This window comes from Pseudomonas sp. TH43 (genome assembly GCF_016650635.1).
Classification (GTDB): domain Bacteria; phylum Pseudomonadota; class Gammaproteobacteria; order Pseudomonadales; family Pseudomonadaceae; genus Aquipseudomonas.
The window spans coordinates 1508758-1739443 of record NZ_JAEKFI010000004.1 but is presented as its reverse complement, the minus strand read 5'-3'; the positions used below and the strand labels follow the sequence as shown (position 1 = coordinate 1739443).

Here is a 230686-nt window from a genome sequence, read left to right as displayed (position 1 = left end):
TCGCCATTGAATGGAGTTAGCTGATGACGCCCGACTGCACCCGCAGCAAGGCCCGGCGATTCAAGTTCGTAGTCTGATGCAGCCGCTCCCTTGCCGCAGGCGAAAGCCGGCGGGATAACAAGAACGATAAGGGGAACCCGCAATGATGCGACATCCACATGTCTGGATGGGCCTCCTGTTGTGGTCGATTTTCAGCCAGGCGAATGCAGCCTGGACTGTGAATATGGCGCCTGGAGCGACTGAAATCAGTCACGCAGTATTCGACCTGCACATGACCATTTTCTGGATCTGTGTGGTGATCGGGATCATCGTCTTCGGCGCCATGTTCTGGTCGATGATTGTCCATCGTCGGTCAACCGGTCAGGTCGCCGCGAAATTCCACGAAAGTACCACCGTCGAAATTCTCTGGACCATCGTGCCGTTCCTGATTCTGGTGGTAATGGCCATTCCGGCGACCGCGACCCTGATCAGGATGTACGACACCAGTGAGCCGGATATCGATATCCAGATCACCGGTTACCAGTGGAAGTGGCACTACAAATACCTGGGCCAGGACGTCGAGTTCTTCAGCAACCTGGCCACCCCCGCCGAGCAGATCCACAACAAGGAAACCAAGGGCGAGCATTACTTGCTTGAGGTCGACAAGCCGTTGGTGCTGCCGACCGGGGCCAAGGTGCGCTTCCTCGTGACTTCCGCCGACGTTATCCACTCCTGGTGGGTGCCGGCCTTCGCGGTCAAGCGCGATGCGATCCCGGGGTTCGTCAACGAAGCCTGGACGCGCATCGACAAGCCCGGCATCTACCGTGGCCAGTGCGCCGAACTGTGCGGCAAAGACCACGGCTTCATGCCGATTGTGGTCGAGGTCAAGGAAAAACCCGACTACGAAAAGTGGCTTGCCGATCGCAAAGCCGAAGCCGCACAGCTCAAAGAGCTGACCAGCAAGGACTGGACGCTCGACGAACTCAAGGAACGCGGCGACAAGATCTATCACACCACTTGCGTGGCCTGTCACCAGGCCGAAGGTCAGGGCCTGCCGCCAATGTTCCCGGCGCTCAAGGGCTCCGAACTGATCATGAAAGGCAGCAAGGCCGACCACCTGCATCGTGTGGTCTACGGCAAACCGGGCACTGCCATGGCGGCGTTCGGCAAGCAGCTGTCGGAAGTCGATATCGCAGCGGTCGTGACCTACGAACGTAACGCCTGGGGCAACAACAAGGGCGACATGGTCACGCCAAAAGAAGTGCTGGAGATGAAACAGGCGGGGGACAAATGAGCCGGCCTATCACATCTACCCGCCACGGTTCGCGGCCAGCCGCCGCGAATCACCTCGCCTGTTCACGTAAAGGAGACCGGCCATGAGCGCTGTAATCGATGACCATGGTCATGCCGACCACGCCCACGGCCCCGCCAAAGGCCTGATGCGCTGGGTGCTGACCACCAACCACAAGGACATCGGCACGCTGTACCTGTGGTTTGCGTTCTCCATGTTCCTGCTGGGCGGCACGTTCGCCATGGTGATTCGCGCCGAGCTGTTCCAGCCCGGTTTGCAGATCGTCGAGCCGGCGTTCTTCAACCAGATGACCACCATGCACGGCCTGGTGATGGTCTTCGGTGCGGTGATGCCGGCGTTTGTCGGCCTCGCCAACTGGATGATCCCGTTGATGATCGGCGCGCCGGACATGGCCTTGCCACGGATGAACAACTTCAGCTTCTGGCTGTTGCCGGCGGCATTCCTGATCCTGGTGTCGACCCTGTTCACTGCCGGTGGCGGACCGAATTTCGGCTGGACGTTCTACGCGCCGCTATCGACGACCTACGCGCCGGAAAGCGTCACCTACTTCATCTTCGCCATCCACTTGATGGGCATCAGTTCGATCATGGGCGCGATCAACGTGATCGCGACCATCCTCAACCTGCGCGCCCCCGGCATGACGCTGATGAAAATGCCGCTGTTCGTCTGGACCTGGCTGATCACCGCGTTCCTGCTGATCGCGGTGATGCCGGTACTGGCCGGGTGCGTGACGATGATGCTGATGGACATCCACTTCGGCACCAGTTTCTTCAGTGCTGCCGGTGGCGGTGATCCGGTCTTGTTCCAGCATGTGTTCTGGTTCTTCGGGCATCCCGAGGTGTACATCATGATCCTGCCGGCCTTCGGCGCCGTCAGCTCGATCATCCCGACCTTCTCGCGCAAACCGCTGTTCGGCTACACCTCGATGGTCTACGCCACGGCGAGCATCGCCTTCCTGTCTTTCATCGTCTGGGCGCACCACATGTTCGTGGTCGGCATTCCGCTGGTGGGCGAACTGTTCTTCATGTACGCCACGCTACTGATCGCCGTGCCGACCGGGGTCAAGGTGTTCAACTGGGCTAGCACCATGTGGCAAGGCTCGCTGACCTTCGAAACACCGATGCTGTTTGCCGTGGCGTTCGTGATCCTGTTCTCCATCGGCGGTTTCTCCGGGCTGATGCTGGCCATCGCCCCGGCGGACTTCCAGTACCAGGACACCTACTTCGTGGTCGCGCACTTCCACTACGTGCTGGTGCCGGGGGCGATCTTCGGGATCTTCGCCTCTACCTACTACTGGCTGCCGAAATGGACCGGGCACATGTACGACGAAACCCTTGGCAAGCTGCACTTCTGGCTGTCATTCGTCGGGATGAACCTGACCTTCTTCCCGATGCACTTCGTCGGACTTGCGGGGATGCCGCGACGGATTCCGGACTACAACCTGCAATTCGCCGACTTCAACATGGTCTCGTCGATTGGCGCGTTCATGTTCGGCACCACGCAGTTGTTCTTCCTGTTCATCGTCATCAAGACCATTCGCGGTGGCCCGCCAGCACCGGCCAAACCATGGGATGGCGCCGAAGGCCTGGAGTGGAGCGTGCCGTCACCAGCGCCATACCACACCTTCACCACACCGCCGGAAGTGAAATGAATATCCAGCCGTTGGTGAAATGTGTACAGGCACACAGATCTCCTTGGGATTCCCAAAGATCCCCTGTGGAGGCTCACAGATATTTTCTGGATGCACACAAAACCCCTGTGGAGGCTCACAGATACTTTTGGGATGCACACAAAACCCCTGTGGATGCTGACAGATATTTTTTGGAAGCACACAAAACCCCTGTGGATGCTGACAGATATCTTTTGGATGCACACAAAACCCCTGTGGATGCTCACAGATATCTTTTGGAAGCACACAAACCCCCTGTGGATGTTCACAGGTATTTTGGGGATGCACACAAAACCCCTGTGAATGCTCACAGATATTTTGGGGATGCATACAAAACCCCTGTGAATGCTCACAGATATTTTGGGGATGCACACAAAACCCCTGTGAATGCTCACAGATATTTTGGGGATGCACACAAAACCCCTGTGAATGCTCACAGATATCTTTTGGAAGCACACAAAACCCCTGTGGAGGCTCACAGATATTTTTTGGCTGCGCACAAACCCCCTGTGGATGTTCACAGGTATTTTGGGGATGCACACAACCCCCCTGTGGCGAGGGGATTTATCCCCGTTGGGCTGCGCAGCGGCCCCAAAATCTGCGATCGAGATTTATCAGGCAGACCGTGTGCGCTGGATTCAGGGCTGCTGCGCAGCCCAACGGGGATAAATCCCCTCGCCACAAAGGCATCACCGATAGGGGGTGGAAGCCATGGCTGACTCGGTCTCGATGAAAAAACTCGTCACCCGCCTGCTCGGCGTGGTCGTGGCGATGTTTGTTTTCGGTTTCGCCCTGGTGCCGATCTACGACGTGATGTGCAAAGCCTTCGGCATCAACGGCAAGACCGCCGGGCAGTACGAGGGCGAGCAAGTGGTCGACACCTCGCGCCAGGTGCGCGTGCAGTTTTTGTCGACCAACAACGTCGACATGCCGTGGGATTTCTACCCCAAGCACGACGAATTGACCGCCAACCCCGGCGCCGTCAACGAGATGATCTTTATCGCGCGCAATCCCACCGACAAACCGATGAGCGCACAAGCCGTGCCAAGCATCGCGCCGAGCAATGCGGCGGCGTATTTCCACAAGACCGAATGCTTTTGCTTTACCCAGCAGGTGCTGCAGCCCGGTCAGCAGATCGAAATGCCGGTGCGCTTCATTGTTGACCGCGACATGCCCAAGGATGTGAAGCACCTGACGCTGTCCTACACGCTGTTCGATATCACCGCCCGACATCCTCCAGTGGCTGTAAACACTGGCGGTTGAGCGTGCCCGATAAGGAGAACAATAAATGGCAACTCATGAGCACTATTACGTTCCGGCCCAGAGCAAATGGCCAATCATCGCCACATTCGGCATGGCCATCACCGTGTACGGCCTGGCGACCTGGTTCAACGACCTGAAGGCGGCGCGCCCGGAATCCCACGGCCCGTACATCTTTTTCGTCGGTGGCCTGCTGCTGGCGTACATGCTGTTCGGCTGGTTCGGTGCGGTGATCAAGGAAAGCCGCGCGGGCCTCTATAGCTCGCAGCTGGATCGCTCGTTCCGCTGGGGCATGAGTTGGTTCATTTTCTCCGAGGTGATGTTCTTCGCTGCGTTCTTCGGTGCGCTGTTTTACGTGCGGCACATCTCCGGGCCGGCGCTCGGCGGTGAAGGGCCGAAAGGCATCGCGCATATGTTGTGGCCAAACTTCCAGTTCACCTGGCCGCTGCTGCACACCCCGGATCCGAAACTGTTCCCGCCACCGAAAGAAGTCATCAGCCCGTGGGGCCTGCCGCTGATCAACACGATCCTGCTGGTCAGCTCCAGCGTGACCATCACCATCGCCCACCATGCGTTGAAAAAAGGCCATCGCGGCGCGCTGAAAATCTGGCTGGCGATCACCGTGTTGCTCGGCTGTGCGTTTCTCGGTTTCCAGGCCGAGGAATACATGCACGCTTACCACGAGCTGGGCCTGACCCTTGGTTCGGGGATTTATGGCGCGACGTTCTTCATGCTCACCGGGTTCCACGGCGCCCACGTGACCATCGGCACGATCATCCTGTTCGTGATGCTGATGCGGATCATGAAGGGCCACTTCGATGCCGAGCACCAGTTCGGTTTCGAGGCGGCGAGCTGGTATTGGCACTTCGTCGACGTGGTGTGGATCGGCTTGTTCATCTTCGTTTATGTGCTTTAACAACAGCGGCAAGCGGCAAGCCTCAAGCTCAAAGCGGTAAAGCTTCTAACTTGTAGCTTGTAGCTGACCGCTTGCAGCTACCACGTAACGTGGGACACCAGTTGGCCGCTGTAGAAGCCCCAGGCGATCAAGCCGACGGTGGCAGCGGCCAAGGCCACCCGAACACTCAAGGCGATGACCAGGCGATTTGAGCTGCTGTCGTCCTTGACCAGGAAAAACAGGCCGCTGAACAGGCTGATCACCGTGGCAATCAGCATCAGGACGATCGCTGTTTTGAGCATGGGAAGAACTCCGGGGGACAGGCGATGCAGTTGAGTATAGCGATCGCAACGACTGACTTTGTGGCGCGGCCATGAAGCGCTTCCGCCCGGGCGTAATACCGACCGTGGTGGTGGCGCTGTTGCTGCCGCTGCTGGTGTCGCTGGGCTTTTGGCAACTGAGCCGTGGCGCAGAAAAAACCGCCCTGCTCGCCAGTTACGCCGAACGCCGCGCCGCCGAACCGATGGCCAGCACCGAGTTGCCGCACAGTACCGATCCGGCCTATCGCCGCGTGCACCTGCACGGCCAGTTCGATGCTGCGCACAGTCTGTTGCTGGATAACCGCCAGCGCAACGGCAAGGTCGGCGTCGAGCTGCTGCAACCGTTTCAGGATCAACGCAGCGGCCTCTGGCTGTTGGTCAATCGCGGCTGGCTGCCATGGCCGGATCGCCGCGTACCGCCGCAATTCACCACGCCCGCCGAGGCGCTGAATGTCGATGCGTGGGTCTACGTCGCCCCCGGCGCCACTTTCCAACTCCACGCCGATCCGGTCAGCAGCACCTGGCCGCAAACCATCACCGCCGTCGAACCCGCCAAGCTATGGAAAACCCTCGACCGCGATGGCTTCACCTACGAATTACGCGCCGAACCCGGCCCGGCCAGCTACGAAGCCGATTGGCCGGTGGTAGCCATGGGCCCGGAAAAACACCTTGGTTACGCCGTGCAGTGGTTCGCCATGGCCACCGCCCTGCTCGGCCTCTACGTCTATTTGGGCTTGCACAACGCAAAGGAGAAACACCATGGGAACGGCCATGAATCCACCCAGCATGTCTGAGGCGAAACCTGTCGCCAGCCGTCGTCGCGGACGCATTCAACTGTTGCTGATCCTGCTCGGCGTGATCGGCCCGATGATCCTCGCCACCGGCATGTACAAATTACAGTTCTGGGTACCGGACGGCCGCAGCTACCACGGCGAACTGATCGGCAATGGCCAGACCCGCGCCGACCTTGGCGTGCAGGCTGATGATGAACGCTGGCAGATGCTGGTCACAGCGCCGAAGGATTGCGCGGTGGATTGCCAGCAGCTTGTTTACCTCGCGCGGCAGATTCAGATCGGTCTGGGTCGCGATGCCGGGCGCGCCAGCCACGCGCTCGCCGTTGCGCAACCGGTCAGCACCGATTACGAGGCCAAGCTCAGCCGCGAATATCCACAATTGCAACGTTACCCGCTGGACGTGACCACGTTCAGCAAGACCACGGGCGACAAAGCCGCGCCGCAGCTGTGGATCATCGACCCGCACGGCAACCTCGTGCTGCGTTACGAGCCGAATGTGAAAGGCAAGGATCTGCTCAACGACCTGCGTCACCTGCTGAAACTGTCGAACATCGGATAAGGGCATCGTCATGGCCAAACCTGGATTTCGCCTCGCGCTGTTTGCCACCTTGCTGGCACTGATTGTGGTGCTGCTCGGCGCCTACACCCGCCTGACCCACGCAGGCCTGGGCTGCCCGGACTGGCCGGGCTGCTACGGGTTTATCAGCGTGCCGAAAAGCGAAGCCCAACTGGCCCATGCCGAACTGCATTACCCCGACTCGCCCGTGGTGGCGCACAAGGGCTGGAACGAGATGATCCACCGCTACTTCGCCGGCACCCTCGGCATGCTCATTTCGATTCTGGCCGGGCGCGCGTGGGTCAACCGTCGTCATCCGGGGCAGCCATTGAAATTGCCGCTGTTTTTGCTGGCCGTGGTGTTTTCGCAAGCGGCATTCGGCATGTGGACGGTGACGCTCAAGCTCTGGCCGCAAGTGGTCACCGGGCATTTGCTCGGCGGTTTTGCGACCTTGAGTCTGCTGTTTTTGCTGACGCTGAGATTGTCCGGTGTACTGCCGGCGCTGACCGTGCCCAAGCGTTTGCAGTATTGGGCGACAGCGGGATTGTTGCTGGTGATCGGCCAGATCGCGCTGGGTGGCTGGGTCAGTTCCAACTATGCGGCGGTCGCCTGCATCGACTTTCCGACCTGCCACGGCCAATGGTTGCCGCCCGCAGACTTTGCCAACGGTTTTCACCTGACCCAGCACATCGGCCCGAATTATCTCGGCGGGCAACTCGACAGTGATGCGCGCACAGCGATTCACCTGACTCACCGCATCGGCGCACTGCTGGTGACGCTGGTGCTGCTCGGTCTGGCGTGGCAATTGAAAGGGGTCGGCATGACGCGCCTGGCCGGATTGGTCGTCGCCGCCCTCGCCGCCCAAATCACCCTGGGCATCAGCAACGTGCTGTTCCATCTGCCGCTGCCGGTCGCCGTCGCTCATAACGCCGGCGGTGCGGCGCTGTTGCTGACCATGGTGCTGGTCAACTATCACGCGCGCACCAGTCTGGTCCGGGTCAGACAACCGGTGCTCGCCCGTTGGCGCGTGAGCCCGCGTAAACACGTAGCCGCGCCCATCACAATAAAAGGAGAAACGCCGTGGCGATTCTGATTGGCGAACGTCCGCATCAGGCGATCTGGCGTGATTATCTGGAGCTGACCAAGCCGAAAGTCGTGGTGCTGATGCTGATCACCTCGCTGGTCGGCATGTTCCTCGCGACCCGCGCCGGGGTGCCATGGACGGTGCTGGTGTTCGGCAATCTGGGGATTGCGTTGTGTGCCGGCGGTGCGGCGGCGGTCAATCATGTGGTGGATCGGCGCATCGATGCGGTGATGGCGCGCACGCACAAACGACCCTTGGCCGAAGGCCGGGTTTCACCTGCGGCGGCGCTGACTTTTGCCTTGGTATTGGCGCTGCTCGGTCAGGCCCTGTTGCTGACCTTCACCAATCCGCTGACGGCGTGGCTGACGCTGGCCTCACTGCTGGGTTACGCGGTGATCTATACCGGTTTCCTCAAACGCGCGACGCCGCAGAACATCGTCATCGGCGGCCTCGCTGGCGCCGCGCCGCCACTGCTCGGCTGGACTGCCGCCACCGGCCACGTCAGCGCCGAACCGCTGTTGCTGGTGCTGATCATCTTCGCGTGGACGCCGCCGCACTTCTGGGCGCTGGCGATTCATCGCAAAGAGGAATACGCCAAGGCCGACATCCCGATGCTGCCGGTGACCCACGGCGAGCACTACACCAAAGTGCACATTCTGCTGTACACCTTCGCCCTGCTGGCGGTGAGTCTGCTGCCGTACGTGATCCACATGAGCGGCGCGCTCTACCTGATTTGTGCGCTCGGCCTGGGCGCAAGGTTTCTGCAATGGGCCGTGGTGCTGTACCGTGGCACTCGGCCGCACGCGGCGATCAACACCTTCAAGTACTCTATCTGGTACTTGTTCCTGTTGTTCATCGCCCTGCTCGTAGACCACTACTTACTGTTGAACCTATGACTCGAACCCAGAAAACCGTCTTCATCCTCGTTGCCGTGATCGCGCTGATCCTCGGCCTGACCGTCAACAAAGTGCTGAGCGGCAAGGGCCAGGGCGACCCGACTGCGTTGATCGATGCCGGCATTATCCTGCTGCCGCAAAGCCGCAACCTGCCGGACGTAACGATGACCGATCAGGACGGCAAACCGGTCGCGATCAATGAGTTGAAAGGTAAGTGGAGCCTGCTGTTCTTCGGCTACACCTTCTGCCCGGACATTTGCCCGACCACGTTGGCGCAATTGCGGCAGATCAAGAGTGAACTGCCCAAAGACGCTGTGGACAAGTTGCAAATCGTGCTGGTGAGCGTTGACCCGAACCGCGATAACCCCAAGCAGTTGAAGCAGTACCTGGGCTACTTCGATCCGCAGTTCATCGGCCTGACGCCGACGTCGATTGAAGAGCTGCAGAAGGTGGCGAATGCGGTGAGTATTCCGTTTATTCCGGCGGACACCAGCAAGCCGAATTACACCGTCGACCATAGCGGCAACCTCGCGGTGATCGGGCCGGACGGCACTCAGCGTGGGTTTATTCGAGCGCCGTTGAATAACGCCAAACTGGTTGCGCAACTGCCGGTGATGCTGAACCGCAAGTAATCGCCTGAAAGCAAAAGCCCCTCACCCTAACCCTCTCCCGGAGGGAGAGGGGACTGAATGGTGAAATATTGGCGAGTTACACCGAATTGAACGTACTGCTTTGAATCCATAATCGCCAAGATCTTTCAGGTCTATGCAGGACGTCAGACACCTCGGTCGGCCCCCTCTCCTTAGGGAGAGGGCTGGGGTGAGGGGCAGCTTCACAGCAGGTTCAAAGCCAAACACCAGGCACAAAAAAGGGGACGCACTTGGCGTCCCCTTTTTCGTTGCAACGACCTGAATCAGAACGCCGGCAATACCGCGCCTTTGTACTTCTCGGTGATGAATTGCTTCACTTCCGGGCTGTGCAGGGCGGCGGCCAGTTTCTTCATCGCGTCGCTGTCCTTGTTGTCCTCGCGGGACACCAGGATGTTCACGTACGGCGAATCATTGCCTTCGATCACCAGCGCATCCTTGGACGGATCGAGTTTGGCTTCCAGCGCGTAATTGGTGTTGATCAGCGCCAGGTCAACCTGAGTCAGCACGCGCGGGATGGTCGCGGCTTCCAGTTCACGGATTTTCAGGTCTTTCGGGTTCTGCGCGATGTCTTTGACGGTCGACAGGATGTTTTTCGGATCCTTCAAGGTGATCACGCCTGCCTTGGCCAGCAGCAACAGCGCACGGCCGCCGTTGGTGGCATCGTTCGGGATCACCACGTTGGCGCCGCTTGGCAGGTCCTTCAGATCCTTGATCTTGCTGGAGTAGGCGCCCAGTGGCTCGAGGTGCACACCGGTCACGGCAACCAGGTGGGTGCCCTTGGCCTTGTTGAACTCATCGAGGTACGGCTGGTGCTGGAAGAAGTTGGCGTCCAGACGCTTTTCGGCGACCTGTACGTTTGGCTGAATGTAGTCGGTGAAGACCTTGACCTTCAGATCCACGCCTTCTTTGGCCAGTGCCGGCTTCACGAATTCGAGGATTTCCGCATGCGGCACTGGGGAGGCGGCAACGGTCAGGGTTTCGGCGTGGGCCGAGAATGCTGCAACGGCAGCAATAGCAGCGATCAGTTTTTTCATTCAGCTAACTCCTTTTCAAAGCGCCCGTTCCGGCGCCTGCCAGCGAATGGCCGGCTCATCTCTAAGTTACAAAAACCGGTTATTTGCGCGAGAAGTGTACGACCAGTCGATCACCGACCATCTGCAACACTTGCACCAGAATCAGCAGCAACACCACGGTGACGATCATCACGTCAGTCTGGAAACGCTGGTAGCCGAAGCGGATCGCCAGGTCACCCAGGCCACCGGCGCCAACCACACCGGCCATCGCCGTGTAGGAAACCAGTGTAATAGCCGTCACCGTAATCGCTGCGAAGATGCCCGGACGGGCCTCTGGCAGCAAAGCGTTCATGATGATCTGCCGCGTGGTCGCGCCCATCGATTGAGTCGCTTCGATAATGCCGCGATCGACTTCACGCAGCGCGGTTTCCACCAGACGCGCGAAGAACGGTGTTGCACCCACGACCAATGGCGGAATCGCGCCAGCCACGCCCAGCGACGTGCCTGTGATCAGCACGGTGAACGGGATCATCACGATCAACAGAATAATGAACGGCAGCGAACGCAGGATGTTCACCGCCAGCGACATGAACGCGTAGAAGCCACGGTTTTCCAGCAACTGACGCGGGCTGCAAAGGAACAGCAACACGCCCAGCGGCAGGCCCAGCAGGATGGTGAACAGCAGCGAACCGCCGAGCATCAGCAGGGTGTCGCCGGTGGCCAGCCAGATTTCGTACCAGTCGATATTGGTGAAGAAACTGATCAGGTCTTCCATTAGCGCAATACCTCCATGTGAACGTCAGCGGCGGTGAAGCGGGCGAAGGCCGCTTCCATGTCGCCACCGGTGACGGCGAGGGTCAATTGCCCGTAAGGAATGTCTTTGATGCGGTCGATACGACCGGCAAGGATGCTGTAGTCGACACCGGTTTCCCGGGCGACGGTACCGAGCAACGGCGCGTAGGTCGCTTCGCCCTGGAAGGTCAGACGCACGATGCGTCCCGGCACGTGAGCGAAGTCATCACGCTGCTCGCTTTCGTCGATCTGCTCGCTTTCCTGAACGAAACGCTTGGTGGTCGGGTGCTGCGGATGCAGGAACACATCGGCCACCGAACCCTGCTCGACGATCACGCCGGCGTCCATCACCGCCACCTGATCACACACGCGACGGATCACATCCATCTCGTGGGTGATCAGCACGATGGTCAGTTTCAGCTCACGGTTGATCTCGGCCAGTAATTGCAGAACCGATGCCGTGGTCTGCGGATCGAGGGCACTGGTGGCCTCGTCGCACAGCAGAATCTTGGGTTTGGTTGCCAGGGCGCGGGCGATGCCGACGCGCTGCTTCTGGCCGCCGGACAATTGCGCCGGGTACTTTTTCGCGTGGTCGGACAGACCGACGCGCTTGAGCAACTCGGCGACGCGCTTATCAATGTCGCTGCTCGACAGCTGGCCTGCCAGGGTCAGCGGCAACGCAACGTTGTCGGCCACGGTCTTCGAAGCGAGGAGGTTGAAGTGCTGGAAGATCATCCCGACTTGCTGGCGGAAACGGCGCAGGCCGTTGGCGTCCAGCGCAGTGACCTCTTCATCGTCGACGAAGATCTTGCCGCCGCTGGAGTCTTCCAGGCGATTGATCAGACGCAGCAGGGTACTTTTTCCCGCACCGGAATGGCCGATCAGGCCGAAGACCTGACCGTTCTCGATCGAGAGGCTGGTCGGGTGCAGGGCGGGTATGTCCTTACCGGCGACGCGGTAAGTTTTGTGGACGTTTTGAAACTCGATCACGTAGCGAACCTTGTGGGGCGCGTTAGAAAAGGATCAGCGGTTAGCCGGGCGCGCATTTTAGCCTGTCCGTATAGAGGTTCTTAGCATTTATTTCTCATTTAACCTTCGATTTGGCAATAACAAGATCAAAGGTCATAAAAAAGGAACGCCCCGAGCGCCTCATCAGTCACTAGGTAAGCGACTTGAAAACCCTGGGTGCCGTGCCCGGGAACCACTCAAGAGTCCCCGGCATACATCGGGGTCAACCGAGGAGTTTACGACTGATGAGCAGCAAGAAACCTACGACCGACAAAAGCCAGATGGCCGGTACCGATACCCCGGATCGCGCCAACACCAACGCCAAACTCGATAGCCTGGAAAAATTCCGCTCCGACGCCACCGGCCAGGCCCTGCGCACCAACCAGGGTGTGAAGATCGCCGACAACCAGAACACCCTCAAGGTGGGCGCCCGCGGCCCATCGCTGCTGGAAGACTTCATCATGCGTGAAAAAATCACGCACTTTGACCACGAGCGGATTCCCGAGCGCATCGTCCACGCTCGCGGCACCGGCGCGCATGGTTTCTTTCAGGCTTACGAGAACCACGCAGCGCTGACCAAGGCTGGGTTCCTGCAGGATCCGGGGAAAAAGACGCCGGTATTCGTACGCTTTTCCACTGTGCAGGGCCCACGCGGCTCCGGTGACACCGTACGTGACGTGCGCGGTTTTGCCGTGAAATTCTTCACCGACGAAGGCAACTTCGATCTGGTCGGCAACAATATGCCGGTGTTCTTCATTCAGGACGCGATCAAGTTCCCCGACTTCGTTCACGCGGTGAAACCCGAGCCGCACAACGAAATCCCGACTGGCGGTTCCGCCCACGATACCTTCTGGGATTTCGTCTCCCTGGTGCCGGAATCGGCTCACATGGTTATCTGGGCGATGTCCGACCGGGCAATCCCGAAAAGCTTGCGCAGCATGCAAGGCTTCGGCGTACACACCTTCCGGCTGGTCAACGCCGAGGGCAAATCGCGCTTCGTCAAATTCCACTGGCGCCCTACCGCCGGCACTTGCTCGCTGGTGTGGGACGAGGCGCAGAAGCTCGCCGGTAAAGACACCGACTACCACCGTCGCGATCTCTGGGAAGCCATCGAGATGGGCGACTACCCGGAATGGGAACTGGGTGTGCAAATCATCGAAGAGGAAAACGAGCACGACTTCGATTTCGACATCCTCGACCCGACCAAGCTGATCCCCGAAGAAATCGTGCCGATCACGCCGCTGGGCAAAATGACGCTGAACCGCAACCCGGACAACTTCTTTGCCGAGACCGAACAGGTTGCGTTCTGCCCTGGCCACATCGTGCCAGGCATCGATTTCTCTAACGACCCGCTGCTGCAAGGTCGGCTGTTTTCCTACACCGACACGCAAATCAGCCGCCTCGGCGGGCCGAATTTCCATGAGCTGCCAATCAACCGGCCGGTGGCGCCGTTCCATAACGGCCAGCGCGATGCCCAGCACCGCACGGTGATCGACAAGGGTCGTGCGTCTTATGAGCCGAACTCGATTGACGGCGGCTGGCCGAAAGAAACGCCGCCAGCCGCGCAGGACGGAGGTTTCGAGACGTATCCGGAGCGCATCGACGCCGCCAAGATCCGCCAGCGCAGCGAGTCGTTCAGCGATCACTTCTCCCAGGCGCGGCTGTTCTTCAACAGCATGAGTGCGCATGAAAAAGAGCACATCATCGCCGCCTACAGCTTCGAGCTGGGCAAGGTTGAACGCGAGTTCATCCGTGCGAGGGAAGTGAACGAGATTCTCGCCAACATTGATCTGGAACTGGCCAAGCGTGTGGCGGCCAACCTGGGTCTGCCGGCACCAACAAAAGGCACTGTTGAAGCGCGCAAAACATCGTTCGACAACTCCCCAGCGCTGAGCCAGGCCAATCTGCTGCCGGAAAACATCAAAACCCGAAAAGTGGCGATTCTTGCCGCCAACGGCGTCGATGGTGCGGCGATTGATGCGATGAAGAAGGCCTTGGCGGCTGAAGGCGCGCATGCCAAGTTGCTGGGGCCGACTTCGGCGCCGGTTAAAACGGCGGATGGCAAAAGCCTGCCCGTAGACGCTTCGATGGAAGGCATGCCGTCGGTGATTTTCGATGCGGTATTCGTGCCGGGTGGTGCGGCGTCGATCAAAGCACTAAGCGGTGACGGCGTGGCTCTGCATTACGTGCTGGAGGCGTACAAGCATCTGAAGGCGATTGCGTTGCAGGGTGAGGCGAAGCAGTTGCTGGATGTGTTGAAGCTGGAGAAGGATGCGGGGCTGCTGGAGGGCAAGGATGTTGGTGCGTTGACCAAACCATTCTTTGCCGCGATCGGGCAGCATCGTGTTTGGGATCGGGAGCCTAAGGCGAAAGCCATCCCGGCCTAAAGGATGCCTTCGGGGGCAAGCCTTGCTCCTACAAGATCACACTCAATTGTAGGAGCAGAGCTTGCTCGCGAAGCTTTTAGGGTTTACGCGGACTCAAAACCATCTGCGCCGGCACGGTGCGTACGGTCTGCTTCTCAATCTGCAGATCAAAATCCGGGTTCAGTTTCTTCACACGCTTGGTCAGCAGCGTCGACAACCACGGATAATCATTCGTGCGCGGCGCCTGAATCGTCACGGCACACTCGTAATTCACCACATCGGCGGCAATCGCATCCAATTGCCGACGAAGTTTGCGGCTATCGGTGATGTTCAGCGCAACCGTGGTGCTTTCCGCGGTCGGATCGATCACCTTGGCTTTCGGCTTGGCTTCCGCTGCCAGCAACGCCGCTTCAGCCTTTTCCAGCTCAGCCTTGCGCGCTTCAGTGATGGCGCCATTGACGCCACCGGTCAGCGCCGGCGCTTTCGGCATCAACGCGCGAGCCCGGCTCAACGCTGTGGCGGCGGCGTTCACATCACCCTTCTGCAGCACGATCTGGCTGCGACGCAGATACGCTTCGGCAAGCTGCCGCTGGTATTGCTCAAGGGATTGATCGTTAGGGGTTTCTTTCTGCAAAGCGGCCAATTGGTCTTCGGCAGTGGCCAGTTCGCTGCTGGCCAGGCTTTGCTCCAGCTGTGCGATGGCCGTAGCTCGCGCATCGGGGGCTTCGGCCACCGGCGGCGTGCTTTGGCAGGCGCCCAGCAGCACGGAAAATGCGACAAGGAGCAGATAACGGGAGGCGAACGGCTTCATTCCTGCGACTCTCTAATTGCGCAAAAAGCGAGCAAGTCTACACCCCTCGACGGGGCAGAACAAAACTCAGCAGAAACAGTGCGGCCGCCGTCACAACGATTGACGGGCCGGCCGGGGTGTCCTTGAACCACGACAACGCCAGCCCGCCACACACGGCGAGCATGCCCAGCAGGCTCGCGCCCACTGCCATCTGCTCTGGCGAACGGGCGTGACGCTGTGCCGCAGCCGCCGGGATGATCAACAGCGAAGTAATCAGCAAAACCCCGACGATTTTCATCGCCACAGCGATCACCACCGCAATCAACAGCATCAGCGCCATGCGTAGCCCCGCCACCGGCAGGCCTTCGACTTTGGCCAACTCTTCATGCACAGTGACCGCCAGCAATGGCCGCCACAGCGTCACCAGCAACACCAGCACCGCCGCGCTGCCGCCGAGGATCCACGCCAGGTCGGTCGGGCTGATCGCCAGCAGGTCACCGAACAGATAGGCCATCAGGTCGATCCGCACTTCATGCATGAAGCTTAGTACTACCAGCCCGAGCGAGAGCGTGCTCGGTGCGAGAATTCCCAAAAGCGTGTCGGACGCTAGCGGTTGGCGCTGTTGCAGCGTTACCAGCAGCACCGCCAGCAGCAGGCAGCCGACTGTTACCGCGACCGTCGGGCTGACATCCAGCAGAAAACCCAATGCTACGCCGAGCAATGCCGCGTGGGACAGCGTGTCGCCGAAATAGGCCATGCGCCGCCAGACCACGAACGAACCCAGCGGACCTGCAACGATCGCCAACGCCAGACCTGCAAGCAGGGCATACAACAGAAAATCAGCCATGCTTGCAGTTGTCTCCATGAACGTGAGGTTGGCCAGTAACCGGCCCTTTGACCACCGAACCGTGCAGATCGTGAGCGTGGTCGTGATGGTGGTGATAGACCGCCAGGCTCTGCGCGTTCTTGCCGAACAGCTCGACAAACGCCGGATCGCCGCTGACCTGCTCGGGATGCCCGGAGCAGCAGACGTGACGGTTGAGGCAGACCACCTGATCGGTGGTGCTCATCACCAGATGCAAATCGTGGGACACCATCAACACGCCGCAGCCATGACGGTCGCGCAGACGGGTGATCAGGCTGTACAACTCGGCCTGGCCGGCAACATCGACGCCTTGTACCGGCTCATCGAGTACCAGCAATTCCGGCTCGCGCAGCAATGCCCGAGCGAGCAGCACCCGCTGCATTTCACCGCCGGAAACGCTTTGCACCGGGCTGTCGATAACGTGTTCGGCGCCAACTTCCTTCAACGCGGCCAGCGCACGCGGACGGTCAACGCCCGGCACCAGGCGCAAAAAGCGCAGCACCGACAGCGGCAAGGTCGGATCGACGTGGAGTTTTTGCGGCATGTAGCCGACGCGCAGTTTCGGCTTGCGCCAGACGCTGCCGCTGTCCGGTTTCAGCAGCCCGAGCACGGCGCGCACCAGCGTGGTCTTGCCAGCGCCGTTGGGCCCGATCAGGGTGACGATCTGTCCCGGCTCGACGCTCAGCTCGATGTTGTCCAGCACGGTCTGCCCGGCAAACGTGACGGCGACCTGTTCCAGACGGATCAGCGCGTTGCTCATCAAGCCCCCTGGCAACCGGAGCACAGCCCGACGACTTCGACGGTCTGCGCTTCGACGATGAAACCGACATCCCTGGCGCTGTTGATGATCGCGTCGCTGATCACTTTTTGCTCAAGTTCGATCGCGGCGTGGCAATCACGGCAGATCAGGAACTGGCCCTGATGCGCATGCTCCGGATGCACACAGCCAACGAAGGCGTTGAGCGAGGAGATGCGGTGCACCAGGCCGTTTTCGAGCAGAAAATCGAGCGCCCGATAGACGGTTGGCGGCGCGGCACGACGGCCGTCCTGCTCGCTCAGCACGGCGAGAATGTCGTAGGCGCCCAGCGGTTTGTGGCTCTGCCAGACCAATTCCAGCACCCGGCGGCGCAAGGCAGTCAGGCGCAAGCCTTTCTGGGCGCACAAGGTATCGGCCTCGGACAAAGCGCTGTGCACGCAATGAGAGTGGTCGTGGGGACGGCTGGCAATCGGTGTGATAGGCATGGGCGGCGACGAGTTTTGATAGAGACGTTATTATGTTACCCGTTCTCGCCTCCTTGAGTGGTCATCGTGTCCCGACTTTTTTCTGTTTTTGTGGCTTTTGTCGCCAGTTTTCTGTTGATCGGTTCGGCTCAGGCCGAGGTCAAAGTCCTCACCAGCATCAAACCGTTGCAGCTGATTGCAGCGGCGGTGCAGGACGGCGTGGCGATCCCTGAAGTGTTATTGCCGCCGGGTGCGTCGCCGCATAACTATGCTCTGCGGCCATCCGACGTACGGAAGGTGCAGTCGGTGGATCTGCTCTACTGGATCGGCCCGGACATGGAAGGTTTCCTGCCGCGCGTGCTCAACGGTCGGACGTTGCCAAGCGTGGCGGTGCAGGATCTGCCGGGGATGAAGTTGCGTCGTTTCGCTGAAGACAGCCATTCCCACGCCGAAGACGCCGACGAACATGATCACGATCACCGTCCGGGCACACTGGACGCACATTTGTGGTTATCGCCGGTCAATGCGCGGGTGATCGCCGACAAGATGGCCGCAGACCTCAGCGCTGCCGACCCGGCGAATGCCGAACGCTATCAGAGCAATGCCAAGGCTTTCGACGAGCGTCTGGATGCACTGGATGTGCGTTTGAAAAAGCGTCTGGCAGGCGTTGAAGGCAAGCCGTACTTCGTTTTTCACGAAGCGTTCGATTACTTTGAAGAGGCTTACGGCCTGAAGCACACCGGGGTGTTCAGCGTGGCAGCCGAAGTGCAGCCGGGCGCGCAGCACGTGGCGGCGATGCGCAAGCGTTTGCAGGAAGTGGGCAAGACCTGTGTGTTCAGTGAGCCGCCGTTGCGTCCGCGTTTGGCGGAGACTTTGGTGGCGGGCCTGCCAGTGAAACTGGCTGAGCTGGATGCGTTGGGCGGCTATACGCCGGCGACGGCTCAGGGTTATGAGCAGGTGCTGGAGAAGTTGGGTAACGACCTGGCGGGATGCCTGGAATCGTTGTAACTCTAGCGCCGGCGTTGACCCATTCGCGAGCAAGCTTTGCTCCTACAGAACCAATGAACCTGTAGGAGCAAAGCTTGCTCGCGATGCTTTTAAAGGGCGAACGGTAGCGGTGTATTGACCTGCTGCCGCTGCGCCAGGCGCTGCTCAAACTCCTGTGGATCGTGAATCAACACGTCCTGCCCGGCAAACTGCTCCGCCGCAATCAACCGCGACAGCCAGAACCGCACACACGCCACGCGCAGCATCGTCGGCCACAACTCAGCCTCCGCCGCCGTGAACGGCCGCAGCGCCGCATAAGCGCCGAGGAATGCCCGGGCACGCGGCCCATCGATCAAACCTTCTTCGTCCGAACACCAGTCGTTCAAGGCAATCGCCACGTCGTACAGCATCGGCCCCGAGCAGGCGTTGTAGAAGTCGATCAACCCGGTCAGGTGCGTGCCTTCGAACATCGCGTTATCGCGAAACAGGTCGGCATGAATATTCGCCCGAGGCAGCGCGAGAATCTTGTCTTTGCGCTCGGTGATTTCATCCAGCGCTTTCTGCAGCAAGGCACGCGGCTCGTTGCTCAGGTGCGAAAGAAACTCGGTGCCCTCCTCCAGCATCCAGTCCAGGCCACGATCAGTCTTGCGCTTGATCATGCGCTCGCCCTGGGTCGCCAGGTGCAAATGCGCCTGCAACTCGCCGACCTGCGCGCAATGCTGGGCATTGGCGACTTTGATGTGCTTGCCAGACAGACGCGGTTGCAACAGCGCCGGTTTGCCCTTCAGCTCACGCAACGCCACGCCGTCGGTGGTGCGCAGCGCGTACGGCACCGGCAGATCGGCTTCGTGCAGCACGTCGAGCAGGTCGATGAAGAACGGCATCTCCTGCACCGGGCCGCGCTCGACCAGGGTCAGGACGAATTCGCCCTGCTCCAGGCTGATAAAGAAGTTGGTGTTTTCGCTGCCGGCGGCGATCCCCTGGAAATCAAGCAGACGGCCAAGCCCGTAAGGGGCGAGAAAGGTTTCCAGCTCGGGCCGAGCGAGGGGAGTGAACACAGACATGGTTAAAAACTGCTCAGTTCAGGCGTCGCTGTCAGCGACGCCGATTAAAAGTCGGGAAACTTACTTCCAGGTAAAGATTTCCCACGACGGAATCAGCATATCCGGCTGGTCGGATCGAATGTAGTTCGCGTCCGAGCCATCGGCGCGCACCAGGAAATAGGGTTTGCCACCCTTCGGTGTGACCTTGATCGCATAGACGAAGCCACTGCGGCTGTATTCCTGGATGACCTTGTCACCTTCCGTGTGCGTGTTGATAGTAACTTCCGGCTCCGAGGCGGGCGCATCATCCGCCGCCATCGCGGCCAACGGTGAGGCAGCAATCAGACCGACCAGCAGCAAGCGATTTAACGTACGCATGATAACCTTGTCCCTTTGTCGTCAACGGTCCCGCTATTCTAGCGCCGGACCCGCCGAAAAGGTTGATCCTGCTCATGAGCCAAGCCCCCCTCGTCCTGGTGGACGGTTCGTCTTACCTGTACCGCGCTTTCCACGCCCTGCCCCCGCTGACCACCTCCAAAGGCCTGCCGACCGGTGCGGTCAAAGGCGTGCTGAACATGCTCAAGAGTCTGCGCAAGCAGTACCCGGACAGCCCATTCGCCGTGGTGTTCGATGCCAAGGGCGGGACATTCCGCGATGAGATGTACGCCGAATACAAGGCCAACCGCCCAAGCATGCCCGACGACATGCGCGTGCAGATCGAGCCGCTGCACCAGAGCGTGATCGCCCTCGGCTTCCCGCTGCTGTGCGTGGAAGGCGTCGAGGCCGACGATGTGATCGGCACCCTCGCCCGCAGCAGCGCGGCGGCGGATCGCCCGGTGATCATCTCGACGGGCGACAAGGACATGGCGCAACTGGTCGACGGCCACATTACCTTGGTCAATACCATGTCCGGTAGCTCGATGGACGTGGACGGCGTGAAGGAGAAATTCGGCGTCGCACCCGAGCAGATCATCGATTATCTGGCGCTGATGGGCGATTCCTCCGACAACATTCCGGGCGTACCGGGCATCGGCCCGAAGACCGCTTCCGGCCTGTTGGTTGGCGTCAACGGCGGCCTCACCGAGCTGTACGCAAACCTCGATATCGTCCCGACCCTGCCGATTCGCGGTGCCAAGACCCTGCCGGCCAAGCTCGAAGAGCACAAGGAGATGGCGTTCCTCTCCTATCAACTGGCGACCATCAAGGTCGACGTGCCGCTGGACGTCGAACTCGACGACCTGCAAATGGGCGCGGAAGACCCGGCCAAGCTCTACGAGCTGTACACCCTGTTGGAATTCAAGAGCTGGATCAATGATCTGGATCGCGACGCCAAGCGTCTCGAACTGAGCGCTGCCGCTGCGCCTGCGCCTGCTGGCGATCTGTTCAGCGCGCCAGAAGCCGAAGCGCCTGCTGCCCCGGCTGAAGCCGCTTACGAAACCATCCTCGATCAGGCGCGTTTCGACGTCTGGCTGGAAAAGCTCAACAACGCCAAGCTGTTCGCCTTCGACACCGAAACCACCGGCATCGACGCGCAACAGGCGCAACTGGTCGGTCTGTCGTTTGCCGTGCAAGCCAACGAGGCCGCGTACATCCCGCTGACCCACTCCTACATCGGCGTGCCGGAGCAACTGGATCGCGACACCGTGCTGCGCGCGCTCAAGCCGATTCTGGAAGACCCGAGCAAGCTCAAGGTCGGCCAGCACGCCAAGTTCGACATGAATATTCTGGCCAACTGCGCCATTGGTGGCGACCAGAACAACGGCATCACCGTGCGCGGCATCGCCTTCGACACGATGCTTGAGTCCTACGTGCTCAACTCCACCGCCACCCGCCACGACATGGACAGCCTCGCGCAGAAGTACCTGGATCACACCACCGTGAGCTTCCAGGACATCGCCGGCAAAGGCGCCAAGCAGCTGACGTTCGACCAGATCGCGCTGGAGCAGGCCGGCCCTTATGCCGCCGAAGACGCCGACATTACCCTGCGCCTGCACCAGACGCTGTTCGAAAAACTCAGCGCCATCCCGAGTCTGGCCAGCGTGCTGACCGACATCGAAATCCCGCTGGTGCCGGTGCTGGCACGCATCGAACGCCAAGGTGCGTTTGTCGATGCCGAGCTGCTTGGCATTCAGAGCATCGAGCTGGGCAACAAGATGGTTGCGCTGGAGCGCGAAGCGTTCGAGATCGCCGGGGAAGAATTCAACCTTGGCTCGCCAAAACAACTGGGCGTGATTCTCTACGAGAAACTCGGTCTGCCGGTGCTGAAAAAAACCGCCAAAGGTCAGCCATCCACCGCTGAAGAAGTGTTGGCGAAGCTCGCTGAAGACGATCACCGTTTGCCCAAGGTGCTGATGGAGCACCGCTCGATGAGCAAGCTGAAAAGCACCTACACCGATCGCCTGCCGGAGCAGATCAACCCACGCACCGGGCGCATTCATACCTCGTACCATCAGGCCGTGGCGTCGACCGGTCGCTTGTCCTCCAGCGATCCGAACCTGCAGAACATTCCAGTGCGCACCGCTGAAGGCCGTCGTATCCGCCAGGCGTTCGTCGCACCGAAAGGCTACAAACTGCTGGCGGCGGACTATTCGCAGATCGAACTGCGGATCATGGCGCACCTGTCCAAGGACGAAGGCTTGATGAATGCCTTCCGCAACAACCTCGACGTGCACACCGCCACCGCTGCCGAAGTGTTCAAGGTCGAACTCAACGAGGTCACCTCCGACCAGCGTCGTGGCGCCAAAGCGATCAACTTCGGTCTGATTTACGGCATGGGCGCCCAGAAGCTCGGCAAGGACATCGGCGTCGACACCAAGACCGCCAAGGCTTACATCGATACTTACTTCGCCCGCTATCCGGGGGTTCGCGAGTACATGGATCGCACCCGCGCGCAGGCGGCGGATCAGGGTTATGTCGAGACCTTCTTCGGGCGTCGTCTGTACCTGCCGGAGATCAACTCGAACAAGCCACAAGAGCGCGCCGCCGCCGAGCGCACGGCGATCAACGCGCCGATGCAAGGCACCGCTGCCGACATCATCAAGAAAGCCATGGTCGCGGTGGATAACTGGCTGGCGACGTCAGGCCTGGACGCCAAAGTCATCCTGCAGGTGCACGATGAACTGGTGCTGGAGGTACGCGAGGATCTGGTCGAGCAGGTCAGCGCCGAGATTCGCCTGCACATGAGCGAGGCGGCGAAACTGGATGTGCCGCTGCTGGTCGAAGTGGGTGTGGGCAACAATTGGGATGAGGCTCACTGAGCCAGTTGATGTCGGTCGCCGCGACATAGCGTCGCGGCAGACCTGATAAATACTGCTTATTTCGAAAAGCGCTGGGGATTATTCCAAAGCTTTTTGAAAAAAATCTGAACTAATCTGGAAGGACACTACTCAGAGTTACTGAATGGCTGGTGAAGCCCTTCGATGCTCCTATGTTGTGTTAAGTGTTGGCAGATATCTGAACCCCGCCCTAGCGGTTCGGAACTTAAACCCCGGAATTTCTCCCTCCCCAATGAAATCCGGGGCTTTTTTTGCCCAAAATTTGTCTGTAGCGCGTTCATGCCGCGTTGAAAGCACAGCTCAAATGCTCATTTAGGTTCCCTAAAGTCGAGCGCGACCCCGGCCGCTTTTCACCGTGCTTTCGCCTTGCCTGAACACACTACAAACAAATTTCCATATCCCGATTTACTCGGCAGCCGCCTCGGCACCCTTGTCAGCCAGTTCCATCCAGCCGGCCAATACAGTGTAGGCCTCTTCCAGGCCCATGCGTTTTGGCGCCGAGAACAGCTGGATGGTGACCAGATCGCCCCAACCCTTGCGAATTTCCGACTGCACTTTGAGCAGGGTGTTCTTGGCTGCGCCGTAGGTCAGCTTGTCCGCTTTGGTCAGCAGGATGTGCATTGGCATGCCGGCGGCAACGGCCCAGTCGAGCATCAGCAGGTCGAAGTCGGTCATTGGATGACGGATGTCCATCATCAGAATCAAACCCTTCAAACTCTCGCGGCCACCGAGGTAAGCCTCAAGGTGACGCTGCCAGTGCATCTTCAACGGGATCGGTACTTTTGCGTAACCGTAGCCCGGCAGGTCGACCAGACGGCGATCTTCGTCTAGCTTGAAGAAGTTCAACAGCTGTGTGCGACCCGGGGTTTTCGAGGTCCGCGCAAGGCTGGCGTGAGTCAAAGTGTTCAGCGCGCTGGATTTGCCGGCGTTGGAACGACCGGCAAACGCCACTTCAAAGCCTTCGTCGTCAGGGCATTGATCGACTTTGGCGGCACTGAGCATGAATGTGGACTGTTGGCACAGGCCGAGGATGGGATTCTTGAGTTGCATGGGATTTCCGATGTGGGCGGCGCCGGGATTGGGCGCGGAACGCGGTGTCGCTTCCGTTTCAGTGACGCCAGTATATAATGCCGCAGATTTTGTGTGTGCTTTGTCCCAGCGTAGGATGAAGTTCACGAGAGCGACAAACCTTCATTGCGCATTAGAACGCAGAACGCTCTCAACCCTGAAAAGGTCGTTTTATGACGAAATGGCTGCTGGCTGCCGGAGTCTTGATGCCGCTTTACGGCGCACAGGCTACACAGGATCCGGAAGCTGTGTACAACCGTGTTTGTGGTGCCTGTCATTCCGGCCAACTCCCAACGGCGCCCGAAAGAGGCGATCAGGAAGCTTGGACGCCGAGGTTGGCGAAAGGTATGGGGACGCTGGTGCAACACGTGACCCAGGGTTTCAAGGCGATGCCGCCGCGTGGTTTGTGCATGGACTGCAGTGCCGAGGATTACCAAGCCATCATCCTTTGGATGAGCGAGTAAGCCCGGTCCATAACTTAACCCTTAGCCGTAGTTGGATTAGCTGATGAACAAATTGATCGTGAGTCTGCTGTTGACCGTGGGAATCTCAGGTTTCGCTCATGCTGCCGGTGATGCAGCAGCAGGCCAGGCGAAAGCCGCCGTATGCGGAGCCTGCCATGGCCCGGACGGAAACAGCATGGCGCCAAACTTTCCGAAACTGGCCGGGCAAGGTGAGCGCTACCTGACCAAGCAACTGCACGACATCAAGTCGGGCAAGCGCACTGTTCTGGAAATGACCGGCCTGCTGACCAACCTGAGCGATCAGGATCTGGCCGACATCGCCGCCTATTTCGCCAGCCAGAAAGGCAGCGTCGGCGCGGCTGATCCGAAGATCGTCGCTCGCGGTGAAGCCCTGTTCCGCGGCGGTAACCTGGCCAAGGGCCTGCCCGCCTGCACCGGCTGCCACTCGCCCAACGGCGCCGGCAACGCCGCCGCAGGCTTCCCGCATCTGGGTGGCCAACACGCTCAATACATCACCAAGCAGTTGACAGATTTCCGCAAGGAAGAAGGCGGCCGCACCAACGATGGCGACACCATGACCATGCAGACCATCGCCAAGCGCCTGAGCGACGAAGACATTGCTGCGGTCTCCAGCTACATTCAGGGTCTGCACTAAGCGCGCCGTATCGAGTGTTGAGCGAGGCTGACAATCAGAAGATCGCAGCCTCCGGCAGCGCCTACTGGCGGCTTGCGCGATCGAATACAGGAGCGGACATCTCCTGCAATGTTAACGCTCGATTAATCCGTCGCAGCAAGTATAAAAAGGGTGGCTTGGGCCGCCCTTTTTTGTGGCCGCTGCCGTTACACTACAGAACTCATGCCCGCCAGGGCCTGTCTGAAAACAGGTCGCGCGAGGCGAACAAAATTGTCCAGGAGTAAAGCATGCGTAATCTGATCATCAGCGCCGCTCTCGTCGCTGCCAGCCTGTTCGGCGTGACCGCTCAAGCCGCCGAAGCCCCTGCCGCCCCTTATGTCGAGTTGGCCAACCCGGTCCCGGTGGCAGAGCCTGGCAAGATCGAAGTGGTCGAGCTGTTCTGGTACGGCTGCCCGCACTGCTACGCCTTCGAACCCGTGATCAACCCTTGGGTTGAAAAACTGCCGTCCGACGTCAACTTCGTGCGTATTCCTGCCATGTTCGGCGGCCCGTGGGACGCTCACGGCCAGATGTTCCTGACCCTGGAAGCCATGGGGGTCGAGCACAAGGTTCACGCGGCAGTTTTCGAAGCGATCCAGAAACAACACAAACGCCTGACCGATCCACAGGAAATGGCTGAATTCCTGGCCACTCAAGGCGTGGATAAGGACAAGTTCCTGGCCACCTTCAACTCCTTCGCCATCAAGGGCCAGATTGTAAAAGCCAAAGAACTGGCCAAGAAGTATGAAATTTCCGGCGTTCCAACCATGATCGTCAACGGCAAGTACCGCTTCGACATCGGCTCCGCCGGTGGTGCAGAACAAGCGCTGAAACTGGCTGACGACCTGGTCGCCAAAGAGCGAGCGGCAACCAAGGCTGCTGCCAACTAAGCGCGGCAACTGCCATGCGCCGCTGGAAGTCTGAACGCGTCGTTGGCCTGCATGATCCGCAGGTCAACGAGCATCACCTGGCGTCCACGGGCCTGCCCGCAGACCATCGTCTGCGCTTGCTCAGTTTCAATATCCAGGTCGGCATCAGCACCGAGCGTTATCGGCATTACCTGACCCGCAGCTGGCAGCACTTGCTGCCGCACACCGGGCGTTCAGGCAATCTGCAAAAGATCGGTGACCTGCTGGGCGACTTCGATCTGGTCGCTCTGCAAGAAGCCGATGGCGGCAGCCTGCGCTCAGGCTACGTCAACCAAGTCGAACATCTGGCCCACCTCGGCGCCTTCCCGTACTGGTATCAACAACTCAATCGCAACCTCGGTCGACTGGCCCAGCACAGCAATGGCGTGCTCAGCCGCCTGAAACCGTGGGCGATCGAAGATCACCCGTTGCCCGGCCCGAAAGGTCGTGGGGCGATTCTGCTGCGTTTCGGCGAAGGCCCGGAAGCGCTGGTGGTCGTGATGATGCACCTGGCCCTCGGCGCGCGAACGCGCAGCCTGCAACTGGCCTACATTCGTGAGCTGATCGGTGGTTACAAACACCAAGTATTGATGGGCGACATGAACACCCATGCCAGCGATCTGCTACAACACTCACCGTTACGCGATCTCGGCCTGCTCGCCCCTCAACTGGAAGCGACATTTCCCAGCTGGCGCCCGCAGCGTTGCCTTGATCATATTCTGCTCAGCCCGACCCTGACCCTGGAAAGAGTCGAAGTGCTGGCACAACCCATTTCCGATCACCTGCCGGTCGCGGTAGAGATCCGTCTGCCGGGTTCGCTCACGGCCGATGCATTGCCCGCGATGAGTCCTGCCCCTCGCGGAACCCCTGAATGAGCGACGACGCCCAGCGCTGGAAAGAGAAATACCTCAAAAGCATCGAAAACCAGGACAAGCTCGAACGGCGTTGGGCCGCACGCCTGGACTTGCTGCGTCGCGGGCTGGTGCGCAGCACCCTGGCGGCTGAAGGCACTGACAAGGTGGTTGATCAGTGCATGAAAGAGATGCGCGACGTGGTGCGCACTGACGACATGGACGCCGGCCTCGCCGCACTGTTGCCACGCCTGGAAAAAGCCGTGCTCGACTCCGAGCAGCGTCGCGAAACCCGCATTGATCAGATGAGTACCGCGCTGACTTCGCTGGTCGCTCAGTTGCAGGCTTTGCCGTTGCCACGGGAAGTGGCGCAACCGCTGAAGAAATTCGCCAAACAACTGGATGGCCGCGTCGGCCAGGCGCGGGAAATGCCGCTGCTGCTGAGCGAACTCAGCGGCTTGCAGGGCAAGGCGTTGAGCCAGCTGGAGACGCCGGCGGAGCCGGAGCGTCCGGGACTGTTGCAGCGTCTGTTTGGCAGTCGAGAAAACGAGGAAACGCCTGCCCCAGTAACGGAGGCCCCCGCGCCAGCGCCGATAGCGCCAACCGCGCAAGCCCCGGTTGCCACGGAGCCCGAACTGCAACCCTCGCCACCGGCCCCCGTCGCGCTCACTGAGTCGGTGGTTACCGCGCCACCGATCAAGCAACCTGCGCCAGCGCTTGATACACCGACGCCACTCGCCGAGATCAAGCCGGAGCCGGACGTGGTCGCCTTCGTGCCGCCCACGGTTGTCAGCGAAACGGCCAGCGCCCCCGCTGCAACGCCAGCACCATCCCTCGAGGCCGAACTCGAGCCGGTTTTCGCTCAAGCTGAAACTCAGCCCTGGGCTCATGCCCCGACGCCGCTCACCACCGTCGCGATCAACCCCGACGAACTGATTCATCCCGGCGATCCGGCCCCGCTGATCCTCGACAGCCTGCCCCTGCCCGGGCCTATCGCACAGGCTTTGGCCGCTATCGATCCGGAACAGTCCGAGCACGACATTCTGTTCGCCCTGCCGGACTCCCCGGAGCCGTCCTACAGCTCCGTGGCCAAACACATCGAAGACACCCTGATCGGCCTGCTCGACGACCTGACCCTGCCCGAACGCCACCGACCGCAAGCCGAAGCGATGCGTGAACGGCTGCAACATGGTCTGAACTGGTACGAGTTGATCCCGATCCTCGACGATCTGGCAACTCTGATGCTGGCAATTACCGACAGTGGTCAGCACGAATTCGAAGTGTATTTGCAGCAACTCAACGAACGCCTCGAAACATTTCAGAGCAACCTGCAAGCGGCCAGCGATGGCCATGCCGACAATAGCTCGGCGGCGCGGGCGATGGACTCGCAGATCCGCGAACAAGTCGACGGTTTGCAGACCAGCATGCAGGAAGCGGCGGATCTGGAAGACCTCAAGCAAGTGCTGGAAAACCATCTGGAAGGCCTGCTCGGCACCATGGATCAGCACCAGAAACAGCGCGACGCCCGCGAACAGGAAGTCGCAGCGCGGCTCAAAGGCCTGTCCGAACGGGTGGCGCACATGGAACAGGAAGCCCAAGGCTTCCGCGAACACCTTGAAGTGCAACGCCAGAAAGCCCTGATCGATCCGCTCACCGGACTGCCCAATCGCGCCGCGTGGAGCGAACGCCTTGAGCACGAGATCAAGCAGTGGCAACAACACGGCAACACCCTGAGCCTGGCGATGCTCGATCTTGATCACTTCAAACGGATCAACGACAACTACGGTCATCTGGCCGGCGACAAGGTGTTGAAGATCATTGCCACCGTGCTGCGCAAACGCCTGCGCGGCTCAGACTTCATCGCCCGCTTCGGCGGCGAGGAGTTCGTCCTGCTGCTGCCAGCCACCCCGCCCGCGCTCGGCGCCAAGTTGCTGGAAACCCTGCGGGCGGCCATCGAAGCGTGCCCGTTCCACTTCAAGGGCGAGCGTGTAACGATCACCATCTCAATGGGACTGGCTTCGTTCAAACCCGGCGAACACAGCGATCTGGTGCTGAAAAGAGCCGATCAGGCGCTGTACCGGGCAAAAAATGCAGGACGCAATCGGGTCGAGCTGGGCTGAGCCAATTGTTCCATTTTGTTTAAATGCGCCCGCTGGCCGTCGAGACGCCAGGCAGTACGTTACACTGTTGCATTATCGTCTTCTGTGTACTGCCTTCTGCCATGAAATTCTTTGCCCTTCTCGCCTCCCTGCTCGTTCTCGCCGGTTGTGCCAGCGGTCCGCGCTACGACACCAGCCACCCTTCGGCCAATCACGACAGCCGCATCCAGTTCGTGATCGTGCATTACACCTCGGCTTCGCTGGAACGCTCGCTGCAACTGCTGACCCACGGCGAAGTCAGCAGCCACTACCTGATCGGCGACGACACGCGTGGCACCGTCTACAAACTGCTGGATGAAAACCAGCGGGCCTGGCACGCCGGCGAAAGCCAATGGCAAGGCCGCACCTGGCTCAACTCGAGCTCTATCGGCATCGAAATCGTCAATCCCGGCTTCAAGGACACCCCGACCGGGCGCCTGTGGTATCCGTACAGTGAGGCGCAGATTCAAGCACTGATCGCGCTGCTCAAGGACATCAGCAAGCGCAACGGCATCAGCCCCCGCCACATCATCGGTCACAGCGATATCGCCCCCCTGCGCAAACTCGATCCGGGACCGTTGTTCCCCTGGAAACGCCTTGCCGCTGAAGGACTCGGCATCTGGCCGAATGAACAAGCGGTGGCGCGTCAGCAAGCGCTGTTCAACAGCAGCGAACTGCCGAGCATCAGCTGGTTCCAGGCGCAGCTGGCACACCTGGGTTACGACACCCCGCAGACCGGCGAACTCGACGTCGCCACGCGACATGTTCTCGCCGCCTTTCAGATGCACTTCCGGCCCTCGCGCTTCGACGGCACGCCGGACGCGCAAACGGCAGCGCTGCTGCTGGTACTCAATCAGACAAAATAATGACGCCCGCCCGACGGTCAGGGCGAAATCGTGATCAGCAGCTATAACTCATTGGTAACTCTTCGGATATTCCATGATGGTTGCTACCCGAGAGACGCTGCGTAGCTGGTTTTATCGCCCCTGGTTTTTGGCGATGATCGCGGCTGTCCTCAGTGCCAGCCTGTTGATCGCCGGCGGTTTGTTTGTGGCGATGCGTCAGGTCGAACAAAGCGAGAGCCAGGAAATGAACGCGCAAGGCGAACGTTTCCTCGCTCGTCTTGAACAATTGTTCGGCCAGTTGCGCGAAAGTCTCGACGACCTCGAAGCCCAACCCTTACGCAGTTGTGACGATGAAATGATCGCCACCCTGCAACAAGTCACCTTCAACTATCGTTTCGTCTATGAAGCCGCTTATATGGACGCCTCGCGGATCTGTTCAAACCGTCCGCGTCAGGAAGGCTTATCGGTTGTCCGCGCGCCGGACATCAAAGGCCCGACTTACAGCTACTGGCTGAACACCACCACCGAACCCGATGAAAACCGCGCAGCGCTGATGCTCGGTCGGGGCAATTTTCGGGTGGCCACCTCGCGCGGCCATTTGACCGACATGGTCGATCTGTCGCCCGGCAGCAGCCTTTTAGTGGTGCTGGATCATGGCACCCGAGCCATCCCGGTATTGGGTACGGAACAGACCTGGCCACCCGCGGAACACTGGCCGCCGAAAAGCCACAACGCCTTGCAGGTCACGCATACCCGGTTGATCTACCGTATGCCCACCGACAACCCGGAATACCAATTGGTGCTGATCACGCCGCGCACTGGCATGCACATCCCCGCCATCTGGTGGTGGATGATCCCGGTTTGTCTGGTGGCCGGTGCCATCGTCGGTTTTCTCACCTTCCTGCTGGTGCGCCAGCGCCAGTCGCTGGATGCCGAACTCCACGGCGCGATCCGTCGCGGCGAATTGCAGGTGCTCTACCAACCAATCTTCGACCTCGACAGCCGCAACTGCGTCGGCGCCGAAGCCCTGCTGCGCTGGCGTCGCCCGGACGGTACGCTGACCAGCCCCGACCTGTTTATCCCGATGGCGGAAAACACCGGACAGATCCGTCAGATGACCGACTTCGTCCTCCAACGCTTGCTGGAGCAACTGGGCCAGCTACTGCGCGCCAATCCGCAGCTGTATATCTCGGTCAACCTCGCCGCTTGCGATGTGATGGTGCCGCGCATTGGCCAGGTCATGGCGCGGTTGCTGACGTTGCACCGGGTCGCGGCGCGACAGATTGCCTTTGAAGTCACCGAACGCGGTTTGATCGATGTAGTGGTCGCGCGGGAAAACCTGCAAGCGCTGCGCGATGTCGGCCATCAAGTACTCATTGACGACTTCGGCACCGGTTATTGCAGCCTCGCCTACCTGCAAACCCTGCCGGTCGACTGCCTGAAAATCGATAAAGCGTTCATCGACGCGCTCGGCCATGATGCCGCCAGCAGCGGCGTCGCTCCGCACATCATTCACATGGCGCAGGCACTGGATTTGAAGGTGATTGCCGAAGGCATCGAACTCGAATCGCAAGCTGAATTGCTCAGCAGTGAGGGCGTGAAGTTTGGTCAGGGCTGGTTGTTCGCCCATGCGCTGAGCGCGGTGCAGTTCATTGAACTGATCACCCGTGGCCGCCGCCTCGCGGCTCGGCGGCTGGACGACGAAGCCTAGGCTCTATACGAAACTCGCCAAGCGACGCTCAGGCCGTTTTGAGCCGACTTAAACGGCCAGCGCCATATAGAACTGCGTGCCCTGCCCCGGCCGCGAATAAACACCCATCCGCCCACCGTGCAGTTGGACGATTTCCTTGCACAGTGCCAAGCCAAGCCCGGCCCCGCCCTTTTTGCGCCCAACCTGCACGAACGGCTCGAAGATCCGCCCCTGCTGGCCATAGGCAATACCTTCGCCGTTGTCTTCAACGCTGATGATCACCCGCTCGCCGTGGCGCCGCGCCTGCAAACGGATCTGACCGTCGCGGGCGGTATGGCGCAGGGCGTTGTCGATCAAATTGTCGAGGACGCGGTCGAGCTGGGCCTGATCGGCCTGCAAACGCGGCAGCGGCCCCTGCACCTCGATGTCCAGGGCGATGCCTTTGTCCGCCGCCGACTCGGCAAAACGCGATTGCGCCTGTTCCAGCAAGTCTTCAATGGAGCACGGCGCCAGCGTGAGTTTCTGCAAACCGTTCTGATAACGCGAGAAGTTGAGCAAGTCGTTGATCAACTGCATCAGGCGCTGCATTTCCTCGTTCACCGTGTCGAGCAGATCGGCCTCGCGCGAATCCGCCGGAAACTTCGCCCGCTCACGAAACAGCCCGAAAGCCATGTGCATGCCGGTGACCGGCGTGCGCAGCTCGTGTGATGCGCGCAAGACGAACTCACTGCGCACGCGCTCGAAGGCGCGCTGCTCGGTTACGTCATGCAATACCATCACCGCACCCAGAATGTGGCCTTGGGTGTGGCTGACCGGTGTGAGGCTGTAAGTCAGCAGACGGGATTCGCCGTCGACCTCGATGCTCAAGTCTTCCGGTGCACGCTCAAGGGTGCCTCCACGCAGCACCAGTTGCAGTTGCGCATCCAGCTCCGGCCGCTGCAACGCCGTGCCCAAGCCCTGACCCAGCCGATCGTCGTCCCAACCTAACTGGCGCTGAGCCACGGGGTTGAGGTGCTCCAGATGCCCTTGGCGATCAATCATCAGCAGGCCATCGTCGATGCTGTCGAGCACAGCTTGCAACCGCTGCTGGCCGGCCAGCAGTTCGTCGACGTTGGTGGCCTGGTGTTCACGCAACGCTTCAGCCATGAGCCCGAAGCGACGCGACAACAGGTTTACTTCCATGGCCGAGGAAATCGGCAGGGTCACTTCATAGTTGCCCTGACCAATGTTATCGGCGGCCTTGGCCAACACTTCGATGGGCACACCGAAGCGCCGAGCGATGCCGTGGGCGGTAACGAAACCGATGATCAACACCGCCAGCCCCACCAACCCCAGCAAGCCGGCGACCAACAGCGCCCGATCACGCGCGTCGCGTTGTACCGCGTTGATGTTGTCCAGCGCGTGCTTGTGCTCGGTGATCAGGCCGTTGCGCAGGGTGTTGAAACGCTGCCTGAAGTTGGCGTCGTTGCTCATCGCTGTCGCCGGGTCGCGGGACAGGTCGAACGCTTCAAGAAAACTCAGGTAATCGGCCTTGGCCTGACTGAAACCGTACTGGCGACCATCACCCTGCTGTTCTTGGGCAATGCCTTCATCGAGCAGCTTGAAGTAATGCTGTTTGGACGCCTCGAACGCAACCGGGTCAGGTTTTTCGGCGAGCATGAGGATCAGTTGATCACCGAGTGTCTGCCGTAGCTTGAGCCCCAGATCGAGGGTGACAAAGTTGCTGCGCACCAGGGTTTCCTGCGAACCGGCCATCTGCATCACGCTGACCAACCCGAGCATCAGCCCGAGCAAGGCCACGGTGATCAATGCGGAGATACTCAGGAACAGCCGCGTGCGCAACTTCATCGCCAGTTTCATCGCCCGGCACTCACAGGTTGTACTGCTTGCGCTTGCGATAAAGGGTCGAGGCGTCGATGCCCAAGGTTTTTGCCGCTTGATCCAGCGTACCCGCCGTGGCGAGTACCGCGCCGATGTGAGCCTTCTCCAACTCGTCCAGACTTAGCGCTGCACCAACTCTTGGCGCATTGTTGGCCGGTTGCTCGGCCATGCCCAGATGGCTGATCTCCACACGCTCCTGCGGGCAAATGATGCTCGCGCGCTCGACCACGTTGCGCAGTTCACGAATGTTGCCCGGCCAGCGATAACCGAGCAGTGCTTCGCGCGCTTCATCACTGAAGCCCCGCGCCGGACGCGCATACTCTTTAACGAAGCGCGCAAGGAAGCGGTCGGCCAGATTAAGGATATCCTCGGCGCGCTCGCGAAGTGGCGGCAGATGCAGGGTGATGACGTTGAGGCGATAGAGCAGGTCTTCACGGAAACGACCGTCGCGCACCATGTCCTCGAGATTGAGGTTGGTCGCCGCCAGAATCCGCACATCGGCACGCCGAGTCACCGGATCCCCGACCCGTTCGTATTCCTTGTCTTGAATAAAACGCAGCAACTTAGGCTGCAACGTCAGGGGAAAATCGCCGATCTCGTCGAGAAACAGCGTACCGCCATCCGCCTGATTGACTCGCCCCAAGGTGCTTTCGCTGGCGCCGGTAAACGCACCGCGACTGTGGCCGAACAGCTCGCTCTCCATCAATTCCGCCGTCAGCGACGGGCAGTTGATGGTCACGCAGGATTTCTTCTCGCGCTTGCTCCAGCCGTGAATCGCCCGGGCCAGCTCGCCTTTACCGGTACCCGATTCGCCGAGGATAAGAATGTTGGCGTCAGTACCGGCCACTTGCCGCGCGGTTTCCAACACGACTTTCATCGCCGGGCTGTGAGAATCGAGACCGTCCTTGGGTTTACGGATCTCGCCTTCCAACGCTTCGAGACGCGCCGACAGTTGACGCACTTCCAGTTGCTTGGCGGTGGCCAGACGTAGCTGATCAGGGCTGCAAGGCTTGACCAGGTAATCAGCGGCGCCCGCCTGAATCGCGTCCACGGCGGTATCTACAGCCGAATGCGCGGTGACGATCACCACGCGCATCCACGGTGCCTGAATGCGCATCTGCGCCAGGACGTCGAGGCCGTTGTCTTCGCCCAGACGCAGGTCAAGAAAGCACAGATCAAAGACCTGACGTTGCAGCAGTGCGTCGGCCTGAGCCGCGCTGTTGGCAGTGGCCACCGTATAGCCTTCGTCTTCGAGGCAATAACGGAAGGTACGCAGGATGGCGGACTCATCGTCCACCAGCAGAATGCGGCCTTGATGCTCAGTGGCAGATTCCATTTTTCCTACGCTCCATAGTGATTGGTCTGAGGTTAGTCCCGGAAAAATCGGGCAAGTTGCATGGTTGATTCTGAACGAAGCCAGCCATAGGAGGGTAGCTCTCTCCTGCCATTACGGCCAATACGTTGATTTTGTTGGTTTTTTAAACAATCAGCGGTTTGCAGGGCTTTACCTGCGTACTTTTCTGACATCCGCGACCCGCTCTCAATTCCGTAAGAATCAAATCTGCTACGAAATAATCGTGCAATCCGCACGACCCTGTATGAGCCATCGTGCAGGATGCGTCGCGATCTATTTTTTGATCGATCGTAAGTAATTGATTTTATTGAATATTTTTCAATCAAAAAACTGGCATGCAGGCTGCAATAGCTTATTCAGCCCGGGCAGATCAGAACTGCCCCAACCGAATAAGAGTGAGGAACCCAGGATGACTCGCCAACGTGCCGCCCAAGTGCGTATCTCGCCACTGCTCATCCAGCAAAGTCTGTTTGGCGTACTTGCGCTGTTAATCACCCTGATCGCGTGCCAGCAATACCTGCGCTGGGAAAACAGCCAGCAGCCAGAGCCGCTGATCTCGGTCCAGCACAACACGCAAACGCACTTCAGCGCCGTCAGCAGCAGCCAGGCAGAAAGCCTCTCGATGCGCATGGTGGACGTCGATCAGGCGCAGCCACTGGATCAACTGCCACGTGAAGAACGCTGGGTCTTCTAATTGATTAAACGGATTCGGGCGCGACGCGCCGGAACACGCAACACCCCTAAATAGAGAAGTAAGGAGAATCACCATGTTGAGCTGGGCAATTACATTCTTGATCATTGCCATCATCGCTGCAGTACTGGGCTTCGGTGGTATCGCGGGCACCGCCACGGGTATCGCCAAGATTCTCTTTGTCGTGTTCCTGGTGATGTTCATCGCTTCCTTCTTCTTTGGCCGTCGCGGCCGAGGTTAACGATGAGTGCGTTAAAAACACTGGCAGCCGCCCTGCTTCTGGGCGGTAGTGCCATGGCGATGGCGGCCAACGATGGCCAGGCGCGGGTCAACGAACTGTTGAGTTCGGACCCGCAGTACAGGGAAACCTGGGAAGGCGTGGTGAAGAAGGAAGAACGCCTGCCGGAATGGGTGATGAACCTTTCCGGTACGCCGGACCAACAGATGAATGCCGTGACTGAAGATGGCGACAAGTATCTGGTCGGCCCTCTCTGCGAATCTGCGGACAAGTGCCTGAACCACCGCTTGATCGTCGCGTTCAGCTTCGACAAGAAAGACGCTTACGCCATGCTCGTCGATGTGCCCGAAGGATTGCCGGCCGACAAGTCGCCAACGCGACATGCCACCTACCGCTTCCTCGGCAAGCCGAATGAGGGCATGCAGAATCTGCTGATGGAAACGCTGAAGAAAGATCCTAAATGGTATTGAACATGAAGGCAGCAGCCCTGCTGCCTTCCATTGCGCCGATCCGAGGAGGGTCGGCGCATGACCAAGGGGCCGGGACGTTCTGACTGTTACAGGGTCGGAGTGACCTACGGGTACAGGGAGTGCCTGCGCAAGGGCCGGGTCAGGGCAAGTAAAAAAGCTGCGCCGCAGGTTCGCCGACCCTCAGTGGTTCGACGGATCTGCGCTGAGCTTTCAATCGATCAAAACATTGATCCAGAGCGTTCAGCTCATCCTTTTTATCGTCGACACTGCGCGCGAAAACATTACGCGGTGTTTCACGGCGACCGTATATCGACAAAGAGACCCTTTAAACAGTGGGACTTCTAGTCTTCTCACGTAAGCTTTTTCTTAATAATTCTGTCGATTTTTCTAGTTCAAAAAACAACCAACCTTCGCTGTGATGGCCGGTTCACGGCACTTATGCCGGCCGAAATGTCACAATCGAACCGGTTGGGACGCCAGTTTCATTTAAAAAAGCTCATGCCGATTCGGCATAGGGTAGGCGTTTACGGCATTAGACGGCGCAACCTTGCATCGGAATAGTTGCGCCTTTTTTCGCCTGCCGAAGAGCCGTAAATACGCGCTTCGGGGCACCTTATACGGAGGCAGATGCACAGACTTTTCCGCTAGAAAGCGTTCCAGTTCCTGCATGTGCCTGAGTCAAACGCAAGTAAGGGTAAAGATAATGAAGAAGGCAAAAATTAGCCTCGCCTGGCAGATCCTCATCGGTCTGGTTTTGGGTATTGCAATTGGTGCGTTGCTCAACCACTTCAGTGCCGAGAAGGCCTGGTGGATCAGCAACGTCTTGCAACCGGCAGGCGATATCTTTATCCGTCTGATCAAGATGATCGTGATCCCGATCGTCATCTCCTCCCTGATTGTCGGCATCGCCGGCGTGGGCGACGCCAAGAAACTGGGCCGCATCGGCCTGAAGACCATCATCTACTTCGAAATCGTCACCACCATCGCCATTTTGGTCGGTCTGGTCCTGGCCAACGTGGTTCATCCGGGCACCGGCATCGACATGAGCACCCTGGGTACTGTGGATATTTCCAAGTACCAGGCGACGGCCGCCGAGGTTCAGCATGAGCACGCGTTCGTCGAGACCATCCTCAACCTGATCCCTTCGAACATCTTCGCGGCCATGGCCCGCGGCGAAATGCTGCCGATCATCTTCTTCTCCGTATTGTTCGGCCTCGGTCTGTCGAGCCTGCAATCGGACCTGCGCGAGCCGCTGGTGAAGATGTTCCAGGGCGTCTCGGAAAGCATGTTCAAAGTCACCCACATGATCATGAACTACGCCCCTATCGGCGTTTTCGCCCTGATCGCGGTGACCGTCGCCAACTTCGGTTTCGCCTCCTTGCTGCCGCTGGCCAAACTGGTGGTGCTGGTTTACTTCGCCATCGCCTTCTTCGCTTTCGTGGTGTTGGGCCTGATCGCCAAGATGTTCGGTTTCTCGGTGTTCAAACTGATGCGCATCTTCAAGGATGAGCTGGTGCTGGCCTACTCCACCGCCTCCTCGGAAACCGTGCTGCCGCGCGTGATCGAGAAGATGGAAGCCTACGGCGCGCCGAAAGCCATCTGCAGCTTCGTTGTACCGACCGGTTACTCGTTCAACCTCGACGGTTCGACCCTGTACCAGTCGATCGCGGCAATCTTCATTGCCCAGCTGTACGGCATCGACCTGTCGATCAGCCAGCAACTGCTGCTGGTACTGACCCTGATGGTCACCTCCAAAGGCATCGCCGGCGTGCCGGGCGTGTCCTTCGTGGTGCTGTTGGCCACTCTGGGCAGCGTGGGTATCCCGCTGGAAGGTCTGGCGTTCATCGCTGGTGTCGACCGTGTCATGGACATGGCGCGTACCGCCCTGAACGTGATCGGTAACGCCTTGGCCGTGCTGGTCATCTCGCGTTGGGAAGGCATGTACGACGACGCCAAGGGCGAGCGCTACTGGAACTCCCTGCCGCACTGGCGCAGCAAGGAAAAACTGCCAGCCGGCGAGATTTCCAAGAACTGATTGCTGAACATTGTGGGATTGGCTTTTCTGTGTGAGCGAGCCTGCTTGCGAAGGCGGTATGTCATTGAGCATTGATGTGACTGGCAGGACGCTTTCGCGAGCAGGCTCGCTCCCACAGTGGGTCGAGTCAGACCGCAAGTGATGCACAGACAAACCCCGGAGAAATCCGGGGTTTGTCGTTTCTGGCCACCCCGCTATCATTCGCCGCATTCTTCGGGGGATTTGACTGATGCTTAATGGCCTGTGGCTTGGCTTCTTCATCGTGGCAGCCGTGTCGGCGCTGGCGCAGTGGCTGATCGGCGGCAACGCCGGGATTTTTGCGGCGATGGTGGAAAGCATTTTCGCCATGGCCAAGCTCTCGGTCGAAGTCATGGTGCTGTTGTTCGGCACCCTCACCCTGTGGCTGGGCTTTCTGCGCATTGCCGAGAAAGCCGGGATCGTCGAATGGCTGGCCAAGGTCCTCGGCCCGCTGTTCCTGCGGCTGATGCCTGAGGTGCCGCCCGGTCACCCGGCCCTCGGCCTGATCACCCTGAACTTTGCCGCCAACGGTCTGGGCCTGGACAACGCCGCCACGCCAATCGGCCTGAAAGCCATGAAGGCGCTGCAAGAACTCAATCCCAGCGCCACCGTCGCCAGCAACGCACAAATCCTCTTTCTGGTGCTCAACGCCTCCTCGCTGACCCTGCTGCCGGTGACGATCTTCATGTACCGCGCCCAGCAAGGCGCACCGGACCCGACGTTGGTGTTCCTGCCTATCCTGCTGGCGACCAGCTGCTCGACCATCGTCGGCTTCCTCTCGGTGGCGTTCATGCAACGCCTGCGGATCTGGGATCCGGTCGTGCTGGCCTATCTGATTCCCGGCGCCCTCGTCCTCGGTGGTTTCATGGCGCTGCTGGCGACGATGTCTGCCACGGCGCTGGCGGGACTTTCGTCGATCCTCGGCAACCTCACGCTGTTCGGGCTGATCATGCTGTTTCTGCTGATCGGTGCCTTACGCAAAGTGAAGGTCTACGAAGCATTCGTCGAGGGCGCGAAGGAAGGCTTCGACGTCGCCAAGAACCTGCTGCCCTATCTGGTGGCGATGCTGTGTGCGGTCGGCGTGCTGCGTGCCTCAGGCGCACTGGACTTCGGCCTTGAAGGCATTCGCCATCTGGTCGAGTGGGCCGGTTGGGACACGCGGTTCGTCGATGCGTTGCCGACGGCGATGGTCAAACCTTTCTCCGGCAGCGCCGCGCGGGCGATGCTGATTGAAACCATGAAGACCTCGGGCGTCGACAGCTTTCCGGCACTGGTCGCGGCGACGGTGCAGGGCAGTACCGAGACGACGTTCTATGTGTTGGCGGTGTACTTCGGCGCGGTGGGCATTCAGCGGGCGCGGCATGCCGTGGGTTGTGCGCTGCTGGCGGAGTTTGCCGGTGTCGTCGGCGCTATCGCCGTCTGCTACTGGTTCTTCGGCTAACCACAAAATAAAACTGTAGGAGTGAGCCTGCTCGCGATAGCGGTCTATCAGTCACCATCATCGGCGACTGTCACTCAGCTATCGCGAGCAGGCTCACTCCTACAGGGATTGTGGTGAATCAGGGGTTCTGCGGGGCGAGTTTCTGGCCTTGGTCGACGGCCCAGGCCACGACTTTCGCGGTCAGGCGATCACTGGCCTGGCCAAACCCGGCGACCACCGCAGGCACCTGCACATCATTCAGCGGCTGGCGCTCTTCAAAGCGCTGGCTGGCGAGAATCCGCTGGTCATAACCGCGCACCAACAGCGCATCGACCCGTACCACAACGCTGGCCTGCGTGCCCTGATACTCAGTCTGAAACGCTTGCAAGCTGCCGCCCAGCTCCAGATCCGCGGCAAAGTTGCTGTCGTCGGTGCTCAGCAAAGTCACCCGACCATCACGCTGAAAGCCGTCCAGCAAGCGATTGCGCACCAGCACCGGCGCCGGATCGCTCCAGCGCGAAGCCTTGTAGCTGCTGATCACATCGCCCTGTGGAATCACGGCGATGTTCGGCCGGTTCAGCGCTTCGCTGGCCTGCAATTTGTTCAAGCGCAGCGACCAATGCTGAGTCGCCGCCGAACTGGCCGAGGCGGGCGCCTGGGCGGCCGGCAAGCGATAGACGTCCGATGGCTCAGACTTGGGCAGGATCGAGCACGAACCCAGCAACGTGATACCCGCGAGGAGGGCGAGGTGAGTCAGCTTCATGGCGTGAACTCCTTGTTCTTGTCACTGCCCAGCAGGTAACCGCTGGGGTTGGCCTCCAGACGTTGAGAGATGGCGCGCAGCGAGGTCAGGGTTTCGCGCAGTTCGCGGATCGCCGGGGCCAGGCCATTGAGGCCCTGCATGCCGTTGTCGAGGGAGTTCTGGTTCTTGCTCAGCAAGGCATTGATCGTGGCGCTGCTCTGTTCCAGCGATTTCATTGCCTGCTCGGCACTGCCCAGCGCCTGTTTGCCCTGATCGTTGAGCAGGCCGTTGGCGTTGCGCATCAGCGCCGAAGTCTGTTCGAGCATGCTCCCGGCCTGTTTGCCAACTGCCGCCAGTTGCTGCATGGCCTGACGCAGATCGCCGCGCTGATCATTGATCGAGCCGGTGGTCTGCTCCAGATGCGCCAGAGTCTTGCTCACGCGCTCGACGTTCTCGGCGGAGAACATCTGATTGGCGTTGCCCAGCAAAGAACTGATGCCGCTCATCAAATCGTTGCTGTCATTGAGCAGCCGTGAAATAGGTGAGGGCGCAGCGACGATGATCGGCAGATTGCCATCGTGCCCCTTGAGTTGCGGGCTGTCTGGCGTGCCACCGCTAAGCTGGATGATCGAGGTGCCGGTGATCCCGGCCAGCGCCAGTTTGGCCTGGGTGTCTTCCTTGACCGGCGTATCACCGGCCAGACGAATCCGCGCCAGCACCCGCCGAGGGTCTTTCGGATCGAGACGCAGGGTGACCACGTCGCCGACCTTGATCCCGCTGTACTGCACCGGGCTGCCCTTGGACAAACCACTGACCGCTTCGCTGAAGACAATCTCGTAGTCCTTGAACTCGGTGTCGACACTGGACTTGGCCAGAAATAGACCGAAGAGCAAGGCGCCTGCCACCACAATCACCGTGAACAGGCCGATCAACACATGATGCGCTCGGGTTTCCATGTCAGACCTCGTTGAGCAATTTGGCGGCGTCCAGCGCCGAGCGGCCGCGCGGGCCGTGGAAGTATTCGTGAATCCACGCGTCGTCGGTTTCCGAAACGACGTCGATGGGGCCGGCGACCAGCACTTTTTTCTGCGCCAGCACGGCCACTCGGTCGGTGATGGTGTAGAGCGTGTCGAGGTCGTGGGTCACCAGAAACACGCTGAGGCCGAGCGCATCGCGCAGGGTCAGGATCAATTGATCGAACTGCGCCGCGCCAATCGGATCGAGGCCGGCGGTGGGTTCGTCGAGAAACAGGATGTCCGGATCCAGCGCCAGAGCACGGGCCAGTGCGGCACGTTTGATCATGCCGCCGGAGAGCGACGACGGGTATTTATCCGCAGCCGACAGCGGCAACCCGGCCAGCGCCAGCTTCACAGCGGCCAAGTGCTCGGCGTCGTTGCGGCTGAGGCCGGCGTGTTCGATGAGGGGCAGGGCGACGTTCTCGGTCACCGTCAACGACGAGAACAGCGCGCCTTTCTGAAACAACACGCCGAAGCGGCGTTCAACCAGCGAGCGCTCATGCTCGGAGAGGCTCGGCAGGTTCTTGCCGAACACTTTGACGACGCCTTCGCTGGGTCGGCGCAGACCGACAATGCTGCGCAACAGCACCGATTTACCGCTGCCGGAGCCGCCGACCACGGCGAGGATTTCGCCCTTGTACAAATCCAGATCGAGGTTTTCGTGCACGCTCTGGCTGCCGAAGCGATTGCACAGGCCACGGACTTCGATCACCGCCTCCGAGGGCGCGCGGGGTAGACGACTCACCAGCCCATCTCCATGAAGAACAGTGCGGCCACCGCGTCGAGCACGATCACCACGAAAATCGACTGCACCACGGCAGAGGTGGTGTGCGCGCCGACCGATTCGGCACTGCCGCTGACCTTGAAACCTTCCAGACAACCAATCGCGGCGATGATGAAGGCGAAGATCGGCGCTTTCACCAATCCGACCAGAAAATGCTGAACACCGATGTCGCTTTGCAGCAGCGACAGGAACATCGCCGGCGAAATCCCCAGCGACACCGCGCAGACCACGCCGCCACCGATGATCCCGCAGAGCATCGCCAGGAATGTCAGCATCGGCAACGCCACCAGCATCGCCAGCACGCGCGGCACCACCAGCAGCTCCATCGGGTCGAGGCCAAGGGTGCGAATTGCGTCGATTTCTTCGTTAGCCTTCATCGAGCCGATCTGCGCGGTGAAGGCACTGGCGGTGCGTCCGGCCATGAGGATCGCCGTCAACAGCACGCCGAATTCGCGCAGGAACGAGAAGCCCACCAGGTCCACGGTAAAAATCGTCGCGCCGAAACTGGCCAGCACCGTCGCCCCGAGAAACGCCACCACCGCGCCCACCAGAAAAGTCAGCAACGCCACGATCGGCGCGGCGTCGAGGCCAGTCTGTTCGATGTGCGCGATCATCGGGGTGATGCGCCAGCGCTTGGGCCGGAACAGGCTGCGAGCGATGGTTTCCAGAATCAGGCCGACGAAACCGAGCAATTGCAGGGTGTCTTGCCAAACCGTGTCGACGGCGCGGCCGATGCGCGTGAGCAACTGCACGCTGACGCTGATTTCCGGCTCCTTGATCGGCACGCAAAAGTCGCTCATCGAGCAGTACACGGTGTGCAGCAGCGCGCGGTCGGCGGAGGTCAGAGTGCAGTCGGGGTGTTCGGCGGATTGGCCGAGGCGCTCGGAACCGAGCAGTTCGACCAGCAACGAGGCGCCGGCGGTGTCGAGGGCGCCGAGGCCATTGAGGTCGACAATGGTGCTGGCGTCGTATTGGCCATAAAGCTTTTCGCTCAGTTGCTTGAGGTCGGCGTAATGGGCAAGCGTCCAGTCCCCCGTGACCCGCAGGCGGGCAGGGCTGGTCGATGTGTCCAGTTGGGCACTGCCCGTCATCGAGCTGCTGGTCATAAGCTCCGTGCTTGTTCGGCTAAATACGCTGGCATACGTAATAGCACGAACCGGATTACTTTTCTTTGATCGCTGTGCTGTCGGTGACTTCAAAACGCAGCACACCGATCACCTGACCGTCCTCGGTCAATACCCGTACCTGCCATTTGCCCGCCGGGTTGCCGGGGAAGTTCTGTTTGTGCGTCCACGCCCGGTAGCCTTCCTTGCGCCCGCCGTGGATGTCGAGCGCGATACGGTCGACCTCTTTGCCGTTGAACTGCCAGACGTGATAAATCCGCTCATCGAGCCCGCGCGGCGCGTTGATCGCGGTATAGGCGTAGAGCCCGCCGTTGCGGATCTGCTCGGCGCTGACCGTGTCAAGGCTGGCGCCGGGGGTGCGATCCTGCAACTCGGTGCTGATCGCCACGTCGGTCATCCACAGCGTCGCCGGCGGCACCCACGAGCGCAGCGTCCAGCCGACCGCACCGATGCCGACCGTGATGCAGAGAATCGCCAACGCGTTGCGCACCGTGCGGATCGGGAAGATCGACGCCAGGCTCGGAAACGACAACAGCACGGCAATGCCCAGCGCCCATTTGAAACTCTGCGCCGTGGTCAGGTGCATGATCACCGGCAGCGCAGTGAGCAGGGCGGCGAACAGGGTCAGGGTGTGCAACGCGAGAAACGCCCAGCGCCGTGGCGCCAGCCATTTGTAGTAGAGCGGATCGACGATGGATATCAGTGCGGCGACGCCGAGCAGGCCGGTGAAAATGAGCTGGCCGCTGTTCCACGTCGTGGTGATGAAGAAGAACGGCAGGACGAAAAACAGGCTTTCCTGGTGGATCATCTGCGTCGCGTAACGCAGCAGCGGCTGGGGAATCTCGCGTTTGAACACGCGGGTGAACAGGCCGGTGAGGGTGTTTTCCAGCATCAGCCAGATCCAGCTGAGCAGCATGATCACCGTGATCCAGCTCGCCAGCCCCTGCTGACGGTCGACCATGATGAAACTGCCGACGCCGGAAATGAAACCGCCAAGCGCAATGACCCCCGGATAGCGCTTCATCAGTTCGAGGATGCGCTGGATCAGGAGCTGTATTTTCGGCATGTCGGGGTTCACAACGCTGTAGGAAAAATCCCAGAAAGGTTACCGCCGCCCAGCCCCCGTGGCGAGGGGATTTATCCCCGTTCGGCGGCGCAGCCGTCGTAAATCCTGCGAATGTGTTTTGTCTGGATGAATCGAGTTGCAGGGTTTGGGGCTGCTTCGCAGCCCAACGTGGATAAATCCCCTCGCCACAAGGACCTCATCATCACAACGTGGGTATTCCATGCAGGCGCTGCCGAAGGCTGCGATCTTTTGATCTTCAACCCCGCTTACGGTGCAGGCGCCAGCCGATCAGGATCAGTAGCACCAAGCCCAAGCCACCCGCACTCAACCACAACACCTGATCATCACTGATCAACGGCTTCTCGATGCGCAAATACCCCGGCTGCAACAGCAACTCGCGCATGGCCTTGTTCGCCGCTTCCAGCGTCACGCCTTGCAGCTCCCGCGCCGGGTTGGCAAAGCGGCCGTCCTCGTAGTCGCCCAGCGCACTCCAGTAGTAATCGGCCATTGCGCTGTTGCCTTGCACCGCCCAAGCCTGATGGGCGATAGAGGCCTGTTTGATCCGCGCGAAGGTGTCCGGGTCGAGGCCGTTTTTCAGCAGATCAGCCTTGAGGTCTTCCAGCACCTGAATGGCTTCGTCGACATCATCACGATCCAGGTCGGCATTCAGGCTCATGAAGCCAACGCCGCCAAACACTTCACGCTCGGCCCACGGCCCATACGACAAACCGTGGTTCAGGCGAATCTGCCGGTACAGGGCCCAGTCGAGATAGTCCTTGAGAATGTCGAACGTCTCGTCGTACTGATCGTCCAGCACCGGTTCCGGCACCAGCCAGTGCAGCTTGGCGCTATCGCCAATGAAACCGCGGGTGATGGTGCGTTCGTGGGCAGCGCTGGTGCGGATGTCCGGCAACGGCCGATGCTCGCTCGGCTCGACGGCTTCGAGCGCGCCCCAAGTGCGTTCCAGATAGGCCGGCAGCAATTTGTCGAGTTCACCGACGACAATCAGGGTCATGTTGTTCGGTGCGTACCAGGCCTTGCGTACCTTCTCCAGTTGCGCCTGAGTCAGATGCCCAACCTCGGCACGTTGCGGGCATTTCAGGCCCAGCTCGACGGCGAGTTGATTGCTCGCCGTGTGGCCGAGATCCTGACGGTCGAGAAAGCGTTGCAGGCGCGTGTAATGGCCGCCGTCTTCGCGCTCGACCACGCGCTTGGCGGCGTTGATCGCGTTGTCGTCTATGCGTGTCTGGGTCAACAGATCAAGCAGCAGATCCAGCACTTTGCGCTGGTTTTTCGCCGGCGCTTCGATGACGAACGTGGTGTCGGCATTGCTGGTGAACGCGTTCCAGTCGCCGCCGAGGGCCTGCATGCGTTCTTCCAGACCTCCTTCGCCCGTCGCGTCTACGCCGCTGAACAGCAAGTGTTCGAGCAGATGCGGCAGCTCTTTTTCATCGCAATCGAAATCGTCCAGGCCAACGCCGACCACCAACCGGATCGCCACATGCCCGCGCTCAGTGCCGGGTTTGAGCAGCAACTGCAAACCGTTGGGCAATGCATAGCCTTCGACCTGAAAACGATCCAGGGCAAAGGCGGGCAGGGAACCGAGCAACAGACAGGCGAACAACAGGCAACGCATAACAGGCTTCCATACGGCTGATTTGGAGATCCGTGTCGCTATTCAGACCGCCATTCGCGAGCAGGCTCGCTCCCACAGGGACATGCATTCAAATGTGGGAGCGAGCCTGCTCGCGAAGGTCTTAAGCCTGAATCAATGTTACTGACTGACCACAGCCCCAGACGTTCAAGGCGAATGCGTGATGTCGGCAATATCATCCGCCGCCAATGCCCCGGTGTCCGCCGTTTCCAGCACCACATAAGCACTGCTGCAAAACAGCGAATTAAGCCGCTTCATGTCGGCAATCAGCTCAAGGTGCAGCGAACTGGTCTCGATACTCTGCACGATCTTGCGTTGCAAACGGCTGACATGCGCGTGCGCCAAACGGCGTTCCTGTGCGCGAAAACGGCGTTTTTCGCGCAGCAACTGCCGAGCGCTTTCCGGGTCGCCGCTGAGGAACACCGACAACCCCAGACGCAGGTTGGCGATCAATTGCTGGTGCAGCCCGGCAAGGTCTTCCAGACCTTCTTCGGAAAACGAACGCCGCTGCGAAGTTTTCTGCTGCTGGATCTTGCGCAACATGCGTTCGATCAGATCGCTGGCCAGTTTCAGGTTGATCGCCAGCTCGATGATTTCCGCCCAGCGCCGACTGTCCTGTTCGCCGAGATCTTCGCGGGGCATTTGCGCCAGATACAGCTTGATCGCGCTGTACAGCGCTTCGACGTCGTCGGTCAGCCGGCGCATTTCCTGAGTGATGGCGGTCTGCTTGCCGCGCAACACATCGAGGGTGGCGTCGAGCATGTTGTCGAGCAGGTCGCCCATGCGCAGGGTTTCCCGCGCGGCGTTGGCCAACGCCAGGCTTGGCGTGACCAGCGCGGTGGCGTCGAGATGGCGTGGTTTGGCGGTGCCGTTGACCTCCGGGCGCTCCGGCAACAGCCAGGCACAGAGTCGCGCCATCGGCCCGACGCTTGGCAGCAGAATCAGGCAGCGCGCGGTGTTGTAGAGCAGATGGAAGCCGATGACCATTTCCTGCGGGCTGAAATCGAGGCTGTCGATCCAGTGCACCAGCGGGTCGAGCACCGGAATGATCAGCAGCAGGCCGATCAGTTTGTACAACAGACTGCCCAGCGCCACCTGCCGGCCGGCGGCGTTCTGCATGCTGGTGCTCATGAACGCCAGAATGCCGCTGCCGATGTTGGCGCCGATCACCAGGCCAATCGCCACAGGCAAACTGATCACGCTGGCGCCGGCGAGGGTCGCGGTGAGCAGCACGGCAGCGAGGCTGGAATAGGAAATCATCGCGAACAAGGCGCCGACCAGGGCGTCGAGGAGGATGTCGCCGGTCAGCGAGGCGAAAATCACCTTCACGCCTTGGGCATGGGTGATCGGCGCGGCGGCTTCGACGATCAATTGCAGCGCCAGAATGATCAGCCCCAGGCCAATGGCTACGCGGCCCATCTGCCCGAGCCGCGTCTGTTTGCGCGACAGGAAGAAAATCACCCCGAGGAAAATCAACAGCGGCGACAGCCACGACAGGTCGAACGTCAGCACCCGCGCCATCAGCGCGGTACCGACGTCGGCGCCGAGCATGGTTGCCAGCGCCGGGGTCAGCGCCATCAGGCCCTGGCCGACGAAGGAAGTGACGAGCATGGCGGTGGCGTTGCTGCTCTGCACCATGGCTGTGACAAGGATGCCGGCGACGAACGCGAGCCAGCGCTTGGACATGTTCTGGCCAATCACATGGCGCAGGTTAGTGCCGTACACCCGCAGGATGCCGGTTCGGACGATGTGCGTGCCCCAGATCAGCAGGGCGACGGCGGAAAGCAGATTGAGCAGGGTGAGCATGCAGACCCCCTGTAATAGCAGCGCCCCAGAGGGGCAAGTTGACGGTACCGCGCGGTTTCTACGTTCTGATACTTAAGCTGTAGTTGGCTAACGGTCTGGGCGCCAGCATTGCACAGCTAAAGAGTGGATTGAAATAAAAGTGTCATGAAAAGCACTTCATCCAACCCCTTCCACAATCACCACAAATCCCTGTGGGAGCTGGCTTGCCAGCGATGAGGGCGGCACTACCAACATTGATGTTGCCTGACACGCCGCCATCGCTGGCAAGCCAGCTCCCACAGGGTTTGCGGCTTTGCAGCATCAATCGCTGAAATGGTCTCTGCTCAGGCCAACGTCAATTAAATATCTGGCTGTTTCTGCATCCCGCTCGTCGCAACGCGCATAGCACTTGATATGCATCAACAGGCTGTATTTGTGCGGAACCAGCAGAATGACCCCATCCGCCTGATCAAAAAGCTTCGCTTGTAGCTGTCGCTTTTCATCATCGCTTTGCACTTTGATCCAATCATTTCCCTCAACGGGTTCAGGAATCCAGTTGGCGTCCCTGAACATCGCTTGCAGCTCACTCAAAAGTTTCACCGTCTGATCGAAGGGAAGTGTTTCAACCATTGGAGACGTTGTTATGCCGTCTACTTTTCCTTTGGTGTAGCCCACCGCCCCGTAGATGGTTTTGGGCAAAGTGAAGCCATGTTCAGGGTCATCAAAAGTGATCACGACCGGACTGCTAATCCAGGTCGAGTCGGCCTTGGGCGGGTCACTTGGGTACATGGCTGTTTTCCGCTCAACAGGAAAACTGGAGTCTTTGCCGACTTCGGCATATGGCTTGCCGATGTGAACAACCAGAACATCCATCGGATAGTGGAAAGACGTCAGGCATACATACAGCGCGAAACACGCTGCTCTGCGCCAGTATCGACTGCACCACTTGTACCGATTACTCATGCTCCGCTTCGATCCCGACCCACACTGATATCAATCAGATATTGCGCAGTCGTCGGATCTTGCTTGTCACAGCTTGCGTAGCACTTGATCAAGAGCAGCAAGCTGTACTTTCCCGGTACGTACAAATCAACGCCAACAGCTTGATCAAAGAGTTTCGTCCGTAGCCGCTCACGTTCCGCAACGGAGTCAAGATTGAACCAGTCGTTTTTTTCCAAAGGCTCAAGCTTCCATCCTCGCGATTTGAGATTGATTTGCGTAGCAACCAATCGATCCAGAGCTTCTGCGAACGGCAAAGTTTCTGTCATGGGCGAGGTCGTCAGTGTCGAGATTTTCTGGCTTGCGTACGTCACAGCGCCGAATACAGTCGGGGGAAGTTTGAAGCCATGAATAGGATCGTCAAACTCAACGACTGTGGGACTACTTATCCAGGTAGAGCTAGGATGGGGAGGTTCGCTGGGATAAATCGCAGTATGTTTTTCCAGGTCGGTGGTCGAATCCCTTTCAACGCTTTGGTAATGCTTGCCGATGTGAACACGCAAGACGTCCATCGGATAATGAAACGATGTGATGCAGAGAAGCAGCGCAAAAAACAGCGGTCTCTTCCAAAAGCTCCGACGAGTCCAATAGCGGATCCTCATTCGCTGTAGTAATCCTTTCCTACGCTGACATCGATCAGATATTTCGCCGTGTTCGGATCACGCTCGTCGCACCGGGCGTAGCATTTGACGTTGAGTGCCAAACCATATTTATGAGGCACCAGCAGCATCACGAGGACGACTTGATCGAACAGCATCTTCTGTAAAGCGGTTTTATCCGCTTCGTTATCGACTGAAAGCCATGCATTGTTTTCGCGATCTCGCGGCTGCCAACCAGCCTCTTTCAGTGTTGCTTGTAACTGCTCAATCAACGGTACCAACTGTTCGAATGAGACGGTCTCCAACATTGGAGAGGTTGTGATGGTCGAAACTTTTTCTTTTCTGTAACCCACTGCGCCGAACTTAGTAGGCGGCAAAGCGAAGCCATATTGTGGGTCGTCAAATTTCACCACTACAGGACTGCTGATCCAAGTGGAGTCCACCTCGGGTGGATCACTTGGGTACACAGCTGTTTTCGCCTTGACCGAAAATGTGGAGTCACGCTCAACATTTACGTAGGGTTTCCCAATATGGACAGAAATGATGTCCACGGGTCTTGGTCCGCTCAAAGCGTAAGCAATTAACCCCAGACACAAAACAATCGCCAAACCCCAAGGCAATTTGCGCATCACTTCACTCCTCCCCCACTGGCAATTTCCGAAATGGAGGTTTTCAGTTGAGCATGCGTAATGGGATTTTTCAGCAGAGCGTCGAACTGCGTTGCTGCACGTAACACAAACTCCATTCGCTGATCCTTGTCTGCCAAGTCAGCGACTGGGTTGCGACTGAAAGCTACCTTTCGACTGTCAGGAGCTTTGCACTGGCTTGCCAGCGTTAACTGAATTTCTTCCGGCAGTCCGGAAAATAGGCCTGTTACTACAGAGGCTACGTCACCCGCCTGAGTCCCTCTCATAAGCAATGCAAAATGCTGTACGTCGTACATAGCTGGTTGAAGAATATTCAACTGCTCATGTCGTGCCATCGACCTGACACTCTCGCTAACGTCACCGACATCAATTGCCTGAAACGTTTCGGAGATTTCGGAGTGATTAATACCGAACTCGACTTTATCTGCGATGGGCCAAAGCACATCATTTTTGAGCTTGATGCGATCGGGAAGACATTTTTCCATTTCCTTGAATCCGCGCACCATAAAAAAACGATGCAACGGATACACGTCTAAAAAGAGTGCTGTGTTCCCTAGCGCCAGCATCTCGTGAACATACTTCAATTCTTCTTGAAGAAAGGCAATGGCATCACTAGACAGTGGATCACTCGCCAAAGGAACCGGGTTCTGTTGCTTGGCCTCATCCCACTGCCGCCACAGCTCAGGGTCAGAGCGCAATCTGTTCACCACTATGCGCTCATACAAATCCTTGGGTTGGCTGTCTTTAAGGGTTCGGTAAGCCTTCTTTTCCGCTTCGATTCGCTGGTCGAGAGTGGCCGCATGCACGAGCCCACACCCCACCTGCTTCGAAGCAAACGCCGCCAGTCCCGCCCACTGAAAGCGGTTATCCGCCAACCACAGCTGCGCGTACGCGGCGTTGATTTTGCGGTTGCGGGCTTGGGGGTCGGCGATGAGGACGCCGCCGGGGGCGACCCAGTCTTCGGCTTCTTTCTGGAAGCGGCGCCACAGGCAGTTGCAGGTCAGCAGCGGGACTTCGACGCGGGTTTTCGGGTTGGGGCCGGCGGTGTTGGTTTCGCGTTTGCAGGTGGGCAGCTCGCAGGTGCTGTCCCAGAGTTTTTTCATGTCCAGGTCGTCTGGAGCGATGCATTGTCCGGTCATGGTTCTTCCTTGAAAGTCAGGCTGTCCAGCGCACGATGGCCAGGTCCGGCTGGCGCGTGGCGACGCTTTGGGTCATGCCTTTTTCGTTGGTCTGGCCTTTGACGATGCGGCCTTCGGCGGTTTCGATTTCGTAGCCCTGTTCGGCGATGGGTTCGCCGTTGCCGGCGCTGACCGCTTTGAATTCGATCAGCGGCTGGCCAACGATCGGCAGCGGCGGAATGAACGGCGCGGGCGTGTGCGAGCTGCCGATGATGACGTCACCGGAGCCGCCGACCACGACGCCGCCATGGCTGGCGGTGCTGTCGAGGGTCATGGCGTTTTTGCCGTTGATGAACACCGTCGCGGAGAACGCGCCATTGAGGGCTTGGCCGCAGGTGCAGGTGTCGCCGAGGCGGGCGGCGGCGAGGCCATTGAAGAAGACGTCGCCGGAGCCGCTTGCAATCGGGTTGGTGCCGTGACCGGGAATGGGGCAGGTGGTCGGGTCGGTGACGCGCGCGGCGGGTTTTCCAGACATGAACACTCCTTGTTTGTCGTTTGAGGCGAGCGGGGAAGCTAACGAGCGGAGCGGGGGGCGTCAACCTTTGAATCCCGTTTCAAAGGGTTGCGATGTGTCACTGTGGGAGCGAGCCTGCTCGCGAATGCGGTGGGTCAGCCAGCCTGGTTCTCGACTGTGATGACCCTTTCGCGAGCAGGCTCGCTCCTACAGGTTATGTGTCTCATCTTGAAGAGGTTAAACGCGGATTTTGCTGGGTGTTTAAGCACACGCAGTGTTACGTCCGAAAGGCTACAAAACCTTGCGCCGTTGCCTACGGTTACGCCAGAATCCGCCGGCTTGTGCGCCTTGGGGCGGGGTTCTATCGTTGGCTGGCCATTGCTCATCAGTGGTCGGGTTTAGCAGCTCGCTGATTCCACGCCGCACAAGTCTCTATCAGTCAGGTATCCGTTCCTGCACTTGATGGTGGCTGTGCGCAGGGCACCTTCGGGTGCGCCGATTGCGTGGCTCATCGGTCTGCTAACCTGCGTACAGCTGCCACCCTCATCGTTTAGCAGCGAGTTGGTTGCAGCCTCACCTTTAGAGGTTTGAGCCCATGTCGAAGATAACGCCAGATCCACCAAACACCGACCCCTCCCAGCACGACCCAGCCGTCGAAGCTCAACGAATGAAAGAAGCCGCCGATCGCGCCCTCGATTTCTATCTCTGTCCCGGTCTCAAACAAGACCCCCGGCGCACCACGCAGACCCAGCAGCATTTTCCTCATCGATCCCGCCGTGGATAACGAAACCCTGTTGGTGCACGCCAGTGAATCACTGGCGTCAGCGAACATCATGGCCAGCGATCTGGCCGGGTTTATCGACGGGCCGCAGCGCCGTTCGTTGCTGGGGATTGCGCAGGTGATCATGCTGGGTGAGTTGGCGGTAAATCGGGTGCTGGATAATCTCGTTCCGCCTGCCTGAACGCAGAAACAACTGTGGGAGCGAGCCTGCTCGCGAAAGCGGTGGATCAGCCAACAATGTTGTCGACTGACACTCCGTCTTCGCGAGCAGGCTCGCTCCCACAGGGGTACTGCATATTGCTGGACTAGCGGGTTACTGGCCCGGGATGTCCTTGCGCAGTTTTACCGGATCCTGCTGCTTTTTCTTCTTGGCCATCGCGCCGCGCAGCTTGATGTTGATCGCTTCCACGGCCAGCGAGAACGCCATCGCGAAGTAGACGTAGCCCTTCGGCACGTGCACGTCGAACGACTCGGCAATCAGCACGGTACCCACCACCAGCAGGAACGACAGTGCGAGCATCTTCAGCGACGGGTGCTTGTCGATGAATTCGCTGATCTTGCCCGAGGCCAGCATCATCACCAGCACTGCGACGATAATCGCCGCGACCATCACCGGCACGTGGGAAACCATACCCACGGCAGTGATCACCGAGTCCAGCGAGAAAACGATGTCGATGATCGCGATCTGGATGATGGTGTAGAGGAAGTTGCCGCCCTTGCCGCCTGGCGAGTCGTCGCTTTCGTCTTCGCCTTCCAGTGCGTGGTACATCTCCTGGGAGCTCTTCCACAGCAGGAACAGACCACCGAAGAACAGAATCAGGTCACGGCCGGAAATGCCCTGGCCAAACACTTCGAACAGATCGGCGGTGAGGCGCATGACCCAGGTGATCGACAGCAGCAACATGATCCGGGTGATCATGGCCAGGCCAAGACCGAAGATCCGGGTGCGCTGCTGCATGTGTTTGGGCATGCGGCTGACCAGGATCGAAATCATGATGATGTTATCGATGCCGAGGACGATTTCCAGGGCAGTCAGGGTGAAGAAGGCAACCCAGATTTCAGGGTTGGTCAGCCATTCCATGTGTATTCCTTTAAGCGTTTGTTAAACCAGGACGCCAGCAAGCCGCTGGCGTTTTGGTCGGTTGATGCCGTTACAAAGTGCTGAACAGCGGGAAAGTCCCCAACAGCAAGGCAGCCACCAATATGCAAAGGCAGACCAGGACTGCCCATTTCAGGGTAAAGCGTTGATGGTCACCGAACTCGATGCCGGCCAGCGCCACCAGCAGGTAAGTCGATGGAACCAACGGGCTGAGCAAGTGGACGGGCTGACCGACGATCGAGGCACGGGCCATTTCCACCGCGGTGATGCCGTAATGGCTGGCCGCTTCGGAGAGCACCGGCAACACGCCGTAGTAGAACGCGTCGTTCGACATGAAGAACGTGAACGGCATGCTCACCAGCGCCGTGATCACCGCCAGATACGGGCCAAGGAAATCAGGGATCACTGCCAGCAGACTTTTCGACATGGCGTCGACCATGCCTGTTCCGGAGAGGATACCGGTGAAGATACCGGCGGCGAAAATCAGACTGACCACTGACAGCACGCTGCCGGCGTGGGCCGCGACACGATCCTTCTGCTGTTGCAGGCAAGGGTAGTTGACGATCATCGCAATACTGAACGCCACCATGAACAGCACTGGCAGCGGCAAGAGGCCGCCGATCAGGGTGCACATCAACGCCAGGGTCAGCAGGCCGTTGAACCAGATCAGTTTCGGACGACGCGCATCCGGGAACTGCGACACGCTGATTTCGCTGTGATCGATCTCATCGCCGATCAGGTGCAGCTCACCCAGACGCGCACGCTCACGTTTGCCGTAGAAGTAGGCAATCAGCAGGATCGCCACCACACCGGCAGCCATGGCTGGAATCATCGGCACGAAAATATCCGACGGGTCGACATGCAGCGCACTCGCGGCACGGGCCGTCGGGCCGCCCCATGGGGTCATGTTCATCACGCCACCGGCGAGAATGATCAGCCCGGCCATGATCCGCGGGCTCATGCCGATGCGGCTGTACAGCGGCAGCATGGCGGCCACGCAGATCATATAAGTGGTCGCGCCGTCACCATCAAGGGAAACGACGAGCGCCAGCACGGCGGTACCGACCGAAACTTTCAACGGGTCGCCCTTGACCAGTTTGAGGATTTTGCGCACGGCCGGGTCGAACAGGCCGGAGTCGATCATCAACGCAAAGTACAGAATGGCGAACATCAGCATCACGCCGGTCGGCGCGAGCTTGGTAATGCCTTCGAGCATCATCGGGCCGATCTTCGGCGCAAAACCGCCGAACAGGGCAAACAGGATCGGGATGATGATCAGAGCGATCAGCGCGGACAGGCGCTTGGTCATGATCAGGAACATGAACGTGATGACCATGGCGAAGCCAAGGAAAGTCAGCATGGGAATACTCCAGGCGTAGCGCGGCTAGTTGAGTGAGCGGATCGGGGTGAGATCAGCGCAGAACGGGAAGCACGAGACGTACGGGCGGAGTGACAGCGAGGAGGCGGGTTGCAGAGGACATCAGATCACCATTGTTGTTGTTAATTGGGCCGCACGGGCGAGGAATCACACGCATGGCCAACCGGTCTGTTGCCGGAGGTGGGGCGATCCTAATCGGGGAAGCTTTCAGCCAGCTTTCGCTGGAGAAAGCTTTGAATGAACGGTCAACCGATCGTCGGATACGGCTAGAGTCAACAAAAACGGGGTAGGGGAGTGATGCAGATGCACGAATCGCACAGCGGCGGCTGCCATTGCCGACATATTCGCTATCAGTTCAGCGGCGCGCTGCATGACATCGCCCACTGTCATTGTTCGATCTGCCGCAAGGTCAGCGGCGGGATTGTCACGACGTGGATCACCGTGCCAGCAGCGCACTTCCAATGGTTGGCGGGGACGCCGTCGCGCTATCACTCATCGGACAGTTGCACGCGGTTCTTCTGCCCGAACTGCGGCGCGCAATTGGCCCTGGCGACGTTGCTCAGCCCTGAAAGCATCGACGTAACCATCGCCACGCTGGATCACCCGGAGCTGGCGCCGGCCGAGCGGCATATCTGGACGGACAGCCAGTTGCCCTGGCTGCATCTGGACGAAAACCTGCCGGGCGAATCCGAAGAGACGATCTGATCAAAAAATAGACAGATCCAGCGGCCGTATCGCCCCCATCCAGATTGCGTGCTCGGTGTGATCGAGCAAATCATCGCCGGTGTCCGGGTGCAGGAATACCACCAAGCCTTTGCGGTTCAGCGCCAACCACGGCAACACGTCGCTGATCAGCTCAGGGCCGAAGGCCAACTGGCAGCTCCAGTCCGGGTGCGGACCGACCGGTCTTTGGTGAACACGGCCCATTTTCAATGGAAACAACTGTGCCGCCTGCTCACATAACGCACGCGCCTGATCGATGCTGCTGGCGTCGTAATAAACGTGGGCGTGATAGCCCCTGATCGTCTGCATCGCAAACCCTCGCAAATCGGTTCGAACCCTCGGTGTTGCGCGTATGTCACACGCCTTACAAGGGACAACAAAAGGGCTCAGCCATGAAAAATGCCGAAACCCCCACGGTGAAAGTGGTGCTCTATGGTGCCATGGCCAGCCTGGGCGGTGCGTTGATGGCTGAAATGCTGCGCCGTCAGCATGAAGTCATCGCCATTCTCGACGACCTCAATGCGCTCGCGCCACGTCCGGGTTTGCGCACCAAGAGCGGCGATCTGTTCGACGCCGAGCGGGTCAATCAAAGCGTTGCGGGAAGCTCGGCGGTCATCTGTTTACTGGATGCGCCGGGGTTGCCGTTCAGCAGCGATCACGTTGAACGCTCCGTGGTGTTGGGGCCCGTCGAGCAAGTGCTGGCCGTTGATGCACTGGTCGACGGGCTGCAAGCGGCCAATGTCTCGCGGCTGTTTCTGGTCGGGGATTTCGCCGTGCTCGATGAGCCGGATCTGGAGGATCGCCTGCAACGCCACGCCGCCGAGGAAATCCGTGAAGCGCTGCAAAGCAGCCCTCTGCATTGGACGCTGGTCAACGCGCCGCATGGCGTGGCCGGGCTGACAATCGAGCATTTCAGTCAGGTCGGCGGCAATCTCGAGCCGGGATTGGCCGAGCCACTGGAACGGCTTAATCGGGTGGCGGTGGGGATTGCCGATGAGCTACGGCTGAATCTGCATGTGGGTCAGCATGTGAATTTTGTCGCGTCTTCAGACTCGTAAAGATCGCCGCCTGCAGCAGCTCCTACACGGATCTCATGCAGGAGCTGCCGCAGGCTGCGATCCTCTGATCCTCAAACCGCAATCGAAGGCAATGCCAACCCACTGAGAGATTCAGCGCTGCCAGCCTGTTCCGCCATCAACCAATCCACAAACTGCTGAATCAACACCCCACGCCGTTTGCGTTGTGGCAGCACCACGTAATACCCCAACCGCGACAGCGTCGTTTCAGCAATCGGCCGACACAACAAACCTTGGGTCAGCAAGTTATCCACAAGGTGCCGCCAGCCAATTGCCACGCCTTGGCCGCCGATCGCCGCTTGAATCAACAGCGTGTAATTGTCGAAACGCAACTGCCCCGGCGCCGGCGGCGTGCTGATGCCCAACTCGCGAAACAGACCACTCCAGTCAAACCAGTTACTGCTGTTTTCCCCGCGCAGGTGCAACAGCGGCAATTCCAGCAAGGCCTGAGCACCGAGGGGCGTCGGACGATCCTTGAGCAATTGCGGGCTGCACACCGGGAATACTTCTTCGCTGAACAACCAATGGCTTTCTCCCTGCTTAAAGCGACCATCGCCAAACAGGATGGCGACGTCGATATCGGTGCGCAGCATGTTGTGGTTGCGTTCGCTGGTGACCAGGCTGACATCGACGTGCGGATTGGCTTCGTGGAAGCGGTGCAGGCGCGGCATCAGCCAATACGCGGCGAAGGCGAAATCGGTGGCGACTTGCAGCACCTCATGTTGCTGCTGTGCGCTGATTGCGCTCAATCCTGCGTCGATGTTCTGTAAACCAAGGCTAACTTGTTCGAACAGAATGACGCCAACTTCAGTCAGCTCAATGCCCCGGTAGATGCGATCAAACAGGCGTGTGCCGAGCTGTTCCTCCAGCCGTTTGATCTGCTGACTGATCGCCGGTTGTGTGGTGCCCAGCTCGACCGCCGCCGCAGTGAAACTGCGCTGCCGGGCCGCGGCCTCGAAAGCACGCAACAGGTCGAGCGACAGATCACCAAGGGCTTCATACATAAGCTGTGCTTATCCTAGTCATTGCCCGTCACGGGCTTTACCCGACAGAGCATGGACTCCATGCTCGATCGCAGCAATGTCGCATAAATATTCACTATGGAATGCCGCGATCACATGAAGCGCAAGAATATTCTTTTCATCATGGCCGATCAGATGGCCGCGCCAATGTTGCCGTTCTACGGCCCGTCGCCAATCAAACTACCGAATCTTTCCCGCCTCGCCGAACAAGGTGTGGTGTTCGACGCCGCTTACTGCAACAGCCCATTGTGCGCGCCGTCGCGCTTTACCCTGGTCAGCGGCCAGTTGCCGAGCAAGATCGGCGCCTACGACAACGCTGCCGATTTCCCTGCTGATGTGCCGACTTACGCCCACTACTTGCGCCGGCTCGGCTATCGCACCGCGCTGTCGGGCAAGATGCATTTTTGCGGCCCGGATCAACTGCACGGCTATGAGGAACGTTTAACCAGTGATATCTACCCGGCTGACTACGGGTGGACAGTGAATTGGGATGAGCCGGACGTGCGGCCGACCTGGTATCACAACATGTCCTCGGTATTGCAGGCCGGACCGTGCGTGCGGACCAATCAACTCGATTTCGACGAAGAGGTGGTGTTCAAGGCGCAGCAATACCTGTTCGACCACATCCGTGAGGACGGCGATCAGCCGTTCTGCCTGACGGTGTCGATGACGCACCCACACGATCCGTACACGATTCCCAAGGCCTTCTGGGATTTGTACGACGATGCCGATATCCCGGTGCCTACAACACCGGACCAACACGATCTGGATCCGCACTCCCAGCGTCTGCTCAAGGTTTACGACCTGTGGGATAAACCGCTGCCTGTGAACAAGATTCGCGATGCGCGCCGGGCGTACTTCGGTGCGTGCAGCTATATCGACGCCAACGTCGGCAAACTTCTGCAAACGCTGGAGGAAACCGGGCTTATCGATGACACGATCATCGTGTTCTCCGGTGACCACGGCGACATGCTTGGCGAGAAAGGCCTCTGGTACAAAATGCACTGGTTCGAAATGGCGGCCCGCGTACCACTGTTGATAAGTGCGCCGGGGCAGTTCGGCGCGGGCCGCGTCAGTGCCGCCGTATCCACCGCCGATCTTTTGCCAACGTTTGTAGAACTCGCCGGCGGCACGCTGGAACCAGGTCTGCCGCTGGATGGACGTTCACTGCTGCCGCATCTACAAGGGCAGGGCGGCCACGACGAGGTCTTCGGCGAATACATGGCCGAAGGCACGAACAGTCCGCTGATGATGATCCGTCGCGGCGCCTACAAATTTATCTACAGTGAAAGCGACCCTTGTCTGCTTTTCGACGTGGCCAACGATCCACGCGAATTGGAAGAACTCAGCCAATCACCGCAACATCGCCAACTGTTCGACGAATTTCTCGCCGAGGCACGCGCCAAATGGGACATCCAGGCCATTCACCGCGAGGTACTCGCCAGCCAGCGCCGTCGCCGTTTTGTCGCCGAAGCGTTAACCATCGGCAAGCTGAAGAGCTGGGATCACCAGCCGCTGGTAGACGCCAGTCAGCAGTACATGCGCAACCACATCGACCTCGATGATCTGGAACGCAAAGCACGTTATCCACAACCCTGCCAAAACCAATAATGTTAAGGGGAAGTCCATGCGTAAGTTATCCACAGTAGTGACGGTTGGCCTGCTCGCGCTGAGCAGCGCCTCGGCATTTGCCGAGCAAAGCTGTGAAACGGTGAAGATGGCGGACCCCGGCTGGAGCGACATCGCCGCGACCAATGCGATCACCGGGTTTCTGCTGGACGGCATGGGCTACAAGGCCAAGGTCGACACCCTCGCGGTGCCGATCACCTTTGGCGGTTTGAAGGACGGCCAGGTGGATGTCTTCCTCGGCAACTGGATGCCGGCGCAGCAGGGTTTCTACGATAAGTTCGTCGCAACCGGTGATGTCACGCAACTGGCGAAGAACCTCGACGGCACCGAGTTCACCCTCGCTGTGCCGGACTACGTGTGGGACGCGGGTGTGCATAACTTTGCCGACCTGAACAAGTACGCCGACAAATTCGAGCGCAAGATCTACGGCATCGGCTCCGGGGCGCCGGCGAATATCTCGCTGCAGGAAATCATCAAGAAGAATGATTTCGACATGGGCCAGTGGAAGCTGATCGAGTCAAGCGAACAGGCGATGCTGGCTGAAGTGTCACGGGCGGTGAAGAAACAGAAATTCGTCACCTTCCTCGGCTGGACACCGCACCCAATGAATGTGCAGTTGAAAATGCATTATCTGAAGGGTGGCGAGAAATACTTCGGTGATACCGGCAGCGTGTTTACCTTGACGCGTAAAGGCTATGCCGAGGCGTGTCCGAATGTGGGTAAATTGCTGACCAATCTTTCGTTCACTCAGGAGATGGAGAACAGCATCATGGCCGAGGTGGTGAACAAGAAAGTCAGCAATGCCGACGCGGCGAAGGCGTGGATCAAGGCGAATCCGGCGGTGCTGGATAAATGGCTGGACGGCGTGAAGACGGCTGACGGGAAGGATGCGTTGGCGGCCGTAAAAGCCAAGCTGTAACGATAACCAACAGTTGACCCACTTCCTGTGGTGAGGGGATTTATCCCCGTTGGGCTGCGAAGTGGCGCCAAATCCAGTATTCACGGTGTATCAGGTAAACCGAATGCGATGGTTTTGCGACTGCTGCGCAGCCGAACGGGGATGAATCCCCTCCCCACAATGATTGCTGTGTCCTGATAGGCTTGCCTGAAAACCCCAACCGCGAGGACCCATGGCCTTCCCCAGTCGCCGCTCACTCTTGCCCTTCCTCACCTGGCTCCCGCGGCAAACCCGCGCCAGCGTCGGACGGGACCTGATCGTCGGCCTCAGCGGTGCGATTCTCGCCTTACCCCAGTCGATTGCCTACGCGCTGATCGCCGGCCTGCCACCCGAATACGGCCTCTACGCCGCGATCATCCCGGTGTTGATTGCTTGCCTGTGGGGTTCTTCGTGGCATCTGATCTGCGGGCCGACGGCGGCGATTTCGATCGTGCTCTACGCCAGCGTCAGCCCATTGGCCGTGCCGGCCTCGCAGGACTACATCACTCTGATTCTGTTGCTGACGTTTCTGGCAGGGATTTTCCAGTGGCTGCTTGGCTTGCTGCGCTTTGGCGCGCTGGTGAACTTCGTCTCGCATTCGGTGGTGCTCGGCTTCACCCTCGGCGCGGCCGTGGTGATCGCCATTGGGCAGTTGCCGAATCTGCTCGGGCTGGAACTGCCAGCGAAAGCCACGGCGCTGGCCAGCCTGATGGATTTGCTGCAACACCTTGGGGCTGTGGATAAACCCTCTTTGCTGCTCGGCATCGCTACCGTGGTGGTCGGCGTGGTGCTGAAACAACTGCTGCCGCGCTGGCCTACGCTGTTGATCACGCTGGTATTGGCCAGCGTGTTGGTGTGGCTGTGGCCGGCGATGTTCGGCCACGTGCATCTGGTCAGCGCTTTTGTCGGCCGCTTGCCGCCCTTCAGCGGGTTGCCGCTGGACCTGGATTTGATCCTGCGCTTGCTGCCCAGCGCCGTGGCGGTGGGCATGCTCGGGCTGGTCACCAGCCTGTCGATTGCCCGCTCGATTGCTGCGCGCTCGCAGCAATTGCTTGATGCCAACCAGGAAGTCCGTGCGCAGGGTTTATCGAATATTGTCGGGGCGTTCTTTTCCGGATCGTTGTCCGCCGGATCATTCACCCGCTCGGGATTAAGTTATGAGGCAGGTGCCTGCTCGCCGCTGGCCGGAGTGTTTTCGGCAATCTGGGTCGCGCTGTTCGCGATTTTCGGCGCCGGGCTGATCGCGCACATTCCGATCCCGGCGATGGCGGGCAGCATTCTGCTGATCGCTTGGGGACTGGTCGATCATCGTGGCATCCGCGCATTGCTGCGGGTCAGCCGTGCCGAGTTTGTGGTCATGGCCCTGACGTGTCTCGCCACATTGCTGCTGGAGTTGCAAACGGCGATCTATGCCGGGGTGCTCGCGTCGCTGTTCTTCTACCTCAAGCGCACGTCGCAACCGCGCGTGCAGCATTGGCGTGACGACGAGGACGATGTGCTGCGGGTCGGCGGCTCGATCTTTTTCGGCGCCAGCCATTACCTGCAAGTGCGTCTGCAACGCTTGCACGGCGCGCGCGTGGTGATCGAGGCGCAGCAGATCAACTTCATCGATTATTCGGGGGTTGAGATGCTGCATCAGGAGGCACGGCGCTTGCTGAGCCAGGGTCGCAGTTTGACCCTGCGTGGGGCGCGGCCGCAGGTGGTGGAGGAATTGAGGAAGCTTGAAGGGCCGGAGAAATGTCCGATCCGGTTTGAGGATTAATTCAACAAACACCGCATCCCCCTGTAGGAGTGAGCCTGCTCGCGATAGCGGAGTATCAGTTGAAGCATTTGCGTCTGACACTCCGCTATCGCGAGCAGGCTCACTCCTACAAGGGTTATTGCGCTAGTTGTCGGCGTAGCTCGGCCAGGACCGGTGCCGTATCCGGACGCACCCCACGCCACAAAAAGAACGCCTCCGCCGCCTGTTCTGCCAGCATCCCCAAACCATCCATCGACACCGCCGCACCCTGCTCGCTGGCCCAGCGGCAGAACGCCGTCGGCTCCTTGCCGTACATCATGTCGTAGCACAGGGTTTTGCCCGGCTCGATCAAGCTCGGCGCAATCGGCGGCACATCACCGGTCAGGCTCGCCGATGTGGCGTTGATGATCACGTCCACCGGCTCGCGCAGCCAATCAAAACCGCTGGCCGATACCGGCCCCAGGTCGCAGAACAACTCGGCCAGCAACTCAGCCTTGTCCACGGTGCGATTGGCGATGATCACCGACGCCGGTTTTTCCGCCAGCAACGGTTCCAACGCGCCACGCACTGCGCCTCCGGCACCCAGCAACAAAATGCGTTTGCCGCTCAGGCTGAACCCGGCGTTCACCGTCAGATCACGCACCAGTCCAGCGCCGTCGGTGTTGTCGCCGAGCAGCGAGCCGTCGGCCAGTTTGCTCAAGGTGTTCACCGCGCCGGCACGTTGCGCACGGGCAGTCAGGCTGTTGGCCAGACGGTAGGCGTCTTCCTTGAACGGCACGGTGACGTTGGCGCCGCGACCTTGCTGGAAAAACGCCGTGGCGCAACCAGCGAAATCTTCGAGCGGCGCCAGCAAAGTGCTGTAGTCGAGGCTTTGGCCAGTCTGTTCAGCGAACAGTTTGTGAATCATCGGCGATTTGCTGTGGCCGATCGGGTTACCGAAAACGACGTAACGATCCATCAGAAATCCTCAGGCCTCGGCCAGCCAGTCGCGGTCCTGCAGGAAATACTCGGTCAGGCGCGCTTCTTCGCTGCCGGGTTCAGCCTTCCAGTCATAGCCCCAGCGCACTTGCGGCGGCAGCGACATCAGGATCGATTCGGTACGCCCGCCCGATTGCAGGCCGAACAGCGTGCCACGGTCATAAACCAGGTTGAACTCGACGTAACGGCCACGGCGGAATTCCTGGAACTCGCGTTGCTGCGCGGTGAATGCATCGTGCTTGCGGCGCTGCACGATGGGCAGATAGGCGTCGATGTAGGCGTCACCGATGGCACGCATGAAGGCGAAACTGGTGTCGAAATCCCACTCGTTCAGGTCATCGAAGAACAGCCCGCCGATGCCCCGTGGCTCGTGGCGATGCTTGATGTGGAAGTAGGTGTCGCACCAGGCCTTGTAGCGTGGGTAGATGTCCGGCCCGAAGGGCGCGCAGGCCTGCTCGGCGACGCGGTGCCAGTGGATGCAGTCTTCTTCGTTGCCGTAATACGGAGTCAGGTCAAAGCCGCCGCCGAACCACCAGACCGGCTCTTCACCTTCCTTCTCGGCGATGAAAAAGCGCACGTTGGCGTGGGATGTCGGCACATGCGGGTTGTGTGGGTGAATCACCAGCGACACGCCGAGGGCTTCAAAACCGCGACCGGCGAGCTCCGGGCGATGGGCGCTGGCCGACGGCGGCAGGCCGCTGCCGAACACATGGGAAAAGTTGACGCCGCCCTTTTCGATCAGCGTGCCGTTCTCGATCACGCGGGTGCGACCGCCACCGCCGGCCGGCCGGGCCCAGGCGTCTTCGACGAAGCGCGTGCCGCCGTCCTCGTTTTCGAGTGCGGCGCAGATGCGGTCTTGCAGGTCGAGCAGATAGGCCTTTACGGCGTCGGTGCGGGTCGTCATGGCTTCACCTTGAATCGGGCATCACTACGCGGCGCCCCGCAGGCGGGGGTCGACGCAAATGGGCGCGTAGCATACCACCGCAAACCGGCGCGCCGCAGTTGACGAAGATCAAGCATGGGAGTTGGATAGGGGGCTTACGAAAGACCCAAGGAGAGCAGGCAGATGGCAAAGCGTATCCAGTTCCGCACCCACGGCGGCCCCGAAGTGCTCGAATATGTTGACTACGAACCCGCCGCACCCGGCCCCAACCAAGTGCGCGTGGCCAACAAGGCCATCGGCCTGAATTTCATCGACACCTATTTCCGCAGCGGTCTGTATGCGCCACCAGCCTTGCCGTCCGGTCTGGGCGCAGAAGGCGCAGGGGTTGTCGATGCAGTGGGCAGCGAGGTCACCCGGTTCAAGGTCGGTGATCGCGTGGCGTACGGCAGTGGCCCGCTGGGCGCCTACAGCGAGTTGCACGTTTTGCCTGAAGCCAACCTGGTGAAGCTGCCGGACGCAATCAGTTTTGAAACCGCCGCCGGGGTGATGCTCAAGGGCCTCACCGTGCAATACCTGCTGCGCCAGACCTATGAACTCAAGGGTGGCGAAACCATTCTGTTCCACGCCGCGGCCGGGGGCGTCGGCTCGCTGGCCTGCCAATGGGCCAAGGCGTTGGGCGTGAAGTTGATCGGTACCGTCAGCTCGAAAGACAAGGCTGATCTGGCCAAAGCCAATGGCGCTTGGGAGACCATCGATTACAGCCACGAAAACGTTGCCGAGCGCGTGCTGGCGCTGACCGATGGCAAGAAAGTCCCGGTGGTCTACGACGGTGTCGGCAAGGACACTTGGCTGACGTCGCTGGACAGCGTTTCACCGCGCGGGCTGGTGGTGAGCTTCGGGAACGCCTCGGGGGCGGTGGACGGGGTGAATCTGGGGATTCTCTCGGCGAAAGGCTCGCTGTACGTGACCCGGCCGACCTTGGCAACTTATGCCAACAATGCCGAGAACCTTCAGCGGATGGCGGACGAGCTGTTTGAGATGATCATCAGCGGCAAGATCAAGGTGGCTATCAGCCAGCGCTATTCGTTGGCTGAGGCGGCCAAAGCGCAGACCGAGTTGTCAGCGCGACGCACGACAGGTTCAACAATTCTGTTGCCTTGACCGGCCCTTTCGCGAGCAGGCTCGCTCCCACCTTTGGAACGCATTTCATCTGTGGGAGCGAGCCTGCTCGCGAATGAGGCAACTCGGTATCAGGCCGGACGCACGATGTTGCCGGTGACCAGATCGCGAATCAGGCTGGGGTTCTTGCGCCCGCCCAATTCCCCGCCCAGCACCAGATCGATCTGCCCGCGGAAATACTGCTCGACCCGCAACCGCGTGCGCGCCGCCGGCCGTCCCTGCGGGTTGGCCGAGGTCGAAATCAACGGCCCGACCATCGAACACAAATCACGCACCTGCGGATGATCGCTGACACGCAACGCCACGGTGTCATGCACACCCGTCACCCACTCCGGCAACAAGTCCTGATGCGGTACCAGCCAAGTGTTCGGCCCCGGCCAGGTACTGGCCATGCGGTCGATCCACTCTTGCGGGAAGTCTTCGAACAGGAAGTCGAATTGACGAATGTTGTCGGCGACCAGAATCAGGCCCTTGTCGACCGAGCGATTCTTGATCGCCAGCAGACGATCCACCGCTTCTTCGTTCCACGGGTCGCAACCCAGCCCCCAGACGGCTTCGGTTGGATAGGCAATCACCGCCCCGGCGCGAATCTCTCGTGCGGCTTGTTGCACACGCCAACTGTTGACCATGAAAAAACTCTCCGCAAACAGGTTTCGCGCAGTTTACCGATCTTCCCCGTAAAACCTAGCTCACCCGCGCAAGCCAGCGACCGTTTTCACACACCGCGCGACCCTCCATCTCCAATTCGGTGAGGGCTGCCAACACTTTCGGCAGCGTCCAGCCGCTACTGCCGGCCAACGCTTCGCTGGTGTGCGGCGCGGCGTGAAGCAGGGCGAGCAACGGATGGTCGACTGTCGGCGTCCCTGTGGACAACGGCAAACGCTGCCAGCCGCGCAGCGCTTCGAGGATGTGCTCGATGGTTTCCACCAGCACCGCGCCATCGCGAATCAACTGGTGACAACCCCGAGCACCGGGGTGATGGATCGAGCCGGGAATCGCGTAAACCTCACGCCCCTGTTCCGCGGCCAGCCTTGCCGTGATCAACGAACCGCTGGCCACGCTGGCCTCGACCACCAGCACACCGAGGGACAAACCGCTGATGATCCGGTTGCGCCGTGGGAAGTTGCTCGCCGTCGGTCCCGCGTCCAGCGGAAACTCCGAAAGCACCGCGCTGCCGGACGCGATCATCGCGTCGCAGAGGCGTCGATTGCGCTGTGGATAAAAGTTTTCAAGCCCAGTGCCGAGTACCCCCACGGTCAGCCCACCGACATCCAGCGCGGCTTGATGCGCAGCGGCATCAATGCCCAGCGCCAAGCCACTGGTGATGACAAAACCGGCCCCGGCGAGGCTGCGGGAAAACGCCGCCGCGGTGTCCATCCCCGGACGCGAAGCGCGGCGGCTGCCGACCATCGCCAGTTGCGGTTTTTCCAGAATCAGCGGGTCACCCGCGACAAACAGCAACGGTGGCGGGTCAGGAATCTGCGCCAGCAACGCCGGGTAATCCGGCTGATCCCACATCAGCAAATGTTGATCAGGCCGCTCTAGCCAGCGCATTGCGTGGCTGGCGCCGTCGCGCACTTCAGGGGATCTTCGCGCGTCAGCACTGGACGCCGGCAACCCCAGCGAGCGCCAGGCGCTGGCCGGAGCGCTGATGGCTTTCGACGCCGAGCCAAAGGCTTCGAGCAATTTTGCAAAACGCTTCGGGCCGATGTCCGGCAAGCGGTGCAGGCGCAAGCGCGCTTCCAGTTCCGCCGGGGAAACGGGCGTGCAGACAGACAGCATCATGGATCATCCTTGATCGTTATAAGTCCCGAACGATTCGGAACAAGCTGTGGATAACTCTGTTGGTAACTTGTTAAGCCAGCTAAGGATTTCGCACCTTGTCGAGCACCGCCAGCGAGCGCGATGCGTTGAGGACGAGGCCGTAGCTGAGTTTGTCGTAAGTGCGGAAGACCATGAGCAACCCGGCGCGTTCGTCGGGAATTTTCAGCGGTTGGCCAGTGATGCGGTCGCGCACGGTTTCGCCGGTTTTCATCACCTCCAGAACGTTGCCTTCGACCAGCCCGTCGCGTTTGCCTTTGTTCAGGGTCACCACATCCATCACGCCGATCTGGGTGACACCGCGCGGCACATCGATGATCACGCCGTTGATGCTGGTGGTGGGCGCGCTGGGCATGAAGGTCGAATTGATCGAGCGCTCTTCGCCGCTGAACAAACGGTCGCCGAGGCGCACTTCCTGCGTGGTGCGTTGCAGGGCGAGGGTGGCGACGTCGCCTTCGGTCGCGACGATTTCGCCGCCGCCAATGTCATCGGCGTTGATCCCGAGGAACTCCTTGGTCTGCGGATCGGTGTAAACCTTGCCTTGGCGGAAGATGCCGTAAACCGGCTGGTTCGGATCGAATTGGCCACGCGCGTAGATGCGGTCGCCGGTGCCGCTGAGCACGCGCTCTGCATCGCCAGCGACGATGTACGGCGCCTTGTCGAAATCCTCGACCTTGTCGACGATGCGATTGCTCAGCAGAAAACTGTTGATCGATTTCAGCGGAATGCTCGGAATCGCCTCGGCCACCGGGCTGGTGCGGATCCGCGGTGACAGCTTGATGGTGCCGCGCGACTCGCCGCGATTGAGCATCAGACGTGGCTGGCCATCGACGTAGCTGAGCGTCAGCGTGTCGCCCGGATAGATCAGGTTGGGGTTTTCAATCTGCGGATTGGCCCGCCACAACTGTGGCCACTGCCAGGGCTCGCGCAGGTATTTGCCGGAAATGTCCCAGAGTGTGTCACCCGAAACCACCGTGTATTGCTGTGGAAAACCATCCCTGAGCTGCACTTGCCCTTGCGCCACGCCGGCCGAAGCCAACAGCAGCAGGGCGAGTAGTGTTTTCCTCATGCAGTGAATCCCTTTATCATGTGCATTCGCGTGAACCGTCAGAGCCCCTGTGGCTCGCTTCTGATTTTGTAGAAGCTACGCTTCACAACGGTAGCCTGCATCTTCGGACCTGCCAGGCCATCGCCCGACTTTACTCAACATGTGCAGCAATCAAAGCCTATGGCCATTTTAAACATCCTCGAATTCCCGGACCCGCGTCTGCGCACTATCGCCAAGCCTGTGGCTGTAGTGGACGACGAAGTGCGTCAGTTGGTCGATGACATGTTTGAAACAATGTATGAAGCGCCGGGCATCGGCCTTGCCGCGACCCAGGTCAACGTGCACAAACGTATCGTCGTGATGGACCTTTCCGAAGACCGTACCGAACCGCGGGTGTTCATCAACCCCGAGTTCGAATCGCTGACCGAAGAAATGGAGCAATACCAGGAAGGCTGCCTCTCGGTGCCGGGCTTCTACGAAAACGTCGACCGCCCGCAGAAGGTCAGGATCAAGGCGCTGGACCGCGACGGCAAGCCCTATGAGCTGATCGCCGAAGGCCTGCTCGCGGTGTGCATCCAGCACGAATGCGACCACCTCAACGGCAAATTGTTCGTCGATTACCTGTCCACGCTCAAACGCGACCGGATCAAGAAGAAACTGGAAAAGCAGCACCGCCAGAACGCTTGATGCCCCTCCTTCAAAGGCTTGCTGCGGCAAGCCTTTTTCTTTTTATGAGACTCCCTTCATGACTGAGCCACTGCGCATCGTTTTTGCCGGCACCCCGGAATTCGCCGCCGAACACCTCAAGGCCCTGCTGAACAGCCCTTACGAGATCGTCGCGGTCTACACCCAACCGGATCGTCCGGCCGGTCGCGGGCAAAAACTGATGCCGAGCCCGGTCAAACAGCTCGCGCTGGAAAACAATATCCAGGTGTTGCAGCCGCCGACTTTGCGCAACGCCGATGCCCAGGCAGAACTGGCCGCGCTGAAACCGGACTTGCTGGTGGTGGTCGCCTACGGCCTGATCCTGCCGCAAGTGGTGCTGGATATTCCGCGTCTCGGTTGCATCAACAGCCATGCATCGTTGCTGCCACGCTGGCGCGGTGCGGCGCCGATCCAGCGCGCCGTGGAACATGGCGATGCCGAAAGCGGCGTGACCGTGATGCGTATGGAAGCCGGCCTCGACACCGGGCCGATGCTGCTCAAGGTCGTCACCCCGATCAGCGCTGCAGACACGGGCGGCAGCCTGCACGACCGTCTCGCCGAGATGGGCCCGCCGGCCGTGGTGCAAGCGATTGCCGGTCTGGCGGCTGGCACTCTGCAGGGCGAAGTGCAGAACGATGAACTCGCCACTTACGCGCACAAGCTCAACAAGGACGAAGCACGTATCGACTGGAGCCGTCCGGCGGTTGAGCTTGAACGTCTGGTTCGCGCCTTCAACCCATGGCCGATCACCCACAGCACCCTCAACGGTGAAGCGCTGAAAGTGCTGGCGGCGACACTCGCCGAAGGCAACGGCGCACCGGGTGAAATCCTCAGCGCCAGCAAGGACGGCCTGGTCGTCGCGTGTGGTGAACAGGCGCTGTGCCTGACCCGCCTGCAATTGCCCGGCGGCAAGGCGCTGAACTTCAGCGACCTGTTCAACAGCCGTCGTGAGAAATTCGCCGTCGGCACGCTGCTCGGCGCAGCGGTGGACGCGCAATGAACCCGCGTCTGGCCGCCGCCAAGGCACTCGCCGCCGTCCTCAGCGGCAAAGCGTCGCTGAACAGTTCGCTGCCAACACAACTGGACAAGGTCGAGGATCGCGATCGCGGCTTCACTCAGGATCTGGCCTTCGGCACCGCGCGCTGGCAGCCACGCCTGTCGGCCCTGGCGGAAAAACTCCTGCAAAAGCCGTTCAAGGCTGCAGACGCCGATGTCGAGGCATTGCTGCTGGTCGGCCTCTACCAATTGCTTTACACCCGCGTGCCGGCCCACGCGGCCATCGGCGAAACCGTCGGTTGCGCCGACAAGCTGAAAAAGCCTTGGGCCAAGGGTTTGCTCAACGCCGTGCTGCGCAACGCTCAGCGCGAAAGTGAATCGATTTTCGCCGAGCTGGAACGTGATCCGGTGGTGCGCACTGCTCACCCGCGCTGGCTGCAAAAATCCCTCAAGGCGTTCTGGCCTGAGCAGTGGGAAGCCATTTGTGAAGCGAACAACGCGCATCCGCCAATGATCCTGCGGGTCAATCGCCGTCATCACAGCCGCGATGACTACCTCGGCTTGCTGACTGAAGCGGGTATCGCCGCAACACCGTGTATTTACAGCCGCGACGGCATCATCCTCGAAGCCGCCGCCGACGTGCGCAGCCTGCCGGGTTTCGCCGAAGGCTGGATCAGCGTGCAGGACGAAGCCGCACAACTGGCTGCCGACCTGCTTGATCTGGTCCCGGGCCAGCGCGTACTCGACGCCTGCTGTGCGCCGGGCGGCAAGACCTGCCACATCCTCGAAGCCGAACCGGCGTTGGCCGGCGTGGTCGCGGTGGATCTCGAAGCCAAACGTCTGGTGCGCGTTAAGGAAAACCTTGAGCGCCTCGGCCTCAACGCCGAACTGATCGCCGCTGATGGTCGCGACACCGAGAAATGGTGGGACGGCAAACCGTTCCAGCGCATCCTGCTCGACGCGCCATGCTCGGCCACCGGCGTGATCCGTCGCCATCCGGACATCAAGCTGACCCGTCAACCCGACGACATCGTCGCCCTCGCGCAACTGCAAGGCGAGCTGCTCGACGCGATGTGGAAGACCCTCGAAGTCGGCGGCATCCTGCTCTACGCCACCTGCTCGACGCTGCCGACCGAGAACACCGAGGTCATCGCCGCATTTCTTGAGCGCACACCGGGCGCCCGTGAACTGGATCTGGCCACCACAGCCGGGATCAAGCAGCCCCATGGTCGCCAATTGCTGGCCCAGCAGGGCGGCCATGACGGGTTCTACTACGCCAAGCTGATCAAGATCGCTGCCGCGCGCGGCTAAACGGATTCAATGGAGTGACTGGATGAAAATCATCATCCTCGGTGCGGGACAGGTCGGCGGTTCGCTGGCTGAACACTTGGCCAGCGAAGCCAACGACATCACCGTGGTCGACACCGATGGCGAGCGCCTGCGCGACCTCGGTGATCGCCTCGACATCCGCACCATTCAGGGCCGCGGCTCGCTGCCATCGGTGCTGCGTCAGGCCGGTGCCGACGATGCCGACATGCTGGTGGCCGTGACCAACAGCGACGAAACCAACATGGTCGCCTGCCAGGTCGCTCACACGTTGTTCCACACCCCGACCAAGATCGCCCGGGTGCGCGAAGCGTCCTACCTGAACCGCGAAGAACAGTTGTTCCAGAACGAAGCGATTCCAGTCGACGTGCTGATCAGCCCCGAGCAAGTGGTCACCAATTACATCAAGCGCCTGATCCAGTATCCCGGTGCGTTGCAGGTGATCGACTTCGCCGAAGGTCAGGCGCAACTGGTGGCGGTGCGCGCGTATTACGGCGGGCCGCTGGTCGGTCAGCAACTGCGCCAGTTACGCGAGCACATGCCCAACGTCGAGACCCGCGTCGCCGCGATCTTCCGCCGCGACCGGCCGATCCTGCCGCAGGGCGATACGGTGATCGAGGCCGATGACGAAGTCTTCTTCATCGCCGCCCGTGAGAATATTCGCGCAGTGATGAGCGAAATGCGCCGCCTCGATGAAACCTACAAGCGCATCGTCATTGCTGGCGGCGGGCAGATCGGCGAGCGTCTGGCCGAGGCCATCGAAAGCCGTTACCAGGTGAAGATCATCGAGATGAACCCGGCCCGTTGCCGTTATCTCTCGGACACCCTCGACAGCACCGTGGTGTTGCAGGGCAGCGCCTCGGATCGCGATTTGCTGCTGGAGGAGAACATTGCCGACGCCGACATTTTCCTCGCGCTGACCAACGATGACGAAGCCAACATCATGTCGTCGCTGCTGGCCAAACGGCTGGGGGCGAAGAAGGTCATGACGATCATCAACAACCCGGCGTACGTCGACCTGATTCAGGGCGGCGACATCGACATCGCCATCAGCCCGCAACTGGCGACCATCGGCACCTTGCTGGCCCACGTACGCCGTGGCGATATCGTCAGCGTGCACTCACTGCGCCGCGGTGCGGCAGAGGCCATCGAGGCCATTGCCCACGGTGATGCGAAGTCGAGCAAGGTGATCGGCAAGCCGATTGAAAAGATCGGCCTGCCGCCGGGTACCACCATCGGCGCAATTATCCGCAACGAACAGGTGATCATCGCCCACGACGACACCGTGATCGAAGCGGGCGACCATGTGATTCTGTTCCTTGTGGATAAAAAGCATATTCGCGATGTGGAGAAGCTGTTTCATGTGGGGTTGAGCTTCTTCTGACCCAGCATGACCGGTGCCTTGACTGGCCCCATCGCTGGCAAGCCAGCTCCCACAGGTTTTCGGGTTGTTCACAAATGTGATGTACACCAGAGAATCCTGTGGGAGCTGGCTTGCCAGCGATGGCGGCGCCACAAATCTTCCCTGACACACCAGAAAAGGAATCCACCATGCTCGAATCCCTGGAAAAAATGCTCGCCAAGGGTGTGGATAACGCCCTGCTGCGCTTCGGCCTCGGCAAGGGCTATCTGGATCTTGGAGAGAATGCCAAAGCAGCCGAGCATTTCCAGCGCTGTGTCGGCTTCGATCCGAAGTATTCGGCAGCGTGGAAGCTGTTGGGCAAGGCGCACCTGGCGCTGGGCGATCACGCCGCCGCGCGACAGGCATGGGAACAAGGGCTGGAAGCGGCCCGCGCCCACGGCGACAAGCAGGCCGAGAAGGAAATGACGGTGTTTCTGAAGAAGCTTGATCGTCAGGCGCAGTGATTTTCTATAGATAGCGCAGGCCGATGCCTTCCGCATCGACCGTCACGACTTCCATACGCACGCGCGGCGCGCCTGTGGGTAAATCCTGAACCTGGCCATACACCACCGCGCCTTTGGGCAAAGAAGCCAGACGCGGATGCTGCACGTACACCCCGGTGGGCGACAGATTGCGGGTCTGGCCGAGGCATTCGCCGAAGCTGTCGTGGGTGATCTTGATGCGGAAGGATTTGCGGTGTTCGGACATCTTCATGCGCCCTTGAATGAACGAAGTTGTGGATAACCGTAGAAGCCAGATCAAGAGATCGTCCGATCGCGGCCCGAACCTTCGGCAGCTCCTGCAAGTTATCCACAGAATGTGCCAACTTCTTCAGTACCAGCGTTCTTCGCCGGGTGGACGCTTTTTGAAGCGCTTCATGCTCCACATGTATTGGCTTGGATAGGCGGCGACGTAACGCTCGACGACTTTGCTCATCGCCGCGCAGGACTCGGCGGTATCGGTGCTGTACATGGCTTCGGGTGCGGCTTCGAGGATGACTTTATAACCGGAGCCGTCGGGCAGGCGCAGCGCATGCAGGAACACGCCGACCGCTTTGCCACCGGCCAACATGTTCGGCACGAATTTGCTGGTCAGCGCTTGCGTGGCGAAGAACGGCACAAAAATCCCGGCGGATTCGGCCGGTTCCGGGTCAGCGGGAATGCCCACTGCACCACCTTTGCGCACTTCCTTGATGACGCTGAGAATGCCTTCCTTGGTCGACGCGGCAACTTTGTTGCCCAGTTGCACACGTTGCTTGCGCAGCAATTCATCCACCGCCTTGAGCTTCGGTGGACGATAGAAAATGATCGGTTTGCACTGGCTGCAATAGAAGTGGTTGAGCACTTCCCAGTTGCCCAGGTGGCTGGTGATGCCGACCACGCCTTTGCCTGAAGCCAGCGCCTCCTTGAGGACGTCGAGGCCTTCGACTTCGCGCACCAGATCGATCGAACGTTGCGCCGGCCAGATCCACGCGCAGGCGCTTTCAGTCAGCGACTTGCCGATGTCTTTCAGGCTCTGCCCGACCAGACGCTCGCGTTCGGCCGCATCCATCTGTGGAAAACACTTGGCGAGGTTGATCCGCACCACGTCGCGGGAGCGGTTGGGGGTTTTCCACATGATCCAGCCAATCGCCGAACCCACGGCCTGCACAGCCCGCCATGGCAGCAGGGCAAACAGCCGCAGAGCGCCTACCAGCAAGGCGCCTTTAAACTTTTCCACAGGTCACTCCTGATCTTGTGCGGTGCGCGAGGCGGCCATTCTAACCGCCGTTGGCCAGCTGCGCGTAGCGGTCGCAGTCCCGGGTGTGGTCCATGACCATGCCCGAAGCCTGCATCAGCGCGTAGCAAATGGTCGGTCCGACGAACGTGAACCCGGCCTTTTTCAGACCTTTGCTCATCGCCACAGCGATGGGGGTGATCGCCGGGACTTCGCTGCGATCCTTGAAATGATTGATGATCGGCGTGTCGTTGACGAACGACCAGAGGAACGTCACCGGATCCTCCAACGCCAGCCAGGCCTGGGCATTACGGCGCGCGGCATTGAGTTTGAGGCGGTTGCGGATGATCCCCGGATCGAGCATCAACGCTTCGATTTCGGCGTCGCTCATCTGCGCCACGCGTTGCACATCGAAGCCGAACAACACCTCGCGATAGCGCTCGCGTTTGCGCAACACGGTGATCCAGGACAGGCCGGCCTGGAACCCTTCGAGCAAAAGCAACTCGAACAAACCCTGCGCATCGCGTAGCGGCGTGCCCCACTCCTGGTCGTGATAAGCCATGTACAGCGGATCTTCGGTACACCAAAAGCAGCGTGGCATAAGGCTCCAGGGGGCGTGCGCAGCAATGAATCGGGTATACTCCCGCTCTTTAAATCGCAGCCCAAGAAACAGGTGAATTTCGTGAGCCAGCCTACGCCAGCCGTGCGTACCTTCCAAGACTTGATCCTCGCGCTCCAGCAATACTGGGCCGAGCAAGGTTGTGTGGTACTTCAGCCCTACGATATGGAAGTAGGCGCCGGCACTTTCCACACCGCGACATTCCTGCGCGCCATCGGCCCGGAAACCTGGAACGCCGCGTACGTGCAGCCAAGCCGCCGTCCGACTGACGGCCGTTACGGCGAAAATCCGAACCGTCTGCAGCACTACTACCAGTTCCAGGTGGTCCTGAAGCCGAACCCGGACAACTTCCAGGAACTGTACCTGGGCTCCCTCAAGCATGTCGGCCTGGACCCGTTGGTCCACGACATTCGCTTCGTCGAAGACAACTGGGAATCGCCGACCCTCGGCGCCTGGGGTCTGGGCTGGGAAGTCTGGCTGAACGGCATGGAAGTGACCCAGTTCACTTACTTCCAGCAGGCGGGCGGCATCGAGTGCTACCCGGTGACCGGCGAGATCACTTACGGTCTCGAGCGTCTGGCCATGTACCTGCAAGGCGTGGATTCGGTCTACGACCTGGTCTGGGCTGACGGCCCGATGGGCAAAGTCACCTACGGCGACGTGTTCCACCAGAACGAAGTGGAGCAGTCCACTTACAACTTCGAACACGCCAACGTCGATAAGCTGTTCGAACTGTTCGATTTCTATGAAAGCGAAGCCAAGCGCCTGATCGAACTCGACCAGCCGCTGCCGTTGCCGAGCTACGAAATGGTCTTGAAGGCGTCGCATACCTTCAACCTGCTGGATGCGCGCCGGGCAATCTCGGTGACCGCGCGTCAGCAATACATTCTGCGCGTACGCGCTCTGGCGCGTTCCGTTGCGCAAGCCTACCTGCTGGCACGCGCCAAGCTGGGCTTCCCGATGGCGACCCCGGACCTGCGTGACGAAGTACTGGCCAAGCTGGAGGCAGCACAATGAGTGCGCAAGATTTTCTGGTTGAACTGGGCACCGAAGAACTGCCACCGAAAGCCCTGAACACCTTGGCTGAGGCGTTCCTCGCCGGTATCGACAAGGGCCTGCAAGCCGCTGGCCTGAACTACGAGACCAAAACCGTCTACGCCGCGCCGCGTCGTCTGGCTGTGCTGATCACCGCGCTGGCCACCCAGCAACCTGATCGCAGCATCAACCTTGACGGCCCGCCACGTCAGGCGGCGTTCGACGCTGATGGCAATCCAACGCAAGCAGCCCTGGGCTTCGCCAAGAAGTGCGGCGTTGATCTGAGCGAAATCGATCAGAGCGGCCCGAAACTGCGCTACAGCCAGAGCATCGCCGGCAAGCCGACCGCAAGCCTGCTGCCGACCATCGTCGAAGATTCGCTGAACGACCTGCCAATCCCGAAACGTATGCGTTGGGGTGCGCGCAAGGAAGAGTTCGTGCGTCCGACCCAATGGCTGGTGATGCTGCTCGGTGACCAGGTCATCGACTGCACCATCCTCGCGCAGAAGGCTGGCCGTGATTCCCGTGGTCACCGCTTCCATCACCCGGAAAGCGTGCGCATCGGTTCGCCGTCGAGCTACCTCGCTGACCTGCGTGCCGCTTACGTACTGGCCGACGCCAACGAGCGTCGCGAGATCATCAGCAAACGCACCGAAGAGCTGGCTACCCGCCAGGAAGGCACGGCAATCGTGCCGCCGGCACTGCTCGACGAAGTGACCGCGCTGGTTGAATGGCCGGTGCCGCTGGTGTGCTCGTTCGAGGAACGCTTCCTCGATGTGCCGCAAGAAGCGCTGATCACTACCATGCAGGACAACCAGAAGTACTTCTGCCTGCTGGATGCCGATGGCAAGTTGCTGCCACGTTTCATCACTGTGGCCAACATCGAAAGCAAAGACCCGCAGCAGATCATCGCCGGTAACGAGAAAGTGGTTCGCCCACGCCTGACCGACGCCGAGTTCTTCTTCAAGCAAGACAAGAAGCAGAAACTCGAAGAATTCAACCTGCGCCTGCAGAACGTGGTGTTCCAGGAAAAACTCGGCAGCGTCTACGACAAGGCCGAGCGCGTATCGAAACTGGCTGCGTACATCGCCGCGCGCATTGGCGGCAACGCCTCGTGGGCTGCCCGCGCTGGCCTGCTGTCGAAGTGCGACCTGGCCACCGAAATGGTCGGCGAGTTCCCGGAGATGCAAGGTGTTGCCGGTTACTACTACGCCCTCAATGACGGCGAGCCGGAAGACGTCGCGCTGGCGCTGAACGAGCAATACATGCCGCGCGGTGCCGGTGCTGAACTGCCGGCGACCCTGACCGGTGCAGCCGTTGCGATCGCTGACAAGCTCGACACCCTGGTCGGTATCTTCGGTATCGGCATGCTGCCCACCGGCAGCAAAGACCCGTATGCCCTGCGCCGTGCGGCACTCGGCGTGCTGCGTATCCTGATCGAGAAGAAACTCGATCTCGACCTGAACGACGCCGTGGCCTTCGCCGTGAATGCGTTCGGTGCCAAGGTCAAGGCTGCCGGCCTCAACGAAGCCGTGCTGGAATTCATCTTCGACCGTCTGCGGGCGCGTTACGAAGACGAAGGCGTCGATGTCGCCACTTACCTGTCGGTGCGTGCCCTGAAGCCGGGTTCGGCGCTGGACTTCGACCAGCGTGTGCAAGCGGTGCAAGCTTTCCGCAAACTGCCGGAAGCGGCAGCGCTGGCGGCGGTGAACAAGCGTGTATCGAACCTGTTGAGCAAAGTCGAAGGCTCGGTACCGAGCGTGGTCGAAGCCAAGTACTTCGACAACGCCAACGAGTTCTCGCTGTACTCGGCGATCCAGCAAGCGGATCAGGCTGTCCAGCCGATGGCTGCGGCGCGCCAGTACAACGAATCGCTGGCACGTCTGGCGGCATTGCGCGAGCCGGTCGACGCGTTCTTCGACGCGGTGATGGTCAATGCAGACGACGCCAATGTACGGGCCAACCGTTACGCGCTGCTGGCGCGTCTGCGTGGCTTGTTCCTCGGTGTTGCCGACATTTCGCTGCTGGGTTGAGGGATTGCTGTTGAAACTGCTGATTCTCGATCGGGACGGAGTGATCAATTACGACTCCGACGCTTACATCAAGTCAGTCGCGGAGTGGATTCCGTTGCCCGGCTCGATCGAGGCGATTGCGCAGTTGAGCAAGGCCGGCTGGACGGTGGCGATCGCCACCAACCAGTCGGGCATTGCTCGCGGCTACTACGACCTCGCCACCCTCGACGCCATGCACGCGCGCCTGCGCGAGTTGGTGGCGGAGCAGGGCGGTGACGTCGGGCTGATCGTGTATTGCCCGCATGGGCCGGACGAGGGCTGCGATTGCCGCAAACCGAAACCGGGGATGTTGAAAACCATTGCGGCGCATTACAACGTCGACCTGGCCAATGTCTGGTTCGTCGGCGACAGCCTTGGTGACCTGGAGGCCGCCAAAGCCGTCGATTCACAGCCAGTTTTGGTAAAGACCGGGAAAGGCGCAAAGACTCAGGGCAAAACCCTGCCGGTTGGCACTCTGATTTTTGACGATCTGGCGGCGATTGCCGCAGAACTTATCCACAACTAGAGTACTTCTGAAATTCCTGACCAGGGATTGATCGGGAGTGCGCTTGAACACTCGGGCATTGCCCCGTAACGGTAAACGTCACTATGTCGATACTGCGGGCCATCAGAATTTTTCTCTTTTACCTGCTGCTGGGCACCACCTCCCTGCTGTGGTGCAGCTTGAGTTTTTTTATCGCGCCGTTTTTGCCATTCAAGGCGCGCTATCGTTTTATCAACGTGTACTGGTGCCGTTGCGCCTTGTGGTTGACCAAGGTGTTCCTCGGTATTCGTTACGAAATCAAAGGCGCGCAAAACGTGCCTGACCGGCCCTGCGTGATTCAATCGAACCACCAGAGCACTTGGGAGACGTTCTTTCTCTCTGCTTATTTCTCGCCATTGAGCCAGGTGCTCAAGCGCGAATTGCTCTACGTGCCGTTTTTCGGCTGGGCCATGGCCATGCTGCGGCCGATCGCGATTGATCGGGACAACCCGAAAGCGGCGCTCAAGCAAGTCGCCGCCAAAGGTGATGAGCTGCTCAAGGACAACGTTTGGGTACTGATCTTCCCCGAAGGTACACGCGTACCCTACGGCACCGTCGGCAAGTTTTCCCGCAGTGGTAGCGCTTTGGCGGTGAATGCGGCGCTTCCCGTGCTGCCGATTGCACACAATGCCGGCAAGTTCTGGCCGAAAATCGGTTGGGGCAAGAAGTCTGGTGTGATCACCGTGGTCATTGGTGAACCGATGTACGCCGAAGGCACTGGCCCGCGCGCCATCGCTGAGTTGAACGACCGGGTGCAAGCCTGGAACGAGAAGACTCAGCGCGAAATGGGTTCGCTACCACCCGCCCCGCAGGCACCTGCTGCAAATGATCAAATCGCTGTCTGAGATTTTGTGGATAAGCTGTGTACGGTTTTTCTGAAAAGGCTTGAATCTTGATATTAAGTAATTGATTTACTTATATATTTCTCAAGCTCATAAAAGACCGTAAAAGGTGCATAAGTTTTTTTCGGATGTAAAAAAACCGGCTGATATAGCCGGTTTTTTTGTGCCTGTTCACTCGGGGATCAGCGGTAATTCAAGCAGGAACGTGGTGCCTTGATCGACCACGCTGCGGCATTCGATCCGGCCGCCGTGGTGATCGACCACGGCTTTGACCATCGACAGGCCCAGCCCCACGCCATCGATGCCTTGAGCGGAGGAAAAGCGTCGGTACTGGCTGAACAGATCGGGTAGTTCTTCGGCGGCGATGCCTTTGCCTTGATCAATCAGCTCGCAGCGGAGCCATTCCTCATGGCAACTGATGCGCAGCTGAATTCTGGTATCCGCGGGGCTGTACTTGATGGCGTTTTCCAGCAAATTGAACAGCGCACGGGTCAGCAATCCCTGATCGGCCATTATCAATCGTTCCTGAGATTGCTCATCCATGTCATGGAGCAGTTCGATGCGGTTCTGTAGGGCGATCGGCAGGGCCTGGTCGAGTACATCCAGCACCAGCATCGCAAACAGACTGGGCTGAAAGTGATAAGCCTCGGACTCAGCCCTCGCCAGCAAGACGAATCCATCGGTGAGGTCCAGTGCTCGGCGCACTTGCCGTTCAATCTGCTCGAACAATGGCGCGTCCGCACCAGCCTGATGACGATGTACATCAAGCAGCGCGAGGATCGCCGAATGCGGTGCGCGAAGATCGTGCGACAGGAAGCGCAGCAACACTCCGCGTTGTTCCTCGGCGGCGCGTTCGGCGCTGAGGTCGGTAAGGCTCAGCAGCCAGCCGATTGGTGTGTCACCGTCCACCGGCAGCAACGCAGCACGTTCAAGACGCAGACTGCGTTCCTTGTGGTCACGAAACTCCAGCAACGGCAGGGTTGATAGCTGCGGGCGCGGCTCTGTGGATAATTCCGGATAGCCCAGCACCGCCAGTTGATCGAGAACGTCGTTGCCCACCAGCGCGCTGTCGAACAGATCCCGCGCCTTGCGATTGCCGAGCAGAATCCGCCCCTTGGGATCGCTGATCAGCGTGGCGACGGGCAAGTATTCCAAACCATCAGCGATAAACCGCCGGGTGTCACGGGTGCGGCTCATGGCTTGCTCAAGGGCCATGATCTGACCCTGCAAACGATCAGCGCCAGTAAACTGCGTGCGGCGGCGTTCGGGAAAGACTTTTGGCTCGCTGTCCAAACGTGTCAGCTCCCAGCCGAAGTAGGTCAGTACCACGCTGAGGCGTCGCCAATTCCAGATCAGATAGCCGAACAACATGCCCAGTACTGCCGGCGTCGGTGACCACCAGCGGCGCGTCTCCGCCAGACCCGCACTGGTCAACAGCACGCAAGCCATGCCGATCAGCGTCACCCAAAGCGCCCATCGCGGACGCCAGAGCAATAGGCCCAGCACACACGCCACCAGACCGACCGACAATAACGCCCCAATACCGGGAGCCACATCGAGCAAGTTGATCTGCGCGCGATAAGACAGCAGCGCAGTCAGCGGCAACAGCACTAGACTTATCCACAACCACTCGCGCACCAACTGGCGAAACAGGCGCTGTACCTGGCTGGGCTCACGGCTTTCACGCCGACGCGTGTTATTCATGGGGAAAAATGGCAGGGCAGGTGAATGCTTTCATGGGCCGCAGGTCTGAGTCATGACCCGAAGAATCATAGCGGACGTCGACCAACGGCGGGCCGCTTACTTTCATCGCAATGGCCGAGCGACTATGGTTGACCGCCAACTGCCCAAGCAACAAGGAACCACCGCGTATGCGCGTTGCAATACTGGACGACGAACCCGCCGAACTGCGCCGGGTCGAGCAGACCCTGCAACAGATGGCCGATGCTGGCGGACAACCCTGGTCGCTGCACAGCTTCGAGCGCGGTGAAGACCTGCTGAGGCAACTGCGCCGGGAAACCTTTGACCTGCTGATCCTCGACTGGCAATTGCCCGACCTCAGCGGCCTGGCCCTGCTGCGCTGGACCCGCGAGCACATGGAAGCGCCACCGGCGGCAATCATGCTGACCAGTCGCGATGGCGAGAGCGATATCGTTCAGGCGTTGAATGCGGGGGCTGATGATTACGTCAGTAAACCGTTTCGACCGAATGAGCTGAAGGCGCGGGTGGCAGCGGTATTGCGTCGACACAGCCAGCAACGTGCGGCAGCGACGGAAGTGCTGAGCTTCAATGATCTGACCTTTGATGACGCTGAACTGACCGTCACTCGCGAGGGAAAGCCGATTGTCATGACCGAGCGTGAGTACCGACTGGCGCGGTGTCTGTTCAGCAATCTGGGCCGGCCGTTGTCACGGGATTATCTGTATGAGCGGTTCTGGCCGCATGAGGAGATGGCGTCGTCGCGGCCGCTGGATACGCATATTTATCGGCTGCGGAACAAGCTGGGGCTGACGGCGGATCGAGGGTGGCAGTTGTTGACGATTTATGGGTATGGGTATCGGTTGGAGAGTGTGGCGTCGAACTCGCAGTAATGGTTCTGGCCGTTTCACTCTTCTTCGGCGCGACCCTTCAATTTTTTGATCGCAGATTCCAACTGCTTGATGCTGGTAGCCGGCATTGGAAGCTCCTCTGGCATGGTGCCGCCAAGTTCGGAAATGGTTTCTCTGACTTTTCGACCAACCTGCAAGTGAACTTCGTTAGCTTGTTGTTTGCCCTGAACATTGTCGCGACGCAATTTATCTTCAGCCTGAGTCGCTCGAAATAAATTAGCGGCCAGTTCAGTCGAGCCCATGTGATCAAGAATTTTTGGCTTTTTTTGAGGCCTTTGCGCTGGTGGATCGCTTTCTGATCAAGTCCTCCGTAGAGCCCTTGATATCCATGATTCTGGAAAACGGCGAAATCCAATTCTGTCTCAACGCCTGCCTGCTGTGCCGTTTCAACCAGAAGCTTGTTGTGCTCGCGCAACTCATTGCGCAGCAGCAAACGCTTCTGATCGTCCCTTAGACTTTGAAATTCGGCATCGTCTGTCAGCTCTTGACGTCGGGTCTGAATCGCAAAGTAGGTTTGCCCTGCGGCGATGACGGGCTTGGATGGATCTCCGTTCTGGACAACTAAATAGCAGGCATAGCGGGAGAGGTGAAAATCCTTCAGTTCTCGCAGAGAACCAGACCCCAAGGAGACCATTTTGCTGGCTTCAACAAAATGGTCGGATACCGAATGATCACCGTGTTCACAAGCCTGTATAGCCTTGGCGATAACGTTCTCGAAGTTACGCCACGTTCTGTATTCCAGCAGCGGGGCAAGGTCTCGGGCAGACCAGTACTCCACTCCACCGTCGGTTCGGTACTTGAGGCCTTCAAACGTCTGATGCTGTTCGCTCAACGGTAAATCCTCTACTGGATGAATAAGTCGAAAGTAGCCAGACAGAGCGTTGCACTGACGCGAGGAGTTATCAATCCGGAAAACATGTACATACAAATCATGACGCAGACTTGTATGTATGGAGGGATGCTTGAAAACGTAAAAACCCCGATGAGCCAAAACTCACCGGGGTTTTATTTACTTCAAGTCCGAACAGAATTCTTTAGAAATCCAGGTTCGAAACCGCCAGCGCATTGCTTTCGATGAATTCACGGCGAGGTTCGACCGCATCACCCATCAGGGTGTTGAAGATCTGGTCTGCGCCAATGGCGTCTTCGATGGTGACTTTCAGCATGCGGCGCACGCTTGGGTCCATGGTGGTTTCCCACAGCTGATCCGGGTTCATTTCGCCCAGACCTTTGTATCGCTGGATAGTGTGGCGCTTGGTGCTTTCAGCCATCAGCCAGTCCAGGGCTTCCTTGAACTCGGTGACCGCTTTTTTGCGCTCGCCACGCTGGATGTACGCGCCTTCGTCGAGCAGGGTGCTCAATTGAGCGCCCAGGGTGACGACGGTTTTGTAGTCGTTGCTGCCGAAGAAGTCGCGGTTGAAGGTGACGTAGTTCGACAGGCCGTGGGAGATCAGCTCGACCTCTGGCAGCCACACGCCACGTTCACGATCTTCACGCAGGCTGGCCTTGTAGACCAGACCGGACTTCTCGTTGGTGCGCAGACGAACCTCGTACTGAGCCAACCAATCTTGCATCGCTGCATGATCGCCAAGCGTTTCCAGGCTGACGGCCGGCAGGTAGATGAAGTGCTCGGTCAGTTCCTGCGGGTACAGGCGCGACAGACGCTTGAGGGTCTTCATCACCATGCGGAAGTCATTCACCAGACGTTCCAGCGCTTCACCGGAAATGCCCGGGGCTTCTTCGTTCAGGTGCAAGCTCGCATCTTCCAGGGCCGACTGCGTCATGTACTCTTCCATGGCATCGTCGTCTTTGATGTATTGCTCTTGCTTCCCTTTCTTGACCTTGTACAGCGGCGGCTGGGCGATGTAGATATAGCCGCGCTCGATCAGCTCAGGCAACTGACGGAAGAAGAAGGTCAGCAGCAGGGTACGGATGTGCGAACCGTCGACGTCAGCATCGGTCATGATGATGATGTTGTGATAACGCAGCTTGTCGATGTTGTACTCGTCGCGACCGATACCGCAGCCCAATGCGGTGATCAGGGTGCCCACTTCCTGGGAAGAGATCATCTTGTCGAAACGGGCTTTCTCGACGTTGAGGATCTTGCCCTTCAACGGCAGGATCGCCTGGGTCTTGCGGTTACGTCCCTGCTTGGCAGAGCCGCCCGCGGAGTCACCTTCCACGAGGTACAGTTCGGACAGCGCCGGGTCTTTTTCCTGGCAGTCAGCGAGCTTGCCCGGCAGGCCGGCGATGTCCAGAGCGCCTTTGCGGCGAGTCATCTCACGGGCTTTACGCGCAGCTTCACGGGCACGGGCGGCGTCGATCATCTTGCCGACGACCAGCTTGGCTTCGTTCGGGTTTTCCAGGAGGAAGTCGGAGAAATACTTGCCCATCTCCTGCTCGACCGCAGTCTTCACTTCGGAAGAGACCAGCTTGTCTTTGGTCTGCGAGCTGAACTTCGGATCCGGTACTTTTACCGAGATAATCGCGGTCAGGCCTTCACGGGCATCGTCACCGGTGGTGGCGACTTTATGCTTCTTCGCCAGGCCTTCGGCTTCGATATAGGTGTTCAGGTTACGCGTCAGTGCCGAACGGAAACCCACCAGGTGAGTACCGCCGTCGCGCTGCGGAATGTTGTTGGTGAAGCACAACAGGTTCTCGTTGAAGCTGTCGTTCCACTGCAGGGCGATTTCCACGCCGATGCCGTCTTCACGCTGGATGTTGAAGTGGAACACCTGGTTGACCGGAGTCTTGTTGGTGTTCAGGTATTCGACGAATGCACGCAGGCCGCCTTCGTACTTGAACAGCTCTTCCTTGCCGCTGCGCTCATCCTTGAGGACGATACCCACACCGGAGTTGAGGAAGGACAGTTCACGAATGCGCTTGGCCAGGATGTCCCAGCTGAAGTGAATGTTCTTGAAGGTTTCGCTGGAAGCCTTGAAGTGGATCTGGGTGCCGGTGGTTTCGCTGTCGCCAACGATGGCCATCGGCGCCTGAGGTACGCCGTGGACGTAGGTCTGTTCCCAGATCTTGCCGCTGCGGCGAACGGTCAACACCAGTTCTTCGGACAGCGCGTTCACTACCGAAACACCTACACCGTGCAGGCCGCCGGATACTTTGTAGGAGTTGTCGTCGAACTTACCGCCAGCGTGGAGGACGGTCATGATGACCTCGGCGGCGGAAACGCCTTCCTCTTTGTGTACGTCTACCGGGATGCCACGGCCGTTATCTTTTACGGTGATGGACTCATCCGGGTGGATGATGATGCTGATGTCGTCGCAGTGACCGGCGAGGGCTTCGTCGATCGAGTTGTCGACCACTTCGAATACCATGTGGTGCAGACCGCTGCCATCGTCGGTGTCACCAATGTACATACCGGGACGTTTGCGTACGGCATCCAGGCCTTTCAGCACTTTAATGCTCGTTGAGTCGTACGTATTTTCTTCGCTCAATGCCTTCACTCCCGATGGTCGTGGGTCTGGGTGATACGGCCCTGTTCCACGTGGAACAGAGCGACTGGCGTTTCCGTCTGCCAGCCTTCCCTCAATAATTCGTGATCTACACAGGTGATAAAAACCTGGCAGCGTAAGTCTTCCAGCAAGCGGCACAGCGCGCGACGGTGGCCCTCGTCCAGCTCGGACGGCAAGTCATCCACCAGATAAATACACTGACCGCGACGGGCCTGGCTGACCAGATGCCCCTGGGCAATTCGCAGGGCACAGACCACCAACTTCTGCTGACCCCGGGACAAGATGTCCGCGGCGTTGTGTGCGCCCAATCTAAGACGCAAATCAGCCCGTTGTGGCCCAGCCTGGGTATGGCCCATTTGCTGATCCCGTTGCAGGGACCCGGCAAGTACGGCGCTCAATTCACGGTCTTTGTCCCAGCCTCGGTAATAGCTGAGCGTCAAACCTTCGAGCTCAACCAGTTCACTCAAGGTTTGTTCAAAGACTGGTTTCAAGGCTTTGATGTAAGCGCGGCGGTATTCATCTATTTCAGCGCTGGCCTGGCACAGTTCTCTGTCCCAAACCGCTTGCGAAACGGCGTCAAGTGTACCATGCCGCAGCCAGGAGTTTCTCTGGCGCAAGGCCTTCTGCAAACGCTGCCAGGTGGCCATGAAGCGCGGCTCGACGTGGAACACGCCCCAGTCGAGAAACTGCCGGCGAATCTTCGGCGCACCTTCAAGCAAGCGAAAGCTGTCGGGGTTGATCAACTGCAGTGGCAGAATCTCCGCCAGTTGCGCGGCGCTGCGGGCATTTTGGCCGTCGATTCGGATCTGGAACTCGCCCTGACGGTCGCGCGAGATGCCCAATGCGCTATGGCCACCCTCGGCCAATTCGACCTGACCGAACACGGTACAGGCGAGCTGTTCGTACTGGATGACCGGCAAAAGCCGCGTGCTACGAAACGAACGGGCAAGCCCCAGCAGATGAATGGCTTCCAGAACACTGGTTTTGCCGCTGCCGTTGGCGCCGTAAAGAATGTTGATGCGGGGGGAGGGGGAGAAGGTCACCGGGTGCAGATTGCGCACCGCGGTGACCGAAACACGACTTAAGGACATCCAGGGTCAGCTGATTACAGACGCATCGGCATGACAACGTAAGCCGAATCGTCGTTATCGGACTCTTGCACCAGCGCACTGCTGTTGGAGTCGGACAGAATCAGACGAACCTGCTCGGTGGTCATCACGCCCAGCACGTCGAGCAGATAGCTGACGTTGAAGCCGATTTCCAGCGAACCGCCGTTGTATTCAACGCCCACTTCTTCTTCCGCTTCTTCCTGCTCCGGGTTGTTGGCCTGGATCTTCAACTGACCGCTGGCCAGTTGCAGCCGGATACCACGGTACTTCTCGTTGGACAGAATCGCGGTACGGCTGAACGCTTCACGCAACGCCTGACGATCGCCCAGTACCAGCTTGTCGCCGCCCTTCGGCAGCACGCGCTCGTAGTCCGGGAATTTGCCGTCGACCAGTTTCGAGGTGAAGGTGAACTCGCCGGTGGTCGCGCGAATGTGGTGCTGACCCAGGACGATGCTGACGTTGCCGTCCGGCTCGGTGAGCAGACGCGCCAGTTCGAGAATACCTTTGCGCGGCACAATCACCTGATGGCGATCGGGCTGGCCGATATCGGCTTTCATCGAGCACATGGCCAGACGGTGACCGTCAGTGGCCACAGCGCGGATGATGCCTTCGGAAACTTCCAGCAGCATGCCGTTGAGGTAATAACGCACATCCTGCTGGGCCATGGCGAAGCTGGTGCGTTCGATCAAGCGGCGCAGTTTGCTTTGCTCAAGGCTGCAGGTCAGCGAACCCGGGCCTTCTTCAACGGTAGGGAAGTCGTTAGCCGGCAGGGTCGACAGGGTGAAACGGCTACGGCCGGCCTTGACCACCAGCTTCTGCTCGTCGACCTTGATGTCGATCAGGGCATCGTTGGGCAGGCTTTTGCAGATGTCCATCAGCTTGCGCGCAGGCACGGTGATGGAACCTGTTTCGGCCGGCTCTTCAAGTTGCACACGACCGACCAGTTCGACTTCAAGGTCAGTACCGGTCAGCGACAGTTGCTGGCCTTCGACTACCAACAGCACGTTGGAGAGTACCGGCAAGGTCTGTCGGCGCTCGACGACGCCTGCGACCAGTTGCAGGGGTTTCAACAGGGCTTCGCGTTGAATGGTGAAATGCATGGTCTAGTCCCTTGCCTTAATAAGCTGCGCTGGTGTTCATCAAGTGGTCAGTGTACGCAGCAGGTTCTTGTAGTCCTCGCGGATGTCCGCGTCGGATTCCTTAAGTTCGTTGATCTTGCGGCAGGCGTGCAGCACGGTCGTGTGGTCGCGGCCGCCAAACACATCGCCGATTTCCGGCAGGCTGTGGTTGGTCAGTTCCTTGGACAACGCCATGGCCACCTGACGCGGACGAGCGACCGAGCGCGAACGGCGCTTGGACAGCAGATCCGAGATCTTGATCTTGTAGTACTCGGCGACAGTGCGCTGAATGTTATCCACAGAGACCAGTTTGTCCTGCAATGCCAACAGGTCTTTCAAGGATTCGCGAATCAGCTCGATGGTGATATCGCGGCCCATGAAGTGCGAGTGGGCGATCACGCGTTTCAGCGCGCCTTCCAGCTCACGGACGTTGGAGCGAATGCGTTGGGCAATGAAGAACGCGGCGTCGTGCGGCAAGTCGACTTTGGCCTGGTCGGCCTTCTTCATCAAGATCGCCACACGGGTTTCCAGTTCCGGCGGCTCGACGGCAACCGTCAGGCCCCAGCCGAAACGGGATTTGAGGCGCTCTTCGAGGCCTTCGATTTCTTTCGGGTAGCGGTCACTGGTGAGAATGACCTGCTGGCCACCTTCAAGCAGGGCGTTGAAGGTGTGGAAAAACTCTTCCTGCGAACGCTCTTTGCGGGCGAAGAACTGAATATCGTCGATGAGCAACGCATCCACCGAGCGGTAGAAACGCTTGAACTCGTTGATCGCGTTCAGTTGCAGCGCCTTGACCATGTCGGCCACGAAGCGCTCGGAATGCAGGTACACGACCTTGGCATTCGGGTTCTTCTTTAATAGGTGGTTACCCACCGCGTGCATCAAGTGGGTTTTACCCAGGCCGACGCCACCATAAAGGAAGAGCGGGTTGTAACCGTGCTTGGGGTTATCCGCCACTTGCCAGGCTGCCGCGCGGGCGAGCTGGTTGGATTTACCTTCGACGAAGTTTTCGAAGGTAAATGTGCGGTTCAGGTAACTGGTGTGCTTGAGCGCGCCTTCGACCTGCACGGTGCGCTGTTCAGCGCGGACCGGGGCCTGTTGCGAGGCGGCACCGGACATCGGGTCGAAACTGTCGCGAGACGGTTCGTCGCTGACTTCCGGGCTTTTCTGCGTCGAGCGCTTGGCCGCCGGTGCTGGCGTATGAGTCGGTGCCGGCGCATTCACAGGCGCGGCATTTGCCTGGGCCTGGGATACCTGCGCGGCAGCCAACGGCGCGTTCGGGGCGGCACGCGGAGCGGAACTGCGTTTGCTGCCTATTAATAAGGAAAGCGCCGGCGCCATGCCGTTGCCATGCTCATCCAGCAGTTCAAGGACGCGGCCCAGATACTTTTCGTTGACCCAGTCCAGCACAAAACGGTTCGGTGCGTAGACGCGCAACTCGTCGCCTTCGGCTTCGACCTGTAGTGGACGGATCCAGGTGTTGAATTGTTGGGCAGGCAGCTCCTCGCGCAAAAGCTCCACGCACTGCTGCCAAAGTTCCACTGACACGGATATCCCCTAAGTTGAAAGCCGGTGAGGCAAAAACAAGCGGCCATTGTAGCGGCGAGCTGTCCACTTATCCACATGCAGGTTGCGCGGTGTTCATGATTTATCAATGCGTTAACCCATAAGAAAGCGACCAACGGTGTGTGCATAAGCTCTGTGGATAACCGCCTCTAAGGGCACTGGACAACTGGGGGTTGAACTCGGTGGATAACCTGCCTGTGGATAACAGGCCATTCCACGCACAGGTTATCCGATAGCGCAGCACAGGCTGAACACGGTTTTCCACTGTAGTTGTCATTCTCTGTACATCACGTCGAACAAGGCCTGATAGCACTTATCCACAGAAGAGGGCGACCCTAGCTTTTATAAGCTTTACAGAAAAGCTTTAAATAATTCCCTTCTTTATTTTTATGTATGGCGAACAGGCTTTCAGCCAAATAGGCCCCTGAGATCTATTTATAAGGAAACGTTGGTTGGAAATTGACCTGAAGGCTTGCTTTCTCTAGAATCCCCGGTCTCTTAAAACGGGGGCCATTCCGGCCCGTTGTGGACGAACCAGGTAACACGACAATGAAACGTACTTTCCAACCAAGCACTATCAAACGCGCTCGTACCCACGGTTTCCGTGCTCGCATGGCTACCAAGAACGGTCGCGCAGTCCTGTCGCGTCGTCGCGCCAAAGGTCGTGCGCGTCTGGCAGTTTGATAATCCGGTACTGGAGGTGAGTCAGGACTTCAGTCGGGAAAAGCGTCTGCTTACCCCCCGGCATTTCAAGGCAGTCTTTGACTCCCCTACCGGCAAGGTTCCGGGGAAAAATCTCCTGCTCCTTGCACGCAACAACGATCTTGATCACCCCCGTCTCGGGCTGGTTATCGGGAAAAAGAGCGTAAAGCTCTCCGTTGAGCGCAATCGCCTCAAGCGTTTGATGCGCGAATCGTTCCGTCTGCACCAGGATTCACTGGTCGGCTGGGATATCGTTATCGTCGCGCGCAAAGGTCTGGGCGATGTAGAAAACCCCGAATTGATTCAGCATTTCGGCAAGCTCTGGAAGCGTCTGGCACGCAGCAAGCCAGTTCCAGAAGTCAAAACCGAAACTGTAGGGGTAGACAGTCCAGATGCGTAAACTGGCCCTCGTTCCGATCCAGTTTTATCGCTATGCCATTAGTCCTTTGATGGCCAGCCACTGTCGTTTCTACCCCAGTTGTTCCTGCTACGCGTATGAAGCCATTGAAAATCATGGCCTTCTACGCGGTGGCTGGCTGACCTTTCGTCGTTTAGGTCGCTGTCATCCGTGGAATCCCGGTGGTTATGACCCGGTTCCACCTATCCCTACCTCCCGTTCTTCTTCGATGGCCGAGTAATCATGGATATCAAACGCACGATCCTGATCGTCGCCCTGGCAATCGTGGCCTACGTTATGGTTCTTAAATGGAACCAGGACTATGGTCAGGCTGCTTTGCCGACTCAGAATGTTGCTTCCAGTACGACTACATCCGGTTTGCCGGACACCGCCACTGGCAATAATGCTGCCGCCAGTGACGATATTCCGCGCGCCGCTAGCGATACCAGCGCACCTGCCGAAACGCCGGTAGCCGCCAGCAAGGATCTGATCCAGATCAAAACCGACGTGCTCGATCTCGCGATCGATCCACAAGGTGGCGATGTTGCTCAACTGACCTTGCCTCTGTATCCACGTCGTCAGGATCGTCCTGATGTTCCGTTCCAGCTGTTCGATAACGGCGGCGAACGTGTTTATCTGGCACAAAGTGGTCTGATCGGCACCAATGGCCCGGATGCAAATCCGGCCGGTCGTCCGGTTTACTCCTCGGAGAAGAAGACTTATCAACTGGCTGACGGTCAGGATCAACTCGTCGTTGACCTGAAATTCAGCAAGGACGGCGTTAATTACATCAAGCGTTTCACCCTGAAACGCGGCCTGTATGACGTAGCCGTTTCCTACATTGTGGATAACCAGAGCGCTCAGCCCTGGAACGGCGCAATGTTTGCCCAGTTGAAGCGTGATAACAGCGCTGATCCTTCGTCGACAACTGCTACTGGCACCGCGACTTACCTGGGCGCCGCCCTGTGGACAAGTTCCGAGCCGTACAAGAAAGTGTCCATGAAGGACATGGACAAGGCACAGCTCAAAGAAACCGTCACCGGTGGTTGGGTAGCCTGGCTGCAACACTACTTCGTGACTGCGTGGATTCCGGCCAAGGGCGAAAACAACGTCGTCCAGACCCGTAAAGACAGCAAAGGCAACTACATCATCGGTTACACCGGTCCTACACTGACCGCTGCTCCGGGTGCCAAAGTTGAAACCGGCGCTGTGCTGTACGCCGGTCCGAAAAGCCAGGCTGTGCTGAAACAGTTGTCCCCAGGTCTGGAACTGACCGTCGACTACGGCATTCTGTGGTTCATTGCCCAGCCAATCTTCTGGCTGCTGCAACACATCCACGCCATTGTCGGTAACTGGGGCTGGTCGATCATCTTCCTGACCATGCTGATCAAGGGTCTTTTCTTCCCTCTGTCGGCTGCCAGCTACAAATCGATGGCGCGTATGCGTGCCGTTGCGCCGAAACTGGCTGCTCTGAAAGAGCAACATGGCGATGACCGGCAGAAAATGTCGCAAGCCATGATGGAGCTGTACAAGAAAGAGAAGATCAATCCGCTGGGCGGCTGCTTGCCGATCCTCGTGCAGATGCCGGTTTTCCTTTCGCTGTACTGGGTTCTGCTGGAAAGCGTGGAAATGCGCCAGGCGCCGTTCATGCTGTGGATCACTGACCTGTCGATCAAGGATCCATTCTTCATTCTGCCGATCATCATGGGCGCAACCATGTTTATCCAGCAGCAGCTGAACCCGACTCCTCCGGATCCGATGCAGGCGAAGGTCATGAAAATGATGCCAATCATCTTCACCTTCTTCTTCCTGTGGTTCCCGGCTGGTCTGGTGCTGTACTGGGTTGTGAACAACTGCCTGTCCATCACCCAACAGTGGTACATCACGCGTAAAATCGAACGAGCTACCAAAGCAGCCGCATGATTTACACTGTGGATAACCACTCAAAACGCCCCCTAGTGGGGCGTTTTGCTATCTGTCACTTTTGTCTGGATTCCGGTTAATGAGCGCACCTCGTGAAACCATCGCAGCTGTCGCCACCGCCCAAGGTCGCGGTGGTGTGGGCATCGTCCGTATTTCCGGGCCGTTGGCCAGTGTTGCAGCGAAAGCCATCAGCGGCCGCGAACTGAAACCGCGTTACGCCCATTACGGGCCATTTTTCAGTGATGATCAGCAAGTACTGGATGAAGGTCTGGCGCTGTATTTCCCCGGGCCGAACTCGTTTACCGGCGAAGACGTACTGGAACTGCAGGGCCACGGAGGCCCGATCGTTCTGGATATGTTGCTCAAACGCTGCCTGCAACTCGGGTGCCGTTTGGCTCGTCCGGGCGAGTTCAGCGAACGCGCGTTCCTCAACGACAAACTCGACCTGGCCCAGGCCGAGGCGATTGCCGATTTGATCGAAGCAAGTTCTGCACAGGCTGCGCGGAATGCCCTGCGTTCGTTGCAAGGCGCGTTCTCGCAACGTGTGCATAACTTGACCGAACAATTGATTGGCCTGCGCATCTACGTCGAAGCCGCCATCGACTTCCCGGAAGAAGAAATCGATTTCCTTGCCGATGGTCACGTGTTGAGCATGCTCGACAAGGTGCGCGATGAGTTATCCACCGTACTGCGTGAGGCCGGGCAGGGTGCTTTGCTGCGTGACGGCATGACCGTGGTGATTGCCGGTCGTCCGAATGCCGGGAAGTCCAGTCTGTTGAACGCGTTGGCCGGCCGTGAAGCCGCCATCGTTACCGAGATTGCCGGTACCACTCGTGACATCCTGCGCGAACATATCCACATCGACGGCATGCCGCTGCACGTTGTCGATACTGCGGGTTTGCGTGACACCGATGATCATGTGGAAAAAATCGGTGTAGAGCGGGCATTGAAAGCCATCGGTGAGGCCGATCGGGTGTTACTGGTCGTCGACGCCACCGCGCCGGAAGCACTCGATCCGTTTGCGCTGTGGCCGGAATTCCTCGAAACCCGACCGGATCCGGCGAAAGTCACCCTGATTCGCAACAAGGCCGATCTGACCGGCGAAGCGATTGCCCTGGAAACCAGTGAAGACGGCCATGTGACGATCAGTCTGAGTGCCAAGTCGGCCGGTGAAGGACTGGACCTGTTGCGCGATCATCTCAAGGCCTGCATGGGTTACGAGCAAACCTCGGAAAGCAGCTTCAGTGCGCGCCGCCGACATCTGGAGGCTTTGCGCCACGCCAGTGCGGCGCTGGAACACGGTCGCGCCCAGCTAACCCTGGCTGGCGCCGGTGAATTGTTGGCTGAGGATTTACGTCAGGCCCAGCACTCTCTGGGTGAAATCACCGGGGCATTCAGTTCGGACGATCTGTTGGGAAGAATCTTTTCCAGCTTCTGCATCGGCAAATGACAAAAGGGGCTGTGGACATTTTATCCACAGCCCCTTTTTCGTCTTACCAGTTGTAGGAAACGGTACCGAGCAAAGTCCGATCTTCACCCCAGTAGCAGCGGCCGGCATCGTTGCATCCCGACACATACTCCTTGTCGAACAGGTTCTTCGCGTTCAGATCAACGTTCCAATGCGTGTCGATCTGATAACCGATGGCCGCATCCACCAAGGTGACGTCGCCGGCATCGAGCTTTCCATATAGAGAAGGCGAGGTGTAGGCGAAGGCACTGTCGAAGTAACGCACGCCACCACCGACGTACAAACCTTTCAGATCGCCATCGAGGAAGCGGTACTTGGCCCAGACCGAGGCCTGATTACGCGGCACCCCAGTCATTTGATGGCCTTTGACCAAGGACGTCGCGGCATCTTTGGTGATCCGCGCGTCGGTGTAGGTGTACGCGGCCGTGACATTGAGGTTCTGCGTCAGGTTGCTGTTGAGCTCCAGTTCGACACCTTTGGAGCGGCTTTCACCCACTTGGCGGTAGCTCGACGTGGTGGCGTCGAAGTAGGTGTCGTCCTTTTTGCGCAGGTCATAGACCGATGCAGTGAACGCTGTATCCCAGCCGATCGGTTCGTACTTGAGGCCCACTTCATACTGGCTGCTGGTGATCGGGTCGAGCGGCGCGCCGGCATTGGAAATCTGCTGCACCGGCACAAACGAGGTGGAATAGCTGACATACGGCGTCATGCCATTGTCGAACTGGTACATCACCCCGCCCTGATAAGTGAACTTCTTGTCCTCGGAACTGATGTCGCTGGACTGAGCCACCTTGTCGCGGAAATCACTGTCGACCCAGTCCTGACGGCCACCGAGCAGGAACAGCCAGTGGTCATACTTGCTCTGGATCTGTGCATAAACGCCTTTCATCTGCTGCTCAAGCAAGGTGTTTTGCACCGCTATCGGCGTCGTCGGCTCGCGCAGGTAAACCGGGTTATACACATCGATCGGTCCGACGATGCCAGCATTCCAGTCCTGATTGAACGAGGTGCGGTCGTAGCTGGCGCCGAACAGCACGGTGTTCTCCAGACCACCCACCTGGAATTTGCCCTCCAGTTGGTTATCCAGCGAGTACACCATCGATTTGTTGAAGCGATCGTAGGCGGTCATGTTCAGGCGTGTGCCGAAGCCTGCGTTGTTGAGATTACCCGGCCAAGTTTCATGTCGGGTGATACGCGACTGCAGGTAGCGCGAGTTCTGGCGGAATTGCCAGTCGTCGTTGAACAAATGGCTGAATTCGTAGCCGGTGCTCCAGGTTTCCCGTTCAAAGGTGTTCCAGTCCGGGTCGCCGAGCATGGTGCCTTTGGATAACTTGCCGTTGGGGTTGCTCAGCAAAGTCCCGGCGGCCGGTAGTCCAAGTTCCATGTTGGTGTGATCCTTCTGGTAGTTGGCCAGTAGGGTCAACGTGTTGTAATCGTCGAAATTCAGGGTCAGCGATGGCGCGATGTAAATGCGGTCGTCCGGAACGTGATCGGTCTGGGTGTCGGATTTGCGCCCGAGCATCACCACACGGCCAAGTACATTGCCACTGTCATTGAGTGGCCCGGACACATCGACGCCGATCTGCCGGCGATTGTTCGACCCATAGCCCAGTTGCACTTCGCCCTGCGGCGCGGCGGTCGGGCGTTTACTCACCAGATTCACCAGCCCGCCCGGAGCGTTTTCCCCATACAGCAGCGAAGACGGGCCGCGGAAAATCTCGACCCGCTCTAGTCCGTAGGGCTCGGTGCTGGTGTCATAGCGGTTGCCTTGTACGCGTAGTCCATCGCGCAACAGACCGTAGCCGTAATCGGTGGCGTTGAAACCGCGAATGTAGAACAGATCCCCGGCCAGACTGTCGCCGGCGGCAAACGGTGGGGCAAAGATCCCCGGAACGTAGCCAAGTACTTCGGTAAGTGTCTGAGATTTCTGATCTTTCATACGCTGGGCGGTGACGACTGACACCGAGCGCGGCGTTTCCGACAGAGGTGTGCTGGTTTTCGTACCGATCCGGCTGTTCTGCGCCTTGTAGCCGACGTCGGCGGCGTAATCCAGGTTCATCGGGTTGGCCATTTGCCCGTTGATATTGGTGGGGGCCAACTCCAGTGAATCGCCGTTGGGCAATGCTTGCAGAACGTAGCTGCCCGATGCCTGCGGTACGGCTTGCAAACCCGAGCCTTGCAACAGTTGGGCGAAACCCTGGTCGACGGTGTAGTTGCCGTTCAGCCCGGCGCTGCGCAAGCGGCTGGTCTGCTGTGGCGAGAACGACAGAATCACATTCGCAGCGGAGGCGAACTGGCTCAAGGCATTGTCCAGTGGGCCGGCAGCAATGGCATAACGCTGGGCTGCCGTCGCGGCGAAAGCGCCAGGGGTCACGACCAGGCAGGCAGCGGCGCTGGTCATCAATAAGCTGTAGGCAATGCAGTGATGAGAGAGAGTGGGAAGACGCATGTGTGAATAAGCCCCGAGGGTGGCAAAGAGCCGCGTTTATCGCGATTACCTGTAGGGCCGGGTCACGACAAAAAAAGATAACCCCGTATTCGATTTATTTTTCCCCAGGTTTTATTGGTTCAGGGGTTATGACTGATCGAAACCCAGTAACGGCTGAAGTAACGGACGTTAATCGGCAGTGACGCCTGGAGATTGGCCAGCACTGCGTCGGTTGAATCGAGGCGCAAGGTACCTGACACACGCAGATCCCGGGCGCGGGAATCGCAATGCAAAACGCCGCGGCGATAACGGCCCAGCTCTTCGATCACCTCGCCCAACCGCGCATCGAGGACGATCAACTGGCCGTTGGTCCACGCCACTTGCGAGGATTTGAAGGGCTGAATGAGCCCGATATGCCGACGATCAAAGTCAGCACCTTCGCCTGCGTTCAGGATGATTGCGCCTGTTGAGAGATCAGCCGGTTGCACGCTGACCCGATCCTGCAACACACCCACGAGGGTAGAGCCGGGTAACTGGTGGACGGAGAAACGGGTACCTAGCGCTTGAATGCGGCCATCGCGGGTTTCGACAAAAAATGGTCGTTGATCACCAAGCTTGCCGGTTTGAATGAGGATCTCACCGGAGCGCAGGCGAATCAGCCGCTGTGCCACGTCGAAAGACACATCAATGGCCGAGTCGGTGTTGAGCTGAATCTGACTGCCATCAGCCAATGTGATGTTGCGCCGCTGGCCGACGCCGGTTTTGTAGTCGGCCCAAACATTCCCAAGGGATGTGTGTTGCTGAACATTCCAGCCAACGAATCCCGTACCTGCCGCGAGCAATAACAGCTTCAAGACCTGGCGTCGTTGCTGGCCGTTATTCAGTGCGCGGCGTTTCAGATCCTGCGGCAGGGTACCGAGGTGGCGCTGCAATTGTTCCATCTGGTTCCATGCCGCCAGATGCGCTGGATCGCTGTCTATCCACAACTGCCAGGCCTTTTGCTCGGCGAGTGTCGGCGGCTCAGCCTGAAACTGCACGTACCAACTGGCGGCGGCTTCGAAAACCTTGCGATTTGGCGTGATGGCCATCAACGCTGCGCCATGATCAAGGCACATTCCGTCAGGGCTCGAATCATGTGCTTCTTCACCGTGGTCAGCGAAACCTTCAATTGCGCGGCGATCTGTTGATAAGTCAGGCCATCGATCTGCGAAAGCATGAAGATCTGTTGAGTGCGCACACCGAGGCCGACCAGTGCTTTATCCACAGCGACCAGCGTTTCGATGATCAACGCTTTGTCTTCCTCGCTGATGGCGGTCGCTTCGGGTCTGGCCGCGAGAGTCTGTAGATACGCGATTTCTATGCCTCGCCTTCTATAACGATCAATCACCAGGCCGCGTGCAATGGTCGTCAGATAATCCCGCGGTTCTCGAATTTGAGCGGCATTGCGCGCTGCCAGAATCCGCACGAAGGTGTCATGCGCTACGTCTGCTGCATCGCAGGCGTCGTTCAATTTCCCTTTGAGCCATCCATAAAGCCACGAATGGTGTTGCTCGTAGATTTGCTCGATCGCAGCAGTGTGGGTGGATAAGGGCATGGGACAAACTGACGAGTTAATGATAATGGCTATTATTAGCCTCTGTTACGTTCTCTCACAATAGCCCGCGCACTTCCCTCTATCGGCTGCTTTGTTATCACCGCCCACTCGCTGGCGGTTTTTTTGCGTCCTGAAAAAGCCGTTTCGTCGATTTTCTGTGGATTAAGCCCTGTGAATAACTGCCACTGAGGTCAGTTGATAACAGGGCTTCAAAACTGGATATAACCCCCTCTGTGGATAACCACCCCTTTCATCCACAGGCTTACAGCGGTTATCCAAGGGCCTCATTGGCACATGGCCACAGGGTTTTGAAACTCTGTACATATTGAATATAAAGGCCTGTAGCAATCTATCCACAGAAATCATGCTCAGTAGAAATAAACATAAAAACAAAGGTTTTATAAATTTCTCTCTTTTTTATTCTTTTAACCTCGAGTTCTCCACAGCTGGTTAAATTTTGTGCAAAGGGTTCTTTAGGAAGGGCGAAGTCCCTATACTTGCCGACCAGGTCCAAAAACCTGATCTCAAACTATTCCTGAATTACCTACTTAAGCAGGCACGAGGTGCGTGGTGGATTTCCCTTCCCGTTTTGAAGTGATCGTCATCGGCGGCGGTCATGCCGGTACCGAGGCAGCACTGGCGTCAGCACGTATGGGGGCAAAAACCCTGTTGCTGACGCATAACGTGGAAACCCTCGGTGCCATGAGTTGCAACCCGGCTATCGGGGGCATTGGCAAAAGCCACCTGGTCAAGGAAATCGATGCCCTCGGCGGCGCGATGGCCATGGCTACCGATAAGGGCGGCATCCAGTTTCGCGTGTTGAACAGCCGCAAAGGCCCAGCCGTACGGGCGACCCGTGCGCAAGCTGACCGTATTTTGTACAAAGCCGCTGTCCGCGAAATCCTGGAAAACCAGCCGAACCTGTGGATATTTCAACAAGCTGCCGATGACCTGATCGTCGAGCAGGAACAAGTCCGTGGTGTTGTCACGCAAATGGGTCTGCGTTTCTTCGCCGATTCCGTGGTGCTGACCACCGGCACGTTCCTCGGTGGACTTATCCACATCGGCTTGCAGAATTTTTCCGGCGGTCGCGCTGGTGATCCGCCGTCGATTGCCCTGGCTCATCGTCTGCGTGAAATGCCACTGCGTGTCGGTCGCCTGAAAACCGGTACACCGCCGCGTATCGACGGCAAGTCTGTGGATTTCTCGGTAATGACCGAGCAACCGGGCGATACGCCGATCCCGGTGATGTCGTTCATGGGCAACAAAGAACAGCATCCACGCCAGGTCAGTTGCTGGATTACCCACACGAACGCCCGCACCCACGAAATCATTGCCGCGAACCTTGATCGTTCGCCGATGTATTCCGCTGCCGGTGAAATCGAAGGCATTGGCCCGCGTTATTGCCCGTCGATCGAAGACAAGATCCACCGCTTTGCCGACAAGGAAAGCCATCAGGTGTTCATCGAACCGGAAGGTTTGACCACCCATGAGCTGTATCCGAACGGGATATCCACAAGCTTGCCGTTCGACGTGCAATTGCAGATCGTGCAATCGATTCGCGGCATGGAAAACGCGCACATCGTGCGTCCGGGTTATGCGATCGAGTACGACTACTTCGATCCGCGCGACCTGAAGTACAGCCTGGAAACCAAAGTCATCGGCGGTCTGTTCTTCGCCGGGCAAATCAACGGCACCACCGGTTACGAAGAAGCTGGCGCCCAGGGTTTGCTCGCTGGCGCCAACGCTGCACTGCGCGCCAAAGGCAAAGAAGCCTGGTGCCCGCGGCGCGATGAAGCGTACATCGGGGTATTGGTCGACGACCTGATCACCCTCGGTACCCAAGAGCCGTACCGCATGTTCACTTCGCGTGCCGAGTACCGCCTGATTCTGCGCGAGGACAACGCCGACCTGCGTCTGACCGAAAAAGGTCGCGAACTCGGTCTGGTCGATGACGCGCGTTGGGCGGCCTTCTGCAAGAAACGCGAAAGCATCGAACTCGAAGAACAGCGCCTGAAAAGCACTTGGGTTCGCCCGAATACGCAGCAGGGCGATGCGATTGCGGAAAAATTCGGCACACCGCTGACTCACGAATACAACTTGCTCAATCTCTTGAGTCGTCCGGAAATCGACTACGCTGGTCTGGTCGAAGTGACCGGCAACGGCGCTGAAGATCCACAGGTCGCCGAGCAGGTCGAAATCAAGACCAAATACGCCGGTTACATCGACCGTCAACAGGACGAAATCGCCCGTCTGCGCGCCAGTGAAGACACGAAACTACCTGTGGATATCGATTACACCAACATTTCCGGTCTCTCCAAGGAGATCCAGAGCAAACTCGGCGCGACTCGACCAGAGACGCTGGGCCAGGCTTCACGGATCCCGGGCGTGACCCCGGCAGCGATTTCGCTGTTGATGATTCATTTGAAAAAACGCGGCGCGGGCCGTCAGTTGGAGCAAAGCGCTTGAGTTCTAAGGTCACTTCGCAACACGCCGAAGAGTTATCCACAGGAGCCCGCGAGCTCGGTGTCAATCTCACTGAAACCCAGCACGAATTGCTGCTGGGTTATCTGGCCCTGTTGATCAAATGGAACCAGGCCTACAACCTCACGGCTGTGCGCGATCCGGACGAAATGGTCTCGCGGCATCTGCTCGATAGTCTGAGCGTGATGTCGTTCATCGAAAACGGCCGCTGGCTCGACGTCGGCAGCGGTGGCGGTATGCCAGGGATTCCGTTGGCGATCCTGTATCCGGACTCGCAAGTGACCTGTCTGGACAGCAACGGCAAGAAAACCCGCTTCCTGACCCAGGTCAAACTCGAACTCAAACTGGATAACCTGCAAGTTATCCACAGCCGCGTCGAAGCGTTTCAGCCTGCACAGCCATTCAACGGGATCATTTCCCGGGCGTTCAGCAGCATGGAAAACTTCACCAACTGGACTCGCCACCTCGGCGATGCCGATACGCGCTGGCTGGCAATGAAGGGCGTTCATCCGGCCGATGAGCTGGTAGCATTGCCGGCAGACTTCAAACTCGATAGCGAACACGCCTTGGCCGTACCCGGTTGCCAAGGCCAACGCCATCTGCTGATACTGCGCCGCACGGCATGATTGGGAACACAAGCAAGAATGGCTAAGGTATTCGCGATAGCGAACCAAAAGGGTGGTGTGGGCAAGACCACCACCTGCATCAACCTCGCAGCATCCCTGGTCGCGACCAAGCGCCGGGTGCTGTTGATCGATCTCGATCCACAGGGCAACGCCACCATGGGTAGCGGTGTGGATAAACACGGTCTGGAAAACTCGGTCTACGACCTGCTGATCGGCGAATGCGATCTGGCTCAGGCCATGCACTACTCCGAGCACGGTGGTTATCAACTGCTGCCGGCCAACCGCGACCTGACCGCCGCCGAAGTGGTTTTGCTGGAAATGCAGATGAAGGAAAGCCGTCTGCGCAGCGCGCTGGCGCCGATCCGCGAAAATTACGATTACATTTTGATCGACTGCCCGCCGTCGCTGTCGATGCTCACGTTGAACGCACTGGTTGCCGCTGACGGGGTGATTATCCCCATGCAGTGCGAATACTTTGCGCTCGAAGGTTTGAGCGACCTTGTGGATAACATCAAGCGCATCGCTGAACTGCTGAACCCGAACCTGAAGGTCGAAGGTCTGTTGCGGACCATGTACGACCCGCGCCTGAGCCTGATGAACGATGTTTCGGCGCAGCTCAAGGAACACTTCGGCGAGCAGCTGTACGACACGGTGATCCCGCGCAACATCCGCCTGGCCGAAGCGCCGAGCTACGGCATGCCGGCACTGGCCTACGACAAGCAATCGCGTGGCGCGCTGGCCTACCTGGCTCTGGCGGGCGAGATGGTTCGCCGTCAGCGCAAAAATTCACGCATCGCCGCCGCTCAGGCAACTTAAGGAATCCCCATGGCCGTCAAGAAACGAGGTCTCGGACGTGGACTGGATGCACTGCTGAGTGGTCCGACCGTCAGCGCGCTGGAAGAACAAGCCGCGCAAGCTGACACCCGTGAATTGCAGCATCTGCCGCTGGATCTGCTCCAGCGCGGCAAATACCAGCCGCGCCGGGACATGGATCCGCAGGCGCTGGAAGAGTTGGCGCTGTCGATCAAGGCACAAGGCGTGATGCAGCCAATCGTGGTTCGCCCGATTGGTGGTGGTCGCTTTGAAATCATCGCCGGTGAACGCCGCTGGCGCGCAAGCCAGCAAGCCGGGCAGGAAACCATCCCGGCAATGGTGCGCGACGTACCGGATGAAACCGCGATCGCCATTGCGCTGATCGAGAACATCCAGCGCGAAGATCTCAATCCGATTGAGGAAGCGGTCGCCCTGCAACGTTTGCAGCAGGAATTCCAGCTGACTCAGCAACAAGTTGCCGAGGCTGTGGGTAAGTCCCGCGTCACCGTGGCCAACCTGTTGCGTCTGATTGCGCTGCCGGAAGTCATCAAGACCATGCTGTCGCATGGCGATCTGGAAATGGGTCATGCCCGTGCTTTGCTGGGTTTGCCGGACAATCAGCAGGTGGAAGGGGCGCGACATGTTGTCGCACGCGGCCTGACCGTGCGCCAAACTGAAGCATTGGTTCGCCAGTGGTTGAGTGGCAAACCGGAGCCTGTGGAAGCGACCAAACCGGACCCGGATATCGCCCGTCTCGAACAGCGTCTGGCCGAGCGCCTAGGCTCTGCGGTGCAGATTCGCCACGGCAAGAAGGGAAAGGGGCAGTTGGTGATCGGTTACAACTCTCTCGATGAGCTTCAAGGTGTGCTCGCGCACATCCGCTGAAACATTTCCTCATGTAGCGCGCAGTCGGAAATCACTACCTGACAGTTGAATAGGGGCAGAACCGCCCCTATACTCTGCGCGCATTTTGTCGGCACAAATTATGCCAAGTTATTGAATTCTGGCAGCCGACCATTGGAGAGCAATAGTGATGGAAACCCGCAAGCCAAACCGCCTGCCGTTCCATCGCCTGGCGGTTTTTCCGGTGTTATTGGCTCAATTTGTCATTTTGTTCATTGCCGCTTTGGCGCTCTGGCAATGGCATGGAGTCGTTGCCGGATACTCGGGACTTTGCGGAGGCCTGATAGCCTTGCTGCCCAATGTTTATTTCGCTCATAAGGCATTTCGGTTTTCCGGCGCCCGAGCAGCCCAGTCCATCGTCCGGTCTTTTTATGCCGGCGAGGCAGGCAAACTGATTTTGACAGCAGTGCTTTTTGCGCTGGTGTTTGCAGGTGTGAAGCCACTGGCGCCGATAGCTGTATTCGGCGTGTTCGTGCTGACTCAGTCGGTCAGCTGGTTCGCTCCCCTGCTGATGAGAACAAGACTTTCGAGACCTTAGGGCGTTTGAGGCAACCATGGCAGAAACAACCGCTTCGGGCTATATCCAGCACCACTTGCAGAACCTGACCTTCGGTCAGCTACCTAACGGCGGCTGGGGCTTTGCCCATACCGCAGCAGAAGCCAAAGAAATGGGCTTCTGGGCTTTCCACGTCGATACTCTCGGCTGGTCGGTCGCGTTGGGTCTGATCTTCGTACTTCTTTTCCGCATGGCGGCAAAGAAAGCGACTTCGGGTCAGCCGGGTGCTTTGCAGAACTTCGTTGAAGTATTGGTCGAATTCGTCGATGGCAGCGTGAAAGACAGCTTCCATGGCCGTAGCCCGGTGATTGCACCGCTGGCACTGACCATCTTCGTCTGGGTGTTCCTGATGAACGCCGTCGACCTGGTACCGGTCGACTGGATTCCTCAACTGGCCATCCTGATCTCCGGCGACCACCACATCCCGTTCCGTGCCGTGTCGACTACCGACCCGAACGCGACGCTGGGTATGGCGCTCTCGGTTTTCGCACTGATCATTTTCTACAGCATCAAGGTCAAGGGCATCGGCGGCTTCATCGGCGAACTGACCCTGCACCCGTTCGGCAGCAAGAACGTCTTCGTTCAAGCCCTGCTGATCCCGGTGAACTTCCTGCTGGAATTCGTGACCCTGATCGCTAAACCGATCTCTCTGGCTCTGCGTCTGTTCGGCAACATGTATGCCGGTGAGCTGGTGTTCATTCTGATCGCTGTGATGTTCGGCAGCGGTCTGCTCTGGCTGAGCGGCCTGGGCGTTGTTCTGCAGTGGGCTTGGGCTGTGTTCCACATCCTGATCATCACCCTGCAGGCGTTCATCTTCATGATGCTGACCATCGTTTACCTGTCGATGGCGCACGAAGAAAACCATTAAGACCAGTCTCGACTAGTCTGATGTCCTTCCCGGTCAAACGGGAAGGGGCTCTTCACAGGGCACCTGAAACGATTTGTTTTACCGCTTTAATCTAAAAAACCTAAACCATACGACGTAAAAGTCGGGAGGAAAGATGGAAACTGTAGTTGGTCTAACCGCTATCGCTGTTGCACTGTTGATCGGCCTGGGCGCACTGGGTACCGCAATTGGTTTCGGCCTGCTGGGCGGCAAGTTCCTGGAAGGCGCAGCGCGTCAGCCAGAAATGGTTCCAATGCTGCAAGTTAAAATGTTCATCGTTGCCGGTCTGCTCGACGCCGTAACCATGATCGGTGTTGGTATCGCTCTGTTCTTCACCTTTGCGAACCCGTTCGTTGGTCAGATCGCTGGCTAATTACCCGGATTCTTCCGAGTAATTTGATGTGATGGACAACGTAACTGCGAGGTGTTGGCGTGAACATTAATGCGACCCTGATTGGCCAGTCCGTTGCGTTCCTGATTTTTGTACTGTTCTGCATGAAGTATGTATGGCCTCCGGTCATCACTGCCCTGCACGAACGTCAAAAGAAGATCGCTGATGGTCTGGACGCTGCCAGCCGAGCAGCTCGCGACCTGGAGTTGGCCCAAGAAAAAGCGGGTCAGCAACTGCGCGAAGCGAAAGCTCAGGCAGCTGAAATCATCGAGCAAGCCAAGAAACGCGGTAACCAGATCGTTGAAGAGGCTGTTGAAAAAGCCCGTATCGACGCTGACCGTGTGAAGGTTCAGGCTCAAGCCGAGATCGAACAGGAACTGAACAGTGTCAAAGACAAGCTGCGCGCCCAAGTGGGCATGCTGGCTGTCGGCGGCGCCGAGAAGATCCTGGGTGCCACAATCGATCAAAACGCGCACGCAGAGCTGGTAAACAAACTGGCTACTGAAATCTAAGCGAGGGCGATCATGGCAGAACTGACCACGTTGGCCCGACCTTACGCTAAGGCGGCCTTCGAGCACGCTCAGGCCCACCAGCAACTGGCCAATTGGTCAGCCATGCTCGGCCTGGCAGCAGCGGTGTCGCAAGACGACACCATGCAGCGCGTGCTCAAGGCCCCGCGACTGACGAGCGCAGAAAAGGCCGCCACGTTTATTGACGTGTGCGGCGACAAGTTTGATGTGAAGGCACAGAACTTCATCAACGTCGTTGCCGAAAACGACCGTCTCCCGCTTCTGCCGGAGATTGCCGCTCTTTTCGACCTGTACAAGGCCGAGCAAGAGAAATCGGTAGACGTTGAAGTGACCAGTGCTTTTGCATTGAACCAAGAACAGCAAGACAAACTCGCCAAGGTTCTCAGTGCACGACTCAACCGGGAAGTGCGCCTGCAAGTCGAGGAAGACAAATCCCTTATTGGGGGCGTTGTCATCCGCGCCGGCGACCTGGTTATCGATGGCTCGATTCGCGGCAAAATCGCGAAACTTGCCGAAGCATTGAAATCTTGAGTTTGAAGGGGCAGCAGAGCAATGCAGCAACTCAATCCTTCCGAAATAAGTGAAATTATCAAGGGCCGCATCGACAAACTCGATGTGACCTCCCAAGCCCGTAACGAAGGCACTGTCGTCAGCGTATCTGACGGCATCGTGCGGATTCACGGTCTGGCCGACGTAATGTACGGCGAGATGATCGAGTTTCCGGGCGGCGTCTACGGTATGGCCCTCAACCTGGAGCAAGACTCCGTAGGTGCCGTTGTTTTGGGTGCTTACCAGTCTCTGGCTGAAGGCATGAGCGCCAAGTGCACCGGCCGCATCCTCGAAGTTCCTGTTGGTAAGGAACTGCTGGGTCGCGTTGTCGACGCACTGGGTAACCCTGTTGACGGCAAAGGTCCACTGGGCAACACCGAGACCGACGCGGTCGAGAAAGTTGCTCCAGGCGTGATCTGGCGTAAGTCGGTAGACCAGCCTGTACAGACTGGCTACAAGGCTGTCGATGCCATGATCCCTGTCGGCCGTGGCCAGCGTGAGCTGATCATCGGTGACCGTCAGATCGGTAAAACCGCTCTGGCGATCGACGCGATCATCAACCAGAAAGACAGCGGCATTTTCTGCGTCTACGTAGCAATCGGTCAGAAGCAATCGACCATCGCCAACGTGGTTCGCAAGCTGGAAGAAAACGGCGCCCTGGCCAACACGATCATCGTGGCTGCCAGTGCTTCGGAATCTCCTGCGCTGCAATTCCTGGCACCGTACTCCGGTTGCACCATGGGTGAATTCTTCCGCGACCGCGGTGAAGACGCGCTGATCGTTTATGACGATCTGTCCAAGCAAGCAGTGGCTTATCGCCAGATTTCCCTGCTGCTGCGCCGTCCACCAGGCCGTGAAGCTTACCCAGGCGACGTGTTCTATCTCCACTCCCGTCTGCTGGAGCGCGCATCCCGCGTTTCGGAAGAGTACGTAGAGAAGTTCACCAACGGCGCAGTGACCGGCAAAACCGGTTCCCTGACCGCACTGCCGATCATCGAAACCCAGGCTGGCGACGTTTCCGCGTTCGTTCCGACCAACGTGATTTCCATCACTGACGGTCAGATCTTCCTGGAATCGGCCATGTTCAACTCGGGCATCCGCCCAGCAGTGAACGCCGGTGTTTCGGTATCCCGTGTGGGTGGTGCCGCTCAGACCAAGATCATCAAGAAGCTCTCCGGTGGTATCCGTACCGCTCTGGCTCAGTACCGTGAACTGGCGGCATTCGCCCAGTTCGCTTCTGACCTGGACGAAGCGACCCGTAAGCAACTTGAGCATGGTCAGCGCGTTACCGAGCTGATGAAGCAGAAGCAATACGCACCAATGTCGATCGCTGACATGGCGCTGTCGCTGTATGCCGCTGAGCGTGGGTTCCTGACTGACATTGAAATCGCCAAGATCGGCAGCTTCGAACAAGCGCTGATTGCTTTCTTCAACCGCGATCACGCCGATTTGATGGCCAAGATCAACGTTAAAGGTGACTTCAATGACGAAATCGACGCTGGCATGAAAGCCGGTATCGAGAAGTTCAAGGCCACCCAAACCTGGTAAGCCGCAGCGGGAGCCGCGAGGCTCCCGCTTGCTAACCTGATAGGTGTTACATGGCAGGCGCAAAAGAGATTCGCAGTAAGATTGCGAGCATCAAAAGCACGCAAAAGATTACCAGCGCCATGGAAAAAGTGGCGGTCAGCAAAATGCGCAAGGCACAAATGCGCATGGCTGCTAGCCGTCCTTATGCGGAGCGTATCCGCCAGGTTATTGGGCATCTGGCCAACGCCAACCCGGAATACCGCCATCCGTTCATGATCGACCGCGCTATCAAGCGTGTCGGTTATGTCGTTGTGAGCAGTGACCGTGGTTTGTGCGGCGGCTTGAATACCAACCTGTTCAAGGCCCTGGTCAAGGACATGGCGGTAAACCGCGAAAACGGCGTCGAGATTGATCTGTGTGTCGTTGGTAGCAAGGGTGCGGCCTTTTTCCGTAACTTCGGCGGTAACGTCGTTGCAGCTATCAGCCACCTGGGTGAAGAGCCGTCGATCAATGATCTGATCGGCAGCGTCAAGGTGATGCTGGATGCCTACCTGGACGGCCGTATTGACCGCCTGTCCGTGGTGTCCAACAAGTTCATCAACACCATGACGCAACAGCCTACCGTGGAGCAGTTGATTCCATTGGTGGCGACCCCGGATCAGGATCTCAAGCACCACTGGGACTATCTCTACGAACCGGATGCCAAAGAGCTGCTTGACGGCTTGATGGTCCGTTACGTCGAGTCGCAGGTCTACCAGGCGGTGGTCGAGAACAACGCGGCTGAACAAGCTGCGCGGATGATCGCGATGAAGAACGCTACCGACAACGCCGGTGATTTGATCAGCGATTTGCAGCTGATCTACAACAAGGCGCGTCAGGCTGCGATCACCCAAGAGATCTCGGAAATCGTCGGCGGCGCTGCCGCGGTTTAACGGTTCAAATATTCAGAGGATCCAGCTATGAGTAGCGGACGTATCGTTCAAATCATCGGCGCCGTTATCGACGTGGAATTTCCACGCGACAGCGTACCGAGCATCTACAACGCTTTGAAAGTTAAAAGCGATGCCGGCACCACTCTGGAAGTTCAGCAACAGCTGGGCGACGGCGTGGTTCGTACCATTGCGATGGGTTCCACCGAGGGCTTGAAGCGCGGTCTGGAAGTTACCGATTCTGGCGCAGCCATTTCCGTACCGGTCGGTAAAGCGACCCTGGGCCGGATCATGGACGTCCTCGGTAACCCGATCGACGAAGCTGGCCCGATCGACACCGAAGAGCGCTGGGGCATTCACCGTCCAGCACCTTCGTTCGCTGAACAGGCAGGCGGCAACGACCTGCTGGAAACCGGCATCAAGGTTATCGACCTGGTTTGCCCGTTTGCCAAAGGCGGTAAAGTCGGTCTGTTCGGTGGTGCCGGTGTAGGCAAAACCGTAAACATGATGGAACTGATCCGTAACATCGCCATCGAGCACAGCGGTTATTCCGTGTTCGCCGGTGTGGGCGAGCGTACCCGTGAGGGTAACGACTTCTACCACGAGATGAAGGACTCCAACGTTCTGGACAAAGTGGCACTGGTTTACGGTCAGATGAACGAGCCGCCGGGTAACCGTCTGCGCGTAGCACTGACCGGCCTGACCATGGCCGAGAAGTTCCGTGACGAAGGTAACGACGTTCTGCTGTTCGTCGACAACATCTATCGTTACACCCTGGCCGGTACTGAAGTATCCGCACTGCTGGGCCGTATGCCTTCTGCAGTAGGTTACCAGCCGACTCTGGCTGAAGAGATGGGCGTTCTGCAAGAACGTATCACTTCGACCAAAGAAGGTTCGATCACCTCGATCCAAGCGGTATACGTACCTGCGGATGACTTGACCGACCCGTCGCCAGCGACCACCTTCGCCCACTTGGACGCCACTGTCGTTCTGTCCCGTGACATCGCCTCCCTGGGTATCTACCCAGCGGTAGATCCACTGGATTCGACTTCGCGCCAGCTGGACCCGAACGTAATCGGCCAGGACCACTACGACACCGCTCGCGGCGTTCAGTACGTTCTGCAACGTTACAAAGAGCTGAAGGACATCATCGCGATCCTGGGTATGGACGAGCTGTCGGAAGCCGACAAGCAGTTGGTAAACCGTGCTCGTAAGATCCAGCGCTTCTTGTCGCAGCCGTTCTTCGTGGCTGAAGTCTTCACCGGTGCTTCGGGTAAATACGTTTCCCTGAAAGACACCATTGCTGGCTTCAAAGGCATCCTCAACGGTGACTACGACCACCTGCCAGAACAAGCGTTCTACATGGTTGGCGGCATCGAAGAAGCGATCGAGAAAGCCAAGAAACTGTAATCCCGGCGCCCGGCAACGGGCGCTAATTTAGGTTGAGGCAATCAGATGGCTATGACAGTCCATTGCGATATCGTCAGCGCGGAAGGGGAAATCTTTTCCGGCCTGGTCGAGATGGTGATTGCGCACGGTGCACTGGGTGATCTTGGTATCGCTCTGGGTCACGCGCCGCTGATCACTAATCTCAAGCCGGGTCCGATCCGCCTGATCAAGCAAGGCGGGGAAGCCGAGGTGTTCTACATCTCCGGTGGTTTCCTCGAGGTTCAGCCGAACATGGTCAAGGTTCTTGCCGACACTGTGCAACGTGCTGCCGACCTGGATGAAGCCTCCGCTCAGCAAGCCGTTCAGGCTGCCGAGAAGGCATTGCATGAACGTGGCGCAGAGTTCGACTACGGAGCTGCGTCCGCACGTCTGGCCGAGGCTGCAGCTCAGCTGCGCACCGTCCAGCAGATCCGCAAGAAGTTTGGCGGTTAATCCGTCAGCCGCTTGTTGTGCGATTGATAAAAAAGGGTAGCCTCGGCTACCCTTTTTTCTATTCTGAATTCTACAAACCCGGTCGCAGTCGCTGACCACCCAGGATTGGTAGCCAGTCATGTCTCTCGAAATCGTTATCCTCGCGGCCGGTCAAGGCACTCGTATGCGTTCGGCCCTGCCGAAGGTGTTGCACCCGATTGCCGGCAATTCCATGTTGGGTCATGTTATCCACAGCGCCCGGCAACTTGATCCACAGCGCATCCATGTGGTCATCGGCCACGGAGCCGATGTGGTGCGTGAACGCCTGGCGGCCGACGATCTGAATTTCGTCTTGCAGGACAAACAACTGGGCACCGGTCACGCCACTGCTCAGGCGGTGCCGTTCATCACTGCCGACACCGTGTTGATCCTTTACGGTGATGTGCCGCTGATCGAAGTCGAAACGCTGCAACGCCTGCTCAAACAGGTCGTTCCTGGTCAGATGGGCTTGCTCACCGTTGAACTGGACGATCCAACAGGTTACGGCCGCATCGTTCGTGACGCGCACGGTAAGGTCACCGCCATCGTTGAGCATAAAGATGCCAGCGAAGTGCAACGCGCAATCACTGAAGGCAACACCGGCATTCTTGCGGTACCGGCCAATCGGCTGGCCGACTGGATGAGCCGGCTGTCGAACAACAATGCTCAGGGCGAGTACTACCTGACCGACGTGATCGAAATGGCGGTCAACGATGGTCTGGTGGTGGCCACCGAGCAACCGCATGACGCGATGGAAGTGCAGGGGGCCAACGATCGCAAGCAACTCTCCGAGCTGGAGCGTCATTACCAGTTGCGCGCTGGCCGCCGTTTGATGGCCCAAGGCGTCACCCTGCGTGATCCGGCGCGCTTCGATGTGCGTGGCGAAGTGACCGTTGGTCGCGATGTGCTCATCGACATCAACGTGATTCTCGAGGGTAACGTTGTCATCGAGGACGACGTGGTGATCGGGCCGAACTGCGTAATCAAGGACAGCACGCTGCGCAAAGGCGTGGTGATCAAGGCCAACAGTCATATCGAAGGCGCGGTTCTGGGCGAGGGCAGCGATGCCGGCCCGTTTGCGCGTCTGCGTCCGGGCACCGTGCTCGAAGCACGCGCGCATGTGGGTAACTTTGTTGAGCTGAAAAATGCCCACATGGGTGAAGGCGCCAAGGCTGGGCACCTGACGTATCTGGGCGATGCCGAAATCGGTGCGCGCACCAACATCGGCGCGGGCACCATCACCTGCAACTACGATGGCGCCAACAAGTGGAAAACCGTGTTGGGCGCGGACGTGTTCATTGGCTCCAATAACTCATTGGTAGCGCCTGTGGATATCTCCGACGGTGCAACCACGGCTGCCGGATCGACGATTACGCAGAATGTGGATAACGCACAGTTGGCGGTCGGCCGTGCGCGGCAGAAGAACATAGACGGCTGGAAGCGACCGGAGAAAATCAAGAAGAGTTGAGTTATACACAGGCCGTTCGATAGCCATCGCGGGCAAGCCCGCTCCCACAAGGTTTTGTGTTGAAGCACAGTTCTTCAACACACAGTGAATCCAGGTGGGAGCGGGCTTGCCCGCGATGCTTTTATCCACAGATATTTTTTGCATCATCCGCTTGACGATTTTGGGCCGATAGGTTTTGATTGCTTCCGTTATCTTTCGAATCGAAACTTAGGTCGTCATGTCGAAACGCAATACTCCCCAGCGCCGTCACAACATCCTCGCCTTGCTCAATGAGCAGGGCGAAGTCAGTGTGGACGAACTGGCCAAGCGCTTCGAAACCTCCGAAGTTACGATTCGCAAGGATCTTGCTGCGCTTGAGAGTCATGGTCTGCTGCTGCGTCGTTACGGCGGGGCAATCACCATGCCGCAGGAACTGGTCGCGGAAACCGCGCAGAGTGTTTCCAAATACAAACAGGCGATTGCCCGTGCAGCGGTGAAGCGCATCCGCGAGCACGCCCGCATCATCATCGACAGCGGCAGCACCACCGCCGCGATGATTCCCGAGCTCGGTCAACAGCCGGGCCTGGTGGTGATGACCAACTCCCTGCACGTTGCCAATGCCCTGAGCGAACTTGAGCACGAACCGGTGTTGTTGATGACCGGCGGCACCTGGGATCCGCATTCGGAATCCTTTCAGGGCCAGGTCGCCGAGCAAGTACTACGCTCTTACGACTTCGATCAGTTGTTCATCGGCGCCGATGGCATCGATCTGGTACGCGGCACCACGACCTTCAATGAACTGCTCGGTTTGAGCCGGGTCATGGCGGACGTGGCGCGAGAAGTCATCGTCATGGTCGAGGCCGACAAGATCGGCCGCAAGATTCCCAATCTGGAGCTGCCATGGAGCAGCGTCCATACCCTAATTACCGATGATCGCCTGCCTCTTGAGGCCCGCGATCAGATTCAGGCCCGCGGTATCAACTTGATTTGTGCGGCTGTCAGTCAGGAGAAATAAGCATGTGTGGAATTGTCGGCGCAGTGGCTGAACGTAACATCACCGCCATTTTGCTCGAAGGCCTCAAGCGCCTCGAGTACCGTGGCTATGACAGCGCGGGTGTGGCGGTTTACACCAACGAGGAAACCCTCGAGCGCATGCGTCGTCCGGGCAAGGTCAGTGAACTCGAAGCCGCATTGGCCGAGCATCCACTGGTCGGTCGTCTCGGCATTGCCCACACCCGCTGGGCCACCCACGGCGCGCCGTGCGAACGTAACGCCCACCCGCATTTCTCCGGCGACATCGCCGTGGTGCACAACGGCATCATCGAAAACCACGAAGCTTTGCGTGAACAACTGAAAGCGCTGGGTTACGTGTTCACGTCGGACACCGACACTGAAGTCATCGCCCACCTGCTCAACCACAAACTCAAGGATCAGCCAGACCTGACCGTCGCACTCAAAGCGACCGTCAAGGAACTGCACGGTGCCTACGGCTTGGCCGTGATCAACGCCAAGCAACCTGATCGTCTGGTTGCCGCCCGCAGTGGCAGCCCGTTGGTGATCGGCCTGGGTCTGGGCGAGAACTTCCTAGCGTCCGACCAACTGGCGTTGCGTCAGGTTACTGACCGCTTCATGTACCTGGAAGAGGGCGATATCGCCGAAATTTGCCGCGATAACGTGCAGATCTGGGATGTCGATGGCAAATCTGTCGAGCGCCAGACCGTGCAATACACCGACGGTGCGGAAGCCGCCGACAAAGGTGAATTCCGTCACTACATGCTCAAGGAAATCCACGAGCAACCGGCCGTTGTACAGCGCACCCTCGAAGGTCGCCTGAGCAACGATCAAGTGCTGGTTCAAGCCTTCGGCCCACAAGCCGCCGAGCTGTTCGCCAAAGTCCGTAACGTGCAGATCGTCGCCTGCGGCACCAGCTACCACGCCGGCATGGTCGCCCGTTACTGGCTGGAAGAACTGGCCGGCATTCCGTGCCAGGTCGAAGTCGCCAGCGAATTCCGTTACCGCAAAGTGGTGGTGCAGCCGGACACCCTGTTCGTGACCATCTCGCAGTCCGGCGAAACTGCCGACACCCTGGCCGCCCTGCGCAACGCCAAAGAGCTGGGCTTCCTCGCCAGCCTGGCGATCTGCAACGTCGGCATCAGCTCGCTGGTGCGCGAATCCGACCTGACCCTGCTGACCCAGGCCGGCCGCGAAATCGGCGTTGCTTCGACCAAAGCCTTCACCACGCAACTGGTTGGCCTGTTGCTGCTGACCCTGTCGCTTGGCCAGGTTCGCGGCACCTTGGCCAAAGGCGTAGAAGCCACATTGGTCGAAGAACTGCGTCGCCTGCCAACCCGCCTCGGCGAAGCGCTGGCGATGGACAGCACCGTGGAAAAAATCGCCGAACTGTTCGCCGAGAAAAACCACACCCTGTTCCTTGGTCGCGGTGCGCAGTTCCCGGTAGCGATGGAAGGTGCCTTGAAACTCAAGGAAATCTCCTACATCCACGCCGAAGCCTATCCGGCCGGCGAGTTGAAACACGGCCCGCTGGCGCTTGTGGATAACGACATGCCAGTGGTCACCGTTGCGCCAAACAACGAGCTGCTGGAAAAGCTCAAGTCCAACCTGCAGGAAGTCCGCGCCCGTGGCGGCGAACTGATCGTCTTCGCCGACGAGAAAGCCGGGATGACCAACGGCGAAGGCACTCACGTGGTGCAGATGCCGCATATCCACGACATCCTCTCGCCGATCCTCTACACGATCCCGCTGCAGTTGCTGTCGTACTACGTTGCTGTGCTGAAAGGCACGGACGTGGATCAGCCGCGTAATTTGGCGAAGTCGGTGACCGTGGAATAAGTTATCCACCGTTGATATGACCGAAGAGATCGCAGCCTTCGGCAGCCCCTACAGGTGCAACACGAGGCCCATGTAGGAGCTGCCGGAGGCTGCGATCTTTTGATTTTGGGGATGAGCCCATGGACCGCTTCCAGGAAATGCATATCTTCACCACCGTTGCTCAAGAGCAAGGCTTCTCCTCGGCCGCTCGGCGCTTGGGTTTGTCCGCTGCAAGTGTGACGCGGGCGGTGGCGGCGCTGGAGCTGCGCATCGGTACGCATCTGCTGGTGCGCACGACGCGCAGCGTACATCTCACTGAGGCCGGTCAGCGTTTTCTGGAGGATTGCCGGAGGATTCTCGCCGAGGTGCAGGAAGCTGAGGATTCGGCGGCGGGCAGTCATACCGAGCCGCGTGGGCAATTGACGGTGACGGCGCCGGTGCTGTTCGGCGAGTTATTTGTCACGCCGGTGATGGCGGGTTATCTGGCGCAATATCCGGACGTTTCGATCAACGCCCTGCTGCTTGATCGGGTGGTGAGCATGGTCGAGGAGGGCATTGATGTCGCGGTGCGCATTGGTGAATTGCCGGACAGCAACCAGCATGCGATTCGGGTGGGCGAGGTGCGCCGGGTTGTTTGTGGTTCGCCGCAATACCTCGACGAACATGGTCGACCGAATCATCCACAGGCATTGGCCGGCGCACCCGTGGTGGCGACTTCGTCGATTGGCCAGCAGCGCAGTTGGTTATTTCTTGATCAGGGTCAGCCGCTGAGCGTGAAGCCCGAACCGCGGCTGGTGGTGACGGCCAATCAATCGGCGATCACCGCTGCCTGCATGGGCGTGGGTCTGACCCGAGTGTTGTCTTATCAGGTGGCTAGCAAGGTGGCTGCCGGTGAGCTGGAAATTGTCCTCGCCGAATATGAATTGCCGCCCCTGCCGATCCATATTGTTTATCAGGGTGGGCGCAAGGCGCCGGTGCGGGTTCGCAGCTTTGTCGATTTCGCCGTGAGTGCCTTGCGTGAGCATCCTGCGTTGAAACATGCGGCGCTATTGCGCTAAATGAAATAATCGATTGCGATTTTTGGTCATTCTGTAGTTTTCGCGATAGGTGGAAGATGACGGCCATCGGCGCTGTCATTCCCGCAACGGCGCCCCTGTTCAGCGGAGTCGACCATGCAAGCGATCAAACTCTACAACTTCCCACGCTCTGGCCACGCTCATCGGGTGGAGTTGATGCTGTCCCTGCTGCAATTGCCGACCGAACTGATTTTCGTAGACCTGGCGAAAGGTGAGCACAAGCAGCCGGCGTATCTGGCGATCAACAGTTTCGGCCAGGTGCCGGCGATTGATGACGGCGGCGTGGTGCTGGCCGATTCCAATGCGATTCTGGTGTATCTGGCGCAAAAATACGGCCACGGTCGCTGGTTGCCGGCTGACCCGGTGGGCGCGGCACGGGTGCAGCGCTGGTTGTCGGCAGCGGCCGGGCCGATTGCATTCGGGCCTGCTGCTGCGCGGTTGGTCACGGTGTTTGGTGCACAGTTGAATGCTGATGAAGCCATTACCCGTGCACACAACCTGCTCAAGGTGATGGATCAGGAGTTGGGCAAAACCCCGTACCTGGTCGGCGAAGAACCGAGCATCGCCGACGTCTCCGCCTACAGTTACATCGCCCACGCGCCGGAAGGCAACGTGTCGCTGGACGACTACGACAACGTTCGCGCCTGGTTGGCCCGCGTCGAAGCCTTGCCCGGTTTTGTCGGCATGCCGCGCACCGTCGCCGGTCTGCAAACCACCGCCTGATTTTCGCAATCCACACTGTGCCGTCGGCGCAGGGGAGAGGTCGTGATGGAACGTTCACCATGGCACGCTGGCGAACGACAGTTGCAGGCGCAGGTCGGGGTTGCCGAACGTATGGAAGCCTTCGGGCGCAAGGTGATTCGTACCTGGATGCCGGACCAGCACCGCGAGTTCTATCAGCAATTGCCCTTCCTGCTGTACGGCGCCGTTGATACGGATGGGCTGCCGTGGGCCAGCGTGCTTGAAGGCGCGCCGGGGTTCGCCCGTTCGCCGGACCCTGAGCATCTGCATTTCGCCAGCCAGGTCGCGGCTGATGATCCGGCGCAACTGCGCGATGGTGAGCCGATCGGTTTGCTCGGCATCGAGTTGCACACCCGCCGGCGCAATCGCCTCAACGGCCATGTCGGTCATCTGAACGCTCACGGTTTTGAGGTGAGCGTGGATCAGGCGTTCGGTAATTGCCCGCAATACATCCAGCTGCGCCAGTTTCAGCGTGTGCCACTGACGGATCCGCTGAGCCGCCCGGCTGAGCATCTGAACGGTCTCGATGACGCCGCCACCGCGCTGATCGCGGGTGCCGACACGTTCTTCGTTGCCAGTTACGTCGATGTCGATGGCCAACGTGCAGTGGATGTTTCCCACCGTGGTGGCCAGGCCGGTTTCGTACGGGTGCAAGGCAATCGTCTGACCATCCCTGACTTCGCCGGCAACCTGCACTTCAATACCCTCGGCAATCTGCTGCTCAATCCCAAGGCCGGCTTGCTGTTCATCGACTTTTCCACAGGCGATTTGCTGCAACTCAGTGGGCGCACCGAGATCCTTCTCGACGATCCGCAGATCGAAGCGTTTCAAGGCGCGGAACGGCTGTGGACATTTGACGTCGAGAAACTGGTGCGGCGCCCGGCGGCATTGGCGTTGCGCTGGCGCTTTGACGGCATGTCGCCGACCAGCCTGTTGACCGGCAACTGGGCCGAAGCGGATGCGCGTCTGCAGGCGCAGGCACTGGGCAACCAATGGCGGCCGCTGCGCGTAGCGAAGATTGAAGCGGAAAGTCGCAGCATCCGTTCGATCTACCTGGAGCCCGCCGATGGCGCCGGTTTGCCGGTGTTTCTGGCGGGGCAGCATTTGCCACTGCGTTTCACGATTGATGGCGAGGTGCACATCCGCACCTATAGCCTGTCGAGCGCACCATCCGATGGTTTTTACCGGATCAGCGTGAAGCGCGAAGGCCTGATTTCATCGCACTTGCATGAGCAGATCCGCGTTGGCGATGTGCTGGAAGCGCGGGCGCCGCAGGGGCATTTCACCGTGGCGCCGCTGGAGCACAGACCGTTGGTGCTGCTGGCCGCCGGCGTGGGAATCACGCCGCTGCTGTCGATGCTGCGCGAGGTGGTGTATCAAGGCTTACGCACGCGCGGGATTCGTCCGACGGTGTTGCTACAGAGTTCGCGCAGCCTGGCGGATCAGCCGTTTCGCAAGGAGCTGGATCGTCTGCTCGAAACGGCAGGCGACTCGGTGCGAGTCCTGCGGTTGCTCAGCCAGCCTGAGGCCGATCTGCGAGAAGGTGAGGATTTTGATCTGCTGGGCCGAATTGATAGCACGGTGCTGAGGAACCTGCTGGAGGCCGAGGATTTTGATCAGCTCGATTTCGTGCTCTGTGGCCCCGGTGGTTTTACCCAGGGGCTGTACGACATCTTGCGTGAACTGGATGTGCGCGATGCGCAGATTCATGCGGAAACCTTTGGCCCGTCGACGTTGAAACGTCAGGCCGACCCGGACGCCATCGTCATCGAACAACCGCCCGCAGCGACCAATTCGGTCCCCGTGGTGTTCGAGCGCTCGGCCAAGGAAGCACGCTGGCAACCGGACGGCGGCAGTTTGCTGGAGCTGGCGGAAAGCCGCGGATTGCGCCCGGAATTCAGTTGCCGTGGCGGCTCATGCGGCACCTGCAAGGCCCGACTGATCAGCGGCGCTGTGAATTATCCACAGCCTCCGGCGGATATCCCGGAAGCGGGCCATGTGCTGATCTGCTGCGCCGTCCCGGCACAAAGCCCCCAACCCCTGATCCTCGATCTGTAACCCGCCCCCTGTAGGAGCTGCCGCAGGCTGCGATCTTTTGCTGTTGTTTTTAACAGACAAGGTCAAAAGATCGGGCGATTCGGGTTCGAATCAGGCGTAGGACAGGTCTTTCTCTTCCAGCAGTTCCTGATACAGCTCCGTCCACTTGCGGCCCATGTCGTCGGCTGTGAATAACTGCCGATAACGGGCTTCAGCCTTCGCGCCCATCGCCGCGGCGCGCATCGGGTCTTCCCACAGCGTGCGCATTGCCTCGCGAAAGGCCTGTGGATGACTGGGCGGCACCACCAATCCGGTTTCATTGTGGATATTGATGTAGCTGGTGCCGGTACCGATCTCGCTGGAGATCATCGGTTTGCCGTACATCGCGCCTTCTAGCAGGGAAATACCGAACGCTTCCGAGCGCAGGTGTGACGGAAAGACAATGGCGTAGCTCAGTTGCAGCAGCGCAACCTTGTCCTCATCGCCCAAACGCCCGAGGAAGTGAATGTTGCGCAGGCCCAGCGCTTGCGCCTGCGCATGCAGTTCCAGCTCCAGTGGCCCGGCACCGACGATAACGACGGGATAGTCCACATCTTTCAGCGCCTCGAGCAGAATGTGCAGGCCTTTGTAGTAACGCATCACCCCGACAAACAGAAAGAACTTATCCCCAAGCTGTTGGCGCCAGCGGTTCATCCGTTCGGCGTCCGGCTGTGGATAACCGGCCTTGTTCAAGCCGTAAGGAATCACCCGGGTCTTGTCCTGGAACTGCTGCAACACATCGCTGGTGTGCAGGTAGTTCGGCGAAGCGGCAACGATGCGGTCGGCGCTGGCGAGGAAGCGGTTCATCAGCGGACGGTAGAGTTTGAGCAGGTGTTTCTGGCGGATGATGTCCGAGTGGTAGGTGACCACGCTGGGTTTGTTCGTGGCGCTGGCGAAGTGCACCAGGTCCATGAACGGCCACGGGAAGTGGTAATTGACCACGTCGGCTTCGGCGGCCAATTCACGAAACTGCTTGAACACGCTCCAGGAAAAACCGGTGGAGGCGAATTGAATGTCGAGTTTGGCTCGATGCACTTCGTGTTGCCCGAGTTGCACCACGGGCGGTGTCGGGTCGGTGCTGAGGGTCAGAACCTGGCCGTCGATACCGTGCTGGGCGCCGCTTTCGCACAGTTGGAAAATCACTTGTTCGATGCCGCCCACCGAGTCAGGCAGGTACGTCTTGAAAAAATGAAGAACTCGCATTCAACCTCCCATGGCCTGGCGGTAGGCACCGGCCGTGGCCTGTGCACAACGTTCCCAGGAAAAAAGCCGTGATTGCTGCAACCCGGCTTCTTGGCATGCCTGCCAATGCACTTGATCGTCGATCAGTCGGCTCATTGCATCACGCAAGCCTTCCGCATCGTCAGCTTCAATATAGTTGCCGGCAGCGCCAGCCACCTCCGGCATGGCCGAAGAGTGTGTGAGCACCACCGGTGTGCCGCTGGCCATCGCCTCCAGAACCGGCAGACCAAAACCTTCATACAGCGACGGAAAAATCAGCGCCCGGGCGCCGGCCAACAGCTGCGCCACCTGTTCATCGGGCAAATAGCCGAGCAGACACACATGCCCGCTGGCCAGCGCTTGCCGTAAAGGCTCGCTGAACTGCTCGCGTTCCCAGCCAGCCATGCCGACGATCAGCAGCGGGAAGCGCTCGCGCACGGCTTCTGGCAGCAGGGCGTGGGCACGTAGAGCCAGACTCAGGTTCTTGCGCGGTTCCAGCGTACCGACGCAGAGGAAATATTCGCGCGCTGCCACCGCGTGTGCCTTGAGTACCGCATCGATGGCGTTCGCCTCGCGCGGATGAAAACGTTCGGCGACGCCCAGTGGCGCGACGACAAAACGCTGCGCAGGCAAGGCGAAATAGGCCTGAGCTTCGTCGGCAATCGCCTGCGAGTCGGTGAGAATTACCTGCGCCTGCTGCACTCCCACGGCCAATCGACGCTCGATTTCCTTGAGCCGTGCCGGCGGCTGAGTGTCGGGGAAATGCAGGTGCGTGAGGTCGTGCAGGGTGATCACGGTCGGGCCGTCGAAGGCCAGCGGCCACAGGCTCGGTTCGTGATACAGGTCGATACCTTGCGCGCGGCCCTGATCAAAGCGTTTCTGCTCCAGCCAGCGGCGGGCCTGATAAGCCCCGGGAATCTGCCGTAACAGTGGCGTCAGGCGCGAATAACCGGGCATGGCCGCTTCCGGCAGTGCCGAACTCCAGCCCCAGCCGTGGAACAGTGTCACGTCTACGTCGGGCTCGTAGCGCAATGCATTCACCAGTTCGGCGACATAGTGGCCGATGCCGGTGCGCGGCGCCTGGAGGATGCGTGCGTTAAGGGCAATGCGCATATTGCCTCGCTGGCGCCAATGGCGCTCCCTGAATATTGCGCACGCTGCGTTCGGCCAGTTGCAGGCTGGCTTCGCGCCAGCTGATCCACTGCCAGTCAGCGACATCGCGGGCGGCCGGGAACTCACCGCTGCGCTGAAATTGGTTGATCAGGTCGGCAAGGCTTTGTGGATCCTGCAGGTCGAAGTAGGCCATGAACTCGCCGCCAATTTCGCGAAACACCGCGATATCGCTGCCCATTGCCGGCAAGCCACGCTGCATGGCCTCCACCAATGGCAAACCAAAGCCTTCGACGAACGAGGGGAACACCAGCGCACTGGCATGGGCGTAAGCGTGTTCCAGGCTGGTGTCGCTGAGGTCGTTGAACATGAACAAGCGCTGGTTCAGTTCGGGGTGATTGCGCACACGGGCGAGCAGCGCCTCGCATTTCCAGCCGACCCGCCCGGCAATGCACAGTCGCGCCGTTGAGCCGGCAGCCCAGGCGCGTTCGAAGGCGTCGAGCAGGTACGCGTGGTTCTTGCGCGGCTCGATGGTGCTGACCATCAGCAACACCGGCTCAGGTGTGGCGAACAAAGACTTGAGGCGCGGTTCGACTGTCGCGTGGCTGTTGTGCAGATCGAGTTCGCTACCCAGGTGAAAGAAGTCGAACCAACGCTTATCGGTCTGCTCAGTACCGATGCGCCGCTGCAGTTCTTCGCGCACCTGATCCCGCACCGTGGCAGAAATCGCCATGTAGCCATCGGCCGTGCGGGTGATCCAGTCGAACCACTCGCTGAAAACCTCGACCAGACGCGTGTCGTAAAACTGTGGGTGAGTCAGCGGGATCAGGTCGTAGATCACCGCAATCACGCCGACGCCATCACGTTTGAGACGCTCGACGTGGGCAAAAAAATCCGAGTGCCAGGACGAATCCAGCAGCACCAGTTGATCGCCCGGCTGATGTTGCAGTGGTGAACAGCGCTTGAGCAGTTGGGTGTGGTTGATGGCGCCAATCAGCCGTAACGGTAAACCGAATACCGCGAATGACGTCAGGCGATAGGCAACATACAGCCCGCGTCGCGCCAGTTTCGAGGTGCTCCGGATGTCGAGGCGCTGATGCCCTTGCCAGAATCGATGGGCGAGGCGTTGCAGGCGTTCGCCAAACGTCGCCAGGGCATTGAACAGTGGGGTGTCGAGCGGCGCGAGGTGCTGCACGCGATAGAGTTGGCCGCCGATCAGGATCACCGGCATGCATTCGACGTCTTCGGCGCTGGCGGGCAATTGCTTGATGACGTTGCGCACCACGCGTTGAATCCCCGAGTTGACCGTCGGGTGTTTGAACACATGGGTGCATTCGACGAGCAAACGAGTCATGGCGCGCGCTCGACATGCCGGGCCTCGGTGTCGCGAGTAATGGTGGTTTTGGCGTTGAGCCAGGAACAGCCGACAAAATTTTCCTGACGGTTGTTGATGACATGGAACACCAGGCCGTAATCGCGCCATTCGAAATTGCGATCGAGGTGAGAGTCCAGACGCGACAGGCTCAGCGACACCGAATAATTGCCTTTGCCCAGACCCATGACGAAGGCGAAGCGATAGGTGAAACGTTCGCCGGCGTGCAGCTCGGTCAGTGCCTTGTTCAGCCGATGAGTGTTGATCCCGTACATCATCTGACCCAAGCGATCCTTGAGGATAAAGCCCAGCACCAGCCGTTCGATGTCCTTGCGCACTTCGACCTGGACTTCGAGTACCACCGACTGGCCGACTTCGGCGGCGTCGATGCTCTGATCATTTTCATCAAGCAGGCGCACGCCGAGAATCGCCGCTTCACCGGTGCCGGACACCGTTTGCACTTCGCCGCCGGCGAGCATTTCCTGGCGCACGATCTGGCCTTCGCGTTCGGCCATCAAGGCGTTGTAATAATCGAGCACGACCTCGGGCTTGTCGTACATGGCCATGCGGCCATCCTTGAGCAGGATCGCCGAGTCGCAGATCGACTGTATCGCCGAGCGGTCGTGGGACACGATCAGCAAGGTAGTGCCGGATTTGCGGAAGCTGCGGATGCGTTCGAAGCTCTTGTGCTGGAAGTAGGCGTCACCCACCGACAACGCTTCGTCGACGATAAGAATGTCCGGGCGCCGAGCCGTGGCGACGCTGAACGCCAGGCGCATCTGCATGCCACTGGAATAGGTGCGTACCGGATGGTCGATGGCCTCACCGATCTCGGCGAAGTGTTCGATATCGGGCATCAGCGCTTCGACTTCTTCAAGCTGCATGCCCAGCAGCTGGCCGGCCATGATCGCGTTCTGGCGCCCGGTAAAGTCAGGGTGAAAACCCATGCCCAGTTCCAGCAGTGCCGCCACGCGACCTTGCAGTTCGATCTTGCCGCTGGTCGGCTGGGTGGTGCCGGTGATCATCTTCAGCAAGGTGCTTTTGCCGGCCCCGTTGGCGCCGACGATGCCCACGGCTTCTCCGGGGGCGATTTCGAATTCGACGTCTTGCAGCACCCAGTGCTGGCGATGGCGGATAGGCGAAAACGGGATCAGCCACTCGGCCAGTCGGCTCCAGCGGTTGGGGTATTGTTTGTAGGCCTTGCTCAGGCCGGTGACGCGAATATGCCCCATCAGAGTTCATCCACCATTTCGCCGACGCGCTGGCGAAACAGCCGCAGACCGATCAGACAAAACAGCACGGCCGTGACGAAAATCGGCAGCAGCGAGCTCCAGACCGGCCACTGACCGTAGAGAAACAGGTTTTGGTAACTGCTGAACAGGTTGGTCAGCGGGTTGAGTTGCAGCAGGCGCTGCACCCATTCCGGCAGGATCGTGATCGGGTAAACGATCGGCGTCAGCCAGAACCAGAACTGCAGGCAGATGCCAAATAGCTGACCGACATCGCGGAAGAACACGTTCAAGACGCCGAGCACCATGCCCAGCCCGGCGCAGAACATCATTTGCACCGCTATCAAGGGAATCAGCGCCAGCAGCGCCATGCCCGGCCAGCGCCCGGTGACCAGCAGAAAGCCCAGAAACAGCGCGATGATGATCGCGAAGTTGATCGCGGCATTGCACAGCACGATGACCGGCAGGCAAATCCGCGGGAAGCTGATTTTCTTCAGCAGGTTGGCGTTTTCCAGAAACATGTTCTGGCTGCGCAAGGTGATTTCCGAGAACAACCCCCACGCCAGCAACCCGGCGCAGAGGTAAACGCTGTAGGCCATGCTGTCGTCTACGCCCGGTAACCGGGCGCGCATGATGTGGGAAAAGATCACGGTGTAAACGACGATCATCGACAGCGGGTTGAAGATCGGCCACAAAGCACCGAACAGCGAATTGCGGTAACGCGCTTGGAACTCTCGCTGCACGCTACCGAGGATGAAACCCCGATAGCCATGCAACGAGCGGCACAGAGAAAGCAGCATCTAAACCGTCCTGCCGTAGTGGTCTTCGAAGCGAACGATGTCGTCCTCTCCCAGGTATTCGCCGCTTTGCACTTCGATGATCACCAGATCGATCACCCCGGGGTTTTCCAGGCGATGCTTGTGGCCGGCGGCGATGAAGGTCGATTCGTTCTTGGCCACCAGTGTCGTGCCGGTGCCGTTGTTGGTGACCTTGGCCATGCCTTCGACCACCACCCAGTGTTCGTTGCGGTGGTGATGCATTTGCAGGGACAGCTTGCCACCGGGTTTGACCACGATGCGTTTGATCTTGAAACGCGGGCCTTCTTCGAGAACCGTGTAAGTCCCCCAAGGGCGGCTGACGGTGCGATGCAGTCGATAGGCTTCGTGGGATTTGTCCTTGAGTTGCTTGGCCACCCGGCGCACATCCTGCGCACGGTCGGCGTGGGCCACCAGCACGGCGTCGGCAGTGTCGACGATGATCAGGTTATCCACACCGACGGTGGCCACCAGCCGGCCCTCGCTCTGCACAAAGTTGTTGTGGCTGTCGATGAAGATCGCTTCGCCGCTGGCGCGGTTGTTGTCGGCATCGGCCGGGACCAGTGCCGCGACAGCGCCCCAGGAGCCGATATCGCTCCAGTCGAAACCGGCCGGCACCACGACGACTTTTTCCGAACGCTCCATCAACGCGTAGTCGATGGAGATGTCGGTGATTTCAGCGAACAGTGCTGGTGACAGTTCCTGTTGCAGGCAGCCGACGGTTTCGATTGGCGCACTGACGGCCATGCAGGCGCGGGTCTGCTCAAGCAACTCGGTCGCGTGCAGTTGCAACTCGGCAATCACCGTCGCCGTGGTGAAGCAGAACATCCCCGAATTCCACAGGAAGTTGCCGCTCTCCAGATAATGGGTGGCGGTTTGCAGATCGGGTTTCTCGACGAAGCGCTGCACTTTCGCCGCGCCTTTGGCGTCCAGCGGTGCGCCGGTTTCGATGTAGCCGAAGCCGGTTTCCGGGGCCGTCGGCAGTACGCCGAAGGTCACCAGATAACCGTCTTTGGCCAGGTTGACCGCGTGCTCGACGGCACTTTTCAGTGCGTCCTGATTAACGATCAAATGATCGGCCGGCATCACCACCATGATTGCGTCGTCGCCATGCAGCGCTTGCAACGACAGGGCGGCGGCGGCGATGGCCGGCGCGGTGTTGCGCCCGGTCGGCTCGAGCAGGAAATGCCCGCGATGGCGCGATACGTGGGCGGCGCAATAGTGATCCTTGCTCTGGAAGTAGTACTCGCGGTTGGTCACCGTGACAATGTCGCCCCAGCCGTCCAGCAGCGCGGCGGCACGCTGATAGGTTTTGCCGAGCAGCGACTGGCCGTCGGGCAGGGTCATGAACGGCTTGGGGTGGCCCTCGCGGGACACCGGCCACAAACGGGTGCCGGCACCGCCGGACAGAATCACGGGGATCAGCATGGCCTACTCCTTGGCGACGCGTTTCATGTCCGCATCCATCATCATGCGGATCAAGGTATCCAGGTCGGTTTTCGGCTTCCAGCCCAGCACACGCTGGGCCTTGGCCGGATTACCGAGCAGCACTTCAACTTCGGCCGGGCGGAAAAACGCCGGGTCGATCTTCACGTAATCGCGGTAGTTGAGGCCGACGTGATCGAAGGCGATACGGCACATTTCGCGCACCGTGGTGGTGACGCCAGTGGCGACCACAAAATCATCAGGCTTGTCCTGTTGCAGCATCAGCCACATGGCTTCGACGTAATCGCCGGCAAATCCCCAGTCACGTTTGGCGTCGATGTTGCCCAGGGCCAGCTCCTGCTGTTTGCCCTGCTTGATGCGGGCGGCGGCGTCGGTGACTTTGCGGGTGACGAACTCGATGCCGCGCAGCGGTGATTCGTGGTTGAAGAGGATGCCGCTGCTGGCGTGCAGGTTGAAGCTTTCGCGGTAGTTGACGGTGATCCAGTGGCCGTACAGCTTCGCCACGCCGTAAGGGCTGCGCGGGTAGAACGGAGTGTTCTCGTCCTGCTGCTCGGCCTGGATCAAGCCAAACATTTCGCTGGTCGAGGCCTGATAGAAGCGCGTGTGCGGGCTGAACTGGCGGATCGCTTCGAGCAGATGGGTAACGCCCAGGCCGTCGACGATGCCGGTGGTCACCGGTTGATCCCACGAGGCGGCGACAAAGCTTTGCGCGGCGAGGTTATAGACCTCGTCCGGCGCCGACTTGATGACAGCACGCTGCACCGAGCAGGCATCGGCCATGTCTCCGTCCAGATAGACGATGTCGGCTTCGACGCCCATCTCGCGCAGGCGCCAGCGCGAATCGCTGCTGCGCCGTGCGACGAGGCCGTGAACCTTGTAGCCCTTGTCGAGCAACAACTTGGCCAGATACGCGCCGTCCTGGCCGGTGATCCCTGTGATCAGTGCACTTTTTGTCATTCTTGTCGTACTCGCGTCTCCCAGTCGGACAGGATCGCCCGCAGGGATTGTTGTGTTGTGATTTGCGGCGTCCATCCTGTGGTCTGGGTCAGCCTGGCGTGGCTGCCGCAAACGCGACGCTGATCGGCGCGGCGCATGCGCGCCGGGTCCTGAACCAGTTGCATCTCGACCTCTGCCAGATCGCCGAGCTGCTCGATCAAACTGCGGATGCTCTGCTCGCGGCCTGAACAGATGTTGTAGACCTGCCCTGCGGTGCCTTTTTCCAGCAGGGCGAAATAGGCCGAGATCACATCGCCGACATCGAGAAAATCCCGTGTCACGTCGATATCGCCGACTTCCAGCTGCGGTGCTTGCAGGCCCTGTTTGATGCGATTGATCTGGCGCGCGGCACTGGCAATGACAAAGCTTTGGTTTTGTCCGCTGCCGATGTGATTGAACGGGCGCGCAACGAGTACCGGCCAGCTTTCGCTGAGGCCCCATTGCAGGCTGAGAAATTCCGCCGAGAGTTTGCTCACCGCGTACGGGTTGCGCGGGCAGGGCGCTTGTTGCTCGGTGATTGGCAGGTGGCTTTCGCTGACCTGCCCGTAGACGTCACCGGAGCTGACGTACAGGAACGTGCCGGCAAAACCCCGCGCCTTGAGCGCTTGCAACAGGTTGAGAGTGCCGAGCAGATTGATCTCGAGCGTACGCGCCGGATCGCGGAAGGCTTCGGGGACAAAAGTCTGTCCGGCCAGATGAATGACCGCATCAGGCAGTTGCGGCCACAGGTCGATAAGGCTATGCGGATCCGTGAGGTCGTAAGGCGAAGCGGCAGGCAGCAGCTCCCACGACGAATCAGGCAACGCCAGACGCGACTGAATATGGTGTCCCACGAATCCACTGAGACCCGTGACGAACAGACGCTTTTTCAAACAGCGACCCCTTGGTCTTGAACTTGCGCCACTTTCCCACAGGCTTTGAGGGAAGGTCTGTCAGACCGGAAGAAAACCGGTTGAAAGACAGGCGAAGTCAGTTGTTGTATTTGTTTGTTGCCAATCTGTGCCAATTGCTCGGCAATTTCAACAGGCCAAACCGTGACTGGTCAGTTCTCGTTAGCGTAGTCCGATTTATTCTCGCCGGGCGGTTCACGAACCCTCAACGGATGTGTTTAGAATGCGCCTTGTCGTCAAATCCCGGGGGTTGTCACCGGGACTGCGACGCAGGGTGAAACCGACCACTAAAACAAGAACGAAGACGTACCCGATGACGAAGGACGAGTGCCGGCCCTGGCAACCCGATCCACCGCACGGCCGTCATAGCATGAAGGTGCCGGGATGGCAGCTTCATCGTGGGATGCCATGAATTTCATTCTTTACTCGGACGTCAACGACACCTCCATCAGCCAGAGTCTCGGGCGTCCCGAATACAGTTATTACTTCGTGCTCAAGGCTTATCGCCCGGTGCTGGAAAGCCTTGGACGGGTGCACGTGGTTTCGTCTGCGGCCGACGTTGATCCGCTGTATCGGCAACTGCTCGCCGCGGGCGAAGAAAGCCTGTTCCTGTCGTTCTCCCCGCCGCAGAAAACCCCGATCGACCTCGAATGCCCAACCCTGTGCGTGGTGGCATGGGAGTTCGATTCGATTCCTGACGAGCAGTGGGACAACGATCCGCGTCAGGACTGGACGCAAATGCTTGCCCGTCAGGGACGGGTTATCACGCTGTCGAGCCACACCGCCCGAGCGATTCGGCGGGCGATGGGGGAAGACTTTCCGGTGTTGGTATTGCCGACGCCGCTGTGGGAAAACTTCGCCGCGATTCGTCAGCAGCAGGTCAGTGCAGCGATCAACCCGGGCACTTCGCTGGCGATCAAGGGCTGCATTTTCGATACGCGCACCCTCGGCCTCTGCGCCGATGCGCTGATTCCGGCGCCGCTCACGCCTGAACAGGAAGCCGCGCTGGCCGCCGAAATCGAAGCCGCGCGCCCGCCACCGTTGACCCTCAAACGCCGCTTCGTCATTGCCCGACATTACCTGCGGCTGTGGGCGCGGAACCCGGGGCACGAGCAGGCAGAACCAGTGCCGCGGGTGAAATTTCTGCAGAACTGGTATTGGGAAGGCATTCGCGACCTGGTGCCGGATACCCTCCATGGCCGGCTCGAACAACGCCTGCCAGCGGTGTGTGGCGCACTGCCGGTGCCGGTGGTCGAACCGCTGCCACTGGATCTGCCGGACACCACCTCGGTGGTCGAAACCACGGTCGAGGGTGTGGTCTACGTCAGCGTGTTCAACCCCAAGGATGGCCGCAAGAACTGGCATCAGTTGATCACTGCGTTCTGCTGGGCGTTTCGCGAAACGGGCGACGCGACACTGGTGCTGAAGATTACCCAGAACGATCTGGCGGCCTACTACAGCGAGTTGATGACATTGCTCGCGCAGCTCACGCCGTTCGCCTGTCGGGTAGTGGTGATGCACGGTTACCTCGACGATGCGCAATACGCCGGGCTCTATCGGGCGGCTAGTTTCTATGTGAATGCTTCGCGCTGCGAAGGGCTGTGCCTGCCGTTGATGGAGTTCATGTCCAGCGGCAAACCGGTGATCGCCCCTGACCACACGGCGATGGAAGATTACATCGATGACTCGGTGGCCTTCGTGGTCAAGTCCAGCGAAGAGCTGACGATCTGGCCACAGGACCGGCGCCTCATCTACCGCACCGTGCGCTACCGCCCGGACTGGGGCTCGCTGAAAAACGCCTATGAAAGCAGCTACCGCATGGCCAAAACCCAGCAGCAGGATTATCAGCAACTGTGCGCTGCCGCCGTCGAGCGCATGCACGATTACTGCGCTTTTGCGCCGGTGCAGAAACGTCTGGCGGATTTTTTCGGGCTGGTACCCAAGGCTGTCGATGCTGCGCCTGTGACGGATAACGCCTCATGCTGATCATCATTCATTCAGAAACCAACCAGCACACCATCGCGCAAAATCTCGGGCGTTCGGAGTACAGCTATTACTTCGTGCTCAAGGAGTATCGCCCGGTGCTCGAGCGTCTCGGGCGGGTGGTGGAGGTGCTTGATCCGCAGGCTGAAGTCGATGCGTTGTACCTGGAGTGTCTGGGTCGTGGCGAGCCGTGCGTGTTCCTGTCGTTCTCGCCGCCACACCGTACGCCGATGCACCTGGCGTGTCCGACCTTGCCGGTGTTTGCGTGGGAATTCAGCACCATCCCCAACGAGCCGTTTGCCGGCGAACCGCGTAACGACTGGCGCACAGTGCTGGCAGCCTGCGGCGCGGCCATTACCCACTCCAATTACACGGTCAACGCCGTGCGCGAGGCGATGACGGAAGATTACCCGATCGTCGCGGTACCGGCGCCGGTGTGGGATCGCTTTGCCGCGCGCGGCGCACAGTTGCAGGGACAGACCACGACGGGGCCGCTGCGCCTGAAGATCAAAGGCTTGGTGGCGGACAGTCGAACGCTTGAGCTGAATGCGTTCGGCCCGGCGGATCTGCGCAGTGGCACCGGCATTGACTTCACTGCACCGCTTACCGAGCAAGAGCTGGTGCTCGACGGTGTGGTGTACACCTCGGTGTTTAACCCCGGTGACGGACGCAAGAACTGGCAAGACATGGTCAGCGCATTCTGTGTCTGTTTTCGCGACGTCGAAGACGCCACGCTGGTGCTTAAACTCACTCATCACGATGCCGAAGAAGCGCTGAGTGACATCCTCCATCATTTGTACAAAAACCAGTCCTATTGCTGCCGCATCGTGCTGATCTACGGCTACCTCGCCGACGCGGATTACGAGCGGCTGGTCCAGGCCACCCGGTACGTGGTGAACACCTCGTACGGCGAAGGTCAGTGCCTGCCGCTGATGGAATTCATGTCATGTGGCAAACCGGCAGTGGCGCCGCGCACGACGGCGATGATCGATTACCTGAGCGCCGACAACGCGTTCCTGATCGAGTCCACCGATGAGCTCACGGCATGGCCGCACGACCCGCGCCGGGCCTTCCGCACCTTGCGTTACGTGACCAACTGGGCTTCGCTGTGCGACGCCTATAAAGCCAGTTATGCGGTGGCGAAAAACCAGCCAGCGCGTTACGCACAGATGTCGGCGCAAGCCGTCAGCAGCCTGCGAGGCTTCTGCAGTCAGGCCGTGGCCGAACAGCGTTTGCAGGTTTTCCTCGGGCAATTGTTCGAGCAGCGCAGGGCCGCCATGGAAACCCCTGAAGCATGAGCAGCAAGCGGATCATGGACGTTGAAGTCCTGCGCGCCATTGCCGTGCTGGGCGTGCTGCTCCATCACCTGCAGGGCAGCCTGTTCACCGATCCGGTACCGTTGCTGGAGAAGATTCATGGCGTGGCGCAGTCGTGGTGGGGCGTTGATCTGTTTTTCGCGATCTCCGGATTTGTCATCGCCCGCAGCCTGATCCCGACACTGCGGGGTTGCATGACCCGGCAGGAGTATTGGCAGCAGACGCGTAATTTCTGGCTGCGCCGGGCGTTTCGCTTGCTGCCTTCGGCCTGGTTATGGCTGGCACTGATGCTGCTGGCCTGCGTGTTTCTCAATCGCTCCGGGGCGTTCGGATCGCTGTCTGCCAACCTGCAAGCGACGCTCGCAGGGGTGTTCCAGTACGCCAACTTGCGCTTTGCCGACAGCTTCTTTCATTACGAATACGGCAGCAGTTTTGTCTATTGGAGCCTGGCGCTGGAGGAGCAGTTTTATCTGCTGTTCCCGCTACTGATTCTGCTGTTTCGTCGACATCTGGTCTGGGCGCTGCTGGCGCTGGTCGCGGTGCAGATTCTGACCGTGCGCACACCGTTGCTGATGGTGGTGCGTACTGATGCCTTGGCCCTTGGCGTGCTGTTGGCAATGTGGAGCGTGCAGCCGAGTTATTTACGCTGGCAGCCGAGTTTTTTGCGCCGCCCGTGGGCAGGTTTGTCGACGTTGCTGGTGATCGGATTGCTCTTGAGCTTTATCGCCACCGACCGTTTCACTCTCGCCAACTACCGCATCGGTTCGATTGCCGTTCTCAGCGCCGTGCTGGTGTGGATCGCGTCATACAACCGCGATTACCTGATGCCCGCCGGCGCGTTGCAGCGCTCGCTGGCGTGGGTTGGCAGTCGTTCCTACGGCATTTATCTGATCCACATTCCGGCCTATCAACTGGTACGAGAACTGATCTTCCGTTTACAAAGCGCCGGTTTGCCGAGCCCGGCCGGACATCCAGTCGTCACGCTGCTGCTGGCGTTCGGCCTGATCGTGCTGCTCAGCGAACTGAATTACCGCTTGATCGAAATGCCCATGCGCAACCGTGGCGCTGCACTGGTTAAACGCCTCGGCACGTCCCGAACCGCCGTCCCATCCCCTGGAGCCACCTCATGCTGAGATTGTTGAAGAAACTCACGGCGGGCACGCCTGCACCGGCACCCGCACAGCCGGTTGCGACGGTTGCCGAGAAGACCGATCCGTACATGCTCGGCCTCTACGATGCGAAGCTCAGCGGCTGGTTCAATCAGGAGACCAACGAGCTGTTCAAAGGCTTTGAGATAACCGCCGAGGACACCGTGCTCGATGTGGGCTGCGGTGACGGCGGCAACGTGAGTTTTTGCGGCATGCGTGGGGCGAAAATCATCATTGCCGACATCGATGCGGCCAAGGTCGAAGCGACCCGCCTGCGCCTGAGCGACACCCCGGCGCGGGACGTCGAATGCCACGTCACGGACTGCAACCCGCTGCCGATTGCCGACGCCACGGCGACGCGCGTGGTCTCCACCGAAGTCATCGAACACGTCGACGATCCCGCGCAGTTTCTTGCAGAACTGGTGCGCGTCGGCAAACCGGGTGCTTTGTACCTGTTGAGCGTGCCGCACCCAAGCTCCGAAGATTTGCAGAAAGACATCGCCTCGCCCGAGTACTTCCAGAAGCCGAACCACATTCGCATCATCAGCGAAGAGCAGTTCAAAGCGATGGTCAGCGACGCGGGGCTGGAGATCATCAGTCACAACCAATACGGGTTTTACTGGTCGATGTGGATGCTGCTGTTCTGGGAAGCCAAGGTCGATTTCAGCAACCCCGATCACCCGTTGCTCAATCACTGGGCCGACACCTGGCAAACAGTGCTGGACTCGCCGCGTGGCGCGCAGATCAAGCAGGCGCTGGATGCGGTCGTCGCGAAAAGCCAAGTGATCATTGCTCGCAAACCCGCGGTAGCCATGTAGGAGCTGCGGCACGCTGCGATCTTTCGATCCCGATTTTCAAAACAAGAGCAAAAGATCGCAGCCTCGTTTCACTCGACAGCGCCTACAGGGTTTTGTGTAACCTTGCAGCCTTGTGGTGACAGGGGTCTGGAAGGTATGCGCTTTATTGTGGGTCTGTTCCTGAGCATCTTGCTCGCGGGTTGCGAGCAACACGACGCGCCGCCCCTCGACCAACAACTTTATATCTGGCAACGCCAATGGACGCCCGCCCATGAAGCGGCGTTGCGTGACAGCCACGATGACTTTTCAACGCTGCGCGTGCTGGCGCTGCAAGCCTTTCCGAAGGCGGGATGGAGCCGGGCGCGGATCGATGCGCAGCGATTGCACGCCGATGGGCGCCCAGTGATCGCGGTGATTCGTCTCGATGGCCAGCTCAAGTCGCTGGATCAGGCTCAGGTCACTTCGCAGATTCTTCAGGTGCTCGCCGATTGGCAGGCCCAAGGCCTGACGCTGAGCGGCGTCGAGATCGACCACGATGCCGGTAATACACGGTTGCCGGCCTACGCTGAATTTCTCCAACATCTGCGCGCGGCGCTACCGGCAACTCTGGCGTTGAGCATCACCGCGCTGCCGGCGTGGCTCGACAGTGCGCAACTGCCGGCGTTGCTGGCCACGGTCGACAGCAGCGTGCTGCAAGTGCACGCCGTCAGCGACCCGCGTCGGGGTCTGTTTGATCCTGATCAGGCGTTGAAGTGGGCCCGGGCCTGGTCAGGCATCACGGACAAACCGTTTTATCTGGCGCTGCCGGCGTATGGCGTGGCGCTGTTGCCGGATGACGGCGGTGCACCGCTGGTGGAAAGCGAAGTGTCGCTTGAACGGGGCGGAGAGCGCCGCGAGCTGTTGGCGGACCCGCTGCAGTTGAGTCAGCTCGGCAAAGCATTGCGAAACGATCCGCCGGCGCATCTGGCCGGGCTGATCTGGTTTCGCTTGCCGCTGGCCAATGACCGCCGCGCCTGGAGCCTGACCACGTTACGCGCGGTGGCGCGTGGCGATGCGCTGAGCAGCCAGCTCGGCCTGACGTTCAGCGAGCACAACGGGCTCTACGATATCCAACTGAACAACCCTGGAAACCTCGACAGCGCCTGGCCCGCACGCCTCATGGTGAAGGCGCGGGACTGCGAAGGCGCCGATGCGCTCGCCGGTTATTCGTTGCAACAAAGTGCCGATCTGCTTACCTTCACCCGCCTGCGCGACGGCCGCTTGCCGGCGGGTGGACAACGCGCCATCGGTTGGGCACGCTGCGCAAATATTGATCAAGGAGGTTCGCATGTTGTCCCGTAACTGGCCCCGCCATCTGCTCTGCCTGAGCCTCAGCCTGCCGCTGGGTTCGGCGTTGGCCTGCGGGCCGGACTTTCCCAATCGTCTGCTCGAAGATCGCGGACAGACCCTGGCCGATCTGCCCGAGGGCAACTTCAACTTTGAGGTCAGCCGTTTGGGCAAAGCGATTGCCGGGCTGAAAAGCCTGACGCCGGCCGCCAGCACCCAGAATGGTTTGTACGCCGAGCCGACCGATCCTGCCGAAGAGCGTGGCAAGGTGGAGGCCGCTGGCCCGATCGCTGAGCAGCAAGCTCTGGTCACACGTCTGCGCACCTTCACCGATGCCCGCGACGCCTACGCGCAGGGCGCCAGTCTGCCGGCGGAAATCCGTCTGTATGTGGCCGGTGCGGTGGCATTCAATGTCGGCGAGCATCAACTGGCGGTCGATTACTTCAGGCAATTGCTGGCGCTGCCGCCGGATCAGCGCCCACTGCGCAGCACTTGGGCGGCGTATTCGGAAGGGCGCGCGCTGTTTGCCATGAGTCCCGACGCCGACGACATGCTCGACCCACTTGAAGAGGCCATCGCAGCATTCCGGCAGACCCGGCAGTTGAGTATCGACGGCTTCAGCGATCCGCTGGGGCTGGGTGTTGCCAGCCTGGGGGAAGAGGCGCGTGCGGCGCGTCTGACCGGTGGCTGGGACAATGCGATCAATCTTTACGCGGCGCAGAGCGTGCACGGTTCATCGGTGGGCTACACCTCGCTCAAACAACTGGCCAACGAATTGGCTGATATGCCCGAGCCGGAATTGGCCAAGCTGATGCAGCACGAAGGCGTGCAGAAACTGGTCACCGCTTCGTTGATCAGCCGTCTCGGCGGGTCGTTCGGCGATGAACCACCGAACCAGAAAAAGCTGCTCAAGGTCCTGCAAAACAGCACCCGTGGCAGCTTCGATAATGCCGATCGGCTGGCAGCGGTGAATTATCAACAGGGCGATTACGCCAACGCCAAGGCTTTTCTCGAACACGCTGGCGACGGCGGCCTCGCCTGGTGGCTGCGGGCGAAGCTGGCGGTGCGCGACGGCGATAAGAATGCGGCTGTCGCCGCTTATGCCAAAGCCGCACAGGCTTTTCCGCAAAGCGAGGATTGGGGTAATCGGCGTACGCCTGACTGGGCGTTTGAAAGCGTTCAGCCGAAATGCCGTGTCGAAGGCGAAAGTGCAATTCTCGCGCTGCAACGTGGTGAATATCTGCAAGCGTTCGTGCAGTTGTATCGCAGCAATGAGATCTATTGGTTCGATGCCGCAACCGTTGCTGAACGCGTGCTGACGGTCGACGAACTGAAACGGTATGTCGACGAAAATGTGCCGGCACCACCGGTGCTGACCCAACAGGATCGCGACAACTACGTGCAGCTTTCGGTAGCAGCGAAACTGCGCAATCTGCTCGGCCGGCGCTTGCTGCGTGAGGGCCGCTACGCAGAAGCCGTCGGCTATTTCGACAATCCTGACCTGCAGCACAAAGCCGAACTGTACGCTCAGCAGCGGCTCAAGGCTGACGCCGCATGGTGGCCGACCAAACGTGCCAGTGCCTTGTACAACGCGGCGTGGACGGCGCGCGATTGGGGCATGGATATCCTCGGTTACGAGATGGCGCCGGACTACGCCACGCTTGGCGGCAACTACAGTCTGGAGTCCGTCGAATTGAAAGTCGGCCCGCTGATTTCCGAGGCCGAAGTGCAACGCCAGAAAGCCAGTCAAGCGCAGCCGGATCAGCGTTATCACTATCGCTTTGTCGCCACCGAGCTAGCCAGTCGCGCCGCCGACAATCTGCCGCACACCAGTCAGGCGTTCGCCGCCGTGCTGTGCAATGCCGCAGGCTTCAATAGCAGTCTGGAGAACCAAAGTGCGCTGTATCAGCGTTACGTGAAAGAAGGCCCATACGTGCCATGGGCGGTGGACTTCGGTAATCAATGCCCGTACCCGGACTTTGAGAATGCCGACAAACGCTACGTCACCCAAGTGACCGACGCTGTACGCGCCAGTCTGCGACCATACAAGTGGCCGGTGCAGATTGGCGCGATTGTAGTGGCGGTCGGTGCGGCGTTGTTGCTGATCACTCGTCGCCGCAAGGTACGCAAAAGCTAAGCCTGCTGGATGAACGTCAGGCGCACCGCGAAGCCGATCAACAGGCTGCCAAACAGCCATTGTTGAACCCGTTGCGCCGTTGGACTGTGTTGCAGCCAGCGGCCCAGCGCGGCGCCGGTCAGGGCGTAGGCGCTGTCGAACAACAGGCCGACGCCAACCAGCAGCGTGCCGAGCAGAGCAAACTGGCTCAACACGGGGGCGCCATCGGCAACGATGAACTGCGGTAGCAGCACCGAGCAGAACAACAGCGCCTTGGGGTTGAGCAGGTTGGTCAGCAAACCCCGGCGAATCGCCTCGCGCCATTGCCCGTGAGTCGTGGCCATCGCGCCAGCACCGAGATCCGGCACCAGTGAGCTGCGCAGGCATTGAATACCGATCCACAACAGGTACGCAGCGCCCGCCAGCCGTATCACTTCAAATGTCCACGGCGCAGCCTTGAACAGCGCCGCCAACCCCAACGCGGCCAGTGCCACATGACAACCCCGGGCAATCCCCAGGCCGATTGCCGTGGCCAGCGCCGCGCTGCGACCCTGGCGCGCACCGGTTTGCAACAGCAGGATCATGTCCGGGCCGGGCAGCAGAAAGACCACCGCCAATGCCAGGAAAAACAGCCAGAGACTCGCCACGCCCACACCCCTTTCGTTGTCGATTCGGTCGCTCAAGTCTAGGGCCGAAGGGTAGGGCAGGTGCTTGCGTAGTCAGCTTCTAAAGCGCTCGGATTTGGCATAACCTGCTGGTTTTTAGCGCATCAACACTTTGGATCTGCCAAACATGAAACTGGATGCCTTTGATCGCAAGATTCTCGCGGCGCTGCAACGCAACGGACGGTTGAGCAATGTCGAGCTGGCAGATGAAATTGGTTTGTCGGCGTCGCCCTGCTTGCGCCGGGTGCGCATGCTCGAGGAGGCCGGGGTGATTCGCGGCTATCAGGCCAATCTGGATCGCGATGAAGTCGGGCTGGGGCTGACGGTGTTTGTCGGGGTCAAGGTCGAGCGCCACAACGACGCCCAGGCCGAGGCGTTTTACGCGGCGGTGACGGCGTTGCCGGAAGTTATTTCAGCGTTTCTGGTGTCCGGAGAATCGGATTTTCTGCTGCAAGTGGTGGTGCCGGATCTGCGCGCGTATGACCGTTTTCTCAGCGGTTGCCTGCTGAAATTGCCGGGCGTGAGTGATATCCGTAGCAACTTTGCGATTCACACGGTGAAGACGCCGGGAGCCTTGCCGCTGGGACATCTGCCTGCCTGAAAAACCAACATCGCAGCCTTCGGCAGGGAATGCGTACCCGTGTAGGAGCTGCCGAAGGCTGCGATCTTTTGATCTTCTAAACGGTTACATCTGCGTCGCCATCCCCTCGACATTCATCGCCGCCTGGCGCAACGCTTCCGAGCGTGTCGGGTGCGGGTGGCACGTCAACGCAATGTCCTCAGCCGATGCACTGAACTCCATCGCCACACAAAACTCGCCAATCATCTCGCTCACGCTCGGCCCCACCAAATGCACGCCGAGCACTTCATCGGTGCGCTCATCGGCGAGGACTTTGGCAAAACCCTCGGTCTCATGGTTGATCTTCGCCCGGCTGTTGGCGGTGAACGGAAACTTGCCGACCTTGTAGGCACGGCCCTCGGCCTTGAGCTGCTCTTCGGTTTTACCGACGCTGGCCAGCTCCGGTCTGGTGTAGATCACGTTGGGGATCAGGTCGTAATTGACCTCGCCGGCCTTGCCGTGGATCTGCTCGATGCAGGCCATCGCTTCGTCTTCCGCCTTGTGCGCGAGCATCGGCCCGGACGTCACGTCGCCGATCACCCAGACGCCAGCGGCTTCGGTGCGATGCTGTTTATTGGTGAGCATGCCGCGCTTGTCGGTGCTCAGGCCGACGTTCTCCAGCCCCAGGCCCTGGGTGTATGGTCGGCGACCGATGGCCACGAGCACGTAATCAGCTTCCAGTAACTCAGCCGTGCCACCGGCCGCTGGCTCGACGCTGAGCTGCACGCCGTTGGCCGATGAGGTGGCGCTGGTGACTTTTGAGCTCAGTTTGAAGGCGATGCCCTGTTTGCTCAGTGAGCGTTGCAGGGTTTTGCCAGCCTCGCCGTCGACGCCGGGGCAGATACGGTCGAGGTATTCGACGACGGTGACCTGCGCGCCCAGACGCCGCCACACCGAGCCCAATTCCAGACCAATGACGCCGGCGCCGATTACCACCAGATGTTTGGGCACTTCACTCAGGGACAGCGCCCCGGTGGAATCGAGGATGCGCTTGTTGTCGATCTCGACGCCGGGCAGGGGAGTGGGCTCGGAGCCGGTGGCAATGATGATGTCTTTGGCGGTCAGCTCGACCTTGTTGCCCTGATCGTCAGTCACGGTGACCTTGCCCGGGCCATCAATGTGGCCCCAGCCTTTGATCCAGTCGACCTTGTTCTTGCGAAACAGAAACTCGATGCCTTTGGTCAGGCCGGCCACACTCTCGTCTTTCTGCTTCATCATTTGCGCGAGGTTCAGCGTCGGTTTGACCTCGATGCCGAGGTTGGCGAATTCCGCACCCATCGCAGCGTCGTACAGCTCCGAGGCATGCAGCAGGGCTTTCGATGGCATGCAACCAACGTTCAGGCAGGTGCCGCCGAGCGTCGCCCGGCCTTCCACGCAAGCGGCCTTCAGGCCCAGCTGGCCAGCGCGGATCGCCGCGTTATAACCGCCGGGGCCGCCGCCCAGAATCACCACGTCATAGTTGCTCATGCGCTTGCTCCTGATGGATGAATGCGGATCGCTAAAAGTAGCTCTGGATAAAAATTACGAACGTAATATGTGCGTTTCCGGACATTTCGGTCAAGGCTTCAGGCAAGCGACAGGTTGAGCGTCTTTGAATAAGGGCAATTGTGTACGAATATTTCACGCTTTTCGTTATATCGTAACGATATGCAGGGTGAATCAATGATTTCGGGGTGATATGCAAGTTGATCTGGAGGTTGATGGCACGCGAGTGAGCGGGCTGCCGCGCTTTCAACAGGCGGCAACGCAGGCCAAGCGCTTACGCCGCTGGGCTATCGGGCTCGGTGCGTTGGCCGGGGCGGGCTGGGTATTGGCATTTTTTGTCGGGCTGTTTGCCCCGCAATCAATCTGGTTGCCGCTGCTGGTCAATCAGAGTGCGGCGTTGCTGGTGCTGGTCGCCGCGTTGCAGTCGGCGTGGTGGCTAACGCTCTGGCGCGCGCACGCGCTCAATCCCGTCGTGCTGGCGCCGCAGTCGACTGTGCAAGAACAGACCGAGCCGCACGGCTGGTACGAGCGGTTGCTGGACCGTCTGAGCCGGCGTAGCGCGCATGTGCTCGGCCAGATCGGTGCGGCGACGCTGTGGTTGGGCGGTTGGTCGCTGCTGGTGCTGCTGAGCATCGAACAAGTGTGGAATCTCGCCTTAACCCCGGCGGCTGTTGGCGTGTCTGCCACGGTCGGCGCGGCATCGGCGTTGTTGCTGGCGTTCGGTCTGCTGGTACTGGAGCGCCAACTGGCCCAGGACAATCCTGCGCAATGGCCTGAAGCCGGATCACTCGCGCAAATGACGCGTGTGGCAATCATCAGTCTGGTGCTCGGCGCGCTGTGTTTATTGTTCGTCAGTGACAGCTCCGTATGGCCGGTGCGGGTGGCTGTGTTGATCGCTATCTTGCCGGGATTGGTCGCGATCGAGCTGCTATTGCGCGCAGTTCTGTCACTGTTCAGCCCGCGCCGCGAACAGCTTGAACCGACGCTGCTGGCGCGCAGTTTTATCGCCGACATGCTGCGTTGGCCGCCACAGCCGCTGCTTGCGTTGCAGCACGAGTTGCACAACCGCTTCGGCATCGATCTGCGCCAGATCTGGGCGTTCAGTTACATGCGTCGAGCGTTTCTGCCGGTGTTGGCGCTGGTCGCTCTGGTTGGATGGCTGCTGACGGGTATCCACGAAATTCCGCTGCAAGGTCGTGGCATCTACGAGCGTTTTGGCAAACCGGTGGAGGTCTTCGGCCCGGGTTTGCACAGCGGTTTGCCGTGGCCACTGGGGCGTGTATTGAGTGTGGAAAACGGCGTGGTGCATGAGTTGGCCACCAGCGTCGGCGAGAATCCCGCGGCGGTTTCACTCGATCCTGCTGAAGGTCCGGCGCCGCTCACGGCCAATCGCTTGTGGGACGCCAGTCACGTCAACGACAAGTCGCAAGTCATTGCCAGCAGCCGAGGCGAGCAACAGAGCTTTCAGATCGTCAACATGGACGTGCGTTTCGTCTATCGCATTGGCTTGAGTGATCAGGCCGCGCTTGCCGCCACTTACAACAGCGCCGATGTGCCGACGCTGATTCGCAGCACGGCCAGCCGAATTCTGGTGCACGACTTTGCCTCGCGCACGCTCGACGGCTTGCTCGGCGAAGACAGGGCAGGGTTGGCCGCAGAGATCGGCAAAGCGCTACAAAGCGATCTGCAAAAACTCGACAGCGGGGTGGAGATTCTTGCCACGGTGGTCGAGGCGATTCACCCGCCGGCCGGCGCCGCCAACGCTTACCACAGTGTGCAAGCAGCGCAGATCGGTGCGCAGGCATTGATCGCTCGCGAACGCGGTGCCGCCGCAGAAGCGAGTAATCAGGCGCAGTTGCAAGCCAGCCTTGCGCGCGATCAGGCCAGCGCCAATGCGCGCGAGATCAACGCCACGGCGCAGGCTGCCGATCTCAAATTCAACGCCGAGCAAAAAGCCTTTGCCAGTGCCGGCCAGGCGTTTGTGCTGGAGCAATACCTCAGCCAGCTCAGCCTTGGACTGAGCAAAGCCAAGCTGCTGATCCTCGATCATCGTCTGGGCGGCAGCAGCAATGCGCCGACCATCGACTTGCGTACGTTCACGCTGCCGGCTGACCCGACGCCCGCGCGCATCAACGCTCAACCAGGAGTTGCCCATTGAGCCAGTCGCACACTCACTCACCGCATGACCATAGCGGCCACGATCACGGCCATGGCGGGCATCATCATGGGCATCATCACCATCACCACGGTGCGCCGGCAGAGGCAGGGCCGTTTCCGTGGCGGCGCATGGGCTGGGCGCTGTTGCTGGTGGCGTTTGCCATCGCGGCGGCAAGCCTGGTGCAAGTGCGTTCCGGTGAAGCCACGGTCATTACCCGGTTCGGTAATCCATCGCGAGTGCTGCTCGATCCGGGTTTGAGCTGGCGCTGGCCGGCGCCTTTTGAAGCCGCGATCCCGGTCGATCTGCGGTTGCGCACGACGTCCAGCGGTTTGCAGGATGTCGGCACCCGTGACGGCTTGCGCATTATCGTCCAGGCCTATGTGGCGTGGCAGGTGCAGGGCGATGCGGATAACGTGCAGCGCTTCATGCGCGCCGTGCAGAATCAGCCGGACGAAGCGGCGCGGCAGATTCGCACGTTTGTCGGCTCGGCATTGGAAACTACCGCCAGCAGTTTTGACTTGGCGAACCTGGTGAACACCGATGCCAGTCAGGTGCACATCGCTGAATTTGAAGCGCAATTGCGTCAGCAGATCGATCAGCAATTGCTCGCCACTTATGGCGTGCGGGTGGTGCAGGTTGGCGTCGAACGTCTGACCTTGCCGTCGGTGACACTCACCGCGACGGTCGATCGTATGCGCGCCGAGCGTGAAACAATCGCCACCGAACGTACCGCTATCGGCAAACGAGAAGCGGCGCAAATACGTTCTGCCGCCGAACGTGATGCGCGGATTGTTCAGGCTGACGCGACGGTAAAAGCCGCCGAAATCGAAGCGCAATCCCGCGTCGAAGCCGCGCAAATCTACGGCCGCGCCTACGCCGGTTCGCCGCAGCTGTATAACTTGCTGCGCTCGCTGGACACCCTCGGCACCATCGTTACCCCGGATACCAAATTGATTCTGCGTACCGATGCCGCGCCGTTCCGTGTGCTGGTCGACGGCCCGCCGAGTCTCGACAGCAAATCCGGATCGCAGCCATGAATGATGAAGTTCCACGTGGAACACATTCGTTGAACAGCCCATGGATTCAGGCCGGACGTCTGGCGTTTTTTGCCCTGTATGCGGTGACGGTGCTCGCTGCGCTGGCTTGGGCGTTCTCCAATGTGCGGCAGATCGATCCGCAGAATCGCGCGGTGGTTATGCATTTTGGTGCGCTGGATCGCATCCAGAATGCCGGGCTGTTGTTGGCTTGGCCGCAGCCATTTGAGCAGGTAATTTTGTTGCCGGCAGCGGACCGGGTCATCGAGCGTCGAGTGGAAAACCTGCTGCGCACGGACGAGGCATTGAAGGCTGATCGCGTCGCTTCCTTCGCTACGCCGCTGAGTGATGCGCTGGCAGGCTCTGGTTATTTATTGACCGGTGATGCCGGCGTGGTGCAACTGGATGTGCGGGTTTTTTACAAGGTCACCGATCCGTATGACTTCGTGCTTCAAGGCGAACATGTCTTGCCGGCGCTCGATCGGCTGGTCACGCGCAGCGCTGTGGCACTGACAGCCGCACGGGATCTCGACACCATTTTGGTTGCTCGCCCGGAACTGATCGGTGCCGACAACCAAGCGGCAGAACGTCGCGAACGACTGCGCGGTGATTTGGTGCAGGGCATCAACAAACGTTTGGCTGAGTTGAAGGCCAGCGGGCAGGGCATAGGTATTGAAGTGGTGCGGGTCGATGTGCAATCGAGTTTGCCGGATCCGGCGGTCAGTGCTTTCAACGCGGTTTTGACGGCCAGTCAGCAGGCGGACAAAGCCGTGGCCAACGCGCGCACCGACGCCGAGAAACTCACCCAGAGCGCCAACGAACAAGCCGACCGCCTGCTTCAAGTCGCTCACGCACAAGCCGGCGAACGCTTGGCCAAAGCCTCCGCCGACACCGCCACCGTGTCGAGCCTGGCCAGCGCCACTGACCCACAGATGCTCCTGCGTCTATACCGCGAGCGCATGCCGAAGATTCTCGGTCAGGCCGGATCCGTGACCACGGTCGATCCAAAAGATGATTCCCGTCTGATCATTCAGGGAGCCAGTAAATGACTGCGTCCAACGCTGCACCGAGCCTGTTGTCCTCGGCCGAACAACGTCGTGCCGCGCGGCAACTGACCTTGGCGATGCTCGCACTGGGGCTGCTGGGTCTGGGTTTGATCTGGCGTTGGCGGGTGCCGGAACAAACCGGTGTCAGTCAGCTGTTGCTGGGTTTCGCTTCTTTATTGGTAGCTGTGCCGGTGATGCGTTCGGCGTGGTACAGCCTGCGCTATCCAAGCCTGCACGGCATCACCGATCAACTGATTGCCTTGGCCATGCTCGGTGCGTGGGCAACGGGCGATTTGCTCACTGCTGCGTTGCTGCCGATCATCATGATCTTCGGCCACGTGCTGGAAGAGCGCAGTGTCATCGGTTCGCAGGAGGCTATCCACGCGCTCGGCCAATTGACCCGCAGTCACGCGCGCAAGGTTCAGGCGGATGGCTCGATCATTGAAGTGGACAACGGCACGCTGAAATCCGGCGACACCGTCGAGGTGCGTGCCGGTGATCGCGTACCCGCGGACGGACGGGTTTTGTCGGGGCAGGCGAGCCTCGATACGGCGTCGATTACCGGAGAATCGGTGCCGGTAGAGGCGGGCGTCGGCATGACGGTGTTCGGTGGTGCGATCAATCTCGACGGGCTGTTGCGCATCGAAGTGACCCGCACTGGCGACGAATCGACCCTGGGTAAAGTCATCGCACTGATGCAGAACGCCGAGCGCTCGAAACCGCCGATCACCCGGTTGCTCGAACGCTATGCCGGCAGCTACATGGTGCTGGTGTTGCTGCTGGCAGCGGTGACCTGGTTCATCACCAACGACGCGCAAGCGATGCTCGCAGTGTTGGTCGCCGCGTGCCCTTGCGCATTGGTCCTGTCGGCGCCGGCCACGGCGATTGCCGGGGTAGCGGTGGCCGCAAGGCACGGCATTCTGATCCGCAGTTCGGCGTTTCTTGAGGAGCTGGCGGATCTGACCTCATTGGTGGTCGACAAGACCGGCACGCTGACTTACGGCACCTTGCGCTTGCAGTCGATCAACAGCCCTCGCGCGGAATCAGCAACGGTCATGGCGCTGGCCGCCAGCCTTGGTGCGGCCAGCAGTCATCCGGTCAGCCGGGCGCTGGCCGGGTTGGTCAGTCAGGAGCACGCTGTCGCGCTGAGCGAAATCCACGAGCGCCAGGGCCTCGGCGTGGTGGCCATGACCGGCCAGGGCGAAGCGGCCCTCGGGCGGCCGGAGCTGTTCGCGCAACTGGGCATCAGTACGACAACGGTTCCCGATCACGACGGCCCGATTGCCGGATTGGCGTTGAACGGCGAATTCCTGGCCTGGCTGTTGCTGGCTGACAGCGTCAAACCGGAAGCCCGATTCGCCTTGAGCGAACTCCGTGAGTTGGGCCTTGGGCGACAATTGCTGCTGACCGGCGATCGCCAAAGCGTCGCGCAGTCGCTGGCCAGGGATGTCGGTCTGCACGAGGTGCAAGCTCAGGCGCTGCCCGAGGACAAACTCAATCGTGTGCTCAAGGAAATCGACAACGGTTTCCGGCCGATGGTGGTGGGTGATGGCATCAACGACTCGCTGGCACTCAAAGCGGGCGTGGTCGGTGTGGCGATGGGGGCGGGCGGTGCAGACATCGCCTTGGCTTCAGCGGACATCGTGTTGATCGGCAGCGATCTGCGTCGGCTCGGTACCTGCGTGCGCTTGAGTCGTCAGTGCCGCAAGACGTTGCAGGTCAACGTGATCATTGGTTTGGGCTGGACGCTGGCCATTGTCGTGTTCGCCGCGTTCGGCTGGCTGGGCGCTGCCGGGGCAATGATTGCGGCGTTGCTGCACAACCTCAGCACGCTGCTGGTGTTGGGCAATGCCGGGCGATTGCTGCGCTTTCAGGAGCCGCTGCTCAAGCTCAAGGAAGATATTTAAAAATATTTCTGACTCCTCTGTAACGCCGTCGGGGTTGCTCTCTCTAGTGCTGTGTCGGGACTGAACAACCTTCCAGCCGACACCCCTGACGATCACCGAGGATTAGAAAAATGAATATCAAGACTGTTGCTGCTGGTGCCGCTCTCGCTTTGGCCGCTGCCACAATGTTTGCCGGTGTTGCTACCAACGCGATGGCTGCCGATGCCAATGTTCACTGTTACGGCGTCAATGCCTGCAAAGGCCAGAACGACTGCAAAACCAAAGACCATGCTTGCAAAGGCATGGGCTCCTGCAAAGGCCAGGGTTTCAAAGCCATGACTCAAGCGGCTTGCGAAAAAGCAGGTGGCAAGGTCGGCGAATAACTGACCGGCAAGTGCCGCCGCAGTGGTTAACGCCACTGCGGCCACTTTTTTTCAGGAGTTTGCCCATGTCAGTCTCTGTTCCTTTCCTTGGCTACGGCCTGGGATTGCGTAGCGCTTACTACCAGCAGATCCTCGAACAGTCGCCGGACGTCGACTGGTTCGAAGTGGTCTCGGAAAATTTTATGGTGCAGGGCGGCAAGGCCTTGTACCACCTCGATGCCATTGCCGAGCGCTATCCGCTGGTGATGCATGGCGTGTCCTTGTCCATCGGCGGCCCGCACGCGCTCGATGTCGACTATCTCAAACAACTCAGGCAATTGGCCGAGCGGGTGCAACCCGCGTGGATCTCCGATCATTTGTGCTGGAGCCGTGGCAACGCTCACCAATTGCACGATCTGTTGCCGCTGCCGTACACCGAAGAAAGCCTTGAATACATAGCGGGCCGGGTCGCGCAGGTTCAGGACGTGTTGCAGCGTCCGTTGGTGCTGGAGAATGTCTCCAGTTACGTGCGTGGGGCCTCGGATGATTTCAGCGAATGGGAGTTTCTCGCTGCGCTGAGTCAGCTGAGCGGCTGCGAATTGCTCCTCGACGTGAACAATGTCTATGTCAGCTCACGCAATCACGGTTTCGATCCGTGGACGTTCATCAGTAGCCTACCCGTCGATAAAGTCCGGCAATTGCATCTGGCGGGTCACAGCGACTATGGCGATTACGTGATCGACACACACGATCACCCAGTCGCCGATCCAGTCTGGGCGTTGTACCAACGCACCCTCGAACATTTCGGTGCGGTGGCGACTTTGCTGGAGCGTGACGATCACTTTCCTCCCCTCGAAGAGTTGCTTGATGAACTGCAAAAGGCCCGAGAACTGGGAAACAAGGTCTTGGCTGGGAGACAACAATGCGCCTGAAAGAATGGCAACTGGCGTTTGAATCGTTTCTGCTGGATGGCCCGGCAACGGCAAATCCGAGCTTGGGTAACAGCCTGATCGGTGGCCCGACACTCGATGTCGGCACCGGCCTGGCGATTTATCACAACGCCTACAAGGCGCGTTTGCTGGAAGTGCTGCGCAATGATTTTCCGGCCATTGCGTATTGGATGGGCGATGAAGAGTTCGACGCACTGGCCACGACGTACGTCCGCCAATACCCGTCGGCGCACTACAGTTTGCGCTGGCTGGGCAAAGGTTTCGAAGGCTTTATCCGCGAGCACCTGGTGCCGCAGCAAAGTGCGCCATTGGCCGAATTGGCGGCGCTTGAATGGGCTTTCACATTGGCCTTTGATGCGCCGGAGGGTCATCCGCTGACCCTGGAAACCATGGCGGCCCTGGCGGCGGAAGAGTGGCCCGAACTGCGCGTTAAACCGACGGCTTCGTTGCAGTGGCTGGCCTGCGGTTTCAACAGCTTGTCGCTGTGGCGCTCGGTCAAGGAAGGCGGCGAATTCCCTGACAGCGTTGCGCTGCAAATCCCACAGGTGTGCCTGATCTGGCGCCACGAGCTGATCTGTAATTACCGCAGTCTCGAACCTGCCGAAGCCAATGCTTTAAACGGTCTGCTCAGCCAAGATTGGAATTTCGCCGAACTGTGCGCAGCATTAGCAGTCATCTATGGTGAGGGCGCGCCACTTCAAGCAGTTACCTGGCTGAAACAGTGGGTACAGGACGGTATGTTGGAGCGTCTGCAGCAATAGACACGGCTAATCAAATCGATAGCCTGCTATTTTTCAAGGATGGTCTACCCTCAGATCTGACGTCTGAAACAAGGGGGATTTTCCATGCTCGCGCAACTTCCACCGGCCTTACAGAATCTGCAGCTACCGCTTCGCTTGCGACTCTGGGATGGCCACGAGTTCAATCTGGGGCCGGCGCCCAGTGTCACCATCGTGGTCAAGGACCCGCAGATGGTCAGCCAGTTCACCCATCCAAGTCTTGATGCGTTGGGCGCGGCTTTCGTCGAGGGCAAACTGGAACTGGAGGGCTCGATCAGCGAGGTCATCCGGGTCTGCGACGAACTGAGCAATGCCTTGCTCGGTGAGGATGACGACAATCAGCCCGTGCGCTCGGTCCACGACAAGGAAACCGACGCCAAGGCCATTTCCTACCACTACGACTTGTCCAACGCGTTTTATCAGCTGTGGCTGGACAGCGACATGGCGTATTCGTGTGCCTATTTCGAAACGGGCAGCGAAACCCTTGAGCAGGCGCAACAGGCCAAATTCCGTCATCTATGCCGCAAGCTGCGCTTGCAGCCTGGCGACTATCTGCTGGATGTCGGCTGCGGTTGGGGTGGCCTCGCGCGATACGCTGCTCGCGAGTTCGGCGCCAAAGTGTTCGGCATCACCCTGAGCAAGGAACAGCTGGAACTGGCGCGTGAGCGGGTCAAAGCTGAAGGCCTGGAAGACCAGATCGAACTGCAGCTGCTCGACTATCGTGATCTGCCTCAGGATGGGCGATTCGACAAGGTGGTCAGCGTCGGTATGTTCGAACACGTCGGCCACGCCAATCTGGCCGAGTACTGCAAAACCCTGTTCGGCGCGGTGAAGGAGGGCGGCCTGGTGATGAACCACGGCATCACCGCCAAGCACACTGATGGCCGCCCAGTGGGGCGCGGTGCCGGGGATTTCATCGAGAAATACGTGTTCCCCAATGGCGAGCTGCCACACCTGTCGATGATCTCGGCCGAGATCAGCGAAGCGGGTCTGGAGATTGTCGACGTTGAAAGCTTGCGGCTGCACTACGCGCGCACACTGGATCACTGGAGCGAGCGTCTGGAGGACAACCTCGAAGCGGCGGGTAAACTGGTGCCGGATCAGGCGCTACGCATCTGGCGTTTGTACCTCGCCGGTTGTGCCTATGCGTTCGCGCGCGGCTGGATCAATCTGCACCAGATCCTCGCAGTGAAGGCGCATGCCGATGGCAGCCATGAACTGCCATGGACCCGCGACGACATCTATAACCCTTAGCTTCAGAGAATCGGTGAAATAAGCCGGGCGATCCGCATGCCGAGTTGTTGCAGGCGGTGGATCTCCCGGCTTTCTTCTTGGGCGATCTCGCACGATTGCTCGAAATCCTCAATGAGCATGTGTTCCACACTCGCAGCGAAGGCGCTGTCGACGGTCAGTAGCATCACCTCGAAATTCAGCCGAAACGAGCGGTTATCCAGATTGGCGCTGCCGATGGCGCTGATCTCGCTGTCGATCAACACCACTTTCTGATGCAGAAAACCGGGTTGGTAGCGGAAAACTCGCACGCCGGCACGCACGGCCTCGAACGCATAGAGGCTGGAAGCGGCGTAAACGATGCGGTGATCGGGGCGCGACGGCAGCAGCAAACGCACATCGACACCGCGTAACACTGCCAGCCTTAACGCGGCAAACACCGCTTCGTCAGGTATGAAATAAGGGCTGGTGATCCACACCCGTTCGGTTGCCGCGTGGATCGCTTCGACGAAGAACAGCGAACAGGTTTCGTAAGCATCGGCCGGGCCGCTGGCGAGCAGTTGACAGAGCACGCCGTCGTCGGGGTACTCATCCGGCAGGATCAGCGGCGGCAGACTGCGCGCAGCCCAGAACCAGTCTTCGGCAAAGGATTCCTGCATGCACGCCACCACCGGGCCACGGACTTTTACGTGGGTATCGCGCCACGGGGCCAGCGGCGGTTTCTCGCCCATGTACTCATCGCCGACGTTATGCCCGCCAACGAAGCCGACGACGCCGTCGACCACGACAATTTTGCGATGGTTACGGAAGTTGACCTGAAAGCGATTGAGCCAGCCACTGCGCGTGGCGAAAGCTTTGACCTCGACACCGCCGTCGCGCAACGCCTGCACGTAACTGTGGGGCAGGGCGTGGCTGCCGATGCGGTCGTAAAGCAAATGAATGCTCACGCCTTCGGCGGCTTTCTTCAGCAGCAGATCACGCAAGCGCTGGCCGAGCCGATCATCGTGGATGATGAAGAACTGGATCAGCACTGCTTCTTTTGCGTGGTCGATGGCTTGGAAAATCGCTTCAAAAGTTGCCGCGCCGTTCACCAGCAACTGCACTTCGTTGTTCGCCAGGCATGGCATACGCCCCAGTTTTGGCATCGCCCGTAATGACGCGTAGGCATTTGAGGCGCGGGCGGTCAGGGCTTCTTCCACCCACGGCCGCCAATTCAGTTCGGAGATGGCCTGACGCATCTGTTCGTTGGCCTGGCGCCGGGCCTTGATGTAACCATCGAAGGTACTGCGGCCAAACACCAGATACGGAATTAGCGTGAGATAGGGAATAAAGATCAGCGACAATGCCCAGGCGATCGAGCCTTGAGCCGTGCGCACGGTGAGCACCGCATGTATCGCGGCGATCAAGCCGAGGGTGTGTATCAGGGCGATCAAGTAACCGAAAATGTGCGGTCCAAAATAATCCATGGGGCAGCCTTGCTCCGGAAGATTCAATGCTTAACAGACCATGTTCTGTCGCGAATGTCGCTATTTAATTGGCGCATGAACCGAAGCAATCGGCCGGCGTCTAACGGCCACTACTGATCAGGAGTTTTTCGATGAATGTTCGTCTGCTGGGTTTGGCGCTGGGCCTGGGTTTGGCAATGCCGATGATTGCGCAGGCGCAGATGCTGCAGCCGGGGCTGTGGGAAATGACATCGAGCAACGTCAAGGTCGATGACCAGCCGATGGATGTGCAATCGATTCTTGGCCAGCTCCAAGGCCAGATGACTCCGCAACAGCGTGCAGCGCTGGAAAAGAACGGGATCAATATTGGCGGCAAAGGCATCCGCGCCTGCCTGACGCCTGAGCAAGTGGCGACCAACGACATCCCACTGGCCGACCCGCAATCGGGCTGCAAACAGCAGATCACCGAGCGCAGCGGCAATCAGTGGAAATTCCGTTTCAGTTGCCCGAAAGCTCAGGGCACTGGTGTGGCGACGTTCGTTAGCGATCGTGAGTTCACCACGGTGGCCAACGGCACGTTCAACGCGATCGGGATCAATCAGAAGGGCAGTCTGGAAACCCGCGCGGTGTGGTTGGGCCAGGACTGCGGCGCCGTTAAACCCCGCGCTTGATGCGATCCCTGCAGGAGCTGCGGCACGCTGCGATCTTTTGATCTTGATTGTCAAAAACAAGATCAAAAGATTGCAGCCTCGTTTCACTCGTCAGCTCCTACAGGGTTGTTGAATCAGCGCATAAACCTCAGCGCCAACCCCCGACACCCCTCGTTCACCCGTCCCTCCCGCCACGCAATCTGCCCGGACACTATCGTCGTGCCTACTCGATGCCGAAAGCTGCGCCCGGCAAACGGCGTCCAGCCGCACTGCGACAGAATCGGCTGCCGATCTACCGCCAGCGTTTGCGGTTCAACCAACACCAGATCTGCCCAATACCCCTCACGCAAATAACCCCGATCAGGAATAGCAAACAAGTCAGCCACGCGATGGCTGGTCTTCGCCACCAGCGTAGTGATGGGCAGCACGCCGTCCGCGACCAGTTCCAGCAGCGCCGGCAGCGCATGTTGCACCAACGGCATCCCCGAAGGCGCCTGAGTATAGGGCTGCTGCTTTTCTTCCCAGGTATGCGGTGCATGATCGCTACCTATAACGTCCAGCCGATTGCTGTTCAACGCCTCGCGCAGGGCATCCCGATCAGCTTGGGTTTTAATCGCCGGATTGCACTTGATCAGGTTGCCGAGGTTTGGGTAGTCACGATCATCGAACAACAAATGATGCAGACACACTTCTGCGGTGATGCGTTTTTGCGCCAGGGGGCTGTCCTCGAACAAGGCTAGTTCCCGCGCTGTGGTCAGGTGTAAAACGTGCAGGCGTGTGCCGTGACGTCGGGCCAATTCCACTGCCAGTGAAGAGGAGCGATAACACGCCTCGGCATCACGGATCAGCGGATGAGCGGCGGGAGGGATTAGATCGCCGAACACCTCCCGCAGGTTGGCCACGTTAGCGTCGATGCTCGGTGTGTGTTCGCAGTGGGCCAACAGGATCGTCGGCACTTCGGCGAACAGCCGCTCAAGGATCTGCGGATCATCCACCAGCATGTTGCCGGTCGAAGCGCCCATGAACACTTTAACGCCGGCTACCTCACACGGATTGAGCGCGGCCACCGTGTCGAGGTTGTCCCGGCTCACGCCAAAGTGAAAGCCGTAATTGGCCACCGAACTGATCCCCGCCCGACGCTTTTTATCCGCCAACGCTTCGAGGGTGAGCGTTGCCGGGTTGGTGTTGGGCATGTCCATGAAGCTGGTGATGCCACCGGCGACTGCCGCCCGCGATTCCGTGTAGAGGCTGCCCTTGGTCCGCGCGCCAGGTTCTCGGAAGTGAACCTGGTCGTCGATCATTCCCGGCAGCAACCATTGGCCGTTGGCATCGATTTCTAGCGTCGCATTTTCACCTTCGATGCAGCGGGCAATCTTGACGATGCGGCCATGGCTGACCAACAGATCGGCGTCGAATACTCGTCCTTCGTTGACCAGTCTGGCGTTGCGAATCAGCACACTGCTCATGGCTCAGAACTCGTTCTGCAAGGCTTTGTAGCCGCGCACCAGATCGACGTTGGTGCGCGCCACGTCTTCGGAAAACTCCGAGGCGCTGATGCTCACCGGTGGGAATAACGAGAGGTCGGTATTGGGGCCGATGCGGGTAGTGGAGGGCACGTAGAACGCGTCGGGCAGATCGCGGCCGTCGACCACCGAATTGTGCCGCACCACGCAGCCGTTACCGACTACGCAGTTGAACAGTACGCTGTTGAAACCGATGAACACCCGATCACCGACGATACATGGGCCATGCACGATCGAGCGGTGGGCGATGGAGCTGAACTCGCCGATAGTCACCGCCGCGCCGGATTTCGAGTGAATGACGACGCCGTCCTGAATGTTTGAATTTGCGCCGATGGTGATCGGTTCCATATCGCCTGAAGCATCCACTTCGTCGGCACGGATGACAGCGTACGGACCAACGAAGACGTTTTCACCGATCACCACTTTGCCGCAGATGATCGCGGTTTTATCGACGTAAGCCGACTCGGCAATCTGCGGTAGATCACCTGAAGGATTCTTGCGGATCATGGTTGGCGCAGCGCGTCGTACAGGGTGTTGAGGTTGTACTCGAACAACCCGGTGAAGGTGCTGGCCGGGCCGCTGGCAGCGAGGGCATCCGAGTACAGCGTGCCACCAATGTGTGCGCCGCTTTCGTCGGCAATCTGTTTGAGCAAGCGCGCATCCTTGATGTTTTCCATGAACACCGCTTTGACGTTGGCCTGACGGATCTGGGTGATCAGCGCAGCGACTTCGGTCGCTGAGGGCTCACGCTCGGTGGACAGTCCTTGCGGTGCCATGAAGTCGATTCCGTACGCCTGGCCGAGATAACCAAAGGCGTCGTGGCTGGTAACGATCTTGCGATTGCCCGGCGGCAACGAACCTAGTTTCGCCTTGGCTTCGGCGAGCAGGGCGTAGATCTGCCTAAGGTAGGTTTTGCTGTTGCGCTGGTATTCGGCTGCGTTCGCCGGGTCGGCGGCGATCAATGCTTGAGTGATGTTGGCGATATACAACTCGGTATTGGCCAGGTTGTGCCAGGCGTGTGGGTCGGGAACGGTTTCGCCGTCCTCATCCAGCGAGCGCGGGATCACGCCGTGGCTGGCACTGATGACGGTGGCCTTGGTTTCGGTGCTGGTCACCAGACGATCCAGCCACGGCTCGAAACCCAGGCCGTTCTTGATGATCAATTTGGCTTTTAGCAGCGCTTTCGCATCGTCCGGTGTCGGTTCGTAGGTGTGCGCGTCGGCGTCCGGGCCGACCATATTGGTGATCTGGATATGCTCACCGCCGACCTGATGGACCATGTCGGCGAGAATGCTGAAACTGGTGACCACCGGCAATTTTTCCGCCGCCGACAATGACATCGACAGCATCAGGCTGAACAGCACGAGTAGAACGCGCATCGGGAAACACCTCATTGGGATGTGAGCAAGGGCGGGCGGCGCAGCAGACCGTGGACCGGTCCGAACACCACAGACAGCAGATAGCCGACGCCGGCAACCAGGACGATGGCCGGGCCGCTGGGTAGCGAGTAATAGAACGAAAACAGCAAGCCGAGCCACACCGAGAGGCAGCCGAGGATCGCCGCAATGCCGATCAGGCTTGGCAGATGGCGACTCCAGAATCGCGACGCGGCGGCGGGGAGCATCATCAATCCGACCACCATCAAGGCGCCGATGGCCTGGAAGCCAATCACCAGGTTGAGCACCACCAGCATCAGGAACACTCCATGCGCGAGGGGGCCGAGGCGGCTGACAGTTCTCAAAAAAAGCGGATCGAGGGTGTCGAGCAGCAGCGCTTTATAGATCAATGCCATGGCGATCAGACTGAATGCCGAGACCCATAGCATGCCGTTGAGCGTCGGTCCGTCGACGGCCAAGGCCGAGCCGAACAGCAGGTGCAGGAGGTCGAGACGCTTGCCGGCAATCCCCAGAATCAATACGCCGCTGGCGAGCGAAATCGGATAGATCGCGGCGAGGCTGGCGTCTTCGCGCAAACCGGTTCGACGGGTAATCCACGCAGCGAGACCGGCCATGCTCAGACCCGCGCCCAGCCCGCCGAGGGTGAGTGCGGGCAGACTCAGGCCGGCAAACCAGAACCCTAATGCGGCGCCGGGAAGAATGCCGTGAGCCACTGCGTCACCGATCAGGCTCATCCGCCGCAGGATCAGAAACACACCAAGAGGGGCGGTGCTGCAAGCCAGTACCAGGCCGCCGAGGAGGGCGCGGCGCATGAAGACGAATTCGTTGAACGGTTGCCAGAGGTGGGCGACGGTTAGCATCAGGCCACCTGTGTGTGTGGTGTTTGCAGGATCAGTTCTGAGCTCGTGCCGAACACACATTCGCGGTTTTTGATCAGTAGCGTTTTGGCAATGTTCTGGCGGACGGCGGCGAGGTCATGGCACACGACGACCAGTGTTCGTCCCTCTGCATGCCAGGCGTGAATGTGTTGCCACAACAACTGCTGACCGAGTTCATCGAGCGCGGCGTGGGGCTCATCGAGCAACAACACGGGTGTGTCGGCCAGGCTTAATCGCGCGAGTAGGGCGCGTTGTAACTCGCCGCCGGACAGGGCCATAAGTGGGCGACGTTCGAGGCCGCCAAGGTGCCAGTTTTCCAGTGCCGCGGTGAGTCGCTGAGCGCGCAATTGCGTCGACAGTCGGCGGCCCCAAAATCCTGCGGCCACAAGCTCTTCCAGGCTGATCGGGAATTGACGGTCCAGATGCTGTTGTTGCGGCAGGAAAGACAGACCGCTCTGCCGTGGAACACTCAACGACACTTTGCCCGCCAACGGTTTTTGCAGGCCCGCGATGACTTTCAACAGGCTGCTTTTGCCGCAGCCGTTGGCGCCAATGATCGCCGTCAGGCTGCCGGTTTCGAATTCGAGATTGAGCGGCGAGGTCAGCGGTTGGCCCGGCGCGCCCCAGCTCAAGGATTGGCAGCGGATCATGCGTGCTCCCGCTGCCAATGGCTTTCTGCGACGGCATCGTGAGCGTGCAGGCTTTCTGCATGAACGACTCGCAGATGAAATGCACAGACACCCGGTGAACGACGCAGGGCCAGATTCAGTCGGCGAGCAGCGTCTTCACAGAACATCAGGTTCTGTCCATTGGCGAGGGCGAAGGCTTGTTCATCGGCGCGTTTGACCGCGGTTTGTACGGCGGTGCCGAGGGAGGTTTCGGCATCATTGATGATCGTGCTTAGCGGCAGCTCATCAACGAATTCGTCGAGGTGTAGATGTAATTGGGCAATGCTGCGTTGGCTGTGTGGCGTAGCAACGATGCCTTGGGTCGAACCGAGCCAGGCCAAAACATCGGCGTGTTGCAGTGGTTGGTTGGCGAAGTCGTCGATGAATTGTTGCTGGATCAACTGCCTCGCCAAGGCAGCTGAGCACGGGCATGTTGATGAGTAAGGCACGTCAATTTTGAGTTCCACGTGGAACATATCGCTTTTCAGACGGGCTGAAATCGTCACCGGATAGGCTTTCCACCCCGACAGCGGGCTGACCAATGCCGGTCTTCTCAGGAGTAAATCAGTGTGGATATTCAGGTAGGCATTGTTGGATAACCCTTCGTGACTATCGAGGAACTCCTCAAGGACTTGGCGTAGAACCATGGGAGACAGGCTTTCCCGCTGAAGAGATTCCAGCGCCAAATAAAGCCGCGACATATGAATGCCCCGCGCATCACCGTCGTCGAGGCTCACTCCCGCATCAGCTCTTGCGCTCAAACGTTGGCCTTCCAGCAAAACAGGTAACGCAATGCCGCGCATGCCCACCCATTCGAGCGGCAAGTTTTGGCGATTGGATTGCGCGGCGATATCCGGGAGTGACAGCAAATTCATGTTCGGAACCATCGTGTTGATTAAATTCGATGTTACATTATAACAATACAAATCACGATGCCTTTTTCATGAACAGGCTTTCATATGCACAGACGCCATCTGCTTAATCTGATTCTGGCCGGCGCGGCATTCGCCTTGCCCTTTAGCGTGTCCGCTACGCAAATCCGCAATGCGCGGCTCTGGCGCTCGGATGACAAACTGCGTTTGGTTTTCGATTTGAGCGGACCGGTGCGCTACAAAACCTTCACGCTCAGCGCTCCTGAGCGGCTGATCATTGACCTGAATGGCGCCAGTTGGATTGGCGATTTCAGTCAACTGTCGCTCAATGACTCTGTCATTCGGTCAATCAGATCGGGTCGGTTCGGCCAAGGTGATACGCGGATTGTTCTCGATCTGAGTGATCCAGTACTGTTGAACAGCTTTCTTCTGGCGCCTCATGACGGCCAGGGATATCGCCTTGTCCTGGATTTGGTCAGCGCAAAACAGGCGCCTGTCGCGCCAATGGTTCCACGTGAAACACCCGCGAATAAGGTTCATCCAAAGCGCGACATCATCGTGGTTGTCGATCCCGGACATGGCGGAAAGGACCCCGGAGCAGTGGGAGCCAAAGGCGAGAGGGAGAAGGACGTAGTACTTTCCATTGCCCAGTTGCTGGCCAAGCGTCTGAAAAAAGAGAAAGGTTTCGACGTCAAACTGGTACGTAACGATGATTTTTTCCTGCCGTTGCGCAAGCGTGTGGACATCGCTAGGCAGCACAAAGCCGACATGTTTATCTCGGTGCATGCCGATGCGGCACCACGGCTGAGCGCTTCTGGCGCGTCGGTGTATTGCCTGTCGGAGGGTGGCGCAACGTCAGCGACGGCGCGTTTCATGGCGCAGCGAGAGAACGGCGCGGACCTGCTCGGCGCCACCAGCTTGCTCAATCTCAAAGACAAGGACCCGATGCTTGCCGGAGTGATTCTCGACATGTCGATGAATGCGACGATCGCCGCCAGTTTGCAATTGGGTAACGCGGTACTCGGCAGCCTGGCGGGCATCACTTCCCTGCATCAGAAACGCGTTGAGCAAGCCGGATTTGCCGTGCTGAAGTCACCCGATGTGCCTTCGATTCTGGTGGAAACCGGCTTCATTTCCAACGCTCGCGACAGTCAGCGGCTGGTCACTGCGAGGCATCAACAGGCGGTCGCGGATGGTTTGTTCGAGGGTTTGCAGCGTTACTTCGTAAAGAATCCGCCTATCGACAGCTACATCGCTTGGCAGCAACAGGAGCAAAAAGCGCAGGTCTAGCAGCCAGCAATCCGGCTGCAAGTGAACTTGGTGCTGCTGCCACCCGAGCTAGAGAAGCGATTGATGGTGGTCCAGCCTACCCGGCGGGTGTAGCCGACCCAGGCTTCACCGTCGGAGGCGATGCCGGTGAAGAACGTCAGTTGCCCAAATCGGCTGTTGGTCTGTGCCCAATAGCGATGGCCGTCCTTTTCAAAACCGCGCAAGTACAGCGTGCTGCCCACAGTGTTAACGCTGTAGGCGTTGCCATCGGCATCCACGCAGGCCAGCAGATTGGCGCTGCGCGTACACGTGGCAAGGGACGGCATCTGCGCCCACGCGTTGACAGTCATCAGCAAGGCAAGGCTCACCAGCGAGCATTTCAGCGCATTCATCAACACATTTCCCGACTAGCAGATTGATTGCAGATTCCAGCGCTTTGTCATTTAGCGCAAGAGCAGGGCTGGCTTATTCTTATTGTTATACTATAACATTAGTTTTAGCCAAGCCTGAGCTGGCCGATTTCAAGCGTTCAACTTCTGCGAGCCCATCGCCCGCGGCCAGAAAACGTCATGCGCAACCAGAAGCGTTGATCGGCTATTATTTTATGAGGATTATCCAATGTCAGCTGCGTTGCCCGTGACCGTTCTTTCAGGATTTCTCGGCGCTGGAAAAAGTACACTTTTGAATTACGTACTACGTAATCGCAAGGGTTTGCGCGTGGCAGTGATCGTCAATGATATGAGCGAGATCAACATTGATGGCAGCGAAGTTCAACGCGATGTCAGCCTGAACCGCGCTGAAGAGAAGCTCGTGGAAATGAGCAACGGTTGTATCTGCTGTACGTTACGCGAGGACTTGCTTGAGGAAGTCAGCAAGCTCGCCCATGAGGGTCGCTTCGATTATTTGTTGATCGAATCCACGGGAATCTCTGAGCCGTTGCCGGTGGCCGAGACGTTTACCTTTCGCGATGAGTCCGGCCAAAGTCTCGCTGACATCGCTCGCCTCGACACCATGATCACTGTAGTCGACGGGGTGAACTTCCTCCTCGATTACCAAGCCGCTGAAAGCCTCGCCTCCCGGGGTGAAATCCTCGGCGAGGAAGACGAGCGCTCGATCACCGACCTGCTGGTCGAACAAGTCGAATTCGCCGACGTGTTGTTGATCAGCAAGATCGACTTGATCAGCCAGAGCGAGCGGGAGGAATTGATGGCGATCCTCAAACGCCTCAACGCTCAGGCCGAAATCATTCCGATGGTGATGGGCGAAGTTCCGTTGGAGAAGATCCTCAACACTGGCCGTTTCGACTTTGAAAAAGCCGCACAGGCACCCGGTTGGCTACAAGAATTACGTGGCGAGCACGTTGCGGAAACCGATGAATACGGTATCGCCTCTACGGCTTATCGCGCGCGCCGGCCCTTTCACCCGCAACGCTTCTTCAGCTTCATCGACCGACCGTGGTTGAACGGTAAATTACTGCGCTCAAAAGGGTTCTTCTGGCTGGCAAGCAAACCCACGGACGCCGGTAGTTGGTCCCAGGCCGGCGGTTTGATGCGCCATGGTTTCGCCGGACGCTGGTGGCGCTTCGTGGCGAAAAACCAGTGGCCGCAGGATCAGGAAAGTACCGCAGCAATCATGGAAAACTGGACGCCGAGTGTCGGAGACTGCCGTCAGGAGCTGGTATTCATCGGTCAGAACATCGATTTCCTACAGCTTTTTGCCGAACTCGACGCTTGCCTGCTGAGTGATGATGAAATGGCGATTGGCGTCGAAGGCTGGCGATTGCTGCCCGACCCGTTCGGCCCTTGGCATGAAGAGGCCGCCTGATGCTCGCGCTCAAACTGCTGCAAAACCGCACGCGCTTGCAACACCAGGGCCCGGAGCCGAAAGCGCTGACACGCATCCTCGAGGAGCAGGTAAACCTCGCTGTCTGGCAGCGGCAATTGCCGTTGCACATTGCCGATTTCGCCAACTTGCTGTTGTCACTCAACGAACCCTTGGCGGAGTCGCTGTGCCTGGAACTGGCGGACGAAGATGATGAGCCGAACCTCAGTGGTCTGGCCGGCGGATTCCGCGATCTGGAGGGATATGAGGGGTTTATCTCCGACCTGAAGTGGCTGGTCAGCGCCTTCGCCTGTCTGCTCGGCGCGCGGCGCATCGGCTTGCGCCTGCGGGTGCTGGATAAGGCCATGTGCCCGCGTTTCCACGTCGATCATGTGCCGGTGCGGTTGATCACCACGTACGCGGGCGTTGGTAGTCAGTGGCTGAAAGAAGGCGCGATGGATCGTACGCAATTGGGCCAGGCCAACGCCGAGCCGCAGGATGCAAAGCAGATCCGGCAACTCAACAGCGGCGATGTGGCGTTGTTGAAAGGCGAAAAATGGCACGGCAATGAAGGCTTCGGGCTGATCCACCGCTCGCCGCAACCGGCAGCGGGCGAGCGACGGCTGATGCTGACCCTCGATTGGCTCGGCTAAAGCCTCAAGGCTTGAGCCACGAACCCTGGCTCTGGCCTTCGCAATACGGCTTGAGATACGCCGCGTCAGTAGCGACGCCGTAATAGTGGATGTCCTGGCGATAAGGCATATTGGCGACTTGCGCGTTGCTGCACACACCAAACGCACCGCTCGGGCACTGGTCGACGTACTGCACTTCGACTTTCTGCCCGGCCAGCGATGGCTGGCAGAAACCGTCGTTGAACAGTTTCTGCGGAATGTTGCGGTTCTGCTGGCAGACTTTGACGTCGAGCCGCTCGCCCTGACTGTGCACTACGCAGGCCTGAGCCCACACTTCGCTCGACAGCAACGCCAACAGCAACGACCATCCCATCCAACGCATCTTTGAATCTCCCAAGTAAGCTCCCGGCCATGTTGCAGAACATTCCCACCCATGTCATTGCTGGCCCTTTGGGTGCCGGCAAGACCAGCCTGATACGCCAGCTCATGGCGCAGCGGCCGACCGGCGAGCGCTGGGCGGTGCTGATCAACGAGTTTGGCCAGATCGGCCTCGACGCCGCGCTGCTGACTCGCGACGCCGATGGTATCGCACTGGGTGAAGTAGCCGGGGGCTGCTTGTGTTGCGTGAATGGTGCGCCGTTTCAGATTGGCCTTGGGCGTTTACTGCGCAAGGCCAAACCGGACCGATTGTTTATCGAACCTTCCGGGCTGGGGCATCCGGCGCAGTTGCTTAAACAGCTGAGCGAAGCGCCGTGGCTGGGGGTGCTGGCCGTTCAGCCGTGTGTTCTGGTGTTGGATGCTCAAGCGCTTCAAGCGGGGAAAGCGTTGCCGGCAGCGCAGCAGGAAGCGTTGCAAACCGCTGGCTTGTTGCTATTGAACAAGGCGGAAAATCTTGATGACACGGCCCGTACACAAATCGCCAGCCAGTTGCCGCCAGTCAGGTTGATCTGGACGCAACAGGCGCAACTACCTCTGAGTGAGCTGCCGGGCCTGGCCGCAAAAGCGCTCAACGGTGTGGATAATCTGGTCGTGCCCAAAGGACTGGGACAAATGCCGGCCGTCTGGAGTGATCCAACGGTGCCGATTTGTCTGAGTCAGGCGCAGGAGGGTAGCTGGAGTATTGGTTGGCGGTGGCATCCGGTTCAGACGTTCGACAAACAATGCCTTGCTGACTGGCTAACCCGCGTCAATTGGACGCGGGCCAAACTGGTTATCCACAGCCGGGATGGCTGGGTGTCTGCGAACGCCCTGGAGAATGCCGAGCTGATCTGGCAGGACAGCGAATGGCGAAAAGATTCGCGAATCGAGCTGATCTTCGCTGAAGCGCAGGATGTTGAGGGTTTGCAGCGAGGATTGTCGGGGTGTCGGAGGGATTAGATTAAAAGATCGCAGCCTGCGGCAGCTCCTGAACAGGATGTGCGTACCCCCTGTAGGAGTTACCGCAGGCTGCGATCTTTTGATCTTTCAGGGCTTCCACTTGGTGTGTTCCTGCCGCCACTGACTCAGCTCGATGACTTCCGCACGAGGCCTCTGCACCTCGACCACCGGCGGCGTGTCATCGAACGGGGCCGGGTAGGGCGCCAGTTCAATCTGCGCACTGTGCGCGCCAAATTGGGTGATGGTGCCGTTGTGCCGGGTTTCACCGGTTACGGTGAATTCGAAGTTGTACACCCGCGCCAGACGTCGACGGCCGTTGGCGTCCTTGATGAAGCCGATCTTCTTCAGCGCCACGTTACCGTCGAGCAGCTCGACGCGCACGTTCAGGCAATGCTGCTTGACCCGCTCCAGCGCCCGCTCGCGCAAGCCGTGGTTGTGCCATAGCCACGCGCCGGCAGCGGCGAACAGCATCAGCACGAAGATGTTTTCGAGGGTCAGCATCAACAAGGAACTCCAAAAGATAGCGTCAGCTTAACTGCGTCGCCGGTCTGTCGTACAGGCTGTGTTTCGTCGCATACTGCGCGGCTTGAATTTCAATCGTTTTACGGAAAAACCCGAATGAAACGTACGCCTCATCTGCTCGCCATTCAGTCCCATGTGGTGTTCGGCCATGCCGGCAACAGCGCCGCGGTTTTCCCGATGCAGCGGGTCGGGGTGAATGTCTGGCCGCTCAACACCGTGCAGTTTTCCAATCACACCCAGTACGGCCAGTGGGCGGGCGAAGTGCTGCCGCCGCAGCAGATCCCCGAACTGGTCGAAGGCATCGCGGCCATTGGCGAGTTGGGCAACTGCGATGCGGTGCTGTCCGGTTACCTTGGCAGTGCGGCGCAGGGACGGGCGATCCTCAGCGGCGTCGAGCGTATCAAGTCGGTCAATCCGAAGGCTTTGTATCTATGCGATCCAGTCATGGGCCATCCCGAGAAAGGTTGCAGCGTGCCGACCGAGGTCAGCGACTTCTTGCTGGAAGAAGCGGCGGCCGTGGCGGACATCATGTGCCCGAACCAACTGGAGCTGGACAGCTTTTCCGGGCGCAAACCGCAGTCGTTGTTCGATTGCCTGGCGATGGCGCGAGCCTTGTTGGCGCGCGGGCCGAAAGCGGTGCTGGTCAAGCATCTGGATTATCCGGGCAAACCGGCAGAGGGTTTCGAGATGTTGTTGGTGACGGCTGATGGCAGTTGGCACCTGCGCCGTCCATTGCTGGCGTTTCCGCGCCAGCCGGTGGGCGTAGGTGATCTGACGTCCGGTCTGTTCCTGGCGCGCGTACTGCTCGGCGACAGTCTGGTGGCCGCGTTCGAATTCACCGCAGCGGCGGTGCATGAGGTACTGCTGGAAACTCAGGCCTGCGCCAGTTATGAGCTGCAGCTGGTGCGAGCGCAGGATCGCATTGCGCATCCGCGGGTGAAGTTCGAAGCCACGCCGATCAGTCTTTAAGACCGCGTTGCCGCATTTGCGAGCAAGCTTTGCGCCTACAGATTTTGACTTTGCAGGCGCTGAGCTTGCTCGCGAAACGACCGTCTAAGCGCTACAAATCTCAGGCGTCGCCCTTGATCTCCTGATACCGCTTTTCCAGCTCCTGGCGGATCTGCCGGCGCTGCTGTGCCTGCATGTAACGGCGCTTGTCTTCACTGTTCTGCGGTTGCAGCGGCGGCACCGCAGCAGGTTTGCGCTGATCGTCGACCGCGACCATGGTGAAGAAACAGCTATTGGTGTGGCGCACCGAGCGTTCGCGGATGTTTTCGGTTACCACTTTGATGCCGACTTCCATCGACGTGTTGCCGGTGTAGTTGACCGAAGCGAGGAAGGTCACCAGTTCGCCGACGTGGATCGGCTCGCGGAAAATCACCTGATCCACCGACAGGGTCACCACGTAACGGCCGGCGTAACGGCTGGCGCAGGCGTAAGCCACTTCGTCGAGGTATTTGAGCAGGGTGCCGCCGTGGACATTGCCAGAGAAGTTGGCCATGTCGGGGGTCATCAGTACCGTCATCGACAGCTGGGCGTTTCCGGGTTCCATAACGTTCTCACGGGTCAAGGCTGTTTGCTGGAAGCACCTCTGCGGGTGCCTGGTCGCTTTTCAAAAGCACCGTTATCGGGACGCCGGGCGACAGACTGTCGTCACGCCGGGATCGATCTGTTTCCTTATATTGCACCGCCTTCCAGCAGGAAGTCGCGGTGTTACCCTGCAAAAGCCCGCCCCAAGGGCAATTCCCACATAAAAATCGGATTTTTACTTAGCTCGTTCAGACCTTTCTGACGTCTGCTCGCGAGCCTCGTCATTCAAGGAGCCCACGCCATGCATGCCATCAGCTTTATTCAGGACCTGGCAGTGATCATGTTGGTCGCAGGCGTGGTGACCGTGTTGTTCCACCGTTTCAAGCAGCCGGTGGTGCTTGGCTACATCGTCGCCGGGTTCATCATTGGCCCGCACACGCCACCGTTCGGCCTGATCCACGACGAAGAAACCATCAAGACCCTCGCCGAGCTGGGGGTGATTTTCCTGATGTTCTGCCTCGGGCTGGAGTTCAGCCTGCGCAAGCTGTTCAAGGTCGGCGCGACGGCGTTTATCGCGGCCTTCCTCGAAATCATCCTGATGATCTGGATCGGCTACGAAATCGGCCGCTGGTTCGACTGGAACACCATGGACTCGCTGTTCCTCGGTGCAATTCTGGCGATTTCCTCGACCACCATCATCGTCAAGGCGCTCAATGACCTGAAGATGAAGAACGAGCGCTTCGCGCAGTTGATCTTTGGCGTGCTGATCGTTGAAGACATCCTCGGCATCGGCATCATCGCGCTGTTATCAAGCATCGCGGTCAGCGGCACAGTCAGCTCCGGCGAAGTGTTTTCCACGGTCGGCAAGCTGTCGCTGTTCATGATCGTCGCACTGGTCATCGGTATTCTGCTGGTGCCGCGTCTGTTGGCTTATGTGGCCAAATTCGAAAGCAACGAAATGCTCCTGATCACCGTGCTGGGCCTGTGTTTCGGCTTCTGCCTGCTGGTGGTCAAGCTTGAGTACAGCATGGTGCTGGGTGCGTTCCTGATCGGCGCGATCATGGCCGAGTCGCGGCAACTGCTGAAAATCGAGCGGTTGATCGAGCCGGTTCGGGATCTGTTCAGTGCGATTTTCTTCGTCGCCATCGGCCTGATGCTCGACCCGCTGATCCTGCTGCAATACGCGTGGCCGATCGCGGTGATCACCGTCGCCGTGGTGCTGGGCAAGATGTTGTCCTGCGGGCTCGGTGCATTTATCGCCGGCAATGACGGACGTACCTCACTGCGCGTGGGCATGGGGCTGTCACAGATTGGCGAATTTTCCTTCATCATCGCCGCGCTGGGCATGACCTTGCAGGTCACCAGCAACTTCCTTTATCCCGTCGCAGTGGCGGTGTCGGTGATCACTACGCTGCTGACGCCATACCTGATTCGTGCGGCTGATCCCCTGTCGATCAAATTGTCGGCAGCGGTGCCCAAACGTCTCGGTCGCGTGCTTGGCATGTATGGCGAATGGCTGCGCAGCATTCAGCCGCAAGGCGAGGGCGCGATGCTGGCGTCGATTATCCGCAAGATTTTGCTGCAAGTCGGGGTCAACCTGGCGCTGGTGATCGCGATTTTCTTCAGCGGTGCGTTCTTTGCCGAACGCATCTCGGCGTGGCTGCAGGACTGGATCGCGGATCCGAGCTGGCAGAAGGCATTGATCTGGGGCGGGGCGTTGTTGCTGTCGTTGCCGTTCCTGATCGCCGCCTATCGCAAGCTCAAGGCGCTGTCGATGCTGCTGGCGGAGATGGGCGTGAAGCCGGAGATGGCCGGGCGTCACACGCAGCGAGTGCGCCGGGTGATCTCCGAAGTGATCCCGATTCTCTCGCTGCTGGTGATTTTCCTGCTGTTGGCAGCCTTGTCGGCCAGTATCTTACCGACCAACAAGTTGCTGGTGCTGATCGCGGTGGTCGCGGCCGGCGTGGCGGCGCTGCTCTGGCGCTGGTTCATCCGCGTGCACACGCGGATGCAGGTGGCCCTGCTGGAAACCCTCGACAACCACAAGGAGTCGTCGGGGCATTGACCACACGGGACGTTGGGGCGATCAGCTTTCCAGCCAGACGTCCCGCGCCCAGTGCCATACCGATTCCCAGGTTTCTTCGGCGATCAGCTCTTCTTCGGCCTGCCACAACACGACGGTGCCGTCTTCTTCGACGCAGTAGTAGTCATCGCCGTCCTGGCAGATCGGAATCAGGCTGCGGTCGACACCGGCATCCCAGGCGTTGGCGGCCACGTCCGGCAGATAGGTGTGCGATTGCGGGTCGGTGACGGTAACCGGCTCCAGGCTGCCATAGACCACATCACTGACCGTCAACAGGAATTCTCTGAAGACAAACGGGATATCGATGAACAGTTGTTCCTCGATTTCCACCAGCAGGTCTTCGTCAGGCAGCTCCAGTGGAACCGGTACGGGTTCGTTGGCTTCGCGCAGTTGTTCGATGATTTCTTCCACGTCCGGGATCCTCTTGCTTGAATGGCGCGGTTTATATGGGCCGGTTTATACAGTAGCTCGCTATAGATGCAACCGCGAAATAGAAAACCCCGGCCGAAGCCGGGGTTTTTATCACAACAAGTGAAGCGCAGGAGGGGATCAGCCGTTCTGGCGGATACCGGCGACCAGCCAAGGCTGGTTGTCGCCCTGCGGACGCTCCATGTTCCAGCTTTCGCTGAACACTTCGCCCTGGTCGAAACGCGAAGTCTTCGACACGCCGTTGAAAGTCAGGGTGGCGATGGTCTTGTCGGCGCGATCATCGACGCCATCCAGTTGTACCTGGAGGTTGTCGATGAAGGTCGACTGGAATGCATCGCCCAGATCTGCACGCTCACGCTTGAGGAACTCGAGCATTTGCGGGGTCACGAACTCGGCGATCTTGTCCATTTCGTTGGCGTCCCAGTGTTGCTGCAGGGCCTGGAAGTGGCTGCGTGCAGCTTCGAGGAAGCGCTGTTCGTTGAACCAGGCTGGCGCGTTGATCACCGGACGAGCGGCAGCGGGTGCCGCCGCCCCCCCGAAGATCGAACCCATCGGCGAAGGGTTCTGCGGGACCGCTTCACGTTGCAGCGGCGCGCCGGCTGGAGCGAACTGCTCCTGTTGCTTGCGGCGACGAGCGGCAATGAAGCGGAAGATCACGAACGCGATCACAGCCATGATCAGGATGTCGAATATCTGCATACCCTGGAAGCCGCCGCCCATGAACATGGACGCGAGCAAGCCACCGGCGGCGATACCGGCCAGAGGGCCGAGCCACTTCGAAGCGCCGCCAGCCTTGGCAGCAGCACCGGCGGCACCGGCAGCACCAGCGGTCGCCGCAGCGCCGCCCATGCCTGGAGAAGAAGGAGCCATCTGGCTGGTCTGGTGCGTCGGCGCAGCGCCGGCGCTTTTGCCACCACCAAAGCGCTTGGCATTGGCGTCGAGGCTCATCGTCAGGCCGATGCACAACGCCATGGCGATGCTAAGAAAACGTTTCATAAAGGGAATTCCCGTTTGTGGAGACACGCGCGCCATGTTGCACAGCTCAACTGTTACTGGCTAGCGAGAGAGTGTTTCGGGCTTTTGCCTGACAGGTTGCGTTCAGCTTGGAAGAGGCAAGAGGCCTTCTACCTTTTGGCTGTAGGAAAGCGCGACAGGTTCAGTGGGAAATGTACTTAGCGACGAAACGCCAGCATCACTACCCCGGCGGTGATCAAACCGATGCCGCCCCACTGGCGCAAATCAAGCTTCTCACCCAACAGAACTACGCCGAGCACCGCCACCAGCACCACGCTGAGCTTGTCCACCGGCGCGACAAGCGACGCCGGGCCGACTTTCAAGGCGCGGAAGTAGCACAGCCATGAAGCGCCGGTGCCCAGCCCGGATAACAGCAGGAACAAGTAACTCTTGGCGGAAATCGAGCCCAGTGACTGATATTGGCCTGTGGCGTACAGAATCAACGCCAGACTGACGAGCACCACGATGGTGCGCAGCAGGGTGGCGAAATCGGAATTGACGTTCTCAATACCGACTTTGGCGAAGATCGCCGTCAGCGCGGCGAAGGTCGCCGAAAGCAGAGCCCAGAATGTCCAGGAAGAGAAGAAGCCCGAGCCCATCGACATATCCTTGATCAATCGCCAACACTTGACCCTGTGGGAGATTCTATGTTGGCCAGCAACCCTAAAATCTCAGGCTAATCGGTATTCGCCCTGATTTTTCATCAGGGCGAATGCCACTCGACAGAGCTTGCGAGCAAGGGCCACTAACGCCTGTGTTTTCGAGAAGCCTCTGGCCAGGTAAGACTCGTAAAATGGTTTCCACTTCGTTGAGCGACTCGCCGCCATCGCGGCGTTGTACGTCAACCGACGGATCTCCGGGTCTCCTTTTTTGGTCAGGAATCTCGGGCCATTCTTTTTACCCGAATCGTCCACTGTCAGATCCATACCCAAAAACGCGATGAAGGCATCGCTATTGGCAAAGTCACCGCGCATATAGGTCGTTGACAACCCAGTCGCCGTCAGTTCTCCCACGCCTTCAATCGCTTTGCAGCGGTCAATATTGTCTTCAATACCCGCCTCTTTGCTGACCTTGCGCAGCAGTTTCTGAATGACCTGATCGGATCGTTCGAATGCTTTTTGCTGAGCAGCACGCTCTTTTTTCAGCAAGGGTTCATCGGCCCAGCTCAACATAAGCCCCGTATGGTTCTGAATTAACGTCGCGCGTCTGTGCAGCAAGCTTTTCAGTACGGTATAGGCCTTGGGTGGCGGGTTCCAAAGCCGCAATTTACATTGCTCATTCGTCAAATAACGTGCGAGCACGCGGGCATCGCAGGGATCATTTTTGGCCCGTTGACCGACCCCGCGACGATAATGGCTAACTCGATAAGCATCTACGACATAGACCTGATGCCCCATCGCATGAGCCAGATCAACAGTCTCCAAGTGGTAGATGTTGGTGGCTTCAACAGCGATAGCGCTTTGCGCAGGCAAAGTTTTGAGCCAACGTTTGAGGGCGGCTCGATCATTTTTGACCGACTCAATTGTTTCCAGGTCAGCACGATAGACAACGACTTCGGCCTTGGCGATATCGATACCAACAACCGTCTGCGAAGTAAGGATTGTCATGACGAATCCTCGGAGCTAGGGTTTAAGAGCTTGTTGGGGTCTACCGTTGCGCTGGCTTGTCTCTATCGTCGGTTTACCGATGAATTCCTTATCGGCGCTTTGGGTAGAAAGGGCGGGACGAGAAGTCTCCCACGGTCTGTACTGGTCAGAGTCAGAATCGAGTCTGTAGTCCCGCCCACCCCTTCAAGTCTAAACATACAAGCGAGCCTGCTCGCGAAAGCTGCACTGCGGTTTATCAGATCAACCACGCTGACGTCATTCGCGAGCAGGATCGCTCCCCCAGAAAAGCGAAACCGGCTTCAGATCGCTTCCAGCTTCGCGTAACCCAGCATCAGCCACTTGCTGCCTTCGCTGAAGTTCACCTGCACTCGCGCCTGCGCGCCGGCACCTTCGAAGTTGAGGATCACGCCGTCGCCGAAAATCGAATGGCGCACTGCCTGGCCGAGGCTGAAACCCGTTTCTGGAATTTCGCTGCCGCTGAACAGGTTGCTGCCGCTCATCGACTGGTTGCCGCCAAACGGTCGGCTGACGCTGTTCGACAAGCGCACTTCCTGAATCAGGCCTTTCGGCACTTCACGGACGAAACGCGAAACCTTGTTATAGGTTTCACTGCCGTACAGGCGTCGGGTTTCAGCATAGGTCATCACCAGGTTCTGCATCGCCCGCGTGATGCCGACATAGGCCAAGCGTCGTTCTTCCTCAAGACGACCCGGTTCTTCCAGGCTCATCTTGTGCGGGAACAGGCCTTCTTCCATGCCGACGAGGAACACGTAGGGAAATTCCAGGCCTTTGGCGCTGTGCAGCGTCATCAGCTGAATGCTGTCTTCGTGCTCGTCGGCCTGAGTGTCGCCAGCCTCCAGCGACGCGTGGCCGAGGAACGCTGCCAATGGCGTCAGTTCTTCGTCTTCTTCGTTGTTCTCGAAGTTGCGCGCGGCACTGACCAGTTCCTCAAGGTTTTCTACCCGCGCCTGGCCTTTCTCGCCTTTTTCCGCTTCGTGATAGGCGATCAGGCCGGACTGCTCGATGACGGTTTGCGTCATCAAGTGCAACGGCATGTCCATGCACTTGGCGGCAAGGTTCTCGATCAGCTCGATAAACGCGCCCAGCGCACCGGCGGCACGGCCGGTCAGGCCTTTATTGGCGACCAGTTGGCGCATCGCTTCCCACATCGACACATCGCTGTGACGGGCGTGGTCGCGGATCGCTTCGACGGTTTTCTCGCCGATGCCACGGGCCGGAACGTTGATCACCCGTTCCAGCGCGGCATCGTTGCCGCGACCTTCGAGCAGGCGCAGATACGCCATGGCGTTCTTGATTTCCGCGCGCTCGAAGAAGCGTTGGCCGCCATAGATGCGGTACGGAATGCGTTCGCGCAGCAAGGCTTCTTCAAGAACGCGCGATTGGGCGTTGGAGCGGTACAAAATCGCGATATCGCTACGCGCCAAGCCGGTTTTCAGCGCGCTTTCGATGGTTTCGACAACGTAGCGTGCTTCGTCGTGTTCGTTGAACGCAGCGTACAGATTGATCGCCTCGCCGTCGCCGCCATCGGTCCACAACTCTTTGCCGAGACGTCCGGTGTTGTTGGCAATCAGCGCGTTGGCAGCCTTGAGGATGCCGGCGGTGGAGCGGTAGTTCTGTTCCAGACGAATGGTCACCGAATCGGCGAAGTCGGAAGAGTACTGATGAATGTTCTCGATCTTCGCGCCGCGCCAGCCGTAAATCGATTGGTCGTCGTCGCCGACCACCATCAGGCTGTCGCCGCCCTTGCCGAGCAGGCGCAACCAGGCGTACTGCACGGCGTTGGTGTCCTGGAATTCGTCGACGAGGATGTGGCGGAAACGCTTCTGATAATGCGCCAGCAGGCCCGGATGATCGCGCCACAGGTCGAGGGCGCGCAGGAGCAGTTCGGAGAAGTCGATGACGCCGGCGCGCAGGCACGCCGCCTCGTAAGCTTCGTAAATGCTGCGCATGGTCGCCAGGTACAAGTCGCCGCTGGCTTGAATGTGTTGCGGGCGCAGACCTTCGTCTTTCTGCCCGTTGATGAACCACTGAGCCTGACGGGCCGGCCAGCGTTGCTCGTCCAGCCCCAGCTCACGGATCACCCGCTTGACCAGCCGTTGCTGATCGTCGCTGTCGAGAATCTGGAAGGTCTGGCTCAGCCCGGCTTCCTGCCAATGTGCCCGCAGCAAGCGGTGCGCCAGGCCGTGGAAGGTGCCGACCCACATGCCGGCCGGGTTGATACCCAGCAACTGCTCGATGCGATGACGCATCTCGGCAGCGGCCTTGTTGGTGAAGGTCACCGACAGAATAGAGTGAGGCGAGGCGTTTTCGACCTGGATCAACCAGGCGATACGGTGCACCAGCACTCGGGTTTTACCGGAACCGGCGCCGGCCAGGACCAACTGACGACCAACGGGGGCTGCTACGGCCTGGCGTTGGGCATCGTTGAGGGAGTTCAGCAGAAGGGAGAGATCATCGCGCATCGGGGCATTCTAGGGTGCGCCGCAGGCCCGGGCAAACCGAGCTTTGCATTAGCCGATGAAAGTCCTGCCGATGACGACCGGTCGGTCACCGGCTACAGGCGTCAGCCCGTCTCGCTTTGCGGGTTTTGCTGGTGCCACGGTCGGGAAAAGTTTCGCGCAAATTATGATCTGGAGCAGTTTGGCAACGGGATCTGCTTGTGTATGCTCCGTCCACGTTTCGGGCGCACGCCCTCCTTATAAGAACAAGAACGTTGCCCATGACCCTCAGCTCCGAACTGTCGGGCCCCTCTGTGGAACCCCGGGTTGTCCGCAAGCACTACGCAACCGAAATGGCGGTCGAGCGCACGCGCCTGCTGTATCAGGGTTCTTTATTGCCCACGCTGTTCATGTTGATCAATGGTCTGGTCTGCGCCGGTTTGCTCTGGAGCCCGCAGCGTTACTTCGTGGTCAGCGTCTGGCTGGTCTGGTTGCTTTCGCTGGTCGCCCTGCGGGTGATACAGGTGGCAGCGTTTGATTCGGCAATCCCCAATCGTCAGGCCCAACCCATCTGGCGCCGAATGTTTCTGCTCGGCTCGACCATGACCGGCCTGACGCTCGCCGGTGCCGGCATCGCATTGGTGCCCGCCGACAACTTCATGCAGCAAGCCTGGGTGTTCGGCCTGATCGGCGCGGCGACCCTGTCAGCCAGTGTCGCCTACGCGGTGAGCCTGCCGGCGTTCCTGTCCTTTACCTTGCCGTGCCTGCTGCCGGCCATCGGTTATCTGTTTTGGGGCGGCGATGAGCTGGCGCGTGGCTGGGGTTGGCTCGGGTTGATCCTGTTGGGCTCGCTGAGCGTGGTGGCGTGGCAGGTCAATCGACTGATTGATCGCGGTTTGCTGCGGCGTTTCCAGAATCAGCACCTGATCGAACATTTGCAGCAGACGCAGTCGCGCAGCGAGCAGCTCAATCAGGAGTTGGCCCGGGAAATCGAGCATCGCCGCTGCGCCGAGGGCAAGTTGCGCGAAGCGCAGGTCGAACTGGAAGACCGTGTCGCGCAACGTAGCCGAGAACTGGACGCCGCCAACCAGGCCCTGAGCAAAAGCGAAGCCCGTCTGGCGCTGGCGTTGAAGGCCAGTGAGCTGGGTTTGTGGGACTGGAACCTGCAAACCGACGAAGTCCACCACACGCAGATTCAGGAATTGTTCGGCCTCGCCCCGGAATACGTCACGGCGATCCTGCGTGACCTCAAGCCGCGCCTGCATCCCGAAGACGTGCCGACGCTCAAAAACGCGCTGATCGAGCATTTGAAGGGCCGCACCGAGGACTATCAGATCGAGTACCGCGTGCGTCACGGTGATGGCCACTGGGTCTGGATCGAAGACCGTGGCCGCGCCGTCGAGCGTAGCGACAGCGGGCGGGTGATTCGCATGGTCGGCACTCGCCGCGACATCAGCGCCAGTAAAAGTGTGGAAGAGCAGCAGCGGCTGGCGGCAACGGTGTTCGAAGCCGCCAGCGAAGGCATTGTGATTCTCGACCCTGACTACGCGCTGATCGCAATCAATCAGGCGTTCAGTCGAGTCACTGGCTACGACATTGACGACATGCTCGGGCGCAACGTTGTGGAGTTGCCGTGCAGCCGCGACGCGCGCCGCCATTACGTTGCGATCCGTCATGCCCTGGAGCAACACGGCAGTTGGCAGGGTGAACTGGTCGAAACCCGCAAGAACGGCGAGCTGTATCCGCAATGGCTGCAACTGAGCGCGGTGCGCGATAGTCGGGGAAATGTCAGTCATATCGTCGGCTTCTTCGCCGATCTCTCGGCGCGGCGCGAATCAGAAGAGCGCATGCGTTATCTGACCCATTACGACGAACTCACCGGGCTGGCGAATCGCTCGTTGTTCCGCGAGCGTCTGCACGAAGCGCATCAGCGGGTTAGGCAGGGCGGGCGCCGCAGTCTGGCATTGCTGCATATCAATCTGGATCGCTTCAAATTGCTCAACGACAGCCTTGGCCACGAAGTCGCTGACCAGTTGCTGCAGAAAATGGCCCGACGGCTGGTGAATGCGTTGCCGGAAGCCGACACCATTGCGCGCTTATCCGGCGATGAATTCGCGGTGCTGTTCGATGCCTACGGTAATTTGTCGAGTCTGGCGCGGGTCGCTACGCGGTTATCGACCAAGTTGCGCTTGCCGCTGACGGTGGACGGGCATGAGCTGGTGGTCAGCGCCTCGATGGGCATCAGTATGCTGCCGGACAATGCCCGTGAGATCTCCGCGCTGGTCAGCCAGTCGAACATGGCCATGCAGCACGCCAAACACTTGGGCGGCAATAACTTCCAGTTCTACACCGACAGCTTGCAGGCCAGCACCCTGGAGCGTTTGCAACTGGAAAACCAGTTGCGCAAAGCCATCGATGACCAACAGCTCAAAGTCTTTTATCAGCCGAAACTGTGCCTGCAAAGCGGCCGGTTGAATGCGGCGGAAGCGCTGGTGCGCTGGGATCATCCAACCATGGGGCGGGTGCCGCCGGGGGATTTCATCGGGCTGGCCGAGGAAACCGGATTGATCGGGCCGATTGGCGAATTCGTCCTGCGGCAGGCCTGCTGGCAGGCGTGCGAATGGCAGCGTCAGGGCCTTGAGCCGATCCGCGTTTCGGTGAACCTGTCGGTGCATCAGCTGCGTCAGGGCAAGCTGGTCAGCCTGGTACGCCAAGTGCTGGAGGAAACCGGCCTGGCGCCGCACTACCTCGAGCTGGAGCTGACTGAAAGCCAGTTGCTCGACAGCGTCGAGCACATCATCGCGACCTTCCAGCAGCTGCGTGATCTGGGGGTGAAACTGGCCATCGACGACTTTGGCACCGGCTATTCGTCGCTCAGTTACCTCAAGCGCATTCCGGTGGATTACGTGAAGATCGATCAGGCGTTCATTCGTGGGCTGGGGGAGGGCAGTGAAGACGCGGCGATCACCCGCGCGATCATCGCCATGGCCCATGGACTGTCGTTGAAAGTGGTGGCGGAGGGCGTTGAACGCCAGGAGCAACTGGAGTTTTTACGCGCCGAACGCTGCGATGAAGTGCAGGGCTATCTGATCAGCCGTCCGGTGGAAGCCGCCGTTCTGGCCGGGCTTTTACGCGAACAGAGCAATCCGTATTAAGGGCTACATGCACGCCATCGCGCCTGATACGGGGGCATGGAGTTACGCATTGAGCAGGCAAAAAGCCAATTCATGTAGTATAACTACAAGCGTGCTACATCCTTGCCCATAAGAAGAGTCCAGCCCCTTGAATCTGCTGCAACACATCGCCCAATCACGTCACCTGTTACGCAAGTCGGAGCTCAAGGTCGCCGACCACGTGCTGCTTGACCCTGCGGCGGTGATGCACAGTTCCATGGCCGACCTGGCCCACAGCGTCGGCATCAGCGAACCGACCATCGTGCGCTTCTGTCGCGCCATTGGTTGCTCGGGTTTTCAGGATCTGAAACTGAAGCTGGCGCAGAGCCTGGCCGCCGGTGCCAGTTTCGGCCAGTTCGCGATCCACGAAGACGACTCGGTCGCCGATTACAGCCTGAAGATTTTCGACACCACCCTGCACACGTTGATGGAGGTTCGCGAGAAGCTCGATCCGATTGAGTTGCAGCGTGCGGTGACGCTGATGTCGCAGGCGCAGCGTGTCGAGTTCTACGGCTTTGGCGCGTCAGGCGCGGTGGCGGCGGATGCGCAGCACAAGTTCTTCCGTTTGCTGCTGACCGCAGCGGCGTATTCCGATCCGCACATGCAGGCAATGTCGGCGGTGACCTTGAAGCCGACCGATGTGGCGATCTGTATTTCCCAGTCCGGGCGTTCGAAGGATCTGTTGATCACCGCCAATCTGGTGCGCGAGAGCGGGGCTTCGCTGATTACCTTGTGCCCGAGCCAGACGCCGTTGGCTGAATTGTCCACCGTCAACCTCGCGATCGATGTGCATGAAGACACTGAAATCTATACGCCGCTGACGTCGCGTATCGCGCACCTTGTGGTGATTGATGTGTTGGCGATGGGCGTGGCGATGGCGCGCGGGCCGAGCCTGGTCAACCACCTCAAGAGCGTAAAGCGCAGCCTGCGCAGCTTGCGTCTGTCGCCTAAGGCCGCGAAAGCTCTGGATGATTAAAGCAAGGTCGTTCCGACCTTAATCGCGGGCAAGCCCGCTCCCACAGCGGATCTCCTCTGATACGAATTCTGTGTCATACCGAGATCAAATGTGGGAGCGAGCCTGCTCGCGAAGGCGTCCTCAACTAAACCAAAACCCTGCACAAGATTCATCGCACTGTCATCCGCAAGAAGCCAAACCGTCATCCCCCGCGCCTATCGTGAAACTCCCGTCATCGCCTTGGGAGACTCGAAATGGCTCAGCCCTACGAAGAACGCAACAGCGCAGCGAAAACCCGTCGTCAGCAGGAAGACCAGCGCCGCATGGAATTTCGCCGCGCCATCGAAGATCGCTTCGAACTTCGCCAGCTTCAGGCCGAAATCGGCGACTTTCCCGAAATCAATCACTGGCAGGCAGCGCCCGCAGCTTCCCGTCGAAGCGCTCAACCAGCGCGCTGATCTGCACGCGCTCGCTGCGGATAAACGCCAGGAAGGCGTGCGCCACCGGTGATAGCCGTTTGGCCTTGGCTTGCACCAGGCACCAGCTGCGCAGCAGCGGCAGTTCCTCGACCGGCAACTCGACGAGGCCGCCGGTCGCCAGCTCCAGGTTCAGGGCATGGCGCGTCAACAGCGCCAGGCCCAGACCTGCCACCACGCATTCACGCTGAGCTTCGGCCGAGGCCACTTCCTGGGTCTGGGTGAAGTGCACGCGCTTCTCTTTGAAATACTCTTCGCAGGCCAGTCGCGTGCCCGAGCCGGGCTCGCGGATCAGCAGCGTGTACGGCTCAAGATCCTGTAAGCGCAGCGGGCCCATGTGCGCCAGCGGATGATCCGGTCGCGCCACGGCGACAATCGGATTGTTCAGAAACGGCAGGAATTCCAGGCCCATGTCCTGCGGCACCATCGACATGATCACCAGATCATCGCGGTTGTCCGATAGTCGTCGGATCACTTGGCCACGGTTGACCACGGTCAGTTGCAGATTCACTTCCGGATGCTGGCGCTTGAACGCCGCAAACAGATGCGGGACGAAGTACTTGGCGCTGGATTCCACTGCGAGCTTCAGTTGGCCCTGCAGCGAACCCTGCATATCCGACAGCTGCATATCGAGGTTTTCCAGACGCCCGAAAATGTCTCGGCTGGCACGCTGAAGGGCTTCCGCGGCTTCGGTCATGTAGAGTTTTTTGCCGACGTAATCGAATAATGGCTGCCCGATCAGCTCTTCCAGCTGGCGAATCTGCAGGCTGACCGCCGGTTGCGTCAGAGACATTTCATCTGCGGCACGGCTATAGGAGCGCAAATCACACACTTCGTTGAAAATCTGCAACTGACGTAATGTCATACGCATCAAGGACTTACGCATTTTTTATAGGCTCTGACGGCGGGCTGGTGTTTCAACTATAAGTCTTTGCTTATGCCTGACCCAATTTTTATTCATTTTTGTTAATCCCTCATGAGCGCTAGTGTGGGGTCGCGACTAAATTGAAACATTTGGTCACGCGTCGACCTGGGTCTAGCAGGTCGTGGTGCCACCGGCTCAAGGGAACCTCCAAGTGATAAAAAAGATCCTGATCGCCAACCGTGGTGAGATTGCCGTACGAATCGTGCGAGCCTGCGCCGAAATGGGCATTCGCTCGGTTGCGATTTTTTCCGACGCTGATCGCCATGCCTTGCATGTGAAGCGTGCGGATGAGGCCCACAGCATTGGTGCCGAGCCACTGGCCGGTTACCTGAACCCGCGCAAGCTGGTGAACCTGGCGGTTGAAACCGGCTGCGATGCGCTGCACCCCGGCTACGGCTTCCTCTCGGAAAACGCTGAGCTGGCAGATATCTGCGCCGAACGCGGGATCAAATTCATCGGCCCTTCGGCAGAAGTCATTCGCCGCATGGGCGACAAGACCGAAGCGCGCCGCAGCATGATCAAGGCCGGCGTACCGGTCACGCCGGGCACCGAAGGCAATGTCGCGGACATCACCGAAGCGTTGGCCGAAGGTGACCGTATCGGTTACCCGGTAATGCTCAAAGCCACCTCCGGTGGTGGTGGTCGCGGTATCCGTCGCTGCAACAGCCGCGAAGAACTCGAACAGAATTTCCCCCGGGTGATTTCCGAAGCCACCAAGGCTTTCGGTTCGGCGGAAGTGTTCCTGGAAAAATGCATCGTCAATCCCAAGCACATCGAAGCGCAGATCCTCGGCGACAGTTTCGGCAACGTCGTGCACCTGTTCGAGCGGGACTGCTCGATCCAGCGTCGTAACCAGAAGCTCATCGAAATCGCCCCGAGCCCGCAACTGACCCCGGAACAGCGCGCCTACATCGGCGACCTGTCGGTACGTGCGGCCAAGGCTGTGGGTTACGAGAACGCCGGCACCGTGGAGTTCTTGCTCGCCGAGGGCGAGGTGTACTTCATGGAGATGAACACCCGGGTGCAGGTGGAACACACCATCACCGAAGAAATCACCGGGATCGACATCGTCCGTGAACAGATTCGCATCGCTTCCGGCCTGCCGCTGTCGGTAAAGCAGGAAGACATTCAGCACCGTGGTTTCGCGTTGCAGTTTCGTATCAACGCCGAAGACCCGAAGAACAACTTCCTGCCGAGCTTCGGCAAGATCACCCGTTACTACGCCCCCGGCGGTCCGGGCGTGCGCACCGACACAGCGATCTACACCGGCTACACCATTCCGCCGTTCTACGACTCGATGTGCCTGAAGCTGGTGGTCTGGGCACTGACCTGGGAAGAAGCGATGGACCGTGGCCTGCGCGCCCTCGACGACATGCGTCTGCAGGGTGTGAAAACCACCGCCGCGTACTACCAGGAAATCCTGCGCAACCCGGAATTCCGTAGTGGCCAGTTCAATACCAGCTTCGTTGAAAGCCACCCTGAACTGACCAACTACTCGATCAAGCGCAAACCCGAAGAGCTGGCCCTGGCCATCGCCGCCGCCATCGCCGCCCACGCAGGCCTATGAATGAAGCAGCTGCGAGCTTTTAGCTGCAAGCGGCAAGTAAAAGCAGATTGGCTTTTTCTTGCAGCTTTTAGCTTGAAACTTGCCGCTATGAGGAGATACCAATGACTAAGAAGATCTTCGTTACCGATACCATCCTGCGCGACGCTCACCAATCGCTGCTCGCCACCCGCATGCGCACCGAAGACATGCTGCCGATCTGCGACAAGCTCGACAAAGTCGGCTACTGGTCGCTGGAGTGCTGGGGCGGCGCGACCTTCGACGCCTGCGTACGCTTTCTGAAAGAAGACCCGTGGGAGCGTCTGCGCCAACTGCGCGCGGCGTTGCCTAACACACGTCTGCAAATGCTTCTGCGCGGCCAGAACCTGCTGGGCTACCGCCACTACAGCGACGACGTGGTCAAAGCCTTCGTCGCCAAGGCTGCAGTCAACGGCATCGACGTATTCCGCATCTTCGATGCGATGAACGACGTGCGTAACCTGCGCGTGGCTATCGAAGCGGTGAAAGCTGCCGGCAAACATGCTCAAGGCACCATCGCCTACACCACCAGCCCAGTGCACACCATTGACGCTTTTGTTGCGCAAGCCAAGCAAATGGAAGCCATGGGTTGCGACTCGGTGGCGATCAAGGACATGGCCGGTCTGCTGACCCCTTACGCCACTGGCGAACTGGTTCGCGCACTGAAAGCCGAGCAGTCGCTGCCGGTGTTCATCCACTCGCACGACACCGCTGGTCTGGCGACCATGTGCCAGCTCAAGGCCATCGAAAACGGCGCCGATCACATCGACACGGCGATCTCCAGTTTCGCCTCGGGCACCAGCCACCCTGGCACCGAGTCGATGGTCGCGGCCCTTAAAGGCACTGAGTACGACACCGGCCTCAATCTGGAACTGCTGCAGGAAATCGGCTTGTACTTCTACGCCGTGCGCAAGAAGTACCACCAGTTCGAAAGCGAATTCACTGCCGTCGACACCCGCGTGCAAGTCAACCAGGTGCCGGGCGGGATGATCTCCAACCTCGCCAACCAGCTGAAAGAGCAGGGCGCTCTCAACCGCATGGCCGAAGTGTTGGCAGAAATCCCGCGGGTGCGTGAAGACCTCGGCTTCCCGCCGCTGGTGACGCCGACTTCGCAGATCGTCGGCACTCAGGCGTTCTTCAACGTGCTGGCCGGCGAGCGCTACAAGACCATCACCAACGAGGTGAAGCTTTACTTGCAGGGCGGCTATGGCAAGGCGCCGGGCGTGGTTAACGAAAAACTGCGTCGTCAGGCCATCGGCAGCGAAGAAGTCATCGACGTGCGTCCGGCCGACCTGCTCAAGCCGGAAATGACCAAACTGCGTGCCGACATCGGCGCACTGGCCAAGTCGGAAGAAGACGTGCTGACCTTCGCCATGTTCCCGGACATCGGCCGCAAGTTCCTTGAGGAGCGTGCCGCCGGCACCCTCACGCCGGAAGTGCTGTTGCCGATTCCTGAAGCGGGTGGTGTGACAAAAGCAGGCGGCGAAGGCGTACCGACCGAGTTCGTCATCGACGTCCACGGCGAGACCTATCGCGTCGACATCACCGGTGTCGGTGTGAAGGCTGAAGGCAAGCGTCACTTCTACCTGTCCATCGACGGCATGCCGGAAGAAGTGGTGTTCGAACCGCTCAACGAATTCGTCGGCGGTGGCAGCAGCAAGCGCAAACAAGCGTCGGCTCCGGGCCATGTCAGCACCACCATGCCGGGCAACATCGTTGATGTGCTGGTCAAGGAGGGCGACACCGTGAAGGCTGGCCAGGCTGTACTGATCACCGAAGCGATGAAGATGGAAACCGAAGTCCAGGCAGCCATTGCCGGCAAGGTCACCGCGATTCATGTGGCCAAGGGTGATCGGGTCAATCCGGGCGAAATTCTGATCGAAATCGAAGGCTGAGATAACGGCCGCGATCCAACGCTTTAAACCTCGGGGGGGCATGTGCTCCCCTTTTTTTTGCTTTTTTCCCTGTAGGAGCTGCCGCAGCCTGCGGCAGCTCCTACAGGGATCGGTTAGAACGCCATGCGCCATTGGCCCATTACGGCGGTGTTGCGGCTGTCAGATGCGATGTCCCCGGTGACGCCCATGCCCAGCGTGTGGTTGGCGGACAGGGCCAGATCGAGGCCGGCATCGAGTGACAGGCTGTTGCGATCCAGTTGTGCTCCGGCGATTTCGAAATCGATGCCACCGTTGAGCAATTGCTGGCGGGTGTGCTGGTCGAGTTCGCCATAGGTGTGTTTCCAGCCTGTGCTCAAGCGCGGAGTCAGTTGCATGCCGTTGTCCAGGGTGTTGGTTTTTGCCACACGCAGGCCGAAGGTGCTGTTCAAGTTGTTTTGCGATTGCCCGTGGACTTTCAACGCCGCGTGGCCACCTTTTTCGCTGTAGCTGTCGCGTTGATAGCGCTGATAACCCAGATTGGCGAAAGGTTCGAGCGTGACGTCTCCCTCGCCGAAGTTGTAACCCGCTTCGGCGAAGGCCTGTTGGGTGCTGGCGTCGTAACTGCCTTTGAGACGATCGCTGAAACCATTGAACGCCACTCGACGTTTGCTGCTGCCATCGTGGCTGGCATAGGTGGCGCCGAAACGCAGCGCCAATGGGCCGTCCTGGCGAACGGCATACGCACCGACGTGCCAGCTGTCGAGGTCGCCGTCGGAGTGTCGGGCATCCAGCTTCGTCTGCGATTTACCGCCGATGATCCCGACATGCCATTGCTCGTCGAGGCGCCAGTCAGCACCCGCAACCAGACCTTGAGTCGAGTGTTTCAGCGTGCTGTCGGTATCACGATCAATCTTGCCGCCATTGCCCAGTGCCTGCACCCAGAGTCGGCCGTTGCCCTCACTGGCGCTGATCGAAGTTGAGCCACCGTCTAACTGGCGCATGGCAGACAGCATGCTGTCGCTGACCGGATTCACGGCGTTGAGCGTGGCTTTGGCGAGGTTGGCGTTGCTGCCGGCGGCGAGTTGTTCCAGAGCGATCGCAGCCGTGTCCAGGTTACTGCCGAGCAGGGCAACAAGGGCTTTGTTTGCTAATACGGGAGAAGGTGAAACCGAAACCCTCGCAGGCGCTGCGCTTGCGATAGGTTCTGGCGCTACAGCAGACGTTTGAGTAGCGACCGGTGTGGACGCCACGGCAGAAGCTGCTGCTGCCGATGGAGCGGAAACCGCTTGCAGGGCCGAAACCGTCGCCGGACCAGATGGCTGCGCAGAGGCGGTTTCGTCAGACGCTGGAGGCGTTAGTGGAACGGGCGCGGTATTGGGTGTCTGATCAATTCCTTTGGCAATCTCAAGAGCATTTTCCGAGTTCGCGACGCTTTCAACCGTCACACCATTTCGGCTGTACGTCAGCCCAACCGTCTTCTCGTCGTATTTCAGCGTCGGCGTCATGAACGCCAGATCGTTTTCGATACGGCCGAATTCCCCGACGACTTTTTCGGCTTTCAGAATCGTATGCTGACTGCTTTGAGGGTAGTCACCGCCAGTGATCAACTGCAAAGTCGAATCACCCAGATTGGCCGTTCCGGTGACATCGACGGTCTTGCTGACGCCTTTCGCTTTGACCTCGTAAGCCAGAGTAGCGCTGGGCTTCAGGTTCAGATCGCCATTGACGGAAGGTGCGCCCAGCGCCTGATTAACCGTCAACAGTCCATGAACATTCAAAGTACCCGTTGCACCTCCACCCGCGAACTGACCCTTTTCATCGACGGTGACTGCGCCGCCAATGATTGCCCGGTTGTTGAGGCTGCCGCCGGCCGATACAAAGGCTCCTTCATTGATCCCGCCTTTATTGATCAGCGTGCCTTCGACCACGGCATGTCCAGCGATCACACCTTCATTGGTGAAGGTGGCTCCAGGGCGCACCACGACCCCGGCGCTGAAATCCGAAGGCGTATTTTTGGTTCGATTCCAGACGCCTTGTTTGACTTCCAGTCCATCGAAGTTTCGCGTTTCCCCCAGCGAACCCTTGGCAGCATCGAGTTGCAAGACATTCGCGCCGCCAGCGCCATCCACCGGGCCTGCGAAGCTGCCGTTCCCTGTGACGATGAGCAAATCATCGCGGTCATCAAAAGGCTCGGCATAACCCTTCTTGTCGATCGGCGTTTTGCGCGTGTCGGGATCGTTGCTGAAAGTCTCGAGTATCGCCGTCAGTGCGCCGGCTGTCGGCACTTTGGCAGGCACTTCTTCGGCTTGTGTGAATTGAACGCAGCCCACCGCGAGAGTGATGGCCAGCGCCAGTTGTTTCGGTTGGTAGAAGTGTTGAACGGGCATCAAGTAAGGCCTCTTTTGACAGGAGGCCAAACTCTAAATTGAAGGCCCGCGGGGCCGATGTCAGCTACTTCTCACAGGTTTGCGGCTTCTGTCAGTTTCCTCTGTGGAAAATTTCCGCGAGCGTGGGAACGGCTGGTTTTACCCCGCCGTTGCGGCGTGTTTTCCTACAGAAATTACAGATGTAACCCGCTGGCAAACTCAAAAACTCATCTGCCATTGCCCGATCATCCCGTGATTACGGCTGTTGCTGCCAATCTCGCCGCTGTAACCCACACCCAGGGTATGCCGCGTCGAGATCCCCACATCCAGTCCTGCTTCCAGCACCAGACTGTCCCGATCCAGTGAACTTCCATCGACGCTGAATGCCGTGCCGCCGGTGACAAACGCCTGACGTGTCGAACTGCTGACATCGCCGTAGGTGTGTTTCCAGCCCGCTGCCATGCGTGGCGTCACGCTCATGCCGTTGTCCAGGCTGCTCAGGTGCGCCAGGCGCACGCCGAAGGTGCTGCTGAAGTTGTCCTGGGTCTGGCTGTCGACTTGCAGCGCGGCGGCGCCACCTTTTTCTTTGTAACTGTCGCGGTGGTAGCGCTGGTAGCCGAGGCTGGCGAACGGTTCGGCACTGAGGCGGCCGCTGCCCAGTGCATAGCCGAGTTCGGCAAAGGCTTGCTGGCTGTCGGCGTCGTAATCACCTTTCGGGCGATCGCTGAAACCGTTGAAGGCGATCGTGCGTTTGCTCTCGCCCTGATGCCCGCTATAAGCGGCGCCGAGACGCAGGGCAATCGGGCCGTTCTGATGCAGCGCGTAGACGCCGGCGTGCCAGCTCTCGACGTTGCCATCGACACCAGTGGCGTCCAGGTCGGTTTTCGAATAACCGCCGAGCACACCGAGTCGCCATGCAGGATTCAACGACCAGTCGGCACCGAGCACGCTGCCTTTGGTGCGCTGTTCCAGACCGCTGCTGCCGTGCTCGCCATCGAGCTTGCCGTAGCCGCCAATGCCTTGCAGCCAGAGACGACCACGTGCATTCGGATCATTCAGGTTGCGTGCTTCGGACGGCACGCCATTGGCCGCCAACACGGGCGTGTCGCGTTGATCGAGACCGACCAGCAGGCCCGGGCTGCCGCCAATTTGTTGCAGCGCCGCGAGCATGCTGCTGCCCACCTGACTGCTGGCGCCGAGGGTGGCGCTGGTCAGATTGGCGTTGCTGGCGCCGGCCAATTGCTCGATGGCCGCACCCGCCGTGCTTTGCGTGGTGTTGAGCAAGGCGTTGTACAGTGCGTTGTTCTTGCCCATTGAGGCGAGGCTGTTGGCGGCGTTGCTGCCATTGCCGGTTGCAGCGAATTGGTTGAAGGCGACATCGTTGCGGGTGTAAGTCAGATCGACTTGAGTCGGCGTGTAGGCGAGGGTCGGCGTGAGGAATGCGTAGTCGCTGGTGACCTTGCCGAACGTACCGTTGACCTGCGCGGCTTGCAGCACGGTGTATTGGCTCTGCCACGGGTAGGTGCCGCTGCCGGGGTTCACCGCCAGGGTCGCGCCGTTGAGGTTGGCCGTGCCGCCGACCTGTACCGGGGCGCTGCTGCCATCGGCGTTGACGCCGTAGGCGAGGGTGGATGCACTGGTCATGTTCAAGTCGTGAACGATGCTCGCACGGCCGAGGCGGGTGTCGGTGCGCAATGTGCCGTTGACGTTGAGGCTGCCGACGGATCCGCCGCCGGCATACACGCCGCCCGCGTCGACGCTCAGGTTGCCAGCGATGCCGCCCTGGTTGATCAGCGTCGCGCCGTTGCGCACCGCGCCGCCGTCGCTGAAATCGCCGCTGCCGGTCAGCGTCCATGCGCCTTGTTTGACCTCCAGCCATTCGAAGTTGCGGCTGGCGCCGAAGCTGCCGCCCGCCGCGTCGTCCATCACCACCCGGTCGTAACCGCTGCCACCATCGACTACGCCGACAAAGCGGCTGCCGTTGCGCAAAGTCAGGCTGTCGTTGCCGGCGCCCAGATCCAGTGCGAGCCCATTGCTGCCGCTGATGGTGCCGGCGTTGACCACGTTGTCGGCGAACTCGCCGACGAATTTCACGCCGAAACCGTTGAGGCCTTGAATGGTGCCGAAGTTCTCCAGCGTGGTCGCTGCCAACCCCGAGTTGCCGCTGCCGTCGTCGACCAGAATCGCGCTGTCGGCGCCGCTGATCAGCGCACCGCTGGCGTTAAGGATGTAACCGCCACCGAGGGCGATGCCTTCGCTGCCATTGGCGAAACCGCCCTTGTCCACACCACCGGCGCCAACGCCTTGAATGGTGCCGTAGTTTTCGATGTGGGCGATCTTGTCGATGTCCACGCCATCGCCGTCACCGTTGGCTTGCAGCCCGGAATAGGCGCCGGTGATGGTGCCGTGGTTGATCACGGTGCCATCGCCGTCGGAACCGTAGCCCGAACCATTGCGCCCGGTGATCTGACCGTAGTTGACCAATGTCGCGCCGAGGTCGGTGGTGATGCCGTGACGGCCACCGGAAATCACTCCGTAGTTGGTGATCGACACACCGGTTGCGGTATCGATATCGATGCCGTCGAATTTCTCGTCGGCGTTGTGCGAGTCACCCGTGGAGATCTCGCCGTAGTTGGTAATGGTCGCGTTGGCGCCGGTCTTCATGCCGTCGCTGGCGTCGCCGCGAATCAGCCCGCCGGCACGGTTGATGATCGTGGTTTTTACGCCGTCACTGCGCAGCGCATCAAGGTCCAGCCCTTGGCCCGTGGTCGAGCGAATAATGCCGCTGTTGTCGATCAACAGGCTGCCGCTGACGAAGTTGCTGTCGATGCGCAACGCGTCGTTGGCACCGAGAATCTGCCCACCGCTGCGGTTGTAGATTGAATAGTTGCGCGCCTTGCTCTCATCACCACTGCTGTCTATGGCGCGGCCGCCGCTGGAAATGATCTTGCCGGCGTTATCGATGATCACGCCCATGCCGCTGGTTTGGTCCTTCAGGCTTACAGCCTTGCCGCTGTTGGTGATGCTGCCGGGTGCCGAAATCGTCAGCGTGTCGCTGCCGCCCAGGGTTTGGGAGGCGCTGGTGGCGGTGTCGATCTGCACGGTTTTGCCGTGGGCGGCGCTGGTGGCAATTAGCAGGGCAATGGCGAGGGGCAAACGCTGAGGCGGGAAGGGCATGAGTGGACGGCCTTTTTGTTATGAGCGGGCCGTCCTGTATAGCGATGGGTTTTTACAGAATGATGTCTGTGCTGTTGCAGAACGGGTTAGCTGCGGCGTTCGTACGCCTTGCCGTAATGCCGCTCCATGCGCGCCTGAATCAACTCCAACCCGATCGACATCACCCAGTAAATGATCGCCGCGGTCGTGAGCATTTCGATGTAGCGATAGCTGGAGCGCCCATACGACTGCGCGAGAAACATCACTTCCCAGACCCCCATCACCGAAATCAGCGACGAGTCCTTGAGCATCGAGATGAACTGGTTGGTCGTCGGCGGGATGATCGTGCGCATGGCCTGGGGCAGGGTGATGCGCCAGAAGATCACCGATTCGCGCATGCCCAGCGCCAGCGACGCTTCGCGTTGGCCATAGGGAATGCCGAGGATGCCGGCGCGGAAAATCTCACTTAAATAAGCGCCGTAATTCAGCGAGAGGGCGATGATCCCGGCAACGATGGCACCGGGCACGATGCCCAGTTGCGGCAAGCCGAGATAGATCAGCAGGATCTGGATCAGCAGCGGCGTGCCGCGAAAAAACGACGCGTAGAAACTGGCGATGCCGAACGCCACGGCGCTTTTCGACAGGCGTGCCAGTGCGGTGACGAAACCCAGCAATGACGAGGCGATAATCGAGCACACGCACAGAAACAGCGTGAGCGCCGCGCCTTGCAGAAAGCCGTTGGGAGCCAGATGCAGGCCGACCAGGTTGGGCAACTTGTCGAGGATGATCGAGAACTTCAGATCAAAGCTCAGGAAAAACCCGGCAAACAGGCAGAACATCGCCGCCCAGGTCAGATACAGCCGTGTGCGAAAACCGAAGAACCGTTGCAGGCGGGATTCAGTCACTGGTGGTCGTGGAGGTGTCGGGAAAGAAGTCATTGACTGATATCGGCGCCGATCCATTTCTGCGAGAGCTTGCTCAGGGTGCCGTCCTGTTTAAGTTGCGCGAACACTTCGCGCACTTTGGCATCCCATTGCGCGTCGCCCTTTTCGATGGCGACCGAGTTCGGCTCCGAGTACAGCGGCGCGCCGGCCAGTTTGAAGCGTTTGTCTTCGTTAAGGCGTGGCTGCGCGGTAACGAGGTTGGTGAGGATCGCATCCAGACGCACGCCGGCACCCAGGCCCAAATCCTGAAACGCGACGTTGTCGGTATCGTACGGGGCGATCTGCACGTCTTCGAACGGGTACTGCAATTGCGTGTCTTCGGCGCCTTCGATGACCAGATTCTTGTTCAGATAACTTTCATAACTGGAGGCGCTGGTGAGGCCGACCTTCTTGCCGCTCAGGTCCTTGGCGCTGTGGATCCGCTCATCCTTGGCGTTGACCACGATCACCGCGGGCGAGGCGTAATACTCGACCGGGAAGTCGAACACTTCGGCGCGCGCCTTGCTCGGTGTCATCGAGCAAATGCAGATGTCGTAACGGCCGCTCCAGCGACCGGCGGCGATGACATCCCAGGACGGTGTTTCGAGGCGCAACTTGACCCCGAGTTTGTCCGCCACGGCTTTGGCTACATCGACGTCAAAGCCGTCGAGCTGGTTCTGATCGTTGAGAAACGAGAACGGTGGATAGCTCTCCATCAGCACGCCGACCAACTGTTTTTTCTGCTCGACTCGATCCAGCGTGGTACCAGCAAAAGCTTGTGTGGAGGCGGCCAGAATCGTCAGGCCCAGGGCCAGTAGCGGTTGAAATTTCACAGTCGATCCCTGAGCAAAAAAGAGGTTGTTATTAACCGAATGGTGCGTATTAAATAGTTATAAGAACGACTCTGATAGTGAGTTATTTTCATAAGCTTATGAGTGAAAAGCATATGGGCGCAGGAAGCACGATTATTCTTGATGGCGGCATGGGCCGTGAGTTGCAGCGCGCCGGGGCGCCGTTTCGCCAGCCGGAATGGTCGGCGCTGGCGCTGAGCGAGGCACCGCAAGCGGTCGAGGCGGTGCACGCCGCTTATATCGCCAGCGGCGCCAACGTGATTACCAGCAACAGTTATGCGGTGGTGCCGTTCCACATTGGCGAAGAGCGTTTTGCCGCTGAAGGGCGAGCGCTGGCAGCCTTGGCCGGAGAACTGGCACGCCGTGCGGTAGACGCATCGGGAAAATCGGTACGCGTGGCCGGTTCGTTGCCTCCGCTGTTCGGCTCCTACCGTCCGGATCTGTTTGAAGCGTCCCGTGTCAGCGAGTTGTTGCAGCCATTGATTCAGGGTCTGGCACCGCACGTCGATCTGTGGCTGGCGGAAACCCAGAGCTCGATCATCGAGGCACGGGCTATCCATGCCGGTCTGCCGCAGGATGGCAAGCCGTTCTGGTTGTCCTTCACATTGAAGGATGAAGACACTGACGAAGTACCGCGTCTGCGTTCCGGCGAGCCGGTAGCCGAAGCGGCGGCGGTGGCGGCTGAGTTGGGCGTCGAGACGCTGCTGTTCAATTGCAGTCAGCCGGAAGTGATTGGCGCAGCAATTGATGCGGCGCGCGCGACCTTCGAGCGTCTGGGAGTGAAAATTCACCTTGGCGCCTACGCCAACGCGTTCCCGCCGCAGCCCAAAGAAGCGACGGCCAATGATGGGCTTGATCCGTTGCGCGAGGATCTTGATCCGCCGGGTTACTTGCATTGGGCGGTCGATTGGCAGCAGCGCGGTGCCAGTCACCTCGGCGGTTGCTGCGGGATCGGCCCTGAGCACATTGCGGTGCTGGCGCAGAAACTGGGCTGAAAAACACGGCAAAAGATCGCAGCCTGCGGCAGCTCCACGGAGATCGATGTGGCGCTGCCGCAGGCTGCGATCTGTTGTTTTTACATCATCAGGAACGACACTCGACCAGACCTTTCACCTGCCCGTCAGGTGCCTGATTATCATCAGACAGCCAGCGCTCAAACCCTGCGGCAATCGCCGGCCACTCACCATCCAGAATCGAGTACCACGCGGTGTCACGGTTTTCGCCCTTGACCACCATGTGCTGGCGGAACACACCTTCGAAGCTGAAGCCCAGGCGCTCGGCGGCGTATTTGGAGCGAGCGTTGCCGTTGTTGCACTTCCACTCCAATCGACGGTAACCCAGCTCGAAAGCGTGCCTGGCCAACAGGTAAACCGCCTCGGTGCTTTTCGGCGAACGTTGCATGGGTGCGCCGAAGGTCACGTGGCCGATCTCGATGCGGCCCTGGGCCGGGACGATCGACATCAGGCTGAGGATGCCTTGCACTTGCCCGGTGGCGCGGTCGATGACGCTGAAGAAATACGGATCGGTTTGAGCCGCGTGGTTGTTCAGCCAGTCATTGAAAACGCTGCGCTCGGGGAAAGGCCCATAAGGCAGATAATTCCACAGTTTCGGGTCGGCACCGGGGCCTTCGAGGGCGTTGAACAGCTGATCGCCGTGGCGCGCCGGGTCGAGTTTTTCCAGGCGAATGAAGCGGCCTTCAAGCAGTGTGGTGGTGGGGGCGGGGACGCCTTTCCAGTCAGCGAGTGAAGCGGTCATGAGCGCGTCTCCTTAAATGGCTTTACGAAACTGGATGAAACCCGGGCGTTCGGCGATACGCTCGTAGAGCTGGATCGCGGTGGCGTTGGTTTCGTGGGTCAGCCAGTGCACCTTGCAGCAGCCGTCAGCCTTGGCAGTGGCGTAGACGTGCTCGATCAGCAGGCGACCGACGCCGGTACCGCGGGTTTCGGGCATCACCAGCAGATCCTGCAGGTAGCAGGAGTTTTCGATACTCCAGTTCGAGCGATGGTAGATGTAATGCACCATGCCCACGGCTTTGCCGTCAGCCCAGGCGAGGGCGGCGTGAGTCGGTTCGTTCGGATCGAGGAAGCGCTGCCAGGTGCTTTGCGTGACAGCGTCCGGCAGTTCGGCGTTGTAGAAGCGCAGGTAAGCCTGCCACAGCGGCAGCCACGCGGCGTGGTCATCAGCACTGACCTGGCGAATGTCGATCTGACTCATGGTGATTTCCTTAGCGCATCAATTGGGCGAGGGTTTGATCATTGACTTCGGGGCTGGCAGCGAGGCCTTCACGCACGCCGGCAATGTCTTCGGCGCTGCGGTTCTGGCTGAGCTTGCGCTTGCCTTCGAGACGGTCGATGGGAATCGCAAAACCGACGATGGCCTTGAGCATGCCGTCGATGTAATCGGCGGGAGCGTCGTCGACTGACCACGGCTGGGCGCGGCCGGCTTCATGGCGATCAGTGAGGGTGCTGACAATGTCGAGCAGGCGTCCGCCATCGCTAAAGGTTTCGGCGTGACCATAGGCGTGCACGGCGACGTAGTTCCAGGTCGGCACGACTTTGCCGTGCTCGGCTTTGCTCGGGTAAAAACCGGGGCTGACGTAGGCATCGGGGCCGGCAAAAATCAGCATCGCTTCGGCGCCGTCGCGCAAGTCTTTCCACTGTGGATTGGCTTTGGCGAGGTGACCGTACAACGTGCCGTGGGAACCTTGTTCGCAGTGCAGCAACACCGGCACATGACTGGCTTGCAGGCCGTTTTCGCCGTGGCTCACCAAAATGGCCAAGCGAGTGGCGAGGATCAGTTCGTGCAGTTGGGACAGCTCGTCGATGGCAAAGGCGCGGGGCGTGTACATGGAGAAGTTTTCCTTGGCGAATGACTGCATCCTAGGCAGGCTATTGGTTCGTTGTAAGAGCCATTAACGATCAAATTCATAGGTCCAATGCCATGAGCGATCTGCCCCTGTCCTTGTCCTTCAACCCGGCGGGTATCGAACTTGATCGCCGACAGGGCTTGAGTCTTCAGCTTTACCAGGCCCTGCGCATGAGGGTGCTCGACGGGCGTCTGGCCAGCGGCACGCGATTGCCGGCCAGTCGTGATCTGGCGGTGGCGCTGGCGATCTCCCGGAACAGTGTGGTGCGCGCTTACGATCAGCTCTACGCCGAAGGCTTCATCGAGGGGCGGGTCGGTGATGGCACTTACGTGGCGCAATTGCCACACACGGCGTTATCGACAAAAAAGTTGTCCACAAAACTATCCACAGGGTTTTCAACAGGCTTATCCACAAGTTTATCCACAAAACAGGTGGAATTAACTGTGGATTTATCCAGCAAAGTTATCCACAGAAGCGCTTTGCAACGGTTGGAAAACAATCATCTATCCCTGCCGCCGAGCGGACCACCGAGAGCTTTTCGGGTCGGCGTGCCAGCATTCGACCTGTTTCCATTCGGGGTGTGGGCCAAGTTGAATGCGGCTTTCTGGCGCAAACCGGACTTGCAACAGTTGTGCTACGGCGCACCGGAGGGCGATGTGCGTTTGCGCGGGTTGATCGCCGCCTATTTGCGCAGTTCGCGCGGTATGCAATGCACGGCTGAACAAATAGTGATCACCAGTGGTGCCCAGCAGGGAATTAGCCTTTGTGCACAGTTGCTGGTGGAGCCGGGGGACGGGGTCGCCATCGAGAATCCCGGGTACCGTGCGGCGGCTCATGCATTCGCCATTGCCGGTGCAAGTTTGCACGGCGTGTCGGTGGACGGTGACGGCATCAATTGCGCGCAATTGAACGGGTTGACCGATTGCCGTCTGGCCTATGTGACGCCGTCTCATCAGTACCCCACTGGGGTGATCATGAGTCTGGCGCGCCGCCTGGAGTTGTTGGCGTGGGCTGAGCGCACGGAGGGTTGGATTATCGAGGACGATTACGATGGCGAGTATCGTTACAGCGGCGCACCGCTGGCACCTTTGGCCGCGCTGGATCGGCAGGGGCGGGTACTTTACGTCGGCACCTTCGGCAAAGTTGCCTTTCCCGCATTGCGGCTGGGTTATCTGGTGCTGCCGGCAGCCCTGGTGAAAGCGTTCACTCAGCGCCGGGCTGTAGACATGCGCCATTCCGAAGTGAGCACCCAGGCGGTCATGGCCGAGTTCATGGCGGCCGGGCACTTTCAGCGGCATATTCGCCGCATGCGCCGCGCCGCCTTGAGCCGCCGCAACAGCTTGTTGGCTGGCTGGCCGGAAGGTGTCGCCGGTGTCGGCAGCCTGCCGAATGTGGTGGCGGGGTTGCACTTGACGGTAGCGGTCGACACGCAAGCACGGGAGCAGCAATTGATTGAAAAGGCTGCCAGCGTCGACGTTGAGATCAATGGTTTGAGCAATTACTGGTTGCCGGACTCAAGCACCCCGCACGATCAGCGTGCAGGCCTGGTGCTGGGTTTCGCTGCGGTGCCCGAGGCCGCTATCAGCGCGGCGCTCGGGCGATTAAAAAAGGTATGGCAGGGTTGATCAGGCTATCGGTCGGGCGCTCTCGGCGAGCGCATTCTTTTGCGGTTCCAGTGCCAGAAACAGGTCACGCAAACTCAGGTCCGTCAATCTGCGCAGCACGCCATCGACCGGCTGAACGGTGCTCAATGCAAGTTGCTGTTCGCTAGTCAGTGTTTCCAGATAACTGTCCGCAATCTTCAGATGAGCAGTTTCAGGCTGGGCAGCGGGGCTGTGGGCCGTTTTGTAGTGAAAGTGCGCCACCCACAATGGCTGATCCTTGTTCGTCCGGTCGAGAATCGAATACTCCTGGAAGTAATCCCCGCGTTTTTTTGTCTGAATGCGGCCTAGTGGATTACGCGTGAATTTGAGCTGCGCGTTGTTGTGCATCCATTGAAAGCTGCCCTGGGTTGGCTTTCTGAGTTTGTACATGTTGGCGCGCGTCTCTATGCCTTGTTTTCGGACGCGCGCTGACGCTTCGCGAAGTTCCTGGCTTAGCGTCGCCACAGGCGGGTTTTTTCCATTGGCGCGAAGTCGGGCCATGGCCTGATCGACGTTCATTGCGCTGTCCTGCAGTTTGAGTGCGTACTGTTCGAAGATTTCTTGCATATCCGCCGGGATGCGGTGGGGGCGCGAAGCGTCCTTGATCGTGCGCTCGATAAACCTGGACATTTCAAGTGTCTGATCAAGCCCGTCCTCAATGATGCCCATGTCATCGAGCGTCGGCTTCGGTGGCTGGCGGTATTTCGGTATGACGGTGTCGACCTGCTCAGGCTCGGGCTCGGATTCACCCGAATCGCTGTCGGACTGGATTCTGGGGCGGCTCTTGCTGACTTTCAGGGCTGGACGTGACGGGCCTGGGCGCTCTGGCGGCGCTTGCGGCGTTGTCAGGTGCGGGTGGTTGAGCAGCACGGAATCGAGCTCGTTTTGCACGATCTGGCGAAACTCGCCGATCAAGGCGCGCAGACGTGACAGCCGAGCTGGATTGACCAGATCAGGATAGCGTTCGGGCAATTCCTCGATGCGCTGTTCGGCATCGCTGAAGCTGTCGTCCAATGTGCTCAGTTCTTCGAGCGCAGCCTTTGGATCGGAATGCGCGGTCGTTTTTTTCATCAGCCTTGCGACTTCCATTGCGCTACGCGACGCCTTGATGATGATCTCTCCCACCGCGTCCCGTGCTTCGTCCATGAGCGGGCTTGCAGTCATTTGCATCGCAGGCACATGTGACAGGCCGATTTCGTTTGCCTTGAAATCCAGCGCGGTAGTCTTCGGCAGCATTTTCTCCATCTTCAGGGCTTTGACGATGCCCGTTTTACCGAGCACCTTCAGGTCCTCGAGAGAGGCATGCGCGCGTTGCAGACTTTCGATTATTTGATGACCGATGTCCGTCGCTTCTTTGATGGCGTCCATGAAGGGTTGCAGATTTGTGACGGTGTCAGGCGGCTCTGAGATCAGCCGTTGCGCCAGCGTGTTGTATTGGTGGCATTTGACGTTGTACCAAAGCGCCTGGTGTTTCTGCAGTTCAGTGGTAATTCGCAACAGGTCGTAGACGTACCCGGAGGTACCACTCTGCGTGCGCCATTCCTGAACGTTTTTGCGTGCCTGCTCGTAAGCGGAAATTCGCTCTTCAAGTTTTTCCAGATAGGCCGCGGTGGGTACCTGACGGTTATCTGCAGAGGCGCTGGTCATGGCCGTCTGTGCCTGTGTCAGTTCGAATTTCGCGGCTTCTTCGCCATTCCTGAACGTGTTGATCTCGTCCTCCAAATAATGGGCGCGCATTTCTTTGGCTTTCTTGAAGGCTTTGAGGCGATTTTTAGGTCCGCCCCCGCGCAGACGCAGACGAAAATCCAGATACCACAGACCGTGTACGCCAGCATGCAGTAACGGGCCGGAGCGCGTCGGGCTGCCGGGCTGGTGGATGGTGACTTGGGCATCGTCGTCCGTACTGACCTCGAACCAGCGTTGGCCGACCTGGGCATAGGTTTTGCTGTCGAGTTGATACAGGTGTGGTGGGTACTCGTTGATCTTGCCGAGGTTCTCGTTGGCAAGATCCGGCGCCACAACGGCGAGAGTGTTCAGGTACCGGGACATGGCATCGGGGGCGCGGCGCGGTACTGATCCCGCTACTTCGAGCGAAGAACAATGGTCGGGCGGCAGCTGCGCGAGCAACGGAGTGGGGTCCAGTGTCAGCGGGGGAAAATCGTGGACAGGTTCGAGCGTTTCTCCAACGAGTAGGTGTTTTGAATTCGGTTTACCGGAAGCCATCGTGCGTCGTGAGATCGCGTGGTGGGTCAGGATGATTCCCAACGTCAGCAAGACGTCGCCCAGCGAAGTCCACGCGACAACACCATCGCCGCGCTCATGGGCGTCCACTGCTTGCTGGATCGCCTCGATGCTTTGCCACACCCAGACGGCGGTCCCGACGGCCCCGCTCAGGAAGTTCGAGGCGACGTTGAACAGCGCCCAGTTGCTGTCTCTGAACAATGCCCAGCGCTGATCGGCGTTGGACTGTGATTGGCGATTGGCCATTTCCACCATCGCCTGGGCGTGGCTGTTGAACAGCGTCAGAAACAGGTCATCGGTGATTTCGCTATTGCCGAACACCACACTCCCCAAGGCACTGAGGTTTGTCAGCGGGGCTGTCAGTTGCTCGGTGATCAACCACGGCGAAGGTAACCCGACGGGGAAAACATACTGGGAGTATTCGAAGCTCAATGCTTTGTCGGCAAGCCAGGCCAGGACCGAATCCCTGAGTTCGCCAGGCTGATGCAGGGCATACAGCAGGTTTTGTCGGGAGGGGAATTGCATCAGCGGCCGAGCGAACAGTGGCCGATAGAGCAGACAGGGACCTTGGTTGGCGTCACGCGGGCCAATGATGAACATGTTGGCGACGCTGTCTTGCGAGCTGATAAGTCGATGCTGAGGCGTCAGTGCGAGCGGGCAGATGACGACAGGCCTGGAGGTGTCGGTAGTTTGATCCATCAATTGGACGATGTAGCTGTAGCCCGTTTTATCAATACCATTTTCGTGTTTGACCTTGGACTCCAATGCCGCAAGCGGCAGCAGAATACGCAGTTGTTCCTGGTAGAAGCGGGCTTGGCGACGGGATTCGATCGGGTCTTCAAGCAGCTTGCTCTCGAGCATTTCTGGGTAGAACTTGCCAACATCGACCTGCCTGGACATTTTCAGCAGTAAGTCAGGTGTCAGCCATTCAGGAACCGCTGTACCGTCGTTGAAGTGCAGGCTCGTCATGTACGGTGCGCTGTTTTCCAGTGCAAAGTCGGCAAGTGTTTCGGTGTATGAGTCCAGTGGATTGGGCAGTGTCAGGTCACCGGCAGTGAAGCTGTTGGTAACGGTAATTTCCAGTTTCTCGAAGGGCAGTGGTTCTGCGTCCGACGGTTTGCCGTTGATAACAGCGTCCTTCATCCGTTCGAAGGCGAACTGGGTGATCGGTGTGATGGGCTGCCTCGCTTCTTCGAGATCCTGCTCCTGATACAACTTGCCCAGTTTGCTCACCAACAGGCTGTAATCGCTGATATCGGTTGCAGAGGCGTAGCGCAGCCAATCGGGAATGGAGGTTTCCAGGGTCTCGAGGCGCCCCAGCTCTTGCGGTTGGCCATTGGTTGCCAGTGACCGGATCGCCGTCGATGCCGGGGCTGGACCCGAGTGTCGGAGTGAATCGATGGTATCGAGTTGAGAGGCCACCAGGGCCCATGCCATATGGTCGAAAATGTTCCCGTCGGGCTCGAACAGGCGCCACTGTAGAGGCCGCTCTTTCAATGGATCGGCGATGTGCGCAGATAATGCCGTACCCAGCTGTTGCAGAGACTCGAAAGACTCGAAACCGCTACCAATGGTGAACATCGTCACCAATTGGCGTTGTTGATAAGTGGCGCGCAATACCAGAGCCGACCCGATCAGCAGGTGGCTGGTCACCTCGTTTTGAAGCACATCGATGTCGATCAGGCAGGCCTGCAAATGGGTGAAGTCACCGGTGTTTCCACGGCGCTCGGCTTTGTCCGGTGTGACCGATACCTGTCGAGCCATTGCACACTCATCGGCGCTCCAGCCCTTGACCTGCGTTACGTTCACGGCTTTTCGAAGTGAATCGGACAACTCCTCCCAACGGGGCGATTTCTTGCCGGTCTGATTCCAGAACGCCAACTGACGCGCTTGATACTCGACGAACAAAAGCGGCGAGTAGTCATTCAGCATCGCGCCGATGACCTCAATGTCGACAGCCAGATGCCTGGGCGTTCTGGCCTTGTGTTCAGTGGTCAGAAAGTGTTCGCCGGCAATGTAATTGGCTGACAAACCTGACACGTTCAGGCGAATCAGCGCGAGGCTCAAGGTTTCGAAGTGCGTGCTATCTGGCACCACATGATTGTTGTCGACCCTCCAGTGCGGGGTCGCGACCATGCAGCGATCAGGGTCGATGATCAGCTCCGGGTAGAGCGTATCAAGTGCTTCTTTTAATACCTGCGAGGCGACATCTGCGAGGGTAGGGCCGTAGCTGATCTGGCTGAGCAGTTCACTTTTTTCAAATGACACGCTGGGCGCGGCGGGAGTTTGGGTTATGGCTTCAGGTGGCATGGTAGTTCCTTGGGTGCGCGGGCCGAGGCCGCTTGAACGCAGCCTCGTCAATGCACCCAAGGTAAGGGGCGGGCAGCCAGCCCAGGTGGTAGATATGTATCGCATTGAAGAAAACTGATGAACGCAGGCGTTGCAGCTCCGTACGACAGATTTCAGCGGGTGGAAGGCCCTGTCAGGGTAGTTCGGAAAAACAGATTTCTGGCCAGTCTGGTGTCGATCGCACTGCGGTAAATCGCAATCACCTCCCGGTTGCTGGCGCCCGCCTGCGGGCTATTGATCCTTCCTAACAGTCGCTGTTCTACAGTCTTGAGGTGGGCTGCGTTGAACAACAAGTTGGGCGAGTCGAGTTGTTCATAATGAAAATGCGCATACCACAGCAGTTTGTTGTTGTGGTGATCACGTATTTCATACTCTTGCAAAAAATCCTTCTTCGGGCCTTTTAGCCGACGACGCTGTTGCGTCATCACCACGCGTATTTCTTCTTTACTGTCTAACCACTCCACGCGTGCGGCTGTTGGTAATTGGCGCTTGGTCATGGCAATACGTGTGCTCAACCCAGCGTCGGCAAGCTGAGTGACTGCAGCCTCGAGTTGCTTCTTGAGCTCTAATGCATTGTGGGTTTTTACACTCGTGTTGGGGCCAGCGGACAGCGCCTTGTCGATCGCAGTGACGGCCTCGCTGAATTGCGTGGCGTGATGATGAAAGGACTCTTCGACTTCCACCGGAAGCCGTTTGAGGTCATCAACAAATTTCTTTTTATCCTTGATGAAGGTTGGCAATCCGTCGAGCAGGGTTTGCGCGGCAGTCGTCGTGATGGCCAGTGTCTGTGCCGGTAACGGCGCTAACGGTTTACGCGGCAGACGTTGTACCCAGACATTCGGACTTTTCTCGTGGAACGTCGCCAGCACCTTGCCGGTTATGGATGACTTGACGTCAGACAGCTGCTCGTGACCTTTGGCGGTTTTGCGTGGCACCGCGAATTGCATGCCGTTGAAGTGGGTTTTGATCGCCTTCTTCAGGGGCGGTTTTGAAGGGCCCGGCGTTGGCTGCAGTAACTCTCGGGCGCGCAGTAACTCTGCCAACTGTTGGGTACTGCGCAGGCTGAATGCGCCAATTCGCTCTTGCAGCAGGTCGACTTGAGGTTGCACCAGTTCTTGCGCGAATTGCCGGGAGAGGTCCTGAAGGCGCGAGTCGATACTGGTGAATTTATCGACCAGCGAGTTGAGCCCGTCGATAAGGCCAGTGTCATCGAGCCTGGGGTTGTCATTTTGCAGATCCATCGAGTTCTGGATGGCCAGATCAGCATCGCCGACGAGGTTATCGAAATGCTCCCAGGCGTCGATCAGTGTGGGTGTGACGCCTTCCATCACACAGAGATCGCGACTCAGAGTCACTTGTAGAGCCCTTATGTCCTGCAGGTTGAACTCGGGTAATTTACTTTTGTATTGCTGAGCGATCCTCGCGGCCTCTTTACCCAGTGTGCTCATTTCCACAAAGGCCGATTGCGCCTTTTCAACCGTTTCAACCAGCGCTGCGGACACTTCAAGCATGTGGTTATAAACACTTGAATGATCAGGTCTGATCCCTGGCATTTCCTTTTCCAGATGCTCAAGCGTGCTGTGCAGCGCACTTTCGAAGGCGGGTTGTTTGATTTCTATTATCGACTGGTTGAAAAACAACTGGGTTTTCACCAATTCGATCATGGACAGTCGATAGCGAGGTACGGCCTCGATGAGGTTGAGTGCCTTGAGCTGACCGATAGCGACGTCATAGTCCTTGATTCGCTCTTCCAGCATTTCCACAAACAGTGCAGTTTTCGCCTTGAGTGTTTCGGCACTGGCGCTCGTCATTTCTTTACGGGCCGCGATCAGTTCTATTTGGCAACGGTCGAGTCTTTCGTTAAAGGTCCTCAGGTGTTGGTGCAACTCTTCGATCCGTTGCGCGTTCTGGCGTTCTACCTGAGCTCGCCGGCTTTTCAGACCACCACCGCGCAAGCGCAGGCGTGTATCGATCACCCAACGTCCGTTGCGCAGCAGGCTGAGCAGAGGCCCGCTGCGCGTCGGTGGCTGCCGGCTGTCGATGATTTGCACTTCCTGCTGGTCATTGATGACCACCTCGAACCAGCGCGCACCGACCGGCGCGTATAATTTTTCGCCGAGCTCGTAGAGATTCTGCCGAGGTCCTGTTTCGCTCACAGGGGCACTCAGGTCTTCAGGCTTGTCGATGACAAAGCGCCTGACGGCGTCGCTCAGGCTCAACGGACGGCGGTTGAGTGCACCGCTGGTGTGAATCAGGTTCACATGGTTGGTCGATAACTGCTCGGCAGTGGTGTCCGCAATCTGGATGACGGCGACGCCCATAGACGGCGCCGGCTTCTGCAGGATCTCGTTGGATTCGAGGGGCTTGGTCGTCTTGACCGGGTCTGAGATTTCGGTGCTTTCAGAGGTCGGCTCCAGGTGCTCTTCAGGAAGCGCACTCAAGGGTTTCCAGTGCATCGCGGCATGGTGGGCGAGCACCATGGATAACGTCAGAAACAGGTCAGTCAGGGCGCTGGCGGCAACGTCGTCGTCCTGATTTTCCTTGGCGTCGAGGGCTTGTTGCAGGTCATCGAGGATCTGCCAGATCCACGCGCCGGTGCCCAATGTCCGGCCCAGAAAAGGCAGCGCCGCATTGAACAGTTTCCAGGCGCCTTGCTTGAAGGTAGCCCAATGGCTTTCTGCATTGGAGACCGATTGCCGATCGGCCAGTTCGATCAACGCATTGGCGTTGGCCTTGAACAGCGCCGACAGGTAGTCGCCCTTGAGCGGTTGGCCGCCCAGCTTGACCGGGCCTTTGCGATAGACGTTCAGCAACGGGTTTGCCAGCAGGTCCGCGAGCACGGAAAACCCCGGTAAATCCCCGTGGAAAATGTAATTGGAGTAATCGGCACGCACCGCGTCCGGCATCCAGGCGAGCACTGACAGGCGTATTTTTCTCGAATGTTTGATCGCGTACACCAGGCTGGCCGGGGAAGGGTACTGGAGCAGCGGGTCATCCATCATCGGTCGATAAAGCAGGCAGGGCCCCTGGTCTTGATCGAGTCGGCCAATCACAAACATATTGGCAACGGTATCGACGCTGTTGTTGGCGCTGTTTTGTGCAACGAACGCCAATGGCCGGATGACAATGTCGTGGCCATCTACCTGAGGTTTTTCGACAGAAGGGTTCATGACGGCGACGATGTAGCGGTAGCCCAGTTCATCGATGGCGGCCTCGCCGCGAATTTTGCATTGCAGGGCGATCAAGGGCAGCTGTACCCGCAAGTGGCGGGTATAGAGCTCGTTCAGGTGCGCGGATTTGGTGGCGTCATCGACCATTCGGTCTTTGATCAGCGCTGGATAGGTCTTGCCGACATTGACTGCAGTGATCAACGCTTCGAGGTAATCGGCGGTCAACCAGTCAGGCACTGGCGTGTTGTCGGCGAAATAAACCAACTTGACCCCCAGTGGCGCGGCGACAAGGTTCTCCAGTGCGAGTTCGGCCAGCGACAGCGTGAGCGTCTGGCTTGTGCCTGTCGCCAGCGTGCCCCACACCACAGGGCTGGTGATGCTGATTTTGAGGTCTGAGAGCTTGAGGTTTTTGGCCTCCGGATGGGCCTTTTGCATGAGCAGGGCAATGGCATCGAGCGCAAATTGGTCGATGGGTGGGATGTCCTGTTCAAAGGATGTACCGCTGCTGCTCTGGCGTACTGTCGCCAGATCCATCAGGTGTCGGCTGTAAGCACTGATGTCGGTAGGCGTGGCCTGGCTCATCCAGTCGGGCAGCAGCTGCTCGACACGGCTCAAGCGTGAGGGGTAGTTGAGCGGTGTCTGGTGAATATTTTGCAGGGTGGCACGGGTTACCGTGTTCGGGCTGAGTGCCGCAGTCGACTCGTCCGCGCCGAGCGAACCGATGGCTTGCGTCTGAAGTGCGATCAGCACAACCGCCTGATAATCAAAAAAATCACCGTCGGGTTCGAACAGCCGCCATTGAAGCTGTGTGTCTGCGGGCAGGTCGTCTCTGTAGACCCGCAACTGCTCACCCATTTTTTCCAGCGAATCGAAAGTCTGGAAACCCGAGACAATCGAGTGCGTGATGATGAGTGTGCGCGCCCCGACCGTACCGATCACGACGGCGGTATCAAGGATGTTGAGGTGTGTTGACGTGCCATCGTTCGCCCGGTCGAGGTCAATCAGGCAGAGGCGTGTTTGATAGTTATCGTGGGGTTGTCGCGTAGCCCGGTCCGGCCACGAGAAGGCTTGCCGGGCCAGCGCATGCTGATCTGCATCCCAGCCCTGAAACTGCGCGACGTTCCAGATATTCCGTATGGAGTGCGAAAGATCCTGCCAGCGCGGCGCGGAGGTGTCATCAGTGTGATTCCAGTAGTCGAGTTGCGCCTCCTGATAAGCGGTGAAAAGTAACGGGGCCAGCTCATTCATCAGGCGCCCGATGGCATCGATATCGACCGGCAGTTGTGACGTCAAACGTGCGGAGGGCTGCAGCGTCAAGAACTGCTCGCCATCGAGGTACATGACCGGGGTGGCGTCTATGGCATGCCTCACCAGGCCACTCGTCAGCGATTCGAAATGGGTGCTGCGTGCCACAATCTGGTCATTTTCGTGCTCCCAGGTGGGCGTGCCGACCATGGCCTGATCCGGGTCGAGTGCTAGCGCTGGGTATAAGGTTGCAAGTCCGACGCGTAGTACCTTCGCGGCCACTTCACGTAACGTCGGACCCGTAATCAGCTGGGTAATCAGATCGCCGGGAAACGGCAGGGTCTCTGGGGCGTCGAGCATGTTCATGTCCTTCCGATGGGCAAGGCTGTGGATTCACAGCATCTGGCCCTGTGGAAAGTAATGAACTGCGATCAACGTGTGGCGGTACATAGTTACCGCCAAAAATATGCTTACCGCCAAAAAACATCGTTATCGGCAAATAGCCCCCAAAGGGGCGGATCAGCCGGGACGGTGAGGCGCTTGAGCCCGTTCATTGCTCGAACCCTTCAAGCACGTTCACCGCATTGATGCCGATTTCTTCGACCGCGTAGCCACCTTCCATGACAAACAGCGTCGGTTTGCCGAGGGCGGCAATACGTTTACCCATCGCCAGATAATCCGGGCTGTCGAGTTTGAATTGCGAGATCGGGTCGTCCTTGAAGGTATCGACACCCAGCGACACCACGATGATGTCGGCACCGTAGCGGTCGATCTCGTCGCAGGCCTGCTCCAGCGCGGCGCTCCAGGCGTCCCAGCCGGAACCGGCGGGCAGCGGGTAGTTGAAGTTGCAGCCTTCACCCACACCTTCACCACGTTCATCTTCATAGCCGAGGAAGAATGGAAACTCCGCTTCCGGGTGACCGTGGATCGAGGTGAACAACACATCGTTGCGCGCGTAGAAAATCGACTGGGTGCCGTTGCCGTGGTGATAGTCGACGTCGAGGATCGCCACTTTGCCGTGGCCTTGATCGAGGAAGGCTTGAGCAGCGATGGCGGCGTTGTTGAGGTAGCAATAACCGCCCATCAAGTCGCCGGCGGCGTGGTGCCCCGGTGGACGACACAGTGCGAAAGCGCTGCGTGCGCCGCGCTGGATGGCCGCTTGGGCGGTCAATGCAACCTGCGCTGCGCTGTACGCGGCCTGCCAGGTGCCGGCAGTGATCGGTGCGCCGCCGTCGAAACTGTAATAACCGAGTTGGCCGTGCAGGCTGGTCGGTTTGATCGAGCGCAACGTGCGCGCCGGCCAGGTGTAGGGAAGCAGATCGCCGTCGGTATTGAATTCAGTCCAGCGTGCCCATGCGCCTTTGAAGAAGTCGAGATAGTCGCGGCTGTGGATGCGGGCGATCGGTTCCAGACCGAAATCCTGCGGCGCCTCGACGGGCCCCAGGTTCTGCTTTTGTACGCGTTGCAGCACGTGGTCGGCGCGCGACGGCATCTCGAAGCAGGGCTTGAGCTGACCTTCGATCAATTCGCAGCGGCCATGGTGCAGGTGGTGATCGTCTGAGTAGATCGTCAGCATTTGTTGTTCTCCGCAGGGCTGATTCGGTTGTCCACAGTGTTGCGGCGCCAGTTGAATCGGAGAACGGCAGGAAAGGCCAAAAGGGGATTGATATGGCCAAAAATACTGACCGCAATTCGCCCCTTTTTATTGTAGGAGCAGAGTTGCTCGCGAAGGCGTCATCACCTTCAACATTATGTGTCGATGGATCGGGCGCTTTCGCGAGCAGAGCTGCTCCTGCAGCGGGCGTGTTTCAATGCGGGCGGAATTGGCTCGGCGCGACGCCGCTCCAGCGCACAAACGCATGACGAAAACTGGCGGTCTCACTGAAGCCGAGGGTTTCGGCGATGCGGTAGATCGGCAGTTGATCCTCACACAGCATCTGCTTGGCTCGCTCAAAGCGCAGCTCATCGAGTAACTCCTGATAGCTGCTGCCCATGTCTTTGAGGTGCCGTCGCAGCGTGCGTGGCGAGCACTTCATCTGCTGCGCCAGACCTTCCAGCCCCGGTGCCGCATTCAACTGCGCGCTGAGCAATTGGCGAATCCGCCCCAGCCACGCCTGGCGTCCGGTGAACTCGAGGTTCTGCTTGCGGCAACGTTCGGCCATGGCTTGGTGGGTAATGGCATCGGCCAGTGGCAGCGGTTGATCGAGCCAGTGCCGGTCGAAGGCGAACGCGTTGTCCTTGGCGCCGAAATGCAACGGGCTGTCGAAGTGTTCGGCGTAGCTATCGCGGTAATCCGGCGCGGCGTGTTCAAACCGGGTGGCCAGCAGCGGTAGCGGATGCCCAAGCAGGTCGTCGCAAATGACTTTCAGCGATACCAGGCAAAACTCGGCATTGAACGCTGCCATCGCCGGGCTCTCGCGATAATCCGCCGCGACAAACCAGACGCGCTCGCCATCGTCTTCCAGGCTCAATTCGAAAAGTGTTCCCAGCAGCGCCGGATACCGGATCGCCAGGCGCAAAGCGTCACCGAAGGTGGCACAGGTCAGCAGGGCGTAACCGAGCATGCCGTAACAGGAAACATGCATGCGCCGGCCCAGCTCCAGGCCGATGTCATGCTTGAGTGCGACCGCGTTGGCGCAGACCTGCATCTCCTGATTGGTGGTGATTCGTGTGTCGGCACGCTGCAGATCCGCCGCACTGATGCCGCTGCCAGCAAGCAGCGCCTCGCTCGACAGACCTTCGGCCTTGAAGGTGTTGAGCACCAGGGAGACGGCGTTGAGGGTGGTGAGGTGGGAGTGGAGCATGGGAGCTTCCAGCCTTGAGATGGCTGGAATGCAGCAATTTATATGCCGTACGCGGTCCTTGTAGGAGCAAGGCTTGCCCGCGAAGAACGATGACACGGTGTATCTGTGTCATCGAGGTGGGCCCTTCGCGGGCAAGCCTTGCTCCTACAAGGGCGGGGTGGTGTCAGAGGAGTTCGCCGCAGAGGTCGAGTTCGATCAGTCGGCGGACTTCTTCAGTTTCAAGCCCAGCACCGAGCAAGCCGTGTAACTTGCCGAACGCTGCCTCGCGAGTCATGCCGCCACCGGACAATACGCCGACACCGCGCAATCGACTACCAGCCTCGTAAACATCCAGCTCGACGCCACCCTCATGGCATTGCGTCACGGCAACGACTACCACGCCGTTATCCCGCGCGCGACCAAGGCTCGCCAGAAACTGCGGGTTGTCGCTCGGCCCGGTGCCACTGCCATAGCACTCCAGCACCAGACCCTGAATGCCACTGTCGAGCAGGCCATCGAGGACTTCGGCGCTGATGCCAGGGAACAGTGGCAACACGGCAACCTTGGCCAGTTGCTTCGGCTGGTTGTAGTTCAACGACGCAGCAATCGAAGCGGCTTTCACGCCGCCGCCCTGACGCTCCAGACGCTTGAACGGATGACGGCCGAAGCTGCGCACTTTCGCGCAACGGGTCGGCGCCAGCAGCTCACCGTGGAAGTACAGATGCACGCCCGGCGCCAGGCCTTGGCCGAGGGCGACCAGCGCGCCGCTGAGGTTTTCCCAGGCATCGCTGTCGGTGACGCCCGCCGGCAGCATCGAGCCGGTGAAGCACACGCGAGCCTGCAGCCCCAGCAACTGGAAACTCATCGCGGCGGCGCTGTAGGCCAAAGTATCGGTGCCGTGCAGAATCAGCACACTGTCACAGCCTTGCACATCAACAGCGTCGACCACCGCTTCGCGCAGTTGCTGCCAGTAGGCTGGGGTCATGTTGGCGCTGTCGATCAGCGGCGACATCTCACGAAAGCGCCACTGCGGCACGACCAGTTCTGGCTGACTGTGCAGGTACTCGCGCATCCGCGCTTCGAAGCCGGATGCAGGGGCCAGGCCGTTGGCGCTGGCCTGCATACCAATGGTGCCACCGGTGTAGAGCACCATGACGTGTTGGGCTGCGGGATAGGTCGACGAATTCATGGGGATTCTCCGAAAGGATACGGTCCTGTAGGAGCGAGCCTGCTCGCGAAAGCGGTGTGTCAGTCAACCTGTGTATTAACTGGCAGATTGCATTCGCGAGCAGGCTCGCTCCCACAGTTTTTTGAACTGTACCTGACGGGCGCAGGGGATGCGCCCGTCATTCACCTGTCAGCGTTGCGCTGCAGGCACGCCTTGCGGCTCGGCTTCAGTCTTGCCGGTAGCGGCAGACGGGTTGGCCGGCCAGGCGTTCAGGTCGAGGTCCAGATCAGCAAATTTGCTGGAGTCGAACACTGGCTGTTTGACGCCGGCGCGGCGCTGCCCGTCGTAGTCGCGCATCACGCGCATGCCGACCTTGAACAGCATGGCCAGGGCCACCAGGTTGACGAAGGCCAGGCAGGTCATGGTGATGTCGGCGAAGGCGAACACGGTCGAAAGATCCTGCATCGAACCCCATACCACCAGCGCCAGCACCAGGCCGCGGAAAACCATCAGCGCGGCACGGTTGCGGGTGAGGAACTGCAAGCTGTTCTCGCCCAGGTAGTAGTTGTAGAGGATGCAGGTGAAGACGAACAGCGACAGCGCGACGCTGACGAACATGCGACCCCAGTCACCGACCACGGCGGCCAGCGAGTTCTGAGTCAGAACGATGCCGTCACCTTCGAAGCCCGGCGTGTAGAAACCCGACAGCAGGATCAGCAGCGCGGTGCAGGTGCAGATCACGAAAGTGTCGAGGAACACGCTGAAAGCCTGAACCACGCCCTGGGCGCCAGGGTGTTTCACGGCGGCCACAGCGGCGACGTTCGGCGCACTGCCCAGGCCCGCTTCGTTGGCGAACACGCCACGCTTCACGCCCATGACGATGGCACTGCCGAGCAGGCCACCAAAGGCCGGGTCGAGACCGAAGGCGCTCTTGAAGATGGTTTCCAGCATGGCTGGCACGTGTTCGATCTGAGTGCCGATCACGTACAGGGTCACGCCGATATAGGCCAGGGTCTTGATCGGTACCAGCAGGTCGGACACCGAAGCGATGCGCTTGATGCCGCCGATGAAGGTGATGGCCAGCAACACCGCCAGGACGATACCGGTGTGTTGTGGGTTAAAGGCAAAGGCGTTTTGCAGCGAGTGCGTCACGGTGTAGGACTGCAGGCCAATAAAGGCGAAGCCGTAGGTGACCAGCAGCAGGACGGAGAACACCACTGCCATGCCTTTGAGTTTCAGGCCGTGCTGGATGTAGTAAGCCGGACCGCCACGGTACAGGCCATCGCCTTCGGCGCGCTTGTAGACCTGGGCCAGGGTGCATTCGAAGAAGCTGCTGGACATGCCGACCAGTGCGGTCACCCACATCCAGAACACCGCACCTGGACCACCGAGGGTCACGGCGATGCCGACACCCGCGATGTTGCCTGCACCGACACGGCCGGCGAGGCTGAGCATCAGGGCCTGGAACGAGCTGAGTTGCCCGGCGCTGCCTTTCAAGCTGTCGCGGAACACCGCGAACATGTGGAAGAAGTGGCGCAGTTGTACGAAACGCGAGCGAATCGTGAAGTAGCTACCGAGCCCGACAATGAGCACGATCAGTACTTTCCCTGAGAGGAAGTCGTTAATGACTTCGAGCATGGATTTTTCCTCGCTGTTTTTTGTGTAAGCAAATACTGGGCGGTCAGAAACATCGCGTTACACCGGTTTGCGCGCGGCACAACAGGTGGGGCGAGGGTTTCGTCCCGGATCCATTTCGCGGGTTTGTTATTAGTTCGGGTTTCGCATGGGTTATGGCCTCGTTACCGACGACCGCTCACGCGAAGAGGGGCGGCACTATACCGATCAGTGACGCGCCCGTCTGCACGGTAGTGGTGCAAGCGACGAAAACGAAGCTTTGAAGCACCCGACGTTACCGGCGCCGGGCTTGTACGGGGACTGCTCCTCTATGGACTCAACCCCCGTGGCGAGGGGATTCATCCCCGTTCGGCTGCGAAGCAGTCGCAAAACCATCGCACGCGGTGTACCTGATACATCGCGATAGCAGGTATTGGGGCCGCTTCGCGACCCAACGGGGATAAATCCCCTCGCCACAAAGGCTTACCTCCACATTGTTCAGTCCCCAGACATACGGTTTTCTCTGCCAAACAGTTAAAAAAAAGGGCTTGGGGACTAAATCCCCAAGCCCTCAAAAGGTGAGAGGTGTCTAGTCCCTCGACCTGGTGAGCGGTGCTACAAGTAACGTGTCGGTTCAGCCTTTGAGCGGAACCAGACGCGGAGCAATCATGTTTTCCGGGCGCAGGATGTCGGCGAGCATGGCTTCGTCGAGCAGACCTTCTTCGCGCACCAGTTCCAGCACGCCGCGGCCGCTTTCAAGAGCGAGGCCGGCGATACGGGTGGCGTTTTTGTAGCCGATGTACGGGTTCAGTGCGGTGACCAGACCGATCGAGTGCTCGACCAGTTCACGGCAACGCGCTTCGTTGGCGGTGATGCCGACGATGCAGTGCTCGCGCAGCATGTCCATGGCGCGTTGCAGCAGGCGGATCGAGTCGAAGATCTTGAAGGCGATCAGCGGCTCCATCACGTTCAGTTGCAGCTGGCCGCCTTCGGCTGCCATGGTCAGCGCCAAGTCGTTACCGATGACCTGGAAGGCCACCTGGTTAACGGCTTCCGGAATAACCGGGTTGACCTTGCCAGGCATGATCGAGCTGCCTGGCTGACGCGCCGGCAGGTTGATTTCATTGATGCCGGTGCGTGGGCCGCTGGACAGCAGGCGCAGGTCGTTGCAGATCTTCGACAGCTTCACCGCGGTGCGCTTGAGCATGCCGGAGAACAGTACGAAGGCGCCCATGTCGGAGGTCGCTTCGATCAGGTCGGCAGCAGGCACCAGCGGTTGACCGCTGATCAGCGCCAGACGCTGTACAGCCAGCGCTTGATAACGCGGGTCGGCGTTGATGCCGGTACCAATGGCGGTGCCGCCCAGGTTCACTTCAGTCAGCAGTTCCGGGGCCAGCGTCTTCAGACGGGCCAGGTCTTCGCCCATGGTGGTGGCGAAAGCACGGAATTCCTGACCGAGAGTCATCGGCACGGCGTCTTGCAGCTGGGTACGGCCCATCTTCAGGACGTGGTTGAATTCCTGGCCCTTGGCCGCGAATGCCTGAATCAGGCTGTCGAGGCTGGCCAGCAGCGCGTCGTGACCCAGCAGCAGACCCAGGCGGATAGCCGTTGGGTAAGCGTCGTTGGTCGACTGCGCCATGTTGACGTCGTCGTTCGGGTGCAGGTACTGGTATTCGCCTTTCTGATGACCCATTGCTTCGAGCGCAATGTTGGCGATCACTTCGTTGGCGTTCATGTTGGTGGAAGTACCGGCGCCACCTTGAATCATGTCGACCACGAACTCTTCGTGGAAATCACCGCGGATCAATCGTGCACAGGCTTCGCTGATGGCAGCGTGCTTGGCTTCGCTCAGATGACCCAACTCACGGTTGGCGTCAGCAGCGGCCTGTTTGACCATTGCCAGACCGACAACCAGTTTCGGGTAATGCGAGATCGGAACGCCGGAGAGACGGAAGTTGTTCACCGCTCGCAGGGTCTGGATGCCGTAATACGCTTGAGCCGGTACTTCGAGGGCGCCAAGCAGGTCGTTTTCTGTGCGGAAAGATGCAGCGGAGGACATGATAGAAATCATCTCGATATGGACCCGGTCTATGCCGGAACGCTGCGAATGCTAGGCTTGTGGGAAATTTTGGGCCAATGCTGTTAAGCACTGGCCTATGCACATTCGGCATAATGCCCGTGTGACGCCGCGTGCGCGGCAGACGTGTGACCTGTTTTGGTGCGTGTCCGGGAGGACGTGATGAATCTGGAAAGCAAATGGCTCGAGGACTTCAGTGCTCTGGCCGCCACCCGCAGCTTCTCGCAGGCAGCCGAACGGCGCTTCGTGACTCAGCCAGCGTTCAGTCGACGGATCCGCAGTCTGGAGGCCGCGCTGGGGCTGACATTGGTCAACCGCTCGCGCACGCCGGTCGAACTGACGGCGGCGGGGCAGTTGTTTCTGGTGACCGCGCGCACCGTGGTCGAACAACTCGGCGAAGTATTGCGCCACCTTCATCACCTTGAAGGTGGGCAGGGTGAAGTGATGCAGGTTGCGGCTGCTCACTCGCTGGCGCTGGGCTTCTTCCCGCGCTGGATCGCGCAGTTGCGTAATGAAGGGCTGAACATCGCCACGCGGCTGGTCGCGACCAACGTTGGCGATGCGGTGCATGCGTTGCGCGAAGGCGGTTGCGACTTGATGCTGGCGTTCTACGACCCGGACGCTGCCATGCAGATGGACCCGGAGATCTTCCCGTCGCTGCACCTGGGTCAGACTGAAATGCTCCCGGTGTGCGCGGCGGATGCCGATGGCAAGCCGCTGTTCGACCTTGAAGGCGACGCCAGCGTGCCGTTGCTCGCTTACAGCGCCGGGGCATTTCTCGGGCGTTCGGTGAATGGCTTGCTGCGTCAGCGAGCGTTGCGCTTCACCACGATCTACGAGACCGCGATGGCCGACAGCCTCAAAAGCATGGCGCTGGAAGGGCTCGGCATCGCCTGGGTGCCGCAACTGAGCGTGCGTGCTGAACTGGCGCGCGGCGAACTCGTTGTCTGCGGCGGCCCGCAATGGCACGTGCCACTGGAGATCCGCCTCTATCGCTGCGCCTTGGTGCGCAAAGCCAACGTGCGATTGCTGTGGCGCAAGCTTGAAGGCGGCGCCGCGCAAGCTTCCTGAACCCGATGAAGCCCTTGTAGGAGCACAGCTTGCTGGCGAAGGCGTCCGTCAAATCGCCTTCGCCGGCAAGCCGTGCTCCTACAGGGGATTTGTGATGTCTCGGCGCTGACCTCCAAGTCAATAAAACCGGGCATTTGCGGCAGATGACAGATGGTCGCGCAGGGGGCTGTTTATTGCTTTCTTTGCGGTATACTGCGCGGCCTTCGGCCGGCACGTCCGGCCATTTTTCGTACAATCAAGCCACGCAACCTGCGTGGCTTGTTGTTTTATGACGCGCCTGCGGGCGCTCCAGAGAGAAGAGGCGCGACGATGAGTGCACTGGTTGGCGTGATCATGGGCTCCAAGTCCGATTGGTCCACCCTTAGCCACACCGCCGATATGCTGGAAAAGCTCGGCATCCCTTACGAGGTGAAAGTGGTCTCTGCCCACCGCACCCCGGATCTGCTGTTCCAGTACGCCGAAGAGGCCGAAAGCCGCGGCATCGAGGTGATTATCGCCGGCGCCGGTGGCGCAGCTCACTTGCCAGGCATGTGTGCGGCCAAGACCCACTTGCCGGTGCTGGGTGTGCCGGTGCAGTCGGCCATGCTCTCGGGCGTCGATTCGCTGCTGTCGATCGTGCAGATGCCAGCGGGCATTCCGGTTGCCACCCTGGCCATCGGCAAAGCCGGCGCGATCAACGCCGCGCTGCTCTCGGCGAGCATCCTCGGCGCCAAGCATCCGCAGTTCCACGCGGTACTGAAAACCTTCCGTGCCGAGCAGACAGACAGCGTCCTGGACAATCCAGACCCACGTATTGCCTGAGGTTGTTGAGATGAAGATCGGTGTAATCGGTGGCGGCCAGTTGGGCCGCATGTTGGCCCTGGCGGGCACCCCGCTGGGCATGAACTTCGCTTTCCTCGACCCTGCGCCGGACGCTTGCGCCGCGGCGTTGGGCGAACACCTGCGGGCCGATTACGGCGATCAGGATCATCTGCGCCAGTTGGCCGATGAAGTCGATCTGGTGACCTTCGAGTTCGAAAGCGTCCCGGCCGAAACCGTCGCGTTCCTCTCGCAATTCGTCCCCGTCTATCCGAGTGCCGAAGCCCTGCGCATCGCTCGTGACCGCTGGTTCGAAAAGAGCATGTTCAAGGATCTGGGCATCCCGACTCCGGCGTTCGCCGACATTCAGTCGCAAGCCGATCTGGATGCCGCCGTGGCCTCGATCGGTCTGCCGGCCGTGCTGAAAACCCGCACCCTGGGTTACGACGGCAAGGGCCAGAAAGTCCTGCGCAAGCCGGAAGACGTGGTTGGTACCTTCGCCGAACTGGGCAGCGTTGCCTGCCTGCTGGAAGGCTTCGTGCCATTCACCGGTGAAGTGTCGCTGATCGCCGTGCGTGCTCGCGATGGTGAAACGAAGTTCTACCCGTTGGTACACAACACCCACGACAGCGGCATTCTCAAGTTGTCGGTGGCCAGCACGGATCACCCGTTGCAGGCGTTGGCGGAAGACTACTCGAGCCGTGTGCTCAAGCAGTTGAACTACGTTGGCGTGATGGCGTTCGAGTTCTTTGAAGTCGACGGTGGTCTCAAGGCCAACGAAATCGCCCCGCGTGTCCACAACTCCGGGCACTGGACCACCGAAGGCGCCGAGTGCAGCCAGTTCGAAAATCACCTGCGCGCCGTTGCCGGCCTGCCGCTGGGTTCGACCGCCAAGGTTGGCGAGAGCGCGATGCTTAACTTCATCGGCGTTGTTCCGCCGGTTGAAAAGGTCATCGCCATCGAAGATTGCCATCTGCACCACTACGGCAAAGCTTTCAAGGCCGGGCGCAAGGTCGGTCACGCCAACCTGCGCTGCGCCGACATGGCCACGCTGCAGGCGCAGATCATCAAGGTCGAAGCGCTGATCGCCGAGTAAAACAGTTTCATGTGGCAGCGGCGGAACCATTGCGGGGCCGCCGTTCTCTCATGGCAGGATGCGAAAGTCTGACTAGGCTTCGCATATCGACCATTAAGAGGGAAATGTCATGGGAATTATCGGAACCATCTTTATCGGCTTGATCGTCGGCCTGTTGGCTCGGTTCCTGAAACCGGGCGATGACAGCATGGGCTGGATCATGACCATCCTCCTCGGTATCGGCGGTTCGCTGGCAGCTACTTACGGCGGCCAGGCTCTGGGCATCTATCAGGCGGGTCAGGGTGCAGGCTTTATCGGCGCACTGGTCGGCGCGATCGTTTTGCTGGTGATCTACGGTCTGATCAAAAAGAACTGATCCAAAGCGACAAAGCCCTCTCTGCCAAACAGGCGGGGAGGGCTAGAATGCTCGGCGACTGATTGTCCCTTCCTTTTACCGAGCTCCTCCATGCGCCGCATTTTGTTGACTCTCCTTTTCCTCGGCAGCGGTTTGGCCCACGCTGGCGAACTGCCGGAAACCGACTGGCTCGAACTGATGCCCAAGTCGGACCAGAAGGCCCTCGAGGCCATGCCTGAAATCGACCACAACTCCCCCGAAGCCACCGGTACCTTTACCGAGAAGGGCGGGATGAAGCAGGCCAAAGGTCTGCCGGCGGTGATGTATTCGACTAAAACCGTGGCGTCGATGAACGACAAGCACATCCGCATCGGCGGTTATCCGGTGCCGCTGGAATCCGATGCCAAGGGCCGCAGCACGTTGTTCTTCCTCGTGCCGTACCCGGGCGCATGCATCCACGTGCCGCCACCGCCGCCGAATCAACTGGTGCTGGTGCGTTATCCGAAGGGCTTGAAACTGGATGACATCTACACACCGTTGTGGGTAACCGGCACGCTGAAAGTCGAAAAGGTCAGCAATGATCTGGCTGACGCGGCGTATGCGCTGGAAGCAGACAAGGTGCGGGTGGTGCAGGAATCTGATCTCTAGACCTGCACAATAAGCCCTGTGGCGAGGGGATTTATCCCCGTTGGACTGCGCAGCAGGCCCAGCTCTTGATTTAAAAAGCGGGGGCCACTTCGCGACCCAACGGGAATAAATCCCCTCACCACAATCGCCCGCTGCCACATTTCGTTCTGCGTTAGGGTTTAGAGCGGTTTGCTGCCGACACTGACACCCATGGTATGGCTCGCACCCGGCGCCAGCGTTACGATGTCATCCATCACATTCGCCGTTTCGATGCACAACATGCGCTGCCAGCCATCGTTGTCCATGTCAGCCAGCGCGGCCGCGCGGTCGATCCACGGGTTCCAGATCACCGCTGTGCGCGAACCGGTGGCCGTCAGCACAATGCGCCGTTCCCACGTCGGATCAACAATGCTCAGCTGCGGCGGAGCGTCGAGGTAGATGCGGTCGGTCTCACCGGCAAAATGCAGATCACCTTGCTGAGTGGCCGTTTTCCAGTCATCCAGCGTCTCGATGTAATTCAAACCATCCACACCGTCGACATGCACATTGCGCACATCGCTGACCGCGAAATAGGTGTGCAGCGCCTGGCTGATGCTGACGGTCTCGCTACCCCGGTTGTGGCTGGTCAGGCTGAAGTGCAGTTGATCGGCCAGATGCAGGGTCAGGGTCAGATCAACCTGATGCGGCCAGCCTGGCAAGCCACCTTCGGGGGCGGGCAGCTTGAATTCGACCTTGATGCCGTCAGCCTCTGATTCGATGCCGCCCAGCGCCCAATCCATCGCCCGCACCAGACCGTGCGCGGGTGCCGGTTGCTCACCGGTGTACATGGCCTGCACGCTCTGCGGGTTGCGTTCGAACTTGCCGAACCACGGCCAGCACACCGGCACGCCGGCGCGGATGCTTTTGCCGGTCTTGAACTCGGCCTTGTCGTTGAGCCAGATGATCGGCGGCTGGCCATCGATCTGATAACTGAGGATGTGCGCGCCTTGCTGGGCTACCAGCACTTCGGCCTGACCGTGGCGGATGCGCCAGCAATTCAGTTCATCCAGTTTCACCGCTTCAACGTTGGGCGTGTTCATGGGACAGCTCTCGATCAGTAACAAGGACAACTATCGACCGTCAGACGGCCGCGATGTTTAACGCGCGCGCGGTGGCACCGAACGGGTGCGGCCGCTGCCGTCGATGGCAACGAAGACGAACACCGCTTCGGTCACTTTACGCCACTCGCTGGACAGCGGATCGTCGCTCCACACTTCGACCATCATCTGGATCGAGCTGCGACCGATTTCCAGGGTCTGGGTATAAAAGGACAACTGCGCGCCGACGGCCACTGGCACGAGGAACGCCATGCGGTCGATGGCGACGGTCGCCACACGGCCGCCGGCCACGCGGCTGGCCATCGCGGTGCCGGCCAAATCCATTTGCGCCACCAGCCAGCCGCCGAAAATATCGCCAAAGCCGTTGGTTTCGCGCGGGAGTGCGGTGATTTGCAGGGCCAGGTCGCCTTGCGGGATCGGATCTTCTTGTTCGAGCTCTATCATGCCGGGGGTGCCTCTGACCCGTGACTCTTGTTGGTATTGCTGGTGGTAGCCGTCTTCAGGAAAAACGATTCAGCACCGAACATACTACGTTCGTCACGTTTTCCATAAGGCGCCTGAAGGGAAACTCTGCGAAACCGGCTGCTCCCGAGCAAAGGGCGGGCCAACGACGTTTTCGCACAGCAACCCCCTACAAACCGGAGCAGGTTGCGAGTATATCGGTCGGTAGACTCCACGACGACCATCCGGTTCTCATTTCGACCGTCAAATACGCGCCTCTATGTGCTTTTTCGAACAATTTGCTATGGTGCCGAACCTGCCCAAGCCACCGCCAGCGTTGTTGTGGCGGCAGATCCGACTATAAGAGAAGCCCTTGCCATGACCACAGCGCCTTCGAGCCTCGCGCAGCCCGAGCAACCCGCACGACCGTTGACCCGCAATGACTACAAGACTCTGTCGCTGTCCGCCCTCGGTGGCGCGCTGGAGTTTTACGATTTCATCATCTTCGTTTTCTTCGCCACGGTGGTCGGCAAGCTGTTCTTCCCGGCTGACATGCCCGAGTGGCTGCGCATGATGCAGACCTTCGGCATTTTTGCTGCCGGTTACCTGGCGCGGCCACTGGGCGGCATCGTCATGGCGCATTTCGGCGACCTGCTGGGGCGCAAGAAGATGTTCACCCTGAGCATCTTCATGATGGCCGTGCCGACGCTGATCATGGGGCTGCTGCCGACGTATGCGCAGATCGGCCTGTGGGCGCCGATCCTTCTTCTATTGATGCGCGTGATTCAGGGCGCGGCGATTGGCGGCGAAGTGCCGGGGGCGTGGGTCTTCGTTTCCGAACACGTGCCGCAAAAGCACATGGGTTACGCCTGTGGCACGCTCACCAGTGGCCTGACCGCCGGCATCCTGCTCGGCTCGCTGGTCGCCACCGCGATCAACAGCATTTATACGCCTGCCGAAGTTTCCGATTACGCGTGGCGAATCCCGTTCCTGCTCGGCGGTGTCTTCGGTCTGTTCTCGGTGTACCTGCGCCGCTGGCTGCACGAAACCCCGGTGTTCGCCGAACTGCAACAACGCAAGGCGCTGGCTGAAGAAGTGCCGTTGCGCGCCGTATTGCGTGACCATCGTGGGGCGATTGCGATCTCGATGCTGCTGACCTGGCTGCTGTCCGCCGGGATCGTCGTGGTGATTCTGATGACCCCGACCGTGCTGCAAACGGTCTATAACTTCTCGCCGACGGTGGCCCTGCAATCGAACAGTCTGGCAATTGTGTTCCTGAGCATCGGCTGCATTATCTCCGGCGCGTTGGCGGATCGTTTTGGTGCCGGCCGCGTGTTCGTATTCGGTTGCCTGGGCTTGTTGATCAGCTCCTGGACTTTCTATCACAGCCTCGCCGCTCACCCGACCTGGCTGTTCCCGCTGTACGCGCTGACCGGTTTCCTGGTGGGCACCATCGGTGCGGTGCCGTATGTGATGGTCAAAGCGTTCCCGCCGGTGGTGCGCTTCAGTGGTTTGTCCTTCTCTTATAACGTTGCCTACGCGATTTTCGGCGGCCTGACGCCAATGGTGGTCAGCCTGCTGCTGAAAGAAAGCGCGATGGGGCCTGCCTACTACGTGGCGGTGCTGTGCACGGTGGGGATTCTGGTGGGGGCGTGGCTCTGGAAGAGGGGGCGCTGATCCGAAATCTGCTCCAGTAGTACCGGCCTCTTCGCGAGCAGGCTCGCTCCCACATTGGAATGCATTTCAATTGTGGGAGCGAGCCTGTTCGCGAGTGTGGCACCACGAATCATCCAGTCAAAACCCGAATGCTGGCCTTTCATCCAATTGTCATATTTCAGCCATAGAGTGTTCACACGGCCTGCTGATACTTGGCCCCGACTTAACACACCCTATCTGCTAGGAGTAAGGCATGAAACTGAAGCGTTTGATGGCGGCAATGACTTTTGTCGCTGCTGGCGTTGCGACTGCCAACGCGTTCGCCGCTGTTGACCCTGCTATCCCGAGCTACACCAAGACCACTGGTGTGTCGGGCAACCTGTCCAGCGTCGGCTCCGATACTCTGGCCAACCTCATGACCCTCTGGGCTGAGAACTACAAAAAAGAATACCCGAACGTAAACATCCAGATTCAGGCCGCTGGCTCCGCCACTGCGCCACCTGCGTTGACTGAAGGCACCTCCAACCTGGGCCCGATGAGCCGCAAGATGAAGGACACCGAACTGGCTGCCTTCGAGCAGAAGTACGGCTACAAGCCAACCGCTATCCCGGTTGCCGTGGACGCCCTGGCCGTGTTCGTACACAAAGACAACCCGATCCAGCACCTGACCATGGAACAGGTTGACGCGATTTTCTCGTCGACCCGTCTGTGCGGTGCCAAAGCCGACGTGAAAACCTGGGGTGACCTGGGCGTGACCGGTGACCTGGCCAACAAGCCAGTACAACTGTTCGGCCGTAACTCGGTATCCGGCACTTACGGCTACTTCAAAGAAGAAGCCCTGTGCAAAGGCGACTACAAGCCAAACGTCAACGAACAACCAGGCTCGGCTTCGGTCGTGCAGTCGATCAGCTCCTCGCTGAACGGCATCGGTTACTCGGGCATCGGCTACAAGACCGCCAGCGTGAAGACTGTTGCTCTGTCGAAGAAAGGCAGCACTGACTTCATCGAAGACACCGAAGAAAACGCCCTGAACGGCAAGTACCCGCTGTCGCGTTTCCTCTACGTTTACGTCAACAAGGCCCCGAACAAGCCTCTGGCTCCGCTGGAAGCTGAGTTCGTGAAACTGGTGCTGTCGAAACAGGGCCAGGAAGTTGTGGTGAAAGACGGCTACATCCCGCTGCCAGCCAAGGTTGCTGCAAAAGCACTGGCTGACCTGGGTCTGCAAGAAGGCGGCGCTGAAGTCGCAAAGAAGTAACACCGTAGGAGCCGAGCTTGCTCGCGATAGAGGCGCCACGGTTGAAACCGTGGTGCTGAAATGGCGGGCAACCACGGCCCTGTAGGAGCAAGGCTTGCCCGCGAAGGCATCGGCGCATTCAGCACCGATATCCCTGATAAACCGCTTTCGCGAGCAAGCTCAGCTCCTACAAATGCCGGCTCAGCCGGCCTCCAAATTTTCGATCCGCTGCCAGTGCCCGCTGGCGGTGGATTTGCTGCGTCACTGCATTGTCATCTTTCTGTCATACAGGATCGCTAGGGTGTGCGCATGAATGATCTGGCCAATTCCACAATGACTACGACTTCCCCTCCCAAGCGCATTGATTTCAATACGCCTGAGCTGCAACGCAAGCGCCGCATCCGCGCGCTCAAGGATCGCTTCACCCGTTGGTACGTCCTCGTGGGCGGCCTGGCAGTGTTGGCAGCGATCACCCTGATCTTTTTCTTCCTCGCCTACGTGGTTGCGCCGCTGTTCAAGGGTGCCGACCTGACCGCGAAAGACGCCATCACCCCAGCCTGGATGCAGGACGCCGGCAAGCCGCTGATGATTTCGCTCGAAGAGCAGAATCAGGTGGCCATGCGCGTTTCCGACAAAGGCCAGGCGCTGTTCTTTGATATCGACAGTGGCGCTGAATTGAAGCGCGTCGATCTGCCGGTCCCGGCCGGCACCACCGTGACCGCCATCGGTGAAGACCAGCCAGGTCATCCGCTGGTGGCAGTGGGTCTGTCCAACGGTCAGGCGCTGGTGTTCCGTCACACTTATAAAGTCAGCTACCCCGACGGCAAGAAAACCATCACCCCGGCCGTCGAATACCCGTACGGCAACACGCCGATCGCGTTGAACGAAAGCGGCGGTGCGCTGGAACACGTCAGCCTCAACGCCACCGATACCACCCTGATTCTGGTCGGTTCGACCGGTTCGCAACTCAATGTGTTGTCGCTGACCAGCGAAGAAAACATGATGACTGGCGAAGTCACCAACGAGCAGAAGCGCATCGATCTGCCGCAGATGACCGAGCCGGTGAAAAACATCTTCGTCGACCCGCGCCAGCAATGGCTGTACGTGGTCAACGGGCGCGCTCAGGCCGACGTATTCAGCCTGCGCGACAAGAGCCTCAACGGTCGCTACAAACTGCTGGAAAACGCTGACGCCGAAGTCACGGCCACCACGCAATTGGTCGGCGGTATCTCGCTGATCGTGGGTGACTCCAAGGGTGGTCTGGCCCAATGGTTCATGGCGCGTGACACCGACGGCGAGCTGCGCCTGAAGCAGATCCGTACCTTCCAGATGGGCACCGCGCCGATCGTTGAAATCACTGCTGAAGAACGCCGTAAAGGCTTCCTCGCGCTGGATGCCAGCGGCAAGCTCGGCGTGTTCCACAGCACCGCGCACCGTACGCTGCTGGTTGATCAGGTAGTTGATGGCCAAGGCGTATTCGGCCTGTCACCGCGTGCCAACCGCGTGATCGTCGAAGCCGGCGGCAAGCTGCAACCGCTGCTGCTCGACAACCCGCACCCGGAAGTATCGTGGAGCGCGCTGTGGAGCAAGGTCTGGTACGAGAACTACGACGAGCCTAAATACGTCTGGCAATCGACTGCCGCCAACACCGATTTCGAACCGAAACTGAGCCTCTCGCCACTGACCTTCGGCACGCTCAAAGCCGCGTTCTACGCGATGCTGCTGGCTGCACCGCTGGCCGTTGCCGCCGCGATCTACACCGCGTACTTCATGGCCCCGGGCATGCGCCGCAAGGTCAAACCGGTCATCGAGCTGATGGAAGCGATGCCGACGGTGATCCTCGGCTTTTTCGCCGGCCTGTTCCTCGCGCCTTATGTGGAAGGGCATTTGCCGGGCATCTTCAGCCTGCTGATGTTGCTGCCGATCGGCATTCTGGTCGCCGGTTTCACCTTCAGCCGTCTGCCTGAATCGATCCGCCTGAAAGTCCCGGACGGTTGGGAAAGTGCGCTGCTGATTCCGGTGATCCTGTTTGTGGGCTGGCTGTCGCTGTACATGAGCCCGTTCATGGAGAACTGGTTCTTCGGCGGTGACATGCGCATGTGGATCTCCCACGACCTGGGCATCACCTACGACCAGCGCAACGCCCTGGTGGTTGGTCTGGCCATGGGCTTCGCGGTGATCCCGAACATCTATTCGATTGCCGAAGACGCCGTGTTCAGCGTGCCGCGTGGTCTGACCCTCGGGTCGCTGGCCCTCGGCGCCACGCCGTGGCAGACCATGACCCGCGTGGTTATCCTCACCGCCAGCCCGGGGATCTTCTCGGCACTGATGATCGGCATGGGCCGTGCGGTCGGTGAAACCATGATCGTGCTGATGGCCACCGGCAACACCCCGGTCATGGAAATGAACCTGTTCGAAGGCCTGCGCACCCTGGCCGCCAACGTTGCGGTGGAAATGCCCGAGTCGGAAGTCGGCGGCAGCCACTACCGCGTGCTGTTCCTCTCGGCGCTTGTGCTGCTGTTGTTCACCTTCGTCATGAACACCCTGGCAGAACTGATTCGTCAGCGTCTGCGCAAGAAATACTCGTCGCTTTAAGCAAAGGTAGAAGTCTGTGAAACAGAACTCCCTGAAAGGATGGTTCAAGAGCGGCGCCCCGGGCGTCTGGATCAGCGGTGGCGCGGTGTCCATCGCGGTCATCATGACCATTGGCCTGTTGGCGGTCATCGCTGTGCGCGGTCTCGGTCACTTCTGGCCTGCAGATCTGATCCACGCCAGTTATGACGTCCCGGGCCAGGCCAATCACCTGGTCGTCGGTGAAGTGGTACAGAAGGAAGAAGTGCCGCGCGCCCGCCTGAAAAGCGCTGGTTTGCCAGTGCCGGATCAAGGCCCGGAGTTCATGACCCGCGAGCTGATCAAGGTCGGCAACCGTGACCTGAACGGCAACGACTTCACCTGGATTGTCGGCGAGTGGCTGACCAACCAGACCACGCCGCCAGAGCTGATGGCGATCGAGCGTCGCGAGTGGGGCAACTTCTACGGCTACCTGGTCAACGTCAAACAGGACGGTAAAGTCATCGCCGAGGGCGAGGCTGCGTGGCCCGAGCTGCAAGCGCGGATCAACCGTGTAAACGGTCTGGCTGCTCAACTGAAGTCGCTGGAAAAAACCGATATTGGTGCGATCAACGCAGGCCTTGAGCGCATCCGTCTGCACGGTCGCAAACTGGAGCTGGAAGGCAAGCTCGACGCCACCGCGCAAGCGGACATGGAATCCGAGCGCGCCGAACTGAATGCGCGTTATCAGGACATCGAAGCGCGTCTGGCCGATCTGCATGCGCAGTTCAACCGCGACGCTTTGACCGCCCGTGATGCCAACGGCAAAGAAATTGAAATCGGTCTGGGCAAAGTGGTTCACGCCTACCAGCCGAACGCGATGAGCACCTTCACCAAGGTCGGTTTCTACTTCAGCAAGATCTGGGAATTCCTCTCGGACGACCCGCGTGAAGCGAACACCGAAGGCGGGATCTTCCCGGCGATCTTCGGCACCGTGATGATGACTTTGATCATGGCGATGATCGTCACCCCGTTCGGCGTGTTGGCGGCGGTGTACCTGCGTGAATACGCCAAGCAGAACACCCTGACGCGGATCATCCGCATCGCGGTGAACAACCTCGCTGGTGTTCCGGCGATCGTTTACGGCGTGTTCGGTCTGGGCTTCTTCGTTTACGTGCTCGGTGGTTCGGTCGACCGCTTGTTCTTCCCGGAAGCGCTGCCGGCACCGACCTTCGGTACGCCGGGTCTGCTCTGGGCGTCGCTGACGTTGGCGCTGCTGGCGGTGCCGGTGGTGATCGTCGCGACCGAGGAAGGTCTGGCGCGTATCCCGCGCACCGTTCGTGAAGGCTCGTTGGCCCTCGGTGCGACCAAGGCTGAAACCTTGTGGAAGATTGTGATTCCGATGGCCAGCCCGGCGATGATGACCGGCATGATCCTCGCCGTGGCTCGCGCCGCCGGTGAAGTGGCACCGCTGATGCTGGTGGGTGTGGTGAAACTGGCGCCGTCGCTGCCGGTGGACGGCAACTACCCGTACCTGCACCTGGATCAGAAGATCATGCACTTGGGCTTCCATATTTATGACGTCGGCTTCCAGAGCCCCAACGTCGAAGCGGCCCGCCCGCTGGTGTACGCCACGGCACTGTTGCTGGTGCTGGTAATCGCCACGTTGAACCTGTCGGCAGTGTGGATCCGTAACCACCTGCGCGAAAAATACAAAGCACTGGATAGCTGATTAACGCCTCTCACTGTAGGAGCAAGGCTTGCCCGCGATGGCGTCATCAAAATCGCCTTCGCCAGCAAGCTGTGCTCCTACAGAGAGCGGCATCACCGCTGACCCATGTTGTGAGGTCAGCGGTCAACCGAACCGAATTTGTCAGCACAGGGAGCCTCCCATGCAGCACGAAGCACATACCCACGGCATCAACATGTCTGCCCTGGGCCGCGACAAGCAGAGCCTGAACCTCGAGCAGGAAACCGTGGCCATCGAAGTACCGGGCCTGAGCCTGTACTACGGCGAGAAACAAGCGCTGTTCGACGTCAGCATGAACATCCCGAAACAGCGCGTGACCGCTTTCATCGGCCCGTCCGGTTGCGGTAAATCCACGCTGTTGCGCACCTTCAACCGCATGAACGACCTGGTTGACGGCTGTCGCGTTGAAGGCGCGATCAACCTGTACGGCAACAACATCTATCGCAAAGGCGAAGACGTGGCCGAGTTGCGTCGTCGCGTCGGCATGGTGTTCCAGAAGCCCAACCCGTTCCCGAAGACCATCTACGAAAACGTGGTCTACGGCCTGCGCATCCAGGGCATCAACAAGAAGCGCATCCTCGACGAAGCGGTCGAGTGGGCGTTGAAAGGCGCGGCGCTGTGGGATGAGGTTAAAGACCGTCTGCACGAATCGGCACTCGGTCTGTCCGGTGGTCAGCAGCAGCGTCTGGTGATTGCCCGCACTATCGCGGTTGAGCCGGAAGTGTTGCTGCTCGACGAACCGTGCTCGGCCCTCGACCCGATCTCGACGCTGAAAGTCGAAGAGCTGATCTACGAGCTGAAATCCAAGTTCACCATCGTCATCGTCACGCACAACATGCAGCAAGCGGCGCGGGTGTCCGACTACACGGCGTTCATGTACATGGGCAAACTGGTGGAATTCGGTGACACCGATACCCTGTTCACCAATCCGGCGAAGAAGCAGACCGAAGATTACATCACCGGTCGGTACGGCTAGCCGTACAGCCGCAAGCTTGAAGCTGCAAGCTGCAAGCGGCAAGTCAAAGCGGCAAGTCAAAGCGGTTCAGCGTAACGACAAATTTCAGCTTGCAGCTTGTAGCTTGCAGCTCTTGGTTAAAGCTTTTGCGGAGCGAACACAATGATTTCTAAGGAAGGTCTTACCCATCACATTTCCGCGCAGTTCAACGCCGAGCTTGAGGAAGTGCGCAGCCACCTCCTGGCCATGGGCGGGCTGGTCGAGAAGCAGGTCAACGACGCGGTGACCGCGCTGATCGAGGCCGACTCCGGTCTGGCGCAGCAAGTGCGTGAGATCGATGACCAGATCAACCAGATGGAACGCAACATCGACGAAGAATGCCTGCGCATTCTCGCCCGTCGCCAGCCGGCGGCGTCCGACCTGCGTCTGATCATCAGCATCTCCAAGTCGGTGATCGACCTCGAGCGCATCGGTGACGAAGCCACCAAGATCGCCCGCCGCGCGATTCAGCTGTGCGAAGAAGGCGAGGCGCCGCGCGGTTACGTCGAGGTTCGCCACATCGGCGACCAGGTGCGCAACATGGTTCGCGATGCGCTGGACGCGTTTGCCCGTTTCGACGCCGACCTGGCGTTGTCGGTGGCCCAGTACGACAAGATCATCGACCGCGAATACAAGACCGCGCTGCGCGAGCTGGCGACCTACATGATGGAAGACCCGCGCTCTATCTCGCGGGTCTTGAGCATCATCTGGGTGCTGCGTTCCCTGGAGCGCATCGGCGATCACGCGCGCAACATCTCCGAATTGGTCATCTACCTGGTGCGCGGCACCGACGTGCGTCATATGGGCCTCAAGCGGATGAAGGAAGAAGTTCAAGGCACAAGCGGCGAAACCGCTAATGTTCCGGGCGATGCTGACGATAAGTAAGATTGCCTGAGAAAAGCGCCCGGCCCTTTGGCCGGGCGTTTTTGTTTACGGTTATCGAACAAAGAATCGAATTGAAAAGCAGCACCCGCGAACGAAAAGTCCCGGCGTGACTGAAGATTGTTGGCAATGTGCCATCAGTAAAAGCGGTATGCTTGCCGGGATTTTTATAGGGGTGTTGGATGAGCAAGATCAGTGTGTTGGTCGTGGACGATGCTTCGTTCATTCGTGACCTGGTAAAAAAGTGCCTGCGTAATTACTTCCCGGGGATCCGCACCGAGGACGCCGTCAACGGCAAAAAAGCTCAAGCGATGCTGGCCAGAGAAGCGTTCGACCTGGTCCTGTGCGACTGGGAAATGCCGGAAATGTCCGGTCTTGAACTGCTGACCTGGTGCCGCGAGCAAGACAATCTCAAGACCATGCCGTTTGTCATGGTCACCAGCCGGGGCGACAAGGAAAACGTCGTGCAGGCGATTCAGGCCGGCGTTTCCGGTTACGTCAGCAAGCCATTCACCAACGAGCAGCTGCTGACCAAGGTCAAGCAGGCGCTGAACAAGGTCGGCAAACTCGACACCCTGATGAACAGCGCGCCGACCAAGATGAACTCGGCGTTCGGCAACGATTCCCTGAGCGCTTTGACCGGCGGTAAACCTGCCGTGGTCGGTGGTGCTCCGGCGGCCGCTGCGGTCAATCCGTTCGCCAAGCCTGCCGCTGCTGCTCCAGCACCCGCCGCTGCGCCGTCCCGTGGTCTGCTCAACAGCCCGCCAGTGCAGGCACCCGCCGCGTCGAAAGCGCCGGCCGGTGGTCGCGGTCAGGGCCAGTTGCGCCTGCCAAGCGGCAACCAGCAATGCGTGATCAAGGCGCTGAGCATCAAGGAAGCGCTGCTGGTGGTGAAACGCACCGACACGCTGCCGCAGATCCTCGACAGCGCCGTGCTCGACCTGGAGCAGGGCGACAACGCCGAAATCGCCCGCCTCAATGGCTACCTGCACGCCATCGTCGCCCACGAGCAGAAAGCCGACAGCGACTGGCTGCAACTGACTTTCCGCTTCGTCGATCAGGACGCGCAGAAGCTCGACTACATCTCCCGTCTGATCGCTCGCGGCACGGCGCAGAAGCACTTCGTTCCCGGCGCGTAATTCGCGTCGCCGGAAAGTCCGTCTTCGCGAGCAGGCTCGCTCCTACATTGGAAAAGCATTCCCAATGTGGGAGCGAGCCTGCTCGCGAAGGGGCCATCAAAAGCACCACCGATCTTCCGCGTTGCCCAATTTGAAACATCTGTCGACTACCCTGGTCTGTCTCAGCTGCTAGGCTCTCTTCCAGGCCTTACTTCGACAGACTCTTGCCCATGCTCGCGCGCCTGCTGTTTTTCTGTGGTCTCTTCATGGCCTCCACCTCGGCTGTGGCCATGACCATTTACAAATCCACTGATGCCAACGGCGTTGTTTCCTACAGCGACCGACCGAGCAAAGGCTCGCAGGTGTTCGTCTTTCAGGATCGGATGGTCGAACGTCTGGACCGTCAGGTGTACCTCGACATCAAAAAGCAGAGGGGCACCGACGTGGTGTTCGTGCGCAACGACCTGTATGCGCCGGTCGAGGTGGCGCTGGCATTTACCGGCATGAGCAACGTGCGTGGCGCGCCGGCGCAAACCATCCGCCGGGTGCTGCCGGCGCGCAGCAATACGCGGTTGGCGTTGCTGACGGCGGTGTCCGGTGGCAAGCCGCTGGTGTACACGCCGCAGTTCCAGTATTCCCTCGGTGATCCCGCTGGCACCGCGCAGGGCTATCGCTATCCGCTGCCGTGGCGTGGCGGGCCGTTCCGCTTGAGTCAGGGTGCCAACGGCCAATACAGCCACTACGGGCCGAAGAACAAATATGCGATGGACATCGCCATGCCGGTCGGCACACCGATCATTGCCGCGCGGGCAGGGGTGGTGGTGAAAACCGAGAATTCCCAGAGCGGGCGCGGCAACGATGCGTCGGGCAACTTTGTGCGGGTGCTGCACGATGACGGCACGATGGGCGTGTACCTGCACCTCAAGCAAGGTTCGGTGAGCGTACGTGAAGGGCAAAGGGTGACGGTCGGCAGTCCGTTGGCGCTGTCGGGCAACACCGGCAACAGCAGCGGCCCGCACCTGCACTTCGTGGTGCAGCGCAACAGCGGAGCGGGGCTGGTGTCGATTCCGTATCAGTTCAACCAGCCACTGGGAGCATTGCCCAACTTTGCGCTGGGCAAACAGTAATGTGTTGTATCTGCTGACCCCTTCGCGAGCAGGCTCGCTCCCACAGGGATCACACCGAACCTGTGGGAGCGAGCCTGCTCGCGAAGGGAGCGGCGCGGTGCCGGATCAGCCGATCAATCCAGCATCAAAACCTTCGCCAGCACAATCTTCGGCCCTTTCATCTTCTTGATGATGATCCGCAGCCCTTCGACTTCCAGCACTTCTTCCTCTTCCGGTACCCGTTTCAGGGTTTCGTAGATCAGCCCGGCGAGGGTTTCCGCTTCGATGTGATCGAGGTCGATACCGAGCAGGCGTTCAACCTTGAACAACGGCGTGTCGCCACGCACCAGCAGCTTGCCGGGCTGATAGGCAAGAATGCCGCGCTCAGCCTTGCGGTGTTCGTCCTGGATGTCGCCGACCAGCACTTCCAGCACGTCTTCCATGGTCAGGTAGCCGATGATGTTGCCGTCAGCCTCCTCGACCACGGCGAAGTGCGAGCCGCCCTTGCGGAACTGCTCCAGCAACTGCGACAGCGGCATGTGCCGCGATACGCGCTCCAGCGGACGGGTCAGTTCAGCCAGGTTGAACGACTCGGGAATGTGATCCAGCGCCGCCAATTCCAGCAGCAGATCCTTGATGTGCAGTAGGCCGACGAACTCCTGACGCTCGCTGTCGTACACCGGATAACGGCTGAACTTGTGGCGACGGAACATCGCCAGGATTTCTTTCAGCGGCGCGTTGAATTCCAGCGTGATCAGGTCTTCGCGGGAGTTGGCCCAGTCGACCACTTCCAACTCGCCCATTTCCACCGCCGAAGCCAGTACGCGCATGCCCTGATCGCTCGGATCCTGGCCACGGCTGGAGTGCAGGATCAGTTTCAGTTCTTCGCGGCTGTAATGGTGTTCATGGTGCGGGCCGGGTTCACCTTGGCCGGCGATACGCAGAATCGCGTTGGCGCTGGCGTTGAGCAGGTAAATCGCCGGGTACATTGCCCAGTAGAACAGGTACAGCGGCACCGCCGTCCACAGCGACAGCAACTCGGGTTTGCGAATCGCCCACGATTTTGGGGCCAACTCGCCGACGACGATGTGCAGGTACGAAATGATGAAGAACGCAGTGAAGAAAGACACACCTTTGACGATTTCCGGCGATTGCACGCCGACCGCGCTGAGCAACGGCTCGAGAATATGCGCGAACGCCGGCTCACCGACCCAGCCAAGGCCGAGCGAGGCCAGCGTGATACCCAACTGACACGCCGAGAGGTACGCATCGAGCTGACTGTGTACGGTGCGCAGGATGTGCCCGCGCCAGCCGTTTTTATCAGCGATGGCCTCGACCCGGGTCGAGCGCAGTTTGACCATGGCGAACTCTGCCGCAACGAAGAAGCCGTTGAGCAAAACCAGGATCAGAGCAAAAAGGATCATGCCGAAATCGGCGAATATTGTTGCGAGGGACAAGCCAGGGGAAGGGTCCATGATGGAGTTTTGCGGGTTCCGTGTGATTCGAAAGAAGTAATAGCCGCGCCTGAAAGGCAGGCACAAGTCAGCCAATGTAGCGGCTGACTGGGCGATTGCCTAGTGGCGCTCTACTCGGCGGCGCTGTTTATCCGCGCTGGAGCGACTTGCGCCGGGGCGAAATGGCAGGTGAACGTGCTGCCGTGACCGGGCACGCTGCTGATCTCCATGCGCGCGCGATGGCGCAACAACACATGTTTGACGATGGCCAGGCCCAGGCCGGTGCCGCCGGTGTTGGAGTTGCGGCTGGAGTCGACGCGATAGAAGCGTTCGGTCAGGCGCGGCAGGTGTTTGCTGTCGATGCCGATCCCGGAATCCTGCACGCTCAGGTGCGCACCTTGTTCGTCGCCCCACCAGCGGACGCGGATGTTGCCCTCGGCCGGGGTGTACTTCACCGCGTTGAACACCAGGTTGGAAAACGCACTGCGCAATTCCGCCTCGCTGCCCTTGAGCAGCAGGCTGGCGTCGGCTTCGAGGGTGATGCGCTGGTTTTTCGAACCGGACAACTGCTGCGCATCGCTCTTGATCGATTGCAGCAATGTATCGACATGGATCGGCTGGTTGTCCGACGGGTAGTCGGTGGCTTCCAGCTTCGCCAGCAACAACAGATCATTGAGCAGCGTCTGCATGCGCCCGCCCTGTTGCTGCATCTGTTGCAGGGCTCGACTCCAGCGCGGGTTCACGTCTTCGACGTTGTCGAGCAGGGTTTCCAGATAACCGCAGATCACTGTCAGCGGGGTGCGCAGTTCGTGGGAAACGTTGGCGATGAAGTCTTTGCGCATTTGCTCAAGCTGATGAATGCGCGTGACGTCGCGCACCAGCATCAAGTGTTCATTGTTGCCATAGCGGGTGAGGTACAACTGAATGCGCACGCGATCATTGGTCGGCGAAGGGATTTCCAGCGGCTCGGCGTAACTTTCCTGCTCGAAGTATTCCTTGAAGCGCGGATGCCGTACCAGGTTGGTTACCGGTTGGCCGCTGTCTTGCGGGGTCTTGAGGCCGAGCAGGGTTTCGGCGGCGCGGTTCCACCATTCCAGGTTGCCGTCGCTGTCGAGCATGATCACCGCGTCTTTCAGCGCAGCGGTGGACTCCTGCACCCGGTCGATCACCGCTTGCAGGCGCCCACGCACGCGTTGGTCGCGGCGTTGCAGGTGGTAGATGCTGTCGAACACTTCGCCCCACAGACCATAGCCGTCGGGCGGTGCTTCGTCGGGTTGGTGCTGGCGCAGCCACTCGTGCAGGCGCAGCAATTGCTTGAGCGTCCAGCCCAGATAAATACCCAGACCCGCCGCGAGGCTCCAGCCGTAATAGCCGGTGATCAGGCCGATCACCAGACACGCGGTGACCAGCAGCAGCATGTGGCGAATCAGGGTGCCATGCCAGTTTTGATTCACGGGGCGTCCTTAAACGCAGCTTCAAGTTTCAAGCCGCAAGCTGCAAGGCACAGCGGCTCGTTGTTTCTTGCCGCTTATAGCTAGAAGCGTGCAGCTGTTTTTTTACGCTTTGGTGGAAAACCGGTAACCGGTGCCGCGCACGGTTTGTACCAGATTTTCGTAGGCGTCGCCGAGGGCCTTGCGCAGACGGCGGATGTGCACGTCGACGGTGCGTTCTTCAACGTAGACGTTGCCGCCCCAGACCTGATCCAGCAACTGGCCACGGGTGTAGGCGCGTTCCTGGTGGGTCATGAAGAATTGCAGCAGACGGTATTCGGTCGGGCCCATCTCGGCCGGTTTGCCGTCGATGGTCACACGGTGGCTGATCGGGTCGAGCAGCAAGCCACCGACTTCAATCGGCGCTTCGCCATCGGTCGGTCCGGCGCGGCGCAGCACAGCTTTGAGGCGGGCGACCAGTTCACGCGGGGAAAACGGTTTGGTGATGTAGTCGTCGGCGCCGACTTCCAGCCCCTGGATCTTGTTGTCCTCTTCGCCCTTCGCGGTAAGCATGATGATCGGGATGTCCCCGGTCAGCTCATCACGCTTGAGGCGGCGGGCCAGCTCGATGCCGGAAGTGCCGGGCAGCATCCAGTCGAGCAGGATCAGGTCCGGCTTGCGGTCGACGATGATGGCGTGCGCCTGCTGCGAGTTCTCCGCCTCGAGGCAGTCATAGCCGGCCATTTCCAACGCAACGGCGATCATTTCGCGAATGGGCGCTTCGTCGTCGACGATCAGAATGCTCCTGCCAACCATGCCTTAATCCTCTTGTCATTTAACTGTCTTGCGCCGCATTAGATAACGGAATTATTGCAGTCGTGTGACAGTATTTTAGTCCGGCGGCGATTGTGCAAATCCTGAACTAAGCTCTAAGTCCGAATCCTGACAACCACAAAAGAAGGTTTCCATGACTCAAATGACTGTTTCTTTCAAAGCCCTGCTGATGGCTGCGGCCCTGACTTTGCCTGGATTTGCCATGGCCGCCGAGCCCGCCATGATGAAAGACGGCATGATGGTCGATCACAAAGGCATGACCGTTTATACGTTCGACAAGGACGCTGGCGGCAAGTCGATGTGTAACGCCGATTGCGCGAAAAACTGGCCGCCAATGATGGCGCCGGCGGGTGCCAAGGCTGAAGGCAAATGGACAGTGATCAAGCGTGATGACGGCATGATGCAATACGCCTACGACGGCAAACCGCTGTACACCTTCATGAAGGACGAAAAACCTGGAGAAATGAAGGGTGATGGCATGAAAGACGTCTGGCACGTCGTGCACATGTCACAAAAATAACTGCGTCACCCTGTAGGAGCCGAGCTTGCTCGCGAAGGCGGTGTGTCAGTTAATGCATGTTCTGACTGACGCGACTTCTTCGCGAGCAAGCTTTGCTCCTACAGGTTTGGTGTTTAGCGCAGTGCGTAGTCCAGCACGATCCCGACGAATATCGCCAACCCGGCCCAGTGGTTGTGCAAAAACGCCTTGAAGCAGCGCATCCGGTCGCGATCGCGGGTGTACCAGAACTCCCATGCGTAACAACCGGCAGCCACCAGCAGACCAAGGTGGAACCACACCCCCAGCTCGAACTTCGACCCCGCCAACAACAGGCAGCCCAGTGACAACGCCTGCAAGCTCAGAATGATCACCCGATCCGCCTCACCGAACAGGATCGCCGTGGATTTCACGCCGATCTTCAAGTCGTCATCGCGGTCGGTCATCGCGTAATAGGTGTCGTAACCCACCGTCCACAACAGATTGGCGATCCACAGCAGCCAGGCCGCCGCCGGCAGTTCGCCAGTCTCGGCGGTGAACGCCATCGGCATGCCCCAGGAAAACGCCGCGCCCAGCACCACTTGCGGGTAATAGGTGTAGCGCTTCATGAACGGGTAAGTGAAGGCCAGCGCCAAACCGCCCAGCGACAGCCAGATCGTTGGCGCATTGGTGCACAGCACCAGCAGGAAACTCACGCCCATCAGCAGCGCGAAGAACACCAGCGCCTCTTTCGAACTGATCTTGCCGCTCGCCAGTGGTCGTTGTGCGGTGCGTTTGACGTGACCGTCGACCTTTCGATCGGCCCAGTCGTTGATCACGCAACCACCGGCGCGGGTCAGTATCACGCCAAGGACGAAAATCACCACGTTGGCCAGCGACGGCGAGCCTTTGCCGGCAATCCACAGCGCCCACAACGTCGGCCACAGCAGCAGATAAATGCCGATCGGCTTGTCCATCCGGGTCAACTGAATGAAATCCCACGCGCGCGGGTTCAAACGGTTCAGGGACTTGAGCAGGCTCTGATACATCAGCAATTCTCCGGATGGGCGCGGGCGGCGCTCCACAGGCTCGGCAAGAAGATTTCTGCAACCAGCACGCTCAGCGCGCCACGGTCGAACCGCGAACGGCGGCCCCACAGCTGCGGTGCTTTGGCGGCGGGTGGCAGCCATGCTTCAGGGTAGTGACACACTTCGATGGCGCGGCGTTGGAAGGCCTGATCGCAAAACAGCAGTTCGCCCAGCGAGCGGCTGCCCAGTTCATCCATGTGCAAACCGTCGCCCTGCAAAGCGGCGCGTGAGGCCACGCTGCGGGCAAACACCCAGGCCTCGTCATGCCCGCGCAAATACACTTCGCGCACCCAGCCTTCGCTGCCTTCGGCCAGGTTCAAGGCCGCGCATTCGTCGGCGCGCAGGATGTCCCAGCCCTCGAATAACGGGGTCACGCTGAAGCCATCGTTGGACAGCCGCGTCAGTCGGCGGGTCAGCGAGCCTTCGTCGAACAACCAGTTCAGGGTCAACGAATCGGGGAGGGGCGTCAGTTGGCTTTGAGTCAGCCAGAGCGGGGCCGGGCAGGCATTTGAATGTTGCACAATGAGTCATTATTGGCCGCAAATGAGGCGGCGAGCTTACCATGGCGCGTTGCGATTTTGATTGATCCGGAGCGCCATTGCGCCGAACAGGCTTGCATCTGCCCGGCTCCATCAGTACAAAACGCCCTGAGCCGGATGGCAGCGCAATACCCATCGACCCTCCGCGCCGGTAATAAGCCTGAACCCTGAGGAAGTACCTGAATGAAAAAGTGGCAATGTGTGGTCTGCGGCCTGATCTACAACGAAGCCGATGGCTGGCCGGATGACGGCATCGCGCCGGGCACCCTGTGGCAGGACGTCCCCGAAGACTGGCTGTGCCCGGACTGCGGCGTCGGCAAGATGGACTTCGAAATGATCGAAATCAACTAAGCAAAGTGAAGGAGTAAGGCATGAGCGCACCTGTCGTCATCGTTGGCACTGGGCTGGCCGGCTATAACCTGGCCCGCGAGTTTCGCAAACTCGATAGCGAAACCCCGCTGCTGTTGATTACCGCAGATGACGGCCGCTCTTACTCCAAGCCGATGCTCTCCACCGGTTTCGGCAAGAACAAGGATGCCGATGGCTTGAGCATGGCCGAACCCGGCGCAATGGCCGAGCAGTTGAAAGCCGAAGTGCGCACCCACACGCGCATCAGCGGCATCGACGCCGGCCACAAGCGCCTGTGGATCGGCGAAGAAGCCGTGCCCTACCGCGACCTTATTCTCGCCTGGGGCGCGGAAACCGTTCGCGTACCGATCGAGGGTGACGGTAGCGATCTGGTGTTCCCGATCAATGATCTCGAAGACTACGCACGT

Annotated in this window: 204 protein-coding genes and 1 pseudogene (1 of these 205 cut by a window edge); 111 read left to right on the top strand and 94 right to left on the bottom strand. The window is 59.5% G+C overall.

Annotated features, from left to right (window positions below; translation table 11 throughout):
- The first annotated feature begins 142 nt into the window (after nt 1-142).
- The 5 genes from coxB (at nt 143) to JFT81_RS24310 (ending at nt 5136) form a co-directional block, all read left to right on the top strand.
- Nucleotides 143-1273 carry a cytochrome c oxidase subunit II gene (gene coxB, locus JFT81_RS24330; RefSeq protein WP_201229615.1) on the top strand — a complete coding sequence of 377 codons (1131 nt, stop codon included), beginning with the start codon at nt 143-145 and terminating at the stop codon, nt 1271-1273.
- Nucleotides 1274-1355: 82 nt separating this feature from the next.
- Nucleotides 1356-2942 carry a cytochrome c oxidase subunit I gene (ctaD, locus tag JFT81_RS24325; protein WP_201229613.1) on the top strand — a complete coding sequence of 529 codons (1587 nt, stop codon included), beginning with the start codon at nt 1356-1358 and terminating at the stop codon, nt 2940-2942.
- Nucleotides 2939-3679, top strand: a complete 741-nt coding sequence (locus tag JFT81_RS24320; RefSeq protein ID WP_201229611.1) for a hypothetical protein — start codon at nt 2939-2941, stop codon at nt 3677-3679. The genes ctaD and JFT81_RS24320 overlap by 4 nt, the downstream gene beginning before the upstream one ends.
- Complete coding sequence (locus JFT81_RS24315; RefSeq protein ID WP_201229610.1) at nt 3672-4223, top strand: cytochrome c oxidase assembly protein; 552 nt, start codon at nt 3672-3674, stop codon at nt 4221-4223. Before JFT81_RS24320 ends, JFT81_RS24315 begins: the two co-directional genes overlap by 8 nt.
- A 25-nt stretch (nt 4224-4248) precedes the next feature.
- Entirely contained in the window at nt 4249-5136 is an 888-nt protein-coding gene (locus tag JFT81_RS24310; protein ID WP_201229609.1) for a cytochrome c oxidase subunit 3, read from the top strand.
- A gap of 77 nt (nt 5137-5213) precedes the next feature.
- On the opposite strand, the gene JFT81_RS24305 is transcribed toward JFT81_RS24310, so the two are convergent.
- Nucleotides 5214-5417: a twin transmembrane helix small protein gene (locus JFT81_RS24305; RefSeq protein ID WP_102902573.1), complete on the bottom strand. Its 204-nt coding sequence runs from the start codon at nt 5415-5417 to the stop codon at nt 5214-5216.
- Nucleotides 5418-5488: 71 nt separating this feature from the next.
- On the opposite strand from JFT81_RS24305, the gene JFT81_RS24300 reads away from it, so the two are divergent.
- Genes JFT81_RS24300 through JFT81_RS24280 form a run of 5 tightly spaced genes read left to right on the top strand, consistent with a single transcriptional unit; the run spans nt 5489 to nt 9397 of the window.
- Nucleotides 5489-6229: an SURF1 family protein gene (locus JFT81_RS24300; RefSeq protein ID WP_201229608.1), complete on the top strand. Its 741-nt coding sequence runs from the start codon at nt 5489-5491 to the stop codon at nt 6227-6229.
- Complete coding sequence (locus tag JFT81_RS24295; protein WP_201229607.1) at nt 6195-6788, top strand: hypothetical protein; 594 nt, start codon at nt 6195-6197, stop codon at nt 6786-6788. The genes JFT81_RS24300 and JFT81_RS24295 overlap by 35 nt, the downstream gene beginning before the upstream one ends.
- Before the next feature lie 10 nt (nt 6789-6798).
- Complete coding sequence (locus JFT81_RS24290) at nt 6799-7878, top strand: COX15/CtaA family protein (RefSeq protein ID WP_201229606.1); 1080 nt, start codon at nt 6799-6801, stop codon at nt 7876-7878.
- The gene (cyoE, locus tag JFT81_RS24285; protein ID WP_201148741.1) at nt 7866-8765 is read left to right on the top strand and encodes a heme o synthase; all 900 of its coding nucleotides are present in this window, start codon (nt 7866-7868) and stop codon (nt 8763-8765) included. Before JFT81_RS24290 ends, cyoE begins: the two co-directional genes overlap by 13 nt.
- Nucleotides 8762-9397, top strand: a complete 636-nt coding sequence (locus JFT81_RS24280) for an SCO family protein (RefSeq protein ID WP_008081211.1) — start codon at nt 8762-8764, stop codon at nt 9395-9397. The genes cyoE and JFT81_RS24280 overlap by 4 nt, the downstream gene beginning before the upstream one ends.
- A 281-nt stretch (nt 9398-9678) precedes the next feature.
- Here JFT81_RS24280 and JFT81_RS24275 read toward each other — a convergent pair whose 3' ends face one another.
- The 3 genes from JFT81_RS24275 to JFT81_RS24265 form a co-directional block, all read right to left on the bottom strand.
- Nucleotides 9679-10449 carry a MetQ/NlpA family ABC transporter substrate-binding protein gene (locus JFT81_RS24275; protein ID WP_201148743.1) on the bottom strand — a complete coding sequence of 257 codons (771 nt, stop codon included), beginning with the start codon at nt 10447-10449 and terminating at the stop codon, nt 9679-9681.
- A gap of 79 nt (nt 10450-10528) precedes the next feature.
- A complete protein-coding gene (locus JFT81_RS24270) occupies nt 10529-11203 on the bottom strand; it encodes a methionine ABC transporter permease (RefSeq protein WP_201229605.1) in 675 nt (224 codons plus the stop codon).
- The gene (locus JFT81_RS24265; protein ID WP_201229603.1) at nt 11203-12210 is read right to left on the bottom strand and encodes a methionine ABC transporter ATP-binding protein; all 1008 of its coding nucleotides are present in this window, start codon (nt 12208-12210) and stop codon (nt 11203-11205) included. The genes JFT81_RS24270 and JFT81_RS24265 overlap by 1 nt, the downstream gene beginning before the upstream one ends.
- A gap of 230 nt (nt 12211-12440) precedes the next feature.
- Between JFT81_RS24265 and katE the strand changes: the two genes are divergently transcribed.
- Nucleotides 12441-14615, top strand: a complete 2175-nt coding sequence (katE, locus tag JFT81_RS24260) for a catalase HPII (RefSeq protein WP_347340491.1) — start codon at nt 12441-12443, stop codon at nt 14613-14615.
- 76 nt (nt 14616-14691) lie between these two features.
- Here the strand turns inward: katE and JFT81_RS24255 are convergent, their stop codons facing one another.
- Genes JFT81_RS24255 through JFT81_RS24240 form a run of 4 tightly spaced genes read right to left on the bottom strand, consistent with a single transcriptional unit; the run spans nt 14692 to nt 17491 of the window.
- Nucleotides 14692-15405, bottom strand: a complete 714-nt coding sequence (locus JFT81_RS24255; protein WP_201229600.1) for a PA5502 family lipoprotein — start codon at nt 15403-15405, stop codon at nt 14692-14694.
- A 37-nt stretch (nt 15406-15442) separates the two neighbouring features.
- Nucleotides 15443-16231: a zinc ABC transporter permease subunit ZnuB gene (gene znuB / locus JFT81_RS24250; protein WP_201229599.1), complete on the bottom strand. Its 789-nt coding sequence runs from the start codon at nt 16229-16231 to the stop codon at nt 15443-15445.
- On the bottom strand, nt 16224-17009 hold the full coding sequence (gene znuC / locus JFT81_RS24245) for a zinc ABC transporter ATP-binding protein ZnuC (RefSeq protein WP_201229598.1): 786 nt from the start codon (nt 17007-17009) through the stop codon (nt 16224-16226). Before znuC ends, znuB begins: the two co-directional genes overlap by 8 nt.
- Nucleotides 17009-17491 (bottom strand): Fur family transcriptional regulator, encoded by a 483-nt coding sequence (locus tag JFT81_RS24240; protein WP_166222181.1) that lies wholly within the window; start codon nt 17489-17491, stop codon nt 17009-17011. The genes znuC and JFT81_RS24240 overlap by 1 nt, the downstream gene beginning before the upstream one ends.
- Nucleotides 17492-17557: 66 nt before the next feature.
- On the opposite strand from JFT81_RS24240, the gene JFT81_RS24235 reads away from it, so the two are divergent.
- Nucleotides 17558-18478, top strand: a complete 921-nt coding sequence (locus JFT81_RS24235) for a zinc ABC transporter substrate-binding protein (RefSeq protein WP_201229597.1) — start codon at nt 17558-17560, stop codon at nt 18476-18478.
- Between the two features lie 89 nt (nt 18479-18567).
- Here JFT81_RS24235 and JFT81_RS24230 read toward each other — a convergent pair whose 3' ends face one another.
- Both JFT81_RS24230 and JFT81_RS24225 read right to left on the bottom strand, forming a co-directional pair.
- On the bottom strand, nt 18568-19521 hold the full coding sequence (locus JFT81_RS24230) for a homoserine kinase (protein ID WP_201229592.1): 954 nt from the start codon (nt 19519-19521) through the stop codon (nt 18568-18570).
- 60 nt (nt 19522-19581) lie between these two features.
- Nucleotides 19582-19878, bottom strand: a complete 297-nt coding sequence (locus JFT81_RS24225; protein WP_122593142.1) for a DUF2782 domain-containing protein — start codon at nt 19876-19878, stop codon at nt 19582-19584.
- Between the two features lie 74 nt (nt 19879-19952).
- On the opposite strand from JFT81_RS24225, the gene polA reads away from it, so the two are divergent.
- Nucleotides 19953-22757 (top strand): DNA polymerase I, encoded by a 2805-nt coding sequence (gene polA / locus JFT81_RS24220; RefSeq protein WP_201229591.1) that lies wholly within the window; start codon nt 19953-19955, stop codon nt 22755-22757.
- A gap of 423 nt (nt 22758-23180) precedes the next feature.
- Here polA and yihA read toward each other — a convergent pair whose 3' ends face one another.
- Nucleotides 23181-23825: a ribosome biogenesis GTP-binding protein YihA/YsxC gene (gene yihA, locus JFT81_RS24215; protein WP_008081236.1), complete on the bottom strand. Its 645-nt coding sequence runs from the start codon at nt 23823-23825 to the stop codon at nt 23181-23183.
- Between the two features lie 191 nt (nt 23826-24016).
- Between yihA and JFT81_RS24210 the strand changes: the two genes are divergently transcribed.
- The 7 genes from JFT81_RS24210 (at nt 24017) to JFT81_RS24180 (ending at nt 31433) form a co-directional block, all read left to right on the top strand.
- Entirely contained in the window at nt 24017-24307 is a 291-nt protein-coding gene (locus JFT81_RS24210) for a c-type cytochrome (RefSeq protein ID WP_201229590.1), read from the top strand.
- 43 nt (nt 24308-24350) lie between these two features.
- Entirely contained in the window at nt 24351-24962 is a 612-nt protein-coding gene (locus tag JFT81_RS24205) for a c-type cytochrome (RefSeq protein WP_095113107.1), read from the top strand.
- A 266-nt stretch (nt 24963-25228) separates the two neighbouring features.
- The gene (locus tag JFT81_RS24200; protein ID WP_201229589.1) at nt 25229-25870 is read left to right on the top strand and encodes a thiol:disulfide interchange protein DsbA/DsbL; all 642 of its coding nucleotides are present in this window, start codon (nt 25229-25231) and stop codon (nt 25868-25870) included.
- A 14-nt stretch (nt 25871-25884) separates the two neighbouring features.
- Complete coding sequence (locus JFT81_RS24195) at nt 25885-26763, top strand: endonuclease/exonuclease/phosphatase family protein (protein ID WP_201229588.1); 879 nt, start codon at nt 25885-25887, stop codon at nt 26761-26763.
- Nucleotides 26760-28859 carry a GGDEF domain-containing protein gene (locus tag JFT81_RS24190; RefSeq protein WP_201229580.1) on the top strand — a complete coding sequence of 700 codons (2100 nt, stop codon included), beginning with the start codon at nt 26760-26762 and terminating at the stop codon, nt 28857-28859. The genes JFT81_RS24195 and JFT81_RS24190 overlap by 4 nt, the downstream gene beginning before the upstream one ends.
- A 101-nt stretch (nt 28860-28960) precedes the next feature.
- Entirely contained in the window at nt 28961-29743 is a 783-nt protein-coding gene (locus JFT81_RS24185) for an N-acetylmuramoyl-L-alanine amidase (protein ID WP_201148756.1), read from the top strand.
- A gap of 73 nt (nt 29744-29816) precedes the next feature.
- The gene (locus JFT81_RS24180; RefSeq protein WP_201229578.1) at nt 29817-31433 is read left to right on the top strand and encodes an EAL domain-containing protein; all 1617 of its coding nucleotides are present in this window, start codon (nt 29817-29819) and stop codon (nt 31431-31433) included.
- Between the two features lie 48 nt (nt 31434-31481).
- Here JFT81_RS24180 and JFT81_RS24175 read toward each other — a convergent pair whose 3' ends face one another.
- Together JFT81_RS24175 and algB are read right to left on the bottom strand one after the other, a co-directional pair.
- Nucleotides 31482-33272, bottom strand: a complete 1791-nt coding sequence (locus JFT81_RS24175; RefSeq protein ID WP_201229574.1) for a KinB sensor domain-containing domain — start codon at nt 33270-33272, stop codon at nt 31482-31484.
- Between the two features lie 10 nt (nt 33273-33282).
- On the bottom strand, nt 33283-34629 hold the full coding sequence (gene algB, locus JFT81_RS24170) for a sigma-54-dependent response regulator transcription factor AlgB (protein WP_201148757.1): 1347 nt from the start codon (nt 34627-34629) through the stop codon (nt 33283-33285).
- A 427-nt stretch (nt 34630-35056) separates the two neighbouring features.
- Between algB and JFT81_RS24165 the strand changes: the two genes are divergently transcribed.
- The 5 genes from JFT81_RS24165 to JFT81_RS24145 all read left to right on the top strand — a co-directional run bounded on the left by JFT81_RS24165 (nt 35057) and on the right by JFT81_RS24145 (nt 39540).
- Nucleotides 35057-35341 carry a hypothetical protein gene (locus JFT81_RS24165; RefSeq protein ID WP_201199309.1) on the top strand — a complete coding sequence of 95 codons (285 nt, stop codon included), beginning with the start codon at nt 35057-35059 and terminating at the stop codon, nt 35339-35341.
- A gap of 73 nt (nt 35342-35414) precedes the next feature.
- Nucleotides 35415-35579 (top strand): DUF1328 domain-containing protein, encoded by a 165-nt coding sequence (locus JFT81_RS24160; protein WP_003177151.1) that lies wholly within the window; start codon nt 35415-35417, stop codon nt 35577-35579.
- Nucleotides 35580-35581: 2 nt separating this feature from the next.
- Complete coding sequence (locus JFT81_RS24155; protein WP_201148758.1) at nt 35582-36046, top strand: inhibitor of vertebrate lysozyme family protein; 465 nt, start codon at nt 35582-35584, stop codon at nt 36044-36046.
- A gap of 703 nt (nt 36047-36749) precedes the next feature.
- Entirely contained in the window at nt 36750-38081 is a 1332-nt protein-coding gene (gene gltP / locus JFT81_RS24150) for a glutamate/aspartate:proton symporter GltP (RefSeq protein ID WP_201229572.1), read from the top strand.
- A gap of 229 nt (nt 38082-38310) precedes the next feature.
- Nucleotides 38311-39540: a spore maturation protein gene (locus JFT81_RS24145; protein WP_201229570.1), complete on the top strand. Its 1230-nt coding sequence runs from the start codon at nt 38311-38313 to the stop codon at nt 39538-39540.
- Nucleotides 39541-39658: 118 nt separating this feature from the next.
- Here the strand turns inward: JFT81_RS24145 and JFT81_RS24140 are convergent, their stop codons facing one another.
- The 12 genes from JFT81_RS24140 to JFT81_RS24085 form a co-directional block, all read right to left on the bottom strand.
- Nucleotides 39659-40282, bottom strand: a complete 624-nt coding sequence (locus JFT81_RS24140) for an ABC-type transport auxiliary lipoprotein family protein (protein WP_201229568.1) — start codon at nt 40280-40282, stop codon at nt 39659-39661.
- Nucleotides 40279-41217 carry an MlaD family protein gene (locus tag JFT81_RS24135; RefSeq protein ID WP_201229566.1) on the bottom strand — a complete coding sequence of 313 codons (939 nt, stop codon included), beginning with the start codon at nt 41215-41217 and terminating at the stop codon, nt 40279-40281. Before JFT81_RS24135 ends, JFT81_RS24140 begins: the two co-directional genes overlap by 4 nt.
- Nucleotide 41218: 1 nt before the next feature.
- Nucleotides 41219-42022: an ABC transporter ATP-binding protein gene (locus JFT81_RS24130; protein ID WP_201229564.1), complete on the bottom strand. Its 804-nt coding sequence runs from the start codon at nt 42020-42022 to the stop codon at nt 41219-41221.
- Entirely contained in the window at nt 42019-43167 is a 1149-nt protein-coding gene (locus tag JFT81_RS24125; protein WP_201229562.1) for an ABC transporter permease, read from the bottom strand. Before JFT81_RS24125 ends, JFT81_RS24130 begins: the two co-directional genes overlap by 4 nt.
- A gap of 55 nt (nt 43168-43222) precedes the next feature.
- Nucleotides 43223-44251 carry a DUF5924 family protein gene (locus tag JFT81_RS24120; protein ID WP_201229560.1) on the bottom strand — a complete coding sequence of 343 codons (1029 nt, stop codon included), beginning with the start codon at nt 44249-44251 and terminating at the stop codon, nt 43223-43225.
- Between the two features lie 256 nt (nt 44252-44507).
- Nucleotides 44508-45887 (bottom strand): insulinase family protein, encoded by a 1380-nt coding sequence (locus tag JFT81_RS24115; RefSeq protein WP_201229558.1) that lies wholly within the window; start codon nt 45885-45887, stop codon nt 44508-44510.
- Between the two features lie 165 nt (nt 45888-46052).
- Nucleotides 46053-47711 (bottom strand): Na/Pi cotransporter family protein, encoded by a 1659-nt coding sequence (locus tag JFT81_RS24110; RefSeq protein WP_201229556.1) that lies wholly within the window; start codon nt 47709-47711, stop codon nt 46053-46055.
- Between the two features lie 300 nt (nt 47712-48011).
- A complete protein-coding gene (locus tag JFT81_RS24105) occupies nt 48012-48653 on the bottom strand; it encodes a hypothetical protein (RefSeq protein ID WP_242485645.1) in 642 nt (213 codons plus the stop codon).
- The gene (locus tag JFT81_RS24100; RefSeq protein WP_242485644.1) at nt 48650-49291 is read right to left on the bottom strand and encodes a hypothetical protein; all 642 of its coding nucleotides are present in this window, start codon (nt 49289-49291) and stop codon (nt 48650-48652) included. Before JFT81_RS24100 ends, JFT81_RS24105 begins: the two co-directional genes overlap by 4 nt.
- Nucleotides 49288-49917: a hypothetical protein gene (locus JFT81_RS24095; protein ID WP_201229555.1), complete on the bottom strand. Its 630-nt coding sequence runs from the start codon at nt 49915-49917 to the stop codon at nt 49288-49290. The genes JFT81_RS24100 and JFT81_RS24095 overlap by 4 nt, the downstream gene beginning before the upstream one ends.
- A complete protein-coding gene (locus JFT81_RS24090; RefSeq protein WP_201229553.1) occupies nt 49917-51074 on the bottom strand; it encodes a hypothetical protein in 1158 nt (385 codons plus the stop codon). Before JFT81_RS24090 ends, JFT81_RS24095 begins: the two co-directional genes overlap by 1 nt.
- A gap of 16 nt (nt 51075-51090) precedes the next feature.
- The gene (locus JFT81_RS24085; protein ID WP_122593099.1) at nt 51091-51588 is read right to left on the bottom strand and encodes a PAAR domain-containing protein; all 498 of its coding nucleotides are present in this window, start codon (nt 51586-51588) and stop codon (nt 51091-51093) included.
- Nucleotides 51589-52162: 574 nt separating this feature from the next.
- Between JFT81_RS24085 and JFT81_RS24080 the strand changes: the two are divergent.
- Nucleotides 52163-52529: pseudogene (locus JFT81_RS24080) on the top strand (hypothetical protein).
- 132 nt (nt 52530-52661) lie between these two features.
- On the opposite strand, the gene JFT81_RS24075 reads toward JFT81_RS24080, so the two are convergent.
- Together JFT81_RS24075 and JFT81_RS24070 are read right to left on the bottom strand one after the other, a co-directional pair.
- Entirely contained in the window at nt 52662-53429 is a 768-nt protein-coding gene (locus tag JFT81_RS24075) for a TerC family protein (RefSeq protein WP_008084323.1), read from the bottom strand.
- A 70-nt stretch (nt 53430-53499) separates the two neighbouring features.
- The gene (locus JFT81_RS24070; RefSeq protein ID WP_201229551.1) at nt 53500-54807 is read right to left on the bottom strand and encodes a CitMHS family transporter; all 1308 of its coding nucleotides are present in this window, start codon (nt 54805-54807) and stop codon (nt 53500-53502) included.
- A 321-nt stretch (nt 54808-55128) separates the two neighbouring features.
- Here JFT81_RS24070 and JFT81_RS24065 point away from each other — a divergent pair, with 321 nt between their 5' ends.
- Entirely contained in the window at nt 55129-55530 is a 402-nt protein-coding gene (locus tag JFT81_RS24065) for a GFA family protein (RefSeq protein ID WP_201229550.1), read from the top strand.
- Here the strand turns inward: JFT81_RS24065 and JFT81_RS24060 are convergent, their stop codons facing one another.
- Nucleotides 55531-55857: a DOPA 4,5-dioxygenase family protein gene (locus JFT81_RS24060; protein WP_201229549.1), complete on the bottom strand. Its 327-nt coding sequence runs from the start codon at nt 55855-55857 to the stop codon at nt 55531-55533.
- A gap of 83 nt (nt 55858-55940) precedes the next feature.
- Between JFT81_RS24060 and JFT81_RS24055 the strand changes: the two genes are divergently transcribed.
- A complete protein-coding gene (locus tag JFT81_RS24055; RefSeq protein WP_201229548.1) occupies nt 55941-56606 on the top strand; it encodes an NAD(P)H-binding protein in 666 nt (221 codons plus the stop codon).
- Between the two features lie 71 nt (nt 56607-56677).
- On the opposite strand, the gene JFT81_RS24050 is transcribed toward JFT81_RS24055, so the two are convergent.
- Nucleotides 56678-57628 (bottom strand): LysR family transcriptional regulator, encoded by a 951-nt coding sequence (locus JFT81_RS24050; protein ID WP_201229547.1) that lies wholly within the window; start codon nt 57626-57628, stop codon nt 56678-56680.
- 114 nt (nt 57629-57742) lie between these two features.
- Between JFT81_RS24050 and betC the strand changes: the two genes are divergently transcribed.
- The 3 genes from betC to JFT81_RS24035 all read left to right on the top strand — a co-directional run bounded on the left by betC (nt 57743) and on the right by JFT81_RS24035 (nt 61974).
- Nucleotides 57743-59257: a choline-sulfatase gene (gene betC / locus JFT81_RS24045; protein ID WP_201229546.1), complete on the top strand. Its 1515-nt coding sequence runs from the start codon at nt 57743-57745 to the stop codon at nt 59255-59257.
- Between the two features lie 16 nt (nt 59258-59273).
- Nucleotides 59274-60194, top strand: a complete 921-nt coding sequence (gene choX / locus JFT81_RS24040; protein WP_201229545.1) for a choline ABC transporter substrate-binding protein — start codon at nt 59274-59276, stop codon at nt 60192-60194.
- 211 nt (nt 60195-60405) lie between these two features.
- Nucleotides 60406-61974: a SulP family inorganic anion transporter gene (locus tag JFT81_RS24035; RefSeq protein WP_201229544.1), complete on the top strand. Its 1569-nt coding sequence runs from the start codon at nt 60406-60408 to the stop codon at nt 61972-61974.
- A gap of 115 nt (nt 61975-62089) precedes the next feature.
- Here the strand turns inward: JFT81_RS24035 and aroE are convergent, their stop codons facing one another.
- Together aroE and hemF are read right to left on the bottom strand one after the other, a co-directional pair.
- Complete coding sequence (gene aroE / locus JFT81_RS24030; protein WP_201229543.1) at nt 62090-62911, bottom strand: shikimate dehydrogenase; 822 nt, start codon at nt 62909-62911, stop codon at nt 62090-62092.
- A gap of 9 nt (nt 62912-62920) precedes the next feature.
- Nucleotides 62921-63835, bottom strand: a complete 915-nt coding sequence (hemF, locus tag JFT81_RS24025) for an oxygen-dependent coproporphyrinogen oxidase (protein ID WP_201229541.1) — start codon at nt 63833-63835, stop codon at nt 62921-62923.
- Between the two features lie 162 nt (nt 63836-63997).
- Between hemF and JFT81_RS24020 the strand changes: the two genes are divergently transcribed.
- On the top strand, nt 63998-64975 hold the full coding sequence (locus JFT81_RS24020; RefSeq protein WP_201229539.1) for a quinone oxidoreductase: 978 nt from the start codon (nt 63998-64000) through the stop codon (nt 64973-64975).
- An 89-nt stretch (nt 64976-65064) separates the two neighbouring features.
- Here the strand turns inward: JFT81_RS24020 and JFT81_RS24015 are convergent, their stop codons facing one another.
- From JFT81_RS24015 to JFT81_RS24005, 3 genes are all read right to left on the bottom strand, one after another.
- Nucleotides 65065-65622: an L-threonylcarbamoyladenylate synthase gene (locus tag JFT81_RS24015; protein WP_201229537.1), complete on the bottom strand. Its 558-nt coding sequence runs from the start codon at nt 65620-65622 to the stop codon at nt 65065-65067.
- Between the two features lie 55 nt (nt 65623-65677).
- Entirely contained in the window at nt 65678-66778 is a 1101-nt protein-coding gene (gene dprA, locus JFT81_RS24010) for a DNA-processing protein DprA (protein WP_201229535.1), read from the bottom strand.
- A 79-nt stretch (nt 66779-66857) separates the two neighbouring features.
- Entirely contained in the window at nt 66858-67883 is a 1026-nt protein-coding gene (locus JFT81_RS24005; RefSeq protein WP_201229533.1) for a LysM domain-containing protein, read from the bottom strand.
- A gap of 159 nt (nt 67884-68042) precedes the next feature.
- On the opposite strand from JFT81_RS24005, the gene def reads away from it, so the two are divergent.
- The 5 genes from def to JFT81_RS23980 all read left to right on the top strand — a co-directional run bounded on the left by def (nt 68043) and on the right by JFT81_RS23980 (nt 72755).
- The gene (def, locus tag JFT81_RS24000) at nt 68043-68549 is read left to right on the top strand and encodes a peptide deformylase (RefSeq protein WP_122855361.1); all 507 of its coding nucleotides are present in this window, start codon (nt 68043-68045) and stop codon (nt 68547-68549) included.
- 58 nt (nt 68550-68607) lie between these two features.
- Nucleotides 68608-69567 carry a methionyl-tRNA formyltransferase gene (fmt, locus tag JFT81_RS23995; RefSeq protein WP_201229531.1) on the top strand — a complete coding sequence of 320 codons (960 nt, stop codon included), beginning with the start codon at nt 68608-68610 and terminating at the stop codon, nt 69565-69567.
- A complete protein-coding gene (rsmB, locus tag JFT81_RS23990; protein WP_201229529.1) occupies nt 69564-70874 on the top strand; it encodes a 16S rRNA (cytosine(967)-C(5))-methyltransferase RsmB in 1311 nt (436 codons plus the stop codon). The genes fmt and rsmB overlap by 4 nt, the downstream gene beginning before the upstream one ends.
- A 22-nt stretch (nt 70875-70896) precedes the next feature.
- A complete protein-coding gene (trkA, locus tag JFT81_RS23985; protein WP_201229527.1) occupies nt 70897-72273 on the top strand; it encodes a Trk system potassium transporter TrkA in 1377 nt (458 codons plus the stop codon).
- A 167-nt stretch (nt 72274-72440) separates the two neighbouring features.
- A complete protein-coding gene (locus JFT81_RS23980; RefSeq protein WP_201229525.1) occupies nt 72441-72755 on the top strand; it encodes a tetratricopeptide repeat protein in 315 nt (104 codons plus the stop codon).
- A gap of 4 nt (nt 72756-72759) precedes the next feature.
- Here the strand turns inward: JFT81_RS23980 and JFT81_RS23975 are convergent, their stop codons facing one another.
- From JFT81_RS23975 to tag, 3 genes are all read right to left on the bottom strand, one after another.
- Nucleotides 72760-72999, bottom strand: coding sequence for a PilZ domain-containing protein (locus JFT81_RS23975; RefSeq protein WP_201229523.1), 240 nt, complete (start codon nt 72997-72999; stop codon nt 72760-72762).
- Between the two features lie 123 nt (nt 73000-73122).
- Complete coding sequence (locus JFT81_RS23970; protein WP_201229521.1) at nt 73123-74010, bottom strand: lysophospholipid acyltransferase; 888 nt, start codon at nt 74008-74010, stop codon at nt 73123-73125.
- Between the two features lie 40 nt (nt 74011-74050).
- Nucleotides 74051-74608: a DNA-3-methyladenine glycosylase I gene (gene tag / locus JFT81_RS23965; RefSeq protein WP_201229519.1), complete on the bottom strand. Its 558-nt coding sequence runs from the start codon at nt 74606-74608 to the stop codon at nt 74051-74053.
- Between the two features lie 81 nt (nt 74609-74689).
- Here tag and glyQ point away from each other — a divergent pair, with 81 nt between their 5' ends.
- The 4 genes from glyQ to JFT81_RS23945 all read left to right on the top strand — a co-directional run bounded on the left by glyQ (nt 74690) and on the right by JFT81_RS23945 (nt 79101).
- Entirely contained in the window at nt 74690-75643 is a 954-nt protein-coding gene (gene glyQ, locus JFT81_RS23960) for a glycine--tRNA ligase subunit alpha (protein ID WP_201147751.1), read from the top strand.
- Nucleotides 75640-77694, top strand: a complete 2055-nt coding sequence (gene glyS, locus JFT81_RS23955; protein ID WP_201229517.1) for a glycine--tRNA ligase subunit beta — start codon at nt 75640-75642, stop codon at nt 77692-77694. The genes glyQ and glyS overlap by 4 nt, the downstream gene beginning before the upstream one ends.
- A gap of 4 nt (nt 77695-77698) precedes the next feature.
- The gene (gmhB, locus tag JFT81_RS23950; protein WP_201147749.1) at nt 77699-78238 is read left to right on the top strand and encodes a D-glycero-beta-D-manno-heptose 1,7-bisphosphate 7-phosphatase; all 540 of its coding nucleotides are present in this window, start codon (nt 77699-77701) and stop codon (nt 78236-78238) included.
- Nucleotides 78239-78321: 83 nt separating this feature from the next.
- Entirely contained in the window at nt 78322-79101 is a 780-nt protein-coding gene (locus tag JFT81_RS23945; RefSeq protein WP_038359576.1) for a lysophospholipid acyltransferase family protein, read from the top strand.
- Between the two features lie 168 nt (nt 79102-79269).
- Here the strand turns inward: JFT81_RS23945 and JFT81_RS23940 are convergent, their stop codons facing one another.
- Nucleotides 79270-80802: a HAMP domain-containing sensor histidine kinase gene (locus JFT81_RS23940; protein ID WP_201229515.1), complete on the bottom strand. Its 1533-nt coding sequence runs from the start codon at nt 80800-80802 to the stop codon at nt 79270-79272.
- Nucleotides 80803-80969: 167 nt separating this feature from the next.
- Here JFT81_RS23940 and JFT81_RS23935 point away from each other — a divergent pair, with 167 nt between their 5' ends.
- A complete protein-coding gene (locus JFT81_RS23935) occupies nt 80970-81689 on the top strand; it encodes a response regulator transcription factor (RefSeq protein WP_201229513.1) in 720 nt (239 codons plus the stop codon).
- Nucleotides 81690-81726: 37 nt separating this feature from the next.
- Here JFT81_RS23935 and dinD read toward each other — a convergent pair whose 3' ends face one another.
- The 5 genes from dinD to dnaA form a co-directional block, all read right to left on the bottom strand.
- Nucleotides 81727-82539, bottom strand: a complete 813-nt coding sequence (gene dinD / locus JFT81_RS23930) for a DNA damage-inducible protein D (RefSeq protein WP_242485643.1) — start codon at nt 82537-82539, stop codon at nt 81727-81729.
- A gap of 202 nt (nt 82540-82741) precedes the next feature.
- Complete coding sequence (gyrB, locus tag JFT81_RS23925; RefSeq protein ID WP_201229512.1) at nt 82742-85159, bottom strand: DNA topoisomerase (ATP-hydrolyzing) subunit B; 2418 nt, start codon at nt 85157-85159, stop codon at nt 82742-82744.
- 5 nt (nt 85160-85164) lie between these two features.
- Nucleotides 85165-86268: a DNA replication/repair protein RecF gene (gene recF / locus JFT81_RS23920; protein ID WP_201229511.1), complete on the bottom strand. Its 1104-nt coding sequence runs from the start codon at nt 86266-86268 to the stop codon at nt 85165-85167.
- Between the two features lie 14 nt (nt 86269-86282).
- Entirely contained in the window at nt 86283-87386 is a 1104-nt protein-coding gene (gene dnaN / locus JFT81_RS23915; RefSeq protein WP_007911887.1) for a DNA polymerase III subunit beta, read from the bottom strand.
- A 39-nt stretch (nt 87387-87425) separates the two neighbouring features.
- Nucleotides 87426-88952, bottom strand: a complete 1527-nt coding sequence (gene dnaA, locus JFT81_RS23910; RefSeq protein WP_201229510.1) for a chromosomal replication initiator protein DnaA — start codon at nt 88950-88952, stop codon at nt 87426-87428.
- Nucleotides 88953-89519: 567 nt separating this feature from the next.
- On the opposite strand from dnaA, the gene rpmH reads away from it, so the two are divergent.
- From rpmH to mnmE, 5 genes are all read left to right on the top strand, one after another.
- Nucleotides 89520-89654 carry a 50S ribosomal protein L34 gene (gene rpmH / locus JFT81_RS23905; protein ID WP_003213577.1) on the top strand — a complete coding sequence of 45 codons (135 nt, stop codon included), beginning with the start codon at nt 89520-89522 and terminating at the stop codon, nt 89652-89654.
- 16 nt (nt 89655-89670) lie between these two features.
- Nucleotides 89671-90072 (top strand): ribonuclease P protein component, encoded by a 402-nt coding sequence (gene rnpA, locus JFT81_RS23900; RefSeq protein ID WP_042704971.1) that lies wholly within the window; start codon nt 89671-89673, stop codon nt 90070-90072.
- On the top strand, nt 90065-90310 hold the full coding sequence (gene yidD / locus JFT81_RS23895) for a membrane protein insertion efficiency factor YidD (RefSeq protein ID WP_010465488.1): 246 nt from the start codon (nt 90065-90067) through the stop codon (nt 90308-90310). Before rnpA ends, yidD begins: the two co-directional genes overlap by 8 nt.
- A 2-nt stretch (nt 90311-90312) precedes the next feature.
- A complete protein-coding gene (yidC, locus tag JFT81_RS23890; protein ID WP_201229509.1) occupies nt 90313-91992 on the top strand; it encodes a membrane protein insertase YidC in 1680 nt (559 codons plus the stop codon).
- A gap of 79 nt (nt 91993-92071) precedes the next feature.
- Nucleotides 92072-93442, top strand: coding sequence for a tRNA uridine-5-carboxymethylaminomethyl(34) synthesis GTPase MnmE (gene mnmE / locus JFT81_RS23885; RefSeq protein ID WP_201229508.1), 1371 nt, complete (start codon nt 92072-92074; stop codon nt 93440-93442).
- A 43-nt stretch (nt 93443-93485) separates the two neighbouring features.
- On the opposite strand, the gene JFT81_RS23880 is transcribed toward mnmE, so the two are convergent.
- From JFT81_RS23880 to JFT81_RS23870, 3 genes are all read right to left on the bottom strand, one after another.
- On the bottom strand, nt 93486-95909 hold the full coding sequence (locus tag JFT81_RS23880) for a TonB-dependent siderophore receptor (protein WP_201229507.1): 2424 nt from the start codon (nt 95907-95909) through the stop codon (nt 93486-93488).
- A gap of 119 nt (nt 95910-96028) precedes the next feature.
- Nucleotides 96029-96976 (bottom strand): FecR domain-containing protein, encoded by a 948-nt coding sequence (locus JFT81_RS23875; RefSeq protein WP_201229505.1) that lies wholly within the window; start codon nt 96974-96976, stop codon nt 96029-96031.
- Nucleotides 96976-97482 carry a sigma-70 family RNA polymerase sigma factor gene (locus JFT81_RS23870; protein WP_201229503.1) on the bottom strand — a complete coding sequence of 169 codons (507 nt, stop codon included), beginning with the start codon at nt 97480-97482 and terminating at the stop codon, nt 96976-96978. The genes JFT81_RS23875 and JFT81_RS23870 overlap by 1 nt, the downstream gene beginning before the upstream one ends.
- A 570-nt stretch (nt 97483-98052) precedes the next feature.
- Between JFT81_RS23870 and mnmG the strand changes: the two genes are divergently transcribed.
- The 19 genes from mnmG (at nt 98053) to JFT81_RS23775 (ending at nt 117726) form a co-directional block, all read left to right on the top strand.
- Entirely contained in the window at nt 98053-99951 is a 1899-nt protein-coding gene (gene mnmG / locus JFT81_RS23865) for a tRNA uridine-5-carboxymethylaminomethyl(34) synthesis enzyme MnmG (RefSeq protein WP_053125290.1), read from the top strand.
- On the top strand, nt 99948-100592 hold the full coding sequence (gene rsmG, locus JFT81_RS23860) for a 16S rRNA (guanine(527)-N(7))-methyltransferase RsmG (protein WP_007911906.1): 645 nt from the start codon (nt 99948-99950) through the stop codon (nt 100590-100592). The genes mnmG and rsmG overlap by 4 nt, the downstream gene beginning before the upstream one ends.
- 18 nt (nt 100593-100610) lie before the next feature.
- Nucleotides 100611-101408 carry a ParA family protein gene (locus JFT81_RS23855; RefSeq protein WP_007911909.1) on the top strand — a complete coding sequence of 266 codons (798 nt, stop codon included), beginning with the start codon at nt 100611-100613 and terminating at the stop codon, nt 101406-101408.
- Between the two features lie 9 nt (nt 101409-101417).
- Nucleotides 101418-102290, top strand: coding sequence for a ParB/RepB/Spo0J family partition protein (locus tag JFT81_RS23850; protein ID WP_064116543.1), 873 nt, complete (start codon nt 101418-101420; stop codon nt 102288-102290).
- Between the two features lie 148 nt (nt 102291-102438).
- Entirely contained in the window at nt 102439-102846 is a 408-nt protein-coding gene (locus JFT81_RS23845; RefSeq protein WP_201229501.1) for a F0F1 ATP synthase subunit I, read from the top strand.
- 16 nt (nt 102847-102862) lie between these two features.
- Nucleotides 102863-103732 (top strand): F0F1 ATP synthase subunit A, encoded by an 870-nt coding sequence (gene atpB, locus JFT81_RS23840; protein WP_201229499.1) that lies wholly within the window; start codon nt 102863-102865, stop codon nt 103730-103732.
- A 133-nt stretch (nt 103733-103865) separates the two neighbouring features.
- On the top strand, nt 103866-104123 hold the full coding sequence (atpE, locus tag JFT81_RS23835) for a F0F1 ATP synthase subunit C (RefSeq protein WP_003097235.1): 258 nt from the start codon (nt 103866-103868) through the stop codon (nt 104121-104123).
- A gap of 59 nt (nt 104124-104182) precedes the next feature.
- Complete coding sequence (locus JFT81_RS23830; protein WP_201229497.1) at nt 104183-104653, top strand: F0F1 ATP synthase subunit B; 471 nt, start codon at nt 104183-104185, stop codon at nt 104651-104653.
- 12 nt (nt 104654-104665) lie between these two features.
- Nucleotides 104666-105202 carry a F0F1 ATP synthase subunit delta gene (locus JFT81_RS23825; RefSeq protein WP_201146557.1) on the top strand — a complete coding sequence of 179 codons (537 nt, stop codon included), beginning with the start codon at nt 104666-104668 and terminating at the stop codon, nt 105200-105202.
- A gap of 21 nt (nt 105203-105223) precedes the next feature.
- Nucleotides 105224-106768, top strand: a complete 1545-nt coding sequence (gene atpA, locus JFT81_RS23820) for a F0F1 ATP synthase subunit alpha (RefSeq protein WP_016984064.1) — start codon at nt 105224-105226, stop codon at nt 106766-106768.
- 50 nt (nt 106769-106818) lie between these two features.
- The gene (gene atpG, locus JFT81_RS23815; RefSeq protein WP_008084419.1) at nt 106819-107679 is read left to right on the top strand and encodes a F0F1 ATP synthase subunit gamma; all 861 of its coding nucleotides are present in this window, start codon (nt 106819-106821) and stop codon (nt 107677-107679) included.
- A gap of 27 nt (nt 107680-107706) precedes the next feature.
- A complete protein-coding gene (gene atpD, locus JFT81_RS23810; protein WP_016984062.1) occupies nt 107707-109086 on the top strand; it encodes a F0F1 ATP synthase subunit beta in 1380 nt (459 codons plus the stop codon).
- A gap of 45 nt (nt 109087-109131) precedes the next feature.
- Nucleotides 109132-109557: a F0F1 ATP synthase subunit epsilon gene (locus JFT81_RS23805; protein WP_093429554.1), complete on the top strand. Its 426-nt coding sequence runs from the start codon at nt 109132-109134 to the stop codon at nt 109555-109557.
- Nucleotides 109558-109675: 118 nt separating this feature from the next.
- Complete coding sequence (gene glmU / locus JFT81_RS23800; protein ID WP_201229495.1) at nt 109676-111043, top strand: bifunctional UDP-N-acetylglucosamine diphosphorylase/glucosamine-1-phosphate N-acetyltransferase GlmU; 1368 nt, start codon at nt 109676-109678, stop codon at nt 111041-111043.
- A 217-nt stretch (nt 111044-111260) separates the two neighbouring features.
- Nucleotides 111261-112037 carry a DeoR family transcriptional regulator gene (locus JFT81_RS23795; RefSeq protein WP_201229493.1) on the top strand — a complete coding sequence of 259 codons (777 nt, stop codon included), beginning with the start codon at nt 111261-111263 and terminating at the stop codon, nt 112035-112037.
- 2 nt (nt 112038-112039) lie between these two features.
- Nucleotides 112040-113872, top strand: coding sequence for a glutamine--fructose-6-phosphate transaminase (isomerizing) (gene glmS, locus JFT81_RS23790; RefSeq protein ID WP_201229491.1), 1833 nt, complete (start codon nt 112040-112042; stop codon nt 113870-113872).
- A 119-nt stretch (nt 113873-113991) separates the two neighbouring features.
- A complete protein-coding gene (locus JFT81_RS23785) occupies nt 113992-114909 on the top strand; it encodes a LysR family transcriptional regulator (protein WP_201229489.1) in 918 nt (305 codons plus the stop codon).
- Between the two features lie 114 nt (nt 114910-115023).
- On the top strand, nt 115024-115650 hold the full coding sequence (locus tag JFT81_RS23780; RefSeq protein ID WP_201229487.1) for a glutathione S-transferase: 627 nt from the start codon (nt 115024-115026) through the stop codon (nt 115648-115650).
- Between the two features lie 45 nt (nt 115651-115695).
- Nucleotides 115696-117726 carry a pyridoxamine 5'-phosphate oxidase family protein gene (locus JFT81_RS23775; protein ID WP_201229485.1) on the top strand — a complete coding sequence of 677 codons (2031 nt, stop codon included), beginning with the start codon at nt 115696-115698 and terminating at the stop codon, nt 117724-117726.
- A 90-nt stretch (nt 117727-117816) separates the two neighbouring features.
- Here JFT81_RS23775 and JFT81_RS23770 read toward each other — a convergent pair whose 3' ends face one another.
- The 8 genes from JFT81_RS23770 to JFT81_RS23735 are packed head-to-tail and all read right to left on the bottom strand — an operon-like array spanning nt 117817 to nt 126805.
- Nucleotides 117817-118947: a glycosyltransferase family 4 protein gene (locus JFT81_RS23770; protein WP_201229483.1), complete on the bottom strand. Its 1131-nt coding sequence runs from the start codon at nt 118945-118947 to the stop codon at nt 117817-117819.
- Nucleotides 118948-120078, bottom strand: a complete 1131-nt coding sequence (locus tag JFT81_RS23765; RefSeq protein WP_201229481.1) for a glycosyltransferase family 1 protein — start codon at nt 120076-120078, stop codon at nt 118948-118950. It abuts the gene before it with no gap.
- Entirely contained in the window at nt 120062-121429 is a 1368-nt protein-coding gene (locus JFT81_RS23760; protein ID WP_201229478.1) for a glycosyltransferase family 1 protein, read from the bottom strand. Before JFT81_RS23760 ends, JFT81_RS23765 begins: the two co-directional genes overlap by 17 nt.
- A complete protein-coding gene (locus tag JFT81_RS23755; protein WP_201229476.1) occupies nt 121426-122679 on the bottom strand; it encodes an ABC transporter ATP-binding protein in 1254 nt (417 codons plus the stop codon). Before JFT81_RS23755 ends, JFT81_RS23760 begins: the two co-directional genes overlap by 4 nt.
- Nucleotides 122679-123476 carry an ABC transporter permease gene (locus tag JFT81_RS23750; RefSeq protein ID WP_201229474.1) on the bottom strand — a complete coding sequence of 266 codons (798 nt, stop codon included), beginning with the start codon at nt 123474-123476 and terminating at the stop codon, nt 122679-122681. The genes JFT81_RS23755 and JFT81_RS23750 overlap by 1 nt, the downstream gene beginning before the upstream one ends.
- Complete coding sequence (locus JFT81_RS23745) at nt 123477-124919, bottom strand: mannose-1-phosphate guanylyltransferase/mannose-6-phosphate isomerase (protein WP_201229472.1); 1443 nt, start codon at nt 124917-124919, stop codon at nt 123477-123479.
- A 3-nt stretch (nt 124920-124922) separates the two neighbouring features.
- On the bottom strand, nt 124923-125894 hold the full coding sequence (gene gmd / locus JFT81_RS23740; RefSeq protein WP_011336673.1) for a GDP-mannose 4,6-dehydratase: 972 nt from the start codon (nt 125892-125894) through the stop codon (nt 124923-124925).
- Nucleotides 125891-126805: a GDP-mannose 4,6-dehydratase gene (locus tag JFT81_RS23735; RefSeq protein WP_201229470.1), complete on the bottom strand. Its 915-nt coding sequence runs from the start codon at nt 126803-126805 to the stop codon at nt 125891-125893. Before JFT81_RS23735 ends, gmd begins: the two co-directional genes overlap by 4 nt.
- A 426-nt stretch (nt 126806-127231) precedes the next feature.
- Between JFT81_RS23735 and JFT81_RS23730 the strand changes: the two genes are divergently transcribed.
- The 6 genes from JFT81_RS23730 (at nt 127232) to JFT81_RS23705 (ending at nt 135530) form a co-directional block, all read left to right on the top strand.
- On the top strand, nt 127232-128809 hold the full coding sequence (locus tag JFT81_RS23730) for a glycosyltransferase (RefSeq protein ID WP_242485642.1): 1578 nt from the start codon (nt 127232-127234) through the stop codon (nt 128807-128809).
- Nucleotides 128803-130104 (top strand): glycosyltransferase, encoded by a 1302-nt coding sequence (locus JFT81_RS23725; RefSeq protein WP_201229466.1) that lies wholly within the window; start codon nt 128803-128805, stop codon nt 130102-130104. Before JFT81_RS23730 ends, JFT81_RS23725 begins: the two co-directional genes overlap by 7 nt.
- Complete coding sequence (locus JFT81_RS23720; RefSeq protein ID WP_201229464.1) at nt 130101-131255, top strand: acyltransferase; 1155 nt, start codon at nt 130101-130103, stop codon at nt 131253-131255. Before JFT81_RS23725 ends, JFT81_RS23720 begins: the two co-directional genes overlap by 4 nt.
- Nucleotides 131249-132088 carry a class I SAM-dependent methyltransferase gene (locus tag JFT81_RS23715; protein ID WP_201229462.1) on the top strand — a complete coding sequence of 280 codons (840 nt, stop codon included), beginning with the start codon at nt 131249-131251 and terminating at the stop codon, nt 132086-132088. Before JFT81_RS23720 ends, JFT81_RS23715 begins: the two co-directional genes overlap by 7 nt.
- A gap of 135 nt (nt 132089-132223) precedes the next feature.
- Entirely contained in the window at nt 132224-133408 is a 1185-nt protein-coding gene (locus JFT81_RS23710; RefSeq protein WP_201229461.1) for a DUF3142 domain-containing protein, read from the top strand.
- Nucleotides 133395-135530, top strand: a complete 2136-nt coding sequence (locus tag JFT81_RS23705; protein WP_201229460.1) for a hypothetical protein — start codon at nt 133395-133397, stop codon at nt 135528-135530. Before JFT81_RS23710 ends, JFT81_RS23705 begins: the two co-directional genes overlap by 14 nt.
- On the opposite strand, the gene JFT81_RS23700 is transcribed toward JFT81_RS23705, so the two are convergent.
- Nucleotides 135527-136156, bottom strand: a complete 630-nt coding sequence (locus JFT81_RS23700) for a LysE family translocator (RefSeq protein ID WP_201229459.1) — start codon at nt 136154-136156, stop codon at nt 135527-135529. The two genes, JFT81_RS23705 and JFT81_RS23700, sit on opposite strands and share 4 nt — an antisense overlap.
- Before the next feature lie 145 nt (nt 136157-136301).
- On the opposite strand from JFT81_RS23700, the gene JFT81_RS23695 reads away from it, so the two are divergent.
- Nucleotides 136302-136775, top strand: coding sequence for an Lrp/AsnC family transcriptional regulator (locus tag JFT81_RS23695; RefSeq protein WP_158955444.1), 474 nt, complete (start codon nt 136302-136304; stop codon nt 136773-136775).
- Nucleotides 136776-136859: 84 nt separating this feature from the next.
- Here JFT81_RS23695 and lpdA read toward each other — a convergent pair whose 3' ends face one another.
- Nucleotides 136860-138260 (bottom strand): dihydrolipoyl dehydrogenase, encoded by a 1401-nt coding sequence (lpdA, locus tag JFT81_RS23690; protein ID WP_201229458.1) that lies wholly within the window; start codon nt 138258-138260, stop codon nt 136860-136862.
- A 211-nt stretch (nt 138261-138471) separates the two neighbouring features.
- Here lpdA and JFT81_RS23685 point away from each other — a divergent pair, with 211 nt between their 5' ends.
- The 8 genes from JFT81_RS23685 (at nt 138472) to cfaB (ending at nt 147747) form a co-directional block, all read left to right on the top strand.
- Entirely contained in the window at nt 138472-140436 is a 1965-nt protein-coding gene (locus JFT81_RS23685) for a protease modulator HflK (protein ID WP_201229457.1), read from the top strand.
- Nucleotides 140433-141473, top strand: a complete 1041-nt coding sequence (locus tag JFT81_RS23680; RefSeq protein WP_201229456.1) for a protease modulator HflC — start codon at nt 140433-140435, stop codon at nt 141471-141473. Before JFT81_RS23685 ends, JFT81_RS23680 begins: the two co-directional genes overlap by 4 nt.
- Complete coding sequence (locus JFT81_RS23675; RefSeq protein ID WP_201229455.1) at nt 141470-142519, top strand: protease modulator HflK; 1050 nt, start codon at nt 141470-141472, stop codon at nt 142517-142519. Before JFT81_RS23680 ends, JFT81_RS23675 begins: the two co-directional genes overlap by 4 nt.
- Nucleotides 142516-144423 carry a heavy metal translocating P-type ATPase gene (locus JFT81_RS23670; protein WP_201229453.1) on the top strand — a complete coding sequence of 636 codons (1908 nt, stop codon included), beginning with the start codon at nt 142516-142518 and terminating at the stop codon, nt 144421-144423. Before JFT81_RS23675 ends, JFT81_RS23670 begins: the two co-directional genes overlap by 4 nt.
- 110 nt (nt 144424-144533) lie before the next feature.
- Nucleotides 144534-144785: a hypothetical protein gene (locus tag JFT81_RS29505; RefSeq protein WP_242485641.1), complete on the top strand. Its 252-nt coding sequence runs from the start codon at nt 144534-144536 to the stop codon at nt 144783-144785.
- Between the two features lie 65 nt (nt 144786-144850).
- The gene (locus JFT81_RS23660; protein WP_201229449.1) at nt 144851-145696 is read left to right on the top strand and encodes a DUF692 domain-containing protein; all 846 of its coding nucleotides are present in this window, start codon (nt 144851-144853) and stop codon (nt 145694-145696) included.
- On the top strand, nt 145687-146475 hold the full coding sequence (locus JFT81_RS23655) for a DNA-binding domain-containing protein (protein WP_201229447.1): 789 nt from the start codon (nt 145687-145689) through the stop codon (nt 146473-146475). Before JFT81_RS23660 ends, JFT81_RS23655 begins: the two co-directional genes overlap by 10 nt.
- Before the next feature lie 84 nt (nt 146476-146559).
- Nucleotides 146560-147747, top strand: coding sequence for a C17 cyclopropane fatty acid synthase CfaB (cfaB, locus tag JFT81_RS23650; protein ID WP_201229445.1), 1188 nt, complete (start codon nt 146560-146562; stop codon nt 147745-147747).
- A gap of 2 nt (nt 147748-147749) precedes the next feature.
- Here the strand turns inward: cfaB and cls are convergent, their stop codons facing one another.
- A complete protein-coding gene (gene cls / locus JFT81_RS23645; RefSeq protein WP_201229443.1) occupies nt 147750-149189 on the bottom strand; it encodes a cardiolipin synthase in 1440 nt (479 codons plus the stop codon).
- Between the two features lie 131 nt (nt 149190-149320).
- Between cls and JFT81_RS23640 the strand changes: the two genes are divergently transcribed.
- Entirely contained in the window at nt 149321-149839 is a 519-nt protein-coding gene (locus tag JFT81_RS23640) for a DUF3617 domain-containing protein (RefSeq protein ID WP_201229441.1), read from the top strand.
- 113 nt (nt 149840-149952) lie between these two features.
- On the opposite strand, the gene JFT81_RS23635 is transcribed toward JFT81_RS23640, so the two are convergent.
- Genes JFT81_RS23635 through folE2 form a run of 6 tightly spaced genes read right to left on the bottom strand, consistent with a single transcriptional unit; the run spans nt 149953 to nt 155159 of the window.
- Nucleotides 149953-151284, bottom strand: a complete 1332-nt coding sequence (locus JFT81_RS23635; RefSeq protein WP_201229439.1) for a dihydroorotase — start codon at nt 151282-151284, stop codon at nt 149953-149955.
- 3 nt (nt 151285-151287) lie between these two features.
- Nucleotides 151288-151848 (bottom strand): carbonate dehydratase, encoded by a 561-nt coding sequence (locus JFT81_RS23630; RefSeq protein ID WP_201229437.1) that lies wholly within the window; start codon nt 151846-151848, stop codon nt 151288-151290.
- Nucleotides 151845-152720, bottom strand: a complete 876-nt coding sequence (locus JFT81_RS23625; RefSeq protein WP_201229435.1) for a metal ABC transporter substrate-binding protein — start codon at nt 152718-152720, stop codon at nt 151845-151847. Before JFT81_RS23625 ends, JFT81_RS23630 begins: the two co-directional genes overlap by 4 nt.
- Before the next feature lie 11 nt (nt 152721-152731).
- Nucleotides 152732-153598 carry a metal ABC transporter permease gene (locus tag JFT81_RS23620; protein WP_201229434.1) on the bottom strand — a complete coding sequence of 289 codons (867 nt, stop codon included), beginning with the start codon at nt 153596-153598 and terminating at the stop codon, nt 152732-152734.
- Nucleotides 153598-154266 (bottom strand): ATP-binding cassette domain-containing protein, encoded by a 669-nt coding sequence (locus JFT81_RS23615; RefSeq protein ID WP_201229433.1) that lies wholly within the window; start codon nt 154264-154266, stop codon nt 153598-153600. Before JFT81_RS23615 ends, JFT81_RS23620 begins: the two co-directional genes overlap by 1 nt.
- A complete protein-coding gene (folE2, locus tag JFT81_RS23610; protein WP_201229432.1) occupies nt 154263-155159 on the bottom strand; it encodes a GTP cyclohydrolase FolE2 in 897 nt (298 codons plus the stop codon). Before folE2 ends, JFT81_RS23615 begins: the two co-directional genes overlap by 4 nt.
- 84 nt (nt 155160-155243) lie before the next feature.
- Here folE2 and JFT81_RS23605 point away from each other — a divergent pair, with 84 nt between their 5' ends.
- Entirely contained in the window at nt 155244-156446 is a 1203-nt protein-coding gene (locus JFT81_RS23605) for an N-acetylmuramoyl-L-alanine amidase (RefSeq protein WP_201229431.1), read from the top strand.
- On the opposite strand, the gene JFT81_RS23600 is transcribed toward JFT81_RS23605, so the two are convergent.
- Nucleotides 156443-156820, bottom strand: coding sequence for a glutamine synthetase (locus JFT81_RS23600; RefSeq protein WP_201229430.1), 378 nt, complete (start codon nt 156818-156820; stop codon nt 156443-156445). The two genes, JFT81_RS23605 and JFT81_RS23600, sit on opposite strands and share 4 nt — an antisense overlap.
- Before the next feature lie 223 nt (nt 156821-157043).
- On the opposite strand from JFT81_RS23600, the gene zigA reads away from it, so the two are divergent.
- Nucleotides 157044-158249: a zinc metallochaperone GTPase ZigA gene (gene zigA, locus JFT81_RS23595; protein WP_201229429.1), complete on the top strand. Its 1206-nt coding sequence runs from the start codon at nt 157044-157046 to the stop codon at nt 158247-158249.
- Nucleotides 158249-158899, top strand: coding sequence for a DUF1826 domain-containing protein (locus JFT81_RS23590; protein ID WP_201229428.1), 651 nt, complete (start codon nt 158249-158251; stop codon nt 158897-158899). The genes zigA and JFT81_RS23590 overlap by 1 nt, the downstream gene beginning before the upstream one ends.
- A gap of 4 nt (nt 158900-158903) precedes the next feature.
- On the opposite strand, the gene JFT81_RS23585 is transcribed toward JFT81_RS23590, so the two are convergent.
- Entirely contained in the window at nt 158904-159260 is a 357-nt protein-coding gene (locus tag JFT81_RS23585) for an NADH:ubiquinone oxidoreductase (protein WP_201147262.1), read from the bottom strand.
- A 29-nt stretch (nt 159261-159289) separates the two neighbouring features.
- On the opposite strand from JFT81_RS23585, the gene JFT81_RS23580 reads away from it, so the two are divergent.
- On the top strand, nt 159290-160255 hold the full coding sequence (locus tag JFT81_RS23580; protein ID WP_201229426.1) for a GTP-binding protein: 966 nt from the start codon (nt 159290-159292) through the stop codon (nt 160253-160255).
- Nucleotides 160256-160342: 87 nt separating this feature from the next.
- On the opposite strand, the gene JFT81_RS23575 is transcribed toward JFT81_RS23580, so the two are convergent.
- A complete protein-coding gene (locus JFT81_RS23575) occupies nt 160343-160756 on the bottom strand; it encodes a DUF3301 domain-containing protein (protein WP_122593228.1) in 414 nt (137 codons plus the stop codon).
- 117 nt (nt 160757-160873) lie between these two features.
- Here JFT81_RS23575 and pdxY point away from each other — a divergent pair, with 117 nt between their 5' ends.
- Nucleotides 160874-161746, top strand: coding sequence for a pyridoxal kinase PdxY (gene pdxY / locus JFT81_RS23570; protein WP_201229424.1), 873 nt, complete (start codon nt 160874-160876; stop codon nt 161744-161746).
- A gap of 100 nt (nt 161747-161846) precedes the next feature.
- Here the strand turns inward: pdxY and JFT81_RS23565 are convergent, their stop codons facing one another.
- Nucleotides 161847-162329 carry an acyl-CoA thioesterase gene (locus JFT81_RS23565; protein WP_003229693.1) on the bottom strand — a complete coding sequence of 161 codons (483 nt, stop codon included), beginning with the start codon at nt 162327-162329 and terminating at the stop codon, nt 161847-161849.
- A gap of 279 nt (nt 162330-162608) precedes the next feature.
- Between JFT81_RS23565 and JFT81_RS23560 the strand changes: the two genes are divergently transcribed.
- Nucleotides 162609-164372: a cation:proton antiporter gene (locus JFT81_RS23560; protein ID WP_201229422.1), complete on the top strand. Its 1764-nt coding sequence runs from the start codon at nt 162609-162611 to the stop codon at nt 164370-164372.
- Between the two features lie 21 nt (nt 164373-164393).
- On the opposite strand, the gene JFT81_RS23555 is transcribed toward JFT81_RS23560, so the two are convergent.
- The 5 genes from JFT81_RS23555 to uvrD form a co-directional block, all read right to left on the bottom strand.
- Nucleotides 164394-164801: an SMI1/KNR4 family protein gene (locus JFT81_RS23555; RefSeq protein ID WP_003187120.1), complete on the bottom strand. Its 408-nt coding sequence runs from the start codon at nt 164799-164801 to the stop codon at nt 164394-164396.
- A 138-nt stretch (nt 164802-164939) separates the two neighbouring features.
- Nucleotides 164940-165815 (bottom strand): Tim44 domain-containing protein, encoded by an 876-nt coding sequence (locus tag JFT81_RS23550; protein ID WP_201229420.1) that lies wholly within the window; start codon nt 165813-165815, stop codon nt 164940-164942.
- A 176-nt stretch (nt 165816-165991) separates the two neighbouring features.
- Nucleotides 165992-166432, bottom strand: coding sequence for an EamA family transporter (locus tag JFT81_RS23545; protein WP_201229418.1), 441 nt, complete (start codon nt 166430-166432; stop codon nt 165992-165994).
- Between the two features lie 72 nt (nt 166433-166504).
- On the bottom strand, nt 166505-167440 hold the full coding sequence (locus JFT81_RS23540) for a transposase (RefSeq protein ID WP_201229417.1): 936 nt from the start codon (nt 167438-167440) through the stop codon (nt 166505-166507).
- Nucleotides 167441-167739: 299 nt separating this feature from the next.
- A complete protein-coding gene (gene uvrD, locus JFT81_RS23535) occupies nt 167740-169923 on the bottom strand; it encodes a DNA helicase II (RefSeq protein ID WP_201229415.1) in 2184 nt (727 codons plus the stop codon).
- 257 nt (nt 169924-170180) lie between these two features.
- Here uvrD and JFT81_RS23530 point away from each other — a divergent pair, with 257 nt between their 5' ends.
- The 3 genes from JFT81_RS23530 (at nt 170181) to JFT81_RS23520 (ending at nt 174485) form a co-directional block, all read left to right on the top strand.
- Complete coding sequence (locus tag JFT81_RS23530; protein WP_201229413.1) at nt 170181-173054, top strand: GGDEF domain-containing phosphodiesterase; 2874 nt, start codon at nt 170181-170183, stop codon at nt 173052-173054.
- A gap of 127 nt (nt 173055-173181) precedes the next feature.
- Nucleotides 173182-174048, top strand: coding sequence for a transcriptional regulator HexR (gene hexR, locus JFT81_RS23525; protein ID WP_008078846.1), 867 nt, complete (start codon nt 173182-173184; stop codon nt 174046-174048).
- 233 nt (nt 174049-174281) lie between these two features.
- Entirely contained in the window at nt 174282-174485 is a 204-nt protein-coding gene (locus JFT81_RS23520; protein WP_095188667.1) for a hypothetical protein, read from the top strand.
- Here JFT81_RS23520 and JFT81_RS23515 read toward each other — a convergent pair.
- On the bottom strand, nt 174427-175389 hold the full coding sequence (locus JFT81_RS23515) for a LysR family transcriptional regulator (RefSeq protein WP_201147255.1): 963 nt from the start codon (nt 175387-175389) through the stop codon (nt 174427-174429). The two genes, JFT81_RS23520 and JFT81_RS23515, sit on opposite strands and share 59 nt — an antisense overlap.
- A gap of 190 nt (nt 175390-175579) precedes the next feature.
- On the opposite strand from JFT81_RS23515, the gene JFT81_RS23510 reads away from it, so the two are divergent.
- Nucleotides 175580-176995 (top strand): acetyl-CoA carboxylase biotin carboxylase subunit, encoded by a 1416-nt coding sequence (locus JFT81_RS23510; protein ID WP_201229412.1) that lies wholly within the window; start codon nt 175580-175582, stop codon nt 176993-176995.
- A gap of 101 nt (nt 176996-177096) precedes the next feature.
- Nucleotides 177097-178905 carry a sodium-extruding oxaloacetate decarboxylase subunit alpha gene (gene oadA, locus JFT81_RS23505; RefSeq protein WP_077575109.1) on the top strand — a complete coding sequence of 603 codons (1809 nt, stop codon included), beginning with the start codon at nt 177097-177099 and terminating at the stop codon, nt 178903-178905.
- Between the two features lie 113 nt (nt 178906-179018).
- Here oadA and JFT81_RS23500 read toward each other — a convergent pair whose 3' ends face one another.
- From JFT81_RS23500 to JFT81_RS23485, 4 genes are all read right to left on the bottom strand, one after another.
- Nucleotides 179019-181271, bottom strand: a complete 2253-nt coding sequence (locus tag JFT81_RS23500) for an autotransporter outer membrane beta-barrel domain-containing protein (protein ID WP_201229411.1) — start codon at nt 181269-181271, stop codon at nt 179019-179021.
- Nucleotides 181272-181469: 198 nt separating this feature from the next.
- Nucleotides 181470-184427 (bottom strand): autotransporter outer membrane beta-barrel domain-containing protein, encoded by a 2958-nt coding sequence (locus JFT81_RS23495; protein ID WP_201229410.1) that lies wholly within the window; start codon nt 184425-184427, stop codon nt 181470-181472.
- Nucleotides 184428-184513: 86 nt separating this feature from the next.
- Entirely contained in the window at nt 184514-185344 is an 831-nt protein-coding gene (locus tag JFT81_RS23490) for an amino acid ABC transporter permease (RefSeq protein WP_201229409.1), read from the bottom strand.
- Nucleotides 185341-186162: an ABC transporter substrate-binding protein gene (locus JFT81_RS23485; protein WP_201229408.1), complete on the bottom strand. Its 822-nt coding sequence runs from the start codon at nt 186160-186162 to the stop codon at nt 185341-185343. The genes JFT81_RS23490 and JFT81_RS23485 overlap by 4 nt, the downstream gene beginning before the upstream one ends.
- A 113-nt stretch (nt 186163-186275) precedes the next feature.
- Between JFT81_RS23485 and JFT81_RS23480 the strand changes: the two genes are divergently transcribed.
- Nucleotides 186276-187175 (top strand): homocysteine S-methyltransferase family protein, encoded by a 900-nt coding sequence (locus JFT81_RS23480; protein WP_201229407.1) that lies wholly within the window; start codon nt 186276-186278, stop codon nt 187173-187175.
- 88 nt (nt 187176-187263) lie between these two features.
- Here the strand turns inward: JFT81_RS23480 and JFT81_RS23475 are convergent, their stop codons facing one another.
- Genes JFT81_RS23475 through JFT81_RS23465 form a run of 3 tightly spaced genes read right to left on the bottom strand, consistent with a single transcriptional unit; the run spans nt 187264 to nt 189028 of the window.
- The gene (locus JFT81_RS23475) at nt 187264-187935 is read right to left on the bottom strand and encodes a GNAT family protein (protein WP_201229405.1); all 672 of its coding nucleotides are present in this window, start codon (nt 187933-187935) and stop codon (nt 187264-187266) included.
- 12 nt (nt 187936-187947) lie between these two features.
- Complete coding sequence (locus JFT81_RS23470; protein ID WP_201229404.1) at nt 187948-188394, bottom strand: GNAT family N-acetyltransferase; 447 nt, start codon at nt 188392-188394, stop codon at nt 187948-187950.
- Nucleotides 188395-188404: 10 nt separating this feature from the next.
- A complete protein-coding gene (locus tag JFT81_RS23465; RefSeq protein ID WP_201229403.1) occupies nt 188405-189028 on the bottom strand; it encodes an FMN-binding negative transcriptional regulator in 624 nt (207 codons plus the stop codon).
- 92 nt (nt 189029-189120) lie between these two features.
- Between JFT81_RS23465 and JFT81_RS23460 the strand changes: the two genes are divergently transcribed.
- On the top strand, nt 189121-190671 hold the full coding sequence (locus JFT81_RS23460; RefSeq protein ID WP_201229402.1) for a PLP-dependent aminotransferase family protein: 1551 nt from the start codon (nt 189121-189123) through the stop codon (nt 190669-190671).
- Here the strand turns inward: JFT81_RS23460 and JFT81_RS23455 are convergent, their stop codons facing one another.
- The 7 genes from JFT81_RS23455 to aspA all read right to left on the bottom strand — a co-directional run bounded on the left by JFT81_RS23455 (nt 190672) and on the right by aspA (nt 207318).
- The gene (locus tag JFT81_RS23455; RefSeq protein ID WP_201229401.1) at nt 190672-195240 is read right to left on the bottom strand and encodes a DUF6543 domain-containing protein; all 4569 of its coding nucleotides are present in this window, start codon (nt 195238-195240) and stop codon (nt 190672-190674) included.
- Between the two features lie 152 nt (nt 195241-195392).
- Nucleotides 195393-200054, bottom strand: a complete 4662-nt coding sequence (locus JFT81_RS23450; RefSeq protein WP_201229400.1) for a DUF6543 domain-containing protein — start codon at nt 200052-200054, stop codon at nt 195393-195395.
- A 190-nt stretch (nt 200055-200244) separates the two neighbouring features.
- Nucleotides 200245-201270: a histone deacetylase family protein gene (locus JFT81_RS23445; protein ID WP_201229399.1), complete on the bottom strand. Its 1026-nt coding sequence runs from the start codon at nt 201268-201270 to the stop codon at nt 200245-200247.
- A gap of 232 nt (nt 201271-201502) precedes the next feature.
- Entirely contained in the window at nt 201503-202498 is a 996-nt protein-coding gene (locus JFT81_RS23440; RefSeq protein WP_201229398.1) for an AraC family transcriptional regulator, read from the bottom strand.
- A gap of 163 nt (nt 202499-202661) precedes the next feature.
- Entirely contained in the window at nt 202662-203666 is a 1005-nt protein-coding gene (locus JFT81_RS23435; RefSeq protein WP_201229397.1) for an asparaginase, read from the bottom strand.
- Nucleotides 203667-203834: 168 nt separating this feature from the next.
- The gene (locus JFT81_RS23430) at nt 203835-205283 is read right to left on the bottom strand and encodes an alanine/glycine:cation symporter family protein (protein ID WP_201229395.1); all 1449 of its coding nucleotides are present in this window, start codon (nt 205281-205283) and stop codon (nt 203835-203837) included.
- Nucleotides 205284-205893: 610 nt separating this feature from the next.
- On the bottom strand, nt 205894-207318 hold the full coding sequence (aspA, locus tag JFT81_RS23425; RefSeq protein WP_201229393.1) for an aspartate ammonia-lyase: 1425 nt from the start codon (nt 207316-207318) through the stop codon (nt 205894-205896).
- Between the two features lie 180 nt (nt 207319-207498).
- On the opposite strand from aspA, the gene JFT81_RS23420 reads away from it, so the two are divergent.
- The 5 genes from JFT81_RS23420 (at nt 207499) to JFT81_RS23400 (ending at nt 211283) form a co-directional block, all read left to right on the top strand.
- Nucleotides 207499-208407 carry a LysR substrate-binding domain-containing protein gene (locus JFT81_RS23420; protein ID WP_201229391.1) on the top strand — a complete coding sequence of 303 codons (909 nt, stop codon included), beginning with the start codon at nt 207499-207501 and terminating at the stop codon, nt 208405-208407.
- A gap of 309 nt (nt 208408-208716) precedes the next feature.
- Nucleotides 208717-209208 (top strand): 5-(carboxyamino)imidazole ribonucleotide mutase, encoded by a 492-nt coding sequence (purE, locus tag JFT81_RS23415; protein WP_007920220.1) that lies wholly within the window; start codon nt 208717-208719, stop codon nt 209206-209208.
- A gap of 10 nt (nt 209209-209218) precedes the next feature.
- Nucleotides 209219-210301, top strand: coding sequence for a 5-(carboxyamino)imidazole ribonucleotide synthase (locus JFT81_RS23410; protein WP_201229389.1), 1083 nt, complete (start codon nt 209219-209221; stop codon nt 210299-210301).
- A 109-nt stretch (nt 210302-210410) separates the two neighbouring features.
- On the top strand, nt 210411-210656 hold the full coding sequence (locus tag JFT81_RS23405; protein WP_003229635.1) for a GlsB/YeaQ/YmgE family stress response membrane protein: 246 nt from the start codon (nt 210411-210413) through the stop codon (nt 210654-210656).
- A 90-nt stretch (nt 210657-210746) separates the two neighbouring features.
- Nucleotides 210747-211283, top strand: a complete 537-nt coding sequence (locus JFT81_RS23400; protein ID WP_201147242.1) for a DUF3299 domain-containing protein — start codon at nt 210747-210749, stop codon at nt 211281-211283.
- 158 nt (nt 211284-211441) lie between these two features.
- Here JFT81_RS23400 and JFT81_RS23395 read toward each other — a convergent pair whose 3' ends face one another.
- Both JFT81_RS23395 and JFT81_RS23390 read right to left on the bottom strand, forming a co-directional pair.
- Nucleotides 211442-212341, bottom strand: coding sequence for a D-hexose-6-phosphate mutarotase (locus JFT81_RS23395; protein WP_201229388.1), 900 nt, complete (start codon nt 212339-212341; stop codon nt 211442-211444).
- A 57-nt stretch (nt 212342-212398) separates the two neighbouring features.
- Nucleotides 212399-212803, bottom strand: coding sequence for an acyl-CoA thioesterase (locus JFT81_RS23390; protein ID WP_003229628.1), 405 nt, complete (start codon nt 212801-212803; stop codon nt 212399-212401).
- A 375-nt stretch (nt 212804-213178) separates the two neighbouring features.
- On the opposite strand from JFT81_RS23390, the gene JFT81_RS23385 reads away from it, so the two are divergent.
- The 8 genes from JFT81_RS23385 to JFT81_RS23350 all read left to right on the top strand — a co-directional run bounded on the left by JFT81_RS23385 (nt 213179) and on the right by JFT81_RS23350 (nt 224111).
- Nucleotides 213179-214477, top strand: a complete 1299-nt coding sequence (locus tag JFT81_RS23385) for an MFS transporter (protein ID WP_201229387.1) — start codon at nt 213179-213181, stop codon at nt 214475-214477.
- Between the two features lie 232 nt (nt 214478-214709).
- On the top strand, nt 214710-215711 hold the full coding sequence (locus JFT81_RS23380; protein WP_034152107.1) for a phosphate ABC transporter substrate-binding protein PstS: 1002 nt from the start codon (nt 214710-214712) through the stop codon (nt 215709-215711).
- 540 nt (nt 215712-216251) lie between these two features.
- Entirely contained in the window at nt 216252-218285 is a 2034-nt protein-coding gene (locus tag JFT81_RS23375) for an ABC transporter permease subunit (RefSeq protein ID WP_201230630.1), read from the top strand.
- 16 nt (nt 218286-218301) lie between these two features.
- Complete coding sequence (pstA, locus tag JFT81_RS23370; RefSeq protein WP_201229386.1) at nt 218302-219972, top strand: phosphate ABC transporter permease PstA; 1671 nt, start codon at nt 218302-218304, stop codon at nt 219970-219972.
- 160 nt (nt 219973-220132) lie between these two features.
- Nucleotides 220133-220966, top strand: coding sequence for a phosphate ABC transporter ATP-binding protein PstB (gene pstB, locus JFT81_RS23365; RefSeq protein WP_064116474.1), 834 nt, complete (start codon nt 220133-220135; stop codon nt 220964-220966).
- Nucleotides 220967-221107: 141 nt separating this feature from the next.
- Nucleotides 221108-221869: a phosphate signaling complex protein PhoU gene (phoU, locus tag JFT81_RS23360; RefSeq protein ID WP_201229385.1), complete on the top strand. Its 762-nt coding sequence runs from the start codon at nt 221108-221110 to the stop codon at nt 221867-221869.
- A gap of 179 nt (nt 221870-222048) precedes the next feature.
- Nucleotides 222049-223005: a response regulator gene (locus tag JFT81_RS23355; protein WP_201229384.1), complete on the top strand. Its 957-nt coding sequence runs from the start codon at nt 222049-222051 to the stop codon at nt 223003-223005.
- A 209-nt stretch (nt 223006-223214) separates the two neighbouring features.
- Entirely contained in the window at nt 223215-224111 is an 897-nt protein-coding gene (locus JFT81_RS23350) for a M23 family metallopeptidase (protein ID WP_201229383.1), read from the top strand.
- 113 nt (nt 224112-224224) lie between these two features.
- Here JFT81_RS23350 and JFT81_RS23345 read toward each other — a convergent pair whose 3' ends face one another.
- The 3 genes from JFT81_RS23345 to phoB form a co-directional block, all read right to left on the bottom strand.
- A complete protein-coding gene (locus JFT81_RS23345) occupies nt 224225-225565 on the bottom strand; it encodes a hemolysin family protein (protein WP_129386672.1) in 1341 nt (446 codons plus the stop codon).
- 110 nt (nt 225566-225675) lie between these two features.
- Nucleotides 225676-226962: a phosphate regulon sensor histidine kinase PhoR gene (phoR, locus tag JFT81_RS23340; protein WP_207199958.1), complete on the bottom strand. Its 1287-nt coding sequence runs from the start codon at nt 226960-226962 to the stop codon at nt 225676-225678.
- 138 nt (nt 226963-227100) lie between these two features.
- Nucleotides 227101-227790: a phosphate regulon transcriptional regulator PhoB gene (gene phoB, locus JFT81_RS23335; RefSeq protein WP_007896474.1), complete on the bottom strand. Its 690-nt coding sequence runs from the start codon at nt 227788-227790 to the stop codon at nt 227101-227103.
- A gap of 151 nt (nt 227791-227941) precedes the next feature.
- Between phoB and JFT81_RS23330 the strand changes: the two genes are divergently transcribed.
- Nucleotides 227942-228328 carry a hypothetical protein gene (locus tag JFT81_RS23330; RefSeq protein ID WP_201229379.1) on the top strand — a complete coding sequence of 129 codons (387 nt, stop codon included), beginning with the start codon at nt 227942-227944 and terminating at the stop codon, nt 228326-228328.
- 113 nt (nt 228329-228441) lie between these two features.
- Here the strand turns inward: JFT81_RS23330 and ubiA are convergent, their stop codons facing one another.
- Both ubiA and JFT81_RS23320 read right to left on the bottom strand, forming a co-directional pair.
- Nucleotides 228442-229332, bottom strand: coding sequence for a 4-hydroxybenzoate octaprenyltransferase (ubiA, locus tag JFT81_RS23325; protein ID WP_201229377.1), 891 nt, complete (start codon nt 229330-229332; stop codon nt 228442-228444).
- Nucleotides 229332-229892, bottom strand: a complete 561-nt coding sequence (locus JFT81_RS23320) for a chorismate lyase (RefSeq protein ID WP_201229376.1) — start codon at nt 229890-229892, stop codon at nt 229332-229334. The genes ubiA and JFT81_RS23320 overlap by 1 nt, the downstream gene beginning before the upstream one ends.
- 201 nt (nt 229893-230093) lie before the next feature.
- Between JFT81_RS23320 and JFT81_RS23315 the strand changes: the two genes are divergently transcribed.
- Nucleotides 230094-230261, top strand: a complete 168-nt coding sequence (locus tag JFT81_RS23315) for a rubredoxin (RefSeq protein WP_007954349.1) — start codon at nt 230094-230096, stop codon at nt 230259-230261.
- A 20-nt stretch (nt 230262-230281) separates the two neighbouring features.
- Nucleotides 230282-230686 carry the 5' end (the start) of an FAD-dependent oxidoreductase gene (locus tag JFT81_RS23310; protein WP_201229375.1) on the top strand. The gene runs 744 nt beyond the window's last position, so only the first 405 of its 1149 coding nucleotides appear in the window; the start codon lies at nt 230282-230284; its stop codon lies beyond the right edge, outside the window.

Coding starts and splice junctions, on each gene's coding strand:
- coxB (WP_201229615.1), top strand. CDS start 143: ATGATGCGACATCCACATGTCTGGATGGGCCTCCTGTTGTGGTCGATT.
- ctaD (WP_201229613.1), top strand. CDS start 1,356: ATGAGCGCTGTAATCGATGACCATGGTCATGCCGACCACGCCCACGGC.
- JFT81_RS24320 (WP_201229611.1), top strand. CDS start 2,939: ATGAATATCCAGCCGTTGGTGAAATGTGTACAGGCACACAGATCTCCT.
- JFT81_RS24315 (WP_201229610.1), top strand. CDS start 3,672: ATGGCTGACTCGGTCTCGATGAAAAAACTCGTCACCCGCCTGCTCGGC.
- JFT81_RS24310 (WP_201229609.1), top strand. CDS start 4,249: ATGGCAACTCATGAGCACTATTACGTTCCGGCCCAGAGCAAATGGCCA.
- JFT81_RS24305 (WP_102902573.1), bottom strand. CDS start 5,417: ATGCTCAAAACAGCGATCGTCCTGATGCTGATTGCCACGGTGATCAGC.
- JFT81_RS24300 (WP_201229608.1), top strand. CDS start 5,489: ATGAAGCGCTTCCGCCCGGGCGTAATACCGACCGTGGTGGTGGCGCTG.
- JFT81_RS24295 (WP_201229607.1), top strand. CDS start 6,195: ATGGGAACGGCCATGAATCCACCCAGCATGTCTGAGGCGAAACCTGTC.
- JFT81_RS24290 (WP_201229606.1), top strand. CDS start 6,799: ATGGCCAAACCTGGATTTCGCCTCGCGCTGTTTGCCACCTTGCTGGCA.
- JFT81_RS24280 (WP_008081211.1), top strand. CDS start 8,762: ATGACTCGAACCCAGAAAACCGTCTTCATCCTCGTTGCCGTGATCGCG.
- JFT81_RS24275 (WP_201148743.1), bottom strand. CDS start 10,449: ATGAAAAAACTGATCGCTGCTATTGCTGCCGTTGCAGCATTCTCGGCC.
- JFT81_RS24270 (WP_201229605.1), bottom strand. CDS start 11,203: ATGGAAGACCTGATCAGTTTCTTCACCAATATCGACTGGTACGAAATC.
- JFT81_RS24255 (WP_201229600.1), bottom strand. CDS start 15,405: ATGAAGCCGTTCGCCTCCCGTTATCTGCTCCTTGTCGCATTTTCCGTG.
- znuB (WP_201229599.1), bottom strand. CDS start 16,231: ATGGCTGATTTTCTGTTGTATGCCCTGCTTGCAGGTCTGGCGTTGGCG.
- znuC (WP_201229598.1), bottom strand. CDS start 17,009: ATGAGCAACGCGCTGATCCGTCTGGAACAGGTCGCCGTCACGTTTGCC.
- JFT81_RS24240 (WP_166222181.1), bottom strand. CDS start 17,491: ATGCCTATCACACCGATTGCCAGCCGTCCCCACGACCACTCTCATTGC.
- JFT81_RS24230 (WP_201229592.1), bottom strand. CDS start 19,521: ATGTCTGTGTTCACTCCCCTCGCTCGGCCCGAGCTGGAAACCTTTCTC.
- JFT81_RS24225 (WP_122593142.1), bottom strand. CDS start 19,878: ATGCGTACGTTAAATCGCTTGCTGCTGGTCGGTCTGATTGCTGCCTCA.
- polA (WP_201229591.1), top strand. CDS start 19,953: ATGAGCCAAGCCCCCCTCGTCCTGGTGGACGGTTCGTCTTACCTGTAC.
- yihA (WP_008081236.1), bottom strand. CDS start 23,825: ATGCAACTCAAGAATCCCATCCTCGGCCTGTGCCAACAGTCCACATTC.
- JFT81_RS24210 (WP_201229590.1), top strand. CDS start 24,017: ATGACGAAATGGCTGCTGGCTGCCGGAGTCTTGATGCCGCTTTACGGC.
- JFT81_RS24205 (WP_095113107.1), top strand. CDS start 24,351: ATGAACAAATTGATCGTGAGTCTGCTGTTGACCGTGGGAATCTCAGGT.
- JFT81_RS24200 (WP_201229589.1), top strand. CDS start 25,229: ATGCGTAATCTGATCATCAGCGCCGCTCTCGTCGCTGCCAGCCTGTTC.
- JFT81_RS24195 (WP_201229588.1), top strand. CDS start 25,885: ATGCGCCGCTGGAAGTCTGAACGCGTCGTTGGCCTGCATGATCCGCAG.
- JFT81_RS24190 (WP_201229580.1), top strand. CDS start 26,760: ATGAGCGACGACGCCCAGCGCTGGAAAGAGAAATACCTCAAAAGCATC.
- JFT81_RS24185 (WP_201148756.1), top strand. CDS start 28,961: ATGAAATTCTTTGCCCTTCTCGCCTCCCTGCTCGTTCTCGCCGGTTGT.
- JFT81_RS24180 (WP_201229578.1), top strand. CDS start 29,817: ATGATGGTTGCTACCCGAGAGACGCTGCGTAGCTGGTTTTATCGCCCC.
- JFT81_RS24175 (WP_201229574.1), bottom strand. CDS start 33,272: ATGAAACTGGCGATGAAGTTGCGCACGCGGCTGTTCCTGAGTATCTCC.
- algB (WP_201148757.1), bottom strand. CDS start 34,629: ATGGAATCTGCCACTGAGCATCAAGGCCGCATTCTGCTGGTGGACGAT.
- JFT81_RS24165 (WP_201199309.1), top strand. CDS start 35,057: ATGACTCGCCAACGTGCCGCCCAAGTGCGTATCTCGCCACTGCTCATC.
- JFT81_RS24160 (WP_003177151.1), top strand. CDS start 35,415: ATGTTGAGCTGGGCAATTACATTCTTGATCATTGCCATCATCGCTGCA.
- JFT81_RS24155 (WP_201148758.1), top strand. CDS start 35,582: ATGAGTGCGTTAAAAACACTGGCAGCCGCCCTGCTTCTGGGCGGTAGT.
- gltP (WP_201229572.1), top strand. CDS start 36,750: ATGAAGAAGGCAAAAATTAGCCTCGCCTGGCAGATCCTCATCGGTCTG.
- JFT81_RS24145 (WP_201229570.1), top strand. CDS start 38,311: ATGCTTAATGGCCTGTGGCTTGGCTTCTTCATCGTGGCAGCCGTGTCG.
- JFT81_RS24140 (WP_201229568.1), bottom strand. CDS start 40,282: ATGAAGCTGACTCACCTCGCCCTCCTCGCGGGTATCACGTTGCTGGGT.
- JFT81_RS24135 (WP_201229566.1), bottom strand. CDS start 41,217: ATGGAAACCCGAGCGCATCATGTGTTGATCGGCCTGTTCACGGTGATT.
- JFT81_RS24125 (WP_201229562.1), bottom strand. CDS start 43,167: ATGACCAGCAGCTCGATGACGGGCAGTGCCCAACTGGACACATCGACC.
- JFT81_RS24120 (WP_201229560.1), bottom strand. CDS start 44,251: ATGCCGAAAATACAGCTCCTGATCCAGCGCATCCTCGAACTGATGAAG.
- JFT81_RS24115 (WP_201229558.1), bottom strand. CDS start 45,887: ATGCGTTGCCTGTTGTTCGCCTGTCTGTTGCTCGGTTCCCTGCCCGCC.
- JFT81_RS24110 (WP_201229556.1), bottom strand. CDS start 47,711: ATGCTCACCCTGCTCAATCTGCTTTCCGCCGTCGCCCTGCTGATCTGG.
- JFT81_RS24105 (WP_242485645.1), bottom strand. CDS start 48,653: ATGAGTAATCGGTACAAGTGGTGCAGTCGATACTGGCGCAGAGCAGCG.
- JFT81_RS24100 (WP_242485644.1), bottom strand. CDS start 49,291: ATGAGGATCCGCTATTGGACTCGTCGGAGCTTTTGGAAGAGACCGCTG.
- JFT81_RS24095 (WP_201229555.1), bottom strand. CDS start 49,917: ATGCGCAAATTGCCTTGGGGTTTGGCGATTGTTTTGTGTCTGGGGTTA.
- JFT81_RS24090 (WP_201229553.1), bottom strand. CDS start 51,074: ATGACCGGACAATGCATCGCTCCAGACGACCTGGACATGAAAAAACTC.
- JFT81_RS24085 (WP_122593099.1), bottom strand. CDS start 51,588: ATGTCTGGAAAACCCGCCGCGCGCGTCACCGACCCGACCACCTGCCCC.
- JFT81_RS24075 (WP_008084323.1), bottom strand. CDS start 53,429: ATGGAATGGCTGACCAACCCTGAAATCTGGGTTGCCTTCTTCACCCTG.
- JFT81_RS24070 (WP_201229551.1), bottom strand. CDS start 54,807: ATGCTGACTTTCCTTGGCTTCGCCATGGTCATCACGTTCATGTTCCTG.
- JFT81_RS24065 (WP_201229550.1), top strand. CDS start 55,129: ATGCACGAATCGCACAGCGGCGGCTGCCATTGCCGACATATTCGCTAT.
- JFT81_RS24060 (WP_201229549.1), bottom strand. CDS start 55,857: ATGCAGACGATCAGGGGCTATCACGCCCACGTTTATTACGACGCCAGC.
- JFT81_RS24055 (WP_201229548.1), top strand. CDS start 55,941: ATGAAAAATGCCGAAACCCCCACGGTGAAAGTGGTGCTCTATGGTGCC.
- JFT81_RS24050 (WP_201229547.1), bottom strand. CDS start 57,628: ATGTATGAAGCCCTTGGTGATCTGTCGCTCGACCTGTTGCGTGCTTTC.
- betC (WP_201229546.1), top strand. CDS start 57,743: ATGAAGCGCAAGAATATTCTTTTCATCATGGCCGATCAGATGGCCGCG.
- choX (WP_201229545.1), top strand. CDS start 59,274: ATGCGTAAGTTATCCACAGTAGTGACGGTTGGCCTGCTCGCGCTGAGC.
- JFT81_RS24035 (WP_201229544.1), top strand. CDS start 60,406: ATGGCCTTCCCCAGTCGCCGCTCACTCTTGCCCTTCCTCACCTGGCTC.
- aroE (WP_201229543.1), bottom strand. CDS start 62,911: ATGGATCGTTACGTCGTTTTCGGTAACCCGATCGGCCACAGCAAATCG.
- hemF (WP_201229541.1), bottom strand. CDS start 63,835: ATGACGACCCGCACCGACGCCGTAAAGGCCTATCTGCTCGACCTGCAA.
- JFT81_RS24020 (WP_201229539.1), top strand. CDS start 63,998: ATGGCAAAGCGTATCCAGTTCCGCACCCACGGCGGCCCCGAAGTGCTC.
- JFT81_RS24015 (WP_201229537.1), bottom strand. CDS start 65,622: ATGGTCAACAGTTGGCGTGTGCAACAAGCCGCACGAGAGATTCGCGCC.
- dprA (WP_201229535.1), bottom strand. CDS start 66,778: ATGATGCTGTCTGTCTGCACGCCCGTTTCCCCGGCGGAACTGGAAGCG.
- JFT81_RS24005 (WP_201229533.1), bottom strand. CDS start 67,883: ATGAGGAAAACACTACTCGCCCTGCTGCTGTTGGCTTCGGCCGGCGTG.
- def (WP_122855361.1), top strand. CDS start 68,043: ATGGCCATTTTAAACATCCTCGAATTCCCGGACCCGCGTCTGCGCACT.
- fmt (WP_201229531.1), top strand. CDS start 68,608: ATGACTGAGCCACTGCGCATCGTTTTTGCCGGCACCCCGGAATTCGCC.
- rsmB (WP_201229529.1), top strand. CDS start 69,564: ATGAACCCGCGTCTGGCCGCCGCCAAGGCACTCGCCGCCGTCCTCAGC.
- trkA (WP_201229527.1), top strand. CDS start 70,897: ATGAAAATCATCATCCTCGGTGCGGGACAGGTCGGCGGTTCGCTGGCT.
- JFT81_RS23980 (WP_201229525.1), top strand. CDS start 72,441: ATGCTCGAATCCCTGGAAAAAATGCTCGCCAAGGGTGTGGATAACGCC.
- JFT81_RS23975 (WP_201229523.1), bottom strand. CDS start 72,999: ATGTCCGAACACCGCAAATCCTTCCGCATCAAGATCACCCACGACAGC.
- tag (WP_201229519.1), bottom strand. CDS start 74,608: ATGCCACGCTGCTTTTGGTGTACCGAAGATCCGCTGTACATGGCTTAT.
- glyS (WP_201229517.1), top strand. CDS start 75,640: ATGAGTGCGCAAGATTTTCTGGTTGAACTGGGCACCGAAGAACTGCCA.
- JFT81_RS23945 (WP_038359576.1), top strand. CDS start 78,322: ATGTCGATACTGCGGGCCATCAGAATTTTTCTCTTTTACCTGCTGCTG.
- JFT81_RS23940 (WP_201229515.1), bottom strand. CDS start 80,802: ATGAATAACACGCGTCGGCGTGAAAGCCGTGAGCCCAGCCAGGTACAG.
- JFT81_RS23935 (WP_201229513.1), top strand. CDS start 80,970: ATGCGCGTTGCAATACTGGACGACGAACCCGCCGAACTGCGCCGGGTC.
- recF (WP_201229511.1), bottom strand. CDS start 86,268: ATGTCCTTAAGTCGTGTTTCGGTCACCGCGGTGCGCAATCTGCACCCG.
- dnaN (WP_007911887.1), bottom strand. CDS start 87,386: ATGCATTTCACCATTCAACGCGAAGCCCTGTTGAAACCCCTGCAACTG.
- rpmH (WP_003213577.1), top strand. CDS start 89,520: ATGAAACGTACTTTCCAACCAAGCACTATCAAACGCGCTCGTACCCAC.
- yidD (WP_010465488.1), top strand. CDS start 90,065: ATGCGTAAACTGGCCCTCGTTCCGATCCAGTTTTATCGCTATGCCATT.
- yidC (WP_201229509.1), top strand. CDS start 90,313: ATGGATATCAAACGCACGATCCTGATCGTCGCCCTGGCAATCGTGGCC.
- mnmE (WP_201229508.1), top strand. CDS start 92,072: ATGAGCGCACCTCGTGAAACCATCGCAGCTGTCGCCACCGCCCAAGGT.
- JFT81_RS23880 (WP_201229507.1), bottom strand. CDS start 95,909: ATGCGTCTTCCCACTCTCTCTCATCACTGCATTGCCTACAGCTTATTG.
- JFT81_RS23875 (WP_201229505.1), bottom strand. CDS start 96,976: ATGGCCATCACGCCAAATCGCAAGGTTTTCGAAGCCGCCGCCAGTTGG.
- JFT81_RS23870 (WP_201229503.1), bottom strand. CDS start 97,482: ATGCCCTTATCCACCCACACTGCTGCGATCGAGCAAATCTACGAGCAA.
- JFT81_RS23855 (WP_007911909.1), top strand. CDS start 100,611: ATGGCTAAGGTATTCGCGATAGCGAACCAAAAGGGTGGTGTGGGCAAG.
- JFT81_RS23850 (WP_064116543.1), top strand. CDS start 101,418: ATGGCCGTCAAGAAACGAGGTCTCGGACGTGGACTGGATGCACTGCTG.
- JFT81_RS23845 (WP_201229501.1), top strand. CDS start 102,439: ATGGAAACCCGCAAGCCAAACCGCCTGCCGTTCCATCGCCTGGCGGTT.
- atpB (WP_201229499.1), top strand. CDS start 102,863: ATGGCAGAAACAACCGCTTCGGGCTATATCCAGCACCACTTGCAGAAC.
- atpE (WP_003097235.1), top strand. CDS start 103,866: ATGGAAACTGTAGTTGGTCTAACCGCTATCGCTGTTGCACTGTTGATC.
- JFT81_RS23825 (WP_201146557.1), top strand. CDS start 104,666: ATGGCAGAACTGACCACGTTGGCCCGACCTTACGCTAAGGCGGCCTTC.
- atpA (WP_016984064.1), top strand. CDS start 105,224: ATGCAGCAACTCAATCCTTCCGAAATAAGTGAAATTATCAAGGGCCGC.
- atpG (WP_008084419.1), top strand. CDS start 106,819: ATGGCAGGCGCAAAAGAGATTCGCAGTAAGATTGCGAGCATCAAAAGC.
- atpD (WP_016984062.1), top strand. CDS start 107,707: ATGAGTAGCGGACGTATCGTTCAAATCATCGGCGCCGTTATCGACGTG.
- JFT81_RS23805 (WP_093429554.1), top strand. CDS start 109,132: ATGGCTATGACAGTCCATTGCGATATCGTCAGCGCGGAAGGGGAAATC.
- glmU (WP_201229495.1), top strand. CDS start 109,676: ATGTCTCTCGAAATCGTTATCCTCGCGGCCGGTCAAGGCACTCGTATG.
- JFT81_RS23795 (WP_201229493.1), top strand. CDS start 111,261: ATGTCGAAACGCAATACTCCCCAGCGCCGTCACAACATCCTCGCCTTG.
- glmS (WP_201229491.1), top strand. CDS start 112,040: ATGTGTGGAATTGTCGGCGCAGTGGCTGAACGTAACATCACCGCCATT.
- JFT81_RS23785 (WP_201229489.1), top strand. CDS start 113,992: ATGGACCGCTTCCAGGAAATGCATATCTTCACCACCGTTGCTCAAGAG.
- JFT81_RS23780 (WP_201229487.1), top strand. CDS start 115,024: ATGCAAGCGATCAAACTCTACAACTTCCCACGCTCTGGCCACGCTCAT.
- JFT81_RS23775 (WP_201229485.1), top strand. CDS start 115,696: ATGGAACGTTCACCATGGCACGCTGGCGAACGACAGTTGCAGGCGCAG.
- JFT81_RS23770 (WP_201229483.1), bottom strand. CDS start 118,947: ATGCGAGTTCTTCATTTTTTCAAGACGTACCTGCCTGACTCGGTGGGC.
- JFT81_RS23765 (WP_201229481.1), bottom strand. CDS start 120,078: ATGCGCATTGCCCTTAACGCACGCATCCTCCAGGCGCCGCGCACCGGC.
- JFT81_RS23760 (WP_201229478.1), bottom strand. CDS start 121,429: ATGACTCGTTTGCTCGTCGAATGCACCCATGTGTTCAAACACCCGACG.
- JFT81_RS23755 (WP_201229476.1), bottom strand. CDS start 122,679: ATGGGGCATATTCGCGTCACCGGCCTGAGCAAGGCCTACAAACAATAC.
- JFT81_RS23750 (WP_201229474.1), bottom strand. CDS start 123,476: ATGCTGCTTTCTCTGTGCCGCTCGTTGCATGGCTATCGGGGTTTCATC.
- JFT81_RS23745 (WP_201229472.1), bottom strand. CDS start 124,919: ATGCTGATCCCCGTGATTCTGTCCGGCGGTGCCGGCACCCGTTTGTGG.
- gmd (WP_011336673.1), bottom strand. CDS start 125,894: ATGACAAAAAGTGCACTGATCACAGGGATCACCGGCCAGGACGGCGCG.
- JFT81_RS23730 (WP_242485642.1), top strand. CDS start 127,232: ATGAATTTCATTCTTTACTCGGACGTCAACGACACCTCCATCAGCCAG.
- JFT81_RS23725 (WP_201229466.1), top strand. CDS start 128,803: ATGCTGATCATCATTCATTCAGAAACCAACCAGCACACCATCGCGCAA.
- JFT81_RS23720 (WP_201229464.1), top strand. CDS start 130,101: ATGAGCAGCAAGCGGATCATGGACGTTGAAGTCCTGCGCGCCATTGCC.
- JFT81_RS23715 (WP_201229462.1), top strand. CDS start 131,249: ATGCTGAGATTGTTGAAGAAACTCACGGCGGGCACGCCTGCACCGGCA.
- JFT81_RS23710 (WP_201229461.1), top strand. CDS start 132,224: ATGCGCTTTATTGTGGGTCTGTTCCTGAGCATCTTGCTCGCGGGTTGC.
- JFT81_RS23705 (WP_201229460.1), top strand. CDS start 133,395: ATGTTGTCCCGTAACTGGCCCCGCCATCTGCTCTGCCTGAGCCTCAGC.
- JFT81_RS23695 (WP_158955444.1), top strand. CDS start 136,302: ATGAAACTGGATGCCTTTGATCGCAAGATTCTCGCGGCGCTGCAACGC.
- lpdA (WP_201229458.1), bottom strand. CDS start 138,260: ATGAGCAACTATGACGTGGTGATTCTGGGCGGCGGCCCCGGCGGTTAT.
- JFT81_RS23685 (WP_201229457.1), top strand. CDS start 138,472: ATGCAAGTTGATCTGGAGGTTGATGGCACGCGAGTGAGCGGGCTGCCG.
- JFT81_RS23675 (WP_201229455.1), top strand. CDS start 141,470: ATGAATGATGAAGTTCCACGTGGAACACATTCGTTGAACAGCCCATGG.
- JFT81_RS23670 (WP_201229453.1), top strand. CDS start 142,516: ATGACTGCGTCCAACGCTGCACCGAGCCTGTTGTCCTCGGCCGAACAA.
- JFT81_RS29505 (WP_242485641.1), top strand. CDS start 144,534: ATGAATATCAAGACTGTTGCTGCTGGTGCCGCTCTCGCTTTGGCCGCT.
- JFT81_RS23660 (WP_201229449.1), top strand. CDS start 144,851: ATGTCAGTCTCTGTTCCTTTCCTTGGCTACGGCCTGGGATTGCGTAGC.
- JFT81_RS23655 (WP_201229447.1), top strand. CDS start 145,687: ATGCGCCTGAAAGAATGGCAACTGGCGTTTGAATCGTTTCTGCTGGAT.
- cfaB (WP_201229445.1), top strand. CDS start 146,560: ATGCTCGCGCAACTTCCACCGGCCTTACAGAATCTGCAGCTACCGCTT.
- cls (WP_201229443.1), bottom strand. CDS start 149,189: ATGGATTATTTTGGACCGCACATTTTCGGTTACTTGATCGCCCTGATA.
- JFT81_RS23640 (WP_201229441.1), top strand. CDS start 149,321: ATGAATGTTCGTCTGCTGGGTTTGGCGCTGGGCCTGGGTTTGGCAATG.
- JFT81_RS23635 (WP_201229439.1), bottom strand. CDS start 151,284: ATGAGCAGTGTGCTGATTCGCAACGCCAGACTGGTCAACGAAGGACGA.
- JFT81_RS23630 (WP_201229437.1), bottom strand. CDS start 151,848: ATGATCCGCAAGAATCCTTCAGGTGATCTACCGCAGATTGCCGAGTCG.
- JFT81_RS23625 (WP_201229435.1), bottom strand. CDS start 152,720: ATGCGCGTTCTACTCGTGCTGTTCAGCCTGATGCTGTCGATGTCATTG.
- JFT81_RS23620 (WP_201229434.1), bottom strand. CDS start 153,598: ATGCTAACCGTCGCCCACCTCTGGCAACCGTTCAACGAATTCGTCTTC.
- JFT81_RS23615 (WP_201229433.1), bottom strand. CDS start 154,266: ATGATCCGCTGCCAATCCTTGAGCTGGGGCGCGCCGGGCCAACCGCTG.
- folE2 (WP_201229432.1), bottom strand. CDS start 155,159: ATGAATTTGCTGTCACTCCCGGATATCGCCGCGCAATCCAATCGCCAA.
- JFT81_RS23605 (WP_201229431.1), top strand. CDS start 155,244: ATGCACAGACGCCATCTGCTTAATCTGATTCTGGCCGGCGCGGCATTC.
- zigA (WP_201229429.1), top strand. CDS start 157,044: ATGTCAGCTGCGTTGCCCGTGACCGTTCTTTCAGGATTTCTCGGCGCT.
- JFT81_RS23590 (WP_201229428.1), top strand. CDS start 158,249: ATGCTCGCGCTCAAACTGCTGCAAAACCGCACGCGCTTGCAACACCAG.
- JFT81_RS23585 (WP_201147262.1), bottom strand. CDS start 159,260: ATGCGTTGGATGGGATGGTCGTTGCTGTTGGCGTTGCTGTCGAGCGAA.
- JFT81_RS23580 (WP_201229426.1), top strand. CDS start 159,290: ATGTTGCAGAACATTCCCACCCATGTCATTGCTGGCCCTTTGGGTGCC.
- JFT81_RS23575 (WP_122593228.1), bottom strand. CDS start 160,756: ATGCTGACCCTCGAAAACATCTTCGTGCTGATGCTGTTCGCCGCTGCC.
- pdxY (WP_201229424.1), top strand. CDS start 160,874: ATGAAACGTACGCCTCATCTGCTCGCCATTCAGTCCCATGTGGTGTTC.
- JFT81_RS23565 (WP_003229693.1), bottom strand. CDS start 162,329: ATGGAACCCGGAAACGCCCAGCTGTCGATGACGGTACTGATGACCCCC.
- JFT81_RS23560 (WP_201229422.1), top strand. CDS start 162,609: ATGCATGCCATCAGCTTTATTCAGGACCTGGCAGTGATCATGTTGGTC.
- JFT81_RS23550 (WP_201229420.1), bottom strand. CDS start 165,815: ATGAAACGTTTTCTTAGCATCGCCATGGCGTTGTGCATCGGCCTGACG.
- JFT81_RS23545 (WP_201229418.1), bottom strand. CDS start 166,432: ATGGGCTCGGGCTTCTTCTCTTCCTGGACATTCTGGGCTCTGCTTTCG.
- JFT81_RS23540 (WP_201229417.1), bottom strand. CDS start 167,440: ATGACAATCCTTACTTCGCAGACGGTTGTTGGTATCGATATCGCCAAG.
- uvrD (WP_201229415.1), bottom strand. CDS start 169,923: ATGCGCGATGATCTCTCCCTTCTGCTGAACTCCCTCAACGATGCCCAA.
- JFT81_RS23530 (WP_201229413.1), top strand. CDS start 170,181: ATGACCCTCAGCTCCGAACTGTCGGGCCCCTCTGTGGAACCCCGGGTT.
- JFT81_RS23520 (WP_095188667.1), top strand. CDS start 174,282: ATGGCTCAGCCCTACGAAGAACGCAACAGCGCAGCGAAAACCCGTCGT.
- JFT81_RS23515 (WP_201147255.1), bottom strand. CDS start 175,389: ATGCGTAAGTCCTTGATGCGTATGACATTACGTCAGTTGCAGATTTTC.
- oadA (WP_077575109.1), top strand. CDS start 177,097: ATGACTAAGAAGATCTTCGTTACCGATACCATCCTGCGCGACGCTCAC.
- JFT81_RS23500 (WP_201229411.1), bottom strand. CDS start 181,271: ATGCCCGTTCAACACTTCTACCAACCGAAACAACTGGCGCTGGCCATC.
- JFT81_RS23495 (WP_201229410.1), bottom strand. CDS start 184,427: ATGCCCTTCCCGCCTCAGCGTTTGCCCCTCGCCATTGCCCTGCTAATT.
- JFT81_RS23490 (WP_201229409.1), bottom strand. CDS start 185,344: ATGACTTCTTTCCCGACACCTCCACGACCACCAGTGACTGAATCCCGC.
- JFT81_RS23480 (WP_201229407.1), top strand. CDS start 186,276: ATGGGCGCAGGAAGCACGATTATTCTTGATGGCGGCATGGGCCGTGAG.
- JFT81_RS23475 (WP_201229405.1), bottom strand. CDS start 187,935: ATGACCGCTTCACTCGCTGACTGGAAAGGCGTCCCCGCCCCCACCACC.
- JFT81_RS23470 (WP_201229404.1), bottom strand. CDS start 188,394: ATGAGTCAGATCGACATTCGCCAGGTCAGTGCTGATGACCACGCCGCG.
- JFT81_RS23465 (WP_201229403.1), bottom strand. CDS start 189,028: ATGTACACGCCCCGCGCCTTTGCCATCGACGAGCTGTCCCAACTGCAC.
- JFT81_RS23460 (WP_201229402.1), top strand. CDS start 189,121: ATGAGCGATCTGCCCCTGTCCTTGTCCTTCAACCCGGCGGGTATCGAA.
- JFT81_RS23455 (WP_201229401.1), bottom strand. CDS start 195,240: ATGCCACCTGAAGCCATAACCCAAACTCCCGCCGCGCCCAGCGTGTCA.
- JFT81_RS23450 (WP_201229400.1), bottom strand. CDS start 200,054: ATGCTCGACGCCCCAGAGACCCTGCCGTTTCCCGGCGATCTGATTACC.
- JFT81_RS23445 (WP_201229399.1), bottom strand. CDS start 201,270: ATGCTGACGATCTACTCAGACGATCACCACCTGCACCATGGCCGCTGC.
- JFT81_RS23440 (WP_201229398.1), bottom strand. CDS start 202,498: ATGCTCCACTCCCACCTCACCACCCTCAACGCCGTCTCCCTGGTGCTC.
- JFT81_RS23435 (WP_201229397.1), bottom strand. CDS start 203,666: ATGAATTCGTCGACCTATCCCGCAGCCCAACACGTCATGGTGCTCTAC.
- JFT81_RS23430 (WP_201229395.1), bottom strand. CDS start 205,283: ATGCTCGAAGTCATTAACGACTTCCTCTCAGGGAAAGTACTGATCGTG.
- aspA (WP_201229393.1), bottom strand. CDS start 207,318: ATGTCCTCCGCTGCATCTTTCCGCACAGAAAACGACCTGCTTGGCGCC.
- JFT81_RS23420 (WP_201229391.1), top strand. CDS start 207,499: ATGAATCTGGAAAGCAAATGGCTCGAGGACTTCAGTGCTCTGGCCGCC.
- purE (WP_007920220.1), top strand. CDS start 208,717: ATGAGTGCACTGGTTGGCGTGATCATGGGCTCCAAGTCCGATTGGTCC.
- JFT81_RS23410 (WP_201229389.1), top strand. CDS start 209,219: ATGAAGATCGGTGTAATCGGTGGCGGCCAGTTGGGCCGCATGTTGGCC.
- JFT81_RS23405 (WP_003229635.1), top strand. CDS start 210,411: ATGGGAATTATCGGAACCATCTTTATCGGCTTGATCGTCGGCCTGTTG.
- JFT81_RS23400 (WP_201147242.1), top strand. CDS start 210,747: ATGCGCCGCATTTTGTTGACTCTCCTTTTCCTCGGCAGCGGTTTGGCC.
- JFT81_RS23395 (WP_201229388.1), bottom strand. CDS start 212,341: ATGAACACGCCCAACGTTGAAGCGGTGAAACTGGATGAACTGAATTGC.
- JFT81_RS23390 (WP_003229628.1), bottom strand. CDS start 212,803: ATGATAGAGCTCGAACAAGAAGATCCGATCCCGCAAGGCGACCTGGCC.
- JFT81_RS23385 (WP_201229387.1), top strand. CDS start 213,179: ATGACCACAGCGCCTTCGAGCCTCGCGCAGCCCGAGCAACCCGCACGA.
- JFT81_RS23380 (WP_034152107.1), top strand. CDS start 214,710: ATGAAACTGAAGCGTTTGATGGCGGCAATGACTTTTGTCGCTGCTGGC.
- JFT81_RS23375 (WP_201230630.1), top strand. CDS start 216,252: ATGCAGGACGCCGGCAAGCCGCTGATGATTTCGCTCGAAGAGCAGAAT.
- pstB (WP_064116474.1), top strand. CDS start 220,133: ATGCAGCACGAAGCACATACCCACGGCATCAACATGTCTGCCCTGGGC.
- phoU (WP_201229385.1), top strand. CDS start 221,108: ATGATTTCTAAGGAAGGTCTTACCCATCACATTTCCGCGCAGTTCAAC.
- JFT81_RS23355 (WP_201229384.1), top strand. CDS start 222,049: ATGAGCAAGATCAGTGTGTTGGTCGTGGACGATGCTTCGTTCATTCGT.
- JFT81_RS23350 (WP_201229383.1), top strand. CDS start 223,215: ATGCTCGCGCGCCTGCTGTTTTTCTGTGGTCTCTTCATGGCCTCCACC.
- JFT81_RS23345 (WP_129386672.1), bottom strand. CDS start 225,565: ATGGACCCTTCCCCTGGCTTGTCCCTCGCAACAATATTCGCCGATTTC.
- phoR (WP_207199958.1), bottom strand. CDS start 226,962: ATGCTGCTGCTGGTCACCGCGTGTCTGGTGATCGGCCTGATCACCGGC.
- phoB (WP_007896474.1), bottom strand. CDS start 227,790: ATGGTTGGCAGGAGCATTCTGATCGTCGACGACGAAGCGCCCATTCGC.
- JFT81_RS23330 (WP_201229379.1), top strand. CDS start 227,942: ATGACTCAAATGACTGTTTCTTTCAAAGCCCTGCTGATGGCTGCGGCC.
- ubiA (WP_201229377.1), bottom strand. CDS start 229,332: ATGTATCAGAGCCTGCTCAAGTCCCTGAACCGTTTGAACCCGCGCGCG.
- JFT81_RS23315 (WP_007954349.1), top strand. CDS start 230,094: ATGAAAAAGTGGCAATGTGTGGTCTGCGGCCTGATCTACAACGAAGCC.